General features: G+C 63.1%; 203 protein-coding genes, 1 other RNA gene and 1 pseudogene (2 of these 205 cut by a window edge). 79 read left to right on the plus strand and 126 right to left on the minus strand.

Annotated features, from left to right (window positions below):
- Nucleotides 1–1,984, plus strand: partial view of a dermonecrotic toxin domain-containing protein gene (locus GEV38_RS25395; RefSeq protein ID WP_239688255.1) — the final stretch only. The gene continues 3,542 nt to the left of window position 1, outside the view; 1,984 of the gene's 5,526 nt are visible here — the last part of the coding sequence; its start codon lies beyond the left edge, outside the window; it ends in the stop codon at nt 1,982–1,984.
- A gap of 59 nt (nt 1,985–2,043) precedes the next feature.
- Here the strand turns inward: GEV38_RS25395 and hutG are convergent, their stop codons facing one another.
- From hutG to hutC, 7 genes are all read right to left on the minus strand, one after another.
- Entirely contained in the window at nt 2,044–2,847 is an 804-nt protein-coding gene (gene hutG, locus GEV38_RS25400; protein WP_015272102.1) for an N-formylglutamate deformylase, read from the minus strand.
- A 10-nt stretch (nt 2,848–2,857) separates the two neighbouring features.
- The gene (gene hutI, locus GEV38_RS25405; RefSeq protein WP_054572188.1) at nt 2,858–4,063 is read right to left on the minus strand and encodes an imidazolonepropionase; all 1,206 of its coding nucleotides are present in this window, start codon (nt 4,061–4,063) and stop codon (nt 2,858–2,860) included.
- A 16-nt stretch (nt 4,064–4,079) separates the two neighbouring features.
- Complete coding sequence (locus GEV38_RS25410; protein ID WP_054572189.1) at nt 4,080–5,483, minus strand: amino acid permease; 1,404 nt, start codon at nt 5,481–5,483, stop codon at nt 4,080–4,082.
- A gap of 157 nt (nt 5,484–5,640) precedes the next feature.
- Nucleotides 5,641–7,173, minus strand: coding sequence for a histidine ammonia-lyase (gene hutH, locus GEV38_RS25415; protein WP_015272105.1), 1,533 nt, complete (start codon nt 7,171–7,173; stop codon nt 5,641–5,643).
- Nucleotides 7,174–7,280: 107 nt separating this feature from the next.
- Entirely contained in the window at nt 7,281–8,954 is a 1,674-nt protein-coding gene (gene hutU / locus GEV38_RS25420) for a urocanate hydratase (protein WP_015272106.1), read from the minus strand.
- Nucleotides 8,955–9,209: 255 nt separating this feature from the next.
- Nucleotides 9,210–9,782, minus strand: a complete 573-nt coding sequence (locus GEV38_RS25425; RefSeq protein WP_013974562.1) for a HutD family protein — start codon at nt 9,780–9,782, stop codon at nt 9,210–9,212.
- Nucleotides 9,779–10,489, minus strand: coding sequence for a histidine utilization repressor (gene hutC / locus GEV38_RS25430; protein ID WP_013974563.1), 711 nt, complete (start codon nt 10,487–10,489; stop codon nt 9,779–9,781). The genes GEV38_RS25425 and hutC overlap by 4 nt, the downstream gene beginning before the upstream one ends.
- 145 nt (nt 10,490–10,634) lie before the next feature.
- Between hutC and GEV38_RS25435 the strand changes: the two genes are divergently transcribed.
- Nucleotides 10,635–11,999 (plus strand): formimidoylglutamate deiminase, encoded by a 1,365-nt coding sequence (locus tag GEV38_RS25435; protein ID WP_054572190.1) that lies wholly within the window; start codon nt 10,635–10,637, stop codon nt 11,997–11,999.
- A 116-nt stretch (nt 12,000–12,115) separates the two neighbouring features.
- On the opposite strand, the gene GEV38_RS25440 is transcribed toward GEV38_RS25435, so the two are convergent.
- The 5 genes from GEV38_RS25440 to GEV38_RS25460 form a co-directional block, all read right to left on the minus strand.
- Nucleotides 12,116–12,688, minus strand: a complete 573-nt coding sequence (locus tag GEV38_RS25440; protein ID WP_003259870.1) for a lipocalin family protein — start codon at nt 12,686–12,688, stop codon at nt 12,116–12,118.
- Nucleotides 12,685–12,939, minus strand: a complete 255-nt coding sequence (gene bamE, locus GEV38_RS25445) for an outer membrane protein assembly factor BamE (protein WP_003249234.1) — start codon at nt 12,937–12,939, stop codon at nt 12,685–12,687. Before bamE ends, GEV38_RS25440 begins: the two co-directional genes overlap by 4 nt.
- 295 nt (nt 12,940–13,234) lie before the next feature.
- Complete coding sequence (locus GEV38_RS25450; RefSeq protein WP_013974567.1) at nt 13,235–13,831, minus strand: DUF924 family protein; 597 nt, start codon at nt 13,829–13,831, stop codon at nt 13,235–13,237.
- 3 nt (nt 13,832–13,834) lie between these two features.
- Complete coding sequence (locus tag GEV38_RS25455; RefSeq protein WP_013974568.1) at nt 13,835–14,845, minus strand: class 1 fructose-bisphosphatase; 1,011 nt, start codon at nt 14,843–14,845, stop codon at nt 13,835–13,837.
- A 191-nt stretch (nt 14,846–15,036) separates the two neighbouring features.
- Nucleotides 15,037–17,487 (minus strand): glycogen/starch/alpha-glucan phosphorylase, encoded by a 2,451-nt coding sequence (locus GEV38_RS25460; RefSeq protein ID WP_054572191.1) that lies wholly within the window; start codon nt 17,485–17,487, stop codon nt 15,037–15,039.
- 184 nt (nt 17,488–17,671) lie between these two features.
- Between GEV38_RS25460 and GEV38_RS25465 the strand changes: the two genes are divergently transcribed.
- The gene (locus tag GEV38_RS25465; RefSeq protein WP_046613485.1) at nt 17,672–18,076 is read left to right on the plus strand and encodes a YkgJ family cysteine cluster protein; all 405 of its coding nucleotides are present in this window, start codon (nt 17,672–17,674) and stop codon (nt 18,074–18,076) included.
- Nucleotides 18,077–18,085: 9 nt separating this feature from the next.
- Here GEV38_RS25465 and GEV38_RS25470 read toward each other — a convergent pair whose 3' ends face one another.
- The 6 genes from GEV38_RS25470 to thiI all read right to left on the minus strand — a co-directional run bounded on the left by GEV38_RS25470 (nt 18,086) and on the right by thiI (nt 25,459).
- Complete coding sequence (locus GEV38_RS25470) at nt 18,086–19,510, minus strand: PhoPQ-activated pathogenicity-related family protein (RefSeq protein ID WP_054572192.1); 1,425 nt, start codon at nt 19,508–19,510, stop codon at nt 18,086–18,088.
- 209 nt (nt 19,511–19,719) lie between these two features.
- A complete protein-coding gene (locus GEV38_RS25475; RefSeq protein WP_015272112.1) occupies nt 19,720–20,268 on the minus strand; it encodes a hypothetical protein in 549 nt (182 codons plus the stop codon).
- Between the two features lie 44 nt (nt 20,269–20,312).
- On the minus strand, nt 20,313–21,113 hold the full coding sequence (locus GEV38_RS25480; protein WP_015272113.1) for a hypothetical protein: 801 nt from the start codon (nt 21,111–21,113) through the stop codon (nt 20,313–20,315).
- 6 nt (nt 21,114–21,119) lie between these two features.
- Nucleotides 21,120–21,704, minus strand: a complete 585-nt coding sequence (locus tag GEV38_RS25485) for a 2OG-Fe(II) oxygenase (RefSeq protein ID WP_081013927.1) — start codon at nt 21,702–21,704, stop codon at nt 21,120–21,122.
- Nucleotides 21,705–22,056: 352 nt separating this feature from the next.
- Nucleotides 22,057–23,877 carry a translational GTPase TypA gene (gene typA, locus GEV38_RS25490; protein ID WP_013974573.1) on the minus strand — a complete coding sequence of 607 codons (1,821 nt, stop codon included), beginning with the start codon at nt 23,875–23,877 and terminating at the stop codon, nt 22,057–22,059.
- Between the two features lie 127 nt (nt 23,878–24,004).
- On the minus strand, nt 24,005–25,459 hold the full coding sequence (thiI, locus tag GEV38_RS25495) for a tRNA uracil 4-sulfurtransferase ThiI (protein WP_013974574.1): 1,455 nt from the start codon (nt 25,457–25,459) through the stop codon (nt 24,005–24,007).
- Nucleotides 25,460–25,928: 469 nt separating this feature from the next.
- Here thiI and glnA point away from each other — a divergent pair, with 469 nt between their 5' ends.
- From glnA to ntrC, 4 genes are all read left to right on the plus strand, one after another.
- Nucleotides 25,929–27,335, plus strand: a complete 1,407-nt coding sequence (gene glnA / locus GEV38_RS25500; protein ID WP_015272115.1) for a type I glutamate--ammonia ligase — start codon at nt 25,929–25,931, stop codon at nt 27,333–27,335.
- Nucleotides 27,336–27,509: 174 nt separating this feature from the next.
- On the plus strand, nt 27,510–27,953 hold the full coding sequence (locus GEV38_RS25505) for a cupin domain-containing protein (RefSeq protein ID WP_015272116.1): 444 nt from the start codon (nt 27,510–27,512) through the stop codon (nt 27,951–27,953).
- A 272-nt stretch (nt 27,954–28,225) separates the two neighbouring features.
- Nucleotides 28,226–29,311 (plus strand): nitrogen regulation protein NR(II), encoded by a 1,086-nt coding sequence (gene glnL, locus GEV38_RS25510; protein WP_054572193.1) that lies wholly within the window; start codon nt 28,226–28,228, stop codon nt 29,309–29,311.
- On the plus strand, nt 29,308–30,744 hold the full coding sequence (ntrC, locus tag GEV38_RS25515) for a nitrogen regulation protein NR(I) (RefSeq protein ID WP_013974578.1): 1,437 nt from the start codon (nt 29,308–29,310) through the stop codon (nt 30,742–30,744). The genes glnL and ntrC overlap by 4 nt, the downstream gene beginning before the upstream one ends.
- 440 nt (nt 30,745–31,184) lie before the next feature.
- Here ntrC and GEV38_RS25520 read toward each other — a convergent pair whose 3' ends face one another.
- Nucleotides 31,185–31,622, minus strand: coding sequence for a hypothetical protein (locus GEV38_RS25520; RefSeq protein WP_015272117.1), 438 nt, complete (start codon nt 31,620–31,622; stop codon nt 31,185–31,187).
- Here GEV38_RS25520 and trmL point away from each other — a divergent pair.
- Complete coding sequence (gene trmL, locus GEV38_RS25525; protein WP_013974580.1) at nt 31,621–32,082, plus strand: tRNA (uridine(34)/cytosine(34)/5-carboxymethylaminomethyluridine(34)-2'-O)-methyltransferase TrmL; 462 nt, start codon at nt 31,621–31,623, stop codon at nt 32,080–32,082. The genes GEV38_RS25520 and trmL overlap by 2 nt on opposite strands.
- 162 nt (nt 32,083–32,244) lie before the next feature.
- Here the strand turns inward: trmL and secB are convergent, their stop codons facing one another.
- From secB to GEV38_RS25540, 3 genes are read right to left on the minus strand one after another with little or no spacing between them, the layout of a single operon-like run.
- A complete protein-coding gene (secB, locus tag GEV38_RS25530; protein ID WP_013974581.1) occupies nt 32,245–32,730 on the minus strand; it encodes a protein-export chaperone SecB in 486 nt (161 codons plus the stop codon).
- A gap of 39 nt (nt 32,731–32,769) precedes the next feature.
- Nucleotides 32,770–33,024 carry a glutaredoxin 3 gene (gene grxC, locus GEV38_RS25535; RefSeq protein ID WP_003249204.1) on the minus strand — a complete coding sequence of 85 codons (255 nt, stop codon included), beginning with the start codon at nt 33,022–33,024 and terminating at the stop codon, nt 32,770–32,772.
- 1 nt (nt 33,025) lies between these two features.
- Nucleotides 33,026–33,439, minus strand: coding sequence for a rhodanese-like domain-containing protein (locus tag GEV38_RS25540; protein ID WP_003259887.1), 414 nt, complete (start codon nt 33,437–33,439; stop codon nt 33,026–33,028).
- Nucleotides 33,440–33,645: 206 nt separating this feature from the next.
- Here GEV38_RS25540 and gpmI point away from each other — a divergent pair, with 206 nt between their 5' ends.
- From gpmI to GEV38_RS25560, 4 genes are all read left to right on the plus strand, one after another.
- Nucleotides 33,646–35,181, plus strand: a complete 1,536-nt coding sequence (gpmI, locus tag GEV38_RS25545; protein WP_054572194.1) for a 2,3-bisphosphoglycerate-independent phosphoglycerate mutase — start codon at nt 33,646–33,648, stop codon at nt 35,179–35,181.
- A 144-nt stretch (nt 35,182–35,325) separates the two neighbouring features.
- Nucleotides 35,326–36,630: a murein hydrolase activator EnvC gene (locus tag GEV38_RS25550; RefSeq protein ID WP_054572195.1), complete on the plus strand. Its 1,305-nt coding sequence runs from the start codon at nt 35,326–35,328 to the stop codon at nt 36,628–36,630.
- 78 nt (nt 36,631–36,708) lie between these two features.
- Complete coding sequence (locus GEV38_RS25555) at nt 36,709–38,025, plus strand: S41 family peptidase (protein WP_015272120.1); 1,317 nt, start codon at nt 36,709–36,711, stop codon at nt 38,023–38,025.
- 8 nt (nt 38,026–38,033) lie between these two features.
- Entirely contained in the window at nt 38,034–38,822 is a 789-nt protein-coding gene (locus GEV38_RS25560) for a divergent polysaccharide deacetylase family protein (RefSeq protein ID WP_054572196.1), read from the plus strand.
- Here GEV38_RS25560 and GEV38_RS25565 read toward each other — a convergent pair.
- The gene (locus tag GEV38_RS25565; RefSeq protein ID WP_054572197.1) at nt 38,806–43,452 is read right to left on the minus strand and encodes a dermonecrotic toxin domain-containing protein; all 4,647 of its coding nucleotides are present in this window, start codon (nt 43,450–43,452) and stop codon (nt 38,806–38,808) included. The genes GEV38_RS25560 and GEV38_RS25565 overlap by 17 nt on opposite strands.
- A gap of 120 nt (nt 43,453–43,572) precedes the next feature.
- A complete protein-coding gene (locus GEV38_RS25570) occupies nt 43,573–45,519 on the minus strand; it encodes a BCCT family transporter (protein WP_256674105.1) in 1,947 nt (648 codons plus the stop codon).
- 533 nt (nt 45,520–46,052) lie between these two features.
- Between GEV38_RS25570 and betI the strand changes: the two genes are divergently transcribed.
- The 7 genes from betI to trxC all read left to right on the plus strand — a co-directional run bounded on the left by betI (nt 46,053) and on the right by trxC (nt 57,551).
- Nucleotides 46,053–46,709, plus strand: a complete 657-nt coding sequence (betI, locus tag GEV38_RS25575; RefSeq protein WP_003259891.1) for a transcriptional regulator BetI — start codon at nt 46,053–46,055, stop codon at nt 46,707–46,709.
- Nucleotides 46,710–46,748: 39 nt separating this feature from the next.
- Nucleotides 46,749–48,221, plus strand: coding sequence for a betaine-aldehyde dehydrogenase (betB, locus tag GEV38_RS25580; protein ID WP_025340943.1), 1,473 nt, complete (start codon nt 46,749–46,751; stop codon nt 48,219–48,221).
- Nucleotides 48,222–48,299: 78 nt separating this feature from the next.
- A complete protein-coding gene (gene betA / locus GEV38_RS25585) occupies nt 48,300–49,997 on the plus strand; it encodes a choline dehydrogenase (RefSeq protein ID WP_054572199.1) in 1,698 nt (565 codons plus the stop codon).
- A 264-nt stretch (nt 49,998–50,261) separates the two neighbouring features.
- A complete protein-coding gene (locus GEV38_RS25590) occupies nt 50,262–52,004 on the plus strand; it encodes a potassium/proton antiporter (RefSeq protein WP_013974590.1) in 1,743 nt (580 codons plus the stop codon).
- 35 nt (nt 52,005–52,039) lie between these two features.
- The gene (gene mscK / locus GEV38_RS25595; RefSeq protein WP_015272126.1) at nt 52,040–55,348 is read left to right on the plus strand and encodes a mechanosensitive channel MscK; all 3,309 of its coding nucleotides are present in this window, start codon (nt 52,040–52,042) and stop codon (nt 55,346–55,348) included.
- Nucleotides 55,349–55,528: 180 nt separating this feature from the next.
- A complete protein-coding gene (selO, locus tag GEV38_RS25600) occupies nt 55,529–56,989 on the plus strand; it encodes a protein adenylyltransferase SelO (protein WP_054572200.1) in 1,461 nt (486 codons plus the stop codon).
- A 127-nt stretch (nt 56,990–57,116) separates the two neighbouring features.
- Entirely contained in the window at nt 57,117–57,551 is a 435-nt protein-coding gene (trxC, locus tag GEV38_RS25605) for a thioredoxin TrxC (RefSeq protein ID WP_015272128.1), read from the plus strand.
- Here the strand turns inward: trxC and GEV38_RS25610 are convergent.
- A complete protein-coding gene (locus GEV38_RS25610) occupies nt 57,548–58,321 on the minus strand; it encodes a ParA family protein (protein ID WP_013974594.1) in 774 nt (257 codons plus the stop codon). The genes trxC and GEV38_RS25610 overlap by 4 nt on opposite strands.
- 197 nt (nt 58,322–58,518) lie before the next feature.
- Nucleotides 58,519–59,430, minus strand: a complete 912-nt coding sequence (locus tag GEV38_RS25615) for a LysR family transcriptional regulator (RefSeq protein WP_015272129.1) — start codon at nt 59,428–59,430, stop codon at nt 58,519–58,521.
- Between the two features lie 165 nt (nt 59,431–59,595).
- Here GEV38_RS25615 and GEV38_RS25620 point away from each other — a divergent pair, with 165 nt between their 5' ends.
- A complete protein-coding gene (locus GEV38_RS25620; RefSeq protein WP_015272130.1) occupies nt 59,596–60,783 on the plus strand; it encodes an MFS transporter in 1,188 nt (395 codons plus the stop codon).
- A gap of 100 nt (nt 60,784–60,883) precedes the next feature.
- Here the strand turns inward: GEV38_RS25620 and GEV38_RS25625 are convergent, their stop codons facing one another.
- From GEV38_RS25625 to pilM, 11 genes are all read right to left on the minus strand, one after another.
- Complete coding sequence (locus GEV38_RS25625) at nt 60,884–61,231, minus strand: YgiW/YdeI family stress tolerance OB fold protein (protein ID WP_054572201.1); 348 nt, start codon at nt 61,229–61,231, stop codon at nt 60,884–60,886.
- A gap of 114 nt (nt 61,232–61,345) precedes the next feature.
- Nucleotides 61,346–62,410, minus strand: a complete 1,065-nt coding sequence (hemE, locus tag GEV38_RS25630; protein WP_015272132.1) for a uroporphyrinogen decarboxylase — start codon at nt 62,408–62,410, stop codon at nt 61,346–61,348.
- Nucleotides 62,411–62,645: 235 nt separating this feature from the next.
- Nucleotides 62,646–64,064, minus strand: a complete 1,419-nt coding sequence (locus GEV38_RS25635) for an FAD-dependent oxidoreductase (RefSeq protein ID WP_013974599.1) — start codon at nt 64,062–64,064, stop codon at nt 62,646–62,648.
- 106 nt (nt 64,065–64,170) lie between these two features.
- Entirely contained in the window at nt 64,171–68,616 is a 4,446-nt protein-coding gene (gltB, locus tag GEV38_RS25640; protein ID WP_013974600.1) for a glutamate synthase large subunit, read from the minus strand.
- Between the two features lie 372 nt (nt 68,617–68,988).
- On the minus strand, nt 68,989–70,623 hold the full coding sequence (locus GEV38_RS25645) for an SPOR domain-containing protein (protein WP_054572202.1): 1,635 nt from the start codon (nt 70,621–70,623) through the stop codon (nt 68,989–68,991).
- A gap of 15 nt (nt 70,624–70,638) precedes the next feature.
- A complete protein-coding gene (gene aroB, locus GEV38_RS25650; protein ID WP_015272135.1) occupies nt 70,639–71,736 on the minus strand; it encodes a 3-dehydroquinate synthase in 1,098 nt (365 codons plus the stop codon).
- Between the two features lie 96 nt (nt 71,737–71,832).
- Nucleotides 71,833–72,351 carry a shikimate kinase AroK gene (gene aroK, locus GEV38_RS25655; protein ID WP_015272136.1) on the minus strand — a complete coding sequence of 173 codons (519 nt, stop codon included), beginning with the start codon at nt 72,349–72,351 and terminating at the stop codon, nt 71,833–71,835.
- Between the two features lie 4 nt (nt 72,352–72,355).
- The gene (locus tag GEV38_RS25660; RefSeq protein ID WP_173896051.1) at nt 72,356–73,624 is read right to left on the minus strand and encodes a type IV pilus secretin PilQ; all 1,269 of its coding nucleotides are present in this window, start codon (nt 73,622–73,624) and stop codon (nt 72,356–72,358) included.
- A complete protein-coding gene (locus GEV38_RS25665) occupies nt 73,548–74,549 on the minus strand; it encodes a pilus assembly protein PilP (RefSeq protein WP_043936291.1) in 1,002 nt (333 codons plus the stop codon). The genes GEV38_RS25660 and GEV38_RS25665 overlap by 77 nt, the downstream gene beginning before the upstream one ends.
- Nucleotides 74,550–74,560: 11 nt before the next feature.
- Complete coding sequence (locus GEV38_RS25670; protein ID WP_015272139.1) at nt 74,561–75,097, minus strand: PilN domain-containing protein; 537 nt, start codon at nt 75,095–75,097, stop codon at nt 74,561–74,563.
- Nucleotides 75,094–75,975, minus strand: a complete 882-nt coding sequence (gene pilM / locus GEV38_RS25675) for a type IV pilus biogenesis protein PilM (protein ID WP_054572203.1) — start codon at nt 75,973–75,975, stop codon at nt 75,094–75,096. Before pilM ends, GEV38_RS25670 begins: the two co-directional genes overlap by 4 nt.
- Nucleotides 75,976–76,182: 207 nt before the next feature.
- Between pilM and GEV38_RS25680 the strand changes: the two genes are divergently transcribed.
- Nucleotides 76,183–78,633 carry a penicillin-binding protein 1A gene (locus GEV38_RS25680; RefSeq protein ID WP_371929311.1) on the plus strand — a complete coding sequence of 817 codons (2,451 nt, stop codon included), beginning with the start codon at nt 76,183–76,185 and terminating at the stop codon, nt 78,631–78,633.
- A gap of 185 nt (nt 78,634–78,818) precedes the next feature.
- On the opposite strand, the gene GEV38_RS25685 is transcribed toward GEV38_RS25680, so the two are convergent.
- The 3 genes from GEV38_RS25685 to rpmE form a co-directional block, all read right to left on the minus strand.
- Complete coding sequence (locus GEV38_RS25685; RefSeq protein WP_015272142.1) at nt 78,819–80,087, minus strand: malic enzyme-like NAD(P)-binding protein; 1,269 nt, start codon at nt 80,085–80,087, stop codon at nt 78,819–78,821.
- A 177-nt stretch (nt 80,088–80,264) separates the two neighbouring features.
- A complete protein-coding gene (locus GEV38_RS25690) occupies nt 80,265–81,086 on the minus strand; it encodes a thermonuclease family protein (protein ID WP_043935970.1) in 822 nt (273 codons plus the stop codon).
- Between the two features lie 2 nt (nt 81,087–81,088).
- On the minus strand, nt 81,089–81,304 hold the full coding sequence (rpmE, locus tag GEV38_RS25695; RefSeq protein WP_003257833.1) for a 50S ribosomal protein L31: 216 nt from the start codon (nt 81,302–81,304) through the stop codon (nt 81,089–81,091).
- Between the two features lie 167 nt (nt 81,305–81,471).
- Here rpmE and GEV38_RS25700 point away from each other — a divergent pair, with 167 nt between their 5' ends.
- The 3 genes from GEV38_RS25700 to GEV38_RS25710 all read left to right on the plus strand — a co-directional run bounded on the left by GEV38_RS25700 (nt 81,472) and on the right by GEV38_RS25710 (nt 86,346).
- Complete coding sequence (locus GEV38_RS25700) at nt 81,472–83,691, plus strand: primosomal protein N' (protein WP_015272144.1); 2,220 nt, start codon at nt 81,472–81,474, stop codon at nt 83,689–83,691.
- 218 nt (nt 83,692–83,909) lie between these two features.
- Complete coding sequence (gene argS, locus GEV38_RS25705) at nt 83,910–85,646, plus strand: arginine--tRNA ligase (RefSeq protein ID WP_013974613.1); 1,737 nt, start codon at nt 83,910–83,912, stop codon at nt 85,644–85,646.
- A 1-nt stretch (nt 85,647) separates the two neighbouring features.
- A complete protein-coding gene (locus GEV38_RS25710) occupies nt 85,648–86,346 on the plus strand; it encodes an SPOR domain-containing protein (RefSeq protein ID WP_003257831.1) in 699 nt (232 codons plus the stop codon).
- A gap of 146 nt (nt 86,347–86,492) precedes the next feature.
- On the opposite strand, the gene GEV38_RS25715 is transcribed toward GEV38_RS25710, so the two are convergent.
- Nucleotides 86,493–86,912: a TM2 domain-containing protein gene (locus GEV38_RS25715; RefSeq protein ID WP_013974614.1), complete on the minus strand. Its 420-nt coding sequence runs from the start codon at nt 86,910–86,912 to the stop codon at nt 86,493–86,495.
- A gap of 166 nt (nt 86,913–87,078) precedes the next feature.
- Between GEV38_RS25715 and GEV38_RS25720 the strand changes: the two genes are divergently transcribed.
- Nucleotides 87,079–87,714, plus strand: a complete 636-nt coding sequence (locus tag GEV38_RS25720) for a C40 family peptidase (protein ID WP_043935972.1) — start codon at nt 87,079–87,081, stop codon at nt 87,712–87,714.
- Between the two features lie 127 nt (nt 87,715–87,841).
- Here GEV38_RS25720 and GEV38_RS25725 read toward each other — a convergent pair whose 3' ends face one another.
- Complete coding sequence (locus GEV38_RS25725) at nt 87,842–88,840, minus strand: type IV pilus twitching motility protein PilT (protein ID WP_015272146.1); 999 nt, start codon at nt 88,838–88,840, stop codon at nt 87,842–87,844.
- A 65-nt stretch (nt 88,841–88,905) separates the two neighbouring features.
- Here GEV38_RS25725 and GEV38_RS25730 point away from each other — a divergent pair, with 65 nt between their 5' ends.
- From GEV38_RS25730 to GEV38_RS25770, 9 genes are all read left to right on the plus strand, one after another.
- Nucleotides 88,906–89,592: a YggS family pyridoxal phosphate-dependent enzyme gene (locus GEV38_RS25730; RefSeq protein WP_015272147.1), complete on the plus strand. Its 687-nt coding sequence runs from the start codon at nt 88,906–88,908 to the stop codon at nt 89,590–89,592.
- 38 nt (nt 89,593–89,630) lie between these two features.
- The gene (gene proC / locus GEV38_RS25735; RefSeq protein WP_015272148.1) at nt 89,631–90,449 is read left to right on the plus strand and encodes a pyrroline-5-carboxylate reductase; all 819 of its coding nucleotides are present in this window, start codon (nt 89,631–89,633) and stop codon (nt 90,447–90,449) included.
- Between the two features lie 10 nt (nt 90,450–90,459).
- Nucleotides 90,460–91,050 carry a YggT family protein gene (locus tag GEV38_RS25740; RefSeq protein ID WP_013974619.1) on the plus strand — a complete coding sequence of 197 codons (591 nt, stop codon included), beginning with the start codon at nt 90,460–90,462 and terminating at the stop codon, nt 91,048–91,050.
- A gap of 99 nt (nt 91,051–91,149) precedes the next feature.
- A complete protein-coding gene (locus tag GEV38_RS25745) occupies nt 91,150–92,289 on the plus strand; it encodes a homoserine O-acetyltransferase (RefSeq protein ID WP_013974620.1) in 1,140 nt (379 codons plus the stop codon).
- 7 nt (nt 92,290–92,296) lie between these two features.
- Nucleotides 92,297–92,917, plus strand: coding sequence for a methionine biosynthesis protein MetW (metW, locus tag GEV38_RS25750; RefSeq protein WP_054572205.1), 621 nt, complete (start codon nt 92,297–92,299; stop codon nt 92,915–92,917).
- A gap of 22 nt (nt 92,918–92,939) precedes the next feature.
- Nucleotides 92,940–93,374: a DUF4426 domain-containing protein gene (locus GEV38_RS25755; RefSeq protein WP_013974622.1), complete on the plus strand. Its 435-nt coding sequence runs from the start codon at nt 92,940–92,942 to the stop codon at nt 93,372–93,374.
- Nucleotides 93,371–93,967, plus strand: a complete 597-nt coding sequence (gene rdgB / locus GEV38_RS25760) for an RdgB/HAM1 family non-canonical purine NTP pyrophosphatase (RefSeq protein ID WP_015272150.1) — start codon at nt 93,371–93,373, stop codon at nt 93,965–93,967. The genes GEV38_RS25755 and rdgB overlap by 4 nt, the downstream gene beginning before the upstream one ends.
- Entirely contained in the window at nt 93,964–95,139 is a 1,176-nt protein-coding gene (hemW, locus tag GEV38_RS25765) for a radical SAM family heme chaperone HemW (RefSeq protein ID WP_015272151.1), read from the plus strand. The genes rdgB and hemW overlap by 4 nt, the downstream gene beginning before the upstream one ends.
- 9 nt (nt 95,140–95,148) lie before the next feature.
- A complete protein-coding gene (locus tag GEV38_RS25770; protein WP_003257821.1) occupies nt 95,149–95,475 on the plus strand; it encodes a DUF3392 domain-containing protein in 327 nt (108 codons plus the stop codon).
- A 798-nt stretch (nt 95,476–96,273) separates the two neighbouring features.
- On the opposite strand, the gene trmB is transcribed toward GEV38_RS25770, so the two are convergent.
- The 4 genes from trmB to GEV38_RS25790 all read right to left on the minus strand — a co-directional run bounded on the left by trmB (nt 96,274) and on the right by GEV38_RS25790 (nt 98,529).
- Nucleotides 96,274–96,996, minus strand: a complete 723-nt coding sequence (gene trmB, locus GEV38_RS25775; protein ID WP_013974624.1) for a tRNA (guanosine(46)-N7)-methyltransferase TrmB — start codon at nt 96,994–96,996, stop codon at nt 96,274–96,276.
- 9 nt (nt 96,997–97,005) lie between these two features.
- Entirely contained in the window at nt 97,006–97,800 is a 795-nt protein-coding gene (locus tag GEV38_RS25780) for a thiazole synthase (protein ID WP_015272152.1), read from the minus strand.
- A gap of 53 nt (nt 97,801–97,853) precedes the next feature.
- On the minus strand, nt 97,854–98,054 hold the full coding sequence (gene thiS, locus GEV38_RS25785; protein WP_003257817.1) for a sulfur carrier protein ThiS: 201 nt from the start codon (nt 98,052–98,054) through the stop codon (nt 97,854–97,856).
- Between the two features lie 103 nt (nt 98,055–98,157).
- Complete coding sequence (locus GEV38_RS25790; protein ID WP_015272153.1) at nt 98,158–98,529, minus strand: DUF423 domain-containing protein; 372 nt, start codon at nt 98,527–98,529, stop codon at nt 98,158–98,160.
- 64 nt (nt 98,530–98,593) lie between these two features.
- Here GEV38_RS25790 and mtgA point away from each other — a divergent pair, with 64 nt between their 5' ends.
- Nucleotides 98,594–99,304, plus strand: a complete 711-nt coding sequence (mtgA, locus tag GEV38_RS25795; protein WP_015272154.1) for a monofunctional biosynthetic peptidoglycan transglycosylase — start codon at nt 98,594–98,596, stop codon at nt 99,302–99,304.
- A 182-nt stretch (nt 99,305–99,486) separates the two neighbouring features.
- On the opposite strand, the gene rpoH is transcribed toward mtgA, so the two are convergent.
- From rpoH to ftsY, 4 genes are all read right to left on the minus strand, one after another.
- Nucleotides 99,487–100,341, minus strand: coding sequence for an RNA polymerase sigma factor RpoH (gene rpoH / locus GEV38_RS25800; RefSeq protein ID WP_015272155.1), 855 nt, complete (start codon nt 100,339–100,341; stop codon nt 99,487–99,489).
- A 111-nt stretch (nt 100,342–100,452) separates the two neighbouring features.
- On the minus strand, nt 100,453–101,475 hold the full coding sequence (ftsX, locus tag GEV38_RS25805) for a permease-like cell division protein FtsX (RefSeq protein ID WP_013974629.1): 1,023 nt from the start codon (nt 101,473–101,475) through the stop codon (nt 100,453–100,455).
- Nucleotides 101,472–102,143, minus strand: a complete 672-nt coding sequence (gene ftsE, locus GEV38_RS25810; RefSeq protein WP_013974630.1) for a cell division ATP-binding protein FtsE — start codon at nt 102,141–102,143, stop codon at nt 101,472–101,474. The genes ftsX and ftsE overlap by 4 nt, the downstream gene beginning before the upstream one ends.
- 2 nt (nt 102,144–102,145) lie before the next feature.
- Nucleotides 102,146–103,657 carry a signal recognition particle-docking protein FtsY gene (ftsY, locus tag GEV38_RS25815; RefSeq protein ID WP_015272156.1) on the minus strand — a complete coding sequence of 504 codons (1,512 nt, stop codon included), beginning with the start codon at nt 103,655–103,657 and terminating at the stop codon, nt 102,146–102,148.
- A gap of 230 nt (nt 103,658–103,887) precedes the next feature.
- Here ftsY and GEV38_RS25820 point away from each other — a divergent pair, with 230 nt between their 5' ends.
- The 6 genes from GEV38_RS25820 to GEV38_RS25845 all read left to right on the plus strand — a co-directional run bounded on the left by GEV38_RS25820 (nt 103,888) and on the right by GEV38_RS25845 (nt 111,143).
- A complete protein-coding gene (locus GEV38_RS25820; protein ID WP_015272157.1) occupies nt 103,888–105,243 on the plus strand; it encodes a pitrilysin family protein in 1,356 nt (451 codons plus the stop codon).
- Nucleotides 105,236–106,726: a pitrilysin family protein gene (locus GEV38_RS25825; protein WP_015272158.1), complete on the plus strand. Its 1,491-nt coding sequence runs from the start codon at nt 105,236–105,238 to the stop codon at nt 106,724–106,726. Before GEV38_RS25820 ends, GEV38_RS25825 begins: the two co-directional genes overlap by 8 nt.
- Nucleotides 106,726–107,328, plus strand: coding sequence for a 16S rRNA (guanine(966)-N(2))-methyltransferase RsmD (gene rsmD / locus GEV38_RS25830; protein ID WP_015272159.1), 603 nt, complete (start codon nt 106,726–106,728; stop codon nt 107,326–107,328). Before GEV38_RS25825 ends, rsmD begins: the two co-directional genes overlap by 1 nt.
- A 94-nt stretch (nt 107,329–107,422) precedes the next feature.
- Nucleotides 107,423–108,724: a pitrilysin family protein gene (locus GEV38_RS25835; RefSeq protein ID WP_015272160.1), complete on the plus strand. Its 1,302-nt coding sequence runs from the start codon at nt 107,423–107,425 to the stop codon at nt 108,722–108,724.
- Nucleotides 108,717–110,090 (plus strand): pitrilysin family protein, encoded by a 1,374-nt coding sequence (locus GEV38_RS25840; protein ID WP_015272161.1) that lies wholly within the window; start codon nt 108,717–108,719, stop codon nt 110,088–110,090. The genes GEV38_RS25835 and GEV38_RS25840 overlap by 8 nt, the downstream gene beginning before the upstream one ends.
- 60 nt (nt 110,091–110,150) lie before the next feature.
- Nucleotides 110,151–111,143 (plus strand): hydrolase, encoded by a 993-nt coding sequence (locus GEV38_RS25845; protein WP_013974637.1) that lies wholly within the window; start codon nt 110,151–110,153, stop codon nt 111,141–111,143.
- A gap of 128 nt (nt 111,144–111,271) precedes the next feature.
- On the opposite strand, the gene GEV38_RS25850 is transcribed toward GEV38_RS25845, so the two are convergent.
- The gene (locus tag GEV38_RS25850; RefSeq protein WP_013974638.1) at nt 111,272–112,126 is read right to left on the minus strand and encodes a sulfurtransferase; all 855 of its coding nucleotides are present in this window, start codon (nt 112,124–112,126) and stop codon (nt 111,272–111,274) included.
- A gap of 47 nt (nt 112,127–112,173) precedes the next feature.
- The gene (locus tag GEV38_RS25855; protein ID WP_015272163.1) at nt 112,174–112,839 is read right to left on the minus strand and encodes a TetR/AcrR family transcriptional regulator; all 666 of its coding nucleotides are present in this window, start codon (nt 112,837–112,839) and stop codon (nt 112,174–112,176) included.
- Between the two features lie 151 nt (nt 112,840–112,990).
- On the opposite strand from GEV38_RS25855, the gene GEV38_RS25860 reads away from it, so the two are divergent.
- The 5 genes from GEV38_RS25860 (at nt 112,991) to GEV38_RS25880 (ending at nt 117,488) form a co-directional block, all read left to right on the plus strand.
- On the plus strand, nt 112,991–114,421 hold the full coding sequence (locus GEV38_RS25860) for a coniferyl aldehyde dehydrogenase (protein WP_054573397.1): 1,431 nt from the start codon (nt 112,991–112,993) through the stop codon (nt 114,419–114,421).
- 10 nt (nt 114,422–114,431) lie between these two features.
- The gene (locus tag GEV38_RS25865; protein WP_015272165.1) at nt 114,432–114,917 is read left to right on the plus strand and encodes a hypothetical protein; all 486 of its coding nucleotides are present in this window, start codon (nt 114,432–114,434) and stop codon (nt 114,915–114,917) included.
- A gap of 20 nt (nt 114,918–114,937) precedes the next feature.
- Entirely contained in the window at nt 114,938–116,536 is a 1,599-nt protein-coding gene (locus tag GEV38_RS25870) for a GMC family oxidoreductase (RefSeq protein WP_054573398.1), read from the plus strand.
- 112 nt (nt 116,537–116,648) lie between these two features.
- On the plus strand, nt 116,649–117,128 hold the full coding sequence (gene coaD, locus GEV38_RS25875) for a pantetheine-phosphate adenylyltransferase (protein ID WP_014861498.1): 480 nt from the start codon (nt 116,649–116,651) through the stop codon (nt 117,126–117,128).
- Between the two features lie 108 nt (nt 117,129–117,236).
- Nucleotides 117,237–117,488, plus strand: a complete 252-nt coding sequence (locus GEV38_RS25880; protein ID WP_013974644.1) for a YfhL family 4Fe-4S dicluster ferredoxin — start codon at nt 117,237–117,239, stop codon at nt 117,486–117,488.
- A gap of 156 nt (nt 117,489–117,644) precedes the next feature.
- Here the strand turns inward: GEV38_RS25880 and mutM are convergent, their stop codons facing one another.
- Nucleotides 117,645–118,457, minus strand: coding sequence for a bifunctional DNA-formamidopyrimidine glycosylase/DNA-(apurinic or apyrimidinic site) lyase (mutM, locus tag GEV38_RS25885; RefSeq protein WP_010955661.1), 813 nt, complete (start codon nt 118,455–118,457; stop codon nt 117,645–117,647).
- A 3-nt stretch (nt 118,458–118,460) separates the two neighbouring features.
- A complete protein-coding gene (locus tag GEV38_RS25890) occupies nt 118,461–119,279 on the minus strand; it encodes an HDOD domain-containing protein (RefSeq protein WP_170976286.1) in 819 nt (272 codons plus the stop codon).
- A gap of 191 nt (nt 119,280–119,470) precedes the next feature.
- Here GEV38_RS25890 and GEV38_RS25895 point away from each other — a divergent pair, with 191 nt between their 5' ends.
- From GEV38_RS25895 to ilvD, 3 genes are all read left to right on the plus strand, one after another.
- Nucleotides 119,471–120,010: a type 1 glutamine amidotransferase domain-containing protein gene (locus tag GEV38_RS25895; protein WP_054573399.1), complete on the plus strand. Its 540-nt coding sequence runs from the start codon at nt 119,471–119,473 to the stop codon at nt 120,008–120,010.
- Between the two features lie 92 nt (nt 120,011–120,102).
- On the plus strand, nt 120,103–121,299 hold the full coding sequence (locus GEV38_RS25900) for a class I SAM-dependent rRNA methyltransferase (protein ID WP_013974648.1): 1,197 nt from the start codon (nt 120,103–120,105) through the stop codon (nt 121,297–121,299).
- A gap of 271 nt (nt 121,300–121,570) precedes the next feature.
- Complete coding sequence (ilvD, locus tag GEV38_RS25905; RefSeq protein ID WP_015272169.1) at nt 121,571–123,412, plus strand: dihydroxy-acid dehydratase; 1,842 nt, start codon at nt 121,571–121,573, stop codon at nt 123,410–123,412.
- Nucleotides 123,413–123,585: 173 nt separating this feature from the next.
- Here the strand turns inward: ilvD and GEV38_RS25910 are convergent, their stop codons facing one another.
- Nucleotides 123,586–124,641 carry a phosphorylcholine phosphatase gene (locus GEV38_RS25910; protein ID WP_054573400.1) on the minus strand — a complete coding sequence of 352 codons (1,056 nt, stop codon included), beginning with the start codon at nt 124,639–124,641 and terminating at the stop codon, nt 123,586–123,588.
- A 244-nt stretch (nt 124,642–124,885) separates the two neighbouring features.
- Between GEV38_RS25910 and GEV38_RS25915 the strand changes: the two are divergent.
- Nucleotides 124,886–126,276 (plus strand): annotated as a pseudogene (locus tag GEV38_RS25915) (L-cystine transporter).
- 127 nt (nt 126,277–126,403) lie between these two features.
- Here the strand turns inward: GEV38_RS25915 and GEV38_RS25920 are convergent.
- Nucleotides 126,404–126,919 (minus strand): dihydrofolate reductase, encoded by a 516-nt coding sequence (locus GEV38_RS25920; protein WP_054573402.1) that lies wholly within the window; start codon nt 126,917–126,919, stop codon nt 126,404–126,406.
- Nucleotides 126,920–126,973: 54 nt separating this feature from the next.
- Between GEV38_RS25920 and GEV38_RS25925 the strand changes: the two genes are divergently transcribed.
- Together GEV38_RS25925 and GEV38_RS25930 are read left to right on the plus strand one after the other, a co-directional pair.
- Nucleotides 126,974–128,365 (plus strand): DUF2868 domain-containing protein, encoded by a 1,392-nt coding sequence (locus tag GEV38_RS25925; protein WP_043935982.1) that lies wholly within the window; start codon nt 126,974–126,976, stop codon nt 128,363–128,365.
- Nucleotides 128,358–129,722: a GTPase/DUF3482 domain-containing protein gene (locus GEV38_RS25930; protein WP_015272176.1), complete on the plus strand. Its 1,365-nt coding sequence runs from the start codon at nt 128,358–128,360 to the stop codon at nt 129,720–129,722. Before GEV38_RS25925 ends, GEV38_RS25930 begins: the two co-directional genes overlap by 8 nt.
- Nucleotides 129,723–129,847: 125 nt before the next feature.
- Here GEV38_RS25930 and GEV38_RS25935 read toward each other — a convergent pair whose 3' ends face one another.
- The 6 genes from GEV38_RS25935 to GEV38_RS25960 form a co-directional block, all read right to left on the minus strand.
- Complete coding sequence (locus tag GEV38_RS25935; protein WP_015272177.1) at nt 129,848–130,396, minus strand: phosphonate degradation HD-domain oxygenase; 549 nt, start codon at nt 130,394–130,396, stop codon at nt 129,848–129,850.
- 114 nt (nt 130,397–130,510) lie between these two features.
- Nucleotides 130,511–131,536, minus strand: coding sequence for a putative 2-aminoethylphosphonate ABC transporter substrate-binding protein (locus tag GEV38_RS25940; RefSeq protein ID WP_015272178.1), 1,026 nt, complete (start codon nt 131,534–131,536; stop codon nt 130,511–130,513).
- Between the two features lie 18 nt (nt 131,537–131,554).
- Nucleotides 131,555–133,279, minus strand: coding sequence for a putative 2-aminoethylphosphonate ABC transporter permease subunit (locus tag GEV38_RS25945; RefSeq protein WP_015272179.1), 1,725 nt, complete (start codon nt 133,277–133,279; stop codon nt 131,555–131,557).
- Between the two features lies 1 nt (nt 133,280).
- Nucleotides 133,281–134,339, minus strand: coding sequence for a putative 2-aminoethylphosphonate ABC transporter ATP-binding protein (locus tag GEV38_RS25950; RefSeq protein ID WP_015272180.1), 1,059 nt, complete (start codon nt 134,337–134,339; stop codon nt 133,281–133,283).
- A 231-nt stretch (nt 134,340–134,570) separates the two neighbouring features.
- Nucleotides 134,571–135,440, minus strand: coding sequence for a LysR family transcriptional regulator (locus GEV38_RS25955; RefSeq protein WP_015272181.1), 870 nt, complete (start codon nt 135,438–135,440; stop codon nt 134,571–134,573).
- Nucleotides 135,441–135,449: 9 nt separating this feature from the next.
- Nucleotides 135,450–137,663: a heavy metal translocating P-type ATPase gene (locus GEV38_RS25960; protein WP_015272182.1), complete on the minus strand. Its 2,214-nt coding sequence runs from the start codon at nt 137,661–137,663 to the stop codon at nt 135,450–135,452.
- An 84-nt stretch (nt 137,664–137,747) separates the two neighbouring features.
- Here GEV38_RS25960 and cadR point away from each other — a divergent pair, with 84 nt between their 5' ends.
- Nucleotides 137,748–138,191 carry a cadmium resistance transcriptional regulator CadR gene (gene cadR / locus GEV38_RS25965; protein ID WP_016712550.1) on the plus strand — a complete coding sequence of 148 codons (444 nt, stop codon included), beginning with the start codon at nt 137,748–137,750 and terminating at the stop codon, nt 138,189–138,191.
- A 122-nt stretch (nt 138,192–138,313) separates the two neighbouring features.
- On the opposite strand, the gene GEV38_RS25970 is transcribed toward cadR, so the two are convergent.
- From GEV38_RS25970 to GEV38_RS25980, 3 genes are read right to left on the minus strand one after another with little or no spacing between them, the layout of a single operon-like run.
- Nucleotides 138,314–139,285 carry a thymidylate synthase gene (locus GEV38_RS25970; protein ID WP_013974664.1) on the minus strand — a complete coding sequence of 324 codons (972 nt, stop codon included), beginning with the start codon at nt 139,283–139,285 and terminating at the stop codon, nt 138,314–138,316.
- A gap of 51 nt (nt 139,286–139,336) precedes the next feature.
- Nucleotides 139,337–140,143, minus strand: coding sequence for a prolipoprotein diacylglyceryl transferase (lgt, locus tag GEV38_RS25975; RefSeq protein WP_013974665.1), 807 nt, complete (start codon nt 140,141–140,143; stop codon nt 139,337–139,339).
- A gap of 16 nt (nt 140,144–140,159) precedes the next feature.
- Nucleotides 140,160–140,942 carry a sulfite exporter TauE/SafE family protein gene (locus GEV38_RS25980; protein ID WP_015272184.1) on the minus strand — a complete coding sequence of 261 codons (783 nt, stop codon included), beginning with the start codon at nt 140,940–140,942 and terminating at the stop codon, nt 140,160–140,162.
- A 128-nt stretch (nt 140,943–141,070) separates the two neighbouring features.
- Here GEV38_RS25980 and GEV38_RS25985 point away from each other — a divergent pair, with 128 nt between their 5' ends.
- Nucleotides 141,071–141,817, plus strand: coding sequence for an NRDE family protein (locus tag GEV38_RS25985; protein ID WP_015272185.1), 747 nt, complete (start codon nt 141,071–141,073; stop codon nt 141,815–141,817).
- Nucleotides 141,818–141,952: 135 nt separating this feature from the next.
- On the opposite strand, the gene ptsP is transcribed toward GEV38_RS25985, so the two are convergent.
- Together ptsP and GEV38_RS25995 are read right to left on the minus strand one after the other, a co-directional pair.
- Nucleotides 141,953–144,232 (minus strand): phosphoenolpyruvate--protein phosphotransferase, encoded by a 2,280-nt coding sequence (gene ptsP / locus GEV38_RS25990; RefSeq protein WP_015272186.1) that lies wholly within the window; start codon nt 144,230–144,232, stop codon nt 141,953–141,955.
- 22 nt (nt 144,233–144,254) lie between these two features.
- Complete coding sequence (locus GEV38_RS25995) at nt 144,255–144,734, minus strand: RNA pyrophosphohydrolase (protein WP_003249017.1); 480 nt, start codon at nt 144,732–144,734, stop codon at nt 144,255–144,257.
- A 141-nt stretch (nt 144,735–144,875) separates the two neighbouring features.
- On the opposite strand from GEV38_RS25995, the gene GEV38_RS26000 reads away from it, so the two are divergent.
- On the plus strand, nt 144,876–145,532 hold the full coding sequence (locus GEV38_RS26000) for an HAD family phosphatase (RefSeq protein ID WP_054573403.1): 657 nt from the start codon (nt 144,876–144,878) through the stop codon (nt 145,530–145,532).
- 129 nt (nt 145,533–145,661) lie between these two features.
- Here the strand turns inward: GEV38_RS26000 and GEV38_RS26005 are convergent, their stop codons facing one another.
- Both GEV38_RS26005 and ilvA read right to left on the minus strand, forming a co-directional pair.
- On the minus strand, nt 145,662–146,087 hold the full coding sequence (locus GEV38_RS26005; protein WP_015272187.1) for a DUF2269 domain-containing protein: 426 nt from the start codon (nt 146,085–146,087) through the stop codon (nt 145,662–145,664).
- A gap of 195 nt (nt 146,088–146,282) precedes the next feature.
- Nucleotides 146,283–147,797, minus strand: coding sequence for a threonine ammonia-lyase, biosynthetic (ilvA, locus tag GEV38_RS26010; protein ID WP_015272188.1), 1,515 nt, complete (start codon nt 147,795–147,797; stop codon nt 146,283–146,285).
- Between the two features lie 135 nt (nt 147,798–147,932).
- On the opposite strand from ilvA, the gene rpiA reads away from it, so the two are divergent.
- Nucleotides 147,933–148,607 (plus strand): ribose-5-phosphate isomerase RpiA, encoded by a 675-nt coding sequence (gene rpiA, locus GEV38_RS26015; RefSeq protein ID WP_013974672.1) that lies wholly within the window; start codon nt 147,933–147,935, stop codon nt 148,605–148,607.
- A gap of 116 nt (nt 148,608–148,723) precedes the next feature.
- Here rpiA and GEV38_RS26020 read toward each other — a convergent pair whose 3' ends face one another.
- The 4 genes from GEV38_RS26020 to GEV38_RS26035 all read right to left on the minus strand — a co-directional run bounded on the left by GEV38_RS26020 (nt 148,724) and on the right by GEV38_RS26035 (nt 152,846).
- Nucleotides 148,724–149,626, minus strand: a complete 903-nt coding sequence (locus GEV38_RS26020; protein WP_015272189.1) for an SdiA-regulated domain-containing protein — start codon at nt 149,624–149,626, stop codon at nt 148,724–148,726.
- Between the two features lie 90 nt (nt 149,627–149,716).
- Nucleotides 149,717–150,637, minus strand: a complete 921-nt coding sequence (locus GEV38_RS26025) for an SdiA-regulated domain-containing protein (protein ID WP_015272190.1) — start codon at nt 150,635–150,637, stop codon at nt 149,717–149,719.
- Nucleotides 150,638–150,757: 120 nt separating this feature from the next.
- Nucleotides 150,758–151,423, minus strand: coding sequence for a fumarylacetoacetate hydrolase family protein (locus GEV38_RS26030; RefSeq protein ID WP_015272191.1), 666 nt, complete (start codon nt 151,421–151,423; stop codon nt 150,758–150,760).
- A 25-nt stretch (nt 151,424–151,448) separates the two neighbouring features.
- On the minus strand, nt 151,449–152,846 hold the full coding sequence (locus GEV38_RS26035) for an FAD-binding oxidoreductase (protein WP_015272192.1): 1,398 nt from the start codon (nt 152,844–152,846) through the stop codon (nt 151,449–151,451).
- A 170-nt stretch (nt 152,847–153,016) separates the two neighbouring features.
- On the opposite strand from GEV38_RS26035, the gene serA reads away from it, so the two are divergent.
- Nucleotides 153,017–154,246, plus strand: coding sequence for a phosphoglycerate dehydrogenase (serA, locus tag GEV38_RS26040; RefSeq protein ID WP_003258542.1), 1,230 nt, complete (start codon nt 153,017–153,019; stop codon nt 154,244–154,246).
- Between the two features lie 105 nt (nt 154,247–154,351).
- Here the strand turns inward: serA and GEV38_RS26045 are convergent, their stop codons facing one another.
- Nucleotides 154,352–154,828, minus strand: a complete 477-nt coding sequence (locus tag GEV38_RS26045) for a DUF4399 domain-containing protein (RefSeq protein ID WP_015272193.1) — start codon at nt 154,826–154,828, stop codon at nt 154,352–154,354.
- Nucleotides 154,829–155,052: 224 nt separating this feature from the next.
- Between GEV38_RS26045 and GEV38_RS26050 the strand changes: the two genes are divergently transcribed.
- Entirely contained in the window at nt 155,053–155,541 is a 489-nt protein-coding gene (locus GEV38_RS26050) for an ABC transporter substrate-binding protein (protein ID WP_054573404.1), read from the plus strand.
- A gap of 122 nt (nt 155,542–155,663) precedes the next feature.
- Here the strand turns inward: GEV38_RS26050 and GEV38_RS26055 are convergent, their stop codons facing one another.
- Nucleotides 155,664–156,167, minus strand: a complete 504-nt coding sequence (locus GEV38_RS26055; RefSeq protein ID WP_054573405.1) for a DUF523 domain-containing protein — start codon at nt 156,165–156,167, stop codon at nt 155,664–155,666.
- Entirely contained in the window at nt 156,154–156,786 is a 633-nt protein-coding gene (locus GEV38_RS26060; RefSeq protein WP_054573432.1) for a 2OG-Fe(II) oxygenase, read from the minus strand. The genes GEV38_RS26055 and GEV38_RS26060 overlap by 14 nt, the downstream gene beginning before the upstream one ends.
- 113 nt (nt 156,787–156,899) lie before the next feature.
- Here GEV38_RS26060 and GEV38_RS26065 point away from each other — a divergent pair, with 113 nt between their 5' ends.
- Nucleotides 156,900–157,652 carry a DUF2059 domain-containing protein gene (locus GEV38_RS26065; RefSeq protein WP_015272197.1) on the plus strand — a complete coding sequence of 251 codons (753 nt, stop codon included), beginning with the start codon at nt 156,900–156,902 and terminating at the stop codon, nt 157,650–157,652.
- Here GEV38_RS26065 and GEV38_RS26070 read toward each other — a convergent pair whose 3' ends face one another.
- Nucleotides 157,653–158,579 (minus strand): alpha/beta hydrolase, encoded by a 927-nt coding sequence (locus GEV38_RS26070; RefSeq protein WP_054573406.1) that lies wholly within the window; start codon nt 158,577–158,579, stop codon nt 157,653–157,655.
- A gap of 212 nt (nt 158,580–158,791) precedes the next feature.
- On the opposite strand from GEV38_RS26070, the gene GEV38_RS26075 reads away from it, so the two are divergent.
- Nucleotides 158,792–159,361, plus strand: a complete 570-nt coding sequence (locus GEV38_RS26075; protein ID WP_015272199.1) for a DUF6436 domain-containing protein — start codon at nt 158,792–158,794, stop codon at nt 159,359–159,361.
- Here the strand turns inward: GEV38_RS26075 and GEV38_RS26080 are convergent.
- On the minus strand, nt 159,340–159,906 hold the full coding sequence (locus tag GEV38_RS26080; protein WP_015272200.1) for a sugar O-acetyltransferase: 567 nt from the start codon (nt 159,904–159,906) through the stop codon (nt 159,340–159,342). The two genes, GEV38_RS26075 and GEV38_RS26080, sit on opposite strands and share 22 nt — an antisense overlap.
- Nucleotides 159,907–159,992: 86 nt before the next feature.
- Here GEV38_RS26080 and GEV38_RS26085 point away from each other — a divergent pair, with 86 nt between their 5' ends.
- Entirely contained in the window at nt 159,993–162,398 is a 2,406-nt protein-coding gene (locus tag GEV38_RS26085) for a penicillin acylase family protein (protein WP_054573407.1), read from the plus strand.
- Between the two features lie 85 nt (nt 162,399–162,483).
- Complete coding sequence (locus GEV38_RS26090; RefSeq protein WP_054573433.1) at nt 162,484–163,302, plus strand: alpha/beta fold hydrolase; 819 nt, start codon at nt 162,484–162,486, stop codon at nt 163,300–163,302.
- Nucleotides 163,303–163,425: 123 nt separating this feature from the next.
- On the opposite strand, the gene GEV38_RS26095 is transcribed toward GEV38_RS26090, so the two are convergent.
- From GEV38_RS26095 to GEV38_RS26185, 19 genes are all read right to left on the minus strand, one after another.
- Nucleotides 163,426–164,298: a transporter substrate-binding domain-containing protein gene (locus GEV38_RS26095; protein WP_015272203.1), complete on the minus strand. Its 873-nt coding sequence runs from the start codon at nt 164,296–164,298 to the stop codon at nt 163,426–163,428.
- On the minus strand, nt 164,295–165,068 hold the full coding sequence (locus GEV38_RS26100) for an amino acid ABC transporter ATP-binding protein (RefSeq protein WP_054573408.1): 774 nt from the start codon (nt 165,066–165,068) through the stop codon (nt 164,295–164,297). The genes GEV38_RS26095 and GEV38_RS26100 overlap by 4 nt, the downstream gene beginning before the upstream one ends.
- Entirely contained in the window at nt 165,065–165,724 is a 660-nt protein-coding gene (locus GEV38_RS26105; protein WP_015272205.1) for an amino acid ABC transporter permease, read from the minus strand. Before GEV38_RS26105 ends, GEV38_RS26100 begins: the two co-directional genes overlap by 4 nt.
- Complete coding sequence (locus tag GEV38_RS26110) at nt 165,705–166,370, minus strand: amino acid ABC transporter permease (RefSeq protein WP_015272206.1); 666 nt, start codon at nt 166,368–166,370, stop codon at nt 165,705–165,707. Before GEV38_RS26110 ends, GEV38_RS26105 begins: the two co-directional genes overlap by 20 nt.
- Before the next feature lie 283 nt (nt 166,371–166,653).
- Nucleotides 166,654–167,439: a MetQ/NlpA family ABC transporter substrate-binding protein gene (locus GEV38_RS26115; protein WP_054573410.1), complete on the minus strand. Its 786-nt coding sequence runs from the start codon at nt 167,437–167,439 to the stop codon at nt 166,654–166,656.
- Nucleotides 167,440–167,614: 175 nt separating this feature from the next.
- Nucleotides 167,615–168,445 carry a sigma 54-interacting transcriptional regulator gene (locus GEV38_RS26120; RefSeq protein ID WP_015272207.1) on the minus strand — a complete coding sequence of 277 codons (831 nt, stop codon included), beginning with the start codon at nt 168,443–168,445 and terminating at the stop codon, nt 167,615–167,617.
- Between the two features lie 64 nt (nt 168,446–168,509).
- Nucleotides 168,510–169,091, minus strand: a complete 582-nt coding sequence (locus GEV38_RS26125; protein WP_054573411.1) for an alpha/beta hydrolase — start codon at nt 169,089–169,091, stop codon at nt 168,510–168,512.
- A 282-nt stretch (nt 169,092–169,373) separates the two neighbouring features.
- A complete protein-coding gene (locus tag GEV38_RS26130; RefSeq protein ID WP_054573412.1) occupies nt 169,374–169,775 on the minus strand; it encodes a biopolymer transporter ExbD in 402 nt (133 codons plus the stop codon).
- A 1-nt stretch (nt 169,776) separates the two neighbouring features.
- Entirely contained in the window at nt 169,777–170,496 is a 720-nt protein-coding gene (locus tag GEV38_RS26135) for a MotA/TolQ/ExbB proton channel family protein (RefSeq protein ID WP_054573413.1), read from the minus strand.
- A gap of 30 nt (nt 170,497–170,526) precedes the next feature.
- Nucleotides 170,527–171,318, minus strand: coding sequence for an energy transducer TonB (locus tag GEV38_RS26140; protein WP_015272211.1), 792 nt, complete (start codon nt 171,316–171,318; stop codon nt 170,527–170,529).
- Between the two features lie 387 nt (nt 171,319–171,705).
- The gene (locus tag GEV38_RS26145; RefSeq protein ID WP_013974693.1) at nt 171,706–172,695 is read right to left on the minus strand and encodes a sulfate/molybdate ABC transporter ATP-binding protein; all 990 of its coding nucleotides are present in this window, start codon (nt 172,693–172,695) and stop codon (nt 171,706–171,708) included.
- A gap of 3 nt (nt 172,696–172,698) precedes the next feature.
- Complete coding sequence (cysW, locus tag GEV38_RS26150; protein WP_015272212.1) at nt 172,699–173,571, minus strand: sulfate ABC transporter permease subunit CysW; 873 nt, start codon at nt 173,569–173,571, stop codon at nt 172,699–172,701.
- A gap of 11 nt (nt 173,572–173,582) precedes the next feature.
- A complete protein-coding gene (gene cysT, locus GEV38_RS26155) occupies nt 173,583–174,401 on the minus strand; it encodes a sulfate ABC transporter permease subunit CysT (protein WP_013974695.1) in 819 nt (272 codons plus the stop codon).
- Between the two features lie 184 nt (nt 174,402–174,585).
- Nucleotides 174,586–175,593 (minus strand): sulfate ABC transporter substrate-binding protein, encoded by a 1,008-nt coding sequence (locus tag GEV38_RS26160; protein ID WP_061304717.1) that lies wholly within the window; start codon nt 175,591–175,593, stop codon nt 174,586–174,588.
- 49 nt (nt 175,594–175,642) lie between these two features.
- Nucleotides 175,643–175,825 (minus strand): sulfur starvation response protein OscA, encoded by a 183-nt coding sequence (gene oscA, locus GEV38_RS26165; RefSeq protein WP_003258557.1) that lies wholly within the window; start codon nt 175,823–175,825, stop codon nt 175,643–175,645.
- A 257-nt stretch (nt 175,826–176,082) separates the two neighbouring features.
- On the minus strand, nt 176,083–179,139 hold the full coding sequence (locus GEV38_RS26170; RefSeq protein ID WP_054573415.1) for an efflux RND transporter permease subunit: 3,057 nt from the start codon (nt 179,137–179,139) through the stop codon (nt 176,083–176,085).
- A complete protein-coding gene (locus tag GEV38_RS26175; protein ID WP_013974699.1) occupies nt 179,136–180,203 on the minus strand; it encodes an efflux RND transporter periplasmic adaptor subunit in 1,068 nt (355 codons plus the stop codon). Before GEV38_RS26175 ends, GEV38_RS26170 begins: the two co-directional genes overlap by 4 nt.
- Nucleotides 180,200–181,288, minus strand: a complete 1,089-nt coding sequence (locus GEV38_RS26180) for an efflux RND transporter periplasmic adaptor subunit (protein ID WP_015272214.1) — start codon at nt 181,286–181,288, stop codon at nt 180,200–180,202. Before GEV38_RS26180 ends, GEV38_RS26175 begins: the two co-directional genes overlap by 4 nt.
- A gap of 209 nt (nt 181,289–181,497) precedes the next feature.
- Nucleotides 181,498–181,776, minus strand: coding sequence for a DUF3077 domain-containing protein (locus tag GEV38_RS26185; protein ID WP_054573416.1), 279 nt, complete (start codon nt 181,774–181,776; stop codon nt 181,498–181,500).
- Nucleotides 181,777–182,219: 443 nt separating this feature from the next.
- On the opposite strand from GEV38_RS26185, the gene GEV38_RS26190 reads away from it, so the two are divergent.
- A complete protein-coding gene (locus GEV38_RS26190; protein ID WP_054573417.1) occupies nt 182,220–182,675 on the plus strand; it encodes a transposase in 456 nt (151 codons plus the stop codon).
- 106 nt (nt 182,676–182,781) lie between these two features.
- On the opposite strand, the gene GEV38_RS26195 is transcribed toward GEV38_RS26190, so the two are convergent.
- From GEV38_RS26195 to GEV38_RS26225, 7 genes are all read right to left on the minus strand, one after another.
- On the minus strand, nt 182,782–183,675 hold the full coding sequence (locus GEV38_RS26195; protein WP_003258560.1) for an ABC transporter permease subunit: 894 nt from the start codon (nt 183,673–183,675) through the stop codon (nt 182,782–182,784).
- Nucleotides 183,672–184,592 (minus strand): ABC transporter permease subunit, encoded by a 921-nt coding sequence (locus tag GEV38_RS26200; protein WP_015272217.1) that lies wholly within the window; start codon nt 184,590–184,592, stop codon nt 183,672–183,674. The genes GEV38_RS26195 and GEV38_RS26200 overlap by 4 nt, the downstream gene beginning before the upstream one ends.
- A complete protein-coding gene (gene potA / locus GEV38_RS26205) occupies nt 184,589–185,731 on the minus strand; it encodes a polyamine ABC transporter ATP-binding protein (protein ID WP_013974704.1) in 1,143 nt (380 codons plus the stop codon). Before potA ends, GEV38_RS26200 begins: the two co-directional genes overlap by 4 nt.
- A 71-nt stretch (nt 185,732–185,802) precedes the next feature.
- The gene (locus GEV38_RS26210; RefSeq protein ID WP_015272218.1) at nt 185,803–186,897 is read right to left on the minus strand and encodes a polyamine ABC transporter substrate-binding protein; all 1,095 of its coding nucleotides are present in this window, start codon (nt 186,895–186,897) and stop codon (nt 185,803–185,805) included.
- A 158-nt stretch (nt 186,898–187,055) separates the two neighbouring features.
- A complete protein-coding gene (locus GEV38_RS26215; protein ID WP_054573418.1) occupies nt 187,056–188,153 on the minus strand; it encodes a polyamine ABC transporter substrate-binding protein in 1,098 nt (365 codons plus the stop codon).
- A gap of 170 nt (nt 188,154–188,323) precedes the next feature.
- On the minus strand, nt 188,324–189,685 hold the full coding sequence (locus tag GEV38_RS26220) for an aspartate aminotransferase family protein (protein WP_015272220.1): 1,362 nt from the start codon (nt 189,683–189,685) through the stop codon (nt 188,324–188,326).
- 46 nt (nt 189,686–189,731) lie between these two features.
- A complete protein-coding gene (locus GEV38_RS26225; RefSeq protein ID WP_013974708.1) occupies nt 189,732–191,090 on the minus strand; it encodes a glutamine synthetase family protein in 1,359 nt (452 codons plus the stop codon).
- 41 nt (nt 191,091–191,131) lie between these two features.
- On the opposite strand from GEV38_RS26225, the gene GEV38_RS26230 reads away from it, so the two are divergent.
- Nucleotides 191,132–191,392 carry a hypothetical protein gene (locus GEV38_RS26230; RefSeq protein ID WP_015272221.1) on the plus strand — a complete coding sequence of 87 codons (261 nt, stop codon included), beginning with the start codon at nt 191,132–191,134 and terminating at the stop codon, nt 191,390–191,392.
- A 272-nt stretch (nt 191,393–191,664) separates the two neighbouring features.
- Nucleotides 191,665–193,041 (plus strand): glutamine synthetase family protein, encoded by a 1,377-nt coding sequence (locus GEV38_RS26235; protein ID WP_015272222.1) that lies wholly within the window; start codon nt 191,665–191,667, stop codon nt 193,039–193,041.
- A 151-nt stretch (nt 193,042–193,192) separates the two neighbouring features.
- Here GEV38_RS26235 and argA read toward each other — a convergent pair whose 3' ends face one another.
- Together argA and argE are read right to left on the minus strand one after the other, a co-directional pair.
- Nucleotides 193,193–194,491 carry an amino-acid N-acetyltransferase gene (argA, locus tag GEV38_RS26240; protein WP_013974710.1) on the minus strand — a complete coding sequence of 433 codons (1,299 nt, stop codon included), beginning with the start codon at nt 194,489–194,491 and terminating at the stop codon, nt 193,193–193,195.
- A gap of 124 nt (nt 194,492–194,615) precedes the next feature.
- Nucleotides 194,616–195,758, minus strand: a complete 1,143-nt coding sequence (gene argE, locus GEV38_RS26245; protein WP_054573419.1) for an acetylornithine deacetylase — start codon at nt 195,756–195,758, stop codon at nt 194,616–194,618.
- 218 nt (nt 195,759–195,976) lie between these two features.
- Here argE and GEV38_RS26250 point away from each other — a divergent pair, with 218 nt between their 5' ends.
- Nucleotides 195,977–197,344: a CYTH domain-containing protein gene (locus tag GEV38_RS26250; RefSeq protein ID WP_003259352.1), complete on the plus strand. Its 1,368-nt coding sequence runs from the start codon at nt 195,977–195,979 to the stop codon at nt 197,342–197,344.
- Between the two features lie 85 nt (nt 197,345–197,429).
- On the opposite strand, the gene GEV38_RS26255 is transcribed toward GEV38_RS26250, so the two are convergent.
- Entirely contained in the window at nt 197,430–197,900 is a 471-nt protein-coding gene (locus tag GEV38_RS26255; RefSeq protein ID WP_123083967.1) for an Lrp/AsnC family transcriptional regulator, read from the minus strand.
- Between the two features lie 126 nt (nt 197,901–198,026).
- Between GEV38_RS26255 and GEV38_RS26260 the strand changes: the two genes are divergently transcribed.
- From GEV38_RS26260 to GEV38_RS26270, 3 genes are all read left to right on the plus strand, one after another.
- Nucleotides 198,027–198,332 carry a hypothetical protein gene (locus GEV38_RS26260; RefSeq protein WP_003259353.1) on the plus strand — a complete coding sequence of 102 codons (306 nt, stop codon included), beginning with the start codon at nt 198,027–198,029 and terminating at the stop codon, nt 198,330–198,332.
- A 203-nt stretch (nt 198,333–198,535) separates the two neighbouring features.
- Nucleotides 198,536–200,221: a GspE/PulE family protein gene (locus GEV38_RS26265; protein WP_015272226.1), complete on the plus strand. Its 1,686-nt coding sequence runs from the start codon at nt 198,536–198,538 to the stop codon at nt 200,219–200,221.
- Between the two features lie 89 nt (nt 200,222–200,310).
- On the plus strand, nt 200,311–200,625 hold the full coding sequence (locus GEV38_RS26270) for a DUF2388 domain-containing protein (protein ID WP_003259356.1): 315 nt from the start codon (nt 200,311–200,313) through the stop codon (nt 200,623–200,625).
- A gap of 119 nt (nt 200,626–200,744) precedes the next feature.
- Here the strand turns inward: GEV38_RS26270 and gcvP are convergent, their stop codons facing one another.
- The 10 genes from gcvP to GEV38_RS26320 form a co-directional block, all read right to left on the minus strand.
- The gene (gene gcvP / locus GEV38_RS26275) at nt 200,745–203,618 is read right to left on the minus strand and encodes an aminomethyl-transferring glycine dehydrogenase (RefSeq protein ID WP_054573421.1); all 2,874 of its coding nucleotides are present in this window, start codon (nt 203,616–203,618) and stop codon (nt 200,745–200,747) included.
- Between the two features lie 193 nt (nt 203,619–203,811).
- Entirely contained in the window at nt 203,812–204,195 is a 384-nt protein-coding gene (gene gcvH / locus GEV38_RS26280) for a glycine cleavage system protein GcvH (RefSeq protein ID WP_015272228.1), read from the minus strand.
- Between the two features lie 51 nt (nt 204,196–204,246).
- Nucleotides 204,247–205,329 carry a glycine cleavage system aminomethyltransferase GcvT gene (gene gcvT / locus GEV38_RS26285; protein ID WP_015272229.1) on the minus strand — a complete coding sequence of 361 codons (1,083 nt, stop codon included), beginning with the start codon at nt 205,327–205,329 and terminating at the stop codon, nt 204,247–204,249.
- Between the two features lie 125 nt (nt 205,330–205,454).
- Nucleotides 205,455–207,077: an iron ABC transporter permease gene (locus tag GEV38_RS26290; protein WP_015272230.1), complete on the minus strand. Its 1,623-nt coding sequence runs from the start codon at nt 207,075–207,077 to the stop codon at nt 205,455–205,457.
- A gap of 143 nt (nt 207,078–207,220) precedes the next feature.
- Entirely contained in the window at nt 207,221–208,222 is a 1,002-nt protein-coding gene (locus tag GEV38_RS26295) for an extracellular solute-binding protein (protein WP_015272231.1), read from the minus strand.
- 202 nt (nt 208,223–208,424) lie between these two features.
- The gene (locus tag GEV38_RS26300; RefSeq protein WP_173896053.1) at nt 208,425–209,642 is read right to left on the minus strand and encodes a 2-octaprenyl-3-methyl-6-methoxy-1,4-benzoquinol hydroxylase; all 1,218 of its coding nucleotides are present in this window, start codon (nt 209,640–209,642) and stop codon (nt 208,425–208,427) included.
- A 9-nt stretch (nt 209,643–209,651) separates the two neighbouring features.
- On the minus strand, nt 209,652–210,137 hold the full coding sequence (locus tag GEV38_RS26305; RefSeq protein ID WP_013974720.1) for a DUF4442 domain-containing protein: 486 nt from the start codon (nt 210,135–210,137) through the stop codon (nt 209,652–209,654).
- Nucleotides 210,134–211,333: a 2-octaprenyl-6-methoxyphenyl hydroxylase gene (ubiH, locus tag GEV38_RS26310; protein ID WP_015272233.1), complete on the minus strand. Its 1,200-nt coding sequence runs from the start codon at nt 211,331–211,333 to the stop codon at nt 210,134–210,136. Before ubiH ends, GEV38_RS26305 begins: the two co-directional genes overlap by 4 nt.
- On the minus strand, nt 211,330–212,664 hold the full coding sequence (gene pepP / locus GEV38_RS26315) for a Xaa-Pro aminopeptidase (protein ID WP_015272234.1): 1,335 nt from the start codon (nt 212,662–212,664) through the stop codon (nt 211,330–211,332). Before pepP ends, ubiH begins: the two co-directional genes overlap by 4 nt.
- Before the next feature lie 21 nt (nt 212,665–212,685).
- Nucleotides 212,686–213,240: a YecA family protein gene (locus GEV38_RS26320; RefSeq protein ID WP_003259367.1), complete on the minus strand. Its 555-nt coding sequence runs from the start codon at nt 213,238–213,240 to the stop codon at nt 212,686–212,688.
- Nucleotides 213,241–213,421: 181 nt separating this feature from the next.
- Between GEV38_RS26320 and GEV38_RS26325 the strand changes: the two genes are divergently transcribed.
- From GEV38_RS26325 to GEV38_RS26340, 4 genes are all read left to right on the plus strand, one after another.
- Complete coding sequence (locus tag GEV38_RS26325) at nt 213,422–213,604, plus strand: TIGR02449 family protein (protein ID WP_029886233.1); 183 nt, start codon at nt 213,422–213,424, stop codon at nt 213,602–213,604.
- Nucleotides 213,601–213,921, plus strand: a complete 321-nt coding sequence (locus tag GEV38_RS26330; RefSeq protein ID WP_015272235.1) for a cell division protein ZapA — start codon at nt 213,601–213,603, stop codon at nt 213,919–213,921. The genes GEV38_RS26325 and GEV38_RS26330 overlap by 4 nt, the downstream gene beginning before the upstream one ends.
- A gap of 17 nt (nt 213,922–213,938) precedes the next feature.
- Nucleotides 213,939–214,118, plus strand: a non-coding RNA gene (ssrS, locus tag GEV38_RS26335) — 6S RNA.
- A 79-nt stretch (nt 214,119–214,197) separates the two neighbouring features.
- Nucleotides 214,198–214,806 (plus strand): 5-formyltetrahydrofolate cyclo-ligase, encoded by a 609-nt coding sequence (locus GEV38_RS26340; protein WP_003259369.1) that lies wholly within the window; start codon nt 214,198–214,200, stop codon nt 214,804–214,806.
- Nucleotides 214,807–214,824: 18 nt separating this feature from the next.
- Here the strand turns inward: GEV38_RS26340 and GEV38_RS26345 are convergent, their stop codons facing one another.
- Nucleotides 214,825–214,977 carry a hypothetical protein gene (locus tag GEV38_RS26345; protein ID WP_015272236.1) on the minus strand — a complete coding sequence of 51 codons (153 nt, stop codon included), beginning with the start codon at nt 214,975–214,977 and terminating at the stop codon, nt 214,825–214,827.
- Between the two features lie 179 nt (nt 214,978–215,156).
- On the opposite strand from GEV38_RS26345, the gene GEV38_RS26350 reads away from it, so the two are divergent.
- The 4 genes from GEV38_RS26350 (at nt 215,157) to GEV38_RS26365 (ending at nt 220,644) form a co-directional block, all read left to right on the plus strand.
- A complete protein-coding gene (locus tag GEV38_RS26350) occupies nt 215,157–215,606 on the plus strand; it encodes an EVE domain-containing protein (RefSeq protein ID WP_015272237.1) in 450 nt (149 codons plus the stop codon).
- Nucleotides 215,607–215,853: 247 nt separating this feature from the next.
- Nucleotides 215,854–216,813 (plus strand): HlyD family secretion protein, encoded by a 960-nt coding sequence (locus tag GEV38_RS26355; protein WP_015272238.1) that lies wholly within the window; start codon nt 215,854–215,856, stop codon nt 216,811–216,813.
- Nucleotides 216,810–219,530 carry a ribosome-associated ATPase/putative transporter RbbA gene (gene rbbA / locus GEV38_RS26360; RefSeq protein WP_054573423.1) on the plus strand — a complete coding sequence of 907 codons (2,721 nt, stop codon included), beginning with the start codon at nt 216,810–216,812 and terminating at the stop codon, nt 219,528–219,530. The genes GEV38_RS26355 and rbbA overlap by 4 nt, the downstream gene beginning before the upstream one ends.
- A gap of 1 nt (nt 219,531) precedes the next feature.
- Entirely contained in the window at nt 219,532–220,644 is a 1,113-nt protein-coding gene (locus GEV38_RS26365; RefSeq protein ID WP_054573424.1) for an ABC transporter permease, read from the plus strand.
- A 159-nt stretch (nt 220,645–220,803) separates the two neighbouring features.
- Here the strand turns inward: GEV38_RS26365 and GEV38_RS26370 are convergent, their stop codons facing one another.
- Both GEV38_RS26370 and GEV38_RS26375 read right to left on the minus strand, forming a co-directional pair.
- Complete coding sequence (locus tag GEV38_RS26370; RefSeq protein ID WP_043935993.1) at nt 220,804–221,238, minus strand: type II toxin-antitoxin system PemK/MazF family toxin; 435 nt, start codon at nt 221,236–221,238, stop codon at nt 220,804–220,806.
- Between the two features lie 163 nt (nt 221,239–221,401).
- A complete protein-coding gene (locus GEV38_RS26375; RefSeq protein WP_003259380.1) occupies nt 221,402–221,806 on the minus strand; it encodes a flagellar basal body-associated protein FliL in 405 nt (134 codons plus the stop codon).
- A 169-nt stretch (nt 221,807–221,975) separates the two neighbouring features.
- Between GEV38_RS26375 and GEV38_RS26380 the strand changes: the two genes are divergently transcribed.
- On the plus strand, nt 221,976–222,953 hold the full coding sequence (locus GEV38_RS26380) for an NADPH:quinone oxidoreductase family protein (protein ID WP_015272242.1): 978 nt from the start codon (nt 221,976–221,978) through the stop codon (nt 222,951–222,953).
- Between the two features lie 132 nt (nt 222,954–223,085).
- Here GEV38_RS26380 and GEV38_RS26385 read toward each other — a convergent pair whose 3' ends face one another.
- From GEV38_RS26385 to trxA, 5 genes are all read right to left on the minus strand, one after another.
- Nucleotides 223,086–223,736 (minus strand): gamma-glutamylcyclotransferase, encoded by a 651-nt coding sequence (locus GEV38_RS26385; protein ID WP_043935995.1) that lies wholly within the window; start codon nt 223,734–223,736, stop codon nt 223,086–223,088.
- Between the two features lie 245 nt (nt 223,737–223,981).
- Entirely contained in the window at nt 223,982–224,950 is a 969-nt protein-coding gene (locus GEV38_RS26390) for a CDP-6-deoxy-delta-3,4-glucoseen reductase (protein ID WP_013974732.1), read from the minus strand.
- Nucleotides 224,950–226,416 carry a 4-hydroxy-3-polyprenylbenzoate decarboxylase gene (ubiD, locus tag GEV38_RS26395; protein WP_013974733.1) on the minus strand — a complete coding sequence of 489 codons (1,467 nt, stop codon included), beginning with the start codon at nt 226,414–226,416 and terminating at the stop codon, nt 224,950–224,952. The genes GEV38_RS26390 and ubiD overlap by 1 nt, the downstream gene beginning before the upstream one ends.
- A gap of 219 nt (nt 226,417–226,635) precedes the next feature.
- On the minus strand, nt 226,636–227,895 hold the full coding sequence (gene rho / locus GEV38_RS26400; RefSeq protein WP_003253661.1) for a transcription termination factor Rho: 1,260 nt from the start codon (nt 227,893–227,895) through the stop codon (nt 226,636–226,638).
- Nucleotides 227,896–228,268: 373 nt separating this feature from the next.
- The gene (trxA, locus tag GEV38_RS26405) at nt 228,269–228,595 is read right to left on the minus strand and encodes a thioredoxin TrxA (RefSeq protein ID WP_012274768.1); all 327 of its coding nucleotides are present in this window, start codon (nt 228,593–228,595) and stop codon (nt 228,269–228,271) included.
- 256 nt (nt 228,596–228,851) lie between these two features.
- Between trxA and ppx the strand changes: the two genes are divergently transcribed.
- On the plus strand, nt 228,852–230,354 hold the full coding sequence (gene ppx / locus GEV38_RS26410; protein ID WP_004375529.1) for an exopolyphosphatase: 1,503 nt from the start codon (nt 228,852–228,854) through the stop codon (nt 230,352–230,354).
- Here the strand turns inward: ppx and ppk1 are convergent.
- Nucleotides 230,341–230,686, minus strand: the final stretch of a protein-coding gene (gene ppk1 / locus GEV38_RS26415) for a polyphosphate kinase 1 (RefSeq protein ID WP_013974735.1). Its footprint extends 1,895 nt past the window's final position; the window shows 346 of its 2,241 coding nt (coding positions 1,896–2,241); its start codon lies off the right edge, out of view; it ends in the stop codon at nt 230,341–230,343. The genes ppx and ppk1 overlap by 14 nt on opposite strands.

The following is a 230,686-nucleotide window of genomic DNA, read 5'->3' on the forward strand; positions in this document are numbered from 1 at the left end:
CCTGGACTACCTGGGCCTGGACCAGATGCAGCTGGCCCAATGGCCGATCGGGATTGGCAGCGACGCCCTGGCGCGCATTTCCCATCTGTCGTTGCGCCACAACAATCTCAGGTCGTTGCCCTCGTTCCTGCTTCATGAAGCGGACATGCTGACCACCCCACCGGTGATCTCGCTGGAAGGCAACAGCATCAATGAATCTCACCTGCAGCGATTGTTGCTGAACGAGCGCGTCGACACCTCGGGCATCACCACGGACCAGCCAGAAGCACTATCCGAACAACTCGCACGCATTCGCGATGAGCGACGACAGATGCGCGATGCGATCGATGGCTGGGCCCAGGCATCCAGTTCGAGCAACCCATTGACCCAAGCCGCGCTAGCAGACAGGCAACGTATCGCGTCAGCGATCGGTCAATTCTGGGAACAACAAGAGCAGGGCCAGTCCTACCTGCGCCTGCAACTCGAGGACGTGGCCATCGAACATTTCCCCAGGCGGCTTCCAGCGTTCTTCGGCGCCCGTGTACGCGCACTCAGCCTGACGCGGTTGCGAGGCAGCGCCTCACAGCTCGATGAACTACTCAGCCGGTTCCCTAACATCAGCCGGTTGACCATCGATGAGCACCAGGCCGCCATGCCCTCGCTGGCATCCGCTCTGGCTCGCCTTCCCCAGCTCACCTTCCTGGAGTTTCGCAACATGGGCCTTGAGGTCGATCAGGCCATGCTCGACATTTTCGCAGGGCTGCGAAACCTGACGTCGCTGGACCTGTCGGGCAACCGCATGGGCAGCATCGACCGGGTGCCCGCATCGCTGGCCAGCAACCTGCAGTCACTCGCATTGACCAACATGAACCTGCAAGCCTGGCCCAACTGGTGTGACAGTTTGCTGCCACTGGAACTTCTCGACCTGAGCTCGAACAACATCACCCAGTTGCCCGAGCACATCCTGTCGAACCTGAACAATCCCATGCCGATCTCGTCGATCGCCTTGTTCGACAACCCGTTGCCTCTTGAAACCATCCTGCGGGTACGCACGTTCTCGGACAGCCAGCACAGCTATTCCTTTGCCCTGGATATCCCCGACGACCTGATGTTCTTCGATACTTCCAGCGAAGGATCTCTCGACCACCCTCACTTCCCACTGCTCGGCGATGATACGCCCAGGCTGGAGGACTGGATGCTGGGTAACGAGGCACAGAATGCAGCATTGCGGGAGTGTTGGGAGCAGCTTGAAGGCAGCGATCTGTTGCGTCTGACAGGCCGTCTGCACAATGCCGCTCCGTACGTTGACCCGAATACGCGAACCACCTTCTGCGAACGGGTACGCATCATGCTGGTGGTGGCTGCAAGCAACGAAACCGAACGCCCGATCATGGAGAGCATCGCCGCTGCGGCATTGCCCGACCCGGCAACCGGCTCGCAGACCTGCCACGATGGAGCGCTGCAGGAGTTCAACAATATTGAACTGTATCTGATGAGCCAACGCCTGTTGATCGACGCCGGCGACTCCCTCCAAGCACTGCGTCGTCGCCTGTTGCAACTTTTCCGGGTCGAACAGCTGGAGCTGATGGCCAACCAACGGACTGGCACGGGTGACCGGGTATCGGTACGCCTGGCCTACCGACGGGAACTGGCCAAGGAACTGGACCTGCCGATCGCCGACAGCATGCGTTTTCGAGGTGCTGCAAACCTGGCGCGCGATGAGCTATCCAGCGTGCTGGAGAAGGTCCGGAAAAGTGAACTGAGCGATGCACTGGTCGATTACATGCTGGCGAATACGGATTGGACCACGCGTCTGCGAGCCGAATTTGCCGACCGATTCGCCGAAATAGAAGCACGTTTCCGCCTGCGGGTGCTTGAGCTGGCAAGCAAGGACCACTCGCTTCAGGACGAGTTGAACTTGCAGCAAGGCCTGCAAGATGACAAGGATCAGGAAGAGAGGGAGCTACTGCGCGAACTCACCATCAAGCAAATCAACAACAACTGAGCAGTAGTGACTGGCGACGCGAACAACCTGCATCGCGTCGCCATTCTCACCGGTGAACTTCACCGCCCGTAACGCGCCTGGCCCCAGTCCAGCAGCGCCTGCAGAAGCTGCTTCAACACCTCCTGTGTCGGTCGTGCCAGGTTTTCGCGGTAATCGAACGGCTCGGCTTCTTCCATATAGGTGCTCTGCGCCAGTTCCAGCTGCACCGCATGGATGTGGTTGGCCGGATCACCGTAATACCGGGTGATATGCCCGCCCTTGAAGCGGCCATTGAGCACGTGGCTGTAGCCTTGGGCCTGGGCACAGACCTCTTTCAGCTGTTCGGCCAGAGCCGGGTCGCAACTGGCGCCGTTGAAGGTACCCAGGTTGAAATCCGGCAGCTTGCCGTCGAACAGGTGCGGGATCAGCGAACGGATCGAATGGGCGTCCCACAGCAGGGCGTAGCCGAATTGCTCGCGCAGCCGTGCCAGCTCACGACGAATCGTGTCGTGGTAGGGGCGCCAGATCTGCTCCAGATACTGCTTGCGCTCCTCGCCTGTCGGCACCAGCCCGTCCTTGAACAATGGCTCGCCATCGAAGAGTGTGGCCGGGTACAGGCCAGTAGTGGCGCCGACGTAAAGTGGTTTGTCGTCATCCGGCCGGTTCAGGTCGATGACGAAACGCGAATACTCCGCGGCTACGACACTGGCGCCCATCTCGCGGGCAAAGTCATACAGCCGCGGAATATGCCAGTCGGTGTCCGGCAGGCTGCGCGCCTGCTCGACCAGGCCGTCTCGAACAGCCGGCGACAGTTTCAGGCCGGCGTGGGGCATGCTGATCAGCAGCGGCAGGCGCCCCTGGTGAAAACTCAGTACCTTGTCCATCGTGCCTCACTCAATTGGAAATTTCGTGGCCCTTGCGCACTACGCGCTTGGGCAGGTCGCCGCCCAGCCAATAGGCCAGGTCGGCGGGGCGTTCGATCTGCCAGGCGACGAAGTCGGCAACCTTGCCCACTTCCAGCGAGCCATGGCTGTCGCCCAGGCCCAGCGCCGTTGCAGCGTGCACGGTGACACCGGCCAGTGCCTCTTCCGGCGTCATGCGGAAACATGTGCAGCCCATGTTCAGCATCAGCCGAAGCGACAACCCTGGCGAGGTGCCGGGATTGAGGTCGCTGGCCAGGGCGATCTTCACACCGTGGCGGCGCAGGGCGTCCATCGGCGGCAGCTGGGTTTCGCGCAGGAAGTAGAACGCGCCCGGCAGCAGCACGGCGACCGTGCCGGCTTTTGCCATGGCAATGGCGTCTTCCTCGGTCATGAACTCCAGGTGGTCGGCCGACAGCGCCTGGTAGCGCGCCGCCAGGCTGGAACCGTGCAGCGACGACAACTGTTCGGCGTGCAGCTTGACCGGCAGGCCCAGTTCGCGCGCCTTGATGAACAGCCGCTCGACCTGGGCCGGGGAGAACGCCAGGTGTTCGCAGAAGGCATCCACTGCGTCCACCAGGCCTTCGGCGGCCAGGGCCGGCAGCATTTCATCGCAGATGTGCGCGATGTAGTCATCAGCCCGGCCGACGTATTCCGGCGGCAAGGCATGGGCTGCCAGACAGGTGGCGCGCACCGCCAGAGGCAACTCGTCGGCCAGGCGCCGGGCCACACGCAGCATCTTGCGCTCGTTGGCCAGGTCCAGGCCGTAGCCGGACTTGATCTCGATGGTGGTCACGCCATCGCGCATCAGCGCCTGGACCCGTTGGCGGGCACTTGTGAACAGCTCGTCCTCGCTGGCCGCGCGGGTGGCCCGCACGGTGCTGGCGATGCCACCGCCCTGTGCGGCGATTTCGGCATAGCTCACGCCCTGCAGGCGCTGCTCGAACTCGCCGCTGCGGTTGCCACCGAACACCGCGTGGGTGTGGCAGTCGATCAGCCCGGGGGTAACCCAGGCGCCGCCCAGGTCCACCGTACGTTCGGCCTCGACCGACGCCAGCTCGACGCGCGGGCCGATCCACTCGATCAGCCCGGCGTTGGTGACAATGGCCGCGTCCTCAATGGCGGAGTAACGGCCCTCGGCCATGGTTGCCACATGGCAGTGCTGCCAGACGGTTCTCATACATCGACTCCTTTACTTAGCGGTGCAGCTCGGCCGGTTCCGCTACTGGCTTGCCCTGCCCTGCGCGCGGCTTGCACCACAGCAGGTAGGACGCCACCAGGAACACCACCCAGACCACGCCGACGAGCAGTGCCGCCTGGGTATCCGGGAAGTAACCGAGCACGCCAAAGATGAACACCATGAACGCAATGGCCATGGCTGGGCCGTATGGCCAGAATGGTACCGGGAACTGCAGCTGGGCCACTTGTTCACGGCTCATGCTGCGGCGCATGGCCACCTGGGTGAGCAGGATCATCAGCCACACCCAGACGGTAGCGAAGGTGGCGATCGAGGCGATCAGCAGGAACACGTTCTCCGGGATCAGGTAGTTGAGCAGCACGCCGATCAGCAGCGCAGCACCCATCACCACAACGGTCATCCACGGCACGCCGTGCTTCGACAGCTTGCTGAAGCCGCGCGGTGCGTGGCCTTGCTGGGCCAGGCCGTACATCATGCGGCCGGCGCCGAAGATGTCGCTGTTGATGGCCGAGATCGCGGCAGAAATCACCACGATGTTCAGCACCGCGGCGGCAGAGCCGATGCCCAGGTTACTGAAGATTTGCACGAACGGGCTGCCCTGGCTGCCAATCTGCGGCCATGGGAACAGGCACATCAGCACGAACAGGGTGAGCACGTAGAACAGCAGGATGCGCAGCGGCACGGCGTTGATCGCCTTGGGGATGACCCGCTGCGGGTCCTTGGCCTCACCGGCGGTCACGCCGATGATCTCGATGCCGCCGAACGCGAACATCACCACGGCAAAGGAAGCGATCAGGCCACCCACGCCATTGGGCATGAAGCCGCCGTGGTCGAACAGGTTGTTGACACCCACGGCCTGCCCGGTGCCTACCTGGCTGAAGCCGAAGGCCATGATGCCGAGGCCGGCCAGGATCATCGCCACGATGGCGCCGACCTTGAGCAGCGACAGCCAGAATTCCATTTCGCCGAAGACCTTGACGTTGCACAGGTTGAGGCCGCCGATCAGGAAGACGATGCCCAGCACCCAGATCCAGCGGGCCACTTCCGGGAACCAGAAGCCCATGTAGATACCGAAGGCGGTGACGTCGGCGATGGCGACGATGACCATCTCGAAGGCGTAGGTCCAGCCGAGGATGAAGCCGGCCATGGGGCCGAGGTAGGTGCTGGCGTAGTGGCCGAACGAGCCGGCGACCGGGTTGTGCACAGCCATTTCGCCGAGGGCGCGCATGACCATGAACACGGCGGCGCCGCCGATCAGGTAGGCCAGCAGCACGGCCGGGCCGGCCATCTGGATGGCCGAGGCGGAGCCGTAGAACAGGCCGGTGCCGATGGCGGAACCGAGGGCCATGAAGCGGATGTGGCGGGCACTTAGCCCGCGTTTTAGACCTTGAGCTTGTTGCATGTCACGTCCTTAAATTGTTTTTGTGGTCGTGAGATCGAGGGGGGCTGCCTTGCAGCCCAATCGCCGGCAAGCCAGCTCCCACAGAGATGGTGTGTCGCATCTCCATCTGTGGGAGCCGGCTTGCCGGCGATGGGCCGCACAGCGGCCCCTGGGAGCATTACAGGCTTGGCAGCACACCAGCCGGCAGCAGGCCGGTCAGGCGCCCCTTGGCCAACAGTTCCACGGCCTTCTCGATGTCGGGCGCGAAGAAGCGGTCACGGTCGTAGTGCGGCACTTCGCTGCGCAGCGCCTGGCGCGCCTGCTCCAGCTTGGCCGAGGTCTTCAGGCCCTTGCGCAGGTCCAGGCCCTGGCAGGCGCCCAGCCATTCGATGGCCAGCACGCCGCGGGTGTTTTCAGCCATTTCCCACAGGCGCTTGCCGGCAGCCGGGGCCATCGACACGTGGTCTTCCTGGTTGGCCGAGGTCGGCAGGCTGTCGACACTGTGCGGGTGCGACAGGGCCTTGTTCTCGCTGGCCAGGGCAGCAGCGGTGACCTGGGCGATCATGAAGCCCGAGTTGACCCCACCGTTTTCCACCAGGAACGGCGGCAGCTGGGACATGTGCTTGTCCATCATCAGCGAGATACGGCGCTCGCTGAGCGAACCGATTTCAGCGATGGCCAGGGCGATGTTGTCGGCGGCCATGGCCACCGGCTCGGCGTGGAAGTTACCGCCGGAAATCACGTCACCTTCGGCAGCGAACACGAGCGGGTTGTCCGACACGGCGTTGGCTTCGATGCCCAGTACCTCGGCGGCCTGGCGCAGCTGGGTCAGGCAGGCGCCCATGACCTGAGGCTGGCAGCGCAGCGAGTACGGGTCCTGGACCTTGTCGCAGTTCTTGTGCGACAGCGACACTTCGCTGGAGTCGCCCAGCAGGTCACGGAAGCAGGCAGCAGTGTCGATCTGGCCGCGCTGGCCACGCACTTCGTGAATGCGCGCATCGAATGGCGAGCGCGAGCCCAGTGCGGCTTCGACGCTCAGGCCGCCGCAGGCGATGGCAGCGGCGTACAGGTCTTCGCCCTGGAACAGGCCACGCAGGGCATAGGCGGTGGACGCCTGGGTGCCGTTGAGCAGGGCCAAACCCTCCTTGGCGGCCAGGGTCAGCGGCTCGAGGCCGGCCACGGCCAGGGCTTCGGTGGCTGGCAGCCACTGGCCCTTGTAGCGGGCCTTGCCTTCACCCAGCAGCACCAGCGACATGTGCGCCAGCGGGGCGAGGTCGCCGGAAGCGCCCACCGAACCCTTCAGCGGGATGTGCGGATAGACTTCGGCGTTGACCAGGGCGATCAGCGCGTCGATGACTTTGCGACGGATGCCGGAGAAGCCACGGCTGAGGCTGTTGATCTTCAGCACCATGATCAGCCGCACCAGGTCGTCATCCAGCGGCGCGCCGACACCGGCGGCGTGGGACAGCACCAGCGAACGCTGCAGGTTTTCCAGGTCGTGGCTGGCGATGCGGGTCGAGGCCAGCAGGCCGAAACCGGTGTTGATGCCGTAGGCGGTACGGTCTTCGGCGATGATCTGCTCGACGCAGGCAACGCTGGCGTCGATGGCTGGCGCGGCGCTGGCGTCCAGTTGCAAGCGCACGGGCGCCGCATGGATGGAGCGCAGTTGGGCCAGGGTCAGGGTGCCGGGCTTGAGGGTCAATTCGGTCACTTCACTACTCCAATCGCGTGGAGCCGCAGGCCCGTTTGTAAGTGCCTGCGTGCTCCTTCTTGTTGTTCAGTATCACCCCTTGTGGGGTGCGATCCAAAGCGTGGCGATCAGCCAGTGATCATCGGCAGGTCCAGGCCCTGCTCCTTGGCGCAGTCGATGGCGATGTCGTAACCGGCATCGGCATGACGCATCACACCGGTCCCTGGGTCGTTGGTCAGCACGCGAGCGATACGCTCGGCGGCTTCATCGGTACCGTCGCAGACGATGACCATGCCAGAGTGCTGGGAGAAGCCCATGCCCACGCCACCACCGTGGTGCAGCGAAACCCAGGTAGCACCGCCGGCGGTGTTCAGCAGGGCGTTGAGCAGCGGCCAGTCGGAGACAGCGTCGGAACCGTCGCGCATGGCTTCGGTTTCACGGTTGGGGCTGGACACCGAACCGGAGTCCAGGTGGTCACGACCGATCACGATCGGTGCCGACAGCTCGCCGCTGCGTACCATTTCGTTGAACGCCAGGCCCAGCTTGGCGCGCAGGCCCAGACCAACCCAGCAGATACGTGCCGGCAGGCCCTGGAAGCTGATGCGCTCGCGAGCCATGTCCAGCCAGCGGTGCAGGTGGGCGTCGTCGGGGATCAGTTCCTTGACCTTGGCGTCGGTCTTGTAGATGTCTTCGGCATCACCGGACAGCGCCGCCCAGCGGAACGGGCCGATGCCACGGCAGAACAGCGGGCGGATGTAGGCCGGCACGAAGCCCGGGAAGTCGAAGGCATTGGCCACGCCTTCTTCCTTGGCCATCTGGCGGATGTTGTTGCCATAGTCGAAGGTCGGGACACCCTGCTTCTGGAAATCGAGCATGGCTTGCACGTGCACGGCCATCGACTGCTTGGCGGCCTTGACCACTGCAGCCGGTTCGGTCTGTGCGCGGTCGCGGTACTGTTCCCAGGTCCAGCCGGCTGGCAGGTAACCGTTCAGCGGGTCGTGGGCGCTGGTCTGGTCGGTGACCATGTCCGGGCGCACGCCACGCTTGACCAGCTCTGGCAGGATTTCGGCAGCGTTGCCGTGCAGGGCGATGGAGATGGCCTTGCCTTCGGCGGTGTACTTGGCAATGCGTGCCAGGGCGTCGTCGAGGTCAGTGGCCTGCTCGTCGACGTAGCGGGTTTCCAGACGGAAGTCGATGCGGCTCTGCTGGCATTCGATGTTCAGCGAGCAGGCACCGGCCAGGGTGGCGGCCAGTGGCTGGGCGCCGCCCATGCCGCCCAGGCCGGCGGTCAGTACCCACTTGCCTTTCAGGCTGCCGCCGTAATGCTGGCGACCGGCTTCGACGAAGGTTTCGTAGGTGCCCTGGACGATGCCCTGGCTGCCGATGTAGATCCAGCTGCCGGCGGTCATCTGGCCGTACATGGCCAGGCCCTTGGCGTCCAGTTCGTTGAAGTGTTCCCAGTTGGCCCAGTGCGGCACCAGGTTGGAGTTGGCAATCAGTACGCGCGGGGCGTTGCTGTGGGTCTTGAACACGCCGACCGGCTTGCCCGACTGCACCAGCAGGGTTTCGTCGTCTTCCAGGCGGGTCAGGGTCTCGACGATCTTGTCGTAGCACGCCCAGTTACGGGCAGCGCGGCCGATACCGCCGTACACCACCAGTTCCTTCGGGTTTTCCGCGACCTGTGGATCGAGGTTGTTCATCAGCATGCGCAGTGGCGCTTCGGTCAGCCAGCTTTTGGCAGTCAGCTTGTTGCCACGTGGGGCACGGATTTCAACGTCACGGTATTTGTTGTTGTCGGTCACGGGAAAGGTCCTCTGCGGTCGTCCGCGGGCGGGTATGTCGTGGTAGATATACAAACACACCTTTACTTGTATGTACAAGCATGGACAACCAAAATAATTGGACCTTTCCGCTGAATGGCAAAAGAAATGGGGCCGCTGCGCGGCCCTTCGCGGGCTTGCCCGCTCCCACAGAGAGCTCCACTGCCTTCAAGGCGTGCGCTGTACCTGTGGGAGCGGGCAAGCCCGCGAAGGGCTGCGCAGCAGCCCCCGGCTATTTCAACGTGAAACGAGTTCGATCAGGCAGAACCGCCCCTGCACATCCAACCCCAACAACTGGTCATTGCCCTCCAGCCGCAAGCAGTCATACAACCCCAACCGCTGCGTCTCACGCCCGGCAATACCCACCTCGACCTGGCTGCTGGCAGCGAACAGCAACACCGTCGACGCCGAACTGTACAAACGGCTGGTGCCATCGAACCACTGCAACCGCGCCCGGTAGCGCTGCGGTGCATATATCAGGTTGAAATCACGGATCGCCCCGCCCAGCAGCTTGCAGCTGACCTGGCTCTCGCCGCTGAAGGCAAAGGCATCGAACGGCAGCAACGGCCGGCTGGCCTGGCCGTCCACCAGCAAGCGCATGCCGTCGCCCTGCAACACGGTGATGATTCGCTGGTAGCCGGCGAAGGTGGAAAAGCCACCGGACTCCTCGATATCGGCAATCGACAAGCGCCAGCCAAAGCCGTCCAGGCCTTCGCCACTGTCGCGGGTAATCTCTTCGGTGAAACCGCCACCGTTCTTCCACGGCATGCGCGGGTAGCCCTGCGCACGCAACAACTGCAGCTGACTCATTTACTGAAACGTCCTTCCAGGCGATGACGGGAACCGGGGTGGATCAGCCGCGCGGCAGTCACCGGCTGGCGGCCGGACCAGGTGCGACGGCGGATCAGCAGGCAGGGCTCGCCCCTCTCGATCTGCAACAGGCGGCATTCTTCCGGCTCGGCCAGGATTGCCTCTACCACGTGCTCACCCTCGGTCAGCGGCGCCACCTGCGACAGGTAGGCGTATGGCGTCTGCCGGGTGAAGTCCTGCTTGAGGTAGTCGGGGGCAATCGCCGCATTGACGTAGCGGTCCTCGATCTGCACCGGCACGCCGTTCTCGAAATGCACGATCAGCGAGTGGAACACTCGCTGGCCTTCGCGCATATCCAGGGCCAGGGCCCGCTCGGAACCGGCCGTTTCCTCGGTGAGGGTGATCACCTGGCAGCTATGCTGGTGGCCACGCGCGGCAATTTCGTCGGCAATGTTGTTGACCTCGAACAGCGCCGAACGCCCCTTGGGCTCGGCCACGAAGGTACCGACCCCTTGCATGCGCACCAGCAGGCCTTCGGCAGTGAGCTCGCGCAGGGCGCGGTTGATGGTCATGCGGCTGAAGCCCAGCTCACTGACCAGTTCGCTCTCCGAGGGTACCCGGTGATGCGGTGGCCAGCTGCCGTTGTCGATCTGCTGGATGATCATCTGTTTGACCCGGGCGTAAAGCGGAGCCGGGCCCTCGCCCATCTGGGCAACCAGCGCGGAGACAGGAGGTGTCGGCACGGCGTTGGATCCTTGTGCAAATGGAATGAGCGGTAGCTTGCCGCAGTTTACCCGGCAGGCAAACGCCTGTATATGTATATACAAGTTAACAATAACAGGATTTTCACCGATGTCCGCCTACTTCGCCGAACGCGCCCTGCTACCCACGGGCTGGGCCAGCCATGTCCGCATTGAGGTCACCAGTGATGGCCATGTGGCCCGCATCGAACCGGGCGCCTCGGCCGAAGGCGCCGAGCGGCTGGCCGGCCCGCTGCTGCCCGGCATGCCCAACCTGCACTCGCATGCCTTCCAGCGCGCCATGGCAGGGCTGGCGGAAGTCGCCGGCAACCCCAACGACAGTTTCTGGACCTGGCGCGACCTGATGTACCGCCTGGTCGGCCAGATCAGTCCAGAGCAGCTGCAGGTCATCGCCCGCCAGCTGTACATCGAAATGCTCAAGGCCGGCTATACCTCGGTCGCCGAGTTCCACTACGTGCACCATGACCAGGCCGGCAGGGCCTACGCCGACCCGGCCGAACTGTCCCGCCGCATCAGCGCGGCTGCAGCCGACAGCGGCATTGACCTGACCTTGCTGCCGGTGCTGTACAGCCACGCAGGCTTCGGCGGCCAAGCCCCGAATGACGGGCAACGGCGCTTCATAAATTCCACTGAACAGTACCTGCAACTGCAAGCGCAGCTGGCCCCGCTGCTGGCCGCGCAACCCGCGCAGCAACTGGGTCTGTGCTTCCATTCGCTGCGCGCGGTGACGCCCGGGCAGATCGCCGAAGTGCTGGCAGCCAGCGACAAACAGTGCCCGGTGCATATCCATATCGCCGAGCAGCAGAAGGAAGTCGACGACTGCCTGGCCTGGAGCGGCCTGCGCCCGTTGCAGTGGCTGTACGAGCACGTGGATGTGGACCCGCGCTGGTGCCTGGTGCACGCAACCCACGCAGAGCCGGATGAAGTCACCGCAATGGCCCGCAGCGGCGCGGTAGCCGGGCTTTGCCTGACCACCGAGGCCAACCTGGGCGACGGGATTTTCCCGGCAGTGGACTACCTGGCGCAGGGTGGGCGCATGGGCATTGGTTCGGACAGCCATGTATCGCTGAGCGTGGTGGAGGAACTGCGCTGGCTGGAATATGGCCAGCGACTGCGCGACCAGCGGCGTAACCGCCTGTATCGCGGCGACCAGCCGATGGTCGGGCGCACGCTGTATGACGCTGCCCTGGCGGGCGGTGCGCAGGCGCTGGGGCAGGCGGTCGGGGAACTGGCCGTGGGCAAGCGCGCCGACTGGCTGGTGCTCGATGGGCAGGACCCTTACATAGCCATGGCCGATGGGGATGCGATTCTCAACCGCTGGCTGTTTGCCGGCGGCGATCGCCAGGTGCGGGATGTGATGGTGAATGGGCAATGGGTGGTGCGCCAGGGGCGGCATGCGCAGGAAGAGCAAAGCGCGCTGGCGTTTGCCGAGGTGTTGCGACAGCTGTTGGGGTGAGTTTATTGGGGCCGCTTTGCGGCCCATCGCGACACAAGGCCGCTCCTACAGGAATGTGCGTTCCCCTGTAGGAGCGGCCTTGTGTCGCGATGGGCTGCAAAGCAGCCCCCAGAAATTCAGTGCATCTTGACGATCTGCTGGTCCGACGCGCGCCAGATCAGCCGGCTGGTGTCATAACCCTGCTGCCGGGCCTTGGACATCAGGTTCTCGCGCTCCCAGGCTGGTAGCGTCGGCGTACGCGACAGTAGCCACAAGTGCTTGCGGTCCGGGCTGCCGACCACCGCCGTGCGATAGCGATCATCCACATACAGGATCCAGTACTCGCCCCTCGCCACCCCTGGCACCAGCTTGGTGAACCAGTTGTCGAACTCGACCCACAACTTGTCGGTGTGCCCTGGCTCCTGGATGTTCGCATGCCCCTCGGCGCGCAGCCATTCGTCACCCATGGTGCGGCAGCGGTTGAGCACGCCGAGGCTACCATCGAGCCTGAGGTTGTAGTGCGCTTCGGACTGCTCACAGCCGGTCTGGTAGCGCATTGGCAGGCGCGCCAGTTCGTACCACTTGCCCTGGTAGCGCTTGAGGTCGATGTTGCCCGCGGTTTTCGGCGCCAGCGGGTCGTGCACGGAGCCGGCACAACCGCCCAGCAGCAACGCCAGGCATACCCCCATCAGCAGATAAACGCGCCTCATTTGAGACCCTGCCCTGAATACATGAGCACCTTGTCAGCCGCGTACTGCACACTGATGAAGCTCTTCTCGTCCCCCCAGGTGCAGCTGCTCATGCCCAGCGCGCCAGAGCACTCGGTCGGCGTGCCGAGCAGCTGCTCGACCTCGGCCTTGTTCATACCGGCCTTGATCTTGGAATAGTTTTCCTGATTGATCTTGCTGCAGGCAGTCAGAACGACGCACAGCGACAACAGGGCGAGGGAACGCAACGACATGAAGGACACTCCTGGAGAGGGGATACAGGCGAGTGGCCTGCAGTGACCTTCGACGGTAAAAACCCTCCCAGGTTCCCTGCTCCCCCTCCTCTACCCCTACACCATTGGTCGGATGGCCACTACTGTGCGATTAATCACAAAGAATTACCCCGCACAAACAAAAAGGCCGCCCCTACGTACTGTAGGAGCAGCCTTGTGCTGCGAAAGGGCCGGTGAGGCCAACAGGGATGCATGGGCAGCGAGGGACACTTCGCAGCACAAGGCTGCTCCTACAAGGATCCCGCCAACCCTGGAATCAGAACCTGGACCCAGGCTCCAGCAAAAAGTCCATCTCTTCGCTGGTACTCGGCCGCTCCAGCACCAGGTTGCGGTGCGGGAAGCGCCCGAAACGGGCAATTACCCGCTGGTGCTGCTCGGCATAGTCGAGGAAGCCTTCGAACAACCGGCGGTTGGCTTCGGGCTGCTCGTCCAGCAGCACCTGGTAGCGCTCGACGCACAGGTTCTGCCAGTCCAGCACTTCGGCATGTTCCAGTACCAGCAGCACGAACACCCGCTGTATCGGCAGCAGCTGGTAATCCCAGTTCTTCTGCAAACCCTGCATCGCCACCACCTGAGCACGCCGGTCGCCCTCGAAGGCACGCGGCGTGTCGCGGTAGATCATGCGCGGCAGCTGGTCCAGCAGGATCAGCAGGCCCAGCCAGCCCTGCGGGCTTTGCTGCCACTCGTCGAGCCCACCCGCCAGGGCATGCTCGACCAGATCGCCAAACAGCGCATGGGCGTCGGCGTCATGATGCTTGCCGAACCACAGCGTGCTCTTCTCGTCAGCCACGGCCTGGGGACTGGTGCCCCAACCGAACCACCACTCCAGCAACGGCTGCCAAGGTGCGAGCATGACTTACTCCTTGTGGTAGGCGGTGACGCGCTCTACCTCTTCCTTCGAGCCGAGAATTACCGACACACGCTGGTGCAGGCTTTCTGGCTGGATGTCGAGGATGCGATCGTAACCGTTGGTGGAGGCGCCGCCGGCCTGTTCGATGATGAAGGACATCGGGTTGGCTTCGTACATCAGGCGCAGCTTGCCCGGCTTGCTCGGTTCGCGGGCGTCACGTGGGTACATGAACAGGCCGCCACGGGTCAGGATGCGGTGTACGTCGGCCACCATCGAGGCGATCCAGCGCATGTTGTAGTTTTTCTTCAGCGGGCCGGTCTCGCCTGCCAGCAGTTCCCCCACGTAACGCTGAACCGGGGCTTCCCAGTGGCGCTGGTTGGACATGTTGATGGCGAATTCTGCGGTAGTTTCCGGCACGCGGATGTTTTCGTGGGTGAGGACGAAGCTGCCCAGTTCGCGGTCCAGGGTGAAGCCCTTGACGCCGTTGCCCAGGGTCAGGATCAGCATGGTCTGCGGGCCGTAGATGGCGTAACCGGCGGCAACCTGCTGTGTGCCTGGTTGCAGGAAGGCTTTTTCGTTCAGGGTTTCGTTCTGGCTCAGGTATTCGTTAGGGCAACGCAGTACCGAGAAGATAGTGCCGACCGAAACGTTGACGTCGATGTTGGACGAGCCATCCAGCGGGTCGAATACCAGCAGGTAGGCGCCTTTCGGGTACTTGCCCGGGATCTGGTAGGCGTTGTCCATTTCTTCGGAAGCCATGCCGGCCAGGTGGCCGCCCCACTCGTTGGCTTCCAGCAGGATATCGTTGGAAATCACGTCCAGTTTCTTCTGGACTTCGCCCTGCACGTTTTCAGTGCCCATGCTGCCCAGCACGCCACCGAGGGCGCCTTTGGAAACGTGATGGCTGATTTCCTTGCACGCACGCGCCACCACTTCGATCAGGAAGCGCAGATCGGCAGGGGTATTGTTGCTGCGGGTCTGCTCAATCAGATAGCGACTAAGGGTAACGCGGGACATGTATGGCTCCGAAAGGATTGGGGATAAAAACCCCCGCAGTTTACAGGGAGAGTTGCGGGCTAGCGAGTGATGAGACTCGCCACGGCTCTCAGACGGCACAATAGGTTGGTAGTTCAGCGCGCGCCAGGCCGGTGGTCTGGTTGTGGGCCCATTCGCGGGTACGCCCGCGAAGAGGCCGGCACAGGCTTACCTTAATCCAGAGCCTTCCAGATCTCGCTGGCATATTCCCGAATGGTCCGGTCCGAGGAGAACCAGCCCATCCGCGCGGTATTCAGCACCGCCATGCGCCACCATTCCTGCGGCGTGTGCCACAGCTCCTCGACCCGTCGCTGGGCATCCCAGTAGGCATCGAAATCGGCACACACCAGGAAACGGTCATGAGCTACCAGCCCGTCGATCAGCGCGCTGTAGCGCGACGGGTCGTCCGGTGAGAACACCCCGCTGCGAACAGCCTGCAACACATCGTTCAGGCGGCTGGACGTGGCAATCGCCGCACTGGCGCCAAAGTCACCGTCGCGCCGCCTGGCCTCCACCTGCTGCGCAGTAAGGCCGAATATGAACATGTTTTCGGTACCCACCTGCTCGCTCATCTCGACGTTGGCACCATCCAGGGTGCCGATGGTCAGGGCACCGTTCAGGCCGAACTTCATGTTGCTGGTGCCGGACGCTTCGTAACCGGCGGTGGAGATCTGCTCGGAAAGGTCCGCCGCCGGGATGATGCTTTCAGCCAGACTGACGTTGTAGTTGGGCAGGAACACCACCTTCAGCAGGCCGCGCACGGTGGGGTCGTTGTTCACCACCCGGGCGATGTCGTTGGCCAGCTTGATGATCAGCTTAGCCTGGTGATAGCTGGCCGCGGCCTTGCCGGCGAAGATCTTCACCCGCGGCACCCAGTCGGTACCGGGGTCGTTGCGCATGGCCTGGTACAACGCCACGGTGTGCAGCAGGTTGAGCAACTGGCGCTTGTATTCGTGGATGCGCTTGACCTGCACGTCGAACAACGCCTCGGGGTTCACCGTAACGCCCAGGCGGTCCTGGATGATGCTGGCCAGGGCACGCTTGCTGTGCAGGCGCTGCGCGGCGAACTGCTTGCGGAAACCGCTCTTGTCGGCGAACGGTACCAGATTGGCCAGGCGTCCTTCGGGGTCGTCCAGCAGATCAGGGCCCAGCGCCTCGATCAGCATCGCGGTCAGCTGCGGGTTGGACTGGTACAGCCAGCGGCGGAAGGTAATGCCGTTAGTCTTGTTGTTGATCCGTTGCGGGTAGAGCTTGTGCAGCTCGGCGAACACCGTGCTTTTCATCAGCTTGCTGTGCAGCGCCGACACACCGTTGACGCTGTGCGAGCCGAGGAACGCCAGGTTGCCCATGCGCACCCGGCGGCCATTGTCTTCCTCGATCAACGACACAGCCCGCAACACGTCGAAGTCGTGCAGGCCTTTCGCCCGCAGCGCGTCGATGTGGTAGGCGTTGATCAGGTAGATGATCTGCATGTGCCGCGGCAGCATGCGTTCCATCAGCGCAACGGGCCAGGTTTCCAGGGCTTCGGGCAGCAAGGTGTGGTTGGTGTAGGCCAGGGTGCCGACGGTCAACTCCCAGGCGGTATCCCAAGGGATCTCATGCTGGTCGACCAGCAGGCGCATCAGCTCGGCCACGGCGATCGACGGGTGGGTGTCGTTGAGCTGGATGGCCGCCGCATCCGGCAGGTTGAGCAGGTTGTCGTGCATGTTCAGATGGCGGCGCAGCAGGTCCTGCAACGAAGCCGAGACGAAGAAGTATTCCTGGCGCAGGCGCAGTTCCTGGCCCGCCTCGGTGCTGTCGGCCGGGTACAGCACCCGCGAAATGCTTTCGGCCCGTGCCACCTCGGCCACCGCGCCCAGGTGGTCGCCGGCATTGAAGCGTTCCAGGTGCAGCTCTTCCAGCGCCCGCGCACGCCACAGGCGCAGGGTATTGACGCTGGCCCCGCGCCAACCGACCACCGGGGTATCGTAGGCCACCGCCCGCACGGTCTCGCCCGGCCACCACACCTGACGCTGCTGGCCGTGGGTGTCGTGCACCGTTTCGACGCTGCCGCCAAAGCTGATGGGGTAGATCACCTCGGCGCGCTCGAACTCCCAGGGGTTGCCGAAGTCGAGCCAGTTCTCGGTCTGCTCCTGCTGCCAGCCATCGACCATGGCCTGACGGAACAGCCCGTGCTCATAGCGGATGCCATAACCGTGAGCAGCGATGCCCAGGGTCGACATGCTCTCCATGAAGCACGCTGCCAGGCGACCCAGGCCACCGTTGCCCAGCGCGGCATCGGGCTCGAGCAGGCGAATGCGCTCCAGGTCCACGTTCAGCCCTTCCAATGCGTCGCGGGCAATGTCGAGCAGGCCCAGGTTGCTCAGGCTGTCATACAGCAGCCGGCCGATGAGGAATTCGAGAGAAAGGTAATAGACCCGCTTCTGGCTGCGGCGATACGCCTGGCGGGTGTGGTCCATCCAGTGATCGACCATGTGATCGCGCGCGGCCAGGGCGATGGCCTCGAACCAGTCGTGGTCGAAGGCGTGCTCTGGGTCCTTGCCAACCGCGTAGGTCAGCTTGTCCAGTACAGCGGCGCGAAATTCGGCCACCTCGGCGTCACGAGCTTTGGGTTCCTGGGACATGCGGCATCCTCGGGCAAGTTGACGAAAACGGAGGGAGACTGTTGAGCCTAGACCCTTCGACAGGGAGTGACAGTTAGCGTTCGCAGTTTTCATGCCCACTTTGCGATTCCGGCAAAAGGTTGTTCATAAATTGAACAATTCCGGTATGATCGCGCGCCCCAAGACCGTGATACACCCCATAAAGATGAAAACGACCCTGATCGCCGCAGCCGAAGTCGACCGCCTGGAGACCTGGCAGCGCTACACCAGCAACATGTGCCATGGCTGCCATTCGACCTGCTGCACCCTGCCGGTGGAGGTGAAGATCAAGGATCTGATCCGTATCGGCGTGGTCGACGAGTTCGAGAAAGACGAACCGCCGAAGAACATCGCCAAGCGCCTGCAGAAGGACGGCATCATCGAACGCTTCAACCAGAAGTCGGGGATCTTCACCCTGACCCGGATGAGCAATGATGACTGCCTGTATCTGGATCGTAAAAGCCGGCTGTGCACCATTTATGACAAGCGGCCGGATACCTGCCGCAACCACCCCAAGGTCGGGCCGCGGCCAGGTTATTGTGCTTACAAGCCAAAGGTGGCCTCGCGCTAGGTCAACCTTTCATCTCCCACCTGCAGGGAAGCTTCTGCACGAACCACCCTGGTCCATCGGCGGATGTTCAGGATAGGTGCGCGGCAGCACACTGACCGAGCTGGTTGCGATGAAGCCGTCAGCAAATTTCGCCTCGACGAACTGCGCCTGCCAGCCTGCCGCCGGTGCCGTGCGTTGCAGGGTAAACTGCTGCACAGGCGCGAGTGTCTCGGCCTGGTAGCGCACCCCACAGGCATAGCGGAAGTCACGGTCCTGGCTGTTGCTCGCCGTCCAGACCTTAACCGCCACTGGCGGCTCGGAGAATTCGACGGTCATCTGCCCGCCTTGCCCGTTCGGCGACACCTGCACGCTTGGCAGAGGGGCCCCATCGCGCAAGCGCGACACCGCAGGTACCAAGGTACTGACTACCGCTTGACGCACCCCGCCATGGTCGGAGTTCGGCAATACCCTGAGGCTGGTCTGGCCCGGCAGGCGCTGCTGATAATCGGTGACCGGGTCAGGGACGAAGAAATCGTCACCACTGGCGGACACCAGGTACTTGGGAATGGCCAGACGCTGCCTTTTCTCGTTCAGGTACTGCATCGGGTCCATCATCGCCATCAGCCGCTCGAATGCCGGGGTGCCCAGCTGTTGCAGGACACCAGCCTGCTGGTAGGAACCCAGCGCCAAGGGCCAGTGACCACCATAACGCTTGCGCAATCCGGCCAGCATGTCCGAAGTATCCGCGACGTCGATCACACTGGGCACGATGGCCATCACCCGCTCATCGGCCAATGCCGTGAGCCATGCGCTCCAGCCGCGCTTGGAGGCACCCGTGATAATGAAGCGGTCCACCGTGAGCCCTTGCCCTGCCAGCTCTTGCTCGGCCAGATCCATCGCCCGGCTTGCCGCCGCGGCCATCGGCACGTGCAGTGGCAATTCCGGCGCGGCGCCGCGAAGCGCATGAGCCCAGGTATGGGCCACGGCGTCATCCTCGCGCAAGGGCTTCTCGTTATCGTTGAAGGTCACGTACTGATTGGGCACATCGCTGATCATGACCACGGCCATCCGTGCCTTGAGGGCGACCTCGCGCAATGCCTCGCGGGTATAGTCCGGGGTTTGCGCCGGTCCGAACCGTACACCGTTGTTCACCACCAGCAAGGCTTTGCCGGGCACGGCATTGTGCGGGATATGCAGCTCGACATCATGCTCCCAGCGGCGCGGCTCAACCACCGGCGCTGGTTCCCAAACCTGCGAAACCATCTGCAAGCGACGGAACGCATACCCAGGCTCGGAGGCTTGCTCGAGCAATACGGCTTCCAAGGGTGCCTGACGCACCTTGCCAATATGGCACTGGACAACATCCTGCGGACGCAGGCTGGCACAATCCTGCATGGTGCAAGCCTGCAAGCCTGCCATCAGGCAGGGGATGGCCAGCGCTAAACGGTAATTCATGTGCATGCTTCCGGCTTCGAGAAAGCACTTCACGCTAGGCATCACAACAAGCGCGCACAAGTCGCAAAAGGCCGTGAAGGATGCAACCTACATCAGCTTGAGATATCACCTACAAAAAACCTGCGTCATACAAACAAAAACGCCCCCGGCGATGCGTGCGAGGGCGTTTTGACTCGAACGAGCAAAATGGGAATAGCTCTATTTCTATATCAACCCTGCCGAGCAAGGTCGCGCAGATGAAGTACAACCATAACGATCGCGGCTATGGCGGTCACTATTGATGCCAAGGTACCCAACACGACCGTGGACATTATCGATTCATTGTTCCAAACCACGACCTGTTGATTGAGACGATCGTCGTAGAGTATTTGCCCGTCCAACGTGGCGAGTTCACGCACGGTGCTACCATCATCCCCACGTTCCACTGTAAGAATAACCTTCGCATTGATACGAAGCCCCGATGCCTCATACAACTTCCGGTAAGTATAAACACGTTTACCCTCCCGCCTTCCATCAAGCTTATATGCTACGCCAAAATGTACTAGCGAACGGTTATGCTCCCAAACGTCTGGATAACCGGATACTCGCCCCTCGATAACTAGTAGCCTAGACAAATCAGGGGCCTTATATACTTCCAGCTGACTGAAATAAAGCGCAACACCTGCAAGCATCGTAATCACGACAATCGCAAGCAATTGAGCTCGCTTTAAAGGAGGGGACACTCTGAGCAACTTTATGAATCCAGAAAATGACTGCACACGCCCCTCCTGCTATTTTAAATAGGAAAATCACCTAAAAATCTTTAATGATACCTATCAACTCCACCTACGCCCCCGCCAGGCGGGATGATCTCTATAGGACCTATATCAATATTCCACCTGGGGAGTTCCGGCAATGGGAATACCATAGGCCCGCCACCGAAGTCCGGCTCAATATAGCCACCCCCGCCGCCGCCAGATATTCCGTACAGGTGAGAAAGGTCGCTTCCAAGCAGCACGCCTTGCGTATCCGGGTTCCACTGGGTTACCGCAACTCGGCCCGCATAGATTGCGCTGATTTGGGCGAGCGATGCAAGGGCCAAGTCCGGCGCTACCCAGTAATCAGGGTAGGTGGCATTTGTATTTGCAACGAAATGTTTTTGCACTACAGGTGCGATAAAAGAATGATACAAATTTGTTGCCGCATCGGAATTGAGTATCCCCAAGGCATTAGCCCCAACGCCCACAGCAGTGAAAATAACTGCGGGAGTGCCAGCCCCAGCAAGCAAGCTTATACTGCCGACAATCCCCGCAACATTTCCAACCAGGCTCAGGACATCACCTTTTTCAAATTTCTGGTCGGTCTTGTACTGAGCAGTAATTTTTAGAAATACTGTAGTCGCAGCAAGCGTATTCACCTTGATATTGAGGAAGGGTGTAAAACCCGCAGTCAGCTTTACTATTGACGTGATCCCGGCGACTGCAGCTCCGGTTTGGGCACTCTGATTCACTAGAACGAACCCTGACTTGTCGCTATTGTACTGATCCGTCAGGGAAGTAGCTGCCGCACCCACCGCTACCGGTTTTTCAACGTAGCCCAAGATAATCTCAAGTGTTTTGATCATCTTTCGCTACTCCCTGATCAATGTCTTGAAGGCGATGCTCATACGCAGCCGATTACAACTCACACCAGGCGCCCGAGCACCATGCGGCACTTCCCCATTGAAGATTACAACCCGCCTCGGCTTAGGCTGTACCGACAGCACAATACTTTCTTTGTCAGCGTCGTAGAATACAAGCTCACCACCCCAGCAGGTGGCCCAGTACTCGCTGCAAAACAGCATTACAGTTTTCCCTGGCGCCTCGGCTGTATTGTCACGATGAATAGGACCATCCTGGCTGCTTGTTTGACCATTGGCGTATACCCCTAACAGGGTCGCCGAAGGCATATGCGCAGCCTTGATACGTGTCCAGATATTCGCCAGAAAAGCCCAGTCCAGTCGCTCTCGTAGTTCTTGCTCACAGTCTTCCAATTCATTTCTGCGAGTACCGGCGATAAAACTGTGCCAACATGGACGATCAAGGGGAGCATAAGGATAGGGCCAGCCATAACGCCAGAGCGAGCCAGTTAGGAGCCTCAATATTTTCGTGTGCTCTTCGTCCGTTATTCCATCATCAATCACACAGATATTTTTACAAGCAGTCAAACCTACCATTACTTCAATCTCCTGATCTCAACATAGCGATTGGAGACTGAAAGTTAAAACACCTATAGATATTCTCACACAGGGAAACAGCCGCTCAGCCGGTGACCTTTACCATAGCCTTGATGTGATAAAAGATTTAGTCGCCATACCGAGCTCCCATTTTCTTTACCTCAAACAAACTTTTTTCAGACTGACACCAACCTGAAGTCCTGTCTGCCCCAAGCATTTACCATCGATAAAGGCACGTGTGCGTGAGAGACCGCAGGCAGCCACTGCCCTTGGCTTCACTCAGAATTGGACATAAAAAAACGCCCCCGGCCTTTCGACCGGGGGCGTTTTCGTTTCAGCTCAAGCTAGACGATCAAGCCTTGGCTTTCTTGGCAGCGCGGGTACGCTCGCCTTCGTCCAGGATCTTCTTGCGCAGGCGGATCGACTTCGGAGTCACTTCGCACAGCTCGTCGTCCTGGATGAATTCCAGGGCCTGTTCCAGGGTGTGGCGAACCGGCGGCACCAGGGCGATGACTTCGTCTTTGCCCGAAGCACGCATGTTGTCGAGCTTCTTGCCTTTGGTCGGGTTCACGCCCAGGTCGTTGTCACGGCTGTTCAGGCCGATGATCTGACCGTTGTAGATGTCCTGGCCGTGCTCGATGAACAGCTTGCCGCGAGCCTGCAGGGTTTCCAGCGAGTAGGTCAGCGCCTTGCCGGTCTCGATCGAAACCAGTACACCGTTCAGACGACCGGACATCTGGCCGGCTTTCATGGTGTCGTAGCGATCGAAGATCGAGGTCAGGATGCCGGCACCGTTGGTCAGAGTCAGGAACTGGTTACGGAAACCGATCAGACCACGAGCAGGTACGTTGTACTCCAGACGTACACGGCCTTTGCCATCCGGCGCCATGTTGGTCAGGTCGCCCTTACGCAGGCCCATTTCTTCCATGACCTTGCCCTGGGATTCTTCAGGGATGTCGATGGTGACGTTCTCGAACGGCTCCTGCTTCACGCCGTTGACTTCGCGGATGATCACTTCAGGGCGGCCTACAGCCATCTCGAAGCCTTCACGACGCATGGTTTCGATCAGAACCGACAGGTGCAGCTCACCACGGCCGGAAACCTTGAACTTGTCAGCCGAGTCGCCTTCTTCAACGCGCAGTGCAACGTTGTACAGCAGCTCTTTGTCCAGACGTTCCTTGATGTTACGGCTGGTGACGAACTTGCCTTCCTTGCCGCAGAACGGCGAGTCGTTGACCTGGAAGGTCATCGAAACGGTCGGCTCGTCAACGGTCAGTGGCTTCATCGCCTCGACGTGGTTCATGTCGCACAGGGTGTCGGAGATGAACAGCTCGTCGAAACCGCTGATGCAGACGATGTCGCCAGCCTGGGCTTCTTCAACGTCGACGCGGTGCAGGCCGTGGTGGCCCATCAGCTTGAGGATACGGCCGTTACGCTTCTTGCCTTCGGTGTCGATGGCAACAACCGGGGTGTTCGGCTTGATACGACCACGGGCGATACGGCCAACGCCGATAACACCGAGGAAGCTGTTGTAGTCCAGAGCGGAGATCTGCATCTGGAACGGGCCATCGACGTCAACGTTCGGCGCCGGTACGTTGTCGACGATCGACTGGTACAGCGGGGTCATGTCTTCGGCCATGTCGGTGTGGTCCAGACCGGCGATGCCGTTCAGGGCCGAAGCGTAGACAACCTGGAAGTCCAGCTGATCATCGGTGGCACCGAGGTTGTCGAACAGGTCAAAGATCTGGTCCAGAACCCAGTCAGGACGCGCGCCCGGGCGGTCAACCTTGTTGATCACGACGATCGGCTTCAGGCCAGCTTCGAAAGCCTTCTTGGTCACGAAGCGGGTTTGCGGCATCGGGCCGTCCTGGGCATCGACCAGCAGCAGCACGGAGTCGACCATCGACATTACACGCTCAACCTCGCCACCGAAGTCGGCGTGGCCGGGGGTGTCGACGATGTTGATGTGGTAGCCGTTCCAGTTGATGGCGGTGTTTTTCGCCAGGATGGTAATGCCGCGCTCTTTTTCCTGGTCGTTGGAGTCCATCACGCGCTCGTCGTTGAGCTCGTTACGCTCCAGGGTGCCGGACTGGCGCAGGAGTTTGTCGACCAGGGTGGTTTTACCATGGTCAACGTGGGCGATGATGGCGATGTTACGCAGATTTTCGATCACAACTGTATCTCGATCAGAGGATTCGGTTGCCGCCAGTGTAGGCGGCGAATATGTATGGTTTGAGGCTCAGCGGGCCCGGTGGTCGGGAGGGCGATGGCGGATGCTGCCGCCATACAGCCCTGGCGTCTTATGCCGGACGATAAACACGCACATTGGCATGTCCCTCACTGAGCAGGTGGTGTGCGTGCAGACGGCTCATCACACCTTTGTCGCAATACAGCAAGTACTGGCGGTTGGCATCCAGCTGCTTGAACTTGCTGTTGATGGCATAGAACGGCATGGCCTGGACTTCGATACCGTCCAGCACCAGAGGTTCGTCTTCCTGGGCATCGGGGTGACGAATGTCGATAACGATCTGGCCGGGCAGCGCCTCGGTCACTTCCTCAATTTCGATGTCCTTGCCCAGTTCGTCGATCACATGGTCGATGGAGATCAACCGGGCGCGTTCCAGGGCGCGCTCCAGCACGGCCATGTCGAACTGCTTCTCTTCATGCTCCATGCGGTGGCGCTTGGCGTGAGTGGTCGGGTTTACCGAGATCACGCCGCAGTATTCTGGCATGTGCTTGGCGAAGTCGGCAGTGCCGATCGCGTAGGCCTGGTCGATGATGTCCTGCTTGTGGCTGGCCAGCAGGGGGCGCAGCACCAGCTTGTCGGTGGCCGAGTCGATGATCGACAGGTTCGGCAAGGTCTGGCTGGACACCTGGGAAATCGCTTCGCCGGTGACCAGGGCATCGATCTCCAGGCGGTCGGCCATGTGCGCGGCACCACGCAGCATCATGCGTTTGAGGGTCACGCCCATGTAGCTGTTGTCGACCTTGTTCAGAATCTCGCCGACCACTTCCTCGAACGGCACGCTGATGAACAGCACGCGCTGGCTGCTGCCGAACTTCTTCCACAGGTAGTGAGCCACTTCCATCACGCCCAGCTCGTGGGCACGGCCACCGAGGTTGAAGAAGCAGAAGTGGGTCATCAGGCCGCGGCGCATCATCTGATAAGCCGCCACGGTCGAGTCGAAGCCACCGGACATCAGTACCAGTGTCTGCTCCAGGGCGCCCAGCGGGTAGCCGCCGATGCCCTGGTGCTGGTTATGGATCACGTACAGGCGCTGGTCGCGGATTTCGATGCGCACCAGCACTTCCGGGTTCTTCAGCTCGATGCCGGCGGCGCCGCACTGCTGGCGCAGCTGGCTGCCGACGTAACGGTCGACGTCCATAGAGGTGAAGTCGTGGTGACCACCGCGCTTGCAGCGCACGGCGAAGTGCTTGCCGGCCAGCAGGTGGCCGAAGTGCTGCTTGCACTTGGCGACGATGTCATCGAAGTCGCCGAGCGGGTATTCCTCTACCTGCAGGAAGTGGGTGATACCCGGGGTGCAGGTGAGGCGCTCGATCATCTCGCGCTGGACCTTTTCGTCTTCGACGCGGGTGACCACTTCGAGATTGTCCCAGACACCATCGACCACGAGCTCAGGATCGAGGTCCTTGAGCACGTTGCGGATGTTCTTGCCGAGCTGGCGGATGAAGCGCTTGCGCACCGGCCGGCTCTTGATGGTGATTTCTGGGAAGACTTTGACGATAAGTTTCATTGGTTAACAGCGCGCGCAGGGCCTGCCGAAAATGAGGGGCGCGAATTATAGCGGAAATTGCTCAGGATTTGACCAACTTTTGTACAGAAGGTCGGATTTATATTGCCTGCACCGGCCTCATCGCCGGCAAGCCAGCTCCCACAGGCTATCCACAGTTCTCAAGACCTGCGCCCTACCTGTGGGAGCTGGTTGCCGGCGATGAGGCCCTCAAAGAAAGCACACAACTCAAGCAATGCACACTATTGGTGCACCGCTACCAAAATTCGCATCTTAAGAGTGCACTTCTCCCCAGCAACCCACCCCCAGATGCCCGCAAACGCCCCCTTTTATCCCGCCCTCGCCATTTTCGGGCACTGGCATGCAATTTGCTCCCTTGTGAGGCAGGTAAGCTTGGCCGACTATCCGCGCCCGGCAACACCCTTTTTCCAGGGCAGCGGCCCACCGCGCTCTAGACCATCCGGAGGACAACATGTCGAAGTCGGTTCAACTCATCAAAGATCATGACGTCAAGTGGATTGATCTGCGTTTCACGGACACCAAAGGCACTCAGCACCACGTGACCATGCCGGCGCGTGATGCACTGGAAGACGACTTCTTCGAAGTCGGCAAGATGTTCGACGGTTCCTCCATCGCTGGCTGGAAAGGCATCGAAGCCTCCGACATGATCCTGATGCCGGTCGACGAAACTGCCGTACTGGACCCGTTCACCGAAGAGCCGACCCTGATCATCACCTGCGACATCGTCGACCCGTCGAGCATGCAGGGCTACGATCGTGACCCTCGCGCCATCGCCAAGCGCGCCGAAGAGTACCTGAAGAGCACCGGCATCGGTGACACCGTATTCGCAGGCCCGGAGCCAGAGTTCTTCATTTTCGACGAAGTGAAGTTCCAGTCGGACATCTCCGGCTCGATGTTCAAGATCTTCTCCGAGCAAGGCTCGTGGATGACCGGCGCTGACGTGGAAGGCGGCAACAAAGGCCACCGTCCAGGCGTGAAGGGCGGCTACTTCCCGGTTCCGCCGTTCGACCACGACCACGAAATCCGTACTGCCATGTGCAACGCACTGGAAGAAATGGGCCAGACCGTCGAAGTTCACCACCACGAAGTGGCGACTGCCGGCCAGAACGAAATCGGCGTCAAGTTCAACACCCTGGTGAAGAAGGCTGACGAAGTACAGGCGCTGAAGTACGTCGTGCACAACGTTGCCGACGCCTACGGCCGCACCGCTACCTTCATGCCGAAGCCACTGTACGGCGACAACGGCTCGGGCATGCACGTGCACATGTCGATCTGGAAAGACGGCAAGAACACCTTCTCGGGTGAAGGCTATGCCGGCCTGTCCGACACCGCCCTGTACTTCATCGGCGGTATCATCAAGCACGGTAAGGCCCTGAACGGCTTCACCAACCCGTCGACCAACTCCTACAAGCGTCTGGTCCCAGGCTTCGAAGCCCCGGTAATGCTGGCCTACTCGGCTCGCAACCGTTCCGCCTCGATCCGTATTCCTTACGTCGGCAGCCCGAAAGCCCGCCGTATCGAAGCTCGCTTCCCGGACCCATCGGCCAACCCATACCTGGCCTTCGCGGCCCTGCTGATGGCCGGCCTGGACGGTATCCAGAACAAGATCCACCCAGGCGATGCTGCCGACAAGAACCTGTACGACCTGCCGCCTGAAGAGGCCAAGGACATTCCGCAGGTTTGCGGCAGCCTGAAGGAAGCTCTGGAAGAGCTGGACAAGGGCCGTGCGTTCCTGACCAAGGGCGGCGTGTTCTCCGACGACTTCATCGATGCCTTCATCGAGCTGAAGAGCGAAGAAGAAATCAAGGTCCGCACCTTCGTTCACCCGCTGGAATACGAGCTGTACTACAGCTGCTGATCTGATCGGCGCCTCGCGCCGATGACATGATCACGAACGGCCTCCTTCGGGAGGCCGTTTTCGTTTCCGTGGCTGCGTCCTCGATTTCATACAGAACCGGCAGATGCCGCTGACATTTCGCCGCCCCCCTCAGCACGCAGGGTAGGCGTCCCTTCAGTCAAAGGACATCACGCCATGCGCAAACTTCTACCTGCAATGATTACCGTATCCGCCCTCCTCACCGGCTGCGCCAGCAATGGCACCGCGCCAGGCCAGGCAACGTCACAGGTGCTTCACCGCGCCACCGGCAGTTGGGACGGTACTCCCTATCTCGATTACCCCGAAGGACGACCAGTGCTGTCGCTTGTGAAAGTCAGCATTCCCGCCCACACCACCCTTGGCTGGCACTGTCACCAGGCGCTCAATCTAGGCTATCTGACCGAGGGACGACTCGAGGTGGAAACCCGCGACGGCAAGCGGACAAGCCTGGTTGCAGGCCAGACGCTGGCCGAACTTCAAGGGGAAGTGCACCGCGGGCACACCACTGGGCAGCCCGCCACTGTCATGGTGTTCCACGCAAGCAATGAAGACCTTGCGTTTTCAACGCCAGAAGCCGAATGCCCGCCAACTGTGCGATAAACCCTGAAACCACCTATGCTCCATATTGGTGCGCGCTGTGGACTAACGCCCCCGAATGCACCCCAAAAGCGATCACATGAACCGTTTAATCAGTTCATTCTGGTGCGAATTTTCCCGTTTCCAGGGCTTTATCGGCAAATTCCGCTTCTTTTCGGAGCCTTGGTTTGGTTCTTGCATTTTTTGCCCAAAGACTGGAATCAGCGGATCCACCGCGCGCCCGACCATGGCCGCGCCCATGCCCGACACGCGCCAAAAGAGGTCGACGACGCCCTATGACCATCAGCGATGCCCAGCACCGTCTACTTCTGGACAACCTGACCACCGCCACGCTGCTGCTCAACGCCGAGCTGCGCCTGGAGTACATGAACCCGGCCGCGGAAATGCTTCTGGCAGTGAGTGGCCAGCGCAGCCATGGGCAGTTCATCAGCGAGCTGTTCACCGAGTCGACCGAAGCGCTCAGCTCGCTGCGCCAGGCGGTCGAGCAGGCGCATCCGTTCACCAAGCGCGAAGCGCAGCTCACCTCGCTGACCGGGCAGACCATCACCGTCGACTACGCGGTTACGCCGATCCTGCACCAGGGCCAGACCCTGCTGCTGCTCGAGGTGCACCCGCGCGACCGGCTGCTGCGCATCACCAAGGAAGAGGCCCAGCTGAGCAAGCAGGAAACCACAAAGATGCTGGTACGCGGCCTGGCCCATGAAATCAAGAACCCCCTCGGCGGCATTCGCGGCGCAGCTCAGCTGCTGGCTCGCGAGCTGCCTGAAGAAGGCCTGCGCGACTACACCGACGTGATCATCGAGGAAGCCGATCGCCTGCGTAACCTGGTCGACCGCATGCTCGGCTCGAACAAGCTGCCGTCGCTGGCCATGACCAACATCCACGAAGTGCTTGAGCGGGTCTGCAGCCTGGTCGAGGCCGAAAGCCAGGGTTGCATCACTTTGGTGCGCGATTATGACCCCAGCCTGCCTGACGTATTGGTCGACCGCGAGCAGATGATCCAGGCCGTGCTCAACATCGTGCGCAATGCCATGCAGGCGATCAGTTCGCAGAACGAACTGCGCCTGGGCCGCATCACCCTGCGCAGCCGTGCCCTGCGCCAGTTCACCATCGGCCATGTGCGCCATCGCCTTGTGGCGAGGGTGGAGATCATCGACAACGGCCCGGGCATCCCGCCGGAACTGCAGGACACCCTTTTCTATCCCATGGTCAGCGGTCGCCCGGACGGTACCGGGCTGGGCCTGGCCATTACCCAGAACATCATCAGCCAGCACCAGGGCCTGATCGAGTGTGAAAGCCATGCAGGCCACACCGCATTCTCGATCTACCTGCCCCTGGAACAAGGAGCCACCGCCTCATGAGCCGAAGTGAAACCGTATGGATCGTCGACGATGATCGCTCCATCCGCTGGGTCCTGGAAAAAGCCCTGCAACAGGAAGGCATGACCACCCAGAGCTTCGATAGCGCCGATGGCGTCATGGGCCGCCTGGCACGCCAGCAACCTGACGTGATCATTTCCGACATCCGCATGCCGGGCACCAGCGGCCTCGACCTGCTGGCACAGATCCGTGAGCAGCACCCGCGCCTGCCGGTCATCATCATGACCGCCCACTCCGACCTGGACAGCGCCGTTGCGTCGTACCAGGGCGGTGCATTCGAGTACCTGCCCAAGCCATTCGATGTGGACGAGGCGGTCTCGCTGGTCAAGCGCGCCAACCAGCACGCCCAGGAGCAACAAGGGCTGGATGTGCCGCAGAGTCTGGCGCGCACCCCGGAAATCATCGGTGAAGCACCGGCAATGCAGGAGGTGTTCCGCGCCATCGGCCGCCTCAGCCACTCCAACATCACCGTGCTGATCAACGGTGAGTCCGGTACCGGCAAGGAGCTGGTGGCCCACGCCCTGCACCGCCACAGCCCGCGTGCGGCCTCACCGTTCATCGCCCTGAACATGGCGGCCATCCCCAAGGACCTGATGGAGTCCGAGCTGTTCGGCCATGAAAAGGGCGCCTTCACCGGCGCCGCCAACCTGCGCCGAGGGCGCTTCGAGCAGGCCGACGGCGGCACCCTGTTCCTCGACGAGATCGGCGACATGCCCGCCGACACACAGACCCGCCTGCTGCGAGTGCTGGCCGATGGCGAGTTCTATCGCGTGGGCGGCCACGTACCGGTCAAGGTCGATGTGCGCATCATCGCCGCCACTCACCAGAACCTGGAGTCGCTGGTGCAGGCCGGCAAGTTCCGCGAGGACTTGTTCCACCGCCTGAACGTGATCCGCATCCACATTCCGCGGCTGGCCGACCGCCGCGAAGATATCCCTGCCCTCGCCCGCCACTTCCTCGCCCGCGCCGCCCAGGAACTGGCGGTCGAGCCGAAGATCCTCAAGCCGGAAACCGAGGAATTCATTCGCAATCTGCCGTGGCCGGGCAACGTACGGCAGATGGAGAACACCTGCCGCTGGATCACCGTGATGGCCTCCAGCCGCGAAGTGCTGATCGGCGACCTGCCGCCGGAGCTGCTGAACCTGCCACAGGACGCCGCACCGGTAACCAACTGGGAGCAGGCCCTGCGCCAGTGGGCCGACCAGGCGTTGGCGCGTGGGCAGACCAGCCTGCTGGACAGCGCAGTGCCGAGCTTCGAGCGGATCATGATCGAGACAGCCCTCAAGCACACGGCTGGCCGTCGGCGCGATGCGGCACTGTTGCTGGGTTGGGGACGCAACACCCTGACGCGCAAGATCAAGGAACTGGGGATGAATGTGGCGGGGGGCGATGATGAGGAAGGTGACGAGCACTGAGTTCCAGGTAAACCCATAGTTCTCTGGGGCTGCTGCGCAGCCCATCGCGACACAAGGCCGCTCCTACAGGAGAATGCGATCCCCTGTAGGAGCGGCCTTGTGTCGCGATGGGCCGCAAAGCGGCCCCAAACATTTCAGCCCTTCGATGCACCGATCCTGTGCCCGATGCACCTCACTAAGGCACAAATCCCCTCAAAAAACGGCCAATTCACCCTGAAAGCCCAGATTCACGGGCTTTTCAAAACTGGCACGCCCCCTGCAATAAACAATACATATCCAGTTTCGGGGGCCCTGGTACAGGCAGGCCGGGTGAACCCCTCTTTTATTCGCAACATCGCCAGTTTTGGGGACCTCGGTACAGGCAGGCCGGGCCATCCCCCCTTTATACGCAGTACCCCTTTCGGGGACCCTGGTACAGGCAGGCCGGGATATCCCCTCTTTTATTCGTGCAGTTTCACCTGCAACCGCCAGCGCCCAGCGTCCTCTGCACCGGCCCACTCGCCGTGCAGGGGGCGCGCAGCCACCACCGTCAGCAACAGCCCTTCCTTGCTATTCTGCACCCGCCAACTCACAGGCTTGCCCTGCAGGCTCAGTTGCCCTTGCCGGGCCTTGCCTTGGGCCTGGAACAACAGTGCTACCGTACCGTCCACATTCTCGCCATGCAGCTGAGGCTCTTCGTTGAACCACAGCTCCAGGCCATCCTGCACCACCTCCACCTGCTGCAACTCGCGCTCGTCGGGTGTAGTCAGGCGGCCGATCATCAGCCCTACCATCAAGCCGACGATCGCCAGCGACAGCATCACCCGCGGGAACGCCTTCGAACGCACGTCCGGTTCGGGGGTAGAATGCCCGTCATCTTCACGCTTGGAGCCGTGCATGTTTCACGTCATCCTTTTTCAACCAGAAATTCCGCCGAATACCGGCAACATCATTCGCCTCTGCGCCAACAGCGGCTGCGACCTGCACCTGATCGAGCCCATCAGCTTCGAACTGGACGACAAGCGCCTGCGGCGCGCGGGGCTGGATTACCACGAGTATGCCACGCTCAAGCGCCACGAGAGCCTGGCCGGATGCCTGGAAAGCCTGGGCAACCCACGGCTGTTCGCCTTCACCACCAAGGGCTCGCACCCGTTCCACGAAGTGGCTTACCAGCCGGGTGATGCCTTCCTGTTCGGGCCAGAAAGCCGCGGCCTGCCGGCCGAAGTACTGGACAGCCTGCCGGCCGAACAACGCCTGCGCCTGCCCATGCGGCCCGGGTGCCGCAGCCTGAATCTGTCCAATACCGTGGCTGTGACGGTGTATGAGGCGTGGCGGCAGAATGGGTTTGCCGGCAGTTGATGCGCTGCCCGCACTGACTCTATCGCCGGCAAGGCAGCTCCCGCAGGGACCGCACCACCCTTGAAACCTGTGCAGTACCTGTGGGAGCTGGCTTGCCGGCGATAGGGCCGGAACAGGCCAACAAAAAAGGCGACCGAAGTCGCCCTTTTTCAAACGCAGCTATTACTGCACTGTCGGCGCTTCGCCGGCTTCCTGCATGCGCTGCATTTCTTGCGCGTACAGGGCGTCGAAGTTGACCGGCGACAGCATCAGGGCCGGGAACGAACCGCGGGTCACCAGGCTGTCCAGGGTCTCGCGGGCGTACGGGAACAGGATGTTCGGGCAGAACGCACCCAGGGTGTGGCTCATCGAAGCCGCGTCCAGATTCTTGATCAGGAAGATACCGGCCTGCTGCACTTCAGCGATGAAGGCCACTTCGTCACCGTTCTTGACGGTAACCGACAGGGTCAGCACCACCTCGTGGAAGTCGCCTTCCAGGGCTTTCTGCTTGGTGTTCAGGTCCAGGGCAACGCTCGGCTCCCAGGTCTGGCGGAAGATCTGCGGGCTTTTCGGGGCTTCGAACGACAGGTCGCGTACATAGATGCGCTGCATGGAGAACTGAGGGCTGTTGTCTTCTGCAGCAGCGCCGTTGGTCTGTTGGTCAGTCATGGCAGATCCTTATCCTAATGTTTTTGAATGCAGTGCAAATCAGGCCGCCAGCAGCGCGTCGAGCTTGCCGGCGCGCTCCAGGGCATAAAGGTCATCGCATCCACCGACGTGGGTGCTGCCGATCCAGATCTGCGGCACAGATGTACGGCCGGCCTTCTGGCTCATCTCGGCACGAACCTGTGGCTTGCCGTCGACCTTGATTTCCTCGAAGGCCACGCCCTTGCTCTCGAGCAGGTACTTGGCGCGCATGCAGTAGGGGCAGTAGTCGCTGGAATAGACGATGACGGGCTTCATATCACTTCACCAGGGGCAGGTTATCGGCTTTCCAGCTGGAAACGCCACCGCTCAGTTTGGCGGCGTTGTAACCAGCCTTGAGCAGCTCGCGGCAGATGGTGCCGGACTGCTGGCCCATCGAGTCGACGACGATCAGGGTCTTCTCTTTGTGCTTGTCCAGCTCGCTCATGCGGTTGACCAGCTTGTCCTGCGGGATGTTCACCGCACCGACGATGTGACCGGCGGAGTATTCCTTGGTCGGGCGAATGTCGATGACCAGGGCTTTCTCGGCATTGACCAGGGCAGTCAGCTGGCCGTTGCTCAGGCTCTGGCCGCCGCGACGGATTTCGTTGACCAGCAGCGCGACCAGCAAAACAACGAAGATCGCCACCAGGATGTAGTGGTTTGTCGCAAATTGAATCAGGTTAGCAACCATCTGGGGTGTTCCACGCGATTGAAAATGCCGGCCAGTATACACAGGCCCTTATTGCCACCAAAGCCCGACGGGCCGGCCGGAAAGGTACCTTCATGTTGCCACATTGGCCACGCTGGTCAGGGAACAGGACGAATATTCGCCGCCGGTGGCGCATTTGCCCTAAAATGCGTGTCTTTATCATCTTTGAACAACCGTGAGTTTGATTGATGACGAGTACGCCCAAACCCCTGGTCCTGATCATCCTGGATGGCTTCGGCCACAGCGAAAGCCCCGAATACAACGCCATCTATGCCGCCAACACACCGGTCTATGACCGCCTGCGCGCCAGCCAGCCGCATGGCCTCATTTCCGGCTCAGGCATGGATGTCGGCCTGCCGGACGGGCAGATGGGCAACTCCGAAGTCGGTCACATGAACCTCGGTGCCGGCCGCGTGGTGTATCAGGATTTCACCCGGGTGACCAAAGCCATCCGCGACGGCGAGTTCTTCGAGAACCCGGTACTGACCGGCGCCGTGGACAAGGCAGCCAGTGCCGGCAAGGCTGTGCACATTCTCGGCCTGCTGTCCGATGGCGGCGTACACAGCCACCAGGACCACCTGGTAGCCATGGCCGAACTGGCCGCGCAGCGCGGCGCGCAGAAGATCTACCTGCACGCCTTCCTCGATGGCCGCGACACGCCGCCACGCAGCGCGCAGTCGTCCATCGAATTGCTCGACGCCACCTTCGCCAAGCTGGGCAAGGGCCGCATCGCCAGCCTGATCGGCCGCTATTACGCCATGGACCGTGACAACCGCTGGGACCGTGTCAGCGCCGCCTACAACCTGATCGTCGACAGCGCTGCCGAATACACCGCCGACACCGCCTTGGCCGGCCTGGAAGCGGCCTACGCCCGCGACGAGAGCGACGAGTTCGTCAAGGCCACGCGCATTGGTGAAGCAGTCAAGGTCGAAGACGGCGACGCGGTGATCTTCATGAACTTCCGCGCCGACCGCGCCCGCGAACTGTCGCGCGTGTTCGTCGAAGCCGACTTCAACGAATTTCCGCGTGCCCGCCTGCCAAAACTGGCCGCCTACATCGGCCTGACCCAGTACTCGGCAAAAATCCCGGCCCCCGCCGCCTTCGCCCCGGCCAGCCTGAACAACGTGCTGGGCGAGTACCTGGCGAAGAACGGCAAGACCCAGCTGCGCATCGCCGAGACCGAGAAGTATGCCCATGTCACCTTCTTCTTCTCCGGCGGCCGTGAAGAGCCTTTCGAAGGCGAAGAGCGCATTCTGATCCCGTCGCCGAAGGTCGCCACCTACGACCTGCAGCCGGAAATGAGCGCACCGGAAGTTACCGACCGCATCGTCGAGGCTATCGAGCAACAGCGTTATGACGTGATCGTGGTCAACTACGCCAACGGCGACATGGTCGGCCATACCGGCGTGTTCGAGGCTGCGGTGAAAGCCGTCGAGGCCTTGGATGGCTGCGTCGGGCGCATCGTCGAAGCTCTGGACAAGGTCGGCGGCGAAGCGCTGATCACCGCCGACCATGGCAACGTCGAGCAAATGGAAGACGAGTGCACCGGCCAGGCGCACACCGCGCATACCACCGAGCCGGTACCGTTCATCTATGTGGGCAAGCGCAACGTCAAGGTGCGTGACGGCGGCGTGCTGGCCGATGTGGCGCCGACCATGCTGAAGCTGCTGGGGCTGGAAAAGCCGGTGGAAATGACTGGTACCTCGATTCTGGTCGATGCCTGATTCGGTGCCAAAGGGGGCCGCTTTGCGGCCCCAATAACACATGAATTCCAGACAAACGCCCCTCTGCACCCGCAGCGAGGCGTTTTTTTTGCCCGCCCGCGCGGGCATACTAGGCCAGTCTCCATCCTTGGTACGCCAAACCCCATGCTTCGCGCCCTGATCCTCCTAGCCCTGTCTTGCCTGCTCAGCCCGGCCTTTGCCGATGAGCGGGCGCAGACCCAGCAGCAACTGGACGCCACCCGCCAGGACATTGCCGAGCTCAAGAAGACGCTGGGCAAGCTCCAGGAAGAAAAGGCCGGTGTGCAAAAGGACCTCAAAGCCACCGAGACCGATATCGGCAACCTCGAAAAGCAGGTGGAGGCCCTGCAGCAAGAACTAAAAAAGACCGAGGGCGAGCTGGAGCGCCTTGATACCGAGAAAAAAAAACTCCAGAGCGCCCGCGTTGAACAACAGCGACTGATCGCCATCCAGGCCCGTTCGGCCTACCAGAACGGCCGCGAGGAATACCTAAAGCTGCTGCTCAACCAGCAGAACCCCGAGAAGTTTGCCCGCACCCTCACCTACTACGACTACCTGAGCAAGGCGCGCCTGGAGCAACTGCGCACCTTCAACGAGACCCTGCGCCAGCTGGCCAACGTCGAACAGGAAATCGCTACCCAGCAGCAACAGCTGCTGGCCCAGCGCGCCGACCTCGACAGCCGCCGCCAGGCCCTGGAAACCGAGCGTGGCAAGCGCCAGCAGGTGCTGGCCAAGCTCAACAGCGACATGAAGGACCGCGACCAGAAGCTGCAATCGCGCGAGCAGGATCAGGCCGACCTGTACAAGGTACTCAAGACCATCGAGGAAACCCTCGCCCGCCAGGCCCGCGAGGCCGAAGAAGCGCGCAAGAAGGCCTTGCTGGCCCAGCAGGAAGCGGAAAAGCGCCGCCAGCAGGAAGCCCTCGCTGCCGCTGCCGCTCGCGAACAGGCCCGCGAACCGGTGGAGCCACCGAAAAAGGCCCGCACCACCCTGGGCCCGCTGGTTTCCAGCGACGGCGCGAACTACGGCGGCGCATTTTCTGCCGCACGGGGAAAACTTCCCTGGCCAGTCAATGGTCGATTGCTGGCACGTTTCGGTGATGCCCGCGGCAGCGATGCCCGTGCCAAGTGGGACGGGGTGATGATCAGCGCCAACCCGGGCACTCAGGTACGTGCCGTGCACGGCGGGCGCGTGGTGTTCGCCGACTGGTTGCGCGGTGCCGGGCTTCTGGTCATTCTCGACCATGGCAACGGTTACCTGAGCCTGTACGGCCATAACCAGAGCCTGCTCAAGAGCGCCGGTGATATCGTCAAGGCCGGCGAGGCCATTTCCACCGTTGGCGACAGCGGCGGCCAGGACGCTGCCGGCTTGTACTTCGCCATCCGCCAGCAGGGCCGGCCTACCGACCCTTCGCAGTGGTGCCGGGGCTAGTCAAATTTCTACGGGGTAGCCCACGGGCTGCGCCGATGCTCCCCAGGGAGCGCTTACAGGATCAGGAGTTCGTTCGACATGCTGCACTCGCCTCGTCTCACCCAGCTGGCCCTGTCCATCGCCCTGGCGGTCGGCGCGCCCCTGGCCACTGCCGCGGAGCCGGCCAAGCCGGCCGCAGTACCGGCCACCGAGGTGACCGCCAAGGCGCCACTGCCGCTTGAAGAGCTGCGCACCTTCGCCGAGGTCATGGACCGCATCAAGGCGGCCTATGTGGAGCCGGTGGATGACAAGACCCTGCTGGAAAATGCCATCAAGGGCATGCTCAGCAACCTCGACCCGCACTCGGCCTACCTCGGCCCAGAGGACTTCCAGGAGCTGCAGGAAAGCACCAGCGGCGAGTTCGGCGGGCTGGGCATCGAAGTAGGCCAGGAAGACGGCTTCATCAAGGTGGTCTCGCCGATCGACGACACCCCGGCATCGCGTGCCGGCGTGCAGGCCGGCGACCTGATCGTCAAGATCAACGGCGCCCCGACCCGTGGCCAGACCATGACCGAAGCGGTCGACAAGATGCGTGGCAAGGTGGGCGAGAAAATCACCCTGACCTTGGTGCGTGACGGCGGCACCCCCTTCGACGTGACCCTGGCCCGCGCGGTCATCCAGGTCAAGAGCGTGAAGAGCCAGCTGCTGGAGAACGACTACGGCTACATCCGCATTACCCAGTTCCAGGTCAAGACCGGCGACGAAGTAGGCAAGGCCCTGGCCAAACTGCGCAAGGACAACGGCAAGAAGCTGCGCGGCGTGGTGCTGGACCTGCGCAACAACCCGGGCGGCGTGCTGCAGTCGGCGGTGGAAGTGGCCGACCACTTCCTGACCAAGGGCCTGATCGTCTACACCAAGGGCCGCATCGCCAACTCCGAGCTGCGCTTCTCGGCCGACCCGGCCGACGCCAGCGACGGCGTGCCACTGGTGGTGCTGATCAACGGCGGCAGTGCCTCGGCCTCGGAAATTGTCGCCGGCGCCCTGCAAGACCAGAAACGCGCCGTGCTGATGGGCACCGACAGCTTCGGCAAAGGCTCGGTGCAGACCGTGCTGCCACTGGCCAACGACCGTGCCCTGAAGCTCACCACCGCGCTGTACTTCACCCCCAACGGCCGCTCGATCCAGGCCCAGGGCATCGTCCCCGACATCGAAGTGCGCCCGGCCAAGCTCACCGCCGAAGCCGACACCGACAACTTCAAGGAAGCCGACCTGCAGGGCCACCTGGGCAACGGCAACGGCGGTGCCGACCGCCCGACCGGCAGCGGCAAGCGCAAGGAGCGCCCGCAGGATGACGACTTCCAGCTGAGCCAGGCTCTGAGCCTGCTCAAAGGCCTGAACATCACCAAGGGCGACTGATCCACTCCATGCGTTATCTGCTGTGTCTGCTGTTCTGCCTGATGGCAGGGGTCGCGCAAGCGGCGCCGGCCGGCAAGGCCTACATGAGCATCATCATCGACGACCTCGGCCAGAGCAGCGAGCGCGACAGCCGCACCTTGGCCCTGCCAGGTCCGGTGACCATGGCGATCATGCCCGACACCCCGCATGCCACCGACTTTGCCCGCCAGGCGCACAAGGCTGGCAAGACGGTGATCCTGCACATGCCCATGGACCCGGCCACCGGCCCTTACGCCTGGCACCCCGGCACGCCTCTGCCGGAGCTGGCCCGGCGCCTGGACGCCGCCCTGGCGCAGGTGCCGGGCGCAGTCGGCATCAACAACCACATGGGCAGCCGCATGACCGCCGAACCCGAAGCAATGGCGATGCTGATGGCTGACCTGCAACGCAGGCACCTGTTCTTTGTCGACAGCCGCACCAGCGCTGCCACGGTAGCCGCATTCCAGGCTCAGGCCCAGGGCCTGGCACAGGTATCCCGCGATGTATTTCTGGACAACGTACGTACGGTCGAGGCCATCGGCAGCGAATTGCAGCACGGGGTCGAACTGGCTCGCAAACAAGGCTCAGCCGTGCTGATCGGCCACCCTTATCCGCAAACCCTCGAAGTGCTCGAACGCGAACTGCCCCGGCTGAAGCGCCAGGGCGTAGAGCTGATCGGCCTGGAACAGATGATTGCCGAGCGGGGCAATCAGACGATGCCCGCGCATGCCAAGCACCATCCCACCGCCCCCGTTGGCCGACTCAATGGAAAGGAATGATTCCTCGGGCCTGTGCCAGAGTAAGGGCTCCCCTGTGCAATCGCTGTTTCGAGTCTGCAGCGGCCTTGCTACTCAAACGACGCTGGCTCCAGGTCTTGAGGTGACCCACCGTGAAATCCTCTGCAAACGCATCTGGCGAGCTGAAATGAAAGTGCGCAGCCCAGAGGTTCCGCTTGCTCGGTAGACGAACGATCCGGTATTCGTCAAAAGCGCTGCCATCCTGCATGGTGCGCCGTTCCACATATTCGACCTGTATCAGGTGCTTTCCGTGGAGATACTGCAAACCTTCGGCCGACGGATACTTGGTGTCGGTATAGAGCGTGGTCATCTGAAATGTTTTATCCGCCTCCAACTTGTCCAGATCCACTTCCAGCGTCCTGATCAGCTTGTCGTTTCCTCCGGCATCACGCACCACACTGAGTGCCTGATTCAGCTTTTCCAGATGCTGATCGAACAACTGCTTGAGCAACGCCCCTTTGATGTCGTGCTTGACATAGTCCTTGGCCTGCTCCCTGACTGCATCGCTCTCGTCCAGAAGCGCCTGTACCCACATGGGCAGGTCAGTTGGAGCAGCTTCGTCCGCCAATGAAGGGCGCTTGCTTTCACGCTGTCGCCATTCCCCATCCACCAGGTCGAAGGTTGCCAGTACTTCTTCACTGAACGTCTCCCGCACTTCAACGATCTGGCTTTCGTCTATCGTCCTTTCCACCCCGATCATCAACTGCCCAGCAAGGTTGCGCACCACTCGCTGCTCTTCGGTAGACACCTTGTAGGGTCTGCGCTTTTGCGCGACCGTTCCACCCTCCTGCTCCGAGATCGCGGCAACCAGCCGCTGTCCTGCATCTTCCTTCAGTTGCTTTACATGGTTGCGATACCGCTCGAGCATCACGGGTTCGATCAGTTCGCCACCTTCACGGAGAATGCGGGCACTGTTGAGTAATGCGGCAGAGTACTCATCCCATGCCTCTTGCAGGATCACGATGCGGTCGTCTGCCGACAGATTGGCGAAGTCAAGCTCCCCATGAGTCTCTGCGGCATTGCGCAAGGCCATGCTGACCAGTTCGTCCCGGTAGCGGGCGACTGTCTGGAGGCCGCCGGGAGCATTGAGGTGCAAGGCCAGGTCTGCCAGGTTCTGCACCTGATGGAAGCGCATCTGCACGGTCGAAAACGGTCTTTCGTCGATCAGATGCCCCACTGTGCGATGGTCACCAGGGGGGTTGGAAGGTATGACAAGCTCAACCGGTGACTCGGCCAGCAAATTGTCCAGGTGCACTCGTATGGCAAGCATGCGGTCCTGATACTCAGCCACATGCTCCAGCTTGATACGAAACGCAGCATATTGTTCGCCGACTTCAGCCAATGGCTTACCATCAATAGCCCGTTGCAGCGCGGCAAGTTGCGGATAGTCCGTCAGGCTCCAGAGCTCGTTGTAAACGAAGACACAATCGCGAATCAGCTCTGTGCGAGCATTCTCTTCATGCTTGGCAACAGGCTTATCCAACCCATCTTTTTGGCGTTGCCCGGCATATTTGGGTTCCGCCATCGTGATCAACAGCTTTAGCTGTTCGTCTTCCTTGCCAATGGCCTCTTCAAGCAGCGAAACGATTTGCTCACGCTGCTGGGCGATACTTTCCTGCGCATCCATCGCTCGTTGTTCATACTGCGCGGTCAGTGACCGGAGAGCTGTCGTATCGGTACCTGCCGAGGCCGAATTCACATCCTCCTGCGCCTTTGCCTTCAACGCGTCCATTTTGACGAGGCTCTGGTGCAAAGCCATCATCTGCTGACTCGCTGCCTGAACCGTCGACTTCAACTTCGGGATTTCCGCATCCAACTGGACGACGCGGTCGTAAAGTTTCTTGAATCGGACCGATACCGAAGTTCTGGGGCTGGGAGCCCCTCCTGCAAGGCGCAATTTCGTATCCACCCGCCAAGCCCCGTCGACAAATGCCAACCAGGGCCCGTAACCGCCAGTCGCATCGACTACCCGAACTCCCTCAGCCAGCAACTCCACGCTATAGAGGTCACCAGCCATGGCCGCGTAGTAGTTCTTATCGATCTGGTACAGGCCTTCACCATCGCCCGCTGTCAAAGGCTTCAACCCATTGACAGAGACGCTGGAGCGCATGGCTTGCAACCTTTGCCGCTGTTGCGCGGGCAGCCAGTTGAACCCATGCTGGCCGCGCCAGGAAAAGTCCAGCACCTGGCTGCCCAGTTCGCCCAGCGTGCCTTCCGGTTCTTCACGCGCCTCGATAGCTAGTTCGGCAAACGCGCCGTTTTGCCGGTCAGGTCCTTCGAACAGTGAAACATCAGGCAGCCGCCTTGTGGGCACTGTCTCCTGCTTCGGTTGATGGGCATGCAGCAGCGTCATCCCGAGGTTGAGCAACAAGTCGGCCACTGCAGCAGACCGATCGAACTCACCACCCTGCTCCAACGCGGTCAAGTCGTTTTGCAGCGAAGCCAGAAACTGTACCAACCAGGCCACAGACGCGACCGGACCGCGTATCGCCTGAGTCACCACATCGAACAACAGCCAGGCGCCTTCGCACAGGAGCTGCCAGCGGCTCTCGGCGTCAGATACCGATTCCAGCCCTGCCAGCTCGACCAGCAGATCTCGATTGGCCTGGTAGATTTTCTCGTCAACCTTGTTGCGCCACAGCTTCAGGTCGAGCATCGCCGGCTCCGGCTTGGCCGGGAGCGTATAAGGGTCGATACCAATACTCACAATGTGCGGCTCGCTGAAACCACCCTCTGCATATACGTCGCGCGCGGTCGGGTCGATCCAGTCAAGAATGCTCTCTTGGAAGAGAGCCGACTCACGAATATGTGCAAGCAAGGCCTCAAGGCTTGCGTACTCGCGAACCGTGTCCTGTCGATATAGCGGGCGGTACACCAGAACCTTTGCCGGCTCGGCGCAGAACAGCAAGTACATGCCGCGCACAGTGTCTTTCTTGCGCGAATGGCGGCTGCGCCTGAAAGCCAAGGGGATCAGTGACATGCGCGGAACCAAGGGGTCCTGATGACCTGCGCAAAAATCGACCACGCACTGTAAACCCACCTCGGAGACTTTAGCGTCGAGCCTGGCCGAAATGGCGCTGGAAAGAAACGCGCTTCGCCACTCCCTGCCCAAAAGCTCGACGCGCTCGGCACGCATGGCCTGATCATCCAACTGTCCGGCAACATAGGCCGGGTAGCGGCCACCAATGTCTACCTGGGTGACCAATCGCTTCGCTGCATCGGCATTCAGCCACTTCGGAAGCTTGATGCTCTTCTGATGGCGGACCTGCTTGATGTACGCGCCCTTGAGCGAAGCAAGGTTACCAATGGCGAATTCGGTAAGCGACTTGGTGCCCACGAACGCCAGTGGCTCGCCACCGCCGGCTCCAGTCGCAGCGCCACCAGGCACACCCCGGGCGATGTACAGGTCAAGAAGCACCTGATCTGGAGAAATTTCGTCCCCGTGCTCGCTTTTTATCTGCTCGGTCAGTTGCTGCGCGGTATACGCCGTCAATGACTGGATGCCGTCCAGCACCGAAACACCTCCGGCATCCAGTTGGTCGAGGGAGAGTTGCAACAACGCGGCGCGACAGGCAAAGCTGTCCTGCGGGGCGCTGGCCCTGAGCCCCGGCGGGGCTACGGTGGCTGGCGTGTCGTCTTCGTAGCGCACGAACCAGGCCGCCGGGTCGCTCAGCTCGGCAAAACGTTGCTCCAGCGAAGCCACATCCGCCAAGCCACTGAAGCGCATCTGGTCGAAAGCCAGGAACATGGACTCAAGCAACAGCGAAACCTGTTGGGCAAAGACGTTGCCCTCGACCGGCTGACGCGTCCACGACAGGCTTTGGAAGCTGTAGTGCCGCGCCAGTTCGTTGCGCAGCGCGTTACCGAAATCGATCAACGAGGCGAAGCTGCGCGTGATACCGGACGGGGCGCACCAGAGCACCACTTGCCGCTCATCGTAATCGGCAGTGACCAGCAGGTGACTGAGCATCTGGTCGTATTGAATCGACCCACAAGTCAGGCTGGCTTTGACGAAATAGACCGAGGGCTGGGCAGCGCCACCGCGGATCAACCCGCGGATGCAGGCCTGCTCCTGAACATCCAGCCCTTGCAGTGGCAGGCCGCGCAAAAGCGTAGTCTTGAGCAGTAATTGCAGCCACTGGTCACGGCTCACTCCCGCACTGCCCTTGTCACTCCAGTACTTGAGCTGTGCCTCGCAGAACAGCCGTGGCAACCGTTGCACCAGTTCGTCGAGTGCATCGGACAGGCCGCTCAGTTGACGGGTGTCGAACGCGCTGTCCGAGCCAGGAAAACGGTATGAGGAGGTCAATGCAAGATTGTGATGCCGCTCACCGACAGGCTCGATGTCCAGCGGCTGTGCTTCGAGCAATGCCTGGAGCACACGGTCGACCAGCGGTTGCGTGGTCCAGTAAGGCGTGCTGGGGTCGGGACTATCCAGCATGAGAGGGTCGGCGTTGGACAGCGCCGGCTTCACAAAGGCAAGCCAGGACAGCTTCTCCTGCAGCACGGTCCACAGCTGCTCGCTGGTCACCTGCCGCAATGTTGGCCGACCACTGAACTGACTGGCTGCAGCGTACTGAAAATCGAATGTGGGAATAACGGAACGTTTCATAAAGCATGCCTCCGGAAGAAAACCGGCAGGCTGAAGCAAACTTGTCCGTTACCCGGGCTAATTATTGCTTGCCCATGAAAAAGGCCCTGCGTCCTGCAGGGCCTCCTCACCGCTCAAGAATCAGCTGTACACACGCCCCAGCAACTGGCGGTGGCTTTCGAACTGGTCCAGCACATCACGCACGATCTGCTCCGGCGCAAAGCCCATCAGGTCGTACTCCTGGCTGCCATCGTGCAGGTATACCTCGGCGCGGTAGAAGCGCTGGCGCACCTCCGGCTCACCTTCCACCGGCGCTTCGCTCGGCGCGGCCAGGTAGCCATCCAGGCTCACTTCATAGACGAACGGGTTGCCCTCTTCCATCATCACCCGCAGGCCCATCATGTTGCGCGACTGGCCAACCCGGGTTTCCACCTCGAAGCCCAGGGTCTGCAACTGCGCGGCAGCTTCTTTCAGCGCCGGGCTGACCTGCTTGTCCATGAAGCGCTGTACAACGGCCTGGGTCGGCTGCAGCTCCAGCTGGGTCAGGCGCTCGCTGAAGCCACGACGGCCACGTGCGGCCAGCTCGGCACGCTCCTGCTCCACCGCCACGTCCTGCTTCATGGCCTTGTACAGGCCGAACATGAACAGCACCAGCACCACGGAGAACGGCAGACCCGCCAGCACCACCATGGTCTGCATGGCTTCGAAGTTACCGGCGAACAGTAGGCCGATGGTGACCAGGGTGATGACCACCGACCAGAACACCACCATCCAGTGCGGGGCGTCTTCGTCGACCTTGCCACCTTTGCACGACAGGTTGGCCATCATCACCGCGCCGGAGTCGGCCGGGGTGAGGAACAGCACGAAGCCGACGAACACCGCTACACCGATCACGATCTTGGCCGCCGGGAAGTATTCCAGCAGCTGGTAGATCGACATCGACGGCTGTTCAAGGGCGGTCTTGCCCAGTTCCACGGCGCCTTGGTTGATCACCAGGTCCAGCGCGGTGTTGCCGAAGATCGACAGCCAGGCCAGGGTGAAGCCCAGCGGGATCAGCAACACGCCGCTGACCAGCTGGCGCACGGTGCGACCCTTGGAGATACGGGCAATGAACATGCCGACGAACGGGCCCCAGGAAATCCACCAGGCCCAGTAGAACACGGTCCACAGGCCCAGCCAGCGTTCGGACTTGCCAGCTTCGCCTTCATATACGTAGAGGTCGAAGGTTTTCAGCACGATGCCGTTGAGGTAGTCACCGATGTTCTGCACGAAGCCGTTAAGCAAGTGCAGGGTTTCGCCGCCCAGCAGGACGAAGATCAGCAAGCCGCTGAACAGCACGATGTTGAGGTTGGACAGGCGGCGAATGCCGTTTTCCACACCCGAGACCGCCGCCACGGTGGCGACGCCGGCCATGACCAGGATCACCACCAGCAGGTTGGTCTTGCTGTGATCCATGCCGAACAGGTATTCCAGCCCGGAGGCCACCTGCATCGAGCCGATGCCCAGGTTGGTCACCAGGCCCAGCAGGGTTACGAACATGCCGAAGATGTCCACGGCATTGCCCGCAGCACCCTTGACCCAACGCTCACCGACCAGCGGGTACAGCGCCGAGCGCAGGGCCAGTGGCTGATTGTGGCGGTAGGCGAAGTAACCCACGGCCAAGCCGACCAGGGCGTAGATCGCCCAGCCGTGCAAACCCCAGTGCAGGAAGGTCAGCTGCAGGCCCTGACGCGTTGCGTCGAGGCTGGCAGAAGTGCCTTCCGGTGGGTTGAAGTAGTGGTCCAGCGGCTCGGAGGCGCCGAAGTACAACAGCGAAATGCCGATACCGGAGGAGAACAGCATGCCGGCCCAGGCGCCATAGCTGAAGTCGGGCTGGTCATCCTTGCCGCCAAGCTTGAGCTTGCCGTAGTCGGAGAAGGCCAGGTAGATGACGAACAGCAGGTAACCGCCGATCACCAGCATGTAATACCAGCCGAAGGTGCGCGTCAGCCATTTCTGGGCCACGCCCAGCACTTGGCCGGCGGTTTCGGGTACAGCGATAAGCAAGGCAGTCAAAACGAGAATCATCAGCGCGGAGGTGAAGAACACCACGCGGTTGACCCGTACCCTCTCGGCCGGAGGGTTGGTAAGTGAGGCAGAACTCATTGCACGAATGCTCCGGGCAGTGCGGCTGTGGAGGCTAATCAGTCTTTCCCGAGCAATTGGTGGAATATCCCCACTGCATCAGGTGTTATAAAAGCACCCTTGGAAACCGTGATCCCGAATCGATACGTTGCAAAAAACAGACAGGTGGCCTGCTGCAAATGCCACGCCTCAGCTGAGGTGCGCGCATTGGTCACAGATCACCCCGCCCGCTCCAAGGGCCCGCCGCAGGGTCCATGACCGCACGGCAGAATCTGCATTTCGCATCGCTCATGCCCGTCAACGCCTTGTATTCAGGGGGTTACGCGATTTCCTGGGGTGTCAATCCGTGCCTTCTCGACCGCCTTAAAAACTGTCAATGGCACAAATTGTCGCAGAGCTTATTCTTTATTGATTGAACGTTCAATCAAAACAAAATAGACTGGCCTTCGCCGAGTCAGCCGCCCGTCGTCTGCTCGCAGGCCTGAGGAGAACGCAAGATGCCCAAGGTCGGTATGCAACCCATCCGCCGCCAGCAGTTGATCGAAGCCACGTTGCAGGCGGTCGATCAGGTCGGACTGGGTGACGCCAGCATTGCGCTGATTGCCCGTTTGGCCGGTGTGTCGAACGGCATCATCAGTCACTACTTTCGGGACAAGAACGGCCTGATAGCAGCGACGATGGGTTACATCATGAACATGCTCAACGAAGGTGTTAGAGCACGTCGCCAGGCCCTGACGGACGACAGCCCGCGCGCCCACCTGAAAGTGATCATCGAGGGCAACTTCGATGCCAGCCAGGTAAACGGCCCGGCGATGAAAACCTGGTTGGCCTTCTGGGCTTCCAGCATGCACCAGCCCGATTTGCACAGGTTGCAGCGGATCAACGACCACCGCTTGTATTCCAACCTGTGCTGCCAGTTCCGCCGCGCGCTGCCGCTCTACCATGCGCGCAAGGCAGCCCGCGGCCTGGCAGCTTTGATCGACGGCTTGTGGCTGCGTGGCGCCCTGTCGGGTGATGCATTCGACACCGACCAGGCGATACGGATTGCTTACGAATACATGGATCTACAACTGGCTAAACAGCACACCCTGGGTACAAACGACCAGGCCGCTGAACAACCGCGCACGGCCCTTGCCAACCCAGCAGGAGCGTGACGCGCAAGCCAAACCACACACTGCACTTGCGAGGACACTATGGCCCGTTTCGGAACGCAAAAACTCTACATTGATGGCGCTTACGTCGACGCTGGCAGCGATGCCACCTTCGAAGCCATCAACCCGGCTACCGGCGAAGTCCTCGCCCACGTGCAACGTGCCACCGAGGCTGACGTCGAGAAGGCCGTCGAAAGCGCCGAGCGAGGCCAGAAGGTCTGGGCCGCGATGACCGCCATGCAGCGTTCGCGCATCCTGCGCCGCGCCGTCGAGATCCTGCGCGAGCGCAACGACGAGCTGGCCATGCTGGAAACTCTGGACACCGGCAAGTCGTACTCGGAAACCCGCTACGTCGACATCGTCACCGGCGCCGACGTGCTGGAGTATTACGCTGGCCTGGTTCCGGCCATCGAAGGCGAGCAGATCCCGCTGCGTGAATCGTCCTTCGTCTACACCCGCCGCGAGCCGCTGGGCGTGACCGCCGGTATCGGTGCCTGGAACTACCCGATCCAGATCGCCCTGTGGAAATCCGCCCCGGCCCTGGCCGCCGGCAACGCGATGATCTTCAAGCCGTCGGAAGTCACCTCGCTGACCACCCTGAAGCTGGCCGAGATCTACACCGAAGCCGGCTTGCCGAACGGCGTGTTCAACGTCCTGACCGGCAGCGGCCGTGAAGTCGGCACCTGGCTGACCGAACACCCACGCATCGAAAAAGTCTCCTTCACCGGCGGCACCACCACCGGCAAGAAGGTTATGGCCAGCGCCTCGAGCTCGTCGCTCAAGGAAGTCACCATGGAGCTGGGCGGCAAGTCGCCACTGATCATCTGCGCCGACGCCGACCTGGACAAGGCCGCCGACATCGCCATGATGGCCAACTTCTACAGCTCGGGCCAGGTTTGCACCAACGGCACCCGCGTGTTCATCCCGGCTGAAATGAAAGCTGCCTTCGAGGCCAAGATCGTCGAGCGCGTTGCCCGCATCCGCGCTGGCAACCCGGAAGACGAAAACACCAACTTCGGCCCGCTGGTCAGCTTCCAGCACATGGAAAGCGTGCTTGGCTACATCGCCAAGGGCAAGGAAGAAGGTGCCCGCGTGCTGTGCGGTGGCGAGCGTTTGACCGCCGGTGATTTCGCCAAGGGTGCATTCGTGGCCCCGACCGTGTTCACCGACTGCACCGACGACATGACCATCGTCAAGGAAGAGATCTTCGGCCCGGTGATGAGCATCCTCACCTACGAAACCGAAGAAGAAGTCATCCGTCGCGCCAACGACACCGAGTACGGCCTGGCCGCCGGTGTCTGCACCAACGACATCACCCGCGCTCACCGCATCATCCACAAGCTGGAAGCCGGTATCTGCTGGATCAACGCCTGGGGCGAATCGCCGGCCGAAATGCCGGTCGGTGGCTACAAGCAGTCGGGCGTCGGCCGTGAGAACGGCGTCAGCTCGCTGGCTCAATACACCCGCATCAAGTCGGTCCAGGTCGAGCTGGGCGGCTACAACTCGGTCTTCTAAGGCCCTGTCCAGCCACGCCCGTGCCTCAGCGCACGGGCGTTCCTGCTCCCTGAACACCGCCAACACGAGGGTACTTTCATGTCCCAAGAATTCGATTACATCATCGTCGGTGCCGGTTCGGCCGGTAACACCCTGGCGACCCGCCTGACCGAAGACGCAGGCGTCACCGTATTGCTGCTGGAAGCCGGTGGCCCCGACTACCGCTTCGACTTCCGCACCCAGATGCCAGCAGCCCTGGCCTTCCCGCTGCAGGGCCGCCGCTACAACTGGGCCTACGAGACCGATCCGGAGCCGTACATGGACGGCCGCCGCATGGAATGTGGTCGCGGCAAGGGCCTGGGTGGCTCGTCGCTGATCAACGGCATGTGCTACATCCGCGGTAATGCCCTGGACTTCGATGGCTGGGCAGAACTGCCAGGCCTGGAAGACTGGACCTATCTGGACTGCCTGCCGTACTTCCGCAAGGCCGAAACCCGCGACATCGGCCCGAACGACTACCACGGTGGCGAAGGCCCGGTCAGCGTGACCACGCCGAAAGCCGGCAACAACCCGCTGTTCCACGCCATGGTCGAAGCCGGCGTGCAGGCCGGTTACCCGCGCACCGAAGACCTGAATGGCTACCAGCAGGAAGGCTTCGGCCCGATGGACCGTACGGTGACCAAGAACGGCCGCCGCTCCAGCACCGCCCGCGGCTATCTGGACCAGGCCAAGAAGCGCCCGAACCTGACCATCGTCACCCACGCCCTGACTGACCGCGTGCTGTTCGACGGCAAGCGCGCCATCGGCGTGACCTACCTGGTCGGTGACAGCGAAGAGCGCGTTGAAGCCCGTGCCCGCAAGGAAGTCATCGTCAGCTCCGGCGCCATCGCTTCGCCGCAGCTGCTGCAGCGCTCCGGCGTTGGCCCGCGCGCCCTGCTGGAAAGCCTCGACATCCCGGTGGTGCATGATCTGCCAGGCGTTGGCGAAAACCTGCAGGACCACCTGGAGCTGTACCTGCAGTACGCCTGCACCCAACCGGTGTCGCTGTACCCGTCGTTGCTGTGGTGGAACCAGCCGGCCATCGGTGCGGAGTGGATGTTCAACGGCACCGGCATCGGCGCCAGCAACCAGTTCGAGGCCGGTGGTTTCATTCGTACCCGCCCTGAATTCAAGTGGCCGAACATCCAGTACCACTTCCTGCCGGTGGCCATCAACTACAACGGCTCCAACGGCGTGAAGGAACACGGCTTCCAGGCACACATGGGTTCCATGCGCTCGCCTGCCCGCGGCCGCATCCAGGCCAAGTCGAAGGACCCGCGCCAACACCCGAGCATTCTGTTCAACTACATGTCCACCGATCAGGACTGGCAGGAATTCCGTGACGGCATCCGCCTGACCCGTGAAATCATGGCCCAGCCGGCACTGGACCCGTACCGTGGCCGTGAGATCAGCCCCGGCGCGCACGTGCAGACCGATGAAGAGCTGGACAAGTTCATCCGTGAGCACGCCGAAACCGCCTTCCACCCGTCCTGCTCGTGCAAGATGGGCACCGACGACATGGCGGTGGTCGACGGCGAAGGCCGCGTGCATGGCATGAAGGGCCTGCGTGTGGTCGATGCGTCGATCATGCCGCTGATCATCACCGGTAACCTCAACGCCACCACGATCATGATCGCCGAGAAAATCTCGGACAAGATCCGTGGCCGCAAGCCGCTGCCGCGCAGCACTGCCAAGTACTACGTGGCGGGCGATGCACCGGTGAAGGGCAAGCCGATGCGTGAAATCAAGCAGGCGTAAACTGCACCGGCCCTTTCGCGGGCATGCCCGCTCCCACAGGACTCTCACAGAACTTGAGATTTGTGATTCACCTGTGGGAGCGGGCGCGCCCGCGAAGAGGCCCACCCAGGCAACACCCGAAAAGGCACCCACCGCGGTGCCTTTTTTTCATCTGCAGAAACGCTTTACAGCCTGCCAATTCATCAGGTTAGAATCATTTGGCACGCGACCTGCTAGCGTCATGCTATCAAGTCCCCTCCCCCGCGGTCCCCGGAGTACCTGCCTTTGGATGCAAGCACCATCAACAGCCTGTTCCTGATCGGCGCATTGCTGGTGGGCGCAAGTATCCTGGTCAGTTCGCTGTCGTCGCGCCTGGGCATCCCTATCCTGGTCATCATCCTTGCGGTCGGCATGATCGCCGGCGTCGATGGTGGCGGCATCATCTTCAACAACTATCCGACCGCCTACCTGGTGGGCAACCTGGCTCTGGCCGTGATCCTGCTCGACGGTGGCCTGCGCACACGGGTGGCGAGCTTCCGCGTGGCGCTGTGGCCGGCGCTGTCGCTGGCCACCATCGGCGTAATGATCACCACCGCCCTCACGGGCCTGGTCGCCGCCTGGCTGTTCGACCTGAGCCTGATCCAGGGCCTGCTCATCGGCGCCATCGTCGGTTCCACCGACGCTGCGGCGGTGTTCTCGCTGCTCGGCGGCAAAGGCCTGAACGAGCGGGTCACGGCCACCCTGGAGATCGAGTCGGGTAGCAACGACCCGATGGCAGTTTTCCTCACCGTCACCCTGATCGACATGATCGCCAGCGGCCAGACCGGCCTGCACTGGAGCCTGCTCACCCACCTGCTGCGCGAATTCGGCATCGGCGGGCTGGTGGGCCTGGGCGGCGGCTGGCTGATGCTGCAACTGGTCAACCGCATCAAGCTGGCTGGCGGCCTGTACCCAATCCTGGTGATCGCTGGCGGCCTGGTGGTGTTCTCGCTGACCAACGCCCTGCATGGCAGCGGATTCCTTGCCGTGTACCTGTGCGGCCTGGTGCTGGGCAACAAGCCCATCCGCAGCCGCCACGGCATCCTGCACATGCTCGACGGCATGGCGTGGCTGGCGCAGATCGGCATGTTCCTGGTGCTGGGGCTGCTGGTCACGCCCCATGACCTGCTGCCCATCGCCCTGCCGGCGCTGGGCCTGGCGCTGTGGATGATCCTGGTAGCGCGCCCGCTGTCGGTGGTCGCCAGCCTGTTGCCGTTCAAGGCCTTCCACGGCCGTGAAAAGGCCTTCATTTCCTGGGTCGGCCTGCGCGGTGCGGTACCGATCATCCTCGCGGTGTTCCCGCTGATGGCCGGCCTGCCGGACGCCCAGCTGTTCTTCAACCTGGCCTTCTTCATCGTGCTGGTGTCGCTGCTGGTGCAAGGCACCAGCCTGCCGTGGATGGCCAAGCTGCTGAAAGTGACGGTACCGCCAGACCCGGCGCCGATCTCCCGTTCGGCGCTGGAAGTGCACATCACCAGCGAGTGGGAAATGTTCGTCTACCGCCTGGGTGCCGAAAAATGGTGCATCGGCGCCGCCCTGCGCGAGCTGAAGATGCCCGAAGGCACGCGAATCGCCGCGCTGTTCCGGGGCGAGCAACTGCTGCACCCGTCCGGCAGTACGGTACTGGAAGTAGGCGACATGCTCTGTGTGATCGGCCACGAGCACAACCTGCCGGCCCTGGGCAAGCTGTTCAGCCAGGCGCCACAACGTGGCCTCGACCTGCGTTTCTTCGGCGACTTCGTGCTCGAAGGCGATGCCGAACTGGGTGCGGTGGCAGCGTTGTACGGTCTGAAACTCGACGGCCTGGACGCGAAAATGCCACTGGCCCAGTTCATCCGACAGAAGGTCGGAGGCGCTCCAGTAGTAGGTGACCAGGTCGAATGGCATGGCACGATCTGGACCGTGGCCACCATGGACGGGAACAAGATTCAGAAAGTAGGCGTCAGATTCCCCGAAGGAACGCGACCCGGACCAGGATTGTTCCTCTAAACTTCGTTTCTGCCGGATCCACAAGTAGTCTGCCTATGTCCCTGCGCGTGTACCTCCGCACAGCCCTGTTCGGGCTGTGCCTGTCTCTCTCTTTTGCAGCCACGGCAGCAGAAGCCCCGACCACCGCCAGCATCCAGAACAGCCTCGACAAGATCGCCGAGCGCAAACTGCCCGAGGCCGAGCAGAAAGCCCTGCAGCAGGTGCTGGAGCAAACCCTCAGCCTGCTCGCCAGCAAGGAAGACAATGAGAAGAAACTCGCCGCGCTGAAGCAGGAGCTGACCGGCGCGCCGAAAGAAACCAGCGACAGCCAGCGCGAACTGGCCAGGCTCAAGGAAACCAAGCCACAGCCGGTAGCCCAGCGTTATGCCGCCCTTTCCGTGCCGCAACTGGAGCAGATGCTCAGCGAGCGCAGCACCCTGCAGGGCGAGCTGCAGAAGGCGTTGTCCGAAGCCAACAGCCTGATCATCAACTCGCAGACCCGCCCGGAACGCGCCCAGGCCGAAATCAGCAACAGCCAGGCGCGCACCCAGCAGATCAACAGCATCCTCAAGACCGGCAAGGACGCCGGCAAACCGATCAACACCGACCAGCGCAACCAGTTGAATGCCGAACTGGCCTCGCTCAACGCGCTGACCCTGCTGCGCCGCCAGGAGCTGGCCGGCAACAGCCTACTGCAAGATCTGGGCAACGCCCGCCACGACCTGCTGATCGAACGGGCCGCGCGCCTGGAGCAGGAAATTCAGGACCTGCAGACCCTGATCAACGACAAGCGCCTGGCCCAGTCCCAGGAAGCGGTCACCCAGCAATCGATCGAGGCCCAGAAAGCCGGCGGCAGCAGCCTGCTGGCCACCGAAAGTGCGGTCAACCTCAAGCTTTCCGACTACCTGCTGAAAAGTACCGACCGCCTCAACGAACTGACCCAGCAGAACCTGCGCACCAAGCAGCAACTGGACAGCCTGACCCAAGCCGACCAGGCGCTGGACGAGCAGATCAACGTGCTCAAGGGCAGCCTGCTGCTGTCGAAGATCCTCTACAAGCAGAAGCAGACCCTGCCGCACCTGAAGGTCGATCGCGACCTGGCCGACCAGATCGCTGACACCCGCCTGTACCAGTTCGAGGTCAACCAGCAACGCGAGCAGATGAGCAGCCCGGTCACCTACGTCGACAAGCTGCTGGCTGCCCAACCACAGGAAGATGTGACACCACAGCTGCGCAAGGCCCTGCTGGAAGTGGCGATTACCCGCAGCGACCTGCTGGAGCGGCTGAACCGCGAGTTGTCGGCACTGCTCAACGAATCGATCACCCTGCAGCTCAACCAGAAGCAGCTGCTGGGCACCGCCCAGAGCCTGCGCACCACCCTCGACGAGCAAATGTTCTGGATCCCCAGCAACAAGCCGCTGGACTGGGACTGGCTGCGCTATGTGCCGGAACGCCTGGCCGACCAGGTGGCCAACTTGCCGTGGGGCTCGGGCCTGAAGGAGCTGGGCGACGGCCTGAGCCAGCGCCCGTTGCTGTTCCTGCCGCTGCTGCTGGTGATCGGCGCCCTGCTGTGGCGGCGCAAATACCTGTACCAACGGCTGGGCAAGGTGCACCAGGACATCGGCCACTTCCGCCGTGACAGCCAGTGGCACACGCCCCAGGCGATCCTCATCAACATCCTGCTGGCAATGCCCGTCAGCCTGGGCCTGGCCCTGTGCAGCTACGCCCTGCAGATCGACGCCCGCGGGCAGAACGCCAACCTTGGTGCAGCCCTCTGGCAACTGGCCCAGGCCTGGCTGGTGTTCTACACCGCCTACCGCATCCTCGCCCCGGGCGGAGTGGCGGAAATCCACTTCCGCTGGCACAAGCCGCAGGTCGAGTTCCTGCGCGGCTGGGTGCGCCGCCTGGGCACCGTGGTGCTGGCACTGGTCGGTGTGGTGGCGGTGGCCGAGCATCAGCCTTCGGCGCTGGCCGATGATGTGTTGGGTATCGGCGTGGTACTGACCTGCTACGCACTGATGGCCTGGCTGCTCAGCCGCCTGCTGCTCAGCAGCCCGGCGCACCGCGATACCTCGCTGTTCCGCAAGGCCGTGGGTGTGGCCTTCACCGCCCTGCCCATCGCCCTGTTCGTGGCCGTGTGCTTCGGCTACTACTACACCGCGCTGAAACTTACCGACCGGCTGATCTATACCTTGTACCTGCTGCTGTTCTGGCTGGTGATCGAAGCCGCGTTCGTACGTGGCCTGTCGGTGGCGGCACGGCGCCTGGCCTACCAGCGCGCGCTGAGCAAGCGGGCGGCGGCCAAGGAAGGGCTGGATGGCGAAGTCATCACCGAAGAACCAGCGCTGGACATCGAACAGGTCAACCAGCAGTCACTGCGCCTGATCCGCCTGGCCCTGCTTGGCGGCTTCATCGCGGGCCTGTACTGGGTGTGGTCGGACCTGATCTCGGTGTTCGCCTACCTCAACAACTTCGTCCTCTACGAATACACCAGCGGCACCGGCGCCGCCGCCAGCATGGTGCCGATCAGCCTCGGCGACCTGCTGGGCGCACTGGTAATCGTCGGCATCACCTTTGCCCTGGCCGGCAACTTGCCGGGCCTGCTGGAAGTGCTGGTGCTGTCACGCCTGAACCTGGCCCAGGGCAGTGCCTACGCCACCACCACGCTGTTGTCGTACACCATCGTCGGTATCGGTATCGTCAGCACCCTGTCGACCCTGGGTGTCAGCTGGGACAAGCTGCAATGGCTGGTGGCCGCGCTGTCGGTGGGCCTGGGCTTCGGTATGCAGGAGATCTTCGCCAACTTCATCTCCGGCATCATGATCCTGTTCGAGCGCCCGGTACGGATTGGCGACACCATCACCATCGGCAACCTGTCGGGCACGGTGAGCAAGATCCGCATCCGCGCCACCACCATCACCGACTTCGACCGCAAGGACATCATCGTCCCCAACAAGACCTTCATCACCGGCCAGCTGATCAACTGGTCGCTGACCGACACGGTCACCCGGGTAACGCTGAAGCTGGGCATCGACTATGGCTCCGACCTGGACCTGGTGCGCGACCTGCTGCTCAAGGGTGCTCACGAAAACCCACGCGTGCTCAAGGACCCGGAGCCGATCGTGTACTTCCTCAACTTCGGCGAGAGCTCACTGGACCACGAGCTGCGCATGCACGTACGCGACCTGGGCGACCGCAACCCGACGCTGGACGAGATCAACCGCTACATCAACCGCGAGTTCAAGGCGCACAACATCAAGATCTCGGTGCGCCAGGTCGAGGTGTTTCTGATGGATCCGAAGGGCGGCAAACAGCAGCTGATTCCGGTGGAGCAGCCGAAACCGGATGGCACTCACCCTGTGTGAGTGGACTCCATAGAGCATGAACGCCCAGAATGCCTGCGAGGGCTTCGCCCTCGATCGCCGGCAAGCCAGCTCCCACAGTGACCGTGCCGCACCCAAGCCCTGCACATCCCCTGTGGGAGCTGGCTTGCCGGCGATGGGCCGCAAAGCGGCCCCCTAGGTACCGACTTCCAGGAGCAGCCCGTGAAAGCCCTCGACCAACTCACCTTCGACAATCGCTTCGCCCGCCTGGGCGACGCGTTCTCCACCCAGGTCCTGCCCGAACCCATCGCAGACCCACGCCTGGTGGTAGCGAGCGAGTCGGCCATGGCGCTGCTCGACCTCGACCCAGCCCAGGCAGAGCTGCCGGTTTTCGCCGAGCTGTTCAGCGGCCACAAGCTATGGGAAGAGGCCGACCCGCGGGCGATGGTCTATTCCGGCCATCAGTTCGGCTCCTACAACCCACGCCTGGGTGATGGCCGCGGCCTGCTGCTGGCCGAAGTGCTGAATGACCAGGGCGAGCACTGGGACCTGCACCTCAAGGGCGCCGGCCAGACGCCCTACTCGCGCATGGGCGACGGCCGCGCCGTGCTGCGTTCCTCGATCCGCGAGTTCCTCGCCTCCGAGGCTCTGCACGCCCTGGGCATTCCCAGCAGCCGGGCACTGTGCGTGATCGGCTCGAGCACCCCGGTTTGGCGCGAAACCCGCGAAAGTGCGGCCATGCTCACCCGCCTGGCGCAAAGCCATGTGCGCTTCGGGCATTTCGAATACTTCTACTACACCAGGCAACCAGAACAGCAGCGGGTGCTGATCGACCATGTGCTGGAGCAGCACTATCCGGAATGCCGCGACGCCGAACAGCCCTACCTGGCCATGTTCCGCACCATCGTCGAGCGCAATGCCGAGCTGATCGCCCGTTGGCAGGCCTATGGTTTCTGCCACGGGGTGATGAACACCGACAACATGTCGATCCTCGGCATCACCTTCGACTTCGGCCCGTACGCCTTCCTCGACGACTTCGACGCCAACTTCATCTGCAACCACTCCGACGACCGTGGCCGCTACAGCTACGCCAACCAGGTACCGATCGCTCACTGGAACCTCAGTGCGCTGGCCCAGGCGCTGACCACGGTGATCGAAGTCGAACCGCTCAAGGAGGCGCTGGGCCTGTTCCTGCCGCTGTACCAGGCACACTACCTGGACCTGATGCGCCGCCGCCTGGGCCTGACCACCGCTGAAGAAGACGACATGGCGTTGGTCGAGCGCCTGCTGCAGCGCATGCAGAGCGGTGGTGTGGACTACAGCCTGTTCTTCCGCAAGTTGGGCGATCAGCCCGTGGCCGAGGCGCTGAAGATGGTGCGTGACGATTTCATCGACCTGGCCGGTTTCGATGCCTGGGGGGCGGACTACCTGGCCCGCTGCGAGCGCGAAGCGGATAATGCCGAAGGGCGGCGTGAGCGCATGCATGCGGTGAACCCGCTGTATGTGCTGCGCAACTACCTGGCACAGAAAGCCATCGAAGCGGCCGAAGCGGGGGATTACAGTGAAGTGCGACGGCTGCATCAGGTGTTGAGCAAACCGTTCGAGGAGCAGGCCGGGATGCAGGGCTATGCCGAACGCCCGCCGGAATGGGGCAAGCACCTGGAAATCAGCTGCTCATCATGAATCCTGGGACCGCTGCGCGGCCCATCGCGACACAAGGCCGCTCCTACAAGGGTACGCGGACTCCTGTAGGAGCGGCCTTGTGTCGCGATGGGCTGCAAAGCAGCCCCAAAAACCTCAAGGAAACGACATGTCCGAACCACTGGTAATCCCCTGCCCCCACTGCAACGGCCTCAACCGCCTGCCCGCCGAGCGCCTGGGCGACGCGCCGAAATGCGGCCGCTGCAAACAGGACGTGCTGCTGAGCACTCCCTTCGAACTCACCGAAGCCAGCTACGCCAACCAGATCAAAGGCGACCTGCCACTGCTGGTCGACATCTGGGCCGACTGGTGCGGCCCGTGTAAATCCTTCGCCCCCACCTTCGAACAGGCCGCCCGCCAACTGGCCGGCCGCTGCCGCCTGGCCAAGCTCGACAGCGAAGCCAACCGCAACCTGGCCGGGCAACTGGGCATCCGCTCTATCCCCAGCCTGCTGCTGTTCAAGAATGGCCGTGAAGTCAGCCGTCAGGCCGGGGCGTTTCCACTCCAGTCGTTGCTGGAGTGGTTGCGTAGCCAGGGGGTTTAAGCGTTCTCTTCTAGTAGCGAATGCAACTCGACAAACTGCTGGGTCAGCTTGTGCCTGGGCTCCAGGTGAATCAGCGGAAGGCTGGCATGGTGCGACTCACGCATCTTCACCGAGCTGCCCAGGTACACCGGTAGCACCGGGAGCCCTTCGGCCAGCAGCTCGTCGAGCATCTGCTGTGGCAGGCTGGCACGGGACTGGAACTGGTTGACCACGATGCCTTCGACCACCAGGTCTTCGTTGTGGTCGTCCTTGAGCTCTTCGATCTCAGCCAGCAGGCCATACAGTGCCTGGCGCGAGAAGCTGTCGCAGTCGAAAGGAATCAGCACGCGATCGGCGGCGATCAGTGCGGAAACCGCATAGAAGTTCAGCGCTGGCGGTGTATCGATGTAAATGCGCTCGTAGTCCTCGTCCAGTTCGTCGAGCAACTTACGCAGCTTGTTGATCTTGTGCTTCGCCTCAAGCTTCGGCTGCAGATCGGCCAGCTCGGCCGTGGCGGTGACCACGTGCAAGTTGTCGAACGGGGTTTCGTAGATATCGACCTGGTTCTTCTTGCTGAACGGCCCGCTGGACAGGCTTTGCTTGAAGAAGTCGGCGATGCCCATGGGGATATCGTCGCCGGTCAGGCCAGTCAGGTACTGGGTCGAGTTGGCCTGGGCATCCAGGTCGATCAGCAGGGTCCGATAACCTTCGCTGGCGCTCACAGCCGCCAGGTTGCAAGCGATGCTCGACTTGCCCACACCACCTTTCTGATTGAACACCACGCGCCGCATGATTGACCTCCGTGTATCAACGAATGCCCGAGTATGTGGCGCCGCTGCGGCAATGACCAGTGCCATTTGCCCGGAACAACAGCCTTGTGCTGCCTGCCCTGGCCCTATCGCCGGCAAGCCGGCTCCCACACCGACCGCATAAGCCTCAAGCCATGTGCGTCCCTTGTGGGAGCTGGCTTGCCGGCGATGGGGCCCGATCAGGCAACTACACTGCCCCCGCCAACCACCTGCCCCGTGAGCAACTCGGCAAATGCCCGTGCCATCGCCGACCCACCATGCTCGCGCTGCACCAGCCACACCGCCGACATCGCCCCTTCATCCAGCAGCGTGCGATAAACCACCCCCTCGATGCGCATACGCTGGAACGACGCCGGCAGCACCGATACCCCAAGCCCTGCCGATACCAGCCCGATGATGGTCATCGCCTCCCCCGCCTCCTGGGCAAAATGCGGGCTGAAACCCGCCTGGCGCGCCAGGCTCAGCAACTGTGCGTGCAACCCGCTGCCATAGCTGCGCGGGAAGAACACGAACGGCTCATGGGCCAGCGCGGCCATGTGCAGGCCATGTTCCGTGCCTTCGGCCAATGGATGCGAGGCATTGATCACTGCCACCAGCGGCTCGCGAAACAACTCGGTGGCCACCAGCCCTTCCGGCAGCGGCATCGGCCGCATCAGCCCGACCTCGATGGACTCGTCGAACACCCCTTCTGCGACGTCGCGACTGCTCATTTCCTTGAGGTTCAGGTGTACCGCCGGGAAACGCTTGCGGAAGGCGTGGATGGCCTTGGGTATCTTCGAAGTAAACGGTGCCGAGGAGGTAAAGCCGATCTTCATCTCCCCCAGCTCCCCCAACTGCGCACGCCGGGCGACATCGGCGGCCTTTTCCACCTGCGCCAGCACCTGGCGGGCTTCCTCGAGGAACAACCGCCCCGCCTCGCTCAGCTCGACCCGACGGTTGGTACGCTCGAACAGCCGGGCCCCCAGCTCCTGCTCCAGCGCCTGGATCTGCTGACTCAAGGGTGGCTGCGAAATGCCCAGCTGCTGGGCAGCGCGGCCAAAATGCAGCTCTTCGGCCACGGCGATGAAGTAACGCAGATGGCGCAGTTCCATGATCAGCTCCAAACAGGTCGTATAACGTCTCAAATAGGTCGAACAATATATTGGATCTAATCATTAGCCAGCTATATGCTTTTTTCATTGCGCCAGAGGTACCCGCCCGTGAAAACTGCTGTAGCTCCCCTTCCCGCCGAGCCAGAACCTGCCCCGCTGAACGAAATGTGGATCGAAAAAGGCACCCCCGCCTTCATGAAGACCGTGCTGGCGCTATTCAGCGGCGGCTTCGCCACCTTCGCCCTGCTGTACTGCGTGCAGCCGATGATGCCGTTGCTGTCGAAGGAATTTGCCATCAATGCGGCGCAGAGCAGCCTGGTGCTGTCGGTCTCCACAGCCATGCTGGCGTTCGGCCTGCTGATCACCGGCCCTATCTCCGACCGCATCGGGCGCAAGCCGGTGATGGTGTTTGCCCTGGCCTGCGCCGCCCTTTCCACCCTGGCCAGCGCGGCGATGCCGAGCTGGGAGCTGGTACTGGCCACCCGCGCTCTGGTCGGCCTGTCGCTGAGCGGCCTCGCGGCGGTGGCGATGACCTACCTGAGCGAAGAGATCCACCCGCAGCACATCGGCCTGGCCATGGGCCTGTACATCGGCGGCAACGCCATTGGCGGCATGAGCGGGCGCCTGATCACCGGCGTGCTGATCGACTTCGTCAGCTGGCACACGGCGATGCTGACCATCGGCGGCCTGGCCCTGGTGGCGGCGCTGGTGTTCTGGAAGGTGCTGCCCGAATCGCGCAATTTCCGCCCGCAGTCGATGAACCCACGCAGCCTGCTGGATGGGTTCGTCATGCACTTCAGGGATGCCGGCCTGCCCTGGTTGTTCCTCGAAGCCTTCCTGCTGATGGGAGCCTTCGTCACCCTGTTCAACTACATCGGCTACCGCCTGCTGGCCGAGCCGTATCACATGAACCAGGCGCTGGTCGGCTTGCTGTCGGTGGTTTACCTGTCGGGCATCTACAGCTCGGCGCAGGTCGGTGCACTGGCGGATAAACTGGGCCGGCGCAAAGTGTTCTGGGCCAGTATCGTGGTGATGGCGGGCGGCTTGCTGATGACCCTGGCCAGCCCGCTGGTGATGGTGATCGTCGGTATGCTGGTGTTCACCTTCGGCTTTTTTGGCGCGCACTCGGTGGCCAGCAGCTGGATCGGCCGCAGGGCTTTGAAGGCCAAGGGACAGGCGTCGTCGTTGTACCTGTTCAGCTATTACGCCGGGTCGAGCGTGGCCGGTACGGCGGGCGGGGTGTTCTGGCACCAGTGGGGCTGGAATGGCATCGGGCTGTTCATTGGCAGCCTGCTGGCGGTGGCGTTGCTGGTGGCGCTGCACCTGAGCAAGTTGCCACCGAAATCGGGCTGAACCCCATCACGACAAAAGGCCGCTACTACAGCGGAACGCGATTCCCTGTAGGAGCGGCCTTGTGTCGCGATGGGCTGCAAAGCAGCCCCAAAATCTCGGATCAGTTGATGATCTCGACCATATCCACATCCACTTCCCGGCTCATCAGGTGCTTCTCCACCTCACCGGTCAGCTTGACCTTGGTCTTGTCGTTGAACGGCGTCGGCGGCAGGTCTTCATCATCGATTTCCACGGTGATGGTGCCGGTGTTGTCCTTGAACTCGTACTTGTCGTCGTTGTTGATCTTCTTGGTCACGAAGCCTTGCAGCAGCACTGGGGTGTCGTCGGCAGCATCATTGGCCGCAGCTACGGTGGTGACCGACTGGGCGCCGGGGCCGGTGTAGCCGGCAGCCAGGGCGGCAGTGCTGAACAAGGGGGCAAGAATCATCGCAAGGTAACGTGCTTTCATGAGGATCAGGTCCTGTTTCGGTTTCGATGGGACCAGATTAACGACGATCACTGAATTAAAACTTAATGAACAAAAAGCCCGACACATGGCCGGGCTTCGTGTTCAGCGATCGACTCACTGATGGTATTGCGCCGACAGCTCATGCACGGCGTTGATGAACACGCCAGCGTGCTCCGGGTCGACTTCCGGTGTGATGCCGTGGCCCAGGTTGAACACATGGCCCGTGCCGTGGCCATAGCTGGCCAGGATACGCGCCACTTCCTTGCGGATGGCCTCGGGCTTGGCGTACAGCACGGTCGGGTCCATGTTGCCCTGCAGCGCCACCTTGTCACCCACGCGGCGGCGAGCATCGCCGATCTCGCAGGTCCAGTCCAGGCCCAGCGCGTCGGCACCGGCTTCGGCGATGCTTTCCAGCCACAGGCCGCCGTTCTTGGTGAACAGGATCACCGGCACCTTGCGCCCCTCGTGCTCGCGGATCAGGCCGCTGACGATCTTGCGCATGTAGGCCAGGGAGAACTCCTGGTAGGCCGCCGCCGACAGGTTGCCGCCCCAGGTGTCGAAAATCTGCACGGCCTGGGCACCAGCGAGGATCTGGCCGTTGAGGTAGCTGGTGACCGACTGGGCCAGCTTTTCCAGCAGCAGGTGCAGGGCCTGCGGGTTGTCGTAGGCCATGGCCTTGGTCTTGCGGAAGTCCTTCGACGAACCGCCTTCGACCATGTAGGTGGCCAGGGTCCACGGGCTGCCGGAGAAGCCGATAAGCGGCACGCGGCCGTTGAGCTCGCGGCGGATGGTGCTGACCGCGTCCATCACGTAGCCGAGGTCTTTCTGCGGGTCGGGGATTGGCAGCGCTTCGATGTCGGCCGGGGTGCTGATGACCTTCTTGAAGCGCGGGCCTTCGCCGCTTTCGAAGTACAGGCCCAGGCCCATGGCATCGGGGATGGTGAGGATGTCCGAGAACAGGATCGCCGCGTCCAGCGGGTAGCGGTCCAGCGGCTGCAGGGTGACCTCGCAGGCGAACTGCGGGTTCATGCACAGGCTCATGAAGTCACCGGCCTTGGCGCGGCTGGCGCGGTACTCCGGCAGGTAGCGGCCGGCCTGGCGCATCATCCACACCGGGGTGACGTCTACGGGTTGCTTGAGCAGTGCACGCAGGAAACGATCGTTCTTCAGGGCAGTCATGTCGGCATCCGGAAAAATAGTGCGGGCATTTTCTCAGACGCCAGCGCAAAAGGCACGGTCAAGGCCATGCGTTTTGTCTATTGGATGCCATGGATCAAGGATTTTTGTATACAAAAATGCCTTTGGGGCTGCTTGCAGCCCGTCGCGACACAAGGCCGCTCCTACAGGAAGTACGCGATCCCCTGTAGGAGCGGCCTTGTGTCGCGATGGGCCGCGAAGCGGCCCCGACAATCAATCAGACTTCCAGGTAGTCCAGAATGCCTTCAGCAGCAGTACGCCCTTCGAAGATAGCCGTCACCACCAGGTCCGACCCACGCACCATGTCGCCGCCGGCAAACACTTTCGGGTTGCTGGTCTGGTGCTTGAACTTGCCTTTCTCCGGTGCAACCACGCGGCCCTGGCTGTCCAGTTGGATGCCATGCTGCTCGAACCAAGGCGCCGGGCTTGGGCGGAAGCCGAAGGCGATGACCACGGCATCGGCCGGCAGAATCTCTTCAGACCCCGGGATCGGCTCCGGGCTGCGGCGGCCACGGGCATCCGGCTCGCCGAGACGGGTCTCGACCACCTTCACGCCTTCGACCTTGTCCTCGCCGACAATGGCGATAGGCTGGCGGTTGTAGAGGAACTTCACGCCCTCTTCCTTGGCGTTCTTCACCTCACGACGCGAACCCGGCATGTTGGCCTCGTCACGGCGATAGGCGCAGGTCACCGACTTGGCGCCCTGGCGGATCGAGGTGCGGTTGCAGTCCATCGCGGTGTCACCACCGCCCAATACCACCACCTTCTTGCCCTGCATGTCGACGAAGTCCTCCGGCGACTTCTCGAAGCCCAGGTTGCGGTTGACGTTGGCGATCAGGAAGTCCAGCGCATCATGCACGCCCGGCAGGTCCTCGCCCGGGAAGCCGCCCTTCATGTAGGTGTAGGTACCCATGCCCATGAACACCGCGTCGTACTCGGCGAGCAGTTGCTCCATGGTCACGTCCTTGCCCACCTCGGTGTTCAGGCGGAACTCGATGCCCATGCCGGTGAACACTTCACGGCGGTTGCTGAGCACGGTCTTTTCCAGCTTGAACTCGGGAATACCGAAGGTCAGCAGGCCGCCGATTTCCGGGTTGCGGTCGAACACCACCGGGGTCACGCCGGCACGTACCAGCACGTCGGCACAGCCCAGGCCGGCCGGGCCTGCACCGATGATGGCGACGCGCTTGCCGGTTGGCTTGACCTTGGACATGTCCGGGCGCCAGCCCATGGCGAAGGCGGTGTCGGTGATGTACTTCTCCACCGAGCCGATGGTCACCGCACCGAAGCCGTCGTTCAGGGTGCAGGCACCCTCGCACAGACGGTCCTGCGGGCATACGCGGCCGCACACTTCCGGCAGGGTATTGGTCTGGTGCGACAGCTCCGCCGCAGCCAGGATGTTGCCTTCGGAAACCAGCTTCAGCCAGTTGGGGATGAAGTTGTGTACCGGGCACTTCCATTCGCAATACGGGTTACCGCAGCCCAGGCAGCGGTGCGCCTGCTCCACGGACTGCTGCGGCTTGAACGGCTCGTAGATTTCCACGAACTCCTTCTTGCGCTGGCGCAGCAGCTTTTTCTTCGGGTCCTTGCGGCCCACTTCGATGAACTGGAAGTCGTTGTTCAGACGTTCAGCCATTTTTCAAAACCTCTTTACCGCAGTTGCCAGCCTCAGGCTGCAAGCTGCAAGACGATCACTTGAGCACGACGGGCCCCGCGCACGGGGCCGTCACTTGCAGCTGTTGTTACTGCGGGTTGGCACGGGTGCTGGACAGCAGTTGCTTCAGGTTGGCTGCCTTCGGCTTGACCAGCCAGAAGCGCCGCACGTAGTCGTCCAGGTTCTCCGAGAGCTCACGCCCCCACTCGCTGCCGGTCTCTTCCACGTACTCGGCAAGGACCCGCGCCAGGTGGCTGCGGTAGGCCTCCATCGCTTCACCACTGATACGCTGGATTTCCACCAGCTCATGGTTGAGCTTGTCAACGAAGGTATTGTCCATGTCGAGCACGTAGGCGAAGCCGCCAGTCATGCCAGAACCGAAGTTGTAACCGGTCTTGCCCAGCACACAGACAAAGCCGCCGGTCATGTACTCACAGCAGTGATCGCCAGTGCCCTCGACAACAGCGTGGGCGCCGGAGTTACGTACAGCGAAGCGCTCGCCAGCAGTACCGGCGGCGAACAGTTTGCCGCCAGTGGCGCCATACAGGCAGGTGTTGCCGACGATGGCGCTGTGCTGGGTTTCGAACGGGCTGCCGGCTGGCGGCACGATGGTGACCTTGCCACCGGTCATGCCCTTGCCGACGTAGTCGTTGGCATCGCCTTCCAGGTGCAGGTTCAGGCCACCAGCGTTCCACACGCCGAAGCTCTGGCCCGCAGTGCCCTTGAAGCGGAAGGTGATCGGTGCCGCGGCCATGCCCTGGTTGCCGTGCAGGCGGGCGATTTCACCCGAGACCCGCGCACCGATCGAGCGGTCGCAGTTGCAGATGTCGAGGCTGAACTCGCCACCGGCCTGGTCGCGGATGGCCGGCATGGCCATTTCCACCATCTTCTCGGCCAGCTCGCCCTGGTCGAATGGTGGGTTCTTGTCGACTTCGCAGAACTGCGGCTTGTCAGCCGGGATGTGCGAGCTGCCCAGCAGCGGCGTCAGGTCCAGGTACTGCTGGCGCTCGGTGTCGCCTGGCAGCACGTCGAGCAGGTCGGTACGGCCGATCAGCTCGCCGAGGCTGCGTACGCCCAGCTTGGCCAGCCACTCACGGGTTTCTTCGGCGACGAAGGTGAAGAAGTTGATCACCATGTCGACGGTGCCGATGTAATGGTCCTTGCGCAGCTTGTCGTTCTGGGTGGCCACGCCGGTAGCGCAGTTGTTCAGGTGGCAGATGCGCAGGTACTTGCAGCCCAGGGCGATCATCGGCGCGGTACCGAAGCCGAAGCTTTCGGCGCCGAGGATGGCTGCCTTGATCACGTCCAGGCCAGTCTTCAGGCCGCCGTCGGTCTGTACCCGTACCTTGCCGCGCAGGTCGTTGCCGCGCAGGGTCTGGTGGGTCTCGGCCAGGCCCAGCTCCCATGGGGCGCCGGCGTACTTGATCGAGGTCAGCGGCGAAGCACCGGTACCACCGTCGTAGCCGGAGATGGTGATCAGGTCGGCATAGGCCTTGGCCACACCGGCGGCGATGGTGCCGACGCCGGCTTCTGCCACCAGCTTGACCGAAACCAGGGCCTGCGGGTTGACCTGCTTGAGGTCGTAGATCAGCTGGGCCAGGTCTTCGATCGAGTAGATGTCGTGGTGCGGCGGTGGCGAGATCAGGGTTACGCCCGGTACCGCGTAACGCAGCTTGGCGATCAGGCCGTTGACCTTGCCGCCTGGCAGCTGGCCGCCTTCACCGGGCTTGGCGCCCTGGGCAACCTTGATCTGCAGCACTTCGGCGTTGACCAGGTACTCCGGGGTCACGCCAAAGCGGCCGGTGGCCACCTGTTTGATCTTCGAGCTCTTGATGGTGCCGTAGCGCGCAGGGTCTTCACCGCCCTCGCCAGAGTTGGAACGCGCGCCCAGGCGGTTCATCGCCTCGGCCAGCGCTTCGTGAGCCTCCGGCGACAGTGCACCCAGCGAAATACCGGCGGAGTCGAAGCGTTTGAGGATCGCCTCCAGCGGCTCGATCTGCTCCAGCGGCAGCGGCTGGTCAGCCACTTTCACCTTCAGCAGGTCGCGGATCATCGACACCGGGCGCTGGTCGACCAGCGTGGTGTATTCCTTGAACTTGGCATAGTCGCCCTGCTGCACGGCAGCCTGCAGGGTGTTGACCACATCCGGGTTGTAGGCGTGGTACTCGCCACCGTGAACGAACTTCAACAGGCCGCCTTGCTGGATCGGCTTGCGCGCGCTCCAGGCTTCGGCTGCCAGCAGCTTCTGGTCGCTTTCCAGGTCTGCGAAACGCGCACCCTTGATGCGGCTGGAAACGCCCTTGAAGCTCAGGCCGACCACTTCCTCGGACAGGCCGATGGCTTCGAACAACTGCGCACCACGGTACGAGGCAATGGTGGAGATACCCATCTTCGACAGGATCTTCAGCAGGCCCTTGGAGATGCCCTTGCGGTAGTACTTGAAGACTTCGTCCAGGTCGCCCAGCACTTCGCCGGTACGAATCAGGTCAGCCAGCACTTCATAGGCCAGGTACGGGTAAACGGCCGAGGCACCGAAGCCCAGCAGCACGGCGAAGTGGTGCGGGTCGCGGGCGGTGGCGGTTTCCACCAGGATGTTGCTGTCGCAACGCAGGCCCTGTTCGGTCAGGCGGTGGTGTACCGCACCAACGGCCAGCGAGGCGTGCACCGGCAGTTTGCCAGGGGCAATGTAGCGGTCGCTCAGCACCAGCTGGGTCTTGCCAGCGCGCACGGCTTCTTCAGCCTGGTCGGCGATGTTGCGGATGGCCGCTTCCAGGCCGACGCTCTCTTCATAGTTGAGGTCGATCAGCTGGCGGTCGAAACCTTCGCGCTCCAGGTTCATCAGCGAACGCCACTTGGCGGGCGAGATGACCGGCGAGCTGAGGATTACCCGCGAAGCGTGCTCGGGGGATTCCTGGAAGATGTTGCGTTCGGCGCCCAGGCAGATTTCCAGGGACATGACGATAGCTTCGCGCAGCGGGTCGATCGGCGGGTTGGTCACCTGGGCAAACTGCTGGCGGAAGAAGTCGTACGGCGAACGCACGCGCTGCGACAGAACGGCCATCGGCGTGTCGTCACCCATCGAGCCGACCGCTTCCTGGCCCTGCTCGCCGAGCGGGCGCAGCACCTGGTCACGCTCTTCGAAGGTGACCTGGAACATCTTCATGTACTGCTTGAGCTGGTCGGCGTCGTAGCTGGCCACGCCCTGGTCATCGGTCAGCGTCGCCTGGATGCGCGTGGCGTGCTGACGCAGCCAGCGCTTGTACGGGTGGCGCGACTTCAGGCGGTTGTCGATGGCGTCGGTGTCGAGGATCTGGCCGGTTTCGGTGTCCACGGCGAAGATCTGGCCTGGGCCAACGCGGCCCTTGGCGATGACGTCCTCGGGCTTGTAGTCCCATACACCGATTTCCGACGCCAGGGTGATGTAGCCGTTCTTGGTGGTCACCCAGCGCGCCGGGCGCAGGCCGTTACGGTCGAGCAGGCACACCGCATGGCGGCCTTCGGTCATGACGATACCGGCCGGGCCATCCCACGGCTCCATATGCATGGAGTTGTATTCGTAGAAGGCACGCAGGTCGGCGTCCATGGTCTCGACGTTTTGCCAAGCTGGCGGTACCAGCATGCGCACGCCACGGAACAGGTCGATGCCGCCAGTGACCATCAGCTCCAGCATGTTGTCCATGCTAGAGGAGTCGGAGCCGACGCGGTTGACCAGCGGGCCGAGCTCTTCGAGGTCGGGGATCAGGTCGTTGGCGAATTTGGTGCGACGGGCCATGGCCCAGTTGCGGTTGCCGGTGATGGTGTTGATCTCGCCGTTGTGGGCGAGGAAGCGGAACGGCTGCGCCAGTGGCCATTTCGGCAGGGTGTTGGTGGAGAAGCGCTGGTGGAACACGCAGATCGCGGTTTGCAGGCGCTCGTCACCCAGGTCCGGGTAGAAGGCCGCGAGATCGCGCGGCATCATCAGGCCTTTGTAGATGATGGTCTTGTGCGAGAAGCTGCAGATGTAGTGGTCGGCGTCGTGGGCGTTGGCCACGGACGAACGGCGACGGGCACTGAACAGCTTGATGGCGAATTCCTGGTCGCTCAGGCCTTCACCGCCGATGAACACCTGCTCGATCTGTGGCAGGCGCTCAAGGGCCAGGCGGCCGAGCACGCTGGTATCGATCGGCACCTTGCGCCAGCCGACCAGTTTCAGGCCAGCAGCGAGGATTTCGCGGTCCATGTTGGCGCGGGCGGCTTCCGCTTTGACCGGGTCCTGGTTGAAGAACACCATGCCGACGGCGTACTGCTTGGGCAGCTCGACGGCGAAGTGCTCCTGGGCCACGGCACGCAGGAATTGATCGGGCTTCTGCATGAGCAGACCGCAACCGTCACCGGTCTTGCCGTCGGCGTTGATACCGCCGCGGTGGGTCATGCAGGTCAGTGCCTGCATGGCGGTTTGCAGAAGGTGGTGGCTCGGTTCGCCCGTCATATGGGCGATCAGGCCAAAACCACAGTTGTCCTTGAATTCTTCGGGATGGTACAGACCTGTTTTCATAGACACATTCTCACCAGGTTCACCTCTCAACGGAGGTAAATCTCTTTTTTAACAACCACTTACCATCCACGCCGATCAAACGCCAGCTTTTTTGCGGTGGCCATGGAAAACCATTGTTGCACAGCGACAGCGATGCCCACAAATTTTCATGTCTCACCATTGAAAATTTATGTCGCAATTTTGAATGTTTTTGCGCCATGCGCCGTGATAGCGGCTTGGCTCGAGTCTGAAGCGTTTCAGCCATGACTGCAAGTAAGGCTTGTGGCCGGCAGCCTGGGACAGAAAAGCCTGCCGCGTGACAACGCAGCAGGCTAGTCGAAAGTCAGTAATCGCTCAGCAACTGGGCGGCGGGGTGGTGCCGCCCGGAAGGTATCAGCGGGCCGAGGCCAGCTCTTGTTGGACGCTGGCGACGGTACGTGGCCAAGGTTTACCAGCCTGGACCTTCGCTGGCAAGTTCTTGATTGCCGCAACCGCTGCGTCGCGGTTGGCGAAGTTGCCGTAAGTGACTACGTACAGCGGCTTGCCCTGCAGGTTTTTCTTGAAGTAGCGATAGTCGCCACCTTGAGCCTTCACGAACGCCTGAGCCGAAGCCTCGGAGCTGGTACCCAGGATCTGCACCACATAATTGCCCGGTTTCTGCCCGGCGTACCAACCGCTGTTGCCGCTGCCACCGGCTGCCGGCTTCTCGACAGGCTTGGCGGCCGGCTTGGCCACGGCGACCTGGGTTGGTGCTGGTGCAGGCTTGGCAGGCGCAACCGGCTTGGCAGGTTGGGTTGCGACAGGTTTTGGCGCAGGCGCAACCGGCTGCGGTGGCGTCTGTACTGGCTGGGCTGGCGCCGCGGCTACTGGCTGGGCAGGTGCCGGTGCCGGGCCCGCTGGCACACCTTGCGGCGGCGCGATGGTGGTCACGGTTGGCGGCGGGTTGCCTGGCTGCAGGGCGGTATCACCGGCCGGGCTGCCCTCTTCACCCTCGCCCATGCCCGCGGCCTGGGCCAGTGGCTCGCGCATCACCGGCTGCGACTGGCCAACCAGCGGCAGCGGCATCGGCTGGGACGAACCCGAGAACTCGATGGCGGGATTGCCACCATTGGCCTGGCCCTCGCCAAGCGGCAGCTGGGCCTGGGCGGCCGGCGCTTCGGCAGGTGCCTTGTCACCTTTCTTCGGCATCAACACCGCGGCCGCAACGGCGACCACAACCACAGCGGACAGCGCGAGCACATGTTTTTTAGGCATCTTGAACCCCATGGATGGTCGCTTGGCCGTCGAGCGGCTGGCGATCATGGCTTCGATCAAAGTGTCACGGGCGACCTGGTTGATGTTGCCAGGCCAGCCGTCGGAGTTTTCATGGATATCGACGATCTGTTCACGGCTGAACACCTCGATGCCCCGGCCAGCACCTTCCAGGCGCTGCTCCAGGTACTCGCGGGTTTCTTCTTCACTGTAGGGGGCGAGTTCGATGATGTGGAAGCGTTCTTCCTCGATATTGATCTCGTCCAGCCCGGCAATCAGCGACGGCTCACCGAACAGGAACACGTGCGGGCGCCCTTCCGGTACACCCGCCGCCAATTCCAGCAACGCTTGGAGTGCCGACTCGTCGAGTTGTTCCGCATCGTCCACCAGCAAATACACTTCCTGGCCGGTCAGTGCCAGTTGCACCACCTTGGCCAGGATCGCCTGCATTTCGGCCTCGGCCACATCCAGGTTCTGTGCAACCTGGCCGAGTACGCTGGCGGCATCGCTGGCGCCACGGGCGGACACCACCACGCTCTGCACCGCCTGCTTGTTGGTACTGGCCACCAGGGCCTGGCGCAGCAGGGTCTTGCCACTGCCCAGCGGGCCGGTGACAACCAGCATCAGCTGGCTGTAGCGCGCCAGGTGATGCAGCTGGCCGAGCACGGGCTTGCGCTGGGCCGGGAAGAACTTGAAGCCGGGCACGCGGGGCGCGAACGGATCATGGCTCAACTGGTAATGGTCGAGAAAGGCCTCATCGGCATGCAAACTGGTCATTGCGCTGTCACAACCTCAAAGCTGGGCCACGATCGCGCGGTAATCCGCCGACAACGTGGCCTGTAGAATCTCTTTCGGATAGTCGTCGGTCACCACGGCCTCGCCCATCTGGCGCAGCAGCACCAGACGCAGGCGGCCGTCGAGCACTTTCTTGTCGACCGCCATGTGCTCCATGAAATGCGCCGGGGTCATTTCCTGTGGTGGCACCACCGGCAAACCTGCGTCCTGCAACAGGCGGATTCCGCGATCGCGCTCGGCCTGGTCGATCCAGCCAAGGCGCATGGACATCTCCAGGGCCATCACCGTGCCCGCCGCCACGGCTTCGCCGTGCAGCCACACGCCGTAACCCATGTGGGTCTCGATGGCATGCCCGAAGGTATGCCCCAGGTTCAGCGTGGCGCGCACGCCAGACTCGCGCTCGTCGGCACCCACCACCGCGGCCTTGGCCGCGCAGGAGCGGCGGATGGCTTCGGTCAGCGCCACCGGGTCGAGGGCACGCAGTGCCTGCATATTGTCCTCGAGCCAGGCGAGGAACGGTTTGTCGCAGATCAGGCCGTACTTGATCACTTCGGCCAGGCCTGCTGACAGCTCGCGTGCCGGCAGGGTCTTGAGGCTGGTGGTGTCTATCAGCACCGCATTGGGCTGGTAGAAGGCACCGACCATGTTCTTGCCAAGCGGGTGGTTGATACCGGTCTTGCCGCCGACCGAGGAGTCGACCTGGGACAGCAAAGTGGTCGGCACCTGGATGAAGTCGACGCCGCGCTGGTAGCAGGCGGCAGCGAAGCCGGCCATGTCACCGATCACGCCGCCGCCCAGGGCAACCACGGTGGTGCGGCGGTCGTGCCGTGCAGTCAGCAGGCCATCGAAGATCAGCTGCAGGGTTTCCCAGTTCTTGTGGGCTTCGCCATCGGGCAATACCACCGGCAGCACCGAATAGGCCCCCAGGGTCTTGCTCAGGCGTTCGAGATACAGGGGCGCGACGGTCTCGTTGGAAACAATGGCAACCTGCCGCCCGGCAATGTGCGGCGCCAGCAGCTCAGGCTGGTCCAGCAGGCCTTCGCCAATGTAGATCGGGTAGCTACGCTCGCCCAGGTCGACCTTTAGTGTCTGCATGTATCCCCACAATGTACTTGTGCGCGGCGCCGCTCGGGCACCTACGCGGTTACGTTGAACCTCGCCTCGGCGCTGGTGGCCGAGAATAGTCCCGGGCTAACGGGGCGGCAACTGCTGCAAGCGCTCGAGAATATCGATCACCACCATGCGTGGCGGCCGCTCGTCGGTTTCTACCACCAGGTCGGCGATCTCGCGGTAGAGCGGGTCGCGGGCTTCCAGCAGGGCGCGCAAGGTCGCCTCGGGGTTGGCGGTGCGCAACAGGGGGCGATTGCGATCACGCGCGGTGCGACCAACCTGCTGTTCGACCGAAGCATGCAGATAGATCACCCGGCCACCCTGGTGCAGGGCCTTGCGGTTGGCTTCGCGCATTACCGCACCACCGCCGGTCGCCAAGACCACGCCATCGAGTGCGCACAGCTCGGCGATCATCGCCTGCTCGCGGTCACGGAAACCCGGCTCGCCTTCCTTGTCGAAAATCCACGGGATGTTGGCGCCGCATCGCAGTTCGATTTCCTTGTCGGAATCCTTGAACAGCAGGCGCAGCTCTTTGGCCAATAGGCGTCCGATGGTGCTTTTACCAGCACCCATGGGCCCCACAAGTATCAAATTTCGCACAGAATCAACGACTCACAGCAATCGCCTGGTCACTCATGATACGCGGAGTCAGGAAGACCAGCAGCTCGGATTTTTTCTCTTGTAATGCATCGCGTCGAAACAGCCGCCCAACATACGGCAGATCGCCGAAAAATGGCACCTTGTCGACCACATTGTTTTGCGAAGTCGAGTACACGCCACCGATCACGATCGTTTCTCCGTCCGTCACGCGAACCTTCGCATTGACCTCGTTCTTGCGGATCGGCGGTACGTTGTTCAAGGCATTGACGTAATCCGGCTCGTCCTTGGTCACCCTGACGGTCATGATCACCTTGTTGTCCGGAGTGATCTGCGGGGTCACTTCCAGCGACAACGAGGCTTCGCGGAACGCTACCGAGGTGGCGCCGCTCTTGCTGGTTTCCTGGTACGGCACCTCGGTGCCTTTGAGGATCCTGGCCGTTTCCTTGTCGGCCGTGACCACCTTGGGCTGCGAGATGATTTCGTCGTTGCCGCTCTTTTCCATGGCACTGAGTTCCAGGTCGAGCAGCACATCGCCACGCAACAAGCCCAGACCGATGCTACCGCCCACCCGCTCCACCCCGAGATCGACGAACAGATCCTTGCCCGGGCGCGGGTTCTCGACATACAGCGGCCCACCCCAGCGCACCCCCAGGCTTTTCTCGTAATCGACGTTGGCCTCGACGATACGTGCCTCGATCGCCACCTGACGCACCGGCACATCCAGCTGCGCCACCAGCTGCCTCAGTTCGGCAAGGCGGTCTGCCGGCTGGTACACCACCAGCGTATTGGTGCGCTCATCGACACTCAGGCTGCCCCGACCGTTGAGGATGCCGTCATCCGCCAGGCTCGCCAGCAGCAGCTCTGCCAGCTCGGCGGCCTTGGCGTGATGAATGGGCAACAGCTCCCGACGCAACGGCTGCAACTGTGCATCCAGCGCCTGGCCCACATGGGCATCGACAGACTGCGCGGCAAACTCCGCCGCGGGCGCCACCAACAGCACATTGCCCTCCTGTCGCCGGGCCAAGCCCTTGCTGCGCAGCACCAGATCCAGCGCCTGGTCCCATGGAACATCCTCAAGGCGCAAGGTGACGCTACCCTGCACGGCATCGCTGGCAACCAGGTTGACACCGGCATAGTCAGCCAGCACCTGCAGCACCGAGCGCACTTCCACATCCTGGAAGTTCAGCGACAGTGGTTCACCCTGATAAGGCATTGCCGACGCCAGCGGGAACGGCAGCAGGGCTGCCAGCATCCATTTCATCAATCTTTTCATCGTCGTCCGGGGCCTCCTTGCCCAGGTGCTTTGCCAGCGTGATGAACGCCGTGCGTTCATGCCACCCCCCTGCCATGAACAGCCGTTCGCGTACTTCGACCTGGGATTGATCAACTCTCGCCACCACCCCCTGGTCACGCCCGACCCGGTCCCCAGGGCGTACGCGATAGAGCCTGCCCGCCGCCATCAGCAGTGCTTCGTGTTCCGCTCCACGTGACAGGCTGCCGACCATCTCCAGTTGCGCCAAAGGCACGCCGGCCAACCCGCTGGCCGACAATCGCGTCGCTCCAGGCGCAAACGGGTCGACTGCGGGCGCTGCCGTCCCGCCCCTGGCTGGCATGCGCGCTAGCATCGCAGGCTGCGGCACTGGCGCCAGCGCCTGATAGGCATCAACCCGCAACTGCAGGCGCAGCAGCCCAGGCTTGCCATCTGCTGGAGCCAGTTGCAGGTCACCACTACGCAAAACACGCGCCTGGCCCAACCAGTCACCCAGCCACTGGCGCAATGCCGCGTATCGCCCCACCACCTGTAGCTCCAGCGGCACCTGGCGGAAACCGGCCTGCTGTTCGTCTTCATGAACGTCGAAGCGCTCGATCAGCAAGCCATGCGCGTGCCCCGAAGCCGCCAGACGCTCGAGAAGGTCACTCATGCCCTCACCGGCCGCCAGGTGCCAGTGCGCCTCGCGCAAGCGTTGCTCGGCGATGGTTACCGACGCGTGGAGTTGCTCCAACTCGGCCAGTTGCACCGCGCCGGCTGAATGCTGTTCGTTCAACTCGGCGTGCCGAGCCTCCTCCTGCGCCTGCTGTTGCAGCGCTGCAGGCAGACGTATGGCGCAGCCCAGGCCGAACAACGCCAAGGCCACCAGCACTGGCGCCAGCTGCCTGAAGCGGCTGGAGCTCTCGGCCATGGCCAGCCAGCCGAGCACCTGCGCAGCATTCACGACCAGAACGCCGAAACGCGCGCCCCCAGCAGGAATTCATCGCCGCCTGGCAGGCTCCTGACGCGTTTGAGTTCCAGACCGACCAGCGCACTCGAGCGACTCAGGTCACGCATGAACTGTGCGACCACGGCACCTGACTTGGCCAGCCCGGTCATCTGCAGATTGCCATCCTCCAGGCTGAGGTCGAGCAGTTGCACACCCACCGGCAACGCCCGCTCGAGGTCAGCGAAGACCCCGACCAGCACATCCTGATGGGCGCGCAGTGCTTCCAGCGCCACCACGCGTGCCAGCAGCGCCTCATGCTGCGCATGCACATCGGCCAGCGGCTGCAACTGCTCGCCCAACGCCTCAAGGGCTGCCTGGTGCCGGGTATTGGCCAGCGCCTGCTGCTCCCCGCGCCAGCGGGCCAGCTGGTCGACCAACATCACGCCACACAGGGCCAGTAGAGCGCCGGCGACCAGTTGCCTGCGGAAAGACCGCAACGCGGCTTGCCGCTGCCGTTCGCGCCAGGGCAGAAGGTTCAGCCGCATCATCGACGCAATCCTCCGAGAGCCAGGGCGCAAGCCAGAATCATCGCACCATCGACGTGTTCCAGACGCGCCAGGTCAGGCACTAGGCGGCACGGAAGGTTCAGCTGGGAGCCGAGGCTTTGCAACTGGCCCGCTTCGACCGGAGAACAGCTGGCAATCAACAGGCATTCCGGCAAAGGCTCACCGGCGAGCAAGGCCAGCAGGCGCTCTGGCAGCGCCCCGGTTATCGTCGACAGCCCCAGGCTCAGCTCACGCCGTTGCTGAGGCTGCCCCGAATGCCAGCCATAAAGAATGGTGCTGTGCGCCTCGATACGCAGCAACGCCGAGCTTTGGTGCCGGCCCTGCGGCAGCATGCGCCCCAAGGCAATGCTGTCGACCTCCACGGCCTCCAGTTGCAGCCCTGCCTCCTCGACGATGCCTTCAAGTGGCGCCAGTGCGCTCTGCCGACATGCCGCCACCATCACCTCGGCGCAGCCTGGCTGGACGCGAGAACCGCCCAGGACCTGAAAATCCAGGGCCAGGTCTTCCAGCGGAAATGGAAACAGCCGTTCGGCGTCAGCCAGCAGCTGCGCCTCCACTTCTGCACCGCCCTGTTCCACTGGCAGGTGGCATAGCTTGCAGATCACCTGGTTACCCGGCAGTGCCAGCGCGACCCGGCGCTGTCTGAGGCCGCTGCGCCTGTAGGCGCGCCTCAAGGCAGCCGCCACGGCGCCAGGCTCTGCCGCCCAATCACTGCCAGCCAATGATTCGAACGGCTCTTGTACCGAGGCAAGCACCCGGCAGCGCCGGTTACGCCGCTGCAGTTGCACAATCCGAACGGAGTCAGGGGCAATTTCCACCCCCACGAGTGAACCGGCATCCTTGCCGAAGCGTCCTAGCATCGTGGCATCCTTGTTGTCTGTCGCCGCCATCTTTCGCGGCTACCTGCCCCAACCCCGCGTCAGCACTAGGCCGCGCCTGCCCATCGAGGCGACGGGCAGCCTGGCCGGTAACCCGGAGAGGCGAAAAAATGCTTATAATGCCCAGCGTTTTTTGGTCCGCCGGACCTGCGTGCAATCCACTCCCAACCTGGACACCGAAAAGCCTTGATACGTCTGCTGAAGTTCTTCTGGTGGTCTTCCGTCGCAGTCATCTGCGCGCTCGTACTCGGTGTGAGCGGTGCGTTTCTGTATCTTAGCCCCAACCTGCCCTCGGTCGAGTCGCTCAGAAGCATCCAGTTGCAGATCCCCCTCAGGGTGTACAGCAGCGACGGCAAGCTGATTGCCGAGTTCGGCGAAATGCGTCGCTCACCGATCCGCTTCGAGGAAATTCCCCCACAATTCATCCAGGCGCTTCTGTCGGCCGAGGACGACAACTTCCTCAATCACTACGGTGTCGACCCCAGCAGCCTGATGCGCGCCGCGACCCAGTTGGTGAAAACCGGCCATATCCAGACCGGCGGCAGTACCATCACCATGCAGGTGGCGAAGAACTTCTTCCTCACCAGCGAGCGCAGCTTCTCGCGCAAGACCAATGAAATCCTGCTGGCCCTGCAGATCGAGCGTGAGCTGACCAAGGACGAGATCCTCGAGCTGTACGTGAACAAGATCTACCTGGGCAACCGCGCCTACGGTATCGATGCCGCCGCGCAGGTGTACTACGGCAAGTCGATCCGCGACGTGAGCCTGGCGCAGATGGCGATGATCGCCGGCCTGCCCAAGGCACCCTCGCGCTTCAACCCGCTGGCCAACCCCGTACGCGCCAAAGAGCGCCGCGACTGGATCCTCGGCCGCATGTACAAGCTGGGCAAGATCGACGAAGCCAGTTACCAGGCGGCCCTGGCCGAGCCGCTCAACGCCAGCTACCACGTGCCCACGCCTGAAGTGAATGCGCCTTACATCGCCGAAATGGCCCGCGCCGAAATGGTCGGTCGCTACGGCAGCGACGCCTACACCGAAGGCTTCCGCGTCACTACCACGGTGCCCAGCGACATGCAGGAAATGGCCAACAAGGCCATCCTCAACGGTCTCTCCGACTACGATGAGCGCCACGGCTACCGCGGGCCCGAAGCACGCTTCCCGGGCCGCACCCAGGCAGCCTGGCTGCAGGAACTGGGCAAGCAGCGCAGCCTCGGCGGCCTGGAGCCGGTCATCGTCACCCAGGTCGAAAAAACCGGCCTCAAGGTGCTGACCCGCAGCGGCCAGGAAGAGCAGGTGGCCTGGGACACCATGAAATGGGCGCGCCCGTTCATTAACAGCAACTCCCAGGGCCGTGCGCCGCAGTCACCGGCAGATGTGGCCCAGGTTGGCGACCTGGTGCGCGTGCAGCGCCTTGAGGATGGCAAGTTCAAGTTCAGCCAGGTACCTGGCGCGCAGAGTGCGCTGGTCACCCTCGACCCTTACAACGGCGCCATCCGCGCCCTGGTCGGCGGTTTCTCGTTCGAGCAAAGCAACTACAACCGCGCCATGCAGGCCAAGCGTCAGCCGGGCTCGAGCTTCAAGCCGTTCATCTACAGCGCCGCACTGGACAGTGGCTACACCGCATCCAGCCTGGTCAACGATGCACCAATCGTGTTCGTCGACGAGTACCTGGACAAAGTCTGGCGACCGAAGAACGACACCAATACCTTCCTTGGTCCGATCCGCATGCGCGAAGCGCTGTACAAGTCGCGCAACCTGGTGTCGATCCGCCTGCTGCAGGCCATGGGCGTGGACCGCACCATCGACTACATCGCCAAGTTCGGCTTCAACAAGCAGGACCTGCCACGCAACCTGTCGCTGGCACTGGGCACCGCCACCCTGACCCCTTTGGAAATCGCCACAGGCTGGAGTACTTTTGCCAACGGCGGGTACAAGATCACCCCGTACCTGATCGATCGCATCGAAAGCCGCAGCGGCGAGACGCTGTTCACCGCCAACCCGGCTCGGGTACCGCAAGGTGCCGAGGACCAGGCGGGTGTGGCCGCGCCCGAACAGCCGATCAGCACAACCGCCATGCCTGGCGAGGCACCCGCTGCCTTCAGCCAGGTGGCTTCTGCACCGCAGGCGCCGGCCGTGGCCGAGCGGATCATCGACGGTCGCACCACCTACATCCTCACCAGCATGCTGCAGGACGTGATCAAGCGCGGCACCGGCCGCCGGGCGCTGGCCCTGGGCCGCACCGACCTGGCAGGCAAGACCGGTACCACCAACGAGTCCAAGGACGCCTGGTTCTCTGGCTACAACGCCGACTACGTGACCACCGTGTGGGTCGGCTTCGATCAGCCCGAAACCCTTGGACGCCGCGAGTACGGCGGCACGGCGGCACTGCCGATCTGGATGAGCTTCATGGGCGCGGCACTCAAGGACAAGCCTGCGCATGCGCCGGCAGAACCGGAAGGCATCCTCAGCCTGCGCGTCGACCCGGTCAGCGGCCGTGCCGCTTCGCCGAGCACGCCGAATGCCTACTTCGAGCTGTTCAAGGCCGAGGACTCGCCGCCGTCGGTGGATGAACTGGGCACTGGCGCAGCACCGGGCAGCCCACTGCCGGCGGATGAAGCGGCGCCGATGGACCTGTTCTGACGGCAGGTGCTTGTCTCAGGTTTTTGCGTGGGCGCGTAAATCGAGCGCCGCGCGGGCGGCGCTCGATCTCATAGGCGACAAATTTGCCATGGCAAACACCAGCAGCCCTGACACATCCTTCACAACGGCAAACAAAAAGCCCCGGCTCATACGAGCCGGGGCTTTTTTGTGTCGCCAGGCAGCAATCAGCCTTTGAACACGTCATCCACGCTGGTCAGCGGGTAGTGCTTCGGATACGGCAGGGTTGCCACGCCGGATTCGATGGCGGCCTTGGCCACAGCGTCGGAAACGACGGTGATCAGGCGTGCGTCCAACGGCTTCGGAATGATGTACTCACGACCAAATTCCAGAGCCTGTACGCCGTAGGCGTCGCACACTTCCTTCGGCACTGGCAGCTTTGCCAGATCTTTCAGGGCGATGGCGGCGGCGATTTTCATTTCTTCGTTGATGCGCTTGGCGCGAACGTCCAGGGCACCACGGAAGATGAACGGGAAGCCCAGTACGTTGTTGACCTGGTTCGGGTAGTCGGAACGACCGGTAGCCATGATCACGTCGCTGCGAGTGGCATGCGCCAGCTCTGGCGAGATTTCCGGGTCCGGGTTCGAGCAGGCGAACACGATCGGGTTGGCAGCCATCGACTTCAGGCCTTCGGCGCTCAGCAGGTTCGGGCCGGACAGGCCTACGAACACGTCGGCACCGTCGAGGGCGTCAGCCAGGGTACGCTTGTCGGTGGCGTGGGCGAACTGCGCCTTGTACTGGTTCAGGTCGTCACGGCCAGCGTGGATCACGCCGCTGCGGTCGATCATGTAAATGTTTTCGACCTTGGCACCCATGCTTACCAGCAGCTTCATGCAGGAGATGGCGGCAGCGCCGGCACCCAGGCAGACGATCTTGGCGTTTTCCAGCTTCTTGCCGGCGATTTCCAGGGCGTTGATCATGCCGGCAGCGGTCACGATGGCGGTACCGTGCTGGTCATCGTGGAATACCGGGATGTCGCACTGTTCGATCAGGGTGCGCTCGATTTCGAAGCACTCAGGCGCCTTGATGTCTTCGAGGTTGATGCCACCGAAGGTGATCGAGATGCGGCGAACGGTGTCGATGAACGCCTGCGGGCTTTCCGACTCCACTTCGATGTCGAACACGTCGATACCGGCGAAACGCTTGAACAGAACACCCTTGCCTTCCATGACCGGCTTGGAAGCCAGTGGGCCGAGGTCACCCAGACCGAGGATGGCGGTGCCATCGGAAATCACCGCAACCAGGTTGCCTTTGCCGGTGTATTTGTAAGCCAGCTCTGGATCACGGCCGATTTCACGCACGGGCTCAGCAACACCTGGGCTGTAGGCCAGGGCGAGGTCACGGGCGGTGGCTGTGGGCTTGGAGAGTTCGACGCTCAGTTTCCCCGGACGAGGTTGAGCGTGATATTCGAGAGCGGCGGTTTTCAGGTCTGACATGGTGGGCATTCCGCTATTTACTGTTCTGACGGACCGCCGAGGATACGCAAAGAGCCGGGGAGCCACAAGACTGGTCGGTCACTTGTGTCAAGGCCTTTAGCCTACGACTTTACGCTATAACCCACGGGGCATACGCCTAACAGTGTGTACAATCCAATAGCGAAATGTCTACATCTTTTAGCCTGAAATGCGCTCCAACATGCTCGGATCGGTCAACGGCAACAGCCAACGTCGCTGCCCGGGCTTGAGGCCGCCCTTGCGGGAACGATCCAGCACCCAGCCACGCGCCTCGACTTGGCGTCCCTTGAGGTTATCGAAGAAGCTGGCGGGGAAGTTGCGCTGCAGACGAGCGGGAACCTGCAGCACCACCGCACCGTCCAGGTTCAGCCAGACCCCGCCACGGTTGCGCTCCACGCCTTCGATGCGGCCCGCAATGACCGCGAAACCCGACTGCCGGACATCCCCGGCACGCACCACCGGCGAACGACGCCACAGCCCGGAGCCAGCCTTGCGCGCAGCCTGCTCGGCAAGCTGCTGGCAAGCGCTGAGGCGCACATTGGGGGCAACCGCGACGCGATAGCCCAAGCCCTCGCTGAGCAGCTGTGCTTCGATATTGTCGCCATTGCGCCCGTAGATATGCGCCAGCGTGCGGCCGTATTTGTCCTTGGACTCGACGCCCGGCTCCAGCCCTACACGCCCGTCGCTGGCTTTGACCAAAGCCTGCAAACGCTGCCTGGCGGCCTCGGCATAGGGTTCGCTAGTGCGCCCGTTACGGCCGATTTCCGGGGCATTGATGCCGATCAATCGCACGCTGCGGCCATCGACCAGGCGCAAGGTATCGCCATCGACCACCTGGCGCACCGCCACCTGCTGAGGGCTGCCTGGTAGCGGGCAGAACGCCAGGGCCGGGAATTGCCAGATGACGCCCATAAAAAAGGCGCCCACAAGGGGCGCCTTTTTTTGCAGCAATGCGAAACCCGAGGGGTTCGCCATGCGCATGATTACTTCTTGGTACCGAACATACCGAAGCGATCGGCGAACTTCTGTACGCGACCACCGGTGTCCAGGACTTTCTGCTTACCGGTGTAGAACGGGTGGCACAGGTTGCAAACGTCGATCGCCAGGGTGCTGCCCAGGGTCGAACGGGTTTCAAACTTGTTGCCGCAGCTGCAGGTGACTGCAACTACTTCGTAGTTCGGATGAATATCTGCTTTCATGGTCACTTCCTCGAGCTGCGTGCCGCCACCCAACACCAATTGTTGAATACCGCACGTAATTAGGCGGCGAATAATACCAGAGCATCACGCCAACGCAAGTTGTCGCTTGCACCGACCGTCGTCTGCTAGGCTCGCCAGTCTTTGAAACGCCCTCCGAGACTTTCCGCGTGTCCGACGTCATCCTGCGCCTTGCCCTGCCCTCCCCGCTGCGTCGCCTGTTCGACTACAAGGCGCCGGCAAGCATGGCACGCCAGGCCTTGACTCCGGGCATGCGCATTCGCGTGCCATTCGGCCGCCGCGAAATGATCGGCGTGCTGGTGGAGGTGTGCGAGCAGAGCGAAGTGCCCGCCGACAAGCTCAAGCCGGCCAGCGCCCTGCTCGACCCGGTATCACCGATCCCGCCGTCGCTGTTCAAGTTGTGCTTGTGGACCGCCCAGTATTACCAGCACAGCCTGGGTGACACGCTGAGCTGGGCCTTGCCGACCCTGCTGCGCCAAGGCGAACCTGCCGAGATGCGCCAGGAGCGCTTCTGGCACGTCGCCCCCGGCGCCCGCCTGGAAGACCCGCGCATCGCCCGCGCTCCGCGCCAGCGCGATGCCCTCAAGACCCTGGCCCAGCACCCGCATGGCGTGGCCCACAGCCTGCTGGCCAAGCTCAATCTGAACAAGGACAGCCTCGACCTGCTGCTGGCCAAGGACCTGGTGCAGATCGAGGTCCGCCGCCATCTGCCGGCACTTCGCCACGAACACTGGCTGGCACAGCCGGAACTGCCGCTCAACGAAGAGCAACGCGAAGCATTCGACGCCGTGCGCGAAGGCTTTGGCGGCTTTGGCGCCTTCCTGCTGGCCGGTGTCACCGGCAGCGGCAAGACCGAGGTGTACCTGCAACTGATCCGCGAAACACTGGAAGCCGGCAAGCAGGCCCTGGTGCTGATCCCGGAGATCAACCTCGGCCCGCAGACCCTGGCCCGCTTCGAGCAACGCTTCAACGCCCGCATCGCCCTGCTGCATTCGGCGGTGAACGACCGCGAACGCCTGGATGCCTGGCTGGCAGCCCGGGACGGCGAGGCCGACATCATCATCGGCACCCGCTCGGCACTGTTCACGCCGATGAAGAACCCCGGCCTGATCATCATCGACGAGGAGCACGACGGCTCCTATAAACAGCAGGAAGGCCTGCGCTATCACGCCCGCGACCTGGCGCTGGTACGTGCCCACCAGGAAAACGTCCCGATCCTGCTCGGTTCTGCCACTCCATCGCTGGAAACCCTGCACAACGCCCTGACCGGTCGCTACCGCCTGCTGCGCATGAACCAGCGTGCCGGCGGTGCCCGCCCGCCACGCATGCTGCGCCTGGATGTGAAGAGCCTGCCGCTGGACAGTGGCATCAGCGGCCCACTGCAGCAAGCCATCCGCCAAACCCTGGAAGCGGGCCAGCAAGTACTAGTGTTCCTCAACCGCCGCGGTTTCGCCCCGACCTTGCTGTGCCACGATTGTGGCTGGCTGTCCGAATGCCCGCGCTGCGATGCGCGCATGACCGTGCACCAGCGCTCCGGCGTGCTGCGTTGCCACCATTGTGGCTATGACGAGCGCCTGCCGCAGCAGTGCCCGCAGTGCAACCACGTTGACCTGCGCCCGGTCGGCGCCGGCACCGAGCGCGCCGAGGAGCGCCTGAAAGTGCTGTTCCCGGATTACCCGATCCTGCGTGTGGACCGCGACAGCACCGCGCGCAAGGACGCCATGCACAACCTGTTCAGCACCATCCAGCGCGGCCAGCCGAGCATCCTTGTCGGCACCCAGATGCTCGCCAAGGGCCATCACTTCCCGCGGGTGACCCTGGTGGCCATCCTCGATGCCGATGGCGGGCTGTTCTCCGGCGATTTCCGTGCCAGCGAACGCATGGCACAGTTGATCGTGCAGGTCGCCGGGCGGGCCGGGCGGGCCGAGGAACCCGGCAAGGTCATCATCCAGACCCACCTGGCCGACCATCCGCTGCTGGTGCAGCTTACCGAGCAGGGCTACTTCGCCTTCGCTGAGCAGGCCCTGGACGAACGCCGCGCCGCCGGGCTGCCGCCTTACTCGCACCTGGCGCTGCTGCGCGCCGAAGCGCACAAGCCCGGACAGGCCGAAGGTTTCCTCGACGAGGCCTGCGCCGCCGCCGAGCGCCTGGTGGCCGAACAGCGCCTGCCCGGCATCGAGCTGCTGGGGCCGGTGCCGGCACCGATGGAGCGCCGCGCCGGGCGCTTCCGCGCACAACTGTTGATACAGGCCAATACGCGGGCGCCTTTGCATCGACTGATCAGCGCCTGGTTGCTAGTGTTGGAGCAGATGCCGAGCGGGCGCCAGGTGCGGTGGTCGCTGGATGTCGACCCGGTAGACCTGTACTGAATCGACCGGCCTCATCGCCGGCAAGCCAGCTCCCACAGGTTGCGCGCACTCTTCTGTGGGAGCTGGCTTGCCGGCGATGAGGCCCTCGAACACAACATGGAACCCTTGATGGTTGCACCCCAAAGGTTGGCAACCCGCCCCCAGCCACGGATAATGCCCAGTTTTTCCACCTGCGCATCCAAGCGCTCCACCGCGCTTGCGGTCGAAAAGAGATCCCCATGAAAGACACCATTCGCCAGCTGATCCAGCAAGCCCTCACCCAACTCGTCACCGACGGTGTGCTGCCTGAAGGGCTGTCGCCGGCGATCCAGGTGGAAAACGCCCGGGACAAGACCCACGGCGACTTCGCCAGCAACATCGCCATGATGCTGGCCAAGCCGGCCGGCATGAAGCCGCGCGACCTGGCCGAGAAACTGATCAATGCCCTGCCGGCCAGCGCCGACATCAGCAAGGTCGAGATCGCCGGCCCCGGCTTCCTCAACTTCTTCCAGAACACCGACGCCCTGGCCAACCGCCTGGATGCCGCACTGGCCGACGCCCACCTGGGCGCCCGCAAGGCCGGCCCTGCGCAAAAGGTTGTGATCGACATGTCGGCACCCAACCTGGCCAAGGAGATGCACGTCGGCCACCTGCGTTCGACCATCATCGGTGACAGCGTGGCGCGCGTGCTGGAGTTCCTCGGCGATGACGTGATCCGCCAGAACCACGTGGGCGACTGGGGCACCCAGTTCGGCATGCTGCTGGCCTACCTGGAAGAAAACCCGATCACCAGCGACGAGCTGTCGGACCTGGAAAACTTCTATCGCGCCGCCAAGAAGCGCTTCGACGAATCCGAAGAATTCGCCACCCGCGCCCGCGGCCTGGTGGTCAAGCTGCAGGCCGGCGACCCGGACTGCATGGCCCTGTGGACGCGTTTCAAGGACATTTCGCTGTCGCACTGCCAGAAGACCTACGAGCTGCTCAACGTCAAGCTGACCATGGCCGACGTGATGGGTGAAAGCGCCTACAACGACGACCTGGCCAACGTGGTCGCCGACCTCAAGGCCAAGGGGCTGCTGGTCGAAGACCAGGGCGCCCAGTGCGTGTTCCTCGACGAGTTCAAGAACAGCGAAGGCGAGCCACTGCCGGTGATCGTGCAGAAGGCCGACGGCGGCTACCTGTACGCCACCACCGACCTGGCTGCCGTGCGCTACCGCAGCAACGTGCTCAAGGCAGACCGCGCCCTGTACTTCGTCGACCAGCGCCAGGCCCTGCACTTCAACCAGGTGTTCGAAGTTGCACGCCGCGCAGGCTTCGTGGGCCACCCGATGCAGATGGAGCACATGGGCTTCGGCACCATGAACGGTGCCGACGGCCGCCCGTTCAAGACCCGTGACGGCGGTACCGTGAAGCTGATCGACCTGCTCACCGAGGCCAAGGAACGCGCCTACGCGCTGGTCAAGGAAAAGAACCCGAGCCTGGCCGACGAAGAACTGCGCCACATCGGCGAAGTGGTTGGCATCGGCGCAGTGAAGTACGCCGACCTGTCCAAGCACCGCACCAGCGACTACAGCTTCAACTTCGAGCTGATGCTCAACTTCGAAGGCAACACCGCGCCTTACCTGCTGTACGCCTACACCCGCGTGGCCGGCGTATTCCGCAAACTGGGCAAGGGCTTCGATGAAGTCGACGGCAACATCGTGCTGCAGGCTGCCCACGAGCAGGACCTGGCCGCGCGCCTGGCGCAGTTTGGCGAAATCCTCAACAACGTCGCCGACAAGGGCACGCCGCACGTGCTGTGCAGCTACCTGTACGACCTGGCCGGCCTGTTCTCCAGCTTCTACGAGAACTGCCCGATCCTTGCCGCCGAAACCCCGCAGCAGCAGCAGAGCCGCCTGCGCCTGGCGGCCCTGACCGGCCGCACCCTCAAGCAAGGTCTGGAACTGCTCGGCCTGGAAACCCTGGAGCGCATGTAAGTTGGCTGCCAAGAAAAAACCTGCACCCAAACGCGGCGCCAGCCGCCAGACGGCGCCGGCCAAGCAGCCGATTCCCGGTTGGGTATGGCTGGCGGTCGGCCTGACCGTAGGCGCGTTCATCGTGTTCCTGATGAAGCTCGAGCCTGGTGGCGAAGACATCAAGCGCACCAAGCCGGAGCAGCAGAAAGCGGACAAAGTGGCCGAAGCCGGCAAGTCGGCGCAGCCCACTCCGCAGCAGCCTGTGAAGCCGAAGTACGACTTCTACACGCTGCTGCCGGAGTCCGAGGTGATCGTGCCGCCGGAGGCCGTACCAGAGAAGACACCACCCGTCCCGGCCCAGCCGGTGACCCCGGTGACGCCAGCCGAAGCGGCAAAGATCGACACGGCGCGAGCCCAGGCAGCATTGATGGGCCAGACACCGCCACCGGCACCGCCAGTCATCAAGCCGGCGGCGACCACCCAGTTCTTCCTGCAGGCCGGCTCGTTCCGCAAGCAGGCCGATGCTGACAAGGTGCGCGCGCAGATCATCCTGCTGGGGCAGTCGGTAAAGGTAGAGTCGGGCACGGTCAAGGACGAAACCTGGTACCGCGTGCTAGTGGGCCCGTTCAGCAACCGCGAGCAGCTGACCGGGGCGCAGAAGCAGTTGGCCGGGGCAGGTTTCAGCAACCTGCTGCTGCAACAGCGGCAGACCCGTCAGTAACCTGCGTTCGGGGGGCGCTTTGCGCCCCTATCGCGACACAAGGCCGCTCCTACAATGTGCGGGTAAACCTGAAAGTCGGGTTTACGCGCCCCCTGTAGGAGCGGCCTTGTGTCGCGATAGGGCTGCAAAGCAGCCCCCATGTGAACTCAACCCCGCCCCGCATTCCGCTCGGAAACCTGGCTGTTCAGCGTCCAGAAGTCATACAGAACCCCCACCAGGAACAGCCCGCCGGTAAAGAAGTAGATGATTGCGGTGATCCACTTGCCCTGATACAGCCGGTGCAGACCAAACACCCCTAGGAAGGTCAGCAGGATCCAGGCGATGTTGTAGTCAATGCGCCCGGACTGGAACCGGAGGTCAGCTTCACGGTCCATGGACGGGATCAGGAACAGGTCAATCAACCAGCCGATGCCCAGCAGGCCCAGGGTGAAGAACCAGATGGTGCCGGTTACGGGCTTGCCGTAATAGAAACGATGCGACCCGGTAAAGCCGAAAATCCATAGCAGGTAGCCAATGGTCTTGCTGTGGGTGTCGTGAAACGGCGCCCCCTGTTGATAACTGTTCATTCATAGCCCCCGTGGGTTATCCGAAAATTTTCTAAGAAAAAATGTGACTTTCTTGTCGCAGGCCGACGTACGGCACCTGGACAATCGACCAACGGATCAAAGATTGATCAAAAAGCTGTTATAAAGTTGCGCGCCCAACACATAACTATTCATAAGAGCTTCATCTATGCCGCCTTTACTCAAGACATGGCTGACCCTCTGCCTATTATTGCCCCTGGCCGCCCACGCCACCAATCGTGAGCAACGTCTTCCCAATGGTTTTACCGGCTACACCACCAATGCCTCGGTAAGACACGCACCAGTCAAGCAGACCGCGCTGCGCACCCGCCCAAGCAATGCCGCCATCAGCCGCAGCGTGCCCGGTGCGCCAGTCGCCGCCATGTCGCCGAAGCAGAGCAGCGATGTGCTCAGCCGCGCGGTAAATGTGCTCGGCACCCCTTATGTCTGGGGCGGCAGCAGCCCGAAGAAAGGCTTCGACTGCAGCGGGCTGGTCAAATACGCCTTCAACGACGTCGCCGACGTCGACCTGCCGCGCACCTCCAATGCCATGGCCCAGGGCCACGGCATCAAGGTGGCCAAGGGTGACCTGAAGCCAGGCGACCTGATCTTCTTCAACATCAAGAGCCGTCGGGTGAACCACGTTGCCATCTACCTGGGCAACGACCGCTTCATCCATGCTCCACGCCGTGGCAAGCGGGTGAGCATCGACACCCTGAGCAAGCCTTACTGGCAGAAGCATTACGTGGTGGCCAAGCGAGTGCTGCCGAAAGAACAGCAGCAACTGAGCCTGGCCAAGCGCTGATCTGATCGGCGCTCTCCTGTATCGGCCTCTTCGCGGGCACGCCCGCTCCCACAGGTACACCACAGCATTCGAAGGCTGTGTTATCCATGTGGGAGCGGGTTTACCCGCGAAAGGGCCAGCACAGGCACTATAGATCGCTGATCAGCCCCCTCTCCTTCAACCCTCGCATCGCCCCTTCCATCGTCCGCATCCCGTCCGCACCACCCGCCTGCATCACCGAACACAACTGCGCCATTCGCCCTTCCCGAACCAGGTTACGCACCGCTGACGTCACCACCAGCACTTCCCGCGCAGCAACCCGCCCTCCGCCCGCGCGCCTGACCAGCACCTGCGCTACCACCAGGCGCAACGACTCGGCCAGCATCGCCCGCACCAACGGCTTCTCTTCGGCAGCGAACACCTCCACCAACCGGTCAACACTGCTCACCGCCGAACGGGTATGCACGGTCGCCAGTACCAGGTGCCCGGTCTCAGCCGCACGCAAGGCCAGGCGAATGGTTTCCAGGTCGCGCAGCTCACCGATCATGATCACATCCGGGTCCTGGCGCAGGGCACTGCGCAGCCCCTGGGCGAACCCACCGCAATGGCGGCCGACCTCACGCTGGTTGACCAGGCTGCGCTGGCTGCTGTGGATAACTTCGACAGGGTCCTCAAGGGTGATGATATGCAGAGCACGATCTCGGTTCAGTTGGTCGAGCAGTGCCGCCAAGGTGCTGGACTTGCCACTGCCGGTCGGCCCACCGACGAGGATCAAGCCATCTCGGCACTGCGCAACAGCTTGAAACACATCGACCAGGTCGAGTTCATCGAGCGTGGCTATATGCCCCGGGATCAGGCGAAAGGTGGCCGCAGGGCCGTGCAACTGGCGAAACAGATTCAGCCGAAAGCGCCCTAGCGCCGGCAATTCCAGCGCCAGGTCCAGCTCATCACCCTGGGCCCACTGTCGGCGCTGGTCTTCATCCAGCAAGGGTGCCATGCCCTTGGTCAAGGTCGCCGGGCCCAAGGTCGGCAGGGCCATGCGCTGCAGCTCGCCATCCAGGCGCAACATCGGTAACTGGCCCGCCGCCAGGTGCAGGTCGGAAGCCCCCGCATCCACGGCCCGGGCCAACAGGTCGGTCACATCCATGAGACTCCCCAAAGGCCTTCAAGTAGGTAGAATGCCGCAAACCCTCCAGCCGCCGGCATCAGTCCATGTCCACCCTAGCAGACAACCTTTCCGCTATTTCCGCCCGTATCGCCAGCGCTGCCCAGGCTGCCGGGCGTGATCCGGCCAGCGTCCAGTTGCTGGCCGTGAGCAAGACCAAGCCAGCCAGCGCCATCCGCGAAATCCACGCCGCCGGCGTATGCGATCTCGGGGAAAACTACCTACAGGAAGCGCTGACAAAGCAGCAGGCACTCGGCGACCTGCCCTTGATCTGGCACTTCATCGGCCCCATCCAGTCGAACAAGACCAAAGCCATCGCCGAGCATTTCGACTGGGTACATTCCGTGGACCGCCTGAAAATCGCCCAACGCCTCTCGGAGCAGCGCCCGGCCGGTCTGCCACCACTGAACATCTGCCTGCAGGTGAACGTCAGCGGCGAAGACAGCAAATCCGGCTGCACCCCTGCCGACCTGCCGGCCCTGGCCAAAGCGGTAGCCGCACTGCCCAACCTTCGCCTGCGCGGGCTGATGGCCATTCCCGAACCCACTGATGACCGCGCCGCCCAGGAAGCCGCCTTCGCCACCCTGCGCCAGTTGCAGGAAGGCCTCGGCCTTGGTCTGGACACCCTGTCCATGGGCATGAGCCACGATCTGGAAGCGGCCATTGCACAGGGTGCGACCTGGGTGCGTATCGGTACCGCCCTGTTCGGTGCCCGCGATTACGGGCAGCCCTGATTCCATGCTTTACTCACTCTTTCCTACAAGGACCTGACATGAGCAAGACTCGTATTGCCTTTATCGGCGCCGGCAACATGGCCGCCAGCCTGATCGGTGGTCTGCGTGCCCAGGGCCTGGACGCCTCGCAGATCCGCGCCAGCGACCCGGGCGCCGAGACCCGCAGCCGCATCCAGGCCGAGCACGGCATCGAAACCTTCGAGAACAACGCCCAGGCCATCGATGGCGCCGACGTCATCGTGCTGGCGGTCAAGCCGCAGGTCATGAAAGCCGTATGCCAGTCCCTGCAACCGAACCTGCAGGAAGGCCAGCTGATCGTTTCCATTGCCGCCGGCATCACCTGCGCCAGCCTGCAAAGCTGGGTCGGCGCTCGCCCGGTGGTGCGCTGCATGCCCAACACCCCGGCACTGCTGCGCCAGGGCGTCAGCGGCCTGTACGCCACCGCGGAAGTATCCAGCGAACAACGCCAGCAGGCCGAGCAACTGCTGTCGGCCGTGGGCACCGCCCTGTGGCTCGAGCAGGAGCAGCAACTGGACGCCGTGACGGCAGTCTCCGGCAGCGGCCCGGCGTACTTCTTCCTGCTGATCGAAGCCATGACCGCGGCAGGCGAAAAGCTTGGCCTGCCACGTGAAACTGCCTCCCAGCTGACCCTGCAGACTGCCTTGGGCGCCGCACGCATGGCGGTTGCCAGCGATGTCGATGCTGCCGAACTGCGCCGCCGAGTCACCTCGCCTGCAGGCACTACCGAAGCGGCGATCAAGTCGTTCCAGGCCAGCGGCTTCGAAGCCATCGTCGAACAGGCGCTGCAGGCTGCGGCTACACGTTCCGCCGAGCTGGCCGAACAACTGGGCAAATAAGGAGCTTCAGATGAATGCACTGTCCGGCGCCGCGATCTTCGTGGTGCAAACCCTGGTCAGCCTGTACCTGGTGATCGTCCTGCTGCGCTTTGTCCTGCAGCTGGTCAAGGCCAACTTCTACAACCCGCTGTGCCAGTTCGCCGTGCGCGCCACACAGCCGCTGCTCAAGCCGATTCGCCGAGTCATCCCCAGCGTTGGTGGGCTGGATACCTCGTCGCTGCTGTTGTCGGTGGTCATCCAGGCGCTGCTGATGGCTTTCGTGCTGATGGTCACCTACGGGACCTTCGGTGACATCCTGCACCTGCTGATGTGGGCCATCATCGGTATCACCTCGCTGTTCCTGAAGATTTTCTGGGTCGCGATGATCGTCATGGTGATCGTGTCCTGGGTTGCTCCCAACAGCCACAACCCGGCGGCTGAGCTGGCCTACCAGATCAGTGAACCGGTGCTGGCACCGTTCCGCCGCATCGTGCCCAACCTGGGCGGCATGGACATCTCGCCGATCTTCGCCTTCCTCGCGATCCAGGTAATCCAGTCGTTCGTCATGCCGCCGCTGGCCGCCTACGCCGGCATGCCACAAGAGCTATGGCGGATGATCTGAGCCCCAGCTGACTCTGGTTGCTTCCAGCGACAAGCCTCTGCTTGCCGCTGGGGGTAGCGCTCTTTAGACTTACGCCTCCGTCAAGCGTGAGCAGGGTCGATGTCCACTGTCTTTCCCGAAGATTCCGTCGGTCTGGTAGTACCGCAAACCGCCCGATTCGATGAACCGCTGGCCCTGGCCTGCGGTCGCTCCCTGGCCAGTTACGAACTGGTCTACGAGACCTATGGCACCCTGAACGCCAGCGCGAGCAACGCCGTGCTGATCTGCCATGCCCTCTCCGGCCACCACCATGCCGCTGGCTACCATGCCGCCACCGACCGCAAGCCGGGCTGGTGGGACAGCTGTATCGGCCCTGGCAAGCCGATCGACACCAACCGCTTCTTCGTGGTCAGCCTGAACAACCTGGGCGGCTGCAACGGCAGCACCGGCCCCAGCAGCATCAACCCGGCCACCGGCAAGCCCTACGGCGCTGACTTCCCGGTGCTGACCGTGGAAGACTGGGTGCACAGCCAGGTGCGCCTGGCCGAGCGCCTGGGCATCCAGCAGTGGGCCGCCGTGGTCGGTGGCAGCCTGGGTGGCATGCAGGCGCTGCAGTGGACCATCAGCTACCCCGAGCGTGTGCGCCATTGCGTCGACATCGCCTCGGCTCCCAAGCTGTCGGCACAGAACATCGCTTTCAATGAAGTGGCACGCCAGGCCATCCTCACCGACCCCGAATTCCACGGCGGTTCATTCCAGGACCAGGGCGTGATCCCCAAGCGTGGCCTGATGCTGGCGCGCATGGTCGGCCACATCACCTACCTGTCGGATGACTCGATGGGTGAAAAATTCGGCCGCGAGCTGAAGAGCGACAAGCTCAACTACGACTTCCACAGCGTCGAATTCCAGGTCGAGAGCTACCTGCGCTACCAGGGCGAGGAATTTTCCGGGCGCTTCGACGCCAACACCTACCTGCTGATGACCAAGGCGCTGGACTACTTCGACCCCGCCGCCGCCCAGGGCGGCGACCTGGCAGCCACCCTGGCCCACGTCAAGGCGGATTACTGCATCATGTCGTTCACCACCGACTGGCGCTTCTCCCCGGCCCGTTCGCGCGAGATCGTCGACGCCCTGATGGCCGCGCGCAAGAATGTCTGCTACCTGGAGATCGACTCGCCTTACGGGCACGATGCCTTCCTGATCCCCACGCCTCGCTACATGCAGGGTTTCTCGAACTACATGAACCGCATTGCCATCTGAGGACAGCATGAGAGCCGATCTGGAAATCATCCACGACTGGATCCCCGCCGGCAGCCGGGTACTCGACCTGGGTTGCGGCAGCGGCGAACTGCTGGCCTCGCTGCGCGACCGCAAGCAGGTCACCGGCTATGGCCTGGAGATCGACGCCGACAACATCGCGGCCTGTGTGGCCAAGGGCGTCAACGTCATCGAGCAGGACCTGGACAAGGGCCTGGGCAACTTCGCCAGCAACAGTTTCGACGTGGTGATCATGACCCAGGCCCTGCAGGCCGTGGAGTACCCCGACCGCATCCTCGACGAGATGCTGCGCGTGGGCCGCCAGTGCATCATCACCTTCCCCAACTTCGGCCACTGGCGTTGCCGCTGGTACCTGACGACCAAAGGCCGCATGCCGGTTTCGGACTTCATGCCGTACACCTGGTACAACACGCCGAACATCCACTTCTGCACCTTTGCCGACTTCGAAGAGCTGTGCCACGAGCGCCGCGCCAAGGTGCTAGACCGCCTGGCGGTCGACCACTTGCACCGCAACGGGTGGGGTGGCCGGCTTTGGCCTAATCTTCTAGGTGAGATCGGCATCTACCGTGTCAGCAGCCCGGGCCTGCAAGAACATCAGCTCGCGGTCTGACGCCCACCGGAGGAATCACCCCATGCGTCGCCTAGCCCTGTTCCTGATCAGCCTGTGCCTGGCCCTGCCGGTACTGGCTGCCGATGCTGCCCGTCCCGAGCGCAAGGAAGTGTTTGGCGACGTGACGGTGCACTACAGCGCGTTCACCTCGAGCATGCTGACACCGGAGGTGGCCGCAGCCACCGGCCTGGTACGCAGCAAGAACCAGGGCGTACTCAACATCGCCGTGCTCAAGGCCAACAAACCCGCCATGGCGGTGGTCAGCGGCACGGTCAAGGACCTGACCGGGCGCAGCAGCCCGCTGTCGTTCAAGCAGATCACCGAACAGGGCGCGGTGTACTACATCGCCCAGTTCAAGATCGACCAGCCAGAAACCGTCACCTTCGACCTGAATATCGAAACCGGCGGTATCAGCAACTCCCTCAGTTTCAACCAGGAAGTGTTCCCAGGCGAATGATGAATTTCCAGCAACTCGTATTGGCCAGCCACAACGCCGGCAAACTCAAGGAACTCCAGGCCATGCTCGGCGCGTCCGTGCAACTGCGCTCGATCGGCGAGTTCAGTCAGGTCGAGCCGGAAGAAACCGGCCTGTCGTTCGTCGAGAATGCCATCCTCAAGGCGCGCAACGCCGCACGCATTTCCGGCCTGCCGGCCCTGGCCGACGATTCTGGCCTGGCGGTGGACTTCCTCGGCGGCGCGCCGGGCATCTACTCGGCGCGCTATGCCGACGGCAAGGGTGATGCGGCGAACAATACCAAGCTGCTCGAAGCACTGAAAGACGTGCCTGAAGCCGAGCGCGGTGCTCAGTTCGTCTGCGTCCTGGCACTGGTGCGCCATGCTGACGACCCGCTGCCGATCCTGTGCGAAGGCCTGTGGCACGGGCGCATCATGTTCGAGGCCAGTGGCGAGCACGGCTTTGGCTACGACCCGCTGTTCTGGGTACCGGAGCGCAGCTGCTCCAGCGCCGACCTGGCCCCTGTGGACAAGAACCAGCTCAGCCACCGCGCCCGCGCCATGGCCCTGCTGCGCCAACGTCTGGGCCTGGCATGATCGAAACGCTGTCCAACCCCGGCGCGGCGGGTTTCACCAGCCTGCCGCCGCTGGCGCTGTACATCCACATCCCGTGGTGCGTACGCAAATGCCCTTACTGCGACTTCAACTCCCACGCTGCCGGGCCTGAACTGCCGGAAGATGCCTACGTCGCCGCCCTGCTGACCGACCTCGACCAGGAGCTGGCTGCCGTGCAAGGCCGGCCGATCAGCTCGATCTTCTTCGGCGGCGGTACCCCCAGCCTGTTCAGTGCCGACGCCCTTGGCCGGCTGCTGCGTGGCGTGGAACAACGTATCCCGTTTGCGCCGGACATCGAAATCACCCTGGAGGCCAACCCGGGCACGTTCGAGCAGGACAAGTTCAAGGCCTACCGGCAAACCGGTATCAATCGTCTGTCCATCGGTGTGCAGAGCTTCCAGCCAGCCAAACTGCAGGCGCTGGGGCGTATCCACAATGGCGATGAAGCGGTCCGCGCCGCCGGCATGGCGCGCGCCGCCGGCTTCGACAACTTCAACATGGACCTGATGCACGGCCTGCCCGACCAGTCGCTCGACGACGCGCTGGGCGACCTGCGCCAGGCCATCGACCTGGGGCCGACGCACCTGTCGTGGTACCAGCTGACCGTGGAGCCGAACACGGTGTTCTGGAACCAGCCGCCCGAGCTGCCCGAGGACGACATCCTCTGGGATATCCAGGAGGCCGGCCAGGCACTGATGGCCGAACACGGCTTCCGCCAGTACGAAGTCTCGGCCTATGCCCAAGCGGGGCGCGCTGCCCGGCACAACCTCAACTACTGGCGCTTTGGCGACTTCATCGGCATCGGCGCTGGTGCCCACGGCAAGCTGACCTTCGCCGACGGGCGCATCCTACGCACCTGGAAAACTCGCCTGCCCAAGGACTACCTGAACCTGGCCAAGCCGTTCAAGGCCGGCGAAAAGCTGCTGCCAGTCGACGAGCTGCCGTTCGAGTTCCTGATGAATGCCCTGCGCCTGACCGATGGGGTGGAAGCCGAACTGTTCACCCAACGCACCGGTTTGCCGCTGGCACAACTGCGCGAGGCACGCCGCGCGGCCGAACAAAAGGGCCTTTTGCAGGTCGAACCGGATCAACTGGTGGCCACGCCGAGGGGCCAGTTGTTCCTCAATGACCTGCTGCAGTATTTCTTGACCTAAGGATGACCCATGGATCTGGTACTTGATCTGCTCGCGACGGTTTCTCGCTGGAGCCGCAGCAACCTGTCGGAGATTTCACTGGCCTTGGTAGGCTGCCTGTTGGTGCTGTTCGGCACCGATATCAAGGGCTGGGTGGAACAACGCCTGGGCGGCCTGGCGGGCGCCCTGCGCGTACCGTTCATGGCCTTGCTGGTGATGATCGGCAGCGGTGCGGCGCTGATCTATGCCACGCCTTGGGTGGTGAAAGGGCTGAGCCAGTTCAACAACTACGCGCTGGCGCCGGTGTTGCTGGTGGTACTGGTGCTGATCGGGGTGGTGGCGGATCGACGGGGCTGAACCACGGCCTTGCACTGAACCTTGCAGGAGCGGCTTGTGTCGCGAAAGGGCCGCAAAGCGGCCCCAGCAATTGCTGCCTCACCGCTGACATCCTGGGGCCGCTACGCGGCCCATCGCGACACAAGGTCGCTCCTACAATGACCGCGTAATCTGGCGAGTACAGAGATGGGTTGTAAAAGCTGCCCCGGAGAATCAGGGCAGCCCTACCACCTGACTAGCCCTTACCGGGCATCATCGAAGTGATCGCGCATGAAGTCCCGAACGGTCTTGAGCACAGTCAAAATCCGGATGAACGTCCAAACGCGGCTCAGCGCATCAAGCAAACGCTTCATATGCCTTGGCCTCCGTGTTGGCGGGCCAATCTTCCAGCATCTAACCGGCACTTCGATGCCTTCGAAAACTGTGTGAGAGTCTTCTGTGAAGTGGCCAGGTCAATGGCCCTTCGAAGAGGTGCACCGGCACGGTTCTCAGGCCGTGTCGAAGGGACCGGAAAGCAGAATTCTTCTCCTACCCGGCCCATCACTGATTTCATCCACACAGGAGCAGCGCGATGATACTTGGAATGCTCACCCAAGACTGTTAACCGCTCCGACACACGTGATGCCGGATATTTCTGAGCATTGACGTTCCCCCGCTACGCTGCCTATGATCAGCCAACTGTGTGAGGGTTTTCTGTGAAACCTCAGAGCGAAGGATACTCAGTCCTGTTGCTCACATAAAAAACCGCCCTTTCAAAGGCGGTTTTTTTTCGCCTGCATTTCTGCAGGCATCGGCAAATCGAAAGGCCGTATCAGCCGGTCAATCCACCTTCTCGAACTTCAAATCCCAAACCCCATGCCCCAGCCGCTCGCCGCGGCGCTCGAACTTGGTGATCGGGCGTTCTTCCGGCCGTGGCACGTAAGTACCGTCGGCCGCACGGTTGCGATAGCCCGGGGCAGCGCTCATCACTTCCAGCATGTACTCGGCATACGGTTCCCAGTCGGTGGCCATGTGGAACACGCCACCGGGCTTGAGCTTGCGCCGTACCAGTTCAGCGAACTCCAGCTGGACGATGCGGCGCTTGTGGTGGCGCGCCTTGTGCCATGGGTCGGGGAAGAACAGCATCAGGCGGTCGAGGCTGTTGTCCGCCACGCAGCGGTTCAGCACTTCGATGGCATCGCAGTCATATACCCGCAGGTTTTTCAGGCCCTGGGTCAGCACGCCGTTGAGCAGCGCACCAACACCCGGGCGGTGTACTTCCACACCAATGAAGTCCTGTTCAGGCGCGGCAGCAGCCATTTCCAGCAGGGAATGGCCCATGCCGAAGCCGATCTCCAGGGTGCGCGGCGCCGAGCGGCCGAACACCTGGTCGTAGTCCACCGGGCTGTCGGCCAGCGGCAGGATGTACAGCGGGCCGCCCTGCTCCAGGCCACGTTGCTGGCCTTCGGTCATGCGCCCGGCGCGCATCACGAAACTCTTGATGCGGCGGTGCGGGCGGGCTTCGCCGTCGGGGGTGATCGGCGTATCGTGCGATTCAGTCATCAGGGGCTCTTACTTGATCAGACCATCCAGCGGCGAAGAGGCGCTGGCATAGAGTTTCTTCGGCATACGGCCGGCCAGGTAGGCCATGCGACCGGCGACGATGGCGTGCTTCATGGCCTCGGCCATCAGCACCGGCTGCTGGGCGTGGGCGATGGCCGAGTTCATCAGCACAGCTTCGCAGCCCATTTCCATGGCGATGGTGGCGTCGGACGCAGTACCCACACCAGCATCCACCAGCACCGGCACCTTGGACTCTTCCAGGATGATCTGCAGGTTGTAGGGGTTGCAGATACCCAGGCCGGTACCGATCAGGCCAGCCAGCGGCATGACCGCAATGCAGCCGACTTCGGCCAACTGGCGGGCGATGATCGGATCATCGCTGGTGTAGACCATCACATCGAAACCGTCTTTGACCAACACTTCGGCGGCCTTGAGGGTTTCGATCACATTGGGGAACAGGGTTTTCTGGTCGGCCAGTACTTCCAGCTTGACCAGGTTGTGGCCATCCAGCAGTTCGCGGGCCAGGCGGCAGGTGCGCACGGCTTCGACCGCGTCGTAGCAGCCAGCGGTGTTCGGCAGGATGGTATAGCGGTCCGGAGGCAGCACATCGAGCAGGTTCGGCTCGCCCGGGTTCTGGCCAATGTTGGTGCGGCGCACGGCTACGGTGACGATTTCGGCACCCGAGGCTTCGATGGCCAGGCGGGTTTCTTCCATGTCACGGTACTTGCCGGTACCGACCAGCAGGCGCGACTGGAAAGTACGCCCGGCCAGGGTGAAGGGCTTGTCGCTACGAACGTTGCTCATGGTTGTTCCTCGGGAAAAGGTTGCTGGGCTTGCAGGTGAATCGCCGGCCAGAATCAGCCGCCACCGATGGCGTGGACCACCTCGACCTGATCGCCGTCGTTCAACAGCGTGCTGTCGTGCTGGCTACGCGGCACGATATCCAGGTTCAGTTCCACCGCGACGCGGCGCCCGGTCAGCTCCAGGCGGGCCAGCAGGGCCGCGACACTTTCGCCAGCGGGCAATTCGTAAGGTTCACCGTTCAGTTGAATGCGCATGCGCACGGCCACCATTGTTCTTTGGGGGCCCGCATTCTAGCGCTGAACCGCCCTGCAACCCAAGGGCGCTGCACACCATTAGTCGTGATTGTGGACCACCCGGTCAACCGAGCCGCCAGGCTGCCAGGCCCAGGCACAGCCAGCCGGCGAGGAAGCACAGGCCACCAATCGGGGTGATGATGCCGAGCTTGCCCAGGCCGCTGAGGGTCAGCAGGTACAGGCTACCGGAGAACAGCACTATCCCCACGGCAAACAGGCCGCCAGCCCAGCCGACCAGGCGCCCTGGCAGGTGCACCGAGAGCACGGCGACAGCGAAGATCGCCAAGGCATGCACCAACTGGTATGTCACACCAGTCTGGAAGATCGCCAGATAGTCGGCCGTCAGCCGGCTTTTCAGGCCATGGGCGGCGAAAGCGCCCAGGGCGACACCGGTGAAGCCGAAAAAGGCGGCAAGCATCAGGAAGCTGCGAAGCATGGGACGACTCCTTGGATCGGGTCTGTATAATGGCCCCTTCCACCCGTACGGCCAAGCCATCGCCATGCTGCCAACCCTTCTCCGCCGCCTCTCTCGCGCCCTGCTCTGGTTCGCTGCCGGCAGCATTGTGCTGGTACTGGTGTTCCGCTGGGTCCCACCACCCGGTACGGCGCTGATGGTGGAGCGCAAGGTGCAGTCCTGGGTGAATGGCGAGCCGATCGACCTGCAGCGCGACTGGGAGCCGTGGGAGAACATCTCCGACGACCTCAAGGTCGCGGTCATTGCCGGCGAGGACCAGAAGTTCGCCAACCACTGGGGCTTCGACATCCCGGCCATCCAGGCAGCGCTGGCCTACAACGAGCGCGGCGGCAGCATTCGCGGTGCCAGCACCCTGACCCAGCAGGTGGCCAAGAACCTGTTCCTGTGGTCCGGGCGCAGCTGGTTCCGCAAAGGCCTGGAGGCCTGGTTCACCGCGTTGATCGAGCTGTTCTGGTCGAAGGAGCGGATTCTCGAGGTCTACCTGAACAGTGCCGAATGGGGCAAAGGTGTGTTTGGCGCCCAGGCGGCAGCGCGCTACCACTTTGGCGTCGATGCCAGCCGGCTTAGCCGCCAGCAGGCGGCGCAGCTGGCGGCGGTGCTGCCGAGCCCGATCAAGTGGAGCGCCAGCCGGCCGAGCGCCTATGTGGCCAGCCGTGCCGGCTGGATTCGCCGGCAGATGAGCCAGTTGGGTGGGCCCAGCTACCTGATGCAGCTCGACACTTCGCGCAAACTTTGAGCCTTTTGGGGCTGCTGCGCAGCCCATCGCGACACAAGGCCGCTCCTACAGGGGATCGCTGTCTCTTGTAGGAGCGGCCTTGTGTCGCGAAAGGGCCGCAAAGCGGCCCCAAAATCCCCCGGCCAAAAAAAAGCCGCTCACCCTATGCGGGCCAGCGGCTTTTCCTTGCAGCCAGGGCTCGATCAGACCGCGATCAGCGCCTTGACCTTGTTCATCGCATTCTTCTCCAGCTGGCGAATCCGCTCAGCCGAAACGCTGTACTTGTCCGCCAGCTCATGCAACGTGGCCTTCTCTTCCGCCAACCAGCGCTGGTAGAGAATGTCGCGGCTACGCTCGTCCAGCCCTTGCAGTGCTTCGTGCAGGTTGCTGGTGGAGTTGTCGCTCCAGTCGGCATCCTCCAGCTGCACTGCCGGGTCGTAACGGTGGTCTTCCAGGTAATGCGCAGGCGACTGGAAGGCACTGTCGTCGTCAGCTTCCGCTGCCGGGTCGAACGCCATGTCCTGGCCGCTGAGGCGGCTTTCCATCTCGCGCACTTCACGCGGCTCCACGCCCAGGCTTTCCGCCACGCGGTGCACTTCGTCATTGTTCAGCCAGGCCAGACGCTTCTTCTGGCTGCGCAGGTTGAAGAACAGCTTGCGCTGGGCCTTGGTGGTGGCCACCTTGACGATGCGCCAGTTGCGCAGGATGAACTCGTGGATCTCTGCCTTGATCCAGTGCACGGCGAACGACACCAGGCGCACGCCCATTTCCGGGTTGAAGCGCTTGACGGCTTTCATCAGGCCGACGTTGCCTTCCTGGATCAGGTCGGCCTGGGCCAGCCCGTAGCCGGCATAGCTACGGGCGATATGTACGACGAAACGCAGGTGGGCCATCACCATTTGACGAGCGGCCTCGACATCCTGCTCATAATAGAGACGCTCGCCCAGATCACGCTCCTGCTCGACAGTCAGCAGCGGGATGCTGTTGACCGTGTGCACGTAGGCTTCCAGGTTTGCACCAGGTACCAGGGCATAGGCAGGTTGCAACGATGTGGTCATTCAAGAACCTCCGACTTACAGAACTTGCGCCTTGTGGGCGCTGCCAACATTGACCTGGAACGACGGTACAAGTTCCATGGTGAATAATTTGTCAATGCTGGCACGTAAAAACTATCGCGGCGCCAGCTCGTTCAGATGACGAGCCACTGCGATCCATGCACCGATATACCCCAACAGCACCGCTCCGATCAAGAGCGACAGACCATCGGACGCCGGCACCCCACCCAGGGCGAAGTCGCTGCCGTACAGCCCGGAAAGCCCTACCACCGCCTCGTTCAGCCAGTTCAGGCCAAACGCCAGAATACCCCAAGCAATCACCCCTGCACCCAGGCCATACAGTGCGCCCATGTAAAGGAAAGGCCGGCGTACGTAGGCGTCTGTACCACCGACCAGCTTGATCACTTCGATCTCGGTACGGCGGTTTTCAATATGTAGACGAATTGTGTTACCGATTACTAACAGCAGGGCAGAAATCAGCATCACGGCCAGGCCGAAGACGAAGCGGTCACCCAGCTTGAGGATGGCCGCCAGGCGCTCGACCCATACCAGGTCGAGTTGCGCCACCTCCACCCGCGGCAGCTCCGACAGGCGCTGACGCAAGGCTTCCAGGGCCGGCTTGTCGACTTCGGTCGGGGTCACCACCACTACGCCGGGCAGCGGGTTGTCAGGCAGTTCACGCAGGGCTTCGCCCAGGCCAGACTGTTGCTGGAACTCCTCCAGCGCCTGCTCGCGGCTGACATACTGAGCGTCGGCCACGCCGGGCATGCCCTTGATCTCGTCGCGCAGCGCCTCGCCTTCGCGGCTACCGGCATCGAGCTTGAGGTATAGCGAGATCTGTGCGGCGCGCTGCCACGAGCCGCCAAGCTTCTCGACGTTCTTCAGCAGCAATGACAGGCCCATGGGCATGCTCAGCGCCACCGCCATCACCAGGCAGGTGAAGAAGCTGCCGATCGGCTGCTTGCCCAGCCGGCGCAGGCTGTCGGCCATGCTGGCACGGTGGCTTTCCAGCCAGGCATGCAGCAGCGTGCGGAAATCCGGGCCGTCATCGTCGTCGTGCTTTTTCTTCGCCGGTTGCGGGTCGGCCGGCTTCGGCGCAACCCGCTCGGAAACCTTCGGCGTACGTGTAGTGCTCATTGCCCGGCCTCCCCATCGCCGATCAAGCGGCCGCGCTGCAAGGTCAGCATGCGGTGGCGCATGCGCGCAATCAGTGCCAGGTCGTGGCTGGCGATCAATACCGTGGTACCCAGGCGGTTGATGTCCTCGAACACCCCCATGATCTCCGCGGCCAGGCGCGGGTCGAGGTTACCGGTGGGTTCGTCGGCCAGCAGCAGGGCCGGCTGGTGAACGATGGCGCGGGCGATGCCCACCCGTTGCTGCTGCCCGGTGGACAGGTCGGCCGGGAACAGCTCGCCCTTGTCGGCCAGCGACACTCGCTCCAGCGCCGAGTCCACGCGCTTGGCGACCTCGGCCTTGGACAGGCCGAGAATCTGCAGCGGCAAGGCGATGTTGTTGAACACCGTGCGGTCGAACAACAGCTGGTGGTTCTGGAACACCACGCCGATCTGCCGACGCAGGAACGGGATCTGCGAGTTGCTGATCTGGCCCAGGTCCTGCCCGGCCAGCATCAGCTTGCCGCTGGTCGGGCGCTCCATGGCCAGCAGCAGGCGCAGCAAGGTGCTCTTGCCCGCGCCCGAGTGGCCGGTGACGAACAGGAATTCGCCCCGGCGCGCCCGGAAACTCAGCTCATGCAAACCCACATGACCATTGGGATAGCGCTTGGCAACCTGTTCGAATCGGATCATGTTCAGTCTCGCTCGGCGAACAGAGCCTTGACGAACGGCTCGGCTTCGAAGGTACGCAGGTCGTCGATGCCTTCACCGACACCGATGAAGCGGATCGGCAGCTTGAACTGCTTGGCCAGGGCGAAGATCACCCCGCCCTTGGCAGTGCCGTCCAGCTTGGTCAGGGCCAGGCCGGTCAGTTCGACGCTCTGGTTGAAGTACTTGGCCTGGCTGATGGCGTTCTGGCCGGTGCCCGCATCGAGTACCAGCAGCACCTCGTGCGGCGCCTCGGCGTCGAGCTTTCCGATGACCCGGCGGACCTTCTTCAGCTCTTCCATCAGGTTGTCTTTGGTGTGCAGGCGGCCAGCGGTGTCGGCGATCAGCACGTCGACGCCACGGGCCTTGGCGGCCTGTACGGCATCGAAGATCACCGAAGCGGAGTCGGCGCCGGTGTGCTGGGCGATCACCGGGATCTGGTTACGCTCGCCCCACACCTGCAGTTGCTCGACCGCAGCAGCACGGAAGGTGTCGCCAGCAGCCAGCATCACTTTCTTGCCTTCGAGCTGCAGCTTCTTGGCCAGTTTGCCGATGGTGGTGGTCTTGCCGGCGCCGTTCACACCGACCACCAGGATCACATAGGGCTTGTTCTGCGCCTGCACCACCAGCGGCTGCTCGACCGGGCGCAGCAGCGCAGCCAGTTCTTCCTGCAGCGACTTGTATAGAGCATCGGCGTCGGCCAGCTGCTTGCGGGCAACCTTCTGGGTCAGGTTCTGGACGATGGTGGAAGTGGCTTCCACGCCAACGTCGGCGGTCAGCAGTCGGGTTTCGATTTCGTCAAGCAGGTCGTCATCGATGACTTTCTTGCCCAGGAACAGGCTGGCCATGCCCTCGCCGATGCTGGCGCTGGTCTTCGACAGGCCCTGCTTGAGGCGGGCGAAGAAGCCGGGCTTGGCCTGTTCGGCCTGCACGGCGACCGGGGCTGCAGCCACAGGGGCAACAGGCTCTGGTGCAGGGCGTTCCGGGATGGCGGGCGGCGCTTTCGGCTCCAGATCCGGCACCAGGGCCACGGGCTCTTCAGCAACCGGCAGCACCAGGTTGCTGACCGGCGCGGCCGGTTCGACGACCGGGGCCGCCTCGATCGGGGCCGCCTGCAAGGGCATCGACGCGACCGGCTGCGGTGCAGGTGCCACCAGCGGCTGGGAAGCGACCGGCTCGGGTTCAGGGGCCTGCAACGGCTGGGAAGCAACCGGTTCGGGGACAGGGGCCTCGACCACTGGGGATTGGACGGGTGCGGCGACCTGCTGCGGTTCTGTCAGCTGTGGGGCCGCAGGGGCCTGAACGGGTTCAGGGGCCTGTGGCGCTTCGGCGGTAGCCCCTTCGACCGGAGCGGCTGCAGGCTGCTCGACGGCTGGGGGTTCATTCGCGGGCACGCCCGTTGCCACAGGTTGCTGCGGCTTCTTGCGAAACCAGCTGAACAGGCCTTTCTTCTCACCAGCCTCGGCTGGCGCTTTTTTGTCGTCGTTGGAACCAAACATGGAAGACGGCTATCTCAGGGTAGCGATGGGCCAGCTATGGCGCATCGGGAATTCTCTCTACGCAGAACAGACTATCTTGAAGCCGGCTGGTTCATGCGCAACGTTTTGTCTTAGTGTCCTGCGGGCCAGAACGGCGACAGGCATGGTCGCCAGGCAACCGGATCAGTATCCTAGCACCTCCTGGCCCGCCGACGCTAAACCAGCGGGCCGCCGAACAGGTTAAACACCGTATGAATGCTCTAGCCCGCCGCGCCGCTGGCCTGTTGCTCGGCACGCTCTGCCTGCCGCTCGCGGCCTTCGCCGCCGATGTGCAACCCACCCATGAATTCATCCTCGACAACGGCCTGAAAGTAGTCGTGCGCGAGGACCATCGCGCCCCGGTGGTGGTCTCGCAGATCTGGTACAAGGTTGGCTCCAGCTACGAAACCCCTGGCCAGACCGGCCTGTCACACGCGCTGGAACACATGATGTTCAAGGGCAGCGCCAAGGTCGGCCCCGGCGAGGCCTCGCGCATCCTGCGTGACATTGGCGCCGAAGAAAACGCCTTCACCAGCGACGACTACACCGCCTATTACCAGGTGCTGGCCCGCGACCGCCTGCCGGTGGCCCTGGAGCTGGAGGCCGACCGCCTGGCCAGCCTGCGCCTGCCCGCTGACGAATTCAGCCGCGAAATCGAGGTGATCAAGGAAGAACGCCGCCTGCGCACCGACGACCAGCCCAACTCCAAGGCGTTCGAGCTGTTCCGCGCCATGGCCTACCCGGCCAGCGGCTACCATACCCCGACCATCGGCTGGATGGCCGACCTGGAGCGCATGAAGGTCGAGGAACTGCGCCACTGGTACGAATCCTGGTACGCCCCCAACAACGCCACCCTGGTGGTGGTCGGCGATGTCACCGTCGATGAGGTCAAGGGCCTGGCGCAGAAGTACTTCGGCAGCATCCCCAAACGCGCCGTGCCACCGGCCAAGTTGCCGCTCGAGCTGGTCCAACCAGGCCAGCGCCAGCTGACGCTGCACGTGCGCACCCAGTTGCCGAGCCTGATCTACGGTTTCAACGTACCTGGCCTGCCCACCGCCAAGGATCCGCGTACGGTGCATGCCCTGCGCCTGATCTCGGCATTGCTCGACGGCGGCTACAGCGCCCGCATGCCGGCACGCCTGGAACGCGGCCAGGAACTGGTGGCCGGCGCTTCGTCCAGCTACAACGCCTTCACCCGCGGCGACAGCCTGTTCCTGATCTCGGCCACGCCGAACGTGCAGAAGCAAAAAACCCTCGCCGATGTCGAGAAAGGCATCTGGCAGCTGCTTGATGAGCTCAAGACCACCCCGCCCAGCGCCGAAGAGCTGGAGCGCGTACGCGCCCAGGTCATTGCCGGCCTGGTCTACGACCGCGACTCCATCAGCAGCCAGGCCACTACCATCGGCCAGCTGGAAACCGTCGGCCTGTCGTGGAAGCTGATCGACAGCGAGCTGGATGAGCTCAAGCGCGTTACTCCGCAGGATATCCAGAACGCCGCGCGTACCTACTTCACCCGCGAACGCCTGAGCGTTGCCCATGTACTGCCCGAGGAGTCCGCTCATGAGTAATCGCCGCGTACCACGCCCAACCCTGCTGACCACGGGCATCCGCGCCCTGGCGCTGGCGGCGGTGCTGGCCGCCCCGGCCATGGCTGACAATGCCGCCAAAGCCGACAGCAACGCGGCACGCCCGGCCAATACCTTGCAGTCACTGGCCGAACTGGATGGCAAGGCGCCCAGCCGGCGCCAGTTGAACATACAGCACTGGAACACTGCAGAAGGCGCCCGCGTGCTGTTCGTCGAGGCCCGCGAACTGCCGATGTTCGACCTGCGCATCACCTTCGCCGCCGGCAGCAGCCAGGATGGCGGCACGCCAGGCCTGGCCGCCCTGACCAACGCCATGCTCAACGAAGGCGTGGCCGGCAAGGATGTGACTGCCATCGCCGAAGGCTTCGAGGGCCTGGGCGCCGACTTTGGCAACGGCTCCTACCGCGATATGGCCGTGGCTTCGCTGCGCAGCCTCAGCGCCAAGGACAAGCGTGAACCGGCGCTCAAGCTGTTCACCGAAGTGACTGGCAAGCCGACCTTCCCTGAAGACGCCCTCAAGCGCATCAAGAACCAGATGCTCGCCGGCTTCGAATACGAGAAGCAAAACCCCGGCAAGGTCGCCAGCAAGGCATTGTTCGCCAATCTCTACGGCGACCACCCCTACGCTCACCCAAGCGACGGCACCGCCGAGAGCATCAATGCCATCAGCCTGGCACAGCTGCGCGCTTTCCATGCCAAGGCCTACACCGGCGGCAACGCAGTCATTGCCCTGGTCGGCGACCTCAGCCGTAGCGAGGCCGAAAGCATCGCCACCCAGGTATCCGCCGGCCTGCCCAAGGGCCCGGCACTGGCAGCACCGGCCCAACCTGCTGAAACCTACCCAAGCCTCAACCACATCGATTTTCCGTCCACGCAGACACACCTTATGCTCGCCGCCCTGGGTATCGACCGCCAGGATCCGGACTGGCCAGCGCTATCGCTGGGCAACCAGATTCTCGGTGGGGGTTCCTTCGGTACCCGATTGATGAGCGAGGTGCGCGAGAAGCGCGGCCTGACCTACGGCGTGTACTCGGTATTCAGCCCGATGCAGGTGCGTGGCCCGTTCATGATCAACCTGCAAACCCGTGCCGAGCTCAGCGAAGGTACGCTCAAGCTGGTACAGAGCATTCTCGCTGATTACCTCAAGACCGGCCCCACCCAGCAGGAACTGGACGACGCCAAGCGCGAGTTGGCTGGGAGTTTCCCACTGTCCAATGCAAGCAATGCGAGTATCGTCGGCCAACTGGGCGCCATCGGTTTCTACAATCTGCCGCTGACCTGGCTGGAGGACTTCATGCAGCAGTCCCAGGCACTCACCGTCGAGCAGGTCAAAGCAGCCATGAACAAACACCTGTCAGCGGATAAACTGGTGATGGTTACCGTGGGCCCGAAAGTGCCACAGAAACCGCTGCCTGCCCCCACTGACAAGCCCTCCGAGCAGCCGCTCGGGGTACCGGAGCACTAATGCCAAGATCCACCCCTCCCGCCCGCCCGCAACCCGGCCAAAGCAAGGGCCAGGGCCACCTGCGCATCATCGCCGGCGAATGGCGCAGCCGCCGCCTGTCGGTGCCGGATGGAGAAGGCCTGCGGCCAACGCCCGACCGCGTGCGCGAAACCCTGTTCAACTGGCTGGCACCCTATATCGAGGGAGCCCGCGTGCTGGACGCCTTCACCGGCAGCGGCGCCCTGGTGCTCGAAGCCCTGTCCCGCGGGGCCGAGGACGCGGTCGCGCTGGACAGCAACCCGGCGGCCATCGCCAACCTGAAGAACAACCTCGAGATACTGCGCTGCCCGCGCGGGCAGATCCTGCAGACCGACGCCCTACGTTATCTGCAAGGCCCAGCCAAGCAGCAGTTCGATGTGGTGTTCCTTGACCCACCGTTCCACCAGGACCTGCTGGCCGACACCTGCAACCTGCTGGAACAGAACCAGTGGTTGCGCGAACAGGCGTGGGTCTACACCGAAAGCGAGGCCGCACCGTCGACCTTGCAGTTGCCGGGCAACTGGCGCCTGCACCGCGAGAAAAAGACCGGCCAGGTGCACTACGCACTTTGGCAACGGGGTTGATCCGGTAACCCTGGGTTGCCGTATTTAGTTACCACAAACCCGCCGCCTTCTTGGCTGAAGCTGCTCCTCCGATTCCTGCAGGAGCACTTCAACCATGACCCACCACCCCGCCCCACCCGCGCCGGCAGGCTCGGTGCACAGCTTTACCCTCGCCAACGGCCTGCGCGTCTACCTGCGTGAAGACAACCGCGCGCCGCTGGTCAGCGTGCAGCTGTGGTACCACGTAGGCTCCAGCTACGAGCCTGAAGGCCACACCGGCCTGTCCCATGCCCTGGAGCATCTGCTGTTCGAAGGCAGCAGCAAACTGGCTCCAGGCCAGTATTCTGCCCTCATGAGCCGCCTGGGCGGTGACCCGAATGCCTTTACCTACGCCGATGCCACGGTCTTTCCGCTGACTTTGCCACGCAACCGCCTGGAGATTGCCCTGGAGGCGATGGCCGACGTCATGGCCAGCGCCACCCTCAGCGAAGTACCTTTTGCCCGTGAACTGGCAGTAGTCATGGCCGAGCGACGCGAGGATATCGACAACAGCCCCTTGGCACTGGCAGTGGAACATCACCAGTTGCTGGCCTATGGCAACAGCGGCTATGGCACCCCCGTGACCGGCCACAAGACCGACCTCGGCCATATGACCCCGGCGGCGGCGCGCACCTGGTACCAGACCTGGTACCACCCCAACAACGCCACGCTCGCCGTGGCCGGTGACATTGCCCTGGCCCAGCTGCAAAAGCTGGTGACACGGCACTTTGCAGCGATCCCCGCCAACCGCCTGCCAACACGGCAAACACCCATAAAGCCTTCTGGGCAAGTTCGGCGCAGCCAGACCCTTCGCTGGCATGGCCTGTACACCGGCGTGATCATCAGCTTCAACCTTCCCAGCCAATGCACCGCACGCTCTGGCTCACACGCCTGCGCACTGCGCCTGCTGCCGGACATTCTTGCCGAAGGCCACTCCAGCACGCTGCAGCGCCTGTTGGTACAGGACACTCCGCTGCTACAGGGCTTGAGAGCGACCTATGAGCCATGGCAGCGCGGTGACAGCCTGCTGACCTTGTACGCGTTCTGCAGCCCGCAGGTTACGCCGGAGGCCGCAGCCGAAAGGCTGATGCTGGAAATCGAAGCGTTCCGCCAGTCGGCCCCCTCCAAGGAAGACCTTCAACGCGCCAAGGCTCGCCTGCTGGCCAGGCAACTGTTCGAAAGGGACGACATCGGCAAACAGGCAGAGGCCATCGGCAAACAGGCCGCCTGCGGTCTGGACCCCGTTGCCCTGGATGATGAGCGGCAAGCCATCGAAGCCGTGACAGCCGAGCAGGTAGGCCTGGTTGCGCTGGAGTTCCTGACTGATGCCCGTGCGGCCATCACCTTCATGCACCACAAGGAGAGTACCGATGAATGACAAGATCGCGAGCATGCCGCAACCGGCTGTAGCCAACGGAAGTTACAGTGGTCTGGTCTCGGCCCAAGGGGTTGATCTGGACCAGCTCGACACCCTTCAGACGCAGGTGCAGGCGTGGACCACCGAAGCAGGCACAGGCGTGAAGTTCGTAGAAGCCCGCGGGCTGCCTATCGTCGATGTGGTCTTGCGGTTCAAGGCCGGCACGACCCAGGACACCTTGCAACCCGGCCTGGCAGCCTTGACGCTGTACATGCTCGACGAGGGCAGCAGGCGCTACACCAGCGCCCGGCAAGCTGAGGGCATGGAGCGCCTGGGCGCGATCATGGAAAAGCAGATACGCCTGGAGCATGCAACGCTGAGCCTGCGCAGCGTGAGCACGAAAACGATACTTGAACCTGCCCTGGACCTGTTTACCGACCTCGTGGCAAACCCGGCTTTCCCCGCGCCTGCCCTGGAAAAGGTCAAACGCCAGCTCGTGCAGCACAACGCATCACGCGAACGGCGCCCCAGGCTCAGGGCGCGCAGCGAGGCGTTTCGCCATTTGTTCCAGGGCCATCCCTATGGCAACCCGCTGGGCAGCACCATTCAAGGCGTGGACGCCGTCAGCCCTGAAGACTTGCGGGCATTCCACCAACGCGCCTACAGCGCCAGCAACCTGGAAATGGTGCTTGTCGGGGACCTGGCCCTGAGCGAGGCGCAAGCCATCGCGCAACAGATCAGCCAGGCCCTGCCGAAAGGCTGGTCCGCCGTTGACCTGCCAGCCATCCCGGTAGCGACACATGCAACCATCAACGTCGAACAGCCCGGCACCAGCAGTGCAGTGCTGCTGGCTCTGCCCATGAACGTTCCCGCCAATGACCCGGAATTCCCAGCCCTGGTGCTGGCCAGTGAAGTGTTGGGTTCAGGCCTCGAATCGCGCCTGATGGTGGAACTGCGCCAACGTCGCGGGTTGACCTACGGCATCTACAGCCATGCTTCGCCGTTGAGTGCCGGCGGGCTGTTCACCATAGAGTGGGAGATCGCGCCACCGTACGTGCAAGGCTCCCAGGAACTTGTAGCAGCCTTGCTGCGCGATTTCATGGAGCAAGGGCCAACCCAGGCCGAGCTCCAGCTGGCGCGCAAACAGCTGGCTGGGCAGTTGCTGCGTGGCGTGGCGCAGAACAACAGCCTGGCAGCATTGCTCACGGCGATCACCCAGCAGCATCAGCCTGCAGACCACCTGAACAGCTACATCGAGCGCATCGGCAGGCTGAGCCCGGCAGATATCCGTGCGGTGATGCAGCGCCGGCTCGACCTGAACTGCAAGGTGCTGGTCAGTGTCGGCCCACGTGTCGACCAGCAACCGCTGCCAGCCACCGACCAATAGCGCAGGTACAGTGGCGTTGTTTCATGGCACTCTAGGCAGGCACATCACGAGTCGTCCAGCATGCCCAGCCCCAGCGCCACATTCCGCCCGGCCATCGGCCTGTCCAACCCCCACCTGCAAACTCTGTGGGGGCCATTGTGGCGAAAACTGCCAGAGCTGCAGCGCAACCGCGAGCGGCTATGGCTGGCCGATGGCGACTTCATCGACCTGGACTGGCACGGCCCGCACCAGCCCCATGCGCCGTTGGTGCTGGTGCTGCACGGCTTGACCGGCTCCTCCCACTCGCCCTACGTCAAAGGTTTGCAGCAAGCGCTGCACGGCCGCGGCTGGGCCAGCGTGGCGGTGAACTGGCGCGGTTGCTCGGGCGAGCCCAACCTGCTGCCACGCAGCTACCATTCCGGTGCCAGCGAAGACCTGGCCGAAATCGTCAGCCACCTGCGCGCCCAGCGCCCGTTGGCGCCGTTGTATGCGGTGGGTTATTCGCTGGGGGGCAATGTGCTGCTGAAATACCTTGGCGAAAGCGGTGTCGCCAGCCAGCTGCAGGCTGCGGTGGCAGTGTCGGTGCCGTTTCGCCTGGACCACTGCGCCGACCGCATCGGCCAGGGCTTTTCAAAGGTGTACCAGGCGCATTTCATGCGCGAGATGCTGGCTTATGTTCAGCTCAAGCAGCGGCACTTCCACGACAAGGGCCAGCATGAACGGCTGGCGACGCTGCAACGGCTGGGGCCGCTGGTCAACCTGCGCACGTTCTGGGAATTCGACGGCAAGGTCACCGCACCGCTGAACGGTTTTCGCGATGCGCACGACTACTACCGCCGCTCATCGAGCCATTTCTTCCTCGGCCAGAACCGCACACCGACGCTGATCATCCATTCCAGCGATGACCCTTTCGTCTCCGGCCACAGCCTGCCAACAGCCCGCGAACTGGCGCCGCAGACCCGCTTCGAACTGCACAGCCGCGGCGGCCATGTGGGCTTTGTCGATGGCAGCCTGCGTAACCCGGGGTATTACCTGGAGCGGCGGATTCCACAGTGGTTGGTGGAAGGCCAATAGGAGCTGCAGACTTCATTGGCAGTACCGACCTAATCGCCGGCAAGCCTGCTCCCACAGGTGTGCCACAGGCCCGATGGGTAGTGATGTACCTGTGGGAGCTGGCTTGCCGGCGATGAGGCCGGGCCTGCTTACTCGCCAGTGGCTACGCCATGCTGCGGATCGTTGATCCACTCGCTCCACGACCCGGCATACAGCTTGCCCAGTGGATATCCCGCCAACGCCAAGGCGAAAAGGTTATGACACGCCGTCACCCCCGACCCGCAATACGCCACCAACTGCTCCGGTGCACGCCCGGCGAGCTTTTCAGCAAAGCGCTGTTTTAGCTGGTCCGAAGGCAGAAAACGCCCATCAGCCCCAAGGTTGTCGGTAAACGCCGCGCACTGCGCCCCCGGAATATGCCCCGCAACCGGGTCGATCGGTTCCACTTCGCCACGGAAGCGCGGCAAGGCACGCGCATCGATCAAGGTCAGGTCTGGGTTACCCAGACGCTTGGCCAGGTGCTCGGCATCGATCAGCAGCTTGCCGTCCGGCTCACCGTTGAAGGTGCCTTCCCGCTTGAGCGGCGGGTCCAGGCTGAGCGGCAGGTGCGCCGCATGCCAGGCCTTCAGGCCACCGTCGAGGATCGCTACACCGCTGCGCTTGCCCAGCCAGGCCAGCAGCCACCAGGCACGGGCGGCAAAAGCGCCTGGGCCGTCGTCGTACAACACCACCTCGCTGTCATCGTCCAGCCCCCACTCACGCAAGCGCTCGACCAACCGGCGCGCATCCGGCAATGGGTGGCGCCCGGTGCGTCCCTTGCTCACAGGCCCGCTGAGGTCACGCTCCAGGTCGGCAAAATGCGCTCCGGCAATATGCCCTTGGGCATAGCTGCGTTGGCCATAGTCCACATCCTCGAGGGCAAAGCGGCAGTCGAGGATCACCAACTTGGGCGAGCCCAGACGCTCGGCCAACTGCTGCGGGGTGATCAATTGCGCAAGGGGCATGACAATCTCCTGATCGATGGCACTATCGATAACACTTTGGCCCTGGGTTAGTGCTCCAGGGCCTGGTTGAACGGTACATGGAATTCCTGGCAAAGGGCGTCCACCGCATTGCGGGCGTTGTCGGTGACGAAGCCGAGCTCCAACACCAGTACCTGGTAGACGCCGCGCTTGAAGGCTTCTTCACCCAGGTGCGCGGAATGTTCCCGCGTGGTGCTGAGAAAACGTACCCAGGACGTCAATACGATCCAGGCATTGATGGTCAGCGATTCGATCTGGGCTGGTGTCATGGCCAGGATGCCCGCCTCGACGAAACCGCGGTAGATCGCCTGGCCCTGACGCAGGCAGCGTTCGGAAAAGCGCCGATAACGTGCGGCCAGCTCCGGGTCGCTGTCCAGCAGATGCTCCAGATCACGATGCAGAAAACGGTAGTTCCACATCGCCGCCAACAGCGCCTTCAGGTAGAAGCGCTTGTCCTCCACGGTCGCCGAACGGCCTTGCGGCGGGCGCAGGAAGCTGTCCACCAGTTCTTCGTACTGACTGAACAGCAAAGCGATGATCGCCTGCTTGTTGGGGAAGTGGTAATACAGGTTGCCGGGCGAAATTTCCATGTGCGCGGCAATGTGGTTGGTACTGACGCTGCGTTCGCCCTGCTGGTTGAACAGCTCCAGGCTGTTCTGCACGATGCGCTCTCGGGTCTTCATGCGCGGGGCCATGCTCAGCTCCCAGTCTGCGGGCCTTCAACAAAGGGGCATCTTACGGCGTATTGGCGGTGGAGTGCACCGCTCGATAAAGCGGAAAAATTCGCACCATGGTACAAATTAGAGTATAGGCTCTAGTGATTTCCTGCTCGGACTCGGAGCCGCCATGACCTCGCCCAGTGCCTTGCCCCCTGTGCAATTCGACCTCGACCTTGCAGCGACGTTCGCCACCCAACGCCAGGCCTTTGCCGGCAACCCACTGCCACCAGCTGCGCAGCGGCGTCAATGGCTGAAAAGCCTGCGGGAAGCCCTGCTGGCCAGCCAGGCCGAACTGATCGAGGCAATCGGCCAGGACTTTGAAGGGCGCAGCGCCGACGAAACCCTGCTGGCCGAGCTGCTGCCCTCGGTGCAAGGCCTGCGCCACGCCGAAAAACACCTGCGGCGCTGGATGCGCGCCAGCCGGCGCAGGGTCGGCCTGGCCTTCCAGCCGGCCAGCGCGCATGTGCGGTACCAACCCCTGGGCGTGGTCGGCATCATCGTGCCGTGGAATTACCCGCTGCTCCTTGCCATCGGCCCCCTGACCTGCGCTCTGGCTGCCGGTAATCGGGTCATGCTCAAGCTCAGCGAGGCCACGCCTGCCACTGGCCTGGCGCTGAAACAACTACTTGAGCAAGTGTTCCCCACCGATCTGGTCAGCGTGGTGCTCGGCGAGATCGAGATAGGCCAGGCCTTTGCCCGCCTGCCGTTCGATCACCTGTTGTTCACCGGCGCCACCAGCGTGGGGCGCAAGGTAATGCTGGCTGCGGCGCACAACCTGACCCCCGTCACCCTGGAGCTGGGTGGCAAGTCGCCAGCCATAGTCTCGGCAGACGTACCGCTGGACAGCGCCGCCGAACGCATTGCCTTCGGCAAGACCCTAAACGCCGGCCAGACCTGCGTCGCCCCCGACTACGTGCTGGTGCCACGCGAGCGCCTGGAGGCCTTCAGCGACGCCTACCAGCGTGCAGTACGCCGGCTATACCCGCGCATCGCCGACAACCCTGACTACACCGCAATCATCAACTCGCGCCAACTGCAGCGCTTGCAGCATTTACTGGACGATGCTCACGCCAAAGGAGCGCAGGTACTTGACCTGTACCCGGGTGAAACCCGCCAGGGCCGGCGCCTGCCACCACACCTGCTACTGGGCGTGAACGATGACATGCAGGTGATGCAGGACGAAATCTTCGGCCCGCTGCTACCGCTGGTTCCCTACGACAACCTCGAGCAGGCACTGGCCTACATCAACCAGCGCCCGCGCCCGCTGGCGCTGTACTACTTCGGCTATGACCGCGCCACACAGGAGCAGGTGCTGCGCCACACCCACTCCGGCGGAGTGTGCCTGAACGACACCCTGCTGCACGTGGCTCAGGACGACTTGCCGTTCGGCGGCATCGGGCCTTCAGGCATGGGCCATTACCATGGCCATGACGGCTTCCTGACCTTCAGCAAGGCCAAGGCGGTGCTGACCAAGCAACGCTTCAACGCTGCCCGGCTGGTCTACCCGCCTTATGGCAAAGCCTTGCAGCGCCTGGTCTTCAAGCTTTTTATCCGCTGAGGGCCGGCAGATGCACCGCCGCGAACTGTTGCGCTTCAGCCTTGGCGCCAGCGTCTTTCTGGCCGGTACCAGCCTGGTCGGCTGCAGCGCACAGACAGCCGCAACGGGTTACCGGGTACTGCGGGACGACGATCTGCCGATGTTGCGCGCGCTGATCCCGGTAGTACTGGCCGGCACGCAGGCTGCCGATACTCTGGTGCTGCACAGTCTCGACCACAAGCTGGCGGCGCTGTCGCCGGAAATGCTCAAGCTCACCCGGCAGTTGTTCGACGTGCTAAACCTGTCGCTCACCCGCGGCCCCCTGACCGGCGTCTGGGGCGCCTGGGAACAAGCCAGCGCGGCACAGGTCACCGCCTTCCTGCAACGTTGGCAGGACAGCTCGCTGAACCTGCTGCGCATGGGCCACGCCTCGCTGTTGCAGTTGCTGCAGATGGCCTGGTACGAACGCCCCGAATCCTGGGCCGCCTGCGGCTACCCCGGGCCACCGAAAATCTGAAAACAACAAGAGCAGCACCAATGCCTGTACCCGACCCGTTTCGCCAAGGCCTGGAAAGCGGCTGGATCACCCACGACGCGTCGCGCCTGGAGCACGACCTCACGCTGGAAGCCGACGTTGCCGTGATCGGCAGCGGGGCCGGCGGCGCTACCAGCGCGCAAATGCTCAGCACTGCCGGCTTCAAGGTGCTGCTGATCGAAGAAGGCCCGCTGAAGACCAGCAGCGATTTCCACCTGCTGGAAAACGAAGCCTATGCCAGCCTGTACCAGGAAGGCCTGGGCCGCATGAGCAAGGACGGCGCCATCACCATCCTCCAGGGCCGCGCCGTGGGCGGCACCACGCTGGTCAACTGGACCTCCAGCTTTCGCACGCCGCCACAGACCCTGGCGCACTGGGCCGCAGCCCACAACGTGACCGGCATGGGCGAGGAGCAAATGCGCCCCTGGTTCGAGCGCATCGAGCAGGAACTGGGCATCACCCCCTGGGCCCTGCCACCGAACGCCAACAACGATGTGCTGCGCCGTGGCTGCGAACAGCTGGGCTACCGCTGGGCGGTGATCCCGCGCAACGTGCGCGGCTGCTGGAACCTGGGCTACTGCGGCATGGGTTGCCCGGTGAATGCCAAGCAGTCGATGCTGGTAACGCGTATTCCCGCCACCCTCGAACAGGGCGGCGAGCTGCTGTACCTGGCGCGGGCCGAGCGCTTCGAACACAACGGCGAGCGCATCCAGGGCCTGTCATGCCAGGCCCTGGATAGCCACGGCATACATGCCACAGGCCGGCAGGTCCGCGTTCGCGCGCGTCACTACATCCTTGCCGGTGGCGGCATCAACAGCCCGGCCTTGCTGCTGCGTTCCGACGCGCCCGACCCGCATGGACGCCTGGGCAAACGCACCTTCCTGCACCTGGTCAACTTCAGCGCAGCACGCTTCAACGACCGTATCGACCCCTACTACGGCGCCCCACAGTCCATCTACAGCGACCACTTCCAATGGCAAGGCGGCAACGATGGCCCGATTGGCTACAAGCTGGAGGTGCCACCGCTGCACCCGGCCCTGGCCAGCACGCTGCTGGGCGGGCATGGCCACGAGAATGCCCAGCGCATGGCCGAGCTGCCACATACCCACGTGATGCTGGCGCTGCTGCGTGACGGCTTCCACCCGCAAAGCCAGGGCGGGACCGTGGAGCTGCGCGGCGATGGCTCACCGGTGCTCGATTACCCGGTCACCGATTACCTGCGCGACGGCCTGCGCCGCGCCTATCGCAGCATGGCGCAGATCCAGTTCGCCGCTGGTGCCACCCAGGTCACCCCCGTGCACAGCGACGCCAACGCCGCGTCCCGCCTGGAACACGCCTTGGCCATGATCGACAAGTTGCGCCTGGAGCCGTTCCGCACGCGCCTGGGCAGCGCTCACGTGATGGGTGGCTGCGCCCTTGGCGACGACCCGCGCCAGGCAGTATGCGACAGCCTGGGCCGCCATCACCAGCTGGAAAACCTGTCGGTTCACGATGGCTCACTGTTCCCCACCAGCATCGGCGCCAACCCGCAACTGTCGGTGTATGCCATCAGTGCCAGGCTCACCGAAGCACTGGTCGCCCGCCTGGCACACAGTGCATGACAAGGAACAGGCCCCCTGTCTATAGTGCCGTCAGCCGGCCGCATGACTTGGCCGGGGCGCCGTCGCTGCGCTACCATCCGACTCCCCAACGCACTCCAGCCAGGATGACGCGATGAACCGAGTGTTGTACCCGGGTACTTTCGACCCCATTACCAAAGGCCATGGCGACCTGGTCGAGCGTGCCTCGCGGCTGTTCGACCACGTGATCATCGCGGTGGCGGCCAGCCCGAAGAAAAACCCGCTGTTCCCGCTGGAACAACGGGTGGAGCTCGCCCGTGAGGTCACCAAGCACCTGCCCAATGTCGAAGTCATCGGCTTCTCCTCCCTGCTGGCGCATTTCGCCAAGGAACAGGGCGCCAACGTCTTCCTGCGTGGCCTGCGTGCGGTGTCCGACTTCGAGTACGAGTTTCAGCTGGCGAACATGAACCGGCAACTGGCCCCCGACGTCGAGAGCCTGTTCCTCACGCCTTCGGAGCGTTATTCGTTCATTTCCTCGACCCTGGTCAGGGAAATTGCCGCCCTGGGCGGTGATATCAGCAAATTCGTCCACCCAGTGGTGGCCGAGGCGCTGACCGAACGCTTCAAGAAATGACCTTTAGCGGCTGATTATCGCGCCCGCGTGCACTGCGGGCGCGAATGCGGCACAATTGTGCCCACTGCGTTGAACATGCCCGGGCGCGGAGCCCCGGCCGGAGTCCCCATGTCCCTGATCATCACCGACGACTGCATCAACTGCGACGTCTGCGAACCCGAGTGCCCGAACGAGGCCATCTCCCAAGGCGAAGAGATCTACGTGATCGACCCTAACCTGTGCACCCAGTGCGTGGGCCATTACGACGAGCCACAATGCCAGCAGGTCTGCCCGGTCGATTGCATCCCGCTGGATGAAGCGCACCCGGAAACCGAAGAAGAGCTGATGGCCAAGTACCGCCGGATTACTGGCAAGGCCTGATCCCCTCAGCCCTACGCTGTACCTGTAGGAGCGGCCTTGTGTCGCGATGGGGTGCGAAGCGCCCCCAAATTTCAGCTCCGCAGCAGAAATTGCCGGGGCCGCTTTGCGGCCCATCGCGACACAAGGCCGCTCCTACAAGTTTTTGCGTAACTTGCCTCAGCGCTGGCAACGCGGGCAATACACACTCGCCCTCTGCCCCAGCTTCACCTCGCGCAACTCCGTGCCACACACCTTGCACGGCTGCCCGCCCCGCCCGTACACGAACAATTCCTGCTGGAAGTACCCCGGCTGCCCGTCGCCACCGATGAAGTCGCGTAGCGTGGTGCCGCCCTGTTCGATCGCCGCCGCCAGCACACGCTTGATCTCGATCGCCAGCTTCAAGTAGCGCGCCCGGGAAATCCCGCCCGCTTCCCGACGGGGGTCGATGCCAGCGGCAAACAGCGCCTCGGTGGCGTAGATGTTGCCCACTCCCACCACAACCGCGTTGTCCATGATGAACGGCTTGACCGCCATCGACCGCCCACGGGACAGCTGGAACAGTCGCTCGCCGTCGAACAGGTCGGTCAGCGGTTCAGGCCCCAGGCGCAGCAGCAGTTCGTGATTGAGCGGGTCCAGGCTCCACAGCATCGCGCCAAAGCGGCGCGGGTCGGTGTAGCGCAGCATCAACCCCGACTCCAGCTCGATATCCACATGCTCATGCTTGGCCGCCGGCAAGCCCAGTTCGACCAGGCGCAGGTTGCCCGACATGCCCAGGTGACTGATCAGGGTGCCGACCTCTGCATTGATCAACAGATACTTGGCGCGCCGCTCGACACTGACGATGCGCTGCCCCGACAGTCGCACATCCAGGTCTTCCGGAATCGGCCAGCGCAGGCGCCGGTCGCGCACCACTACCCGGCTGACACGCTGGCCTTCCAGATGGGGCGCAATACCGCGTCGGGTGGTTTCTACTTCTGGCAATTCCGGCATGTGTCAGTGCCCGCCCATCTCGCGAATATTCTGCTTGAGGTTCTCGAAATCGTATTCCGACAAGCCGATGTAATCGAGCACCAGCGGGCCGACCACATTCCATTCGTGGTCCACGGCCTGGTTGCCCAGCACCCGGTACGATGCGCAGATGTGCTCGGCCATCTTCAGCACCGCCAGCAGGTTTTTAAGCTGGCTCTGGGTATTGCGCGAGCTCTCGTCGCGGAACACCGCCAGAGCGTTGTGGTGGTTGGCAATGGCCGCGCTGAGGTGCTCGGGCAGGCGCCAGGATTTGGCAGTGAAATAGCCGACCACAGAATGATTGGTGTTGAACACGCGGTTTTCGGTGTCGACCACGCGGGTTTCCTCGTCGGACTTGGCATAGGCGTCCTCCAGCACATCCATATAGTCGGGGAAGCGCTTGAGCATCAGCGGCACGCCACAGTCATGGAACAGGCCCAGGGTGTAGGCCTCGTCCGCCGCCTGGATGCCGGTGCGCTTGGCCAGGGTCAGACAGGTCATCGCCACGTCCTGGGCAGTGTCCCAGAAGCGGTTGAGGGTAACGATGGTCTCGTCGGTCATCTCACCCTTGATCGACTGGGCGTTGATCAGGTTGATGATCGAACGGCTGCCCAGCAGGTTCACCGCGCGCTGGATCGAACCGATCTTGTTGGAAAGACCGAAATGCGGGGAATTGACCAGCTTGAGCAAGGCGCCCGAGAGGCCCGGGTCCTGGGAAATCAGCTTGGCGATGGTTTCCAGGTCCGGGTCAGGCATGTACTGCTCGAACTGCAGGTCGACCATTATCTGCGGTTGCGGCGGGATGGTGATGCCTTGCAAGGCTTGCTGGATCTGTTCGGCGCTGAGTTCTTGGGACATACGTGCACACTCGTTTGGGACCGGCGATTCTAACCCTCCAGACCGGAAAGGGACCAACCACTGAATCGTTGCGCCGGAACTTTACTCTATCCATGCGGGCCTCTTTCTCATATTCATCAAGGAAAGGAGCAAGGCCCATGAGTGCAGAACTGAACGGCAAGCGAGTGGCTTTCCTGGTCACCAACGGCTTCGAGCAAGTGGAACTGACAGGCCCTCGCGAGGCCCTGGAACAGAGCGGCGCGGTGGTGGACATCCTCAGCGACAAAGAGGGAACGGTACGCGGCTGGAACCACGACCAGCCGGCTGACGCATTCGCCGTGGACGCAACCTTCGAAAGCGCCCACCTGGACCTCTACGATGCCCTGGTGCTGCCCGGTGGCGTGCAAAACTCTGACACGATTCGGTTGATTCCCGCTGCGCAGAAACTGGTGAAAAGCCACGATTCGGCTGGCAAGCTGCTGGCGGTGATTTGTCATGGTGGCTGGTTGCTGGTGTCCTGCGGGTTGGCCAAGGGCAGGCGGCTGACCAGCTACAAGACCCTGCAGGACGACATCCGCAATGCCGGCGGAGACTGGGTGGATGAAGAAGTGGTGGTCGATGGCAACCTGATCACCAGCCGCCAGCCCGATGACATTCCGGCGTTCAACCGGCAGCTGATCAAGGCATTGGCAGCCTGACGTCATCTCATGGCCGACGCGAGGCTGCTCCTGCAAGGGACGAGTGCCCAGGCAACAGGCTATAATCCCGCTCTTTTTCCCGGAGCGACGTCATGTCCCTGCCCAGCCTACGCCTCAAAGCCAATGCCGACCGCCGCCTGCGCGCCGGCCACCTGTGGGTCTACAGCAACGAAGTCGACGTCAGCGCGACCCCGCTGCAAGGCTTCCAGGCCGGCCAGCAGGCTGTTCTCGAGGCGGCCAACGGCAAGCCGCTGGGTATCGTCGCACTGAGCCCGAACAACCTGATCTGCGCCCGCCTGCTGTCGCGCGACGCCAAGCTGCCGCTGGACAAGTCGCTGCTGGTGCACCGCCTGAACGTCGCCCTGTCGCTGCGCCAGCGCCTGTTCGACCAACCGTGCTACCGCCTGGTCTATGGCGATTCCGACCTGTTGCCAGGCCTGGTGGTCGACCGCTTCTTCGACATCCTCGTGGTGCAATTGGCCTCCGCCACCATGGAAGCGCACAAGGACGACGTGATTGCAGCCCTGGTACAGGTGCTCAAGCCAAGCGGCATCCTGTTCAAGAACGACTCCTCCGCACGGGATGCCGAAGGCCTGCAGCGCTATGTCGAAACCGTCTATGGCGAGGTGCCGGACTGGGTGCCGCTGGAAGAAAACGGCGTCAAATTCGAAGCCCCGGTACGCGAAGGCCAGAAGACCGGCTGGTTCTACGACCACCGCATGAACCGTGCACGCCTGGCGCCGTACGTGAAAGGCAAGCGCGTGCTCGACCTGTTCAGCTACATCGGTGGCTGGGGCGTGCAAGCCGGTGCCTTCGGCGCCAGCGAAGTGTTCTGCGTCGACGCCTCGGGCTTCGCCCTGGACGGCGTGGAGCGTAACGCCGCGCTGAACGGCATCAGCGAGAAACTGACCTGCATCGAAGGCGATGTGTTCGAGGCCCTGCGCGAACTGAAGGCCGCCGAAGAGCGCTTCGACGTGATCATTGCCGACCCACCCGCCTTCATCAAGCGCAAGAAAGACCTGAAGAACGGCGAAGCGGCCTACCGCCGCCTGAACGAACAGGCCATGCGCATGCTGACCAAGGACGGCATCCTGGTCAGTGCCTCGTGCTCGATGCACCTGCCCGAGGACGACCTGCACAACATCCTGCTGACCAGCGCCCGTCACCTGGACCGCAACCTGCAGTTGCTCGAACGCGGCGGCCAAGGCCCGGACCACCCGGTGCACCCGGCCATTGCCGAAACCCGCTACATCAAGAGCATCACCTGCCGGTTGCTGCCAAACAGCTGATATCCGCTAAAAAGGGCCGCCTAGCGGCCCTTTCCTGCTGCAATCTCCCCGCCAGCTATCCACATCTGCATTCCCTCGCCGCGCCAGCGGTGTAGAATCGGCCTATTCATCGCCAGTCATCCCCGGCGGGTTTATGAGCTCTGCCCAAGCACGCGGCGATCCCGCGCGGTCTTCGGCCCCATCCGTGCCAGTGGCAACCGGCCTGCGGTACAAAGGACAAGAGAAGCTCACTCCCCTTTTTGTGACCTGATTAAGCCGCCAGGAGTGTTTCATGCCTGATTATCGTTCCAAGACTTCCACCCAAGGCCGCAACATGGCCGGCGCCCGTGCCCTGTGGCGCGCCACCGGGATGAAGGACGAAGATTTCAAGAAACCGATCATCGCCATCGCCAACTCGTTCACCCAGTTCGTCCCGGGCCACGTGCACCTGAAGGACCTGGGCCAGCTGGTCGCCCGCGAAATCGAACGCGCCGGTGGCGTGGCCAAGGAATTCAACACCATCGCGGTCGATGACGGCATCGCCATGGGCCACGACGGCATGCTCTACTCGCTGCCAAGCCGCGAGATCATCGCCGACGCCGTGGAGTACATGGTCAACGCCCATTGCGCCGACGCCATCGTGTGCATCTCCAACTGCGACAAGATCACCCCCGGCATGCTGATGGCCGCCCTGCGCCTGAACATCCCGGTAATCTTCGTCTCCGGCGGCCCGATGGAAGCTGGCAAGACCAAGCTGGCCAGCCACGGCCTGGACCTGGTCGACGCCATGGTCATTGCCGCCGACTCCTCGGCTTCCGACGAAAAAGTCGCCGAATACGAGCGCAGCGCCTGCCCTACCTGCGGTTCGTGCTCCGGCATGTTCACCGCCAACTCGATGAACTGCCTGACCGAAGCCCTGGGCCTGGCCCTGCCGGGCAACGGTTCGACCCTGGCCACCCACGCCGACCGCGAGCAGTTGTTCCTCACTGCCGGCCGCACCATCGTCGAGCTGTGCAAGCGCTACTACGGCGAAAACGATGAGTCGGTACTGCCGCGCAACATCGCCAATTTCAAGGCGTTCGAGAACGCCATGATGCTCGACATCGCCATGGGCGGTTCGACCAACACCATCCTGCACCTGCTGGCTGCCGCCCAGGAAGCCGAGGTGGCGTTCGACCTGCGCGACATCGACCGCCTGTCGCGCAAGGTGCCGCAGCTGTGCAAGGTTGCGCCGAACATTCAGAAATATCACATGGAAGACGTGCACCGTGCCGGCGGCATCTTCAGCATCCTCGGCTCGCTGGCCCGTGGCGGCCTGCTGCACACCGACCTGCCGACCGTGCACAGCCGCAGCATGGAAGAAGCCATCGCCAAGTGGGACATCACCCAGACCGATGACGAAGCCGTGCACACCTTCTTCAAGGCTGGCCCTGCTGGCATTCCGACCCAGACGGCATTCAGCCAGTCGACCCGCTGGCCGAGCCTGGACCTGGATCGTGCCGAAGGCTGCATTCGCAGTGTCGAGCACGCCTATTCGCAGGAAGGCGGCCTGGCCGTGCTGTACGGCAACATCGCGCTGGATGGCTGCGTGGTGAAAACCGCCGGTGTCGACGAGTCGATCCTGGTGTTCGAAGGCACCGCGAAGATCTTCGAGAGCCAGGACAGCGCCGTACGCGGCATCCTCGCCGACGAAGTGAAGGCCGGCGACATCGTGATCATCCGCTACGAAGGCCCGAAAGGTGGCCCGGGCATGCAGGAAATGCTGTACCCGACCTCGTACCTGAAGTCCAAGGGCCTGGGCAAGGCTTGCGCCCTGCTCACCGACGGCCGCTTCTCGGGCGGCACCTCGGGCCTGTCGATCGGCCACGCCTCGCCGGAAGCTGCCGCTGGCGGTGCTATCGGCCTGGTGCGCGACGGCGACAAGGTGCTGATCGACATCCCGAATCGTTCGATCAACCTGCAGGTCAGCGATGAAGAGCTGGCTGAGCGCCGTGTCGAACAGGACAAGAAAGGCTGGAAACCGGCTGAAGTACGCCCACGCAAGGTGACCACCGCGCTGAAGGCCTACGCCCTGCTGGCGACCAGTGCCGACAAGGGCGCTGTGCGTAACAAGGCGATGCTGGAAGGGCTGTGAGGCTCTGACGGTGTGAATGAAGAACCGGCGCCCTGGGCGCCGGTTTTTTATGCCTGTAAGGGCCCTTTCGCGGGTAAACCCGCTCCCACAGGTACAGCGCCTGGCTCAAAGGCTGCGGAGTCCTGGTGGGAGCGGGTTTACCCGCGAGGAGGCCAGCACAGGCACCACATGGCTTACTGAATCTGCTCCGGCGTCACGATCACCCAGTTCTTGTCCGCCGTCACCGGCAGCCCTTCCTTGGCCTGCGCCGCTGCATTCCTGGCAATCATCCCGTTCAACTGGTCCATGTACTTGGCCTTGCGGTTTATCCACAAGTGGATGCCACCTTTGCCCACATCCACACCATGAAACTGCATGTAGCCATCACTGGTCGGCGTATCGCCCCCCACCAGCACCGGTTTCTTCCACTCATCGATATAGGTCAGGATCGCCGCCTGCTTGCCTGCCATCCAGGTGGCCGGGGTCCACAGGTATGGGGTCAGCTCCAGCCCCAGGTTGGCCTTGGCATCATAGTGCCCGACGCTGATCTGCTTGCGTGCGGTGGTCAACTGACCGCTGGCACGGTCCTTCAGCAACAGGCTCACGCCAATCACGTTCTGCGGCTTCACGTTGTAGCCGTACTTGGGGTCCGACGCGACCATGCGCACCAGCTCCTCGGAAGCAGCGGAAACCACATAGACCTCGATACCGTTCTCCATCAGCTTGTTGTACAGCTCGGCCTGGCCCTTGAAGACCTTGGGTGGTTGTACCTCGATGGCCTTGACCTGGTCCCCTTCGTAATAGGTGGCCGGGATCGGTTTGCCGGAGGCCATCAGCTCATCCACCTGCACCTTCAGCTCCTGCAGGGTAAAGCCGGAGAACACCTGGGCCACCCACGGGTAGCAGACCATGTCGTCCACTTCGCACAGCCGGTAGTAGTAGCTGAACAGGCTTTCCTTATGCTCGGCGGTGTCCTTGAACGGCATCAGCTTCAACGAGGGGTCGAGCTTGTCGCGGCTCAGCAGGCCCTTGTTTTCCATGAACGGCAGCAAGGCCTCTTCAAGGTCGTAGCGGTAGCTGGTGTTGTCCATGTCGAAGACAGCGTAGTTACCCTTGTTGGCATTGGCGGCAATCATGCCGTCGAGCTGCCTGGCTGCCTCGGCGGGCCAGTGCTTGAGCTCGGTGGCGAAGGTTTCGATACTGAACAGCAGGGACAGGCCGATGGCGACGGCTTTCGGAGCAAACTTCATGTACGAATCTCCTGAAATGACTCAGAAACGCTAGTGCAACAACCTGCGCTGGCAGCCCTCGATAACGACCTCCATGCAGCTGCAAACGCCGCGTTCATTGCAATCCGCGACACATCGTTATTCCATAAACGACTATACAAATTCTATTTGGGTATAAATTCGTTTGTTTTCAGGCTGTTAGCATTTCCGTTCGCAATCGCTCACAGGGGCGATGCCTCTTCTGCTTTTTTCTGCTGGAGCTTCAATGAACCTGCCGCTGTCCCTTAACCTGCTGGCGTTCCTGGCCCTGTTGCTGGGCCTGGCACAAACCCGCCGCACCGACTGGAGCCTGGCCAAGAAGGTATTGCTGGGCCTGGTGCTGGGCGTGGTGTTCGGCCTGATCCTGCATACCGTCTATGGCGCTGGTCACCCTGTGCTCAAGGCCACCATCGCCTGGCTCGATCTGGTCGGCAACGGCTACGTCGGCTTGCTGCAGATGATCGTCATGCCGCTGATCTTCGCCTCGATCCTCAGTGCCGTGGCGCGCCTGCACAATGCCTCGTCGTTGGGCCGCATCAGTGTGCTGAGCATCGGCACCCTGCTGCTGACCACCGCCATCGCTGCGTTGATCGGCATCGTCCTGACCAACCTGTTCGGCCTCAGCGCCGAAGGCCTGGTGGCCGGCGCCCAGGAAAGCGCGCGCATGCAGGTTATCCACAGCGACTACGCCGGCAAGGTCGCCGACCTCAACATCCCGCAACTGCTGCTGTCGTTCATCCCCAGCAACCCGGTAGGTGACCTGGCACGGGCCAAGCCGACCTCGATCATCAGCGTGGTGATCTTTGCCGTGTTCCTGGGCCTGGCCGCGCTGCAGCTGATCAAGGACGATGCCGAGAAAGGCGAGCGCGCACTGTCGGCCATCGACACCCTGCAGGCCTGGGTGATGCGCCTGGTGCGGGTGGTGATGAAGCTGACCCCGTATGGCGTACTGGCGCTGATGACCAAGGTGGTGGCCAGCTCGAACATGGAAGACATCCTCAAGCTGGGCAGCTTCGTGGTGGTGTCGTACCTGGGCCTGGCGCTGATGTTCGTGGTGCACGGCATTATCCTCGCCGCCACCGGCGTGAGCCCGCTGCGCTTCTTCCGCAAGGTGTGGCCGGTAATGACCTTCGCCTTCACCAGCCGCTCCAGCGCCGCCAGCATTCCGCTGAACATCGAAGCGCAAACCCGCCGCCTGGGCGTACCGCAGTCGATTGCCAGCTTCAGCGCATCGTTCGGTACCACCATTGGCCAGAACGGCTGCGCCGGCCTCTATCCCGCCATGTTGGCGGTGATGGTGGCGCCGGCGGTGGGCATCGATACCTTCGACCCGCTGTGGATCGCCACCCTGGTGGCCATCGTCACCCTGAGTTCGGCAGGTGTTGCCGGCGTAGGTGGCGGTGCGACTTTCGCCGCACTGATCGTGCTGCCGGCCATGGGCTTGCCGGTGGAGCTGGTGGCGTTGCTGATTTCGGTGGAGCCGCTGATCGACATGGGCCGCACGGCGTTGAACGTGAACGGTTCGATGACCGCAGGGTGGTGACCAGCCAACTGCTGAAAGAGACCGACAAGGATGTGCTGGCTGGCGATGAACATGCCGAGCTGAGTCATTCCTGACAGATTGCCGGGGGCGCGTTGCGCCCCTGTCGCGACACAAGGCCGCTCCTACAATCGCCCAGCGTACGCCGATCAATGTAGGAGCGGCCTTGTGTCGCGATAGGGCTGCAAGGCAGCCCCGGCAATCTCAAACCTTGTCCCAGACCTCGAAATGATACCCAGGCTTGCCTTCCTCAGCCTGCGCCTCGCTCGATACCCGCTTCCACTGCCCCCGATCGAACTCAGGGAACCACGCATCCCCTTCCGGCGACAACTCGACCCGCGTCAGGTACATGCGGCTGACCAGCCCTTTCTCCAGCGCCTGCCCATACAGCTGCGCCCCGCCAATCAGCATAAGCTCATCAACGCCCTGCTCACGCGCCCACTGCTCGGCCCGCACCAGCGCCTCTTCCAGCGAGCCAAACACCTCGGCCCCCGCCAGTTCCAGCCCTGCCTGCCGGCTGACGACGATATTCAACCGCCCGGGCAATGGCCTGCCCAGCGAGTCCCAGGTCTTGCGCCCCATGATGATCGGCTTGCCCAGGGTAGTGGCCTTGAAGTACTTGAAGTCCCCCGGCAGATGCCAGGGCATGGAGTTGTCGACGCCGATCACGCGGTTCTCGGCGTGAGCCGCGATCAGGCTGAGGGGGAGTGATGTATTCATGCCAGCGAGGATAGCACCGGGCGTGTGGGTTATGCTTCTGCCCTGACCTGTGCAATGGAAGACCTTGTGACTGCACCCACTTCACTGGACAAGCGCTGGCTCACCGAAGCGGTACGCCTGCGCGAGGAACATGCCGGCCCGCTGGAGGACCAGGAAGCCAACCGCTGCGCCCGCCAGGCAGGCGGTGACCTGGCGGCCCGCATCGAAACCCGTGCCCTGTTCCTGGCCGAACGCGACGGCATCACCACCGCCCTGCGCCACTGGAAACAGGGCGCACGCCTGGCGCTGCTGGCCTTGCTGGTACTGGCCGTGCTCAGCGGCGCAGGGTTGGCCCTGGCCGCCTTGAGCGACGGGCAGCGCCCGGTGAATGTGTTCTGGGCCCTCGGCAGCCTGCTCGGGCTGAACCTGCTGATGCTGCTGGGCTGGGCCATCGGCTTTGCCCTGAGCGGCGAGCATGGCGCGGGGCTGGGCCGTTTGTGGCTGTGGCTGAGCGAACGCTTTGCCCGTGACGCCAAGGCCGCGCACCTGGCACCGGCGCTGCTGGTGCTGCTGCAACGCCAGCGCCTTAACCGCTGGCTGCTCGGCCTGCTGGTGCATGGCCTGTGGCTGCTGGCGATGATCACCGCGCTGGGCATGCTGCTGGCCTTACTGGCGACCCGGCGCTATGGCTTTGTCTGGGAGACAACCCTGCTCGCCGCCGACCCGTTCATCCACCTGACCCAGGCCTTGGGCGCGCTGCCCTCGTTGCTGGGCTTCACGGTACCCGACGAGGCCATGATCCGCGCCAGCGGCGACAGCCAGCCGGCCCTGGACCTGGCGCGCCAGGCCTGGGCCAGCTGGCTGCTTGGCGTGGTGCTGGTGTACGGCCTGCTTCCGCGCCTGCTGTTGGCCGGGCTGTGCCTGTGGCGCTGGCGTCAAGGCCGCCAACGCCTGGCGCTGGACCTCAGCCTGCCCGGCTACGCGCAGCTGCGTGAAGCGCTGATGCCGCGCAGCGAACGCATCGGCGTCCAGGATGCCGCGCCCGAGGCCTTGCCGCAGTTTGCCGCTGGCCAGCTGGAAAGTGGCAGCAGCGGCGCCCTGCTGGTCGGCCTGGAGCTGGACGACCAGCACCCCTGGCCGCCCGCGCTGCCAAAAAGCGTAACCAGTGCCGGCGTGCTCGACAGCCGAGAATCGCGTAACCGCCTGCTCGAACAGCTCAGCCGTTTCCCGCCAGCACGCCTGGCCATCGCTTGCGACCCGCGCCGCTCTCCCGATCGTGGCAGCCTGGCGTTGCTCGCCGAACTGGCACGCAACGCCGGCGCCACCCGTATATGGCTACTGCAGGCCGCACCGGGCGAGGCCCTGGACGCCCAGCGCCTGGGCGACTGGCACGAAGCCCTCGACCACCTTGGTCTGGCGCATGCCGATACCTCGCCGCTGACCTGGCTGGAGCATGGCCATGATTGAGCCGCTGAAACTGGCCGTGGTCGGCCACACCAACGTCGGCAAGACCTCGCTGCTGCGCACCCTGACCCGTGACGTCGGCTTTGGCGAAGTTTCCCACCGCCCCAGCACCACCCGCCATGTGGAAGGTGCGCGGCTGTCGGTGGACGGCGAACCTTTGCTCGAGTTGTATGACACCCCGGGCCTGGAAGACGCCATTGCCCTGCTCGACTATCTCGAACGCCTGGAGCGCCCGGGCGAGCGGCTGGACGGCCCGGCCCGCCTCGAGCGCTTTCTGCAAGGCAGCGAGGCACGCCAGCGTTTCGAGCAGGAGGCCAAGGTGCTACGCCAGCTGCTGGCCAGCAATGCCGGCTTGTATGTGATCGACGCCCGCGAACCAGTGCTGGCCAAATACCGCGACGAACTGGAAGTGCTGGCCAGCTGCGGCAAACCGCTGCTACCGGTGCTCAATTTCGTCGCCAGCCATCAGCACCGCGAGCCGCAATGGCGTGAAGCCCTTGCCAGGCTTGGGCTTCACGCGTTGGTGCGGTTCGACAGCGTGGCCCCGCCAGAGGATGGCGAGCGCCGGTTGTACGAAAGCCTGGCCCTGCTGCTGGAAGACGCCCGCCCGGCCCTGCAGCGGCTGATCGACGACCAGCAGGCACAGCGCCTGGCACGCCGCCACAGCGGCAAGCGCCTGATTGCCGAGCTGCTGCTGGACTGCGCCGCCTGCCGGCGCAGCGTCGAGGCCGAGCCGGCTGCCGAAGCCCGGGCCATCGAGGCATTGCGGCAAGAGGTGCGCCAGCGCGAACAGCGCTGTGTCGAGGCACTGCTCAAGCTATATGCCTTCCGCCGCGAGGACGCCCATGCCAGCGACCTGCCGTTGCTGGATGGCCGTTGGGGCGATGACCTGTTCAATCCCGAAACCTTGAAGCTGCTGGGCGTGCGTTTGGGCAGCGGTGTGGCCGCCGGTGCTGCGGCGGGTGCCGGGGTGGACCTGCTGGTCGGCGGCCTGACACTGGGGGCTGCCGCCCTGGCCGGGGCAATTGCCGGCGGCGCGCTGCAGACGGCGCGCAACTATGGGTCGCGGTTGATGGGCAAGCTCAAGGGCAAGCGCGAGCTGACGGTGGACGACACGGTGTTGCGCCTGCTGGCCTTGCGTCAGCAGCAGTTGATGGTGGCGCTGGAAAACCGCGGGCATGCGGCGCAGGACAGCATTCGGCTGGGGGAACTGGATGAGAAGGCCTGGCGGGAGGGCAAGTTGCCGGAGGCGCTGAGCAAGGCGCGGGCGCATCCGCAGTGGTCCACCCTGAACCCTGGGGCGAAGCTGAACCAGGCTGAGCGGCAGGAACAGCTGGAGGCGCTGGTTTCACAGTTTTGATCAAGCGGGTCTGGCCTCTTCGCGGGTAAACCCGCTCCCACAGGTATCTCACATTCCTTGAGATGTGCACTATTCCTGTGGGAGCGGGTTCACCCGCGAAGAGGCCCGCACAGGCAGCCCACATCTCAAAGTAATGCCAAAGCCTTCCGCTTCAACCCATCCAGGTCAATCACCGTCACCCCGACCACCTTGGCCCGCTCATCCCACTCCCTCATCCGCAAGCTCACCTCGAACAGCGGATCCCGCTCGAACACATCCGCCTCGTCCTCGCTCATCACGCCCCCCTGATACTCCAAAGTCCGCCGGCTCGCCTCACTCAACCGCTGGTAATACCCAGGCTGGCGCAAAGTCAGGTAGCGCTTGGCCTCCACGTGATACTGCACCAGCCGCGCCATGCGTTCGCCGAAGCCACAGCGGCGTAAATACTCAGCGCCGATGCGCTCATGGCTGACCACGCCATAGCCGCCCATGCTCGCGTCACCGCCGCACAGGTGGCCAATGTCGTGGAAGAACGCCGCCAGCACCACTTCGTCGTCGAAGCCTTCGGCGATGGCCAGTTGCGCGGCCTGGGACATGTGTTCGAGCTGGGTGATCGCTTCGCCGATGTAGTCGTCACTGCCGTGGCGTTCGTACAGCGCGAAGGTGCTGTCGATGATCTGGGCTGGGGTTGGCATCACCGTCTTCTCCTGGCTTGATTGGGTGGTGGCTTCTTCGCAGCACAAGGCTGCTCCTACAGGTTGTCGCCGCCCCGTAGGAGCAGCCTTGTGCTGCGAAGAGGCCGGTGCAGGTTACTGCTGAGCCACCTTCTCCGACTTGCCGTCATAGCGCTTGCGCCACTCGGCCAGGATCTGGTCACGGTTCTTCGAGGCCCAGGCAAAGTCGTTCTTGATCAGGCGCTGTTCATAGTCAGCCGGCAGTTCGGTCTGCGGCTTGGCAATACCCGGGGCAGCCAGCACGGCGAAGTTCTCCTTGTACAGCTCCATGGCCGCCGGGCTTGCCGAGAAATCAGCCAGGCGCCTGGCCGCATCCGCTTTTGGCGAACCTTTGATCACCGCAGTCGCCTCGATCTCCCAACCCAGGCCTTCCTTCGGCAGCACGATGTCCAGCGGCGCGCCCTGGCGCTTGAGCTGCACGGCCGGGTACTCGAACGAGATACCGATCGGGAATTCACCCGCTGCGGCAAGCTTGCACGGCTTGGAACCGGAATGAACATACTGGCCGATGTTCTGGTGCAGTGCATCCATGTACGCCCAACCCTGTGGCTCGCCGAAGGTCTGCAGCCAGGCACTGACATCCAGGAAGCCGGTGCCGGACGAAGCCGGGTTCGGCATGACGATCTTGCCCTTGTACTCGGGCTTGGTCAGGTCCTGCCAGCTTACCGGCTTGCTCAGGCCCTGCTTCTCGGCCTCGATGGTATTGAAGCAGATGGTCGCGGCCCACACGTCCATACCGACCCAGGCTGGCGGGTTGGCAGCATCGCGGTAGTTGGCGGCAATCTTGCCCAGGTCCTTCGGTGCGTAGGCTTCGAGCATGCCGTTCTGGTCGAGGATAGCCAGGCTGGAAGCAGCCAGGCCCCACACTGCGTCGGCTTGCGGGCGGTCTTTCTCGGCCAGCAGCTTGGCGGTGATGATGCCGGTAGAGTCGCGAACCCACTTGATCTCGATGTCCGGGTTGGCCTTCTCGAAGGCCTGCTTGTAGCTCTTCAGCTGTTCGGCTTCCAGGGCGGTGTAGACCGTCAGCTGGGTACCAGCGGCCGAAGCCTGCAGGCTGAACACGGCGGAAACGGCAGCAGCAAGTGCAAGGTGCTTGTACATGGGTAGGTTCCTTACAGGTCAGACGGTCGCGGCGCGTTGGCGCCAGGCTTGGGAGCGGCGCAGCAGGCCGCGTGAGGCTGCGGCCAGCAGCAGTGAAGCGCCGGCACTGGTCAGCAGGATCAAAGTCGACATGGCGGCGGCACCACCGACATTGCCGGCGTCATCCATGTTCAGCACGGCGACGGCAGCCAGGATGGTGTCGGGGCTGTACAGAAAGATCGCCGCCGACACGGTGGTCATCGCCGATACGAACAGGTAGCGAATGATGTCCAGCAGCGCCGGCAGGCAGATCGGCACGGTCACCCGCAGGAAGTGCCTGTAAAGCGGCGCCTTCAGCGACAGCGCGGCGGCCTCGAACTCGCCGTCGAGCTGGCGCAGGGCGGTGGTCGCGGTCATCTGCGCGGTGGTCAGGTAGTGGGCGATGGTGCACACCACCAGCAGCCCCATGCCGCCGTAGAACACATGCAGCGGGTTGCCGTTCAGGTTGAAGAAGAATACGTAGCCCAGGCCCAGCACCAGGCCCGGCACGGCCATGGGGATGAAGCTGAGCAGGCGCAGCGCCTGGTTGAGCAGGCGTTGGCCCTGGGTCTTCTCCATCAGGTAGGCGCCGGTGAAGATCACGATGCTGCCGATCAGCGCGGTGCCGATGGCCATGGTCACGCTGTTGCGGTAGGCCAGCCAGCCACCACCGGCGGTGTCCTCGAACATGTAGTGACGCAGCGACAACGACAGGTTGTAGGGCCAGAACGTGACCAGCGACGAATACACCGCCATGCCGATCACCAGCAGCAATGCCGCGCACACCAGCAGCACGATCGCCAGGAAGCAGGCATCACGGCCGCGCGACGGCTTGGGCTCGAACACCTGGGCACGGCCGCTCATGGCTTCGCCCTGGCGCCGGCGCAGCCAGGCATCGACGGTAAAGCTGAACAGCGCCGGCAACAGCAGCACCATGCCGATCAACGCGCCGCGGCCGAACTGCTGCTGGCCGACCACCGCCTTGTAGGCTTCCAGCGCCAGCACCTGATAGTCGCCGCCGACCACGACCGGTACACCGAAGTCGGTGATGGTCAGGGTGAACACCAGGCAGAACGCTGCGAATACTGCCTGGCGCGTGGCCGGCCAGGTGATGCTGGTGAACGCTCGCCAAGGGCCGGCACCCATGCTGGACGCTGCGTCGAACAGGCGTGCATCGGCCAGCGATAGCGCCGACAGCAGGATCATCAGGGCATGCGGGAAGGTGTAGATGGCCTCGCCCAGCACAATCCCCCAGAAGCCATAGATGTTGTCGCTGAGCAACCCGCGCAGCAGCCCCTGGTTACCGAACAGGTAGACCAGGGCGATGGCCGGCAGCATTGACGGCGCCAGCAGCGGCAGCAACGAAATCCCCCGCCACAGGCCTTTGCCCGGAATCAGCGTGCGTTGCAGGGCATAGGCGAACAGGTAGGCCAGCGGCACCACGATGGCTGCCACCGTGAAGGCCACCGACAGGCTGTTGCCCAGCAGCCAGTGGAAGTTTTCACTGGCCAACAGTTCGCGGGCCGCCAGCAGGCCACCACCCTGGCCCGCTTCTGCGCTGAAGCCGCGCCAGAAGATCGCCAGCAGCGGCATCAGCACCGCCAGCACCAGAAGGATCAGCAGCAGGCTCTTGCCGCCGACGACGAACAACCGGTCGCCCAAGGCGACACCAGCACGCGGCGTGGCTTTGGCCTGGCTCAGCGGCAGGGACATTGGCGCGGCCATCTCAGGCAAACACCTGCAGGCTCTGCGGTGGCAGCGCCACCCAGATGTCCTGCGAGCCCAGCCGCGGCATGGCCTCGGGGGCAAGCTCCGCCAGCAGTGCATGGCCAGGCAGCGCCTTGAGCTCGAAGCTCATGCGGCAGCGGTTACCAAGGAAGGTGATTTCACGGACCATGGCCGGGAACAGGTTTTCTTCGTGCACCGCCGGGTTGACCGTGATCGCCTCCGGGCGGCAGAACAGCCGGCCGCTGCTGGGTCGGGCCGAACCTGGTGCCAGACGCATGTTCATGCCACCGACCTGGGCATGGCTGTCACTGCTGCGCTGGAACGGCAACCAGTTGCCCTGGCCGACGAACTCGGCAACGAACGGCGTGGCCGGCTGGTCGTAGATTTCCTGCGGGGTGGCGTACTGCTCGACCTGGCCGTTGTTCATCACCGCAATGCGGTCGGCCATCAACATGGCCTCGTCCTGGTTGTGGGTGACCATCAGCGTGGTGATACCCAGCTGGCGCTGCAGCTGGCGCAGTTCGGTGCACAGGTGCTCGCGCACCCGGGCATCCAGCGCCGACATCGGCTCGTCCAGCAGCAGCAACGACGGCGACGGTGCCAGCGCGCGGGCCAGGGCCACACGCTGCTGCTGGCCACCGGAAAGCTGGCCGGGGTATTTCTTCTCGCTGCCGGCCAGGCCCACCAGTTCGAGCATTTCGGTCACTCGCTGGCGGGCCTGTTCACGGCCGCTGCCAGTCAGGCCATAGGCGATATTGGCTTCGACGGTGAGGTTGGGGAACAGCGCGTAGGACTGGAACAGGATGCCGTAGTCACGGGCCTGGGGTGGCAGCTCGGAGATATCGCGCTCGCCGATGTACAACGTACCGCGGTCCTGGCGCTCCAGGCCGGCGATGCAGCGCAGCAACGTGGTCTTGCCGCAGCCGGACGGGCCGAGCAGGCACACCAGTTCGCCGGCGGCGATGTCCAGCGAGACATCATTCAGCGCCGTGAAGGCGCCGAAGCGCTTGTGGATGTTGCGCACTTTCATCTGTGCGCCGGGGGTGGTGTGGTTCATGGCAGGGCCTCATCGAAGAGATGGAGGCCATGCTAGGAAGGCTGTGCGAAGGTTCTGTGGCTTTAGGGCAAAAGCGGGTGATAGTGGTATAGGCAGATTTTGTAGTGGCCTTCAAGGACCCTATTGCCGGCAAGCCAGCTCCCACAGGTACTGCACAGGTTTCAAGGACTGTGGGGTACCTGTGGGAGCTGGCTTGCCGGCGATAGGGCCGGTACAGCCACTACATGGCTATCAGAAGTGCGAACCGGCCACTTCCTGCGCCACCCCAAGGAAGGCCGCCGGCAACCGGGCCTGGCGCCGCTCCTTAAGGCAATACAGGTACTCATGCATCACCGGCGCGTTCTCCAGCGCCAGCACTCGCAACTCAGGGTTGTGCGGCACCTCGTGCCGGGCAATCACGCTGATGCCGATATTGCGCAGTACCGCCTCACGGATCGATTCGCGGCTGCCAATCTCCAGCAACGCCCCGGCTTTCACCCCGGCCTCCTGCATCATCTGCTCGGTCAGCTTGCGTGTGGTCGAGCCCTTCTCGCGCATCAGCAGGCAATGCCCGGCCACCACGTCAATGGACACCGCCTGGCGGTGTGCCAACGGGTGGTTGCGATGCACCGCCACCACCAACGGGTCAGTCCCCAGCACCCGCCGCACCAGCCGCGCGTCTTCCAGCAGTTGCGACGAAGCGGCGATATCCACCCGGTAGTCCTCGAGCATCTCCAGCACCTGCTGCGAGTTGCCGATTTCCACCGCCACTTCCACCTGCGGCAGGCGTTCGCGGTAGATCTTCACCAGGTCGAGGATGTAGTAAGGCGCCGTGGCCGCGATGCGCAGGCTGCCCTGTGCCTGGCCGCTGTTGCGCAGTTCGAACTCGATGTCGGCTTCCTGCTGAAGCAGTGCCTTGACCATCGGCAGCAGGCGCACGCCCTCCTCGCTCAGCACCAGGCGCCGCCCGCCGCGGTAGAACAGCTCCACCGCGTACTGGCTCTCCAGGTTGCGAATCTGCGTGGTCACCGTGGGCTGGCTGAGGCCGAGCTTCTTCGCCGCCAGGGTGATGCTGCCCAGGCGGGCCACCATGTAGAAGGCTTTAAGCTCCGAACTCAGCATGCACGTCCTCTATTTGCGCAACAGGCGCAAGCCGTTGAACACCACCAGCAGGCTCACGCCCATGTCGGCAAACACCGCCATCCACATGGTGGCCATGCCGGCAAAGGTGATCGCCAGGAATATCGCCTTGATGCCCAACGCCAGAACGATGTTCTGCATGAGGATCGCCGCACTTTGGCGCGACAGCCTGACGAAGGCCGGGATTTTCCGCAAGTCGTCGTCCATCAGCGCCACATCGGCGGTCTCGATGGCGGTGTCGGTACCGGCCGCCGCCATTGCAAAACCGATCTCGGCACGAGCCAGTGCCGGGGCGTCGTTGATGCCGTCACCGACCATGCCCACCCGATGGCCCTGGGCGTACAGGGTTTCGATGCTCTTGAGCTTGTCGGCAGGCAGCAGGTTGCCTTCGGCACGGTCGATACCCACCACGGTGGCGATGGCCTGGGCGGTATGTGGATTGTCACCGGTCAGCATGACAGTCTTGATGCCCAGCTCGTGCAGCTCGGCGATGGCCTGGCGACTGCTTTCCTTGACCGTGTCGGCCACCGCGAACAGCGCCAACGGGCCGGAGCGGTCGAGCAGCAGCACCACGGTCTTGCCCTGGCGCTCCAGCGCATCCAACTGGGCCTCGAGCTCGGGCGAGCACAGCCCCAGCTCCTCGACCAGACGGTGGTTACCCAAGTGGTAAACCTCACCCGCGATGGTGCCGCGCACGCCGCGCCCGGCAAGGGCTGCGAAGTCGTCTACCTCGCTCAAGGCCAGGCCTTGCTCCTTGCCGAACTGGGCAATGGCGCGGGAGACCGGGTGGTCCGAACGCTCGCCAAGGCTGGCGGCCAGGGCTTGCGCGCGGCCTTCGAACAGCGGCTCCAGTACCTTGGCATCGGTTTGCACCGGCTTGCCGTGGGTGATAGTGCCGGTCTTGTCCAGGGCCAGGAAGTCCAACTGGCGCCCGCCTTCCAGGTACACGCCACCCTTGATCAGGATGCCCTTGCGCGCGGCGGCAGCCAGGCCGCTGACGATGGTCACCGGGGTCGAGATCACCAGGGCACACGGGCAGGCCACCACCAGCAGCACCAGGGCGCGATAGACCCAGTCGAACCAGGCACCGGCCATGAACAGCGGCGGTATCACCGCAACGGCCAGGGCAATGGCAAACACCACTGGGGTGTAGATGCGCGAGAAGCGGTCGACGAAACGCTGGGTAGGCGCCCGCGCGCCTTGCGCTTCCTCGACGGCCTTGATGATCCGCGCCAGGGTCGATTGCCCGGCAGCAGCGGTAACGCGGAACTCCAGCGCCCCTGCCTGGTTGATGGTGCCGGCGAACAACTTGTCGCCCACCGTCTTCTCCACAGGCAGGCTTTCGCCGGTGATCGGTGCCTGATCGACGGTGGATTGCCCGCTGGTCACTTCACCGTCCAGGCCAATGCGTTCGCCGGGGCGTACCCGCACCAGGGCCCCGATGGCCACCTCCCGCACCTCTGCTTCCCGCCACTGGCCATCGGCCTGGCGCACGGTAGCCATGTCCGGGGTGAGCTGCATCAGGCCGCCAATGGCGTTGCGCGCGCGGTCCAGCGAGCGGGCTTCGATCAGCTCGGCGACGGTGAACAACACCATCACCATGGCCGCTTCCGGCCACTGGCCGATCAGCACCGCGCCAGTCACGGCAATGCTCATCAGCGCGTTGATGTTGAGGTTGCGGTTTTTCAGGGCGATCCAGCCCTTCTTGTAGGTACCCAGGCCACAGCCGAGGATCGCTGCCAGCGCCAGCGCCGCCACCACCCACTCCGGGGCCAGTGCGGCAAAGTGCACGATTTCGGCGGCGATCGCGGCAATACCGGACAGCGCCAGGGGCCACCAGCGGGTCTTGGCCACTTGCGGTGCGCTGGCAGTGCTATCGTCTTCGGCGCCAAGCGGCTCGGCTTTCATGCCCAGGCTGTCGATGGCCTGCTCGATTTCAGCAGTGCCACCCAGGGTGTGGCGCACGCCAAGCACACGGTTGATCAGGTTGAACTCCAGCTGCTCGATACCGGCCAGCTTGCCCAGCTTGTCCTGGATCAGGGTCTGCTCGGTAGGGCAGTCCATGGCCTCGATGCGGAAACGGCTGAACTGGGCGTGGCTGCTGGCCTTTTCGCTCAGCTGGACCAACGCTGGCGCAGCAGCGCTGCCACAGCAGCTGTGGGCGTGGTGATCGTGCTTGTGTTCGTGGCTGACAGGCTGGTTCATGGGGTCATCCTTAATTTGAGCCTGTTGCCAAGTGAACACCCTGTAGCCACTATAGGGTCAAGCCACTTGCTGGAGAATTTCGTGATGAAGATCGGAGAACTGGCCAAAGCCACCGACTGCGCCGTGGAAACCATCCGCTACTACGAGCGTGAACAGCTGCTGCCGGAGCCGGCACGCAGCGACGGCAACTACCGGCTGTACACCCAGGCCCACGTCGAGCGGCTTACCTTCATCCGCAACTGCCGCACCCTGGACATGACCCTGGATGAAATCCGCAGCCTGCTACGCCTGCGCGACAGCCCCGATGATTCGTGCGGCAGCGTCAATGCGCTGATCGACGAACATATCGAGCATGTGCAGGCTAGGATCGATGGCCTGGTGGCGCTGCAGGAACAGCTGGTGGAGCTGCGGCGGCGCTGCAATGCGCAAGGGGCGGAGTGTGCGATCTTGCAGCAACTGGAGACGAACGGGGCGGTATCGGTGCCGGATACCGAGCATTCGCATGTGGGGCGAAGTCATGGGCATTGAGATTTTGGGGCTGCTTTGCAGCCCATCGCGACACACGGCCGCTCCTACAGGCTACGCGATCTCCTGTAGGAGCGGCCTTGTGTCGCGAAAGGGGCGCAAAGCGCCCCCGGCAATCTAGAACATCACACCGCCATCGGCGCCGTCATCGGGGCATGGTGCTCATACCCTTCCAGCCAGAAATCGCTCGGCTCGATCTTCTCCAGCCACTCCGGCTCGTACTTGCCCGTCTCGGCAAACGCCGGCACACGGTCGCTGATCACCAGCTTCGGCGCCTCCAGCGGCTCACGCTTGAGCTGCTCATTGAGCATGTCCAGGTGGTTCTCATACACATGGGCATCGCCGATGAAGTAGGTGAACCAGCGCGGGGTGTAGCCGGTCAGGCGGCCGAACAGCGACAGCAGCGCCGCGCCTTCGGTGAGGTTGAACGGCGTACCCAGGCCCAGGTCGTTCGAGCGGATGTAGAGGGTCAGGGAGATTTCCCTGGTCTCAACGTTCGGGTGGAACTGGTACAGCAGGTGGCACGGCGGCAGGGCCATTTCGTCCAGCTGCGCACAGTTCCAGCCGTGGAACAGGATACGGCGGCTGCCCGGGTCGTTGGCGATGGTGTCCAGGCACTGGCGCACCTGGTCGATGGCCTTGTACAGGATGACGAACGCGACGCCGTCCTCCTCGTCCTGGGCGATGCGGCGGAAGCCCGCCTTCTCGGCCATTTCGATGGCCGCCGGGTTGCTCAGCGGGATGCGCTTGTAGCCCGGCCACTGGCGCCATTGCACGCCGTAGATCTCGCCCAGGTCGTCATGGCCCTGGCGGAACGGGTTGGCCAGCCACTGGGCGTTCTCGTTGGCGTTCTGGTCCCAGACCTTGCAGCCCAGTTCGCGGAATTCACCGGCGTTCTTCACGCCACGCAGGAAACCGACCATTTCACCGATCGCCGACTTGAACGCCAGTTTGCGCGTGGTAATGGCCGGGAAGCCCTTCTGCAAGTCGAAACGCAGCATGGCGCCCGGCAGGCTGATGGTGCGGATGCCGGTGCGGTTGCCCTGCAGCGTGCCGTTGTCGATGACGTCGCGGACCAGGTCCAGATACTGTTTCATGGCTTACCTGTAGCAAAAACGGCAGGGGGATCGCCCCTGCCGTGGGATTAATCAGGCGGGTTTCGCCGTAGGCTTGCGATTATAAGCCCACCAGATCAGGCCAAGGCCAGCCAGGATCATCGGCACGCACAGAATCTGACCCATGGTCAGCCAGCCCCAGGCCAGGTAGCCAAGCTGGGCATCCGGTACGCGGACGAATTCGACGATGAAGCGGAAGATACCGTAGAACAGCGCGAACATGCCGGATACCGCCATGGTCGGCCGCGGCTTGCGCGAGAACGCCCAGAGGATCAGGAACAGCGCCACACCTTCGAGTGCGAACTGGTAAAGCTGCGATGGGTGACGCGGCAGCTGCGCCGGGTCGCTGAACGGCGGGAAGACCATCGCCCATGGCACGTCGGTGGCCTTGCCCCACAGCTCGGCGTTGATGAAGTTGCCGATGCGCCCGGCCCCCAGGCCGATCGGCACCAGCGGGGCGACAAAGTCCATCAGCTCGAAGAACGACTTGTTGTTGCGCTTGCCGAACCACAAGGCCGCCAGCATCACGCCGATGAAACCGCCGTGGAACGACATGCCACCCTTCCACACTTCGAAGATCAGCGTCGGATTGGCCAGGTAGGCGTGCAGGTCGTAGAAAAGCACGTAGCCCAGGCGACCACCGACGATCACACCCATCGACAGCCAGAACACCAGGTCGGAGAGCTTTTCGCGCGTCCAGGTGGGGTCGAAGCGGTTCAGCCGGCGCGAGGCGAGCAGCCAGGCACCGCCGATGCCGACCAGGTACATCAGGCCGTACCAATGGATTTTCAGCGGCCCGATGGCCACGGCCACGGGGTCTATCTGCGGGTAAGGCAGCATGGAACTTCCTCTCGATTCAAATCAAAAAGCTGAGGCCGACACAGAACAGCAGGGCTGCGAACAGGCGTTTCAACAAACGTGGCGACAGCTTGTGCGCCAGGCGCGCGCCGAAGCGGGCGAAAAACATGCTGGTCACGGCAATGCCGAGCAGCGCCGGCAGGTACACGTAACCCAGGCTGTGGGCCGGCAGGTGCTGCTCGTGCCAACCCAGCAGCATGAAACTCAGGGCACTGGCCAAGGCAATGGGCAGGCCACAGGCCGAAGACGTGGCCACTGCCTGCTGCATGGGCAGGCTGCGCCAGGTCAGGAACGGCACGGTCAGCGAACCGCCGCCGATGCCGAAAATGGCCGAAGCCCAGCCGATCACCCCACCTGCACCGATCAGCGCGGGCTTGCCGGGGATGCCACGACTGGCCTTGGGTTTGAGGTCCAGGGCCATCTGCGCGGCGATGACCAGGGCGAACACACCGATGATCTTTTGCAGCAACGGCCCCTGTATCAGCGAGGCGGTCTTGGCGCCGACACCGGCCCCAAGGAGGATGCCGAGGGTCATCCAGGCGAAGATCGGCCATTGCACCGCGCCCTTGCGATGGTGCTCGAGCACGGCGTTGATCGAGGTGAAAACGATGGTTGCCAGCGACGTACCGACAGCCAGGTGGGTCAGCACCGAGGCATCGAAACCCTGCAAGGTGAAGCTGAACACCAGCACCGGCACGATGATGATACCGCCGCCCACGCCGAACAGCCCGGCCAGCACACCGGCGCAGGCGCCCAACAGCAGATAGAGCACGAATTCCATTCGTCTTCCCCGAGAAAACAATCCGGCATGGTAACGGAAGCCGGGCTCGGGGCTCTAGTGAACAGTGTGTCAGGATGGATCCTCCCTGCCGCTGTGGGTACAGTGGCGAAAAAACGGAGGCCCGACAGATGTGCCTGATCGTATTCGCCTGGCGGCCGGGGCACGCCCTGCCGCTGATCGTGGCGGCCAACCGCGATGAGTTCTATGCCCGCCCCACCCAGGCCCTGGCGGCCTGGGAGGATGCACCCGGGGTATATGCCGGGCGCGACCTGGAAGCCGGCGGCACCTGGCTGGGCGTCGGCCCGCAGGGGCGGTTCGCGGCGCTGACCAATATTCGCGACCCGGCGCAGGCACTGGGGCCACGCTCGCGGGGCGAGCTGGTGGCGGCGTATCTGCAGGGGGAGTTGGGGGTCGAGGCCTATCTGGACCAGGTGGCCAGCCGCAGCAGGCAATATTCAGGGTTCAACCTGCTGGTGGGCGATGGACGGCAGTTGGGCTACCTGCATGCCCAAGACGCGGCGCCGCGCTTGCTGGAGGCCGGGGTTTACGGGCTTTCCAATGCCGGGCTAGATACGCCTTGGCCGAAGCTGGTGAAGGCGCGCAGTGGGCTGGAAGGGTTACTGGAAACGCCAGAGCCACAGCGCTTGCTAGCGTTGCTGGCCGATGCCGAACCGGCGCCGGAGGGCGAGTTGCCGGAGACGGGCGTGGGGTTGGCGACCGAGAAGTTGCTGTCGAGCGTGTTCATTGCCAGCCAGAACTACGGGACGCGGGCGAGCACGGTGCTGATAGTGGATGATCAGGGGAAAAGGCGGCTTATTGAGCGCAGTTTTGGGCCATTTGGCGGGCACTTGGGGGAAGTTGAGCTTTCGGTCTGAGCACTGTGCTGGCCTTTGTGGGAGCGGGCGAGCCCGCGAACACCGGCGAAGCCGGTGCCATACAGCGAGTCGCCTGCTTCGCGGGCACGCCCGCTCCCACAAACCCGCGAAGAGGCCGGAACAGGCACCCCGCATTCAGAGGGTCTTATTGGCCCCAGGCCCGATCATCCGCGCCAACCCAAGGTTTTTCAGGGCCAGTTGCAGCGAGCTGTGGATAACCTGCGGGTTGTCATGGCTCAGTGCCTCGGTCAGCAATTCCTTGGCCTTGACCAGGTTGATCTGGCGCAGCATCCACTTCACCTTCGGCAGGTTGGTGGCGTTCATCGACAGACTGTCGAAGCCCATGGCCATCAACAGGATCGCCGCTGCCGGGTCACCGGCCATCTCACCGCAGATACTCACCGGCTTGCCTTCGCCATGGGCGTCGCGCACCACCGTGTTCAGCGCCTGCAACACCGCCGGGTGCAGGTAGTCGTACAGGTCGGCGACCCGCGGGTTGTTGCGGTCCACCGCCAGCAGGTACTGGGTCAGGTCGTTGGAACCGACCGACAGGAAGTCCACCTGCCGCGCCAGCTCCTTGGTCTGGTAAACCGCCGCAGGAATTTCCACCATCACGCCAACTGGTGGCATCGGCACATCGGTGCCTTCGTCACGCACCTCGCCCCAGGCGCGGTGGATCAGGTGCAGCGCCTCTTCCAGCTCATGGATGCCGGAAATCATCGGCAGCAGGATACGCAGGTTGTTCAGCCCCTCGCTGGCCTTGAGCATGGCGCGGGTCTGAACCAGGAAGATTTCCGGGTGGTCGAGGGTGACGCGGATGCCGCGCCAGCCGAGGAACGGGTTTTCTTCCTTGATCGGGAAGTACGACAGCGACTTGTCGCCACCGATGTCGAGGGTACGCATGGTCACCGGCAGCGGGTGGAAGGCCGCCAGCTGCTCGCGGTAGATGGCCAGCTGCTCTTTCTCGCTGGGGAAGCGCTGGTTGATCATGAACGGCACTTCGGTGCGGTACAGCCCCACCCCTTCGGCGCCACGCTGCTGGGCACGGGCCACGTCGGCGAGCAGGCCGGTGTTGACCCACAGCGGCATGCGGTGGCCGTCCGGGGTAACGCACGGCAGTTCGCGCAGGGCATCCAGGCCCTGGGCCAGCTGGCGCTCCTCCTCGACCACGTCGCTGTACTGCTTGCGCAGCACTTCGCTGGGGTTGGTGAACACCTCGCCCTTGTAGCCGTCGACGATCATCTCGATGCCGTCGACCTTGGAATAAGGCAAATCGACCAGGCCCATCACCGTGGGGATGCCCATGGCGCGAGCCAGGATGGCGACGTGGGAGTTGCCCGAGCCCAGTACCGAGACCAGGCCGACCAGCTTGCCTTCAGGCACTTCGCCGAGCATCGCCGGGGTCAGCTCTTCACTGACCAGGATGGTGTTGTCGGCATACACCAGCGACTGCGCGCGGGCTTCCTGCAGGTAGGCCAGCAGGCGCCGGCCCAGGTCCTTGACGTCGGAGGCGCGCTCGCGCAGGTAGTCATCGTCCATCAGCTCGAAGCGGTTGACGTGCTCGCCCACCACCTGGCGCAGTGCGCCCTGGGCCCACTGGCCGGTCTTGATGACTTCGGTCACCTCACCGCCCAGAGCCGCGTCTTCGAGCATCATCAGGTACACATCGAACAGTGCACGCTCCTCCGGGCGCAGCTGGGTGGCCAGCTTGGCCGACAGCTTGCGCATATCGTCGCGCACACCTTCGAGGGCGTTCTGGAACAGCTTCAGTTCGGCGTCGATGTCATCGACGGTCTTGTCCGGCACCACTTCCAGATCGGCTGGCGGTAGCATCACCACTGCGCGCCCCACGGCGGCGCCTGGCGAGCCCGGTACACCGACGAAGCGCGCCTCCTGGATACCCTTGCCCTGGCGGCCCAGGCCACGGATCGAGCCGGTGGCCTCGGCGTGGGCGATAACCCCTGCCAGCTGGGCGCTCATGGTGACCAGGAAGGCTTCTTCGCCCTCGTCGAACTGGCGGCGCTCCTTTTGCTGGATGACCAATACCCCGACCACGCGGCGGTGGTGGATGATCGGCGCACCGAGGAAGGAGGCGAATTTTTCCTCGCCGGTTTCGGCAAAGTAGCGGTAACGCGGGTGGTCGGCAGCGTTTTCCAGGTTCAGCGGCTCTTCCCGGGTACCGACCAGGCCGACCAGGCCTTCGTTGGGGGCCATGCTGACCTTGCCGATGGAGCGCTTGTTCAGGCCTTCGGTGGCCATCAGCACGAAGCGGTTGGTTTCCGGGTCGAGCAGGTAGACCGAGCAGACCTGGCTGCCCATGGCCTCCTTGACACGCAAGACAATGATCCCCAACGCCGACTTGAGATCTTTGGCGGAGTTTACTTCCTGGACGATCTTGCGCAGCGTATTGAGCATGGCTCGGGGTCGAACTCCGTCGTCAGTCGCGCGTCAGCAGACGCGGTGCTAGCTCTTTCAGGGCGCGTCGGTAGACCTCGCGCTTGAATGTCACAACCTGGCCCAGCGGGTACCAATAGCTGACCCAGCGCCAGCCGTCGAATTCCGGCTTGCCGGTCAGGTCCATCCGCACCCGTTGTTCGTTGCTGACCAGACGCAGCAGGAACCATTTCTGCTTCTGGCCGATGCACAGCGGCTGGCTATGCGTACGCACCAGTCGCTGGGGTAAACGATAACGCAACCAGCCACGGGTGCAGGCAAGAATTTCCACATCATCGCGTTCAAGGCCAACTTCTTCGTTCAGCTCGCGGTACAGGGCATCTTCCGGCGTCTCGTCAGGGTTGATGCCACCCTGGGGAAACTGCCAGGCATCCTGGTTGATCCGTCGAGCCCATAGCACCTGCCCGGCATCATTCGTGAGAATGATCCCTACATTGGGGCGAAAACCATCCGGGTCGATCACGGCAGCAACCTCGCAAACGCATGTCACCGCATTGTTCCACAAAGCTTGCGAGCGCAGCAACGCGCCCGCCAAGCTTATGTGCAGCAGCGTGAAAACTCCGTATTCTGCGGGCCTACCCTGTGGCTTATGCGAGTGACCGCGATGCGCCTGGCTTTATTCGACCTGGACAATACCCTCCTCGGTGGCGACAGCGACCATGCCTGGGGTGACTACCTCTGCCAGCGCGGCATCCTCGACCCGGTTACCTACAAGCAACGCAACGATGGCTTCTATCAGGAATACCTGAACGGCACCCTGGACCTGCAGGCCTACCTGGCCTTTTCCATGGAAATCCTTGCGGCAACACCGGTAGCCCGGCTCGACGAATGGCACCGCGACTTCATGCGCGACTGCATCGAGCCGATCATCCTGCCCAAGGCGCTGAGCTTGCTGCAGCAGCACCGCGAGGCCGGCGACCAGCTGGTGATCATCACCGCCACCAACCGCTTCGTCACCGCACCGATTGCCCGGCGCCTGGGGGTTCGCGTGTTGCTGGCGACCGAATGCGAGATGCGTGATGGCCGTTATACCGGGCGTAGTACCGATATACCGTGTTTCCGTGAAGGCAAGGTGACGCGGCTGGAGCGCTGGATGCTGGAGAACGGCTTCGATCTTGAGGACAGCTATTTCTATAGCGACTCGATGAACGATTTGCCGTTGTTGCAGCGAGTGGCGCATGCGGTGGCGGTGGACCCCGACCCGAAGCTGCGGGCGGAGGCCGAGATGCGCGGGTGGCCTGTGGTTTCGCTGCGGGATTGAGGTTTTACTGTGCCAGCCTCTTCGCGGGTAAACCCGCTCCCACAGGTACTGCACAGCCCTCAAGCCTTGCTCAGACCCTGTAGGAGCGGGTTTACCCGCGAAGAGGCCAGCACATACAGCACAAAGCTGTCAGACCGGCTTGGCGCCCATCAGCCCGGCGATGGACAGGAAGCAAACCCCACTGAACACCGCCAGTGCCAAGGTAAAGCGCAGCCCCACCACCTCGGCCTTGCGCAGCCGGTTCAACCGCACCAGCAGCCACCACACGGCAAACGCGCCCAGCGTATAGATGACGCTGGACGCCAGCACCCAGGTCTGCCCCAGCGGCCAGCCCACCAGGTGCACCAGCCACCAGCCGGTGAACGGCATGCTCACCAGGCACAGGCCCATCACCAGCCAGACGAACACCAGCGGCCGACGCAGCAGCTTGGCGTAGGCCTCGGCATCGCCCTGGCGGCGGGCGCGCACGGTCCAGAGCGCCAGGCCCAGAGCACCCAGCAGCAGGAGCGCGGTGGCGATGATGTGCAGGGTCTTGAGGGTGGTCAGGTGTTCCATGTCCGAATTGTCCTTTGTCAGGCCATTTTTGCAGCAGCCCCTAACCCTTGTAGGAGCGGCCTTGTGTCGCGAAAGGGCCGCAAAAGCGGCCCCGGGATCTCGGCCATGATCACACATTGCCGGGGCCGCCTTGCGGCCCATCGCGACACAAGGCCGCTCCTACAAAAAGCGAGATATCTGGCTTAGCTTAGCCGCTCAGCCCAGGAACAGCTTGTAAGCCGGGTTGTCGGTTTCGTCCCAGTACGGGTAGCCGATCTTCGCCAGCGCCGCCGGCACCATGTGGCGCTCGTCCTCCGGCACCTGCAACCCCGCCACCACGCGCCCGTCAGCGGCGCCATGGTTGCGGTAGTGGAACATCGAAATGTTCCAGCGCCCGCCCAGCTTGTTGAGGAAGTTGAACAGCGCCCCCGGCCGCTCGGGGAACTCGAAGCGCAGCACCATCTCGTCACTGGCACCGGCCGAATGACCACCAACCATATGGCGAATATGCAGCTTGGCCAGCTCGTTGTCGGTCAAGTCGGTAACCGGGAAGCCCTGCTCGGTCAGTTGCTGTACCAGCGCCGCACGCGGGTCGTTTTCCGGGTGGGTCTGCACGCCGACGAAGATATGCGCCTCGTCGGAGGTGTGCTTGCGGTAGTTGAATTCGGTGATCTGGCGCTTGCCGATAGCCTCGCAGAAGGCCTTGAAGCTGCCCGGGCGCTCAGGGATGGTCACGGCGATGATCGCTTCGCGCTTTTCACCCAGCTCGGCACGCTCGGCCACATGGCGCAGGCGGTCGAAGTTGACGTTGGCACCGGAGTCGATGGCCACCAGGGTCTGCCCGGTCACGCCGTACAACTCGACGTACTTCTTGATGCCCGCCACGCCCAAGGCACCGGCAGGTTCGGTGATCGAGCGGGTATCATCGTAGATATCCTTGATAGCCGCGCAGATTTCGTCGGTACTGACGGTGACCACTTCATCCACATGATGGCGGCAGATGTCGAAGGTGTGCTGGCCGATCTGCGCCACCGCCACGCCGTCGGCGAACAGCCCGACCTGCGGCAGCACCACGCGCTCGCCGGCCGCCATGGCCGCCTGCAGGCAGTTGGAGTCGTCCGGCTCGACACCAATCACTTTGATTTCCGGGCGCAGGTATTTCACGTATGCAGCAATGCCGGCGATCAGGCCACCGCCACCCACCGGCACGAAGATCGCGTCCAGCTGGCCTGGGTGCTGGCGCAGGATCTCCATGGCCACGGTGCCCTGCCCGGCGATGGTGTGCGGGTCGTCGTAGGGGTGCACGTAGACGAAGCCCTTTTCATCGACCAGTTTCAGCGAATAGGCCAGCGCCTCGGGGAACGAGTCGCCATGCAGCACCACCTTGCCGCCCCGCGAACGCACGCCCTCGACCTTGATCTCCGGGGTGGTCTTGGGCATCACGATAGTGGCCTTGATGCCCATCTCGCGCGCGGCCAGGGCTAGGCCCTGGGCGTGGTTGCCGGCCGAGGCGGTGACCACGCCACGGGCCAGTTCTTCCGGGGTCAGTTGGGCCAGCTTGTTGTAGGCCCCGCGGATCTTGAACGAGAACACCGGCTGCAGGTCTTCGCGCTTGAGCAGAATCTGGTTGCCCAGGCGCTTGCTCAGCTGCCCGGCGCTCTGGAGCGGGGTTTCGACCGCAACGTCGTAGACGCGCGAGGTGAGGATCTTCTTGACGTACTGTTCGAGCATCGGGAATGCATCACTGGGCCGCGGGACAAGGGCTGGGAGTCTACCCCAGCGCTACGTCGGGCGACCACAGCAAAGCCGCCCGAGCCGTTATACTAGGCTCTTTTCAAAACCGCCCTGCCCCCTCTCGGAGCCCGCATGACCCAGGACCAACTCAAACAGGCCGTCGCCCAGGCCGCTGTCGACTTCATTCTGCCCAAGCTGGATGAAAAGAGCGTCGTCGGCGTCGGCACCGGTTCGACCGCCAACTTCTTCATCGACGCCCTGGCTCAGCACAAGACCGCCTTCGACGGCGCGGTCGCCAGCTCCGAAGCCACTGCCCAGCGTCTGAAGGGCCATGGCATCCCGGTCTACGAGCTGAACAGCGTCAGCGAACTGGAGTTCTACGTGGACGGCGCCGACGAGAGCGACGCGCACCTGAACCTGATCAAAGGCGGCGGCGCAGCCCTGACCCGCGAGAAGATCGTCGCCGCCGTGGCCAAGACCTTCATCTGCATCGCCGATGCCAGCAAGCTGGTACCGGTGCTGGGCGCGTTCCCGCTGCCGGTCGAAGTGATCCCGATGGCCCGCAGCCACGTGGCGCGCCAGCTGGTCAAATTGGGCGGTGACCCGGTGTACCGTGAGGGCGTGGTTACCGACAACGGCAACGTGATCCTCGATGTGCACAACCTGCAGATCACCAACCCGGTGGAGCTGGAAGCGCAGATCAATGCCATTGTTGGCGTGGTGACCAACGGCCTGTTCGCGGCGCGGCCGGCAGATTTGCTGCTGCTGGGTACCTCTGAGGGCGTGAAGAGCCTCAAGGCCGAGTAACTTTCTGCTAGAGCTTCGCCCTCGATTCGCAGCACAAGGCTGCTCCTACAGGGGTACGCGGTTTCCTGTAGGAGCAGCCTTGTGCTGCGAATGGGCTGCAAAGCAGCCCCACCTGCTCACTCCGCTGGCTGTTTGAACACATAGAACAGGTTCGGCTCACTGACCAGATAGATGGTCCCCGCCTCATCCATCGCAATCCCCTCAGCCTGTGGCACCGTCGCCTGCAACCCCTGGAACCCCTTGCGCAACGACAAGGTACTCAGCGGCCGGCCCTCCACATCCAGCTCCAGCACCAGCCGCGACTCGTCCGACAGCGCCAGCAGGTGCCCGCTGCGCTCATCGAACTGCAAGCTCGACAGGTCCCGCACGAACAGTCGCGAATCACGCTTGCGGTCCTGCACCACATGCACCGCATAGGGCTGCTCAGGATTGTCATGCGGGAAGCCATGCACCTCGTAGATCAGCATTGGGTCACGCTCCTTGGCCACGAACAGGCGCTTGCCCGCCGAATCATAGGCCAGCCCCTCGAAGCCCTTGTTGCCATTCAGGCCAATGCCCAGGGTCAGCTGCTCGGCATCGCCGGCATCGAGGAACATCGTGTCGTCCTCCAGGCGCACGCGAATCAGCCGCTGCTGACGCTCGTCGGTGATCACATAGCTGTTGGGCCCGACGTACTCCACGGCTTCCGGGTCGCCGAAGCCGGTCAGCGGCACTCGGCGCAGGATGCGCCCGTCCAGCGACAGCTCGATCAGCTCCGAGCGTGCATTGGTAACGGTAAACAGAGTCTTGCGGTCGGGGTCGTAGGTCAGCGCCGAGATGTCGTCATCCAGCCCCTCGATCGGCTGCGCCTCCACCACCACCCGGTAACGGTCCAGGCCGATGCTTTGCTCGGCTGGCTGCCACCAGGCGTTGAGGTTGAACCAGCCACGCTCGAACAGGCGAAACTCCTGCCCGGCCAAGCCGAGCAGGATCAGGCCGATAACGACCAGAACAGGGAACGGACGAACAAAACGGCGCATGAGGGAAGACTCGACACAGGGGTGACGAATCTAATCACGAACAACTGAAGTAAAGCTTAATGCCAGCATCCGAAAAGTCGGATGTTTGGGTCAGTTTTTGCTGAAGCGATAGAACAGTGCAGGCTCGCTGACCATGTACAGGTTGCCCTTGTCGTCCATGGCCACCCCTTCGGCACGCGGGATGGTGTCCTGCAGGCCGTTGAAACCGCCGAGCAGGGTCATGAAACTGACTTGCTGGCCCTGCTCGTCCAGTTCCAGAAGCATGTTGGAGTCGGACGACAGCACCAGCAAGTGGCCGGTACGCGGATCCACGCCAAGCGCCGATAGGTTGCGCAGGTCCAGTTCATCACTGGGCAAAAGCTGTTTTTCACCCGTGAGCGGGCTGCGGCCGTCGGTATTCCAGGTATACAGCCTGGGCGGGCGCTCCTCGCCGATGACCAGGCGCTGGCGCAGCGGGTCCCAGGCCACCGCCTCGAAGCCCTTGTTGCTCTTCAACGACGGGCCCAGGTCGTGGCTCTGGAAATCATCATGGTTCAACGAGGTGGTCTGCGCATCCACCTTGACCACGGTCAGGTCGTGCAGGCGCTCATCGGTGATTGCCAGGTAGCCGTCTTCCAGTACGGCGACGCCTTCCGGGTTGTTCCAGCCGTTGAGGGGGATCTTGCGCAGTACATCGCCATCCAGGCTCAGTTCGACCAGGATCGGGTTCTTGCCCATGACTGCGAACAGGGTGCGGGTACGCGGGTTGAAGGCCACATCTGAAGCTTCATCGTCGTCCATGCCCGGCAACGGTTTGGCATTGATGTCGACCTTGTAGTCTGGTAGCCATACGCTCTCGCTGCGCTCGGCGGCGCTTTCGAAACTTTCTTTGACCCACAGCGCACCGCGGTCATCCCAGTGCATGGCTACGGCCACGCCATAGCCGACTACCGCCGCCACAGCCAGGCCGAAGGGCCAGCGCAGAAAGAAACGACGCTTGGGGGTTGCCGGGGCGCTGGAGGGAGATGGCATGCAGGGGTCCTGGGGAAATGGGCGAAGATTCGCGCATTATCCGGATCAGGTGTGAAAAATCGGTAAACAGGACCGGCCTCTTCGCGGGTTTACCCGCGAAGAAGGCGACGCGGTCTCGAGTCAGAGCACCCGGCTTTCGAAGCGGCTCACACCCGGCAACTCCAGCACCAATTCGTCACCGACATTGAACGGCCCCACACCCGCCGGGGTACCGGTGAGGATCACATCCCCCGCCTGCAGCGAGAAATGCGCGGCCATGTGCTGGATCATCGGCACGATCGGGTTGAGCATCATCGCGCTGTTACCATCCTGGCGAACTTCGCCGTTGACGGTCAGGCGCACTGGGATGTCGGTCACATCCTCGAAGCTGGCGGCCGACACGAACGGCGGCAGTACGCAGGCGCCATCGAAGCACTTGGCCAACTCCCAGGGCAGGCCCTTCTCTTTCAGCTTGGCCTGCACGTCACGCAGGGTAAGGTCTAGCGCCGGTGCATAGCCGGAAATGGCGTCCAGCACCTCTTCCTCACTCGGGTGAGTCGACAGCGGCTTGCCCAGCAGCACGGCAATTTCCGCCTCATAGTGCACCGAGCCACGTTCCGTCGGGATCTTGAAGCCGCCCTCGGCTGGTACCACGCAGCTGCCCGGCTTGATGAACAGCAGCGGTTCGGTGGGGATCGGATTGTCCAGCTCCTTGGCATGCTCGGCATAGTTACGGCCGATGCAAACCACCTTGCCCAGCGGGAAGTGAATGCGTGTGCCGTCTACGTACTGATGCTGGTAACTCATGGCCGACTCCTCTGGATACTGCTTTCTATTCAGGTGCGAAGATCTTACCCGGATTCATGATGCCGTTAGGGTCGAACACGGCCTTTATTGCCTTCATGCAGGCAATTTCTTCGGGCGAGCGGCTATAGCCCAGGTAGTCACGCTTGGTCATGCCCACACCATGCTCGGCGGAGATCGAGCCGTTGTAGCGCTCGACGATCTCGAACACCCACTTGTTGACCTTGGTGCACGAGGCGAAGAAGTCGTCCTTGCTCATGTGCTCGGGCTTGAGGATGTTCAGGTGCAGGTTGCCGTCGCCGATGTGGCCGTACCACACCACTTCGTAATCCGGGTAATGTTCGGCGACGATGGCATCTATATCGCGCAGGAACGCTGGCACTTTCGACACCGTGACAGAAATGTCGTTCTTGTACGGGGTCCAGTGCGAGATGGTTTCCGACAGGTACTCGCGCAGTTTCCACAGGTTTTTCAGCTGGGTCTCACTCTGGCTCATCACCCCGTCCAGCACCCAGCCTTGCTCGACGCAGTGCTCGAAGGTGGCCAGGGCTTCGTTGGCCACCTCCTCGGTGCTGGCCTCGAATTCCAGCAGCGCATAGAACGGGCAGTCGGTCTCGAACGGTGCCGGCACATCGCCACGCGCCAGGATCTTGGCCAGGCCCTTGTCGGAAAAGAACTCGAAGGCGGTCAGGTCCAGCTTGCCCTGGAAGGCATGCAGCACCGGCATGATCGAGTCGAAATCCGGGGTCCCCAGCACCATCGCGGTGAGGTTGCGCGGCGCACGGTCCAGACGCATGGTGGCCTCGACCACGAAGCCCAGGGTACCTTCGGCACCGATGAACAGCTGGCGCAGGTCGTAGCCGGTGGCGTTCTTGATCAGGTCCTTGTTCAGCTCCAGCAGCTCACCCTTGCCGGTCACCACTTTCAACCCGGCCACCCAGTTGCGGGTCATGCCGTAGCGAATCACCTTGATTCCGCCGGCATTGGTGCCGATATTGCCGCCAATCTGGCTGGAACCGCTGGAGGCGAAGTCCACGGGGTAATACAGGCCCTGTTCTTCGGCGTAGGCCTGCAGCTGGCGGGTAATCACCCCTGGCTGGCAGACCACGGTGCGGTCGAAGGCATTGAAGCCGAGAATCTGGTTCATGTAGTCGAAGGCGACCACCACTTCGCCATTGGCCGCCACGGCGCCTGCGGAAAGCCCGGTACGCCCGCCAGACGGCACCAGCGCCACCTTGTGCGTATTGGCCCAGCGCACGATCGCCTGCACCTGCTCCACCGTCTTGGGAAAGACGATGGCGCTGGGTGCCGGTGGGTAATGCTTGGTCCAGTCCTTGCCATAGGCTTCCAGGGAAGCTGCGTCGGTCAGGACCTTGCCAGGGTCGACAAGGGTCATCAGTTCATCAATTACAGCGGGGTGGGTCATCGCTGGAACTCTCGACTTATTCATAGTCACCCTGAGCACTCTTCACCTGTCGGGATAAGCTCAGATTGTGTCGCGTATGCTAGCATAGCCCTCCCGCTGTTCATGCTAAGGCCGCCTTTGCGCCTGGCATCACCCTCGCCATTTTTTCTCCGGGATACAGGTTTACGCAGATGAGCAAGACTTCTCTCGACAAGAGCAAGATCCGGTTCCTTCTTCTTGAAGGTGTGCACCAGAACGCGGTCGATACCCTCAAGGCCGCCGGCTACACCAACATCGAATACCTCACTGGTTCGCTGCCGGAAGCCGAGCTGAAGGAAAAGATCGCAGATGCCCACTTCATCGGCATCCGTTCGCGCACCCAGCTGACCGAAGAGATCTTCGACTGCGCCAAGAAACTGGTCGCCGTTGGCTGCTTCTGCATCGGCACCAACCAGGTCGACCTGGAAGCTGCCCGCGAGCGCGGTATCGCCGTGTTCAACGCGCCATACTCCAACACCCGTTCGGTAGCCGAACTGGTACTGGCCGAAGCCATCCTGCTGCTGCGCGGCATCCCCGAGAAGAACGCTTCCTGCCACCGTGGCGGCTGGATCAAGAGCGCGGCCAATTCCTTCGAAATCCGCGGCAAGAAGCTGGGTATCGTCGGTTACGGCTCGATCGGCACCCAGCTGTCGGTCCTGGCCGAGAACATGGGCATGCAGGTGTATTTCTACGACCCGTTGACCAAGCTGCCACTGGGCAACGCCGTGCAGGTCACCAGCCTGCACGAGCTGCTGGGCCTGGCCGACATCGTTTCGCTGCACGTGCCTGAGCTGCCGTCCACCCAGTGGATGATCGGCGAGAAGGAAATCCGCGCGATGAAGAAGGGCGCGATCCTGATCAACGCCGCACGCGGCACGGTGGTCGAGCTGGACCACCTGGCCGCCGCCATCAAGGACCAGCACCTGATCGGCGCCGCCATCGACGTGTTCCCGGTGGAGCCGCGCTCCAACGACGAGCAGTTCGAAAGCCCGCTGCGTGGCCTGGACAACGTGATCCTGACCCCGCACATCGGTGGTTCCACTGCCGAAGCCCAGGCCAACATCGGCCTGGAAGTGGCCGAGAAGCTGGTCAAGTACAGCGACAACGGTACCTCGGTATCCTCGGTCAACTTCCCGGAAGTGGCCCTGCCGGCGCACCCAGGCAAGCACCGCCTGCTGCACATCCACGAAAACATCCCGGGCGTGCTCAGCGAAATCAACAAGGTCTTCGCCGAGAACGGCATCAACATCTCTGGTCAGTTCCTGCAGACCAACGAGAAAGTCGGTTACGTGGTGATCGACGTTGACGCCGAGTACTCCGACCTGGCGCAAGAGAAGCTGCAACAGGTCAAGGGCACCATCCGTTCCCGCGTGCTGTTCTAAGTTCGCTGGCGGCATGAAAAAAGGGAGGCCCTGGTGGCCTCCCTTTTTTTGCCTGTGACATTGGTGTCGCTTGCTTCGCGGGCTTGCCCGCGAAGAGCTCAACCCCTATTTCACGTCGACAGTAATCTTCTGCGACACGACGCTCGGCTTGAACGGCACGTGATACTGGTCACCCAGCACCAGCTGCAGGGTGTGCTTGCCTGGGGTCAGGGTAATGCTGGTTTCGGTCTGCGCCTTGCCGAAGTGCAATACTTGCGGGCCATCCGGCAACGCGGTGCCGGCCTGTGGCATCAGGCTGGCCGGCAGGGCCATGTCGGCCACCGGCTCTTTATCCACATCCACCAGCAGGTGGTGGTGGCCGGAGTGCGGGGTGTTGTCACCCGCAGGCTTGAGCGCCATGCCCTCGATGCCGAACTTGACGGTGAAGGTCTTGTCGACCGTGGCGCCATCGGCGGGGGAAACGATGAAGACCTTGGCATCCTTGGGCGGCTCCTGGCTCTTCAGGGCATCTGCGGCACTGGCGAACATCGACGCTCCCATCATCAGACCAGCAACGGCAGCACGCGAAAATAGGCTGTTCATTCACTTCTCCTGTGATTCACTTATTGACCGCCGCCAGTATTCCAGTGGCGGCGGTGGTTCACCTTAGTTGATATGTTTGCCCAGATGTTCACATCCTCAGGCAGAAATATTTCAATCAGGGTTAAACAATGCCGAGGCTTCAAGGTCATAGGCTGCGCTCGACCACGGCGAGGAAGAAAGCCGTGGCGAAGGTTATTCATCTGCCAAAGAGAAAAGGGGCTTTAATGCGTTCGACCATAGGAGTAATGCTGGCGATACTGATCACGCCATTGGCTCAGGCCGAGCTGATAGACGAAATTGCCGACCGGGGCGAACTGCGCATAGCCGTACAGGCCGACAACTCGCCGTACGCATTCAAGGAAAATGACCACCTGAGCGGCTTCGAGATCGACTTCGGCCAGGCGCTGGCCAAGGAACTGGACCTGCGCGCCGAGTTCATCGAAGCCCCTGCGGCAGAGGTACTGCCCGGTGTCGAGAGTGGCAAGTACGACATCGCACTGACCCCGTCGAGCGAATCGCCCAAAGGTGACGGCCAGCTCGATATGAGCCTGCCGTTTGGCGAGAAGCAGCTGGTGATCCCGTTCCAGAAGGACAACCCGGCGTTCGAGAGCGCGGTGAACAATGCACTGCAGCGGCTCAAGGACAGCGGGCGGACTGCCGAGCTTGAGCAGAAGTGGTTCAAGGGTGTACCTGAGACTGCGGACGGGCAGTAAGTTCTTTATTGCCTGTACTGGCCTCTTCGCGGGCACGCCCGCTCCCACAGGTTAATCACAGGCCCGGGAGCGGGTGCTATCCCTGTGGGAGCGGGCGAGCCCGCGAAGAGGCCAGTACAGGTTCAAGCAGAAAACTCAATCAGAGCCTGCTGTGCCTCGTCCAGCTCCAGCTCGCTGAACACCAGCACCCCCGCCCGCCGCAGCAATGCCGTGGTCACCCCTTCCCCGGCCACCTTCACACCACTGAACGTGCCGTCATAGGTCAACCGGTTGCCGCACGAAGGGCTCCCAGCCTTCAGCACGGCCACACGAATGCCATGACGGCGCACCAGCTCCAGCGCCCGCTGCACCCCGGCCAGGAACTCGGTGCTGACATCCTCGCCCGTAACCGTCAGTACCCGCGCGCCACCGTCGAGCACCTCCCCACCCTGCCCGCCCGGTATCTCTGCCGGCGGCCGTGGGGTCGGCAAGCCACCCGCCACTTCCGGGCACAACGGCACCACGCGTCCTTCCGCCTGCCAGCGCTGCAACAGGTCGGGGTGGCCGCTGGCGCGGCCGTCATAGCGCACCGGCTGCCCCAGCAGGCAGGCGCTGACCAGCACCTTGGGCAGGTCAGAACAGGTCATTGCCACGGCGCCGGAACCAGCCGGTCAACGACAGCCGCTCACGCCCGGCCGGCAGCACCTCATGGGGCACCTCGCCCGACAGGAACACTACCAGGCAGCCCGCCACCGGCTCGACATCATGCTCGACACCATCCGCCAGGAACATGCGCAACTGGCCACCGTCCTGCGGCTGCCAGCCTTCATTCAGGTACAGGACTGCCGACACCATGCGCCGGTCATCATCGCGGAAGCGGTCAAGGTGCCGGCGATAGAACGCCCCTGGCGGGTACAAGGCAAAATGGCACTCGAAGTCTTCCAGGCCAAGGAACAGGCCCTGGTTGATGGCCTGGCGCAGCTGGTCCATGGCGCTCAGGTACTGGTCGCAGGCCTCGGCCTGGCCGGGGTCGATCCACTGGATCTGGTCGCCGCGAATGGCCTCGCGCACCTCCTGGGCAGCACCGCGCCCAACCCCTGCAGGGTTGAGTTCGCCTTCGGCATCACGGCGCCGGCACTCGGCCGCGAGCGCACGCACCAGGTCGGCAGGCAGAAAAAGCGCCTGCTGGGACCAGCCATGGGTGGCCAGATCGTCGACGACGGCCGCAAGCATCGGGTGTTCAGGGGAGATGTGCATGGCGCGCATCATATCCATTAGCCATGCCGGCGCACAGCGCCACTTGGCCGAGAAGCACGCGGATATCTCGACAAACCGGCGCCCGGCCACGGACAATAGCCACCTGCCGACAGGAGTCCTGAATGCGCCGTCTGTTTTCCCTGATTCTGCTGATGATCTGCACCGTGCCTGTCTGGGCAGACAACCTGGATCAACTGTACAAGGCCGCCGGCTGGCCCGACCAGCGCGCCCATTTCAATGATGCCCTGACCGCTGCCCAGGAACGCTACCGCAACAGTTTGCCACCCGCCGTGTACCAGGCGCTGGTAAACAACAGCAACCAGCGCTTCCAGGCCCAGGCGGTGGACCGTCGCGCCCAGGCGCAGCTGCGCGCAACCTTGGCCAACCCGGCACCGGCGCTGGCTTTCTTCCGGTCGCCGCTGGGGCGCAAGGTGGTGGCTGCGGAGCTCAAGGCCACACGCAAGGACGAACTGGCCAGGAATGCCAAGGGCTTGCCGAAGATCCAGGCCAGCGATGATCGCCTGCTGATAATCGGGCATCTGGCCCAGGCCCTGCCGGCGCGCGAAGCCGGCGCCGAAGTGAGCCTGGCCATCGCCGGCGTGGCTGCCGACAGCCTCAGTTCGATGATCCCCGGCCTGTTCGGCGGCGGTCAGGCCCAGGGCCTGCTCGATGGTCAGCGCCAGCGTCTGATGAGCCAGATTGGCGAAGACCTCAACAACACGCTGCTGTATGTCTACCGCGACCTGTCCGATGCCGAGCTGGAAGAGTTCGCCACCTTTGCCGAGTCGCCGGACGGCAAGGCTTACTACCAGGCAGCCCTGGCCGCTGTACGCGCAGGCCTGGCGGTTGGCCAGAGCACCAACGACCTGAAGTGATCAGTTCAGGCGCTGGTCGATGAAGTCGAAGTAGCGCTTGCGAATGCCAGGTAGCTCGTTGGCCAGGTGGTGACGGGCCTCGGGCAGCATCAGAATCTGCGGCTCGGCAAACTTGGCCTTGAGTACTTCGAGGTTGTACGGCCAGTCCACTGTGCCATCCGCTTCTCCTTGCACGATCAACGGCCGCCGCGAGCTGCGCGGCGCGGCTTCGATACGCTTGACCCAGGCAATCAAGGCGCCCACCCAGGCGGTTGGCAGACGGCGCGGTTGCAGCGGGTCGGCTTCGAGGAACGGCAGGAAGGTCGGGTCATTGGTGTTCTCGCTGAAACGCCGCTCGATGCCACTCACGAAGTGGCGCAGCACCCGATAACTCAGCTTCGACCAGCGCCAGGCACAAGGCCGTACCAACGGTGCCAACAGGATGACCTGACCATCGATGGGGCTGCGCGCGCCCTGGTTCAACAAGTGGTCCACGGCGATGGCGCCACCGGTGCTTTGCCCGCACAGGTGCCAGGGGCGCGGCAGTTGCAGCGTGCGCGCCTGTTCGAGCAAAGCCTCCAGCACCTGCTGGTAAACCGCGAAATCACTGATGCTGGCCCGCTCGCCGCTGGACAGGCCATGGCCGGGCAGGTCGCAACTGATCACGGCGAACCCCTGTTTGAGCGCCCAATCGATCACGTGACGGTAAAGCCCCATGTGATCGTAATAGCCGTGCAGCAGAAACAGAGTCGCGCTCGGCTGCTCGGGTAGCCAGGCCTGCCCGACCAGATCGAACCCCGCGGCCTGGAAGCCGCCCAGCCAACTGTGAGCCGACAGGTTGAGGCCATAGAAGCGCTGGTAGTCTTGCGCCTGCGCCGACAACGGCTGGCGAACGGTCAGCGGCGCCAGGCTGGTGCGCAGGAGGTCGGGATGAAAGGCAGCGGGCATCGGGTACATCCACAGTGAAGCAAGTATTGATCTGGGATATTCAGCTCTGGCTGGCGTCGTGGCAAGCTTGCTCGATTTCAGGCCGATAGCGGTATCCCCCGGTAGGAGCAGCCTTGTGCTGCGAAGAGGCCGGTACTGCCACAACAACTCCCTCAGTCATGCCGGCCCTTTCGCAGCACAAGGCTGCTCCTACAGAGGGCCGCGGAAACTTCATGAAGACTCGGATCATCAAACCGCTGTGCACGGCAATCGCCCTTCTGGTCGGCGTGACCATCCTCTGGCAGGCCTACACCACCTTCCAGGCCCGCTACCTGCGCCCGTTCGACAACCAGGCCACGCTGTTCGACGGCAGCCAGCTGCAGTTGCCCCCCGAACTGGCAGGCCCCGGCCCGATCCGGGTAGTGCATTTCTGGGACCCGGCCTGCCCGTGCAACGTCGGCAACCAGCAGCACCTGGGCGACCTGGTCAGCCGGTTCGCCAGCCAGGGCGTGACCTTCCACGTGCTGCAAAAGCCCGACAGCCACGGCCAGCTGCCAGCCAACCTCACCGCCCTCAAGCCACTCGCCAGCCTGCCCGGCAGCGAACACCTGCCCGCCTCCCCGGCCGTGGCCATCTGGGACCGGCAAGGCCACCTGGCCTACTTCGGCCCCTACAGCGAAGGCGCGGTGTGCAATGCCAGCAACAGCTTCATCGAGCCGATCCTCAAGGCGCTACTCGACGGCCGCCAGGTGAGTGCCTCAAATACCCTGGCGGTGGGCTGCTACTGCCCCTGGGCCGGCTGACGCACCCGCGCAGGGTTGCCCACCACCACCGCCCCAGCCGGCACATCCCGAGTCACCACACTACCGGCACCCACCACGGCGTTATCGCCAATGGTCACCCCCGGCAGGATGATCGCCGCGCCGCCGATCCACACGTTGTTGCCGATGGTCACCGGCCGGCCACTCTCCAGCCCAGTGCGGCGCACCTCGGGGTCGAGCGGGTGGTCGGCGGTATAGATCTGCACGTTGGGGCCGATCTGGCAGTCATCACCGATACGCACCGGCAGCACATCGAGGATCACGCAGTTGAAATTCATGAAGGTGTTGCGGCCGACGCTGATGTTGTAGCCATAGTCGCAATAGAACGGCGGGCGGATCACCGCGCCTTCGCCGACCTGGCCAAAGTGCTCTACCAGGAGCCCATGACGTGCGTCGTTGAGCAATTCGACACTGCTGTTGTAGCGGTGCATCCAGTGCTTGTTGGCGATCTGCTCGGCCTGCAGCTCGGGGCAGCCAGCGTGATAGAGCTGGCCTGTAAGCATTTTCTGTTTTTCGCTGAGGGACATGGAAACTCCTTCCTGGGGCTATGCTCTGGTCGCGAATCCGCCGATCATCGGACCACATTTTTCGCTTGAACGCACAAGGAGCCTGCATGAAGCGCAGCTTGACCCTGTTGGCCGTGATGGTTGCCGTGGCCGCCGGCGCCGGATACTGGTACGTGCAGGGCAAGCTGCCGCAACGCGAGGGCGAGGTGGCCATTGCCGGCCTGCAGGCGCCAGTCAGCGTGCGCTACGATGCCCGCGGCGTGCCGCACCTGCAGGCGCAGAGCGAGCCGGACCTGTATCGTGCTCTCGGTTACGTGCATGCCCAGGACCGGCTGTTCCAGATGGAGATCCTGCGCCGCCTGGCCCGGGGTGAGCTGGCCGAGGTGTTGGGCGACAAGCTGCTGCCCACCGACATCCTGTTCCGCAGCCTGCGCATTCGCGAACAGGCAGCACTGATGGCCAAGCGTCAGGACCGCCAGTCACCCGCCTGGCAAGCCCTGCAGGCCTACCTCGACGGGGTGAACAGCTGGCAGGCCAGCCACCCAAAACCCGTGGAGTTCGACCTGCTTGGCATCACCCCACGCCCCTTCAGCGCCGAAGACACCCTGAGCATCGCCGGCTACCTGGCCTACAGCTTCGCCGCCGCGTTTCGCACCGAGCCCGCGCTGACCTACATCCGCGACCAGCTGGGCCCTGAGTACCTGAACATCTTCGATCTCGCCTGGCAGCCCGAGGGCGCCTTGGGTACACCGCTAGCTGCTGCCGACTGGCAAAGCCTGGAGGCCCTCGCCCACCTCACCCATGACGCGCTGGGCGATGCGGGCATCCCGCAATTCGAGGGCAGCAACGCCTGGGCCGTGGCCGGCAGCCGCACCCGCAGCGGCAGGCCGCTGCTGGCCGGCGACCCGCACATCGGTTTTGCGGTGCCGGCGGTGTGGTACGAGGCCGAGCTGTCGGCGCCGGGCTTCAACCTGTATGGCTACTTCCAGGCGCTCAACCCGTTCGCCCTGCTCGGCCACAACCGCGACTTCGGCTGGAGCCTGACCATGTTCCAGAATGACGACGTCGACCTGATCGCCGAGCGCACCAACCCTGCCGACGCCAACCAGGTGATGGTCGATGGCAAATGGCAGGCGCTGGAAAAGACCGAGCAGCAGATTGCCGTCAAAGGCGAAGCACCGGTCACCCTCAGCCTCCGCCGCTCGCCCCATGGCCCGATCGTCAACGACGTGCTGGGTGCCACTGCCGGGCCCACGCCAATCGCCATGTGGTGGGCGTTCCTGGAAACCGAAAACCCGCTCCTCGACGGTTTCTACCATCTCAACCGCGCGGATACCCTGGGCAAGATGCGCGAGGCTGCGGCCAAGGTGCATGCGCCAGGGCTGAACCTGGTCTGGGCCAATGCCCGTGGCGATATCGGCTGGTGGGCGGCGGCGCAGTTGCCGATCCGCCCCGACGGCGTCGACCCCGTGTTCATCCTCGATGGTGCCAGTGCGCAGGCGGACAAGCTCGGCTTCTACCCCTTCAGCGTCAACCCCCAGCAGGAGAACCCGGCACGCGGCTACATTGTCTCGGCCAACTACCAGCCTCCAGCAGCAGTGCCGATACCCGGTTACTACAACCTGCCGGACCGAGGCCGCCAGCTCGATCGCCACTTGGCCAACCCCGACGTGAAGTGGGATACCCAAAATAGCCAGGCGCTGCAGTTGGACACTGGCAGTGACTATGGTCCGCGCACCCTTGCACCACTGCTGGCAACGCTGCGCGCAGTGGCCGAAGGTGACGAAGAGAAGGAGCTGGTCGAGCAACTGGCAGCCTGGAGCGGCGACTACCCGCTCGACTCGACCAGTGCCACGCTGTTCAACCAGTTCCTCTACGAGCTGGCATTCGCGGCCTTGCATGACGAGCTGGGCGACACCTGGTTCCCGGTGCTGATCAGCACCCGCGCCATCGACGCAGCCCTACCGCGCCTGGCGGCGGATGCCGATTCGCCGTGGTGGAACACCCGCGGAGCCAACCAGCGCACCGACCGTAACGCCGTGGTGCGCATGGCGTGGCAGAACACCTTGAAGCACCTGCGGGAAACCCTGGGCAACGACCCGGCCAGTTGGCAGTGGGGCAAGGCCCATACCCTGACCCACAACCACCCGCTGGGGGTCAAAAAGCCGCTGAACCTGCTGTTCAACGTCGGCCCGTTCGCCGCACCGGGCACCCATGAAGTGCCGAACAACCTCTCGGCGAAGATCGGCCCGGCGCCATGGCCGGTGACCTATGGGCCGTCGACGCGGCGGCTGGTCGACTTTGCCGATGCCGGGCAGGCGCTGACCACCAACCCGGTCGGGCAGAGTGGTGTGCCGTTCGACAGGCATTTTGCGGATCAGGCCGAAGGTTATGTGCAGGGGCAGTACCAAAAGGCGCAGATGGGGGTGATTCCGGCGCAGAGTACCTTGCGTCTGGTGCCAGCCCATTCGCAGCACAAGGCTGCTCCTACAAGAGACCGCGATCCCCTGTAGGAGCAGCCTTGTGCTGCGAATGGGCCGCAAAGCGGCCCGCGACAATTTCGAATACCCTACAGCGCTCCCAGCCGAGACCCATTCCATGCAAAGACACTTCATCGAAATCGACGGCGCCCGCATGAGCTACATCGACCAGGGCCAAGGCTTCCCGGTCCTGCTCGGCCACAGCTACCTGTGGTCCGCCGAGATGTGGCAGCCGCAAATCGAAGCCCTGTCAGCACACTTCCGCGTCATCGTCCCCGAGCTTTGGGGCCACGGCGGCTCCGATGCTCCGCCTGCCACGACCATCGACATGAGCGCCCTGGCCCGCCAACATCTGGCACTGCTGGACGCCCTGGACATTGGCAAATGCCACTTGGTCGGCCTGTCGGTCGGCGGCATGTGGGGCGCGCAACTGGCCCTTGAACACCCCGAGCGGGTGGACCGCCTGGTGCTCATGGACACTTACCTGGGCGCCGAGCCGGAGGAGACTCGGCTCAAGTACTTCGCCTTGCTGGATGCCGCCAGCGAAGCCGGCGAATTCAGCGACCTGCTGCTCGACATCATCGTGCCTATATTTTTCCACGCAGGCGGCCAGACCGTGCCTGAAATCCGTGAGCGGTTTCGTGCTCAGCTGAAGGCAAGCAGTGCACAAACCATTCGCGAGAGCCTTGATCCCATGGGGCGGATAATCTTTGGACGACACGACCTTCTGGAGCGACTCGAGCAGCTGCCGAGCGAGAGAACCATCCTGATGTGCGGCGACCAGGACATTCCGCGGCCGCCGGAAGAGTCCAATGAAATGGCGCGAATCGTTGGCTGCCTGGCGGCGCAGATTCCGTTTGCGGGGCATATCTCCAGCCTGGAGAACCCGCGGGTGGTGAATGAGTTCTTGCTGAATTGGCTACCGCGTAACCGTTGAAGTCATTGGGGCCGCCTTGCGGCCCTTCGCGGGCTCGCCCGCTCCCACAGGGCCCTGCATACGCCGATCAATGTGGGAGCGGGCAAGCCCGCGAAGGGCTGCAAAGCAGCCCCAATGGCACCGTCACCCCTGCCACTTGCCCCCTTCCACAATCACGCTTTCCGGCTTGGTGTCATCGCTCAGTTCCTTGCGTACATACTGGTCATACAGCTTCAGCAGAAACTTCTCCTCCCCCAATTTGGCCAGCTCGGCATTCACCCAGTCACGCAGCTCGGTGTTGCCCTTTTTCACCGCCGGTGCAATCGGTGCCTCGTCACCCAGCAGCTCAGGCAGCACGCGGTACCCCGGGTTCTGCTTGGCCCAGCTGAACAGAATCAGGTTGTCCTGCGCATAGGCATCGCCACGCCCGGTGGCCAGCGCCTGCAGCGACTCGCTGTTCTTCTCGAACTTGAGCAGTTTCCAGTCCGGGTGGTTCTTGGTCAGCCAGATATCAGCGGTAGTGCCGGTGGTGACGATGATGGTCTTGTCGGCCAGGTCGTCGAGCTTCTGCACCGGGCTGCCATCCGCGACGATGGCCTGCACGGCAACGCGCAGGTTGGGGTTGGTGAAGTCCACCGCTTCCTTGCGCTCCGGGGTCACGGTCATGTTGGCGAGAATCAGGTCGACCTTGTCGCTCTGCAAAAACGGGATACGGCTGGCCGGCTCCACGGCAACGAACTCGACCTTGTTTTCATCACCCAGCAGGTCCTTGGCCAGGCGCCGGCCGATATCGGTATCAAAGCCCACGTAGCGGCCCTGCTCATCGACGAAACCGAACGGTGGCTTGTCGGTGAACACGCCGACAATCAGCTTGTCGCGGGCCTTGATGGTTTCCAGGTAGCTGGTGGCCGGCGAGGCCGCCGCCGGCTTGGGTGGCTCTTCAGCCTTGTTGCAGCCGGCCAGCAGGGCCAGGCCGAACAACGGCGCCAGCAGTTTGGTGAGGTTGGCAGTTTTCATGACAGTTCCTTGTGCAGTGTCTTCGGCAGGCTTTCTACGAAGGAGAATTTCTCCAGGAACTGCTGCGCGCGTGCGGTCCGCGGTCGTGTGAAGAAGCTCTCGGGGTCGCCCTGTTCAAGGATCCTGCCGGCCTCCATGAACACGATGCGGTCGGCCACCGCGCGAGCGAAGGCCATTTCGTGGGTAACGATGAGCAAGGTCATACCGTCGCGGGCCAGGCCCTGGATCACCTGCAGCACCTCCTTGACCATTTCCGGGTCGAGGGCTGCGGTAACCTCGTCGAACAGCATCACCTCGGGGTTCATGCACAGCGAACGCACGATGGCGATGCGCTGTTGCTGGCCCCCGGACAACTGCCGGGGAAAGGCGTCGCGTTTGTCCAGCAGGCCGACCCGCGCCAGCAGCGCCTCGGCCTGGGCCTGGGCTTCGGCGCGCTCGCGCCTTTGTACCTTGAGCGGGCCAAGCAGCAGGTTGTCGATCACGCTCATGTGACCGAAGAGGTGATAGCTCTGGAACACCATGCCGACCCGCTGGCGGATCTCGCGCCAATCGGTGCGCGGGTCGAGCAGCTCCTGCCCGGCCAGGCGCAGGTGGCCGCCGTGGGCCTGCTCCAGGCCGTTGAGGCAGCGCAGCAGCGTGCTTTTGCCACAACCGCTGGGGCCGAGGATGACCACCACCTCGCCGGCCGCCACCTGGAGGTCGACGTCCTTGAGCACCTGGTGCTCGCCAAAGAACTTGTTGAAACCCTGAAATTCGATCAATGCGCTCATGAGTGGGCCCAGCGGCGTTCCAGCACGCGTGAAGCGGCGGACAGCGGATAGCAGACGATGAAAAAGAACAGGAACAAGGCGCCGTAGATCAGCACCGACTCGTAGGTGCGTTCGATAATCTGCTGGCCGGCCTTGATCACCTCGACCACGCCGATCAGCACCGCCAGCGAGCTGGTCTTGATGATCCGCGTGTAGATGTTGATGGTTGGCGGGGTCATGCGCTTGAGCGCCTGTGGCAACAGCACGTAGCCATACAGCTGCCAGCCGGCCAGGCCGATCGACAACCCCGCCTCGCGCTGGCCGCACGGCAGCGAGCGCAGCGCGCCACGCACCACCTCGCCCACCTCGCTGGCGCCCCACAGGCCCAGCACCAGTACCGCGCACCAGAAGCTGGGGATGCTCAGCGCCAGGAAGATCGGCAGGCCGAAGAACACCAGGTACAGCCAGACCAGCACCGGGATGGCACGGAACAGCTCCAGGTACACCTGCAAGGCAATGTTCAGGGCCCGGTTGCCCAAGGTTGCCAGCACGCCATAGAGCACACCGCCCAGCGTCGCGAAGAGGATGCCCAGCGCAGAGATGGCCAGGGTCTGCGCCGCGCCGCCAGCCAGCTGCGGCAATGCCTGCAGCAGCAGTTCAGACGCCGAACTGGCCATGTTGCAGCCTCCTTTCGATATAGCGCAGCAGCAAGGACAGCGGCAGGAACAGCAGCACACAGAGCAGGGTCAGCACGGTGAGCATTTCATAGGTCTTGTAGTACAGCGCGATGTAGTTCTTGGTCGTGTAGAGAATTTCCGGCACGGCCACCGCCGACACCACGGTGGTTTCCTTGAGCAGGAAGACGAAGTTGGCGAACAGTGCCGGCAGGCTGAGGATGCCCGCCTGGGGCAGCACCACATGGCGCAGTAGCTGGCCTTCGGACAGGCCGATGGAGCGCCCGGACTCCAGCTGGGTACGGGGCACGGCCTCGATGCCGGCACGCAGCACCTCGGTGAGGTAGGCACCGCCCATGAAGGTCATGGTGAAGATTGCAGCGGCAAAGCCGGAAATCTTCAGGCCCAGGCTGGGCAAGGCGAAGTAGACGAAGAACAGCTGGATCAGCAGCGGCGTGTTGCGGGCCAGCTCCACGTAGGCTTTTACCAGGCGCCACAGGTACGGGGTGCGTAATACCAGCAGTGTGGCGTTGACCAGAGCGACCAGCAGCGAGGTGGCGATGGCGATCAGGCCGACCTGCAGGGTCACGCCCACGGCCTTGAGGAAGGCGGGCAGCGTGCCAAGGATGAATGTGGTGTCGAGGGTCATGGGTAAAGCAGGTCTGCAGGGTGCGCGTGGGCACGATAAATAGACTCTAATGATCTAAAAACTTTTTAATAAATATCTTTTTCATATATACATATCACTGAGAATTCAGCGCTGATGGCATGTATTGCCGGCGCATACAGGACCTTGTGGGAGCGGCTTTAGCCGCGAACACCGGCGCAGCCGGTGCCATGCACCGGGTTGAATTCTTCGCGGCTAAAGCCCAGAAATGAAAACGCCGACACAAGAGTGTCGGCGTTGGGTCATGCAAGGTAATGCAAGCGCATCAGAACGCCGGCAGCACCGCACCTTGGTACTTCTTGGCGATGAATTCCTTCACTTCCGGGCCGGTCAGGGCCTTGGCCAGTTTCTGGATGGCTTCGCTGTCCTTGTTGTCCGGGCGGGCGACCAGGAAGTTCACGTATGGCGAGTCGCTGCCTTCGATCACCAGCGCGTCCTTGGCCGGGTTCAGGCCGGCTTCCAGGGCGTAGTTGGTGTTGATCATGTCCAGGTCGACTTGGTCCAGCACGCGCGGCAGCATGGCCGACTCAAGCTCGCGGAACTTCAGCTTCTTCGGGTTCTCGGCAATGTCCTTGGGGGTGGCCAGGGCGTTCTTCGGATCCTTCAGGGTGATCAGGCCAGCCTTCTGCAGCAGTAGCAGGGCGCGGCCGCTGTTGCTGCCCTCGTTAGGGATGGCAACGGTAGCGCCTTCTTTCAGTTCGCTCAGGCTCTTGACCTTCTTCGAGTAACCACCAAAGGGTTCGACATGCACGCCGATCACGGTTTCCAGGTGGGTGCCCTTGCCTTCGTTGAAGTTCTGCAGATAAGGCAGGGTCTGGAAGTAGTTGGCGTCCAGGCGCTTCTGGTCAACCTGCACGTTCGGCTGCACGTAGTCGGTGAAAACCTTGATCTGCAGGTCCACACCTTCCTTGGCCAGGGTCGGCTTGATCAGCTCGAGGATTTCGGCGTGCGGTACCGGGGTGGCGGCGACAACCAGTTTCTCGGCGGCGGTAGCCAGGCCGGCAAACGACAGGGCAGCGGCCAGGGCAGTGGTCAGCAGGGTCTTCTTCATGGTGATCCTTGTTCTGGTTCTGGGCCATCGACGATGGCGAATCGGGTGCCCAACCGGTTCACCAGCGGGCGTGAGGCGGACAATACCCAGATTTTTTATTCCGCAAAAATATCTTTTATTTAGCTGCTTATTCCAAAAACAAAATGCTATCAGCCATTTTGCTTTTGAGCAGTGCCTAGCGCGCAGGATCGGGCAGGTCCAGGTCCTCTGCCAGGATCTCCTCGCCATCATTCAGCAGCAAGGCAAAGTGGATGACATTCTCCAGTTCACGGGTGTTGCCGGGCCAGGGGTGTGCCTCCAGCGCCTGCTGTGCCGCCTCGCTAACCAGCGGCACAGGCCGCTGCAGGCGCACGCTGTAGATGCCCACGAAGTACTCGGCCAACGGCAGGATATCGCCCGGCCGCTCGCGCAGTGGCGGTAGCTCCAGCGCTCCCTCGCGCAGGTACTGGTACAGGCGCTCGTTGAAGCGCCCCGCGCGCACCACCCGCGCCAGATCGATGCTGGTAGCGGCCACCAGGCGCACGTCCACCGGTTGCGGCTGCTGCGCGCCCACCCGGGTAACCTCGCGGTTTTCCAGGGCGGCCAGCAGCTTGCCCTGGATGGCCAGCGGCAAGTCGGCGATCTCGTCCAGGTACAACGTGCCGCCGTTGGCAGAGCCGAACCAGCCGGCACGGCTGCTGGCTGTGCCACCTTGGCTGCCGGCACTGTAGCCGAACAGCTCGGCATCGGCGTAGGTGGGGCTGATGGCAGCGCAGTTGACCGACACGAACAACCCGCTGCGGTCACTGGCACGGTGGATCTGCCGGGCCAGCAGTTCCTTGCCGGTGCCGGTTTCGCCACGGATCAGCACCGGCAAGGATTGTGGCGCCAGGTGCTCGAGCTCCTCGCGCAACTGCTGCGAACGTGGGTCGATGAACACCAGCGCCTTGGCGCGGATGCTCAGCGGGCTCTTGTCCAGTTCAGGGAAGGTCAGCAACGGCTGGCCAAAAGGGTTTTGAAAAGTCATGACGAACTCCCGCCCCAGGCCTTCAATGGCCGGGCGTCAGGCAAACGGTAAACAGTAAGGGCGATCAGGCGCGGCGCAGTGCGCGCTGCTCGACCCGGCTCTGCAAGCGATACAAGTAGGCGAAACCTTGTTCCCAGCGCTCATGGCCGGACTTGACGTTGATGTGCCCGGCGTTGGTCAGCAGCCCTGCTTCGGCGCCCCAGACCTGGGCCAGATACAACGCCCTTGGCACGCTCACGGCCGGGTCGTTGTCCGAGCTGACCACCTGGCTGGGGAATGGCAGTGCTTCGGTCGGGATCGGTGCGAAGTTGCGCAGAGCTGGCGCGCAGGTCGGCCGCTCCACGTCAGCGGGTGCCACCAGCAGCGCGCCACGTACCCGCCGCAGCAGGGCCGGGCTGGCCTGCGCGGCCCAATGAGCGACGGTTATGCAGCCCAGGCTATGGGCAATCAGAATCACCGGCGAGCGCTCGGCGGCAATCGCCTGCTCCAGTGCCTGCCCCCAGTCCTGGCGTTGCGGAGTCAGCCAGTCGTTCTGCTCGACCCGCATACTGTTCGGCAGGGTGCGCTGCCAGTGACTTTGCCAATGATTGTCTGGCGATCCTTGCCAGCCCGGCACAATCAGGTAACGAATCGACTCATTGCGCATGGGGACGCCTCCGGTGAGTTTGCGTGCTTGGAGACAAGTATAGGGAGGGAGTTATACCAGTAAAGGAATAAGAAGCTATTTATTAATAACCAAAAATCTCAATATCTTGTGCGACCCCTGTGGGAGCGGGCATGCCCGCGAAGCAAGCACCGCGGTGGATGGCACGGGCTTCGCCCGTGTTCGCGGGCACGCCCGCTCCCACAGGGATCACGCAAAAAAAAGGAGCCATCCCCTGCCAAGAGATATGGCCCCTAAGCACTTGCCTGAAGAAAGTTGACGGGTTCAGCGCGCGGTAATCACCGCCAGCTTGCTGATCCCGGCACGTTCGATAGCCGCCATGGCCCGCGCCACTTCGCCGTAGTTCACGCCGTCATCGGCCTGCAGCTGTACGCGCAGCTCCCCGTCCTTGTCCTTGGCAGCCTTGAGGCTGGTTTCCAGCAGGTCTGGCTGGATCTCGTCCTTGTTGATGAACAACTTGCCGTCACCATCAATGCTGACCACCAGCGGGTCCTTCTGCTCCACCGGGGCCACAGCCTCGGTCTTGGGCAGGTTGATGGGGATGGCATTGGTCAGCAGCGGCGCGGTGACGATGAACACCACCAGCAGCACCAGCATGACGTCCACCAACGGCGTGACGTTGATTTCACTGAGGACTTCGTCGCTGTCCTGGGTCGAAAAGGCCATGTCAGGACGCCTCCTTCACCGGTTGGGTGAAACCGGCCTGGGGCCTGTGCACGGCCGGGTGCACCAGCACGCGGAAAGCACTCTTCTGCGCCAGGCTGTAGAAGTCGTGGGCGAAGTCATCGAGGTCGGCGGCGGTTAGCTTGAGGCGGCGCAGGAAGTAGTTGTAGACCAGCACCGCCGGCACCGCGACGGCGATACCCACGCCGGTGTCCACCAGTGCCGCGCCAATCGGCCCGGCCACGGTTTCCAGGCTGGCGGAACCAGCCGCGCTGATGCCCTTGAGCGCTTCCATGATGCCCCAGACGGTGCCGAACAGGCCGATGAAGGGCGAGGTACTGCCAATACTGGCGACCACCGCCAGGCCGGTTTCCAGCGAACGGCGCTCACGCACGATCTGCTGGCGCAGGGCGCGCTCCAGGCGGTCCTGGTGGTTGATGGCGTGGCTCAGGTCATTGGCCTGGCTGTCACCGACTGCGATGGCGGCATAACCGGCCTGGGCAACACGGGCGACAGGGCCTGGCAGGTGGTGGCTGGGCTCGGCAGCCGAGTCCAGGCTCGAGGCGGCCCAGAATTGCTGGTGGAAGCGTTTGTCCTGGTTCTTCAGCCGCACGAACTGCACGACCTTGACCAGGGCCAGGCCCCAGGTGACGACAGAAAAACCGACCAGCAGCCAGATGACTGCGCTTTCAACGGATTGGAGGGGGGATGCCAGCAGGCTCATGATGATGTCTTCCTGTGTTCTGCGAAAAAGTTAGCGAAGCTTGAAATCAATCGGCACGCTGACCCAGCCGGTCTGGGCCACGTCACCCTGCTTGGCAGGCACGAAACTCCAGCGCTTGACCGCGGCCAGTGCGGCAGCGTCGAGGGCATCACGGCCGCTGCTCTTCTGGATCTGGATCTGTCCGGGCTTGCCGCTGGGCAGCACCTCGACGCGCAGCAGCACGGTGCCTTCCCAACCGCGGCGCTGGGCCATCTGCGGGTACTCCGGCGCCGGGTTCTTCAGGTACGCCGCGTTGGCCGATGCCGGGGTGACCGGGGCCGGCGCGGGTGGTGCTGGCGGGGCCGGAGCGGCCACAGGGGCTGGCGGCGGTGCTTCGACCGGCTTGGGCTGAGGTTTGGGCTGTTGCTTGACCACCGGCTTGGGCACGGGCTTTGGCTTGGGTTTGGGCTTGGCGGCCAGTTCGTCGACCACGGCCGGCGGTGGCGACTGGACCACCGGCGGTGCCGGGGCTGGTGGCGGTGGTTCGACTACAGGCGGTGCTGGCGCGGCGAACTCGATGGTCATCGGCGGTACTTGCGGTGGCACCACCGGCAGCTCGGGCGTTGGTGCCTGGTTGACCCAATACGCTGCTGCGCCATGCAGGGCCAGCACCAGCAGGCCCAGCACCAGCTTGTCGCGGCGCTTGAGCCCACTGACAGGCGTGCGTTGCAAGCGCAGCTGGCCAAGCGGGAGGCGAAGCGTGCGTCCAAGGTCGACCAGGTCACCCGGGGCCGGGCGCCATGGCTGGTCGTAGGCCCTGACGGCCGACTGGACATTACCCATTGATCAAACTCCTGGGACTCGATTCAGGTGTGTGGCTGAATCATCGGGGCCAGGGGCTTATCACTTAAAGTAATGTTTAAAATTATGATTAGAACTTTACTGAATATAGTTTTTGAAGGATTGTGGCAAAGCCGCGGAATTCGCGGGCTGTGGCCGGGCGGGTTTTCAATCATGCATTGCCGGCATGCGAAATATTCGCGTAAGGCATGAGATTGCCGCGAGGGCTGCGCCCTCGATCGCCGGCAAGCCAGCTCCCACAGGGAACGGTGTTACGCGGTCAATGTGGGAGCTGGCTTGCCGGCGATGGGCTGCAAAGCAGCCCCGGCAATCCATCAGGCATAAAAAAGCCCAGGACCAACCCTGGGCTTTTTCATCATCAAAGGCGACTCAGATATCCGCCACCTTCTGCCAAACCTTCGGCCGGAAGAACAATGTCTCCCCACGCGCCAACCCGGTCAGGCTGTCATGGTCCTTGACCACTTCGGCCTCGATCAGCTCGCTCTGCCCCTCCACCTTCAAGGTCACCCGCGTGGTCGCGCCCAACGGCCGGATGTCGCGCACCTCGGCCGCATGGTGCCCTTCGGTCTCATGCCGCGACAGCGACACTTCGTGCGGGCGGAACAGCACATGATGCCCTTCGCTCAGGGCCAGGCGGTTGGAATCACCGAGGAAGTGGTAGACGAAATCGTTGGCCGGGTGCTCGTACACCTCGCCCGGCGAGCCGATCTGCTCGATCACGCCCTTGTTCATCACCACGATGCGGTCAGCCACCTCCATGGCTTCTTCCTGGTCGTGGGTGACGAACACCGACGTCAGGTTGATGTCCTCGTGCAGGCGCGCCAGCCAGCGGCGCAGCTCCTTGCGCACCTTGGCATCCAGCGCACCGAAAGGCTCGTCCAGCAGCAGCACCTTGGGTTCCACCGCCAGCGCACGGGCCAGGGCGATACGCTGGCGCTGGCCACCGGACAACTGCTCGGGGTAGCGGTCGGACAGCCAGTCCAGCTGCACCATGTTCAGCAGTTCATGCACCTTCTCGGCTATCTTGCTCTCGCTCGGGCGCTCGCCCTTGGGCTTCATGCGCAGGCCGAAGGCAACGTTGTCGAACACACTCATGTGGCGGAACAACGCGTAGTGCTGGAACACGAAACCGACGTTGCGGTCGCGCACGTCATGGCCGGACACGTCCTCGCCATGGAACACGATATTGCCCTGGTCGGGGGTTTCCAGGCCGGCGATGATGCGCAGCAACGTGGTCTTGCCGCAGCCGGAAGGGCCGAGCAGGGCCACCAGCTCGCCGCTGTTGATGTCCAGGTTGATGTTGTCCAGGGCCTGGAAGCTGTTGAAGCGCTTGCTGACGTTACGAACTTCGATCGACATGAATCATTCCTCCGCGGCGCTGTGGCGCAGGCGGTTAATACGGTTCTCGCTCCACTGCTTGAGCAGCAGGATGAAGAGCGCCAGGATCAGCAACAGGCTGGCCACGCTGAAGGCCGCGACATGGTTGTACTCGTTGTAGAGGATCTCCACGTGCAGCGGCAAGGTGTTGGTCACGCCGCGAATGTGGCCGGACACCACCGACACCGCGCCAAACTCGCCCATGGCCCGCGCGGTGCACAGCACCACCCCGTAGATCAGGCCCCATTTGATGTTCGGCAGGGTCACGTGCCAGAACATCTGCCAGCCATTGGCGCCGAGCAAGCGCGCGGCCTCCTCTTCCTGCGTGCCCTGCTCCTGCATCAGCGGGATCAGCTCACGGGCCACGAACGGTACGGTGACGAAGATGGTGGCCAGGACGATGCCCGGCAGGGCGAACACGATCTGGATATCGTGGTCCTGCAGCCATGGCCCGAACAGGCCTTGAGCGCCGAACATCAGCACGTAGACCAGGCCGGCGATCACCGGCGATACCGAGAACGGCAGATCGATCAGGGTGACCAGGATACTCTTGCCACGGAAGGTGTACTTGCTCACGCACCAGGCGGCGCTGACACCGAACACCAGGTTCAGCGGCACCGAAATGGCCACGGCGAGCAGGGTCAGCTTCAGCGCCGACAATGCGTCAGGCTCGAAGATCGCCTCGAAGAAGGTGCCAAAGCCGTTCTTCAGCGCCTGCGACACCACGATCACCAGTGGCAGCAGCAGGAACAGCGCGAACACCAGCCAGCCAAGGCCGATCAGGATACGCCGCGAAGTGGCGCTGCCCCGGCGGGCAGCGTTGGCGGCGGCGGTTGCATTCAGGGATGAACTGGACATGCCGGCCTCCTTCAAGGGGTTTCGATGCGGCGCTGCAGCAGGTTGATCAGCAGCAGCAGGATGAAGGAAACCACCAGCATCAGCACGCCGATGGCGGTCGCGCCGGTGTAGTCATACTGGTCGAGCTTGACCATGATCAGCAGCGGCAGGATCTCGGTCTTCATCGGCATGTTGCCGGCAATGAAGATCACCGAACCATACTCGCCCACGCCGCGGGCGAAGGCCAGGGCAAAACCTGTCAGCCAGGCAGGCAGCAGCGCTGGCGCCAGCACATGGCGGAACACCTGCAGCGGCTTGGCGCCCAGGCAGGCAGCGGCCTCCTCCACTTCACGCGGAATGTCGGCCAGCACCGGCTGCACCGTACGCACCACGAACGGCAGGGTGACGAAGGTCAGCGCCAGGGTGATGCCCAGTGGGGTGTAGGCGATCTTGAAGCCCAGGTCGGTGGCGAACTGGCCGACCCAGCCCGAGGGCGCGTACAGGGCGGTCAGGGCGATACCGGCTACAGCCGTGGGCAGGGCGAACGGCAGGTCGATCATCGCATCGATGATCTTGCGCCCGGGGAAGGTGTAGCGCACCAGCACCCAGGCCAGCAGGGTGCCGATCACTCCGTTGATGATGGCGGCGAACAGGGCGGTGCCGAAACTCAGCTTGAGCGCGGCGATCACCCGCGGTGCACTGATGATGTTCCAGAACTGCTCCCAGGTAAGCTGCGCGGCATGCACGAACATGGCGGCCAGCGGTATCAGCACGATCAGGCTGAGGTACACCAAGGTGTAGCCCAGCGTCAGCCCGAAGCCGGGTATGACGGGGGAAATGCGGCGTGACATAAATATCCCTGGTTGAACGCACTTGGCCCGGGAACGATCCCGGGCTGGTGCTAGCTTCTGAAATCCTGGGGCTGCTTTGCAGCCCATCGCGACGCAAGGCCGCTCCTACAGGGGTGCGCGTACCTCTGTAGGAGCGGCCTTGTGTCGCGATGGGCCGCATGGCGGCCCCGCTTTTCCTTGGCCCCTACTGTGCCTGATAGATCTGGTCGAACACACCGCCATCATTGAAGAATTTCGGCTGTGCAGTCTTCCAGCCACCAAAGTCCTTGTCGATGGTCACCAGGTCCAGTTTCGGGAACTGCTTGCCAAACTCGGCAGCGACCTTCTCGTCACGCGGGCGGTAGAAGTTCTCGGCTGCGATCTTCTGCCCGGCCGGGCTGTACAGGTGCTTGAGGTATTCGGTGGCAATCTCGGTATTGCCCTTCTTCTCGGCGTTCTTGTCCACCACCGCCACCGGCGGTTCGGCGAGGATCGACAGCGAAGGCACGATGATCTCGAACTTGTCGGCGCCACCGTCTTCCTTCAGCGCCAGGAAGGCTTCGTTTTCCCAGGCCAGCAGCACATCGCCCTGGCCGTTATTGACGAAGGTGATGGTCGAGCCACGGGCGCCGGTATCCAGCACCGGGACGTGCTTGAACAGCTCCTGCACGTACTCCTTGGCCTTTTCTTCGCTACCGCCGGCCTTCAGGCCATAGGCCCAGGCCGCCAGGAAGTTCCAGCGGGCGCCGCCGGAGGTTTTCGGGTTGGGGGTGATGACCGACACATCCTTCTTGATCAGGTCGCCCCAGTCCTTGATGCCTTTAGGGTTGCCCTTGCGCACCAGGAACACGATAGTCGAGGTGTACGGGGTGCTGGCATCCGGCAGGCGGGTCTGCCAGTTGTCTGGCAGGGTCTTGCCGAGCTTGGCGACTTCATCGATGTCGCCGGCCAGGGCCAGGGTCACCACGTCGGCACGCAGGCCATCGATCACCGCACGGGCCTGCTTGCCCGAACCGCCGTGGGATTGCTGGATCTTCACCTTGTCGCCCGGGTGGGCCTGCTGCCAGTGCTTGATGAACTCGGCGTTGTACTGCTGGTACAGCTCGCGGGTCGGGTCGTAGGACACGTTCAGCAGTTCGTAGTCCTTGGCGATGGCGGAACCGGCAAAAACAGCACTGGCCAGGGCGGCAAGCGCATAACGGCGGATGGACATGGTGAAGCTCCCGATTGGCATTTTTCTAGTTTTTGAATGTGTGGTGCGATCAGCCGGTCTTGTTGCCGGGCTGCTGTAGGCGGAACTTCTCCTTGCGCTCGATCTGTACGACCTGAGCGTTGTGCACGGTGATCTCCACCGCACCGAATCGCAGGTCGCGCAGAGCGCTCTGGATTTCCCGCAGAATGGTGGCTTCGTCCTGACCGTCGATGCTACGCAGAGATGCACTCATGCTCGTTCTCCTTGGAGTGAGGGTGCCGGGCTGAGGTTTGAAGGGGATTTGCGCCTGGCTTGAGGGCAATAGTAGTGAGGCGGGATTATTCTTAAAAATACTGTTTGAGAATGTTTATATAACCATTTTTCAAGCACCGCATTTCCCTTGTAGGAGCAGCCTCGTGCTGCGAAGAGGCCGGCAATCCCATCAGCATTTGATGATGAATTTACCGGCCTCTTCGCAGCACGAGGCTGCTCCTACAAGGGGATGCGTGGTCAGGAGGGTTTCTTCTGTGGCTCGCGGATCTTGTACCAGGCCACATACAAGGCCGGCAGGAACAGCAGCGTCAGCAGGGTCGCCACGATGATCCCGCCAATCATGGCGTAGGCCATCGGCCCCCAGAACACTTCGCGGGCAATCGGGATCATGCCCAGGCTCGCCGCCGCCGCGGTCAGCAGAATCGGCCGGCGCCGGTGGTTGGTTGCCTCCACCACCGCATCCCACGGCGACAAGCCCTGGGCTTCGAACTCGTCGATCTGGGTCACCAGGATCACCGAGTTACGAATGATGATGCCCGCCAGCGCGAGAATGCCGAGAATCGCCACGAAGCCCATGGGCGTACCTGTGGGCACCAGCGCAATGATCACGCCAATCAACCCCAGCGGCGCCACGCTGACCACCAGGAACAGCTTCTGCACGCTGTGCAGCTGGATCATCAGGAACGTCGCCATCAGGAACAGCATCAGCGGGATGACCTTGCGGATCGGCCCCTGCGCCTTGGCGCTCTCCTCCACCGTGCCGCCGGTGGCCACTTCGAAGCCCACCGGCAACTTGCTGGCGAACTCGTCGATCTTCGGCTTCAGCTGGGCCACCAGGTCGGTGGGCTGGATGTCACCGTTGACCGATGCCTTGATGGTGATGGTCGGCTTGCGGTCACGACGCCACACAAGCGGCTGCTCCAGCTCGTAGCGCACAGTAGCGAACGCAAGCAGCGGGATCGAAGTGCCGTTGGGTGTCAGGATCTGCAGGTTCTGCAAGGTATCCGGCGAGCCACGCTCGCTGTCCTCGGCACGGGCGACCACGTCGACCAGGTAGATGTTGTCGTTGACCTGGGTGATCTGCACGCCGCTGACGATGCTGTTCATCACATTGGCCACGTCCTCCGACGACAGGCCCAGCTGGCGCGCCTTGTCCTGGGCGATTTCCACGCGCAGCACCTTACCCGGCTCGTTCCAGTCGTAGATCATCTCGCCGATGTGCTCGTTCTGGTCGAGCAAGGTGGCCAGCTCGATGGCGTGCTTGCGAACCTCGTCGATATTGGCACCGCTTACCCGATACTGGATCGGTCGGCCCACCGGTGGGCCCATTTCCAGCGATTGCACGTTGGTGCCGACGCCAACGAATTCTTCATGCAGGATCTTCTGCAGGCGCTCCATCATGGCCTGGCGTTCTTCGAAGCCCTTGCTGACGATCACCAGCTGCGCGTAGTACGGGTTCTGCAACTGCTGGTCGAGGGGCAGGTAGAAGCGGATCGCGCCCTGGCCGATATAGGTACTCCAGTGCACCAGGTCCGGGTCGTCCTTGATCCGCGCCTCGAAACGGTCGACCACCTTGCGCGTCTCCTCGATCGAGGCGTTCTGCGGCAGGTTGAGGTCGACGAGGATTTCCGGGCGGTCAGAGGACGGGAAGAACTGGTTCTGCACGAAGCGTTCGCAGAAGATCGCCAGGGCGAACAGCACCACGGTGCCGATGATGGTCAGCCAGCGGTTGCGCATGCACCACAACAAACCATGCTCGAAGGCCCGGCCGACGCGCCCGGGCTCGGCTTCATGGTGCTTGAGCTTGGCACTGCTGAGGATGTGCACGCCTAACACCGGGGCGAAGAATACCGCCACCACCCACGACACCATCAGTGCCACGGCAATTACCGCAAACAGCGTGTAGGTGTATTCACCCGCCGAACTGGCGTTGAGGCCGATCGGCACGAAACCGGCCACAGTCACCAGGGTGCCGGTGAGCATGGGGAAGGCTGTGGAGGTATAGGCAAAAGTCGCCGCCTGCTCCTTGCTTTCGCCCATTTCCAGCCGTGTGACCATCACTTCCACAGTGATCATCGCATCATCCACCAGCAGGCCCAGGGCGATGATCAGCGCCCCCAGCGAAATCCGCTGCATGGTGATACCGCTGTACTCCATGAACACGAACACCATGGCCAGCACCAGCGGGATCGAGCAGGCCACCACCAGCCCGGCACGCACGCCGAGGCTGACGAAGCTCACCGCCAGCACGATCACCACCGCCTCGAACAGCGCACTGGTAAAGCCGCCGACCGCTTGCTTGACCACCACGGCCTGGTCGGAAACAGTGTGCACCCCGACGCCCACCGGCAGGTCTTCGACCACCTGGTCCATGCGCTTTTTCAGCGCCGCGCCGAACACCTGGATATTGCCGCCGGCCTTCATGCCGATGGCCAGGCCCAGCGCCGTCTGGCCGTTGTAGCGGAACATCGGCGAAGGAGGGTCGACGTAGCCGCGCTCGATATCGGCGATGTCTGCCAGGCGGAAGAAGCGGTCGTTGATCTTCAGGTTGACGGTTTCCAGGTCCTTTTCCGAGGTGAACTGCCCGGAGGTACGCACCGAGATACGTTCAGGCCCTGCCTCGATCACACCGGCAGGGGTCACGGCGTTTTGCGATTGCAGGGCCTGCATGACCTGGCGCTGGTCGATGCCCAAGGCTGCCAGCTTGCGGGTGGAGAAGTTCAGGTACAGCACTTCGTCCTGGGTGCCGATCAGCTCGATCTTGCCGATGTTGGGCACATCGCGCACTTCGGCCCGCGCCTGCTCCACGTAGTCGCGCAGCTGGCGCAGGGTCAGGCCGTCGGCAGTGAAGGCATAGATAGAACCGAACACATCGCCGAATTCATCGTTGAACCCGGGCCCCTGGATGCCTGCAGGGAATTCACCGCGAATGTCCTGGATCTTCTTGCGCACCTGGTACCAGATTTCCGGGATGTCCTTGGCCTTGGTGGTGTCGCGCAGGTACACGTAGACCGTGGATTCGCCGGGGCGGGTGTAGCTTTTGGTGTAGTCGAGGGAGTCGAGTTCCTCGAGCTTCTTCTCGATACGGTCGGTGACCTGGTACAGGGTTTCGTCCTGGGTAGCGCCGGGCCAGCGGGTCTGGATGACCATGGTCTTGATGGTGAACGACGGGTCTTCCTCACGGCCCAGGTTGAAGTAGGAGAAAATCCCCATCAACAGGGCAACGAACATCAGGTACCAGACGAACGATTGATGCTTGAGCGCCCAGTCGGACAGGTTGAAGCTTCCTTTCATTGCGCATCCTCGTCGAAGGTGACCTTCTGGCCAGGCTTGAGGCTGTTCACGCCCGCAGTCACCACCCGCTCGCCGGGCTGTACGCCCGAGGTCAGGACGATGCTGTCGGCGGTTCGACCGATCAGGGCCACATCACGAGTGGCCACGGTCTTCTGTTGCGTATCGATCACCCATACCTGGGTCTTGCCGTCGCGCTCGAGCAAGGCACTCAAGGGCAGTTCGCTGCGCGGCGACACCTCCGAACTCAGGGTCACGCTGATGGCGGTGCCCAGGTGGAAGGCCGCCGGGGTGCTGGCCAGGGTCAGGCGCGCACGGCGGGTGCGCGTGGTGGCGTCGGCCTGGGGTTCCAGTTCCCGCAGGCTGGCGGTGGTGTTGATGGTCGGGTCCAGCTGCGAAGCAACGGTGAAGGTCAGGCCTTTGCTCAACTGCTCGGCCAGGCCGATCGGCAGGTCGATCACCGCTTCCTTCACATCCGGTCTGGCCAGGGTTACCACGGCCTGGCCAGCGGTGACGGTTTGCCCGGCTTCAGCCTGCCAGGCAGTGATTACCGCGGCGTGGTCGGTGCGCAGGGTACTGTAATCGAGCTGGTCACGCGCCTGGCTGAGCGCAGAGCGCGCCTGCTCCAACGCCGCACTGGTGGTTTTCAGATTGGTCTGAGCGATATCCAGCTGGGCCTGGGCGCCTACGCCACGGTCGTACAGCTGTTGTTGGCGGCGGGCATCGGCCTGGGCGTTGATCCACTGCGCCTGCACCTTGGCCAGGTCGCCCTCGGCGGCACGAAGCTGGTTCTGCTGGTCGGTCGGGTCGAGGGTGGCCAGGGTGTCGCCCGGTTTCACCTGGGCGCCCACATCCAGCCAGCGCCGGGCAATACGCCCGGATACCCGGAAGCCCAAGGTGCTTTCGAAACGTGCCTGGATACTGCCGGCGAAGCGGCCCAGCTGCGACTGCACCTGGGGTTCGACCTTGACCGACAGCACCGGCCGAATCGGCTCCGGCACTTCATCCTCGCTACTGCAGCCGGCCAACAGCACGCCGGCCGACAGCATCAGCAGCAGGCGCTTCATAGCTCACCCCCTTTGGCCTTGGCATCGACCTTCAGTACCTGCATGCCGGGGTGCAGCAACTGCCCGCCATTGACCACCACGGTCTCGCCGCCTTTCAGGCCACTGGCGACCACGATCCTGCCGGTGAGGTAACGGCTGACCTCGACCTTGCGCAGCTCTACCTTGTCACCCTCGCCCACTACCCAGACGGCAGGCTCATGCAGGGCCTTGGTCAGTGCCGACCATGGCAGCTCGATACTTGGTCGGCCCTGGGCATTGGTGGTGGCCGTCACCGGTGCACCCAGTTGCATCCCTGGCGGCACATCCCTCAGCCCGACCTTGACCTGTACCGTGCCGCTTTGCGCGGACACCGTAGGGGTGATTTCGCGCACGAAGCCACGGGCCTGAACCTTGGGGTCGTCCAGCAGGCTGACGATCACTCCAGCGTCGCTGGGCGGGGCCACCAGCAGCGATTCGTAGACATTGAACACGGCATCACGGTCGCCATCGGTGGCCAGGCTGAAGATTGGCATGGTCGCTTGAACCACCTGGCCGACCTCGGCCTGGCGCTCGGTGATGACCCCATCGGCCTCGGAGACCAGCGCGGTATAGCTCAGTTGTTCGTTGGCATTGGCCAATTGCGCTTGCGCGGCCTTGAGCGCGCTCTGGTTGCTGCGCAGCGCGGCTTCGGCGGAATCGTATTCGCTCTGGCTGGTGTAGCCCTTGGGCAACAGCTTTTGCTGGCGCACGAACGCGGCACTGGTCTGGGTGACCCGCGCCTGCGCGGCGAACACCTCGGCCTTGGCCGAGTCGACATTGTTCTGCAGGTCTTTCGGGTCCAGCCGCGCCAACACCTGGTTGGCCTTTACGTGGTCGCCGACATCGACACTGCGCGAAATGATCTTGCCGCCCACCCGGAACGACAGGTCGGTCTGCACCCGCGCCTGCACATCGCCAGTCAGGGTGACCCTGGCAGCGAAATCGGTGGGTGATACCTGTTGCACGCCTACGCGTGGCAGTGTTTCGGTGGTTTCTTCCTTACTACAGCCCGACAGCAGGGACACAAGCCCCAGGCAGACGACCAACAGCGGACGTATCAACGTCATGCAGGCTCCTTGCTTGCGCGCAAATGATTCGTGGAATGCGACTGTCAGCGTAGTTCAGGGTTCGATAAACGGCACTAACCGCGATCAAGCTGGCATTTTCGGCGCCTGCGCGGGCCTCTTCGCGGGCACGCCCGCTCCCACAGGATGGTCGCCAGCCTCAAGCGTGCGCTGTACCTGTGGGAGCGGGCGTGCCCGCGAAAGGGTGAAGGTCAGAGCTGAACTGAAGCCTTGTTCAGTCCCAGTTCGATGTCATCGATCAGTGCTTTTGCAAAGCCACTGAGAATTCTCGCGGCACTACCGGCCAGCCGGTCATTTTCCATCTCGGCTTCGGTCGTCAGGTGATTGATGCAACCGAGCATTACGGAGAGTTCGGAGAAGGCATGGTTGAAGGGGATGTTGGCCTGGACGCGGAACAGGTCCATGCAGGTTTCGCGGCCGACGGTGCTGCTGTGTGATGGATGGGAAGTGCCTGGAGCAGAATTGGTCATGGTGGATCTCCTATATCTGGACAAGGAGTTGCCACCTGCATCTTTCTCACGGATCAGGGCGGCAACCGTACGCGAGGTGAGAAACCGCGGATATAGGAACGCAGCCAGACGTAAGTCTGCCCGCGCACGGTTGCCATGACGAAAGCACTATATCGTTGGGTTCTCACACCCAGTCCCGACGACGTTATCCCTAGGGCATTTCCCCTACAACAGAGCAGCTTCCACACGGCTCGTAGGATAATTCCCAAGCCGATCCAGCTGAAGCCTTTGGTTTGAGTTGATGAAAAGTCGTACGCCTTCAGGGCCTCTTCGCGGGCATGCCCGCGAAGAGGCCGGCACAGCAATGCATGAGCTTCTGCCATATTCAGAAACCATCAGCCACCCGGTCCCCCCGCTTCAGCCACTACCTTTCAAAAGGAGGTTCAATTTCAAGGAAGATCACAATGCCATTAGCCGAATCCCACCGACTGCGTCGTGGGCGCTACTCCGAGCCAGGCAGGCTCTACCTGCTGACCACCATCACCCACCAACGAAAACCACTGTTCCATGACTTCGACAATGCTCGCCTGGTGGTCAAACATCTGCGGGTTTCAAATGACATTCAGGATTGCCATTCCCTGGCCTGGGTAGTGATGCCGGACCACCTGCACTGGCTGGTCGAGCTGAAGGAAGTGGCATTGGGAACGTTGATGCGCAAGTTCAAATCACGCACAGCCATTGCGTTACGCAAGGCAGGTGTCAGGCACAAACCGATCTGGCAACCCGGTTACCATGACCATGCGCTGCGGCGGGAAGAGTGTGTGGTGCATGTAGCCCGGTACATTGTTGCCAATCCTCTGAGAGCAGGATTGGTCAGGAGTGTCAGGGACTATCCACACTGGGATGCGGTATGGCTTTGAGTCGGCGTTGGGGCCTTCGCGGGCTTGCCCGCTCCCACAAGGACATCACAGCCTTCAGGCTTGTGGTGATCCCTGTGGGAGCGGGCGAGCCCGCGAAAGGGCCAGATCAGGCCGACGCCGCAACCTGCGCCGGGCGCTTCACCTGTGGCTGCGAAGCATTCGCCGCAGCGCCCTCTTCGATCGCCTGCTGTATCGCCTTGCGCCGGCGCTCTTCCGCTTGGCGGCTGAAGTACCAGACGAAGAAGGTCACCAGCGACACCGACAGCAGGATCAGGCTGGCCACGGCGTTGATCTCCGGCTTCACGCCCAGGCGCACCGCCGAGAACACTTCCATCGGCAAGGTGGTCGAACCAGGGCCGGAGACGAAGCTGGCCAGTACCAGGTCATCCAGCGACAGGGCGAACGACATCATGCCGCCCGCCGCCAGCGATGGCGCAATCATCGGGATGGTGATCAGGAAGAACACCTTCCACGGCTTGGCACCCAGGTCCATCGCCGCTTCCTCGATCGACAGGTCCAGCTCCCGCAGGCGTGCCGACACCACCACCGCCACATACGCGGCACAGAACGTGGTATGGGCGATCCAGATGGTGACGATGCCACGCTCCTGCGGCCAACCGATCATCTGCGCCATGGCCACGAACAGCAGCAACAGCGACAGGCCGGTGATCACCTCGGGCATTACCAACGGCGCGGTGACCAGGCCACCGAACAGCGTGCGTCCCTTGAAGCGGGTAACCCGGGTCAGCACGAACGCCGCCAAGGTACCCAGCGCCACCGCCGCCACCGCCGTGTAGCAGGCGATTTCCAGCGAACGCATCACCGACCCCATCAACTGGGTGTTGTCGAGCAGGCCGACGTACCACTTCACCGACCAGCCACCCCACACCGTCACCAGCTTGGAGGCGTTGAACGAGTAGATCACCAGGATCAGCATCGGCAGGTAGATGAACAGCAAGCCGAGCACCAGCATCAGCTTGGAGAAACTGAAGCGCTTCATGCCCTGCCCTCCATTTCTTTGGCCTGGCTGCGGTTGAACAGCAGGATCGGCACGATCAGGATCGCCAGCATGACCACCGCCAGCGCAGAGGCCACCGGCCAGTCACGGTTGTTGAAGAACTCTTGCCACAGCACCTTGCCGATCATCAGGGTTTCCGGGCCGCCAAGCAGTTCAGGAATCACGAACTCGCCCACCACCGGGATGAACACCAGCATGCAGCCGGCGATGATGCCGTTCTTCGACAGTGGTACGGTGATCTTCCAGAAGCTGTTGAAGGTGCTCGAACCCAGGTCCGAAGCGGCCTCGAGCAGGCTCGGGTCGTGCTTCACCAAGTTGGCGAACAGCGGCAGGATCATGAACGGCAGGTACGAATAGACCACGCCGATGTACACCGCCAGGTTGGTGTTGAGGATTTGCAGCGGCTGGTCGATCAACCCGGTCCACAGCAGGAAGCCGTTGAGCAGGCCGTTGTTGCTGAGAATGCCCATCCAGGCATAGACGCGGATCAGGATCGCGGTCCAGGTCGGCATCATGATCAGCAACAGCAGGACCGTCTGGGTTTCCTTCTTGGCGTTGGCAATGGCATAGGCCATCGGGTAGCCGATCAACAGGCACAGCAGGGTGCTGAAGAAGGCCATCTTCAGCGAGCCCAGGTAGGCCGAGATATACAGCTCATCCTCGGTCAACAGGCCATAGTTGGCCAGGTTGAGCACCAGCTGGACCTTGTCTTCGACGTAGCTGTAGATCTCGGTATACGGCGGGATCGCCACGTCGGCTTCGGCGAAGCTGATCTTCAGCACGATGAAGAACGGCAGCATGAAGAACAGGAACAGCCAGATGAACGGCACGCCGATCACCAGGTGCCGCCCCTCCGGGGTAATACGCTGGAAGGCTCGCTTGAGCTTGCGCAGTTTCATGACCGCAGTACCACGCCGCTGTCGTCTTCCCACCACACGTACACTTCATCGCCCCAGGTCGGGCGGGTGCCCTGGCGCTCGGCGTTGGCGACGAACGACTGGACGACCTTGCCGCTCGGCAACTCGACGTAGAACACCGAGTGGCCACCCAGGTAGGCAATGTCGTGAACCTTGCCGCGCGACCAGTTGTGCTCGCAGGTCGGTTGCTGGGTGGTGACCAGCATCTTTTCCGGGCGCAGGGCGTAGGTGATGTGCTTGTCTTCCACCGACGTGGTGATGCCGTGGCCGACATAGATCTTGCGCTCCAGCTCCGGGCTGGCAATGATCGCGTGGCCTTCGGCGTCGTCGACCACTTCACCTTCGAACAGGTTGACGTTGCCGATGAATTCGCACACCAGGCGGCTGGTAGGCGTCTCGTAGATGTCCACCGGCGAGCCGATCTGGGCGATCCAGCCCAGGTGCATGATGGCGATGCGCTGGGCCATGGTCATGGCCTCTTCCTGGTCGTGGGTCACCATCACGCAGGTCACGCCAACGCGCTCGATGATCTCCACCAGTTCCAGCTGCATCTGCGAACGCAGTTTCTTGTCCAGTGCACCCATCGGCTCGTCGAGCAGCAGCAGCTTGGGGCGCTTGGCCAGCGAGCGGGCCAGTGCCACGCGCTGGCGCTGGCCGCCGGACAGCTGGTGCGGCTTGCGCTTGGCGTACTGGGTCATGTGCACCAGCTTGAGCATCTCGGCCACGCGGGCGTCGATCTCGGCCTTGGGCATCTTGTCCTGCTGCAGACCGAAGGCGATGTTCTGCGCCACGGTCATGTGCGGGAACAGCGCGTAGGACTGGAACATCATATTGATCGGCCGCTCGTAGGGCGGCATGTCGGTGATGTCGACGCCATCGAGGAAGATCCGCCCTTCGGTCGGGCGTTCGAAGCCGGCCAGCATGCGCAGCAAGGTGGACTTGCCGGAACCGGAGCCCCCCAGCAGGGCGAAGATCTCGCCCTTGCGGATTTCCAGGGACACATCGTCCACGGCTACCGTTTCGTCGAACTTTTTCGTGACCCGGTCGATCTTGACCAGCACCTGCTTGGGTTGCTGGCCACCCTCGAGGGCTTTTTTATAGGCACCGGAGGCAACTGCCATGAGTGAAACTCCCAACAAGATTTTTGTGCCCGCGAGCCCTGTGCTACAGGTGCCGCCACGGGCCTGGATTTTTACTTGCCCGACTTGACCTTGGTCCAGCTACGGGTCATCAGCCGTTGCACCTTGGGTGGCAACTCTGAATTCACGAACATCTTGTTCAGCACTTCCTGCGGTGGGTAAACCGCGGCGTCAGTCCTCACGGCCTGGTCCATCAGGTCGCCAGCCTTGGGGTTCGGGTTGGCGTAACCGACGTAATCACTGACCTGGGCGATAACCTCAGGCTTCAGCAAATAGTTGATGAAGGCATGCGCCTCTTTGACGTTCTTGGCGTCCTTGGGAATCGCCAGCACGTCGAACCAGAGGTTGCCGCCTTCCTTGGGAATGGCGTAGGCCAGGTTCACGCCCTTCTTCGCTTCTTCGGCGCGGGTCTTGGCCTGGAACACATCACCTGAGAAACCTGCCGCGACGCAGATGTCGCCGTTGGCCAGGTCGGTGATGTACTTGGACGAGTGGAAGTAGGTCACGTACGGGCGTACCGCCAGCAGTTTCTTCTCGGCGGCCTGGTAGTCCTTGGCATTGGTGCTGTTAGGGTCCAGCCCCATGTAGTTGAGCACCGCCGGCAGCATTTCGTCCGCCGAGTCGAGGAAGGCCACGCCGCACTTGGCGAGCTTCTTCATGTTCTCGGGCTCGAACAGCACTGCCCAGGAGTCGATGGTGTCCACGCCCAGCGCGGCCTTCACCTTGTCGACGTTGTAACCGATGCCGTTGGTGCCCCACAGGTAAGGCACGGCGTACTGGTTGCCCGGGTCGTTCCTTTCCAGGCGCTTCATCAGCGCCGGGTCCAGGTTGGAATAATTGGGCAGCAGGTTCTTGTCGAGCTTCTGGAATGCGCCCGCCTTGATCTGCTTGCCGAGGAAATGGTTGGACGGCACTACCACGTCATAGCCGGTATTGCCGGCCAGCAGCTTGCCTTCCAGAGTTTCGTTGGAATCGAACACATCTTGCACGGGCTTGATGCCTGTGGCTTTCTCGAAGTCCGCGAGTGTGGTCGGGCCGATGTAGTCGGACCAGTTGTAGAAGTGCACCGTAGGCGCCGCTTGGACGCTGCATGCCAGCGTCAGGCCCGCTCCAGCCATCAAGGCCTTGCGGAATACAGAAATGGACAAGTGGGTGGTCCTCACAATCAGTGCCTGGGTAGCGACAATGCTGCCGCACACGCAAAACCGGCGCGCAACTTACCTTCGCAGCTTCGATGCCGCAATCATCAATTGCCTTTCACTGGCTCTGGGCCGGGACTCCCCGACCCAGAGGTACCGCATCGGGCTTATTTGCCCGACTTGATCTTGGTCCAGCTGCGGGTGATCACACGCTGGGCAGAAGCTTCAGGCGCAGCGATCGCGTACAGCTGCTTCTTCACTTCAGCTGGTGGATAGATGCTCGGATCGCTGGTGATTTCCTTGTCCACGAACTGGGTGGCGGCAGCGTTGCCGTTCGGGAAGCGCACGGCGTTGGTGATCTCGGCCATGATTTCCGGCTGCATCAGGAAGTTCATGAACTGGTAGGCAGCGTCTTTATGCTCGGCATCCTTGGGGATGGCGACCATGTCGTAGAAGGTACCGGCACCTTCCTTCGGAATGACGTAGTCCACCTTGACCTTGTCGCCAGCTTCGTGGGCACGGGCCTTGGACTGCTCCAGGTCACCCGAGTAACCGACAGCTACGCAGATGTTGCCGTTGGCCATGTCGCCGATGTACTTGGACGAGTGGAAGTAGGTGATCGAAGGACGGATCTTGAGGAACAGGTCCTCGGCGGCCTTCAGGTCTTCCTTCTTGGTACTGTCGGTCGGCAGGCCCAGGTAGTGCAGAGCAGCCGGGAGCATTTCGGTCGGGGCATCGAGGAAGCTCACGCCGCAGCTCTTGAGCTTGGCGATGTTCTCAGGCTTGAACACCACGTCCCACGAGTCGATCTTGTCCACGCCCAGCGCGGCCTTGACCTTCTCCGGGTTGTAGCCGATACCGATCGAGCCCCACATGTACGGGATGGCGTGCTTGTTGTCCTTGTCGCTGGCATCGCCAACGGCCTTGAGCAGGTCAGGGTCGAGGTTTTTCCAGTTCGGCAACTTGGAGCGGTCCAGTTCCTCATACACGCCAGCCTTGATCTGCTTGGCCAGGAAGTTGTTGGACGGCACTACGATGTCGTAGCCGGACTTGCCGGCCAGCAGTTTGGCCTCGAGGGTTTCGTTGCTGTCGAATACGTCGTACTTGACCTTGATGCCCGACTGTTTCTCGAACTTGGCGATGGTGTCCGGAGCGATGTAGTCCGACCAGTTGTAGACGTTCAACACCTTGTCTTCAGCCTGAACAGCGGTAGCCATGGCACCCATCAGGGCGGTGGCCAGCAACGTCTTGCCCAATTTATTCATGCGTAATGCTCCAGAATTTTTTATTTAGCCATCTGTTCAGCAGCCAGGACCTACGGTGCAGAGCGCGCGGCGACTGAAACAGTCGCTAGTCTGGCAAGTTACAAGGCTCTGTATCAAGGAAAGCAGGGCCTTGTAACGACTTAATGTCACATCGCTAGCCTAGCAAACTGTCAACGAATCGCTTCGAGCGTCAGGTCCAGGCATTTGCGTGCCTTTTCCACCAGTTCGTCGATCTCTGCATGGCTGATCACCAGCGGCGGCGCAATGATCATGGTGTCACCCACCGCACGCATGATCAGGCCGTTTTCGAAGCAGAAGGTGCGGCAGATCATGCCCACGCCCTTGCCTTCGTAACGGCTGCGGGTGGCCTTGTCCTTGACCAGCTCGATCGCGCCGAGCAGGCCCAGGCCGCGTACCTCGCCCACCAGAGGGTGGTCCTGCAGCTCACGCAAACGCTTTTGCAAATAAGGTGCCGCTTCGGTGCGCGCCTTCTCGACGATTTTCTCGTCGCGCAGGATGCGCAGGTTTTCCAGGCCCACCGCCGCCGCTACCGGGTGGCCGGAGTAGGTGAAGCCGTGGTTGAAGTCGCCGCCTTCGCTGAGTACCTGGGCCACGGTGTCACGCACGATCACACCGCCCATGGGGATGTAACCGGAAGTCAGGCCCTTGGCGATGGTCATCAGGTCGGGCTTGAGGTCGTAGTAGTCGGAGCCGAACCACTCGCCGGTGCGGCCGAAACCGCAGATCACTTCGTCGGCAACGAACAGGATTTCGTACTTGGCGAGGATCTCCTTGACCTTCGGCCAGTAGGTTTCCGGCGGGATGATCACGCCGCCGGCACCCTGGATCGGCTCGGCGATGAAGGCGGCGACGTTGTCTTCGCCGACTTCGAGGATTTTCTGCTCCAGCTGCTCGGCCGCCCACACCCCGAACTCATCCGGGGTCATGTCGCCGCCTTCGCCGAACCAGTAAGGCTGTGGGATATGCACGATGCCAGGAATCGGCAGGCCGCCCTGCTCGTGCATGCCGCTCATGCCACCCAGGCTGGCACCAGCCACGGTGGAGCCGTGGTAGCCGTTGATGCGGCCGATGATGGTCTGCTTCTGTGGCTTGCCTTTCAGCGCCCAGTAATGGCGGACCATGCGCAGCACGGTGTCGTTGCCTTCGGAGCCGGAGCCGGTGAAGAACACATGGGTCATGCCTTGCGGCGCCACGTCGGAGATCGCCTTGGCCAGTTCCAGCGCAGGCGGGTGGGCAGTCTGGAAGAACAGGTTGTAGTACGGCAGCTCGCGCATCTGCTTTTCTGCCGCCTGCACCAGTTCTTCACGGCCATAGCCCACAGCCACGCACCACAGGCCAGCCATGCCGTCGAGGATCTTGTGCCCCTCGCTATCCCACAAATGCACACCCTGGGCCTTGGTGATGATGCGCGGCCCCTTCTCCTTCAGCTGCTTGTAGTCACTGAAGGGCGCGAGGTGATGCTCCCCGCTCAGGGTTTGCCATTCACGGGTTTGCGGGTTGTTGACGCTCATGTGCTTCTCCGTTGTTCGACAGCCGCGTCCTGCGGCACCAAGTTGATCAGACAGCAAACAGCAGGAACTCACGCTCCCAGGAACTGATGACTCGCTTGAAGTTCTCGTGCTCGGCGCGCTTGGTGGCGACGTAGCCGGTGATGAACTTCTTGCCCAGGTACTGCACCAGTGCACGGCTGTTTTCCATGCGTTCCAGGGCATCTTCGATGGTCAGTGGCAGGCGCAGGTTGCGGCGTTCGTAGCCACGGCCCTGCACCGGCGCGCTGGCGTCGATGCCTTCGACCATGCCGATGTAGCCACACAGCAGGCTGGCGGCGATGGCCAGGTAAGGGTTGGCGTCGGCGCCTGGCAGGCGGTTCTCGACCCGGCGGCTTTGCGGGCCGGCGTCCGGCACGCGCAGGCCGACGGTACGGTTTTCCTCGCCCCATTCCACGTTCACCGGCGCCGAGGTGTCGGGCAGGAAGCGGCGGAACGAGTTGACGTTGGGGGCGAACAGCGGCAATGCCTCGGGGATGAACTTCTGCAGGCCACCGATGTGGTGCAGGAACAGTTCGCTCATGCTGCCGTCGTCGTTGCTGAAGATGTTCTTGCCGGTGGCCACGTCGACCACGCTCTGGTGCAGGTGCATGGCACTGCCTGGCTCACCGGTCATGGGCTTGGCCATGAAAGTGGCGGCCACATTGTGCTTGAGCGCGGCCTCGCGCATGGTGCGCTTGAACACCAGGATCTGGTCGGCCAGGTGCAGAGCGTTGCCATGACGGAAGTTGATCTCCATCTGCGCCGTGCCGTCTTCATGGATCAGCGTGTCGAGGTCCAGCTGCTGCAGTTCGCACCAGTCGTAGACGTCTTCGAACAGCGGGTCGAATTCGTTGGCGGCTTCGATCGAGAACGACTGGCGGCCGGTTTCCGGCCGGCCCGAACGGCCTACCGGGGGCTGCAGCGGGAAGTCCGGGTCTTCGCTGCGCTTGGTCAGGTAGAACTCCATCTCCGGCGCGACGATCGGCTGCCAGCCCTTGTCGGCGTATAGCTTGAGGACTTTCTTCAGCACGTTGCGCGGCGACAGTTCGACCGGGTTGCCCTTCTTGTCGTAGGTGTCGTGAATCACCTGGGCGGTCGGCTCGATGGCCCATGGCACCAGGAACACGGCGTTCTCGTCGGGGCGGCAGATCATGTCGATGTCCGCCGGGTCCAGCAGTTCGTAATAGATGTCGTCGTCGACGTAGTCGCCGGTCACGGTCTGCAGCAGCACGCTCTCAGGCAGGCGCATGCCTTTTTCGGCGATGAACTTGTTGGTAGGCGAAATCTTGCCGCGCGTGATGCCGGTCAGGTCACTGATCATGCATTCGACTTCGGTGATCTTGTGCTCTTTCAACCAATCGGTGAGCTGGTCGAGGTTGTTACTCATAAATACCTCAGGAGGTAAGGTGGTCCGCGCACTGATTCTGGATGGAGTACATTGCTAAAGCAAAAACCCCCGCGCAGAGCCGCAGTGGATACACTGAAAACAAGTGTGTCCGTAATGAGTTCGAAAGGCAGGAAGACGAAACGAAGGGCGGCAAGCCGCTGCGAGGGCAGGTCCGGGAGCACCAAACGTCAATTATTGCGGCCAGGGCGGCCACGCCATTGACGAAGCTTGCAAAAATGACGGATGTACCCGATGGCACTGCGCAGGCAGTGCTTTCAGGTCTCGGCAAGCGGACCATGTGACCCTCGTATTATTGTGTTCTGGGTTGAGACCGAGCTTAGCCTTGTTCATTTTTTTACACAACACCTCCGTAAAAAATAAAACACGGTTGGTCGGAGATAGCCCTTTGCGAGAGAAATAGCGGATAATGGCTTGCCCCGATATGCAGCAAATCTGCCGTCGATGTGCCATTTCAGGGCATCATGGGGTTGGCTTGACATCAGTTTGTCTTTTCGATTGACTGGTCTTGCAAGCCCCCCTTGATTGATATTTTTAACAACAAAGGTGTTGCATCATGTCGGTACCCCCGCGTGCCGTTCAGCTTAACGAAGCGAACGCGTTCCTTAAGGAACATCCTGAGGTTCTCTACGTTGACCTTCTGATTGCAGATATGAATGGTGTGGTGCGTGGCAAGCGCATAGAGCGCACCAGCCTCCACAAGGTTTACGAGAAAGGCATCAACCTGCCTGCCTCCCTCTTCGCCCTGGACATCAACGGTTCCACCGTCGAAAGCACCGGGCTGGGCCTGGACATCGGCGATGCTGACCGCATCTGCTACCCGATCCCCGGCACCCTCTCCAACGAACCCTGGCAGAAGCGCCCGACCGCCCAGCTGCTGATGACCATGCACGAGCTCGAAGGTGAGCCGTTTTTTGCCGACCCGCGTGAAGTGCTGCGCCAGGTGGTCGACAAGTTCACCGAGATGGGCCTGACCATCTGCGCCGCGTTCGAGCTGGAGTTCTACCTGATCGACCAGGAGAACGTGAACGGCCGCCCGCAGCCGCCGCGCTCGCCAATTTCGGGCAAGCGCCCGCAGTCGACCCAGGTGTACCTGATCGACGACCTCGACGAATACGCCGACTGCCTGCAGGACATCCTGGAAGGCGCGAAGGAGCAAGGCATCCCGGCCGACGCCATCGTCAAGGAAAGCGCCCCAGCGCAGTTCGAAGTCAACCTGCACCACGTGGCCGACCCGCTCAAGGCCTGCGATTACGCGGTACTGCTCAAGCGGTTGATCAAGAACATCGCCTACGACCATGAAATGGACACCACCTTCATGGCCAAGCCCTACCCGGGCCAGGCAGGCAACGGCCTGCATGTACACATTTCCGTGCTGGACAAAGATGGCAACAACATCTTCACCAGCGAGGATCCCGAGCAGAACGCCGCGCTACGTCACGCTGTCGGCGGTGTGCTCGAGACCCTGCCCGCGTCCATGGCGTTCCTTTGCCCGAACGTCAACTCGTACCGCCGCTTCGGCGCGCAGTTCTATGTACCGAACGCGCCAAGCTGGGGCCTGGACAACCGCACCGTGGCCCTGCGCGTGCCGACCGGTTCGCCGGACGCCGTGCGCATCGAGCACCGCGTGGCCGGTGCCGACGCCAACCCGTACCTGATGATGGCCGCCGTACTGGCCGGCGTGCACCATGGCCTGACCAACAAGGTCGAGCCGGGTGAGCCGATCGAAGGCAACTCGTACGAGCAGTTGGAGCAGAGCCTGCCGAACAACCTGCGCGATGCCCTGCGCGAGCTGGACGACAGCGAGATCCTGAACAAGTACATCGATCCGAAGTACATCGACATCTTCGTCGCGTGCAAGGAGAGCGAGCTGGAGGAGTTCGAGCACTCGATCTCCGACCTCGAGTACAACTGGTACCTGCATACCGTGTAAACGAAAACGCCGCCCACAAGGGCGGCGTTTTTGTTCGAGATCGGTGTCGCCTGCTTCGCGGGTAAACCCGCTCCCACAGGGACCGCGCCGGCCTCAGGTCCGGTGAAGATCCTGTGGGAGCGGGTTCACCCGCGAAGAGGCCAGTACAGGTTTACAAGGGCTTCTCGAAGATCTTCGAATTACGCTGGTAGTTGTACAGCGAAGCCCGCGCCGCTGGCAGTCGCTCGACCCCACTCGGCGCAAACCCGCGTTCGCGGAACCAGTGCGCGGTACGCGTCGTCAGCACGAACAAGGTGTTCAGCCCCAACTGTCGCGCCCGGCTTTCGATGCGCTCCAGCAGCTCGTCGCCACGCCCGCCATGGCGGTACTCCGGGTTCACCGCCAGGCACGCCAGCTCGCCGGCATCGGAGTCGGCAATCGGGTACAACGCCGCACAGGCGATGATCATGCCTTCGCGCTCGACCACGCTGAACTGCTCGATCTCCCGCTCCAGCACCTCACGCGAACGGCGTACCAGGATGCCCTGCTCTTCCAGCGGGCTGATCAGCTCCAGCAAACCGCCCACGTCCTCGATGGTCGCCTCGCGTACCACTTCGAACTGCTCCTGCGACACCAGCGTGCCGCCACCGCCACGGGTGAACAGCTCGGTCAGCAAGGCGCCGTCCTCGGCATAGCTGACGATATGGCTGCGCGCCACGCCGCCTTTGCAGGCTTCGGCCGCGGCATCCAGCAATTCTCCCTGGTAATCGCTGCCCAGGCGCTGCAGATGCGGGGCAACCTGCTGTGGGCGCAGCTCACGCACCAGCTTGCCATCGGCATCCAGCAAGCCCGGCTCGGCACCGAACAGCAGCAGCTTGTCGGCACCCAGTTCAATGGCGGCGCGGGTGGCCACGTCTTCGCAGGCCAGGTTGAAGATTTCCCCCGTGGGCGAGTAGCCCAGCGGTGACAACAGCACGATGGAGCGCTCGTCGAGCAGGCGGCTGATGCCCTTGCGGTCGACCCGGCGCACTTCGCCGGTGTGGTGGTAGTCCACGCCTTCGAGCACACCGATCGGCCGCGCCGTGACCAGGTTGCCGGACGCCACGCGCAGGCGCGAACCCTGCATCGGCGAAGCGGCGATGTCCATCGACAGGCGTGCCTCGATGGCCAGGCGCAGGGCGCCGACGGCATCGATCACGCAATCCAGGGTGGCGGCATCGGTGATGCGCAGGCCACGGTGGTAGTGCGGGGTCAGGCCGCGATCAGCCAGGCGGCTTTCGATCTGCGGGCGCGAGCCATGCACCAGCACCAGGCGCACGCCCAGGCTGTGCAGCAGCACCAGGTCGTGGACGATGTTGCCGAAATTAGGGTGTTCCACCCCATCGCCAGGGAGCATGACCACGAAGGTGCAGTCGCGATGGGCATTGATATACGGGGAGGCATGACGCAGCCAGTTGACGTAGTCGGGCATGACAGGGCCTGTGGATAAGTGGACGGAGAACGGCGATACAGGGGGCGTTCAGGATCATCGTCGGAACAGGCTTGCGGTCACGCGCGGTCTCCTCTAGGCAGGAACGAAACAGTTCGGTTGACGTTTAGTCCAGGCAATAGTGCCGGATCAGGTCACGCAATAGACGCACGGTAGGCTCGATTCGTGACATTTCCAGGTATTCGCCGGGCTGGTGAGCACAGGCGATGTCGCCGGGGCCCAGCACGATGGTCTGGCAACCCAGTTGCTGAAGATAAGGCGCTTCGGTGCCGAACGCCACCGCTTCGGCGCGATGGCCGGTCAGGCGCTCCGCCACTTGCACCAGCTCGGCGTCGGCGGCCTGCTCGAATGGCGGCACCTCCGGGAACAGCGGCGCATAGTCGATGCGCACCTCAAAGCGCTCTGCCACCGGCATCAGCTTGGCGCGAATGGCCGCGCGAAGTTGCTCCACATCCATGCCTGGCAGCGGGCGCAGGTCGAACTCCAGGGCACATTGGCCGCAGATTCGGTTGGGGTTGTCGCCGCCGTGGATGCAGCCGAAGTTCATGGTCGGGGTCGGTACGGTGAACTGCGGGTTGCGGTAGGTCTGCTGCCATTGCTGGCGCAACCCCATCAGCTCGCCCATCACTGCGTGCATGGCCTCCATGGCGCTGCGGCCCAGGCTTGGGTCCGAGGAGTGGCCGCTGCGCCCGAGGATGTCGATGCGGTCCATGAGGATGCCCTTGTGCATGCGGATCGGCCGCAGCCCGGTGGGCTCGCCGATCACCGCCGCACGGCCGAGCGGCTGGCCGGCCTCGGCCAGGGCACGGGCCCCGGACATGGAGCTTTCTTCGTCACAGGTAGCGAGGATCAGCAGCGGCTGCTTGAAACCGTGCTCCAGCAGCGGGATGACCGCCTCGATGACCAGGGCGAAGAAGCCCTTCATGTCGCAGCTGCCCAGGCCGACCCAGCGGCCATCGGTTTCGGTCAGCTTCAGCGGGTCGCTGGCCCACAGCTGTTCGTCATAGGGCACCGTGTCGCTGTGCCCCGCCAGCACCAGGCCACCCGGGCCGGTGCCACGGCTGGCCAGCAGGTTGAACTTGCCGGGGCTGACCTGCTGGATGTCGCACTTGAAACCCAGGTCGCCCAACCAACCGGCCAGCAGGTCGATGACCTGGCGATTGGACTGGTCCAGCGCAGGCTGGGTGCAACTGACCGAGGGCGCGGCGATCAGGGCGGCGAACTGGTCTTTCAGCGTCGGCAACGGCATGCGCGTACTCCTCGGAAGCGTTGCCCATCATAGCAATGCCGTCCAACCGTGTGGGCTTCTTCGCGGGTAAACCCGCTACCACAGGGAAAGCGCCGCACCTGAGGGCAGCACAGGACCTGTGGCAGCGGGTTCACCCGCGAAGAAGCCTCCACGATCCAACAGACGAGAGCCGACTCCTGTAGACTGCTGGGCAACCACGCCCCTCCTTCGAGCCTGTGATGCACAAAGAAACCGAACTCAAGCTCCGCGCCAGCCGCGAGACCCTTGCCGCCCTGCGCGAGCACCCTCTGCTGAAAAAGCGCAACAAGTCCGGCTGGCAGACCCGCGAACTGCTCAACCAGTACTTCGACACTCCCGAGCGCGAGCTCTCTGCTGCCCGTGTCGCCCTGCGCCTGCGCCGCGATGGCGAGGCCATCATCCAGACCCTCAAGTGCCGCGGCACCAGTGTGGCCGGTCTGTCCGAGCGCAACGAGCATGAATGGCAGCTGGACAAGGTCAAGCTCGACCTGAAGAAGCTCGACGACAGCTGCTGGCCCGCGCAACTGGCCAACCTGGACAAAAAGACCATCAAGCCGCTGTTCACCACCGACTTCAGCCGTGAATACGCCGAAATCGCCTGGGGCCGTGGCAAGAGCAAGGTGGTGATCGAGGCCGCGCTGGACCAGGGTTTCGTGATCGCCGGCAAGCGCAAGGAAGAAATCTGCGAGCTGGAACTGGAACTGCGTGAAGGTGAGCCGCAGGCACTGCTGGAACTGGCCGCCGAGCTGGCCGCCAGCCTGCCGCTGATGCCATGTGACATCAGCAAGGCCGAGCGTGGCTACCGCCTGCTGGAGCCGGACAGCTACGAGCTGGGCCTGCCGCACACCGAGCTGGAAGCCGAAATGGCCGTGGACGACGCCTACGCCGCACTGGCCTGGCAACTGCTGGGCAGCAGCCAGCGCCTGGCCGAGCAATACCGCCACAACGGCCACTGGCGCCTGCTGCAGGACTGGGTCGAGTGCCTGAGCGAGCTGCGTGCCATTACCGCCAGCCTGGGCCAGGCTGCGCCACGCGCCACCACCCGTGACCTGCGCAGCAGCCTGGACGCCTTGCTCGAAGACTGGCGCCCGCTGGTGCAGGCCGGTAACGAAGACGAAGATATCCGCCGCGCCGCCCCCGAGCAGTTCGCCGAAGAACTGGAGGACGTGCGCTGGGGCCAGTTCTCGCTGGAAACCTCGCGCTGGCTGCTGGCCCGTGCCTGGACCGTGGAGCGCAAAGGCCGTGGCGAGCGCCAGGGCAAGGCGCAGCTGGCAAGCTGGCTGGCGCACCTGCTGGGCGAAGAAGGCCGAGCGTTGAAGCTGCCGCTGTACACCCAGCGGCCGGAAGACCTGGCCGAGCAACTGCCGCGTATCGAGCAGCTGCTGGCCTGGCTGCACCATGCTCGTCAGGTGCTGGAAGCGCCCCAGATGGACCGCCTGTATGGCGACCTGAAGAAGCTACATGAGCTGGCTGAGCAGCCGATCAGCGATGAAGTACTGGAAGCGCGTATCGAGCAGGCTCGGGCGGTGGATCAGAGCCGCGGCTGGAAGCACCTGCTCAAGGCTTGATACCGCGTCGCCTGCTTCGCAGCACAAGGCTGCTCCTACAGGGCACCGATATCCCCTGTAGGAGCAGCCTTGTGCTGCGAAGACCTCACCGCGACAGTGGCAGGCTGGTGGTGGACTTGATCTCCGACAGCGCCACGATCGAGTTCACCTCCTGAATCCCCGGCACGTTCGACAGCTTTTCGAAGAAGAACCGTTCATAAGCCTCGATATCCGGGGTGACGATGCGCAACAGAAAGTCCACCGACCCCATCAGCACATAACACTCCAGCACCTCCGGAAACCCGCGGATCGCGTCGGTGAACTCTGTGAAGTTGGAGCGCCCATGGGCGTTCAGTTTCACCTCGGCGAAAATCTGCGTGTTCAGGCCGACCTTCTTGCGGTCCAGCAAGGTCACCTGCCCACGAATCACCCCCTCCTCCTTCAACCGTTGGATACGCCGCCAGCACGGCGATTGCGACAGCCCCACGCGTTCGGCGATCTGCGCGCTGGACAGCGAAGCGTCCTCCTGCAGCAGTTCGAGGATACGGCGGTCGTAGGCATCCAGCTCGCTTTGCATAGACAATTCTCCTGAGAATCATTTTATGAATAGATCAATTCGCCAATACCGCGAAATGCTCAAATAATAGCGAAAAAATACCGCCACCAACGTGCAAGAATTTCTCCAACATTTGCGGAGACCAGCATGAACGCACAGCCCCGTACCGACGCCTGGGCCGCCAGCAGCGCCCACAGCACCGTGCACTATCGCCTGCAGGCCGAGGCCGAGCCTGACAGCCTGTGCCGGGTACTCAACCTGTTTGCCCTGCAGTTCCTGACCCCGCACAGCGTGCAGGTCAGTCAGCAGGACGACTGGCTGGATATCGAGGTCGGCATCGGCGGCCTGAGCTGGCACCGGGCCGAGGTGATTGCGCAAAAACTGCGTAACCTGGTGTGTGTGGGTGAGGTGAGCCTGAGCAACCTGCAGCGGGTGGAGCTGGCGGTTGTGTAAGCATTTACCGACCCTATCGCCGGCAAGCCGGCTCCCACAGGTACAGCGCAATCTTCGAGCCTGTGGTGGTCCTGTGGGAGCTGGCTTGCCAGCGATAGGGCCAGTACAGGCACAGTAAATTTCCGAAACTTTTCACTTCCGTTAACCTTCCGCCGTCCGGCTAGCCTTGATCAGCACTCCCCTATCAGGCACGGACGCCAACCATGCACTCCCCCGACAACCCGGCACTCGACCTCAAGCGCGTGCTCCAGGCCCTGCTCGCCGACCAGCACCTGCACGCCAACGACACCCTGCAGGTACTCGAGCACGCCGCCAATCACCCCACCGCCCACCCGCTGGAACAGATCGCCGCCTGCGCCCTGGAAGACCGCCGACACCCTGGCGAGCCCCTGGACCTGGATCGCCTCTGCCAATGGCTGGCCAACAAGGTCGGCCAGCCCTACCTGCGCATCGACCCGCTGCAACTGGACCTGCCCCAGGTCACCGGCCTGATATCCCCGGCCTTCGCCCAGCGCCACGGCATCCTTATCGTCGCCGCCGACGCCTCCAGCGTCACCGTCGCCAGCGCCCAGCCCTACCAGGACGACTGGCTGGCCGACCTCACCCGCAGCCTGGGCCGGCCGATCCGGCGCGTTCTGGCCAGCCCGCAGCAGGTCCGCCAGGCAGGGCAGTCGTTCCACCGCCTGGCCCAATCGGTAAAGGGCGCGCAACACCAGCAGTCAGCCAGCCTGGGCGAACTCGAACAGCTGCTGGAGCTGGGCAAGCGCCAGGCCGAGGCCAGTGCGGACGACGCGCACATCGTGCATATCGTCGACTGGCTGCTGCAGTACGCCATCGAGCAACGCGCCAGCGATATCCACCTGGAACCACGCCGCGAACAGGGCCAACTGCGCTACCGCATCGACGGCCTGCTGCACAACGTCTACGCCTTCCCCGCCGGGGTGACCCTGGCGCTGGTCAGCCGCCTGAAACACCTGGGGCGCATGGACGTCGCGGAAAAACGGCGGCCGCAGGATGGCCGGCTGCATAGCCGCCTGCCTGGCGGCGGCGAGGTGGAACTGCGACTGTCGACCTTGCCGACTCCGTTCGGCGAGAAACTGGTGCTGCGCCTGTTCGACCCGCAACAGTTGCAAGAGGGCTTCGACCGGCTCGGCCTGGACGGGGCGCAACTGGACCAGTGGCAAGGCCTGCTGCGTCATCGTCAGGGCATCATCCTGGTTACCGGCCCCACCGGGTCCGGCAAGACCAGCACGCTTTACGCCAGCCTCAAGCTGCTGGCCACGCCGCAGGTCAACCTGTGCACCATCGAAGACCCGATCGAGCGCCTGGAACCCGCCTTCAACCAGTTGCAGGTGCAACCCGCCCTGGACCTGGGATTCGCCAATGGTGTGCGGGCCATGCTGCGCCAGGACCCGGACATCATCATGATCGGCGAAATCCGTGATCGCGAGACCGCCCTGGTGGCGGTACAGGCAGCCCTTACCGGGCACCTGGTCCTGTCGACCCTGCATACCAACGACGCCTGTGGCGCGATCACCCGCCTGCAGGAGCTGGGTGTGGCCGACTACCTGATCAAGGCGACGCTGGTGGGGGTCATGGCCCAGCGGCTGGTGCGCACACTGTGCGCGGATTGCCGGGGTGATACAGCGCTGCGCGAAGGGCAGCCATGCCGTACCTGTCGTGGCACGGGGTTCCATGGCCGCACAGGGTTGTTCGAGCTGCTGATACCCAGCGACAGACTGCGCGCCCTGATAGGCCCGGACAGCGATCTGGCCAGTTTGCGTCGTCAGGCCGTGGCCGATGGCTTGCTCGATCTGCGCCGCTGCGGCGATGCCAAGGTAGCCTGTGGGCAGACCCGCCAAGAGGAAGTGCTACGGGCCTGTTCCTGAGCAAAAATCCTTTGTATTCAAGGAACTTGCCCCCCTGTGGCAGGATCAAACCGCGCATCTTCAACCCTCACCCTTCGAGGTGTTTCAACATGCGTTTCAAAACCGCCATCGCTGCCGCTGCCTTGCTTTCGCTGCCTATCGGCTCGGCCATGGCCGATACCTTCTGGCGTAACGTGATGACTACCGGTGCTACCACGGCATCGAGCTACCTGACTTCCGGGGATCACAAGCTGGTGATGGCGGCGCAGGATGACGCCGGCAGCTTCGTGGCCAGCGAAGGCGCGATCCGTGGGCCGTTCCTCGAAGCGGCAATTCGCCAGGCTCGCGCGGAGAACCCGGGGATGCAGGCTTCCGACATGGAACTGGCCAATGCCATCTTGGCCAAGAATGCGGTAGCCGAGTAACCGCGTCGCCTGCTTCGCGGATGAACCCGCTCCCACAGGTACTGCACAGTATTCGAAACTTGTACAAGTCCTGTAGGAGCGGGTTTACCCGCGAAGGGGCCGGCACAGGCAAACCACAATTAGCGATACGCCTCCACCGGCACACAAGCACAGAACAGATTCCTGTCCCCATAAACGTTGTCGACCCGGTTCACCGCTGGCCAGTACTTGTGCTGGCGCACGTGAGCACTGGGCGCCACCGCCTGCTCCAGGCTGTAAGGCCTGTCCCACTCCGCCAGCACATCGGCCAGGGTATGCGGCGCATGCTTGAGCGGGTTGTTCTCCGCCGGCCAGTTGCCCTCCTGCACTTCGCCAATTTCCGCCCTAATCGCCAGCATCGCCTCGACGAAGCGGTCCAGTTCAGCCTTCGATTCACTCTCGGTCGGCTCGACCATCAGCGTGCCCGGCACCGGGAACGACATGGTCGGCGCATGGAAGCCATAGTCCATCAGGCGCTTGGCCACGTCCTCTTCACTGATGCCGGTCAGCGCCTTCAGCGGCCGCAGGTCGAGGATGCACTCATGCGCCACCCGCTGGTTGCGCCCGCGATAGAGCACCGGGAAGGCACCACCCAGCTGGCTGGCCAGGTAATTGGCCGAGAGGATCGCCACCTCGCTGGCATCGGCCAGTTGCGGGCCCATCATGGCTATGTACATCCAGCTGATCGGCAGGATGCTCGCACTGCCCCAGGGCGCAGCACTGACCGCGCTGTTGTTCGGGTCCAGGCCGGGTACCGGCACCACCGGATGGCTGGCAACGAACGGCTTGAGGTGCGCGCGAATGCCGATCGGGCCCATGCCCGGGCCGCCACCACCGTGGGGGATGCAGAAGGTCTTGTGCAGGTTCATGTGTGAAACGTCGGCGCCGATATCCGCCGGACGCGCCAGGCCCACCTGGGCATTGAGGTTGGCACCATCCATATACACTTGGCCACCGTGCTGGTGGACCACTTCGCAGATTTCGCGAATCCCCTCTTCATAAACGCCGTGGGTCGACGGGTAAGTGATCATCAGGCACGACAACCGATCCCCGGCCGAGTGGGCCTTGGCCTTGAGGTCGGCCAGGTCGACGTTGCCATCGTCGTCGCAATCGACGATCACCACCTCCATGCCGGCCATTTGCGCCGATGCCGGGTTGGTGCCGTGGGCCGACGACGGGATCAGGCAGAGCGTGCGTTGCGGCTGGTGGCGGCTGCGATGATAGCGGGTAATGGCCATCAGGCCGGCATACTCGCCCTGGGCGCCGGAGTTGGGCTGCATGCAGATGGCATCGAAGCCGGTAATGGCGCACAGCCAGCTTTCCAGTTCGTCGATCATCGCCTTGTAGCCGGTGGCCTGGGCCGCCGGGGCAAACGGGTGCAGCTGGGCAAAGCCGGGCCAGGTGATGGGGATCATCTCGCTGGTAGCGTTGAGCTTCATGGTGCACGAGCCCAGCGGGATCATCGACTGGTTCAGCGCCAGGTCCTTGTTCTCGAGTTGCTTGAGGTAGCGCAGCATCTCGGTTTCGCTGTGGTGCAGGTTGAACACCGGGTGGGCGAGAAACGGCGTGCGCCGCACCAGGCTGGCAGGGATGCCTTCGGGCAGGGCCAGTTGGTCGAGTGCGGCTATATCCAGGCCGTGATCCACCCCCAGGAAGATATCGAACAGGCGCAACACCGTCTGCTCCGAGCAAGTCTCGTCCAGGCTCACGCCCAGATGCCCGCGGCCAAGGATTCGCAGGTTGATCTGGGCGGCCTCGGCGCTTTCGATGATGGCCGCCTGGGCACCGCCGACGTCCAGGGTAAGGGTGTCGAAGAAGTGCTGGTTGAGGCGCTTGATGCCCTTGGCCTCAAGGCCGGCGGCCAGGATGAAGGTCAGCCGGTGCACGCGCTGGGCAATGCGCTGCAGGCCTTCGGGGCCATGGTATACCGCATAGAAGCCGGCAATGTTGGCCAGCAGCACCTGGGCCGTGCAGATGTTGGAGTTGGCCTTCTCGCGGCGGATATGCTGCTCGCGGGTCTGCAGTGCCATGCGCAGCGCGGTGTTGCCACGGGCATCGCGCGACACGCCGATGATGCGCCCCGGCATGGCTCGCTTGTAGTCATCGCGGCAGGCGAAATAGGCCGCGTGGGGGCCGCCATAGCCCATCGGTACGCCAAAGCGTTGGGTTGAACCCAGCACCACATCGGCTCCCAGCTCCCCAGGCGGTGCCAGCACCACCAGGCTCAGCAGGTCGGCGGCTACGCAGGCCAAGGCATGCTGGCTGTGCAAATGGTCGATCAGCGGGCGCAGGTCGCGCACCTCGCCATGAGTATCCGGGTACTGCAGCAAGGCCCCGAAAACCGCGTGTTTGCCAAGGTTATCCACAGAGTCGACGATCAGCTCGAAGCCGAAGCCCTCGGCACGGGTCTTGAGTACCGACAGGGTTTGCGGGTGACAGTGCTCGTCGGCGAAGAAGGCATTGCTCTTGTTGCGCGCCACCCGCTTGGCCAGGGCCATTGCCTCGGCGGCGGCGGTGGCTTCGTCGAGCAGCGAGGCATTGGCCAGGGCCAGCCCGGTGAGGTCGATGACCATCTGCTGGAAGTTCAGCAGCGCCTCCAGCCGGCCTTGGGCAATCTCGGGCTGATAAGGCGTGTAGGCGGTGTACCAGCCCGGGTTCTCCAGCACGTTGCGCAGGATGACCGTGGGGGTGATGGTGCCGTGGTAGCCCATGCCGATCAGACTGGTCCAGACCTGGTTCTGCCCGGCGTAACCGGCGAGCTTGGCCAGGGCGGCCTGTTCGTCCAGTGCCGGCGGCAGGTCGAGGGGGCGATTGAGGCGGATGTCTGGCGGTACGGTCTGCTCGATCAGCTCACTGCGGCTGGCGACACCCAGCGCGTTGAGCATGGCCTGCTGCTCCGTGGCATCCGGGCCAAGGTGGCGACGCAGGAATGGGTTGAGCTCTTGCAGTTGATGCAGGGATGGCGACTGGGACATGACGACGCTCTCTTCCTGGAACAGCTCTCATGGAGACTTACAAGTCTAGGAAGGGATTGCCGATTCTGCGGGGAAACTTGTTTTGCCAGTACCGGCCCTATCGCCGGCAAGCCAGCTCCCACAGGTAACCACAGGCCCTGAGGCGCGCGCTATCTCTGTGGGAGCTGGCTTGCCGGCGATGAGGCCTGAAGCCCTATTCGCCGATAGCGGCCGCGTAACCAGCAGCATCCAGCAGCTTGTCCAGCTCAGACTTGTCGCTTGGCTTCAGCTTGAAAATCCAAGAATCGTAAGGTTCTTCGTTGAGCAGCTCAGGGCTATCAGCCAGCTCTTCGTTGACCGCAATCACTTCGCCACCGACCGGGGCGTAGATGTCCGAAGCGGCCTTGACCGACTCGACCACACCGGCCGCATCGCCAGCGGCGAATACCTTGCCGACTTCGGCCAACTCGACGAACACCACGTCACCCAGGGCTTGCTGGGCGTGGTCGCTGATACCAACAGTCACGGTGCCGTCGGCTTCCAGGCGAGCCCACTCGTGGCTTTCGGCAAAACGCAGTTCGGCGGGGATATTGCTCATGTCTTGAATTCCTCGATTGGCTCAGCGGTACGCCCGCCGGTTAAAAATTGTTCAGATCAGGATCTTGCCGTGGCGCACGAAGGTCGGTTTGACTACCCGCACCGGGTACCACTTGCTGCGAATTTCCACCTCGGCCCGGTCGCCGGTGGCCATGGGCACGCGTGCAAGGGCAATGGACTTGCTCAGCGTAGGCGAGAAACTACCACTGGTGATCTCCCCTTCGCCAATCCCGGCTACACGCACCACCTGGTGGGCACGCAGCACGCCACGCTCTTCCAGCACCAGGCCGACCAGTTTTTCCTGCACGCCGTGCTCGATTTCCGCCAGCAGCCCGGCGCGCCCGATGAAATCGCGCTCGGCCGGCTCCCAGGCGATGCTCCAGCCGAGGTTGGAGGTGAGCGGTGTGTGGTTTTCGTCGATGTCCTGGCCGTACAGGTTCATGCCGGCTTCCAGGCGCAGGGTATCGCGGGCACCAAGGCCGCTGGGGGCGATGCCGGCACCGACCAGGTCGTTGAAGAAGGCCACGGCCTGCTCGCCGGGGAGGATGATCTCCAGGCCGTCTTCACCGGTATAACCGGTGCGGGCAATGAACCAGTCGCCTTCGGCAAAGCCTTCGAAAGGACGCAGTTCGCGGATCAGCGCCGCACGCGAGGGGCTGAGCAGGGCTGCAACCTTTTCTCGAGCATGCGGGCCCTGGATGGCAAGGATGGCCAGGTCTGGGCGGACCTGGAAGTCCACGGCAAAACCGCCACGCTGCTGCTGCAGCCAGTCGAGTACCTTGGCACGGGTGGCGGCGTTGGTGACCAGGCGATAGCCATGTTGTGTGCGGTAGACGATCAGGTCGTCGATCACCCTGCCCTGTTCCTGCAACAGCGGGCTGTACAGCGCCTTGCCGGTGTCGTCGAGGCGGGCCACGTCGTTGGCCAGCAGACGCTGCAACCAGGCAGTGGCGTCGCTACCATCGACATCGATCACGGTCATGTGGGAAACATCGAACACCCCGCAATCGCTGCGCACCTGATGGTGCTCCTCGACCTGCGAGCCATAGTGCAGGGGCATGTCCCAGCCACCGAAATCGACCGTCTTGGCGCCAAGCGCCAGGTGCAGGTCATACAAAAGCGTGCGCTGTCCCATGGGTTTCTCCTTCCGGGCGTGGCGAAGCGGCGGCGGTCGATGACGTCGGGTCGTCAGCTCTTCTTGTGTAGGACCCGCCGCGCGAATGCCGCGCATTGTAGCCGCAAGGGCGCGGGCTGGCACCCTCAGTGACTGTGACCGGGTCGACGTGCCGAACGGCGGATCAGGCCGATGACCGGCAGCAGGCCCACCAGCACCAGGGTCAGTGCCGGCAACGATGCACGCGCCCACTCACCCTCGCTGGTCATCTCGAACACCCTTACCGCCAAGGTGTCCCAGCCGAACGGGCGCATCAGCAAGGTGGCCGGCATTTCCTTGAGCACGTCGACGAACACCAGCAGGGCGGCGCTGAGCGCGCCAGGCACCAGCAGCGGCAGATACACCTTGAAAAACAATCCCGCGCCACCGACGCCCAGGCTGCGGGATGCCTCGGGCAGTGACGGGCGGATCCGCTCCAGGCTGCTCTCCAGCGGCCCGTAGGCCACCGCGATGAAGCGCACCAGGTAGGCCAGCAGCAATGCGGCCAGGCTGCCCAGCAGCAGCGGCTTGCCGGCACCGCCCAGCCAGCTGGACAGCGGGATGACCAGGTGGTTGTCGAGGTAACTGAAGGCCAGCATGATCGAAACCGCCAGCACCGAGCCGGGCAAGGCATAGCCCAGGTTGGCCAGGCCCACCCCGGCGCGAATACCACCCGTCGGCGCCTGGCGCCGGGCAAAGGCCAGCAGCAACGCCACGCACACCGTGACCAGCGCCGCCATGCCGCCCAGGTACAGGGTGTGCAACACCAGGCCGACATAGCGCTCGTCCAGGTCATGTCGGCCACGCTGCCAGAACCACGCCAGCAGTTGCAGCAGCGGGATGACGAAGGCGCAGGCGAACACCAGCAGGCACCAACCGCTGGCCAGCAACGCCTTGACCCCGTGCAGGTGGTACAGCGCCTGCCCGCGCGGCCGCTCGTTGCCGCTGCGGCTGGCCCCCCTGGCACGGCGCTCGCCATACAGCACCAGCATCACCGCCAGCAGCAGCAGGCTGGCCAGCTGGGCAGCGCTGGACAGGCTGAAGAAGCCGTACCAGGTCTTGTAGATGGCCGTGGTGAAAGTGTCGAAGTTGAATACCGCAACCGCGCCGAAGTCGGCCAGTGTTTCCATCAGGGCCAGGGCAATACCGGCGCCGATCGCAGGCCGAGCCATGGGCAGAGCCACGCGCCAGAACGCTTGCAGCGGGGACAGCCCCAGCACCCGCGCGGCTTCCATCAGGCCCTTGCCCTGGGCCAGGAATGCGCTGCGCGCCAGCAGGTAGACATAGGGGTAGAACACCAGCACCAGTACGACGATCACCCCGCCGGTGGAGCGAACCCGCGGCAGGCGCATCGGCCCGAACACCTCGCGCAGGGCGCTCTGCACCGGGCCGGCGAAGTCCAGCAGGCCGACGAAGACGAACGCCAGCACATAAGCAGGGATGGCGAACGGTAGCATCAGCGCCCAGTCCAGCCAGCGCCGGCCAGGGAACTCGCAGAGGCTGGTCAACCAGGCCAGGCTGACCCCCAGTAACGTGACGCCGATGCCCACACCCGCCACCAGCGTCAGGGTATTGCCCAGCAGGCGAGTCATCTGGGTGTCGAGCAGGTGCGACCAGATCTGCAGGTCGATCGACTGCCAGGACAACAGCAGGACGCTCAGGGGCAGGAGCACCAGGGCGGCGACCAGGGTGACCGGGAGGTACCAGCGGCGTTGGGGGGAGTGGGGCAAGTTGAATGTCTCTGTGGCTGATTTGCGACCGCTATGCGGTCGTTCGCGGGCATGCCCGCTCCCACAGAGATCGAGTAATCCTGTGGGAGCGGGCATGCCCGCGAAGAGGCCCTGAAAGGCCCCGGAAGGATAAAGCCTGGCGCTTAGTTCCAGCCAGCCCGATCCATCAAGCGAATCGCTTCAGCCTGGCGCTTGCCAGCGATTTCAACCGGAATGCTGTCAGCCTTGAAGCTGCCCCACGCTGCCACTTCTTCCGATGGCTTGACCTTCGGGTTGGCCGGGAACTCCTGGTTGATGTCGGCGAACAGCTTCTGCGCCTCTTCACCAGTCATCCATTCAACCAGCTTCTTCGCCGCCTCCGGGTGTGGTGCATGCTTGGTCAGACCGATGCCCGACAGGTTCACGTGCACGCCACGGTCACCCTGGTTGGGCCAGAAGATCTTCACCGGCAGTTTCGGGTTCTGGTTGTGCAGACGACCGTAGTAGTAGGTGTTGACCACGCCCACGTCGCACTGGCCGGCCTCGATGGCCTGGATCACTGCGTTATCGTCGGAGAACACGTCGGTGGACAGGTTGTTGACCCAGCCTTTGACGATCTGCTCGGTCTTCGCCTCGCCGTGGGTCTCGATCAGGGTGGCGGTGAGCGACTGGTTGTACACTTTCTTCGCCGTGCGCAGGCACAGGCGGCCTTCCCACTGCTTGTCGGCCAGGGCTTCGTAGGTGCTCAGCTCTTGCGGCTTGACCCGCTCGGTGGAGTAGATGATGGTGCGCGCGCGCAGGCTCAGGCCGGTCCAGTCGTGGGACGAGGCGCGGTACTGCGGCGGGATGTTCTGGTCGATGATGTCGGACTTGATCGGCTGCAGGATGCCCATCTGCTCGGCCTGCCACAGGTTGCCGGCATCGACGGTCAGCAGCAGGTCGGCCACGCCGTTTTCGCCCTCGGCCTTGATGCGCTGCATCAGCGGGGCTTCCTTGTCGGTGATGAACTTGATCTTGACCCCAGTCTTGGCGGTATAGGCATCGAACACCGGCTTGATCAGCTCGTCGATGCGCGAGGAGTACACCACCACTTCGTCCGCTGCCTGGGCGGTGCCGCCGAACAGGGTCAGGGCCAGGGCGGCCAGTAGGGGCTTGCGTGGCAACATGGAAAGCACTCCTCGGATCGTATGAGAGGTGCAAATGGTAGTGAATCCCATTTTCCGACTCATCTACATAGGCGTTACCGGATGTTGCAGAGGGGGCTGCTGTGCAGCCCATCGCGACACAAGGCCGCTCCTACAAGAGATTGCGTCCCCCTGTAGGAGCGGCCTTGTGTCGCGAAAGGGCCGCAAAGCGGCCCCGACAATCTCAAGCCTTGGCCAGATCCGGCAGGTCACCGCTCAAACCCAGCGCCTGTCGCACAAACATCGCCTTGGCCTCCGGCATCTGCTCCACCAGCTTCAACCCGCTGTTACGCAACCAGCGCAACGGCAACGGGTTGGCCTGGAACAACCGCTCGAACCCCTCCATCGCCGCCATCAGCGCCAGGTTGTGCGGCATGCGCCGCCGCTCGTAACGGCTTAGCACCTTCACATCCGCCAGCCGCTCGCCACGCTCGCAGGCGTTGACCAGCACCTCGGCCAGCACCGCAGCATCGAGGAAGCCCAGGTTGACGCCCTGCCCGGCCAGCGGATGAATGGTGTGCGCGGCATCGCCGATCAATGCCAGGCCTTCATCCACATAGCGCTTGGCGTGGCGCTGGCGCAGCGGCACGCACACCCGAGGGTCGGCTTGCAGTACATCACCCAGCCGCCCCTCGAAAGCCCGCTCAAGGGCCTTCAGGAACGCAGCTTCATCCAGCGCCATCAACTGCTCGGCATGCTCCGGCGTGGTCGACCACACGATCGAGCACCAGTCCTGCTGGCCGTCGCGGGTCAGCGGCAGGAACGCCAATGGTCCTTCGTCGGTAAAGCGCTGCCAGGCCGTGGCCTGGTGCCCGGCGCTGCAACGCACGCTGGTGACAATGGCGTGGTGCAGGTAATCCCACTCGCGGGTTGCGCAGCCTGCCAGGCGCCGCACTGCCGAGTTGGCACCGTCGGCCGCGATCACCAGCGGCGCACGCAGCTGGCGGCCATCGGCGAGGGTCAGCAGCCACTCATCGCCGGAGCGTCGCAGCTGTTCGAGCCGCGCATTGGGCAGCAGGCCGATATCGCTGTCATGCAGGCGCTCCAGCAGGCCATCCTGCACCACCCGGTTCTCGACGATGTGGCCGAGCACCTGGGCATGCACGCTGGCCGCCGAGAAGTGAATCTGCCCGGTGCCGCTGCCATCCCATACATGCATGTCCGAGTATGGCGTGGCACGCCGGAGGGCGATGCCATCCCAAGCGCCAAGGCGCTCGAGGATGCGCTGGCTGGCTGCCGACAGCGCGCTGACACGCGGCTCGAACGGGGCCTGGGCATCGAACGGCTTGACCGTCAGCGGGCCGCCGTCGAGCAAGAGGATTTGCAAGCCACTGTGGCGCAATGCCAGGGCCAGGGCGCTGCCGACCATACCGGCACCGACAATCAACAGATCTGCGCGCATTTCCATGCCTTACGCCAGCCTCGCTTGCGGCTTGAGCCGCACATATAGGGTTTTATCGACCCGCGCCACCAGCTCGCCGGCGCCGTCGCGGATATCGACCTGCAAACGCGGCAGGCACTTCTTGCCGGTGGCAGTCTGCTGGCGGATTTCGTCCAGCAGCGCGTCATCGACGTGGAGCTCGGCATACACCGGGCCTTTGCCCGGCGAAATGAAATCGATGCTGGCGGCCTTGTCCCAGACGATGTAGTCACGCCCCAGCTGCTCGATCAACAGCAGCATGTAGAACGGGTCGACCATGCCGTACAGGCTGCCGCCGCACTGGGTGCCGACGTAGTTGCGGTTCCAGCGGGTCAGCTTCATCGCCACCTTGACGCTGCGCAGGTCCGGGCTGATGTGCTGTACGCGGATACCAGCGCCGAGGTGCGGCGGGAACAGGTTCAGCCGCCAGCGCAACAGGCACGCCCGGCGCGCCAGCCTGCGCGTGTTGTCACTCATGCCTGACCTCGCGGATCGGGGCGGGTGCCCAGGCCCATGGCCTGGCGGGCGAACCAGCTTTTGGCCGGTGGCAGCAGGTCGAGCCCGAGCAGGCCAAGGTTGCGGCCGGCGGCCAGCAATGGCTGGCTGCTGCCGAACAGACGGGTGACCTGATCGGAAAAGCCGATGGTCATGGCCTGGTCCACGCGCTGGCGCTGGTGGTAGGCCTGCAATGTTGTCAGGTCGCCAGGCTGCTGCGGGCCGGCCAGCAGCGCCTCGGCAAGCGCCTGCACGTCACGCAGCGACAGATTGAAGCCTTGGCCGGCAATAGGGTGCAGGCTGTGCGCGGCGTTACCCAGCACCACCAGATGCGGCCGCACCTGCTCCTGGGCCTCGATCAGCGACAGTGGGTAGAGGTGCCGCGCGCCGACCTGGCGCAAGGCGCCCAGGCGATAGCCGAACACGCCCTGCAGTTCACGCAGGAAATTGCGCTCGTCGATGTCGGCCAGACGCCTCGCGTCCATGCCCTGGCGGGTCCAGACCAGCGCGCAGCGGTTATCCGGCAGCGGCAGCAGGGCCATGGGGCCTTCTTCGGTGAAACGTTCGAAGGCCTGGCCGCCGTGGGCCTCGCCCGGGGTTATGTTGGCGATCAGCGCGCTCTGTTGGTAGGGCGTGTGGCGCACGTGGATACCCAGCTGTTCGCGCAGGCCGGAACGGCCACCGTCGGCCAGTACAGCCAGGTCGCACTCCAACTGGGTGTCATCGTTCAGCTGCAGGCGGTAGCCACCCTCAATGGCCTGCATCGCAGTCACTTCCGCCGGGCAGCGCCAGCTCACCACCTCGCTGTCCAGCCCTTGCCAAAGGCACTGGCCCAGCCAGGCGTTTTCCACCACGTAGCCAAGCGCCGGCACACCCTCTTCCCGGGCATCCAGGCGGGTGGCACCGAAACGGCCGCGGTCGGACACGTGAATCTGCAAGATCGGCTCGGCGCGATGGCCGATGGCCTGCCACAGGCCCAACTGCTGGTAGATCTGCTGGGTACCGAACGACAGTGCCGACGAACGCGCGTCGTAGCTGGGCTGGAAGCTGTCACCGGGGGCGAACGGCTCGATCAGCAGGATCTTCCAGCCTCGCGCCTTGGCCCCCGCCTGCAGGGCCAGGGCCAGGCTCGCGCCCACCAGGCCGCCACCGATGATCGCCAGGTTTACCCGATTCATGCCGCGTCCTTGCGGGCGGCCTGCATCAGCGCCTCGATCTCGGCGACCGTGCGCGGCACGCCCGAAGTCAGGATTTCACAACCTTGCCTGGTCACTACCACGTCGTCCTCGATCCTTACACCAATGCCGCGCCATTTCTTGGCCACGGCCTGATTGTCGGCGCCTATGTAGATGCCCGGCTCGACGGTCAGCGCCATGCCGGGTTCTAGCACCCGCCACTCACCGCCCACCTTGTACTCGCCCACATCGTGCACATCCATGCCCAGCCAGTGCCCGGCGCGGTGCATGTAGAAGGCACGATAGGCCTCGCTGTCGATCAGCGCCTGTACCTCGCCGGTCAGCAGGCCCAGTTCCACCAGGCCCTCGGTGATGACCCGCACGGTCGCCTCATGGGCGTGGTTCCAGTGCTTGCCAGGGGCGATTTCGGCAAACGCCGCTGCCTGGGCCTTGAGCACCAGCTCGTAGATGGCCCTCTGCTCGGGCGAAAAACGCCCGCTGACAGGGAAGGTACGGGTGATGTCGCTGGCGTAGCAGTCGATCTCGCAGCCGGCGTCGATCAGCACCAGGTCGCCATCCTTGAGCGGGGCGTCGTTCTGCTGATAGTGCAGGATGCAGCCATTGCGCCCGGCCGCGACGATCGAGCCGTAGGCCGGCATCTTCGCCCCGCCCTTGCGGAACTCATAGTCCAGCTCGGCTTCCAGGCTGTATTCGTGCAAGCCGGCCCGGCAGGCCTGCATGGCCCGCACGTGGGCCCGCGCCGAGATGTCTGCGGCAGCGCGCATCACCTTCACTTCCGCTGCCGATTTATACAGGCGCATGTCGTGCAGCAGATGATCCAGCGCAACGAACTCGTTCGGCGGCTGGGCCCCCAGGCGCGCCTTGGAGCGGATCACGTTGATCCAGTCCATCAGCCGGCGGTCGAACTCGGGGTTGCTGCCCATGGCGCTGTATACCCGCTCACGGCCTTCGATCAGGCCCGGCAGGATCTCGTCGATGTCGGTGATGGGGAAGGCATCGTCTGCGCCAAAATCGCGCACCGCACCTTCCTGGCCGGCACGCAGGCCGTCCCACAGCTCGCGCTCGGGGTTGCGTTCTCGGCAAAACAGCACGTATTCGCCATGCTCGCGACCGGGAATCAGCGCAATCACCGCTTCCGGCTCGGGGAAACCACTGAGGTACTGGAAGTCGCTGTCCTGGCGGTAAACGTGCTCGACGTCGCGGTTACGGATGGCAACCGCGGCGGCGGGCAGGATGGCGATGCTGTTGGGGACCATCTGCGCCATCAGCGCCTTGCGCCGACGGGCATACTCGGCCTTGGGAATGTGGCTCATGGGCAGACTACCCCTGGTTGATCAGTGCAGCGATGGCTTGGGTGCAGGGGCGGCCGGCTTGGCCAGCTCGGAGAACAGCAGCAACGGCGCCACACGCAGGTATTCCATGACTTCCATGTAATCGCTCTCGCCATCCTCGGACTCCTCGAGGGCTTCCTGGACCTGGGAAATGGCCACCAGGTCCTGCAGCACTTCCTTGGCCTCGTCGGACAGGTCCTTGCCACCGGCATTCAGGCCGAAACCGGTGATGAAGCCCTGGCACCACTGGCCCAGCGCGGTGGCGCGATCGCTCAGGGCGGCGTCGTCGGAAGGCAGCAGCAGGACGATCGCCATGTCGTCGCTGGTCAGTTCGCCCTTGACCATTTCCTGCAGGCCGACCAGGGCGTTGCGTACGGTGTCACCGGGCTCGGTTTCCAGCAGCTGGGCGGCATCGGCCAGCCAGCCGTCGGCGTCGAAGCCGGCACCGGCGCAGCTGCGGCCGATCAGCAGGCCGTGCAGTTCGGCCGGGGTTACAGGATGGCCATTGCTGGACAGCAGCATGGCGAAGGCGATGTAGGGCGATTGGGTATTGGGCATGGGCAGCTAGGCGCCAGACGGCGCAATGACTAGAATGGAGACCTTGTATCCTAGCACCGGCAGGCGCGCCAAGACCATCGGCACTGGCCGTCGCCGCCCAGGGAGAGGCATCATCGCCAGGTGACTCAACGACGGAGCGAATCGAGTGCAACCCACGCAAGAGAACGACCTGCAGGCACTGATGAGCCGATTCGAGTTGCTGATCGAACGTGTCGAGCAACTAAAACGGCAAAATGCACTCCTAGTAGCTCAGGAAAAGTCCTGGCGCGAAGAGCGCGCCCACCTCATCGAAAAGAACGAGATCGCCAAGCGCAAGGTCGAGTCGATGATTTTACGCCTCAAGGCTCTGGAGCAAGACTCATGAGTTCAAGCAATAGCGTCACCGTGCAGATCCTCGACAAGGAATATTCGATCATCTGCCCGCCGGAAGAGCGCAACAACCTGGTCAGTGCCGCGCGCTACCTGGACGGCAAGATGCGCGAAATCCGCAGCAGCGGCAAGGTGATCGGCGCCGACCGCATCGCGGTCATGGCAGCGTTGAACATCACCCACGAAATGCTGCACCGCCAGGAAGAGCGCAACGATGCTCCGGCAGGCGGCACCACCCGCGAACAGGTGCGCGACCTGCTGGAACGGGTCGACCAGGCACTGTCCGACGACGCGGATACCAAAATCGGCTGAGATTGGTATACTGGCGCCACTCCCTGGGGGATGCGCCAGTCGGTTATGTCCCTGAGCCGATACGCACAACCACGGGGGTTGCACGCTGGGGCCGGTGTGCATGTCCGCCCGACGGAAAGCCTTAACGCCCCCTGCAATCTCCACCTTGAACTTTCGGGTTCAAGGGCTACACCGATAGCGGTCTTATCGGGGAGCCTGAATTATCTTGCCCGCCCCTTTCGGCGGGCAATTCGTATTGGCCGACCACGTCGGCCAGCACCTGGGATCGCCCGTGCCATGACCGACACCGCGCAGCTCACCCGCCCCCAGCTCCGTCGCCTGCTCCGCAATGCCCGCCGCGCCCTTACCCCTGCTCAGCAACGCCAGGCCGCCCTTGGCCTTTACCGCCAGCTGGCGCAGCACCCGCTGTTCCGACGCGCCCGGCACATTGCCCTGTACTTGCCCAACGATGGCGAAATCGACCCTTACCTGCTGCTGCGCGAGGCCCAGCGCCGCGGCAAGCGCACCTACCTGCCGGTGCTGCACGCCTGGCCGCGCACGCGCATGGTGTTCCAGCGCTTCGAGCAAGGCGAGAAGCTCAAGCCCAACCGCTTTCGCATTCCCGAGCCGGTCACCGAGCGCAAGCGCCAGCGCCCGATCTGGTCGCTGGACCTGATCCTGCTACCGTTGGTCGGTTTCGACGAAGTGGGCGGTCGCCTGGGAATGGGCGGTGGTTTCTATGATCGCAGCCTGGCCTACCAGGCGCGTCGCCAGACCTGGAAAAAGCCGTTGCTGTTGGGGCTGGCACATGAATGCCAGAAGGTCGAGCGGCTGGCTCAGGCCAGTTGGGATGTACCGCTGCAGGGGACGGTCTCGGACCGTGGCTGGTACCTGGCGCCGCGTTGAGCGGCGCCAGCGGGGGCATCAACGTTTCGGCTGGCTGGCGTCGACCGGCATCTGATAGGCGTTGTCCAGCTTGCGCTCCCAGATCCCTTGCGCATAACCGGTAGTGACCACACCCAGGCCGAAAATGAACACCAAGACCCACAGCAGATCCGGCTTGTTACGTTGATTCATCGAAGATTGCCCCCCAGGCAAACTGTTCACGCTCGGCAACTTTCTGGGTATTGCCGGAGCATCGCGCTTTAAACGGGGCGCATTTTCCGACAACCTGCGTCTGCACGCAAACCTTGACGCCAACCGGCTGTCGGTTTCGTGCAACAGGTTATTTCAAACCTTTTCAGGAGCAGCACCCCATGGCCTACTGGCTGATGAAATCCGAGCCCGACGAGCTCTCCATTGAAGCCCTCGGCCGGCTCGGCGAAGCGCGCTGGGACGGCGTGCGCAACTATCAGGCACGCAATTTCCTGCGGGCCATGAGCGTTGGCGACGAGTTCTTCTTCTACCACTCCAGCTGTCCGCAGCCGGGCATCGCCGGCATTGCCAGGATCACCCGCGCAGCCTACCCGGACCCAACCGCGCTGGACCCGCAGAGCCCCTACTACGATGCCAAGGCCACGGCCGACAAGAACCCTTGGAGCGCGGTCGATGTGGCCCATGTGCAAACCCTGCCACGGGTGCTGGAGCTGGGCTGGCTGAAACAGCAGACAAGCCTGGCCGAACTGCCGCTGGTGCAGAAGGGCAGCCGCCTGTCGGTAATGCCCGTGACGCCAGAGCAATGGGCGGTGATTGTCGCTTTGCGTTGAAACTGCGGCTAAGGTCAGATCTTGCTGACCGGGGCGGTCCCCTGTAGGAGCGGCCTTGTGTCGCGATGGGGCGCACAGCGGCCCCGGGATATCAGCGTCACCCCATGAATTGCCGGGGCTGCTTTGCAGCCCTTTCGCGACACAAGGCCGCTCCTACAGGGACTGTGGGGGCCTTTGATTGATATCAACACATCGCTCATGGCTGCACGCCATGATGCAGTGTGCATGACCGCAAGGATGCAGACCGATGAACCGATACGCCCCCAGGATCTTCGCCACCGCGCTGATCGCCCTACTCGCAACAGCCGGTGGGCTGGGGTACTGGAAGTCGCTCCACGACCAGTTGCCCGAAGGCCTGAGCATGGGCAACGGCCGCCTGGAAGCCACCGAAGTGCAGATCGCCAGCAAAATCCCCGGCCGCCTGGCCGAAGTGCTGGTCGACGAAGGTGACAAGGTAACTCGCGGCCAGCTGCTGGCGCGCATCGACACCCGTACCATGGAAGCCCAGCGCAGCCAGGCCGAAGCCGAAGTGCTGCGCGCCCGGGAAAACTACGCCGCCGCCCAGGCCAGTGTGCAGCTGCGCCAAAGCGAACTGCTGCTGGCCAGCCAGGAGCTCAAGCGCGTTCGCGAGATCTTCCAGCGCAAATACGCCAGCCAGCAGTTGCTCGACCAACAGCAGGCGCGCTTCGACACGGCCAACGCCGCCGTAGTCGCCGCCCGCGCCCAACTGGCGGCGATCAAGGCCGCCATCGGCGCCGCCGAGGCCCAGGTAGCGCAGCTCACCAGCGAAATCGACGACAGCAGTCTGCGCGCACCGATCAACGGCATCATCCAGCTGCGTCTGGCCGAGCCCGGTGAAGTGCTGGGTGCCGGCGGCCGCGTGCTGATGTTGATCGACCCCAGCGACCAGTACATGAACCTTTACCTGCCCGCCTCCACCAGCGGCCGGCTGACCGTCGGCGACCAGGCACGGATCGTGCTCGACGCCCTGCCCGAGCGGGCGCTGCCGGCGAAGGTTGCCTTTGTCGCGGCCAAGGCCCAGTTCACCCCCAAGCAGGTGGAAACCCGCGACGAGCGGCAGAAGCTGGTGTTCCGGGTCAAGTTGCGCCTGACCGACCCGGGCGCCGTGCCGCAGGCCAAGCCGGGCATGCCAGGCGCCGGCTACGTACGCACGGCTGAGGTGGACTGGCCGGCCAACCTGCAATGAACGCCCCGGCACTGCTGGCCGAGGGTATCAGCCATCGCTACGGCGACCTGGTCGCCTTGCACCCCCTCGGGTTCAGCCTGCCGGCGGGCACCCGCTGCGCGCTGATCGGCCCTGACGGGGCTGGCAAATCGACCCTGCTGGGGCTGATCGCCGGCGTCAAGCGCCTGCAACAGGGCGAACTGCAGGTGCTGGGTGGCTCGATCCGCCAGCGGCGCCATCGCGCGGCGCTGTACCCGAAAGTGGCGTTCATGCCGCAGGGGCTGGGCAACAACCTGTATCCGGAGCTGTCGATCAGCGAGAACATCCGCTTTTTCGCCACCCTGTTCGGCCTCGGCCGTCGCGAATGCGAACAGCGCATGGCCAACCTGCTACAGGCCACCGACCTGCAGCGCTTTGCCGAGCGCCCGGCGGGCAAACTGTCGGGCGGCATGAAGCAGAAGCTTGGCCTATGCTGCGCGCTGATCCACGAGCCGGACCTGCTGATCCTCGACGAGCCGACCACCGGCGTCGACCCACTGTCGCGGCGGCGCTTCTGGGAGCTGGTCGAACAGGTACGCGCACAGCGCCCGCAACTGACCCTGCTGGTGGCCACCGCCTACATGGAAGAGGCTGAACAGTTCGAGCATTGCCTGATGCTCGATGGCGGCCGTCTGCTGGCCGCCGGCCCCAGCCATGAACTGGGCGCAGTCACCCCCAGTGGCAAGCTGGACGACGCCTTCACCCACTACCAGGGCGCGGGCAAGGCACAACACCCTCCGCTCATCATCCCGCCGCGCCCGGCCGCTGACAGCCCGGTCGCCATCGAGGCCCACGACCTGACCCTGCGCTTTGGCGATTTCACTGCTGTGAACAAGGTCAGCTTCGCCATTGGCCGCGGCGAGATTTTCGGCTTCCTGGGCTCCAACGGCTGCGGCAAGACCACCACCATGAAAGTGCTTACCGGGCTGATGCCGGCCAGCGAAGGCAGCGCCAGCCTGCTCGGCCGCCCGGTGGATGCCAGTGACCTGGCCACGCGCAAACGGGTCGGTTTCATGTCGCAGAGTTTTTCGTTGTATGGCGAGCTGAGCACCCGGCAGAACCTCACTCTGCATACACGCCTGTTCGACCTGCCCAAGGCCGAGAGCGCCCAGCGCATCGACGAGCTGATCGAGCGCTTCGACCTGGTTGCCATCGCCGACCAGCCATCCGGTGCCCTGCCCCTCGGCCTGCGTCAGCGCCTGTCACTGGCGGTAGCGGTGCTGCACCGCCCGGAAGTGCTGATCCTCGACGAACCCACCTCCGGCGTCGACCCGGCTGCCCGTGACGACTTCTGGCGCCTGCTGGTGGAGCTTTCACGCGAGCAGGGCGTGACCATTTTCCTTTCTACCCACTTCATGAACGAAGCCCAGCGCTGCGACCGTATCTCGCTGATGCATGCAGGCCGGGTACTGGCCTGCGACACGCCGGATGCCCTGCAACGCCACTACCAGGGCAACACTCTGGAAGACGCGTTCGTGCGCTGCCTGGAACAGGCTCAGGAACTAGCGCCGCAAGCCACCGACAACACCGTGCTGGAGCAGACCGCCACGCCTGCGCCGCCGCTGCGCCAGGGCTTCAGCCTGCGTCGCCTGCTGGCGGTGGCCAGCCGTGAGGGCAAGGAGCTGCTGCGCGACAAGGTGCGCCTGGCCTTCGCCCTGCTGGGGGCGATGTTCATGATGGTGATCTTCGGCTATGGCATTTCACTGGATGTGGAAAACCTCGCCTTCGCCGTACACGACCAGGACCAGAGCCCGCAAAGCCGGGCCTACCTCGAAGCCTTCCGTGGTTCACGCTATTTCGCCGAACAGGCGCCCATCCGCGACACCCGCGAAATGCACCAGCGCCTGCAGCGCTCGGAAATCAAACTGGCACTGGAAATTCCACCCGGCTTCGGCCGCGACCTCTACGCCGGGCGTCAACCGGTGGTGGCCGCCTGGCTCGATGGCGGTATGCCGTTCCGCGCCGAAACCAGCCGCAATTACGTGGAAGCCGTGCACCAGGCCAATCTCGAGCAACTAGCCAAAGCCAGCCCACAGCCGCAGCCGCGCCAGGACCTGGTGCGCCTGGAAACCCGTTTTCGCTACAACCAGGATGTGGTCAGCGTGAACGCCATCGGCCCTGGGGTAATGGCGCTGATCCTGGCCTTCATCCCGGCCATGCTCACCGCGCTAGGTATCGTCCGCGAGAAAGAGCTCGGCTCCATCACCAACTTCTACGCCACACCCCTCACCCGCCTGGAGTTTCTGCTCGGCAAGCAGATGCCCTATCTGGCCGTGAGCCTGGTCAACCTGGCGCTGCTGGTGGCGATGAACCGCTGGCTGTTCGCCGTGCCGCTCAAGGGCAGCGTGCTGGCCCTGGCCTGTGGCGGCGTCGCCTACCTGCTGGCTACCACCAGCCTGGGCCTGTTGATCTCGGCCTTCACCCGCACACAGATCGCCGCCATCCTGGGCACCATGATCATCACCAGCTTGCCGACCATCCAGTTTTCCGGGCTGATCGTGCCACGCTCGTCGCTGGATGGCGCGGCGGCGGTGATGGGCCAACTGTTCCCGGCGGGCTACTTCCTCGATATCGCGGTCGGCACCTTCACCAAGGCGCTGGGACTGCGCGAGCTGTGGCCGCAGTGCCTGATCCTGCTCAGCTTTTTTGCCGTGTTCACCGGCCTGAGCCTGGCCATGCTGAAGAAGCAGGAGGCCTGATATGTCACGCCTGAACCACACCCTGCGTCTTGGCCTGAAAGAGCTGACCAGCCTGCGCCATGACAGCGTGCTACTGCTGTTCCTGCTGTATGCCTTCAGCGTGGCCATCTACATGCCGGCAGCCGGCTCGGTGATCGGCGTGCACAACGCCAGTGTCGCGATGGTGGACGAAGACCACAGCCTGCTATCGCGCAAGCTTGGTGAAGCCCTGCAACCACCCGAGTTCCAGCCCGCCGTGCCACTGGCCCCGCAGCGTCTGGACCAGGCCATGGACAGCGGCCAGTACACCTTCGTGATCAACGTGCCGGTGAACTTCCAGAGCGACCTGCTGGCCGGGCGCTCGCCGGAACTGCAGATCTATGTCGACGCCACGGCCATGAGCCAGGCGTTCATGGGTGCCGGCTACATCGGCCGCATCTTCGAACGCGAGTTGCTCGACTACAGCCAGCGCAGCAACACACAGAGCCCGGTGATAATAAACGCCAAGGCTCTGTTCAACCCCAACCTGGAGGGCGGCTGGTTCCTGGCGGTGATCCAGATCGTCAACAACATCACCATCCTGGCGATCATACTCACCGGCACCGCGTTGCTGCGCGAGCGCGAGCACGGCACCCTCGACCACCTGCTGGTGCTACCGCTGACCGCGCTGGAAATCATGCTGGCGAAGATTGCCAGCAACGCGCTGGTAGTGGTGATCTGTACCTGGATTTCGCTGGTGGTGGTGGTCAAGGGCGCGCTTGGCGTGCCGCTGTCCGGTTCGATGGGCCTGTTCCTGGCCGTGACGGCGCTCTACCTGTTCGCCAGTACCGCACTGGGCATCTTCCTCGCCACCCTGGCGCGCTCGACGCCACAATTCGGCCTGCTGGCGATCCCGGTGATCATCCCGATGCTGTTGCTTTCCGGCGGCAGCACACCGCTGGACAGCATGCCGCAGTGGCTGCAGTGGGTGATGCAGGGGTCGCCGTCGACGCACTTTGTCAGCCTTGGCGCCGCAATTCTGTTTCGTGATGCCGGTTGGACGGTGGTGTGGCCGGACATCCTGGCGCTGGCCGTGATCGGGCTGGTGTTCTTCGGCGTGGCGCTGGCGCGGTTTCGCCGAAGCCTGGCGTCCTGATCCAAATTGGTATCTAGCACAAAGACAAAGGGCGCCTTTCGGCGCCCTACTCACAGACAGGTCGGCTTGTCATCGCCGTACACCTGCCCGGCTCTGTAATTGCTGGTTGAACCAGGATCCGCAGAGTCTTGCAAGCCCCTTACGGGAACGGGCCCATTATCACGCATCGAGCGTTACATTGCCAACAGACTGCACTGTTGCTGGATGTGAGAAACCCAGCGTAAAACCAACAGCAGCCCTCACGGCGGCGAAGTGCTCCGGCCGCATTGTAAAGGTCATGTATTCCCGACCACCGCCCTGGCGCGATCTGATCCGACATCTGTCCAGTCTGGAGGTAGCTACCGTGTAGATCATGTCGCACTTGGCCCAGCATGTCGGGGCCGGGCCAGGCAGATAACTCGGCAGCACAACGTGATGCCTTGTCAGTTGATCCGGTGCGGTGGTGCTCAGTGGGATTATCGTCACCAACTGACGGTTTTGACTGTGCTTGCGAAGAACGACAACGGGGCGCACCTTGATCATTTCAGGCACTTGAAAGCCTGAAAAGTCGCACATCAGTACAGTCGCCTCTTTCGGCTGGTACTTCAAAGGCATTGCCAACACTCTCAAGCAACTGAAGACAAGGCACAATTTAGCTCGGCCTTGGCTTCAGAAACCGAAAACTGGCGGGCTTACAGGAAAGACGGAAAAGTCCTACAACCGTGGTAAGCCTGACTTCAATCCAGCTCACCAGCAATCGACCTCACAATGCTTCAGATCACTGCACGATCAGGTTGTTGAATAGCAGGTCTTCAACGATCGGCTTGCCTTCTTCGGCTTCCATCACCTGCTGCACCTGTTTCAGCGCTTCCTGGCGAAGATGCTCCTTGGCCTCGACGTTGCTCATGCTGTCCACCGACTGTTGGGTGAACAGCGCCACCAGCTGGTTGCGGATCAGCGGCTCGTGGTGCTTCACCGCCTTGGCGGCTTCGTCGCCGGTCACGCGCAGGGCCACGTCGGCCTTGTACACGCGCAGCCGCGGGCTACCGTCGAGGGCGTAGTTGCCCACAAAGGGCGGACTCAGGCTGATGTAGGCGACTTTCGGCGCCCCTTCCTTGGCTTCCTCGCCCATGGCCGCAGCCGGCAGCAGCAGCGCCAGCACCATCAAGATCCACGCTTTCAAGAATTCGCTCCTCAATACAGTTGGTGCCAGCTTACCCAGCATGCCGCTCAAACCCAAGCCCGTGCTTGTGCCGCCACTTATGCCTGCACATCAGGGCGCCCCATGCTCGTTGACCGGGCAGGCGGCCCTCCTACACTTATCGGCCACGACCCGCAAAGGAATAGCCCCGATGAAAGCTGTGTTGTGCAAAACCCTGGGCCCGGCGCGCGACCTGGTGCTGGAAGAGGTAGCCAGCCCGGTGCCGAAGAAAAACGAGATCCTGCTGGATGTGCAGGCCGCAGGGGTCAACTTCCCCGACACCCTGATCATCGAAGGCAAGTACCAGTTCCAGCCACCGTTGCCGTTCTCCCCCGGCGGCGAGGCAGCGGGCGTGGTGGCCGCAGTCGGGGAAAAGGCCGGCGCGTTCAAGGTCGGTGACCGGGTCATGGCGCTGACCGGCTGGGGTGCATTCGCCGAGCAGGTGGCGGTGCCGTTCTACAATGTGTTGCCGATCCCGGCGAGCATGGACTTCACCACTGCCGCGGCATTCGGCATGACATACGGAACCTCCATGCACGCCCTGCGCCAGCGCGGCCAGTTGCAGGCGGGCGAGACGCTGTTGGTGCTGGGTGCGTCCGGCGGGGTCGGCCTGGCGGCGGTGGAGATCGGCAAGGCCATGGGCGCGCGGGTGATCGCGGCCGCCAGCAGTGCGGAAAAACTGGCCGTGGCCAAGGCAGCCGGCGCGGATGAACTGATCGACTACAGCCAGGCCAGCCTGCGTGACGAGATCAAGCGCCTGACCGGTGGCCAGGGCGTAGACGTGATCTACGACCCGGTGGGTGGCGAGTTGTTCGAGCAGGCCGTGCGCGGGCTGGCCTGGAATGGCCGGTTGCTGGTGGTGGGCTTTGCCAGCGGGACCATCCCGCAGCTGGCGGCCAACCTGGTGTTGCTCAAGGGTGCGGCGGTGCTCGGGGTATTCTGGGGGGCGTTTGCCCAGCGTCAGCCGGAGGACAATGCGGCCAACTTCCGGCAGCTGTTTGCATGGCATGCCGAAGGCAAGTTGAAGCCGCTGGTGTCGCAGACTTATCCACTGGCTGAGGCAGGGGCTGCCATTGAAAAGTTGGGGCAGCGTCAGGCTGTGGGTAAGTTGGTGGTGCTGGCCAGGTAAGGATTGAGAAATCTGTTGCCTGTCAGGGCCCTATCGCCGGCAAGCCGGCTCCCACAGGATCTCCACAGTGTCCAAGGCCAGTGGAGTACCTGTGGGAGCGGGCGTGCCCGCGAAGAGGCTGGTGCAGGCCAATCAGACTTCGCGCAGGTTATGGCAGCGCCTGAACCGCGCCTCCAGGTTGCGATCGGGCATCTGGTGGCTGCGCAGGGCATTCAAGGTCTGTTCGACATAATCACGCGTAGTGCCATAGCGCCCCTTGGCACTGGCCAGGATCTGGCTTAGCAGGGTGTCCGGCAGGTTCCCGGCATAGCACGGCAAATGCCGCTCCAGCACGAAACCCAGGGCCTGCACCTTGCTGCCATCACCCAACCGGCAGCTGAGCCAGTGCGGCCGGTACGCCGGGTACGGCATCTCGCGCTGCCACAAGGCCATCAGCGAATCGTCCAGGCTGCTGTCATCCAGCCGGTAGGCAAAACCGCTGCAGGAGCCACCACGGTCCAGGCCGAACACCAGGCCAGGGGTTTCCGGGGTGCCACGGTGCTCATGCGACCACAGGTACAAGCCACGGTGGTAACCATGCACCCGCGCGCGCTGGCGCTCCACCGAGTTGCACTCCGGTCGCCAGATCAACGAACCATAGGCGAACAGCCACACCGGCCCACCCTGATGGCGAGACATGGTTGTCTTCATGGAATTGAACAACTGTTCGCGAGTATGTTGCTGACCGAAGTCGAGTGTCGGTGGATATGAAACTTCCCAGGACATACTTTCAAGTGCCGACATAAGCTGCCGCCATTATCCCTGTGAACTACGGATGTAGCGAGATTCGATTACGATGCGCCCCCAGCCTCTGTACCAAGGGCGCTTGCAGTAACCATAGGACAGAAGTGCAGGAATACTCAAGCCCTCGCGCCAGAGTTTCATCCTCGCTCCCGACGACTGGAAAGTACTGTTTCAGCAACTGTGAAAGTTATTAGCCAAGGCGGTAACAATTACCGCCTTATACCAATACTTTCAAACTCCAGTTATTAGCCGCGCGGTGCGTAGGCAAACACATCGGCACGCATGCGATGCGCATCCATGCCGGCTTCGACCAAGGCGTCGAGCGTGGCATAGATCATGTTCGGCGAGCCGCTGGCATATACATGCACGCTGTTGAGATCGGCGATGTCTTCGCAGACCGCCTCATGCAGCATGCCGCAACGGCCTTCCCAACCGCACAGGTCGCTGACCACCTGGTGCAGGAACAGGTTGGGCAGGCGCTGCCACTCGTCCCAGTGCTCGATCTGGTAGAAGTCCTCGGGCCGACGCACGCCCCAGTACAGGTGCACCGGGTGCTTGAAACCCTGTGCCCGGCAATGCTCGACCAGGCTGTGCATCTGACCCATGCCGGTGCCAGCAGCGATTAGCACCAGCGGCCCATCGGGCAACTCGGCCAGGTGGGTGTCACCGAACGGCATTTCAATGCGCGCCAGGCCGTCGCGCTTGAGCTGCTCGATAAGTTGCAGCGCACTGGGCTCGCGCGCCAGCACATGCAGCTCCAGCTCGCGTCCGGCATGGGGTGCGGAAGCCAGCGAAAACGCCGCCTGCTTGCCGCCTTCGCGCTCGATCATCAGGTACTGCCCCGCGTGATAGCGCGGCGGCCTGCCAGCCGGCGCGCGCAACCGCACGCGCCAGACGTCGCCACCGACCTCGACGCACTCACTGACACTGCACGCCAGTTTGCGCACCGGCAGCTCGCCAAGGGCGAGCACACCATCCCAGAGCAACACGCAGTCCTCCAGCGGTTCGGCAATACAGGTGAACAGCTCGCCATGGTCGCGGACTTCGCCGTCCTGGCGTACCCGGCCTTCGACCAACAACGCGGCGCAGACATGGCAATTGCCATTGCGGCAGCTGTTCGGGCAGTCATAGCCCAGCCGCCGCGCTCCATCCAGGATCCGTTCCCCGGGTTCGAGCGCCAGCACCGCCCCGGACGGCTGCAACGTTACCTGCATCAATCTATTCCCAACTGATCCCACAGCTCATCGATACGGCGGGTGACGGCTTCGTCCTTGACGATGACCCGTCCCCATTCGCGTGTAGTCTCGCCCGGCCACTTGTGCGTGGCATCCAGGCCCATCTTCGACCCCAGCCCGGATACCGGTGACGCGAAGTCCAGGTAGTCGATCGGGGTGTTGTCGATCATCACCGTATCACGCTTGGGGTCCATGCGTGTGGTGATGGCCCAGATCACGTCATTCCAGTCACGGGCATTGATATCGTCATCGGTGACAATAACGAACTTGGTGTACATGAACTGTCGCAGGAACGACCACACACCCAGCATCACGCGCTTGGCGTGGCCCGGGTACTGCTTCTTCATGGTCACCACCGCCATGCGATACGAGCAGCCTTCCGGTGGCAGATAGAAATCGACGATTTCCGGGAACTGCTTCTGCAGGATCGGCACAAACACTTCGTTCAGCGCCACGCCGAGGATCGCCGGCTCATCTGGCGGCCGGCCGGTGTAGGTGCTGTGGTAGATCGGTTTCTGCCGATGGGTGATGCGCTCCACGGTGAACACCGGGAAGCTGTCCACTTCGTTGTAGTAGCCGGTGTGGTCGCCATACGGGCCTTCCGGGGCCATTTCGCCCGGGTGGATCACGCCTTCCAGGATGATTTCGGCGGTGGCCGGTACCTGCAGGTTGCTGCCCCGGCACTTGACCAGTTCGGTGCGGTTGCCACGCAGCAGGCCGGCGAAGGCATACTCGGAGAGGGTGTCCGGCACCGGGGTCACGGCGCCGAGGATGGTGGCCGGGTCGGCGCCCAGGGCCACGGCGACCGGGAACGGCTGGCCAGGGTTCTTCTCACACCATTCGCGGTAGTCCAGGGCGCCGCCACGGTGGCTGAGCCAGCGCATGATGACCTTGTTGCGGCCGATAACCTGCTGGCGGTAGATGCCCAGGTTCTGACGGTCCTTGTTCGGGCCGCGGGTGACGGTAAGGCCCCAGGTGATCAGCGGTGCCACGTCGCCCGGCCAGCAGTGCTGGATTGGCAGAGCGCCGAGGTCGACGTCATCGCCCTCGATGACCACTTCCTGACACACCGCGTCCTTGACCACTTTCGGCGCCATCGACACGACTTTCTTGAAGATCGGAAGCTTGGACCAGGCATCCTTCAGACCCTTCGGCGGCTCGGGCTCCTTGAGGAAGGCCAGCAGCTTGCCGATTTCCCGCAGTTCATCGACCGACTCGGCGCCCATGCCCATGGCCACACGTTCCGGGGTGCCGAACAGGTTGCCCAGCACCGGGATGTCGAAGCCGGTGGGCTTTTCGAACAGCAATGCAGGGCCCTTGGCACGCAAGGTGCGGTCGCAGACCTCGGTCATTTCCAGGACGGGGGAGATCGGAACCTGGATGCGCTTGAGCTCGCCGCGCTGTTCCAGGCCACGGATGAAGTCGCGCAAGTCGCGATACTGCATGCAGAAGCCTCATGTTGGCCGTATCGGTCGGGGGTGCAGAGTGTAGCGCCGTTCAGTACCCAATGGCCAAAAATGACTTGGGGCCGCTTCGCGCCCCATCGCCGGCAAGCCAGCTCCCACAGAGTCCGCACAAGCTTCAAGAGCTGTACAGTACCTGTGGGAGCTGGCTTGCCGGCGATGGGCTGCGAAGCAGCCCCAATCAAATCCGGCCTGAAACGCTTACTTGCGCTTCATCGACAGGAAGAACTCGTCGTTGGTCTTGGTCTGCTTGAGCTTGTCGACCAGGAACTCAATGGCGGCGATTTCGTCCATCGGGTGCAGCAACTTGCGCAGGATCCACATGCGCTGCAGCTCGTCGTCGGCAGTCAGCAGCTCTTCGCGGCGGGTACCGGAGCGGTTGATGTTGATGGCCGGGAACACGCGCTTCTCGGCGATGCGGCGGTCCAGAGGCAGCTCCATGTTGCCGGTGCCCTTGAACTCTTCGTAGATCACTTCGTCCATCTTCGAGCCGGTTTCGACCAGCGCGGTAGCGATGATGGTCAGCGAACCGCCTTCCTCGATGTTACGCGCTGCGCCGAAGAAGCGCTTCGGCTTCTCCAGGGCGTGGGCGTCGACACCACCGGTCAGTACCTTGCCGGAGCTCGGGATCACGGTGTTGTAGGCACGCGCCAGGCGGGTGATCGAGTCCAGCAGGATGACCACGTCCTTCTTGTGCTCGACCAGGCGCTTGGCCTTCTCGATTACCATTTCGGCAACCTGCACGTGGCGGGTTGGCGGCTCGTCGAAGGTGGAGGCAACCACTTCGCCGCGCACGGTGCGCTGCATTTCGGTCACTTCTTCCGGGCGCTCGTCGATCAGCAGGACGATCAAGTGGCACTCGGGGTTGTTACGGGTGATGTTGGCCGCGATGTTCTGCAGCATGATCGTCTTGCCCGCTTTCGGCGGAGCAACGATCAGGCCACGCTGGCCTTTGCCGATCGGGGCGCACAGGTCGATGACGCGGCCGGTCAGGTCTTCGGTGGAGCCGTTACCGGCTTCCATCTTCAGGCGCTTGTTCGGGAACAGCGGCGTCAGGTTTTCGAACAGGATCTTGTTCTTCGCGTTTTCCGGGCGGTCGAAGTTGATGGTGTCGACCTTCAGCAGGGCGAAGTAACGCTCCCCTTCCTTCGGCGGGCGGATCTTGCCGACGATGGTGTCGCCGGTACGCAGGTTGAAGCGGCGGATCTGGCTGGGCGAGACGTAGATATCGTCAGGGCCGGCCAGGTAGGACGCATCAGCCGAACGCAGGAAACCGAAACCATCCTGGAGAATCTCCAGCACGCCGTCACCCGAGATCTCTTCGCCGCTTTTCGCGTGCTTCTTCAGCAGGGCGAAAATCACGTCCTGTTTGCGCGAACGGGCCATGTTTTCGATGCCCATCTGTTCGGCCATTTCCAAAAGATCGGTAATCGGCTTTTGCTTGAGTTCAGTCAGGTTCATAAGGGGAATGACGTAATCATGTAAGAAGGGAGAATTAAGCTTCTGGCTTAATGAGGCCGCGCCGCTAGATGGCGACAAGATCGCGTACTGATTCGAATTAGGGATGCTTCGGCGACGGCGTGTAGAGGGCACTGGAGAAGCAGTGCGAGGCCGAATGTAACACTTGCTTTTTTCTGCGTCTAGTGGTTTTGCCCTGCCATTTTCAGCTGCAACACACCTGCCCGTAGGAGCAGCCTTGTGCTGCGAAGAGGCCATCAACCGCAGCGACAACGTCAGCCTTACCGGCCCTTTCGCAGCACAAGGCTGCTCCTACATGGGCAAGACTGCCTTTGCAGAGGCAAAAAAAACCCCGCATCTGCGGGGCTTTTTTACATCACAGGTGGGCGTCGAGGAACGCGGCCAGCTGCGATTTGGACAGGGCGCCGACCTTGGTGGCTTCGACGTTGCCGTTCTTGAACAGCATCAGCGTCGGGATACCACGCACGCCGTGCTTGGCCGGGGTTTCCTGGTTCTCGTCGATGTTCAGCTTGGCGACGGTCAGCTTGCCCTCGTAGGTGGCAGCGATGTCGTCCAGAACCGGAGCGATCATCTTGCATGGGCCGCACCATTCAGCCCAGTAGTCGACCAGCACCGGGCCTTGAGCCTGCAGTACGTCGGCTTCGAAGCTGGCGTCGGTGACGTGTTTGATTTTGTCGCTCATGGAAATCTCCAAGGTCGTAAGCAATAAAAAACGTTGCCCATCATAGCCGCACCCGTCTCCTACAGGAAGCCGCGGACGATTGAGTGTAACTATAGTTGTGCAAGACGCCACGAATCGAAACTGTCATGCAAACGTCATAGCATCGAATGGCACATTGCCTTGCATCAAGGCCAGCTCAACGGCTGTGTGCCACGCGTTGGCGACAGCCTGCTATCGTGGCACGATTGCCGGGTTAACGACCGAGAACAACCAGATCATGCCGCATACCATCGCGAAGAACTTGTCCCTGATCGCCGCCATCGACCTTGGCTCCAACAGCTTCCACATGGTCGTGGCCAAGGCCCACCATACCGAAATCCGCATTCTCGAGCGGCTCGGCGAGAAGGTTCAACTGGCCGCCGGCATCGACGAAGAACGCATGCTCAGCGAAGAGGCAATGGAACGAGGCCTGGATTGCCTCAAGCGCTTTTCCCAACTGATCAACGGCATGCCGGCAGGCTCCGTGCGCATCGTCGGTACCAACGCCTTGCGCGAAGCGCGCAACCGCAACGAATTCATCCAGCGCGCCGAAGCCATCCTTGGCCACCCGGTCGAGGTGATCTCCGGCCGTGAAGAAGCGCGCCTGATCTACCTGGGCGTGTCGCACACCCTGGCCGACACCCCCGGCAAGCGCCTGGTGGCCGATATCGGCGGCGGCAGTACCGAGTTCATCATCGGCCAGCGCTTCGAGCCGCTGCTGCGCGAAAGCCTTCAGATGGGCTGTGTAAGCTTCACCCAGCGCTACTTCCGCGACGGCAAGATAACCCCGGCCCGCTACGCCCAGGCCTACACCGCCGCGCGCCTGGAGCTGATGAGCATCGAGAATGCCCTGCACCGCCTGACCTGGGACGAGGCCATCGGCTCGTCCGGTACCATTCGTGCCATCGGCGCCGCCATCAAGGCAGGCGGCCTGGGCAATGGCGAGGTCAACGCCGAAGGGCTGGCCTGGGTCAAACGCAAGCTGTTCAAGCTGGGAGAGGTCGACAAGATCGACTTCGAAGGCGTCAAGCCGGACCGCCGCACCATCTTCCCGGCGGGCCTGGCGATTCTCGAAGCGATCTTCGATGCCCTGGAACTGCAGCGCATGGACCACTGCGACGGCGCCCTGCGCGAAGGCGTGCTGTTCGACCTGCTGGGCCGCCACCACCACGAAGACGTGCGCGAACGCACCCTGAACTCGCTGATGGAGCGCTACCACGTGGATCAGGGCCAGGCCGCGCGCGTCGAGCGCAAGGCATTGCACGCCTTCGACCAGGTGGCCGACGCGTGGGACCTCAAAGACGGGAACTGGCGCGATCTACTGGGCTGGGCGGCGAAAGTGCACGAAATCGGCCTGGATATCGCCCACTACCATTACCACAAGCACGGCGCCTACCTGATCGAGCACTCCGACCTGTCGGGCTTCTCCCGCGAGGACCAGCAGATGATGGCCTTGCTGGTACGCGGCCATCGCCGCAACATCCCAAAGGACAAGATCGCCGAACTGGGCGAGGAAGGAGTCAAGCTGCTGCGCCTGTGCGTGCTGCTGCGCTTCGCCATCCTGTTCCACCACATCCGTGGCAATCAGCAGATGCCGAAGGTCGAGCTCAAGGCTGCCGACAGCAGCCTCGATGTCGCCTTCCCGGAGGGCTGGCTGGAACAGAACCAGCTGACCCAGGCCGACTTCGCCAACGAGGCGGAGTGGCTGGCCCGGGTCGGCTTCGTCCTCAGCGTACGTTGAGGACCGGGTTGCTCAGGCGCTCCAGCAGGGTCGCCTGGGCACTGCGCGGGTTCTGGTTGCCGGTCGGCGTGCTGCGCACATAGCGCCCGTCCGGCTGCAGGGTCCAGGCGTGGGTGTTATCGGTCAGGTAGCCTTCCAGCTCCTTCTTCACCCGCAGCAACAGCTTCTTGCCTTCCACCGGGAAGCAGGTTTCGACGCGCTTGTCGAGGTTGCGCTCCATCCAGTCGGCACTGGACAGGTAGATCTGCTCTTCGCCGCCATTGAGGAAGTAGAACACCCGCGTGTGCTCGAGGAAGCGGCCGATGATCGAGCGCACCTGGATGTTGTGCGAA

The sequence above is a fragment of the Pseudomonas sp. 13159349 genome (assembly GCF_013305685.1).
In the GTDB taxonomy this organism is placed as follows: Bacteria; Pseudomonadota; Gammaproteobacteria; order Pseudomonadales; family Pseudomonadaceae; genus Aquipseudomonas; species Aquipseudomonas asiatica.

Coding starts and splice junctions, on each gene's coding strand:
- hutG (WP_015272102.1), bottom strand. CDS start 2,847: ATGGACAAGGTACTGAGTTTTCACCAGGGGCGCCTGCCGCTGCTGATC.
- hutI (WP_054572188.1), bottom strand. CDS start 4,063: ATGAGAACCGTCTGGCAGCACTGCCATGTGGCAACCATGGCCGAGGGC.
- GEV38_RS25410 (WP_054572189.1), bottom strand. CDS start 5,483: ATGCAACAAGCTCAAGGTCTAAAACGCGGGCTAAGTGCCCGCCACATC.
- GEV38_RS25425 (WP_013974562.1), bottom strand. CDS start 9,782: ATGAGTCAGCTGCAGTTGTTGCGTGCGCAGGGCTACCCGCGCATGCCG.
- hutC (WP_013974563.1), bottom strand. CDS start 10,489: ATGGGCGAGGGCCCGGCTCCGCTTTACGCCCGGGTCAAACAGATGATC.
- GEV38_RS25435 (WP_054572190.1), top strand. CDS start 10,635: ATGTCCGCCTACTTCGCCGAACGCGCCCTGCTACCCACGGGCTGGGCC.
- GEV38_RS25440 (WP_003259870.1), bottom strand. CDS start 12,688: ATGAGGCGCGTTTATCTGCTGATGGGGGTATGCCTGGCGTTGCTGCTG.
- bamE (WP_003249234.1), bottom strand. CDS start 12,939: ATGTCGTTGCGTTCCCTCGCCCTGTTGTCGCTGTGCGTCGTTCTGACT.
- GEV38_RS25450 (WP_013974567.1), bottom strand. CDS start 13,831: ATGCTCGCACCTTGGCAGCCGTTGCTGGAGTGGTGGTTCGGTTGGGGC.
- GEV38_RS25455 (WP_013974568.1), bottom strand. CDS start 14,845: ATGTCCCGCGTTACCCTTAGTCGCTATCTGATTGAGCAGACCCGCAGC.
- GEV38_RS25460 (WP_054572191.1), bottom strand. CDS start 17,487: ATGTCCCAGGAACCCAAAGCTCGTGACGCCGAGGTGGCCGAATTTCGC.
- GEV38_RS25465 (WP_046613485.1), top strand. CDS start 17,672: ATGAAAACGACCCTGATCGCCGCAGCCGAAGTCGACCGCCTGGAGACC.
- GEV38_RS25470 (WP_054572192.1), bottom strand. CDS start 19,510: ATGAATTACCGTTTAGCGCTGGCCATCCCCTGCCTGATGGCAGGCTTG.
- GEV38_RS25480 (WP_015272113.1), bottom strand. CDS start 21,113: ATGATCAAAACACTTGAGATTATCTTGGGCTACGTTGAAAAACCGGTA.
- GEV38_RS25485 (WP_081013927.1), bottom strand. CDS start 21,704: ATGGTAGGTTTGACTGCTTGTAAAAATATCTGTGTGATTGATGATGGA.
- thiI (WP_013974574.1), bottom strand. CDS start 25,459: ATGAAACTTATCGTCAAAGTCTTCCCAGAAATCACCATCAAGAGCCGG.
- glnA (WP_015272115.1), top strand. CDS start 25,929: ATGTCGAAGTCGGTTCAACTCATCAAAGATCATGACGTCAAGTGGATT.
- GEV38_RS25505 (WP_015272116.1), top strand. CDS start 27,510: ATGCGCAAACTTCTACCTGCAATGATTACCGTATCCGCCCTCCTCACC.
- glnL (WP_054572193.1), top strand. CDS start 28,226: ATGACCATCAGCGATGCCCAGCACCGTCTACTTCTGGACAACCTGACC.
- ntrC (WP_013974578.1), top strand. CDS start 29,308: ATGAGCCGAAGTGAAACCGTATGGATCGTCGACGATGATCGCTCCATC.
- trmL (WP_013974580.1), top strand. CDS start 31,621: ATGTTTCACGTCATCCTTTTTCAACCAGAAATTCCGCCGAATACCGGC.
- GEV38_RS25520 (WP_015272117.1), bottom strand. CDS start 31,622: ATGCACGGCTCCAAGCGTGAAGATGACGGGCATTCTACCCCCGAACCG.
- secB (WP_013974581.1), bottom strand. CDS start 32,730: ATGACTGACCAACAGACCAACGGCGCTGCTGCAGAAGACAACAGCCCT.
- grxC (WP_003249204.1), bottom strand. CDS start 33,024: ATGAAGCCCGTCATCGTCTATTCCAGCGACTACTGCCCCTACTGCATG.
- GEV38_RS25540 (WP_003259887.1), bottom strand. CDS start 33,439: ATGGTTGCTAACCTGATTCAATTTGCGACAAACCACTACATCCTGGTG.
- gpmI (WP_054572194.1), top strand. CDS start 33,646: ATGACGAGTACGCCCAAACCCCTGGTCCTGATCATCCTGGATGGCTTC.
- GEV38_RS25550 (WP_054572195.1), top strand. CDS start 35,326: ATGCTTCGCGCCCTGATCCTCCTAGCCCTGTCTTGCCTGCTCAGCCCG.
- GEV38_RS25555 (WP_015272120.1), top strand. CDS start 36,709: ATGCTGCACTCGCCTCGTCTCACCCAGCTGGCCCTGTCCATCGCCCTG.
- GEV38_RS25560 (WP_054572196.1), top strand. CDS start 38,034: ATGCGTTATCTGCTGTGTCTGCTGTTCTGCCTGATGGCAGGGGTCGCG.
- GEV38_RS25565 (WP_054572197.1), bottom strand. CDS start 43,452: ATGAAACGTTCCGTTATTCCCACATTCGATTTTCAGTACGCTGCAGCC.
- betI (WP_003259891.1), top strand. CDS start 46,053: ATGCCCAAGGTCGGTATGCAACCCATCCGCCGCCAGCAGTTGATCGAA.
- betB (WP_025340943.1), top strand. CDS start 46,749: ATGGCCCGTTTCGGAACGCAAAAACTCTACATTGATGGCGCTTACGTC.
- betA (WP_054572199.1), top strand. CDS start 48,300: ATGTCCCAAGAATTCGATTACATCATCGTCGGTGCCGGTTCGGCCGGT.
- mscK (WP_015272126.1), top strand. CDS start 52,040: ATGTCCCTGCGCGTGTACCTCCGCACAGCCCTGTTCGGGCTGTGCCTG.
- trxC (WP_015272128.1), top strand. CDS start 57,117: ATGTCCGAACCACTGGTAATCCCCTGCCCCCACTGCAACGGCCTCAAC.
- GEV38_RS25610 (WP_013974594.1), bottom strand. CDS start 58,321: ATGCGGCGCGTGGTGTTCAATCAGAAAGGTGGTGTGGGCAAGTCGAGC.
- GEV38_RS25615 (WP_015272129.1), bottom strand. CDS start 59,430: ATGGAACTGCGCCATCTGCGTTACTTCATCGCCGTGGCCGAAGAGCTG.
- GEV38_RS25620 (WP_015272130.1), top strand. CDS start 59,596: ATGTGGATCGAAAAAGGCACCCCCGCCTTCATGAAGACCGTGCTGGCG.
- GEV38_RS25625 (WP_054572201.1), bottom strand. CDS start 61,231: ATGAAAGCACGTTACCTTGCGATGATTCTTGCCCCCTTGTTCAGCACT.
- hemE (WP_015272132.1), bottom strand. CDS start 62,410: ATGACTGCCCTGAAGAACGATCGTTTCCTGCGTGCACTGCTCAAGCAA.
- GEV38_RS25635 (WP_013974599.1), bottom strand. CDS start 64,064: ATGGCTGAACGTCTGAACAACGACTTCCAGTTCATCGAAGTGGGCCGC.
- gltB (WP_013974600.1), bottom strand. CDS start 68,616: ATGAAAACAGGTCTGTACCATCCCGAAGAATTCAAGGACAACTGTGGT.
- GEV38_RS25645 (WP_054572202.1), bottom strand. CDS start 70,623: ATGACCAGTTTGCATGCCGATGAGGCCTTTCTCGACCATTACCAGTTG.
- aroB (WP_015272135.1), bottom strand. CDS start 71,736: ATGCAGACACTAAAGGTCGACCTGGGCGAGCGTAGCTACCCGATCTAC.
- GEV38_RS25660 (WP_173896051.1), bottom strand. CDS start 73,624: ATGAAAAGATTGATGAAATGGATGCTGGCAGCCCTGCTGCCGTTCCCG.
- GEV38_RS25670 (WP_015272139.1), bottom strand. CDS start 75,097: ATGATGCGGCTGAACCTTCTGCCCTGGCGCGAACGGCAGCGGCAAGCC.
- pilM (WP_054572203.1), bottom strand. CDS start 75,975: ATGCTAGGACGCTTCGGCAAGGATGCCGGTTCACTCGTGGGGGTGGAA.
- GEV38_RS25685 (WP_015272142.1), bottom strand. CDS start 80,087: ATGTCAGACCTGAAAACCGCCGCTCTCGAATATCACGCTCAACCTCGT.
- GEV38_RS25690 (WP_043935970.1), bottom strand. CDS start 81,086: ATGCGCATGGCGAACCCCTCGGGTTTCGCATTGCTGCAAAAAAAGGCG.
- rpmE (WP_003257833.1), bottom strand. CDS start 81,304: ATGAAAGCAGATATTCATCCGAACTACGAAGTAGTTGCAGTCACCTGC.
- argS (WP_013974613.1), top strand. CDS start 83,910: ATGAAAGACACCATTCGCCAGCTGATCCAGCAAGCCCTCACCCAACTC.
- GEV38_RS25715 (WP_013974614.1), bottom strand. CDS start 86,912: ATGAACAGTTATCAACAGGGGGCGCCGTTTCACGACACCCACAGCAAG.
- GEV38_RS25720 (WP_043935972.1), top strand. CDS start 87,079: ATGCCGCCTTTACTCAAGACATGGCTGACCCTCTGCCTATTATTGCCC.
- GEV38_RS25725 (WP_015272146.1), bottom strand. CDS start 88,840: ATGGATGTGACCGACCTGTTGGCCCGGGCCGTGGATGCGGGGGCTTCC.
- GEV38_RS25730 (WP_015272147.1), top strand. CDS start 88,906: ATGTCCACCCTAGCAGACAACCTTTCCGCTATTTCCGCCCGTATCGCC.
- proC (WP_015272148.1), top strand. CDS start 89,631: ATGAGCAAGACTCGTATTGCCTTTATCGGCGCCGGCAACATGGCCGCC.
- GEV38_RS25740 (WP_013974619.1), top strand. CDS start 90,460: ATGAATGCACTGTCCGGCGCCGCGATCTTCGTGGTGCAAACCCTGGTC.
- GEV38_RS25745 (WP_013974620.1), top strand. CDS start 91,150: ATGTCCACTGTCTTTCCCGAAGATTCCGTCGGTCTGGTAGTACCGCAA.
- metW (WP_054572205.1), top strand. CDS start 92,297: ATGAGAGCCGATCTGGAAATCATCCACGACTGGATCCCCGCCGGCAGC.
- GEV38_RS25755 (WP_013974622.1), top strand. CDS start 92,940: ATGCGTCGCCTAGCCCTGTTCCTGATCAGCCTGTGCCTGGCCCTGCCG.
- rdgB (WP_015272150.1), top strand. CDS start 93,371: ATGATGAATTTCCAGCAACTCGTATTGGCCAGCCACAACGCCGGCAAA.
- hemW (WP_015272151.1), top strand. CDS start 93,964: ATGATCGAAACGCTGTCCAACCCCGGCGCGGCGGGTTTCACCAGCCTG.
- GEV38_RS25770 (WP_003257821.1), top strand. CDS start 95,149: ATGGATCTGGTACTTGATCTGCTCGCGACGGTTTCTCGCTGGAGCCGC.
- trmB (WP_013974624.1), bottom strand. CDS start 96,996: ATGACTGAATCGCACGATACGCCGATCACCCCCGACGGCGAAGCCCGC.
- GEV38_RS25780 (WP_015272152.1), bottom strand. CDS start 97,800: ATGAGCAACGTTCGTAGCGACAAGCCCTTCACCCTGGCCGGGCGTACT.
- thiS (WP_003257817.1), bottom strand. CDS start 98,054: ATGCGCATTCAACTGAACGGTGAACCTTACGAATTGCCCGCTGGCGAA.
- GEV38_RS25790 (WP_015272153.1), bottom strand. CDS start 98,529: ATGCTTCGCAGCTTCCTGATGCTTGCCGCCTTTTTCGGCTTCACCGGT.
- mtgA (WP_015272154.1), top strand. CDS start 98,594: ATGCTGCCAACCCTTCTCCGCCGCCTCTCTCGCGCCCTGCTCTGGTTC.
- rpoH (WP_015272155.1), bottom strand. CDS start 100,341: ATGACCACATCGTTGCAACCTGCCTATGCCCTGGTACCTGGTGCAAAC.
- ftsX (WP_013974629.1), bottom strand. CDS start 101,475: ATGAGCACTACACGTACGCCGAAGGTTTCCGAGCGGGTTGCGCCGAAG.
- ftsE (WP_013974630.1), bottom strand. CDS start 102,143: ATGATCCGATTCGAACAGGTTGCCAAGCGCTATCCCAATGGTCATGTG.
- ftsY (WP_015272156.1), bottom strand. CDS start 103,657: ATGTTTGGTTCCAACGACGACAAAAAAGCGCCAGCCGAGGCTGGTGAG.
- GEV38_RS25820 (WP_015272157.1), top strand. CDS start 103,888: ATGAATGCTCTAGCCCGCCGCGCCGCTGGCCTGTTGCTCGGCACGCTC.
- GEV38_RS25825 (WP_015272158.1), top strand. CDS start 105,236: ATGAGTAATCGCCGCGTACCACGCCCAACCCTGCTGACCACGGGCATC.
- rsmD (WP_015272159.1), top strand. CDS start 106,726: ATGCCAAGATCCACCCCTCCCGCCCGCCCGCAACCCGGCCAAAGCAAG.
- GEV38_RS25835 (WP_015272160.1), top strand. CDS start 107,423: ATGACCCACCACCCCGCCCCACCCGCGCCGGCAGGCTCGGTGCACAGC.
- GEV38_RS25840 (WP_015272161.1), top strand. CDS start 108,717: ATGAATGACAAGATCGCGAGCATGCCGCAACCGGCTGTAGCCAACGGA.
- GEV38_RS25845 (WP_013974637.1), top strand. CDS start 110,151: ATGCCCAGCCCCAGCGCCACATTCCGCCCGGCCATCGGCCTGTCCAAC.
- GEV38_RS25850 (WP_013974638.1), bottom strand. CDS start 112,126: ATGCCCCTTGCGCAATTGATCACCCCGCAGCAGTTGGCCGAGCGTCTG.
- GEV38_RS25855 (WP_015272163.1), bottom strand. CDS start 112,839: ATGGCCCCGCGCATGAAGACCCGAGAGCGCATCGTGCAGAACAGCCTG.
- GEV38_RS25860 (WP_054573397.1), top strand. CDS start 112,991: ATGACCTCGCCCAGTGCCTTGCCCCCTGTGCAATTCGACCTCGACCTT.
- GEV38_RS25865 (WP_015272165.1), top strand. CDS start 114,432: ATGCACCGCCGCGAACTGTTGCGCTTCAGCCTTGGCGCCAGCGTCTTT.
- GEV38_RS25870 (WP_054573398.1), top strand. CDS start 114,938: ATGCCTGTACCCGACCCGTTTCGCCAAGGCCTGGAAAGCGGCTGGATC.
- coaD (WP_014861498.1), top strand. CDS start 116,649: ATGAACCGAGTGTTGTACCCGGGTACTTTCGACCCCATTACCAAAGGC.
- GEV38_RS25880 (WP_013974644.1), top strand. CDS start 117,237: ATGTCCCTGATCATCACCGACGACTGCATCAACTGCGACGTCTGCGAA.
- mutM (WP_010955661.1), bottom strand. CDS start 118,457: ATGCCGGAATTGCCAGAAGTAGAAACCACCCGACGCGGTATTGCGCCC.
- GEV38_RS25895 (WP_054573399.1), top strand. CDS start 119,471: ATGAGTGCAGAACTGAACGGCAAGCGAGTGGCTTTCCTGGTCACCAAC.
- GEV38_RS25900 (WP_013974648.1), top strand. CDS start 120,103: ATGTCCCTGCCCAGCCTACGCCTCAAAGCCAATGCCGACCGCCGCCTG.
- ilvD (WP_015272169.1), top strand. CDS start 121,571: ATGCCTGATTATCGTTCCAAGACTTCCACCCAAGGCCGCAACATGGCC.
- GEV38_RS25910 (WP_054573400.1), bottom strand. CDS start 124,641: ATGAAGTTTGCTCCGAAAGCCGTCGCCATCGGCCTGTCCCTGCTGTTC.
- GEV38_RS25920 (WP_054573402.1), bottom strand. CDS start 126,919: ATGAATACATCACTCCCCCTCAGCCTGATCGCGGCTCACGCCGAGAAC.
- GEV38_RS25925 (WP_043935982.1), top strand. CDS start 126,974: ATGGAAGACCTTGTGACTGCACCCACTTCACTGGACAAGCGCTGGCTC.
- GEV38_RS25930 (WP_015272176.1), top strand. CDS start 128,358: ATGATTGAGCCGCTGAAACTGGCCGTGGTCGGCCACACCAACGTCGGC.
- GEV38_RS25935 (WP_015272177.1), bottom strand. CDS start 130,396: ATGCCAACCCCAGCCCAGATCATCGACAGCACCTTCGCGCTGTACGAA.
- GEV38_RS25940 (WP_015272178.1), bottom strand. CDS start 131,536: ATGTACAAGCACCTTGCACTTGCTGCTGCCGTTTCCGCCGTGTTCAGC.
- GEV38_RS25945 (WP_015272179.1), bottom strand. CDS start 133,279: ATGGCCGCGCCAATGTCCCTGCCGCTGAGCCAGGCCAAAGCCACGCCG.
- GEV38_RS25950 (WP_015272180.1), bottom strand. CDS start 134,339: ATGAACCACACCACCCCCGGCGCACAGATGAAAGTGCGCAACATCCAC.
- GEV38_RS25955 (WP_015272181.1), bottom strand. CDS start 135,440: ATGCTGAGTTCGGAGCTTAAAGCCTTCTACATGGTGGCCCGCCTGGGC.
- GEV38_RS25960 (WP_015272182.1), bottom strand. CDS start 137,663: ATGAACCAGCCTGTCAGCCACGAACACAAGCACGATCACCACGCCCAC.
- cadR (WP_016712550.1), top strand. CDS start 137,748: ATGAAGATCGGAGAACTGGCCAAAGCCACCGACTGCGCCGTGGAAACC.
- GEV38_RS25970 (WP_013974664.1), bottom strand. CDS start 139,285: ATGAAACAGTATCTGGACCTGGTCCGCGACGTCATCGACAACGGCACG.
- lgt (WP_013974665.1), bottom strand. CDS start 140,143: ATGCTGCCTTACCCGCAGATAGACCCCGTGGCCGTGGCCATCGGGCCG.
- GEV38_RS25980 (WP_015272184.1), bottom strand. CDS start 140,942: ATGGAATTCGTGCTCTATCTGCTGTTGGGCGCCTGCGCCGGTGTGCTG.
- GEV38_RS25985 (WP_015272185.1), top strand. CDS start 141,071: ATGTGCCTGATCGTATTCGCCTGGCGGCCGGGGCACGCCCTGCCGCTG.
- ptsP (WP_015272186.1), bottom strand. CDS start 144,232: ATGCTCAATACGCTGCGCAAGATCGTCCAGGAAGTAAACTCCGCCAAA.
- GEV38_RS26000 (WP_054573403.1), top strand. CDS start 144,876: ATGCGCCTGGCTTTATTCGACCTGGACAATACCCTCCTCGGTGGCGAC.
- GEV38_RS26005 (WP_015272187.1), bottom strand. CDS start 146,087: ATGGAACACCTGACCACCCTCAAGACCCTGCACATCATCGCCACCGCG.
- ilvA (WP_015272188.1), bottom strand. CDS start 147,797: ATGCTCGAACAGTACGTCAAGAAGATCCTCACCTCGCGCGTCTACGAC.
- rpiA (WP_013974672.1), top strand. CDS start 147,933: ATGACCCAGGACCAACTCAAACAGGCCGTCGCCCAGGCCGCTGTCGAC.
- GEV38_RS26020 (WP_015272189.1), bottom strand. CDS start 149,626: ATGCGCCGTTTTGTTCGTCCGTTCCCTGTTCTGGTCGTTATCGGCCTG.
- GEV38_RS26025 (WP_015272190.1), bottom strand. CDS start 150,637: ATGCCATCTCCCTCCAGCGCCCCGGCAACCCCCAAGCGTCGTTTCTTT.
- GEV38_RS26030 (WP_015272191.1), bottom strand. CDS start 151,423: ATGAGTTACCAGCATCAGTACGTAGACGGCACACGCATTCACTTCCCG.
- GEV38_RS26035 (WP_015272192.1), bottom strand. CDS start 152,846: ATGACCCACCCCGCTGTAATTGATGAACTGATGACCCTTGTCGACCCT.
- serA (WP_003258542.1), top strand. CDS start 153,017: ATGAGCAAGACTTCTCTCGACAAGAGCAAGATCCGGTTCCTTCTTCTT.
- GEV38_RS26045 (WP_015272193.1), bottom strand. CDS start 154,828: ATGAACAGCCTATTTTCGCGTGCTGCCGTTGCTGGTCTGATGATGGGA.
- GEV38_RS26050 (WP_054573404.1), top strand. CDS start 155,053: ATGCGTTCGACCATAGGAGTAATGCTGGCGATACTGATCACGCCATTG.
- GEV38_RS26055 (WP_054573405.1), bottom strand. CDS start 156,167: ATGACCTGTTCTGACCTGCCCAAGGTGCTGGTCAGCGCCTGCCTGCTG.
- GEV38_RS26060 (WP_054573432.1), bottom strand. CDS start 156,786: ATGCGCGCCATGCACATCTCCCCTGAACACCCGATGCTTGCGGCCGTC.
- GEV38_RS26065 (WP_015272197.1), top strand. CDS start 156,900: ATGCGCCGTCTGTTTTCCCTGATTCTGCTGATGATCTGCACCGTGCCT.
- GEV38_RS26070 (WP_054573406.1), bottom strand. CDS start 158,579: ATGCCCGCTGCCTTTCATCCCGACCTCCTGCGCACCAGCCTGGCGCCG.
- GEV38_RS26075 (WP_015272199.1), top strand. CDS start 158,792: ATGAAGACTCGGATCATCAAACCGCTGTGCACGGCAATCGCCCTTCTG.
- GEV38_RS26080 (WP_015272200.1), bottom strand. CDS start 159,906: ATGTCCCTCAGCGAAAAACAGAAAATGCTTACAGGCCAGCTCTATCAC.
- GEV38_RS26085 (WP_054573407.1), top strand. CDS start 159,993: ATGAAGCGCAGCTTGACCCTGTTGGCCGTGATGGTTGCCGTGGCCGCC.
- GEV38_RS26090 (WP_054573433.1), top strand. CDS start 162,484: ATGCAAAGACACTTCATCGAAATCGACGGCGCCCGCATGAGCTACATC.
- GEV38_RS26095 (WP_015272203.1), bottom strand. CDS start 164,298: ATGAAAACTGCCAACCTCACCAAACTGCTGGCGCCGTTGTTCGGCCTG.
- GEV38_RS26100 (WP_054573408.1), bottom strand. CDS start 165,068: ATGAGCGCATTGATCGAATTTCAGGGTTTCAACAAGTTCTTTGGCGAG.
- GEV38_RS26105 (WP_015272205.1), bottom strand. CDS start 165,724: ATGGCCAGTTCGGCGTCTGAACTGCTGCTGCAGGCATTGCCGCAGCTG.
- GEV38_RS26110 (WP_015272206.1), bottom strand. CDS start 166,370: ATGACCCTCGACACCACATTCATCCTTGGCACGCTGCCCGCCTTCCTC.
- GEV38_RS26115 (WP_054573410.1), bottom strand. CDS start 167,439: ATGAAGAAGACCCTGCTGACCACTGCCCTGGCCGCTGCCCTGTCGTTT.
- GEV38_RS26120 (WP_015272207.1), bottom strand. CDS start 168,445: ATGACTTTTCAAAACCCTTTTGGCCAGCCGTTGCTGACCTTCCCTGAA.
- GEV38_RS26125 (WP_054573411.1), bottom strand. CDS start 169,091: ATGCGCAATGAGTCGATTCGTTACCTGATTGTGCCGGGCTGGCAAGGA.
- GEV38_RS26130 (WP_054573412.1), bottom strand. CDS start 169,775: ATGGCCTTTTCGACCCAGGACAGCGACGAAGTCCTCAGTGAAATCAAC.
- GEV38_RS26135 (WP_054573413.1), bottom strand. CDS start 170,496: ATGAGCCTGCTGGCATCCCCCCTCCAATCCGTTGAAAGCGCAGTCATC.
- GEV38_RS26140 (WP_015272211.1), bottom strand. CDS start 171,318: ATGGGTAATGTCCAGTCGGCCGTCAGGGCCTACGACCAGCCATGGCGC.
- GEV38_RS26145 (WP_013974693.1), bottom strand. CDS start 172,695: ATGTCGATCGAAGTTCGTAACGTCAGCAAGCGCTTCAACAGCTTCCAG.
- cysW (WP_015272212.1), bottom strand. CDS start 173,571: ATGTCCAGTTCATCCCTGAATGCAACCGCCGCCGCCAACGCTGCCCGC.
- cysT (WP_013974695.1), bottom strand. CDS start 174,401: ATGTCACGCCGCATTTCCCCCGTCATACCCGGCTTCGGGCTGACGCTG.
- GEV38_RS26160 (WP_061304717.1), bottom strand. CDS start 175,593: ATGTCCATCCGCCGTTATGCGCTTGCCGCCCTGGCCAGTGCTGTTTTT.
- oscA (WP_003258557.1), bottom strand. CDS start 175,825: ATGAGTGCATCTCTGCGTAGCATCGACGGTCAGGACGAAGCCACCATT.
- GEV38_RS26170 (WP_054573415.1), bottom strand. CDS start 179,139: ATGAAAGGAAGCTTCAACCTGTCCGACTGGGCGCTCAAGCATCAATCG.
- GEV38_RS26175 (WP_013974699.1), bottom strand. CDS start 180,203: ATGAAGCGCCTGCTGCTGATGCTGTCGGCCGGCGTGCTGTTGGCCGGC.
- GEV38_RS26180 (WP_015272214.1), bottom strand. CDS start 181,288: ATGACGTTGATACGTCCGCTGTTGGTCGTCTGCCTGGGGCTTGTGTCC.
- GEV38_RS26185 (WP_054573416.1), bottom strand. CDS start 181,776: ATGACCAATTCTGCTCCAGGCACTTCCCATCCATCACACAGCAGCACC.
- GEV38_RS26190 (WP_054573417.1), top strand. CDS start 182,220: ATGCCATTAGCCGAATCCCACCGACTGCGTCGTGGGCGCTACTCCGAG.
- GEV38_RS26195 (WP_003258560.1), bottom strand. CDS start 183,675: ATGAAGCGCTTCAGTTTCTCCAAGCTGATGCTGGTGCTCGGCTTGCTG.
- GEV38_RS26200 (WP_015272217.1), bottom strand. CDS start 184,592: ATGAAACTGCGCAAGCTCAAGCGAGCCTTCCAGCGTATTACCCCGGAG.
- potA (WP_013974704.1), bottom strand. CDS start 185,731: ATGGCAGTTGCCTCCGGTGCCTATAAAAAAGCCCTCGAGGGTGGCCAG.
- GEV38_RS26215 (WP_054573418.1), bottom strand. CDS start 188,153: ATGAATAAATTGGGCAAGACGTTGCTGGCCACCGCCCTGATGGGTGCC.
- GEV38_RS26220 (WP_015272220.1), bottom strand. CDS start 189,685: ATGAGCGTCAACAACCCGCAAACCCGTGAATGGCAAACCCTGAGCGGG.
- GEV38_RS26225 (WP_013974708.1), bottom strand. CDS start 191,090: ATGAGTAACAACCTCGACCAGCTCACCGATTGGTTGAAAGAGCACAAG.
- GEV38_RS26230 (WP_015272221.1), top strand. CDS start 191,132: ATGGAGTACATTGCTAAAGCAAAAACCCCCGCGCAGAGCCGCAGTGGA.
- GEV38_RS26235 (WP_015272222.1), top strand. CDS start 191,665: ATGTCGGTACCCCCGCGTGCCGTTCAGCTTAACGAAGCGAACGCGTTC.
- argA (WP_013974710.1), bottom strand. CDS start 194,491: ATGCCCGACTACGTCAACTGGCTGCGTCATGCCTCCCCGTATATCAAT.
- argE (WP_054573419.1), bottom strand. CDS start 195,758: ATGCCGTTGCCGACGCTGAAAGACCAGTTCGCCGCCCTGATCGCCGCG.
- GEV38_RS26250 (WP_003259352.1), top strand. CDS start 195,977: ATGCACAAAGAAACCGAACTCAAGCTCCGCGCCAGCCGCGAGACCCTT.
- GEV38_RS26255 (WP_123083967.1), bottom strand. CDS start 197,900: ATGCAAAGCGAGCTGGATGCCTACGACCGCCGTATCCTCGAACTGCTG.
- GEV38_RS26260 (WP_003259353.1), top strand. CDS start 198,027: ATGAACGCACAGCCCCGTACCGACGCCTGGGCCGCCAGCAGCGCCCAC.
- GEV38_RS26265 (WP_015272226.1), top strand. CDS start 198,536: ATGCACTCCCCCGACAACCCGGCACTCGACCTCAAGCGCGTGCTCCAG.
- GEV38_RS26270 (WP_003259356.1), top strand. CDS start 200,311: ATGCGTTTCAAAACCGCCATCGCTGCCGCTGCCTTGCTTTCGCTGCCT.
- gcvP (WP_054573421.1), bottom strand. CDS start 203,618: ATGTCCCAGTCGCCATCCCTGCATCAACTGCAAGAGCTCAACCCATTC.
- gcvH (WP_015272228.1), bottom strand. CDS start 204,195: ATGAGCAATATCCCCGCCGAACTGCGTTTTGCCGAAAGCCACGAGTGG.
- gcvT (WP_015272229.1), bottom strand. CDS start 205,329: ATGGGACAGCGCACGCTTTTGTATGACCTGCACCTGGCGCTTGGCGCC.
- GEV38_RS26295 (WP_015272231.1), bottom strand. CDS start 208,222: ATGTTGCCACGCAAGCCCCTACTGGCCGCCCTGGCCCTGACCCTGTTC.
- GEV38_RS26300 (WP_173896053.1), bottom strand. CDS start 209,642: ATGCGCGCAGATCTGTTGATTGTCGGTGCCGGTATGGTCGGCAGCGCC.
- GEV38_RS26305 (WP_013974720.1), bottom strand. CDS start 210,137: ATGAGTGACAACACGCGCAGGCTGGCGCGCCGGGCGTGCCTGTTGCGC.
- ubiH (WP_015272233.1), bottom strand. CDS start 211,333: ATGAATCGGGTAAACCTGGCGATCATCGGTGGCGGCCTGGTGGGCGCG.
- pepP (WP_015272234.1), bottom strand. CDS start 212,664: ATGAGCCACATTCCCAAGGCCGAGTATGCCCGTCGGCGCAAGGCGCTG.
- GEV38_RS26320 (WP_003259367.1), bottom strand. CDS start 213,240: ATGCCCAATACCCAATCGCCCTACATCGCCTTCGCCATGCTGCTGTCC.
- GEV38_RS26325 (WP_029886233.1), top strand. CDS start 213,422: ATGAGCCGATTCGAGTTGCTGATCGAACGTGTCGAGCAACTAAAACGG.
- GEV38_RS26330 (WP_015272235.1), top strand. CDS start 213,601: ATGAGTTCAAGCAATAGCGTCACCGTGCAGATCCTCGACAAGGAATAT.
- GEV38_RS26340 (WP_003259369.1), top strand. CDS start 214,198: ATGACCGACACCGCGCAGCTCACCCGCCCCCAGCTCCGTCGCCTGCTC.
- GEV38_RS26345 (WP_015272236.1), bottom strand. CDS start 214,977: ATGAATCAACGTAACAAGCCGGATCTGCTGTGGGTCTTGGTGTTCATT.
- GEV38_RS26350 (WP_015272237.1), top strand. CDS start 215,157: ATGGCCTACTGGCTGATGAAATCCGAGCCCGACGAGCTCTCCATTGAA.
- GEV38_RS26355 (WP_015272238.1), top strand. CDS start 215,854: ATGAACCGATACGCCCCCAGGATCTTCGCCACCGCGCTGATCGCCCTA.
- rbbA (WP_054573423.1), top strand. CDS start 216,810: ATGAACGCCCCGGCACTGCTGGCCGAGGGTATCAGCCATCGCTACGGC.
- GEV38_RS26365 (WP_054573424.1), top strand. CDS start 219,532: ATGTCACGCCTGAACCACACCCTGCGTCTTGGCCTGAAAGAGCTGACC.
- GEV38_RS26370 (WP_043935993.1), bottom strand. CDS start 221,238: ATGCCTTTGAAGTACCAGCCGAAAGAGGCGACTGTACTGATGTGCGAC.
- GEV38_RS26380 (WP_015272242.1), top strand. CDS start 221,976: ATGAAAGCTGTGTTGTGCAAAACCCTGGGCCCGGCGCGCGACCTGGTG.
- GEV38_RS26385 (WP_043935995.1), bottom strand. CDS start 223,736: ATGTCGGCACTTGAAAGTATGTCCTGGGAAGTTTCATATCCACCGACA.
- GEV38_RS26390 (WP_013974732.1), bottom strand. CDS start 224,950: ATGCAGGTAACGTTGCAGCCGTCCGGGGCGGTGCTGGCGCTCGAACCC.
- ubiD (WP_013974733.1), bottom strand. CDS start 226,416: ATGCAGTATCGCGACTTGCGCGACTTCATCCGTGGCCTGGAACAGCGC.
- rho (WP_003253661.1), bottom strand. CDS start 227,895: ATGAACCTGACTGAACTCAAGCAAAAGCCGATTACCGATCTTTTGGAA.
- trxA (WP_012274768.1), bottom strand. CDS start 228,595: ATGAGCGACAAAATCAAACACGTCACCGACGCCAGCTTCGAAGCCGAC.
- ppx (WP_004375529.1), top strand. CDS start 228,852: ATGCCGCATACCATCGCGAAGAACTTGTCCCTGATCGCCGCCATCGAC.